Source organism: Streptomyces sp. NPDC046870, from assembly GCF_040704595.1.
Classification (GTDB): Bacteria; Actinomycetota; Actinomycetes; order Streptomycetales; family Streptomycetaceae; genus Streptomyces; species Streptomyces argyrophylli.
On sequence record NZ_JBEYXM010000015.1, the window covers coordinates 1 to 198,170 of the forward strand.

General features: G+C 70.3%; 166 protein-coding genes and 21 pseudogenes. 98 read left to right on the forward strand and 89 right to left on the reverse strand.

What is annotated here, in order from left to right; genetic code table 11:
• Nucleotides 1-65: 65 nt before the first annotated feature.
• A pseudogene (locus AB0946_RS27210) lies at nucleotides 66-602 on the reverse strand (phenolic acid decarboxylase); the annotation flags it as partial.
• A 207-nt stretch (nucleotides 603-809) separates the two neighbouring features.
• On the opposite strand from AB0946_RS27210, the gene AB0946_RS27215 reads away from it, so the two are divergent.
• Entirely contained in the window at nucleotides 810-1,271 is a 462-nt protein-coding gene (locus AB0946_RS27215; protein ID WP_366763279.1) for a MarR family winged helix-turn-helix transcriptional regulator, read from the forward strand.
• Nucleotides 1,272-2,729: 1,458 nt separating this feature from the next.
• Here AB0946_RS27215 and AB0946_RS27220 read toward each other — a convergent pair.
• The 3 genes from AB0946_RS27220 to AB0946_RS27230 all read right to left on the reverse strand — a co-directional run bounded on the left by AB0946_RS27220 (nucleotide 2,730) and on the right by AB0946_RS27230 (nucleotide 4,880).
• Nucleotides 2,730-3,047: an alcohol dehydrogenase catalytic domain-containing protein gene (locus tag AB0946_RS27220; RefSeq protein ID WP_366763280.1), complete on the reverse strand. Its 318-nt coding sequence runs from the start codon at nucleotides 3,045-3,047 to the stop codon at nucleotides 2,730-2,732.
• Nucleotides 3,048-3,112: 65 nt separating this feature from the next.
• Entirely contained in the window at nucleotides 3,113-4,198 is a 1,086-nt protein-coding gene (locus AB0946_RS27225) for a Gfo/Idh/MocA family oxidoreductase (protein WP_366763281.1), read from the reverse strand.
• Between the two features lie 100 nt (nucleotides 4,199-4,298).
• The gene (locus tag AB0946_RS27230; protein WP_366763282.1) at nucleotides 4,299-4,880 is read right to left on the reverse strand and encodes a helix-turn-helix domain-containing protein; all 582 of its coding nucleotides are present in this window, start codon (nucleotides 4,878-4,880) and stop codon (nucleotides 4,299-4,301) included.
• 55 nt (nucleotides 4,881-4,935) lie between these two features.
• On the opposite strand from AB0946_RS27230, the gene AB0946_RS27235 reads away from it, so the two are divergent.
• Nucleotides 4,936-5,115, forward strand: coding sequence for a hypothetical protein (locus AB0946_RS27235; RefSeq protein ID WP_366763283.1), 180 nt, complete (start codon nucleotides 4,936-4,938; stop codon nucleotides 5,113-5,115).
• Between the two features lie 703 nt (nucleotides 5,116-5,818).
• On the opposite strand, the gene AB0946_RS27240 is transcribed toward AB0946_RS27235, so the two are convergent.
• Nucleotides 5,819-6,250: a DUF5958 family protein gene (locus tag AB0946_RS27240; RefSeq protein WP_366763284.1), complete on the reverse strand. Its 432-nt coding sequence runs from the start codon at nucleotides 6,248-6,250 to the stop codon at nucleotides 5,819-5,821.
• Nucleotides 6,251-6,343: 93 nt separating this feature from the next.
• On the opposite strand from AB0946_RS27240, the gene AB0946_RS27245 reads away from it, so the two are divergent.
• Nucleotides 6,344-6,658 (forward strand): hypothetical protein, encoded by a 315-nt coding sequence (locus AB0946_RS27245; RefSeq protein WP_366763285.1) that lies wholly within the window; start codon nucleotides 6,344-6,346, stop codon nucleotides 6,656-6,658.
• A 196-nt stretch (nucleotides 6,659-6,854) separates the two neighbouring features.
• On the opposite strand, the gene AB0946_RS27250 is transcribed toward AB0946_RS27245, so the two are convergent.
• The 3 genes from AB0946_RS27250 to AB0946_RS27260 form a co-directional block, all read right to left on the reverse strand.
• Nucleotides 6,855-7,442 carry a hypothetical protein gene (locus AB0946_RS27250; RefSeq protein WP_366763286.1) on the reverse strand — a complete coding sequence of 196 codons (588 nt, stop codon included), beginning with the start codon at nucleotides 7,440-7,442 and terminating at the stop codon, nucleotides 6,855-6,857.
• A gap of 203 nt (nucleotides 7,443-7,645) precedes the next feature.
• The gene (locus tag AB0946_RS27255) at nucleotides 7,646-8,206 is read right to left on the reverse strand and encodes a hypothetical protein (protein ID WP_366763287.1); all 561 of its coding nucleotides are present in this window, start codon (nucleotides 8,204-8,206) and stop codon (nucleotides 7,646-7,648) included.
• 80 nt (nucleotides 8,207-8,286) lie between these two features.
• On the reverse strand, nucleotides 8,287-8,670 hold the full coding sequence (locus AB0946_RS27260; RefSeq protein ID WP_366763288.1) for a hypothetical protein: 384 nt from the start codon (nucleotides 8,668-8,670) through the stop codon (nucleotides 8,287-8,289).
• Between the two features lie 320 nt (nucleotides 8,671-8,990).
• Between AB0946_RS27260 and AB0946_RS27265 the strand changes: the two genes are divergently transcribed.
• Nucleotides 8,991-9,134, forward strand: a complete 144-nt coding sequence (locus AB0946_RS27265) for a hypothetical protein (protein WP_366763289.1) — start codon at nucleotides 8,991-8,993, stop codon at nucleotides 9,132-9,134.
• Nucleotides 9,131-9,550: a VOC family protein gene (locus AB0946_RS27270; RefSeq protein WP_366763290.1), complete on the forward strand. Its 420-nt coding sequence runs from the start codon at nucleotides 9,131-9,133 to the stop codon at nucleotides 9,548-9,550. Before AB0946_RS27265 ends, AB0946_RS27270 begins: the two co-directional genes overlap by 4 nt.
• A 34-nt stretch (nucleotides 9,551-9,584) precedes the next feature.
• Here the strand turns inward: AB0946_RS27270 and AB0946_RS27275 are convergent, their stop codons facing one another.
• Both AB0946_RS27275 and AB0946_RS27280 read right to left on the reverse strand, forming a co-directional pair.
• Nucleotides 9,585-9,986: a hypothetical protein gene (locus tag AB0946_RS27275; protein WP_366763292.1), complete on the reverse strand. Its 402-nt coding sequence runs from the start codon at nucleotides 9,984-9,986 to the stop codon at nucleotides 9,585-9,587.
• A 162-nt stretch (nucleotides 9,987-10,148) separates the two neighbouring features.
• Nucleotides 10,149-10,778 carry a hypothetical protein gene (locus AB0946_RS27280; RefSeq protein WP_366763293.1) on the reverse strand — a complete coding sequence of 210 codons (630 nt, stop codon included), beginning with the start codon at nucleotides 10,776-10,778 and terminating at the stop codon, nucleotides 10,149-10,151.
• A gap of 1,293 nt (nucleotides 10,779-12,071) precedes the next feature.
• Here AB0946_RS27280 and AB0946_RS27285 point away from each other — a divergent pair.
• Nucleotides 12,072-12,296, forward strand: a complete 225-nt coding sequence (locus AB0946_RS27285) for a hypothetical protein (RefSeq protein WP_366763294.1) — start codon at nucleotides 12,072-12,074, stop codon at nucleotides 12,294-12,296.
• Between the two features lie 101 nt (nucleotides 12,297-12,397).
• Here the strand turns inward: AB0946_RS27285 and AB0946_RS27290 are convergent, their stop codons facing one another.
• From AB0946_RS27290 to AB0946_RS27305, 4 genes are all read right to left on the reverse strand, one after another.
• Nucleotides 12,398-12,583 (reverse strand): hypothetical protein, encoded by a 186-nt coding sequence (locus AB0946_RS27290; RefSeq protein WP_366763295.1) that lies wholly within the window; start codon nucleotides 12,581-12,583, stop codon nucleotides 12,398-12,400.
• A gap of 82 nt (nucleotides 12,584-12,665) precedes the next feature.
• Nucleotides 12,666-13,601, reverse strand: coding sequence for a transposase family protein (locus tag AB0946_RS27295; RefSeq protein WP_366763296.1), 936 nt, complete (start codon nucleotides 13,599-13,601; stop codon nucleotides 12,666-12,668).
• A 317-nt stretch (nucleotides 13,602-13,918) separates the two neighbouring features.
• Nucleotides 13,919-14,356 carry an SMI1/KNR4 family protein gene (locus tag AB0946_RS27300; protein WP_366763297.1) on the reverse strand — a complete coding sequence of 146 codons (438 nt, stop codon included), beginning with the start codon at nucleotides 14,354-14,356 and terminating at the stop codon, nucleotides 13,919-13,921.
• 140 nt (nucleotides 14,357-14,496) lie between these two features.
• Nucleotides 14,497-15,918, reverse strand: coding sequence for a hypothetical protein (locus tag AB0946_RS27305; protein ID WP_366763298.1), 1,422 nt, complete (start codon nucleotides 15,916-15,918; stop codon nucleotides 14,497-14,499).
• Between the two features lie 230 nt (nucleotides 15,919-16,148).
• Here AB0946_RS27305 and AB0946_RS27310 point away from each other — a divergent pair, with 230 nt between their 5' ends.
• Nucleotides 16,149-16,634, forward strand: a complete 486-nt coding sequence (locus tag AB0946_RS27310; RefSeq protein ID WP_366763435.1) for an SUKH-4 family immunity protein — start codon at nucleotides 16,149-16,151, stop codon at nucleotides 16,632-16,634.
• A gap of 232 nt (nucleotides 16,635-16,866) precedes the next feature.
• Here AB0946_RS27310 and AB0946_RS27315 read toward each other — a convergent pair whose 3' ends face one another.
• Nucleotides 16,867-17,226, reverse strand: coding sequence for a hypothetical protein (locus AB0946_RS27315; protein ID WP_366763299.1), 360 nt, complete (start codon nucleotides 17,224-17,226; stop codon nucleotides 16,867-16,869).
• 1,443 nt (nucleotides 17,227-18,669) lie between these two features.
• Here AB0946_RS27315 and AB0946_RS27320 point away from each other — a divergent pair.
• A pseudogene (locus tag AB0946_RS27320) lies at nucleotides 18,670-19,142 on the forward strand (transposase).
• Nucleotides 19,143-19,168: 26 nt separating this feature from the next.
• Here AB0946_RS27320 and AB0946_RS27325 read toward each other — a convergent pair.
• The 3 genes from AB0946_RS27325 to AB0946_RS27335 all read right to left on the reverse strand — a co-directional run bounded on the left by AB0946_RS27325 (nucleotide 19,169) and on the right by AB0946_RS27335 (nucleotide 20,525).
• Nucleotides 19,169-19,645: a GNAT family N-acetyltransferase gene (locus tag AB0946_RS27325; RefSeq protein ID WP_366763300.1), complete on the reverse strand. Its 477-nt coding sequence runs from the start codon at nucleotides 19,643-19,645 to the stop codon at nucleotides 19,169-19,171.
• A 120-nt stretch (nucleotides 19,646-19,765) separates the two neighbouring features.
• Nucleotides 19,766-19,888, reverse strand: coding sequence for a hypothetical protein (locus AB0946_RS27330; protein ID WP_366763301.1), 123 nt, complete (start codon nucleotides 19,886-19,888; stop codon nucleotides 19,766-19,768).
• A 52-nt stretch (nucleotides 19,889-19,940) separates the two neighbouring features.
• A complete protein-coding gene (locus AB0946_RS27335) occupies nucleotides 19,941-20,525 on the reverse strand; it encodes a hypothetical protein (RefSeq protein WP_366763302.1) in 585 nt (194 codons plus the stop codon).
• Nucleotides 20,526-21,107: 582 nt separating this feature from the next.
• Here AB0946_RS27335 and AB0946_RS27340 point away from each other — a divergent pair.
• From AB0946_RS27340 to AB0946_RS27350, 3 genes are all read left to right on the forward strand, one after another.
• The gene (locus AB0946_RS27340; protein ID WP_366763303.1) at nucleotides 21,108-22,148 is read left to right on the forward strand and encodes a helix-turn-helix domain-containing protein; all 1,041 of its coding nucleotides are present in this window, start codon (nucleotides 21,108-21,110) and stop codon (nucleotides 22,146-22,148) included.
• A gap of 71 nt (nucleotides 22,149-22,219) precedes the next feature.
• Entirely contained in the window at nucleotides 22,220-22,633 is a 414-nt protein-coding gene (locus AB0946_RS27345) for a peptidase inhibitor family I36 protein (protein ID WP_366763304.1), read from the forward strand.
• A gap of 20 nt (nucleotides 22,634-22,653) precedes the next feature.
• Nucleotides 22,654-23,598, forward strand: coding sequence for a hypothetical protein (locus AB0946_RS27350; RefSeq protein WP_366763305.1), 945 nt, complete (start codon nucleotides 22,654-22,656; stop codon nucleotides 23,596-23,598).
• On the opposite strand, the gene AB0946_RS27355 is transcribed toward AB0946_RS27350, so the two are convergent.
• Nucleotides 23,595-24,125: a transposase gene (locus tag AB0946_RS27355; RefSeq protein ID WP_366763306.1), complete on the reverse strand. Its 531-nt coding sequence runs from the start codon at nucleotides 24,123-24,125 to the stop codon at nucleotides 23,595-23,597. The genes AB0946_RS27350 and AB0946_RS27355 overlap by 4 nt on opposite strands.
• Before the next feature lie 68 nt (nucleotides 24,126-24,193).
• Between AB0946_RS27355 and AB0946_RS27360 the strand changes: the two are divergent.
• Nucleotides 24,194-24,408 (forward strand): annotated as a pseudogene (locus AB0946_RS27360) (deoxyxylulose-5-phosphate synthase); the annotation flags it as partial.
• On the opposite strand, the gene AB0946_RS27365 reads toward AB0946_RS27360, so the two are convergent.
• Nucleotides 24,313-25,089, reverse strand: coding sequence for a hypothetical protein (locus AB0946_RS27365; RefSeq protein WP_366763444.1), 777 nt, complete (start codon nucleotides 25,087-25,089; stop codon nucleotides 24,313-24,315). The pseudogene AB0946_RS27360 and the gene AB0946_RS27365 overlap by 96 nt on opposite strands.
• A 237-nt stretch (nucleotides 25,090-25,326) precedes the next feature.
• Here AB0946_RS27365 and AB0946_RS27370 point away from each other — a divergent pair, with 237 nt between their 5' ends.
• Nucleotides 25,327-25,659: a hypothetical protein gene (locus AB0946_RS27370; RefSeq protein ID WP_366763307.1), complete on the forward strand. Its 333-nt coding sequence runs from the start codon at nucleotides 25,327-25,329 to the stop codon at nucleotides 25,657-25,659.
• 29 nt (nucleotides 25,660-25,688) lie between these two features.
• Complete coding sequence (locus AB0946_RS27375) at nucleotides 25,689-26,099, forward strand: hypothetical protein (RefSeq protein WP_366763308.1); 411 nt, start codon at nucleotides 25,689-25,691, stop codon at nucleotides 26,097-26,099.
• Between the two features lie 182 nt (nucleotides 26,100-26,281).
• Here the strand turns inward: AB0946_RS27375 and galE are convergent, their stop codons facing one another.
• Together galE and AB0946_RS27385 are read right to left on the reverse strand one after the other, a co-directional pair.
• Nucleotides 26,282-27,277, reverse strand: coding sequence for a UDP-glucose 4-epimerase GalE (gene galE, locus AB0946_RS27380; RefSeq protein ID WP_366763309.1), 996 nt, complete (start codon nucleotides 27,275-27,277; stop codon nucleotides 26,282-26,284).
• A 506-nt stretch (nucleotides 27,278-27,783) separates the two neighbouring features.
• Entirely contained in the window at nucleotides 27,784-28,215 is a 432-nt protein-coding gene (locus tag AB0946_RS27385; RefSeq protein WP_366763310.1) for a hypothetical protein, read from the reverse strand.
• A gap of 614 nt (nucleotides 28,216-28,829) precedes the next feature.
• On the opposite strand from AB0946_RS27385, the gene AB0946_RS27390 reads away from it, so the two are divergent.
• Complete coding sequence (locus tag AB0946_RS27390; RefSeq protein ID WP_366763311.1) at nucleotides 28,830-28,973, forward strand: hypothetical protein; 144 nt, start codon at nucleotides 28,830-28,832, stop codon at nucleotides 28,971-28,973.
• Between the two features lie 662 nt (nucleotides 28,974-29,635).
• On the opposite strand, the gene AB0946_RS27395 is transcribed toward AB0946_RS27390, so the two are convergent.
• The 3 genes from AB0946_RS27395 to AB0946_RS27405 form a co-directional block, all read right to left on the reverse strand.
• The gene (locus tag AB0946_RS27395; RefSeq protein ID WP_366763312.1) at nucleotides 29,636-30,229 is read right to left on the reverse strand and encodes a DUF6461 domain-containing protein; all 594 of its coding nucleotides are present in this window, start codon (nucleotides 30,227-30,229) and stop codon (nucleotides 29,636-29,638) included.
• Between the two features lie 878 nt (nucleotides 30,230-31,107).
• The gene (locus AB0946_RS27400) at nucleotides 31,108-31,737 is read right to left on the reverse strand and encodes a DUF6461 domain-containing protein (RefSeq protein WP_366763313.1); all 630 of its coding nucleotides are present in this window, start codon (nucleotides 31,735-31,737) and stop codon (nucleotides 31,108-31,110) included.
• 2,645 nt (nucleotides 31,738-34,382) lie between these two features.
• On the reverse strand, nucleotides 34,383-35,321 hold the full coding sequence (locus AB0946_RS27405; RefSeq protein WP_366763314.1) for a LysR family transcriptional regulator: 939 nt from the start codon (nucleotides 35,319-35,321) through the stop codon (nucleotides 34,383-34,385).
• Between the two features lie 71 nt (nucleotides 35,322-35,392).
• Here AB0946_RS27405 and AB0946_RS27410 point away from each other — a divergent pair, with 71 nt between their 5' ends.
• Together AB0946_RS27410 and AB0946_RS27415 are read left to right on the forward strand one after the other, a co-directional pair.
• Nucleotides 35,393-36,280 carry an SDR family NAD(P)-dependent oxidoreductase gene (locus tag AB0946_RS27410; RefSeq protein ID WP_366763315.1) on the forward strand — a complete coding sequence of 296 codons (888 nt, stop codon included), beginning with the start codon at nucleotides 35,393-35,395 and terminating at the stop codon, nucleotides 36,278-36,280.
• Nucleotides 36,281-36,316: 36 nt separating this feature from the next.
• Nucleotides 36,317-37,246, forward strand: coding sequence for an SDR family NAD(P)-dependent oxidoreductase (locus AB0946_RS27415; protein ID WP_366763316.1), 930 nt, complete (start codon nucleotides 36,317-36,319; stop codon nucleotides 37,244-37,246).
• A 21-nt stretch (nucleotides 37,247-37,267) separates the two neighbouring features.
• Here AB0946_RS27415 and AB0946_RS27420 read toward each other — a convergent pair.
• Together AB0946_RS27420 and AB0946_RS27425 are read right to left on the reverse strand one after the other, a co-directional pair.
• A pseudogene (locus tag AB0946_RS27420) lies at nucleotides 37,268-37,387 on the reverse strand (transposase); the annotation flags it as partial.
• A 75-nt stretch (nucleotides 37,388-37,462) separates the two neighbouring features.
• Nucleotides 37,463-37,966 carry a helix-turn-helix domain-containing protein gene (locus tag AB0946_RS27425; protein ID WP_366763317.1) on the reverse strand — a complete coding sequence of 168 codons (504 nt, stop codon included), beginning with the start codon at nucleotides 37,964-37,966 and terminating at the stop codon, nucleotides 37,463-37,465.
• 326 nt (nucleotides 37,967-38,292) lie between these two features.
• On the opposite strand from AB0946_RS27425, the gene AB0946_RS27430 reads away from it, so the two are divergent.
• The gene (locus AB0946_RS27430; RefSeq protein ID WP_366763318.1) at nucleotides 38,293-39,363 is read left to right on the forward strand and encodes a Gfo/Idh/MocA family oxidoreductase; all 1,071 of its coding nucleotides are present in this window, start codon (nucleotides 38,293-38,295) and stop codon (nucleotides 39,361-39,363) included.
• 38 nt (nucleotides 39,364-39,401) lie between these two features.
• On the opposite strand, the gene AB0946_RS27435 is transcribed toward AB0946_RS27430, so the two are convergent.
• Nucleotides 39,402-40,736, reverse strand: coding sequence for an amidohydrolase family protein (locus AB0946_RS27435; RefSeq protein ID WP_366763319.1), 1,335 nt, complete (start codon nucleotides 40,734-40,736; stop codon nucleotides 39,402-39,404).
• Nucleotides 40,737-40,915: 179 nt separating this feature from the next.
• Between AB0946_RS27435 and AB0946_RS27440 the strand changes: the two genes are divergently transcribed.
• Both AB0946_RS27440 and AB0946_RS27445 read left to right on the forward strand, forming a co-directional pair.
• Nucleotides 40,916-41,245 (forward strand): helix-turn-helix domain-containing protein, encoded by a 330-nt coding sequence (locus tag AB0946_RS27440; protein ID WP_366763320.1) that lies wholly within the window; start codon nucleotides 40,916-40,918, stop codon nucleotides 41,243-41,245.
• Between the two features lie 639 nt (nucleotides 41,246-41,884).
• Nucleotides 41,885-42,013 (forward strand): annotated as a pseudogene (locus tag AB0946_RS27445) (IS5/IS1182 family transposase); the annotation flags it as partial.
• Nucleotides 42,014-42,832: 819 nt separating this feature from the next.
• Here the strand turns inward: AB0946_RS27445 and AB0946_RS27450 are convergent.
• The 3 genes and pseudogenes from AB0946_RS27450 to AB0946_RS27460 all read right to left on the reverse strand — a co-directional run bounded on the left by AB0946_RS27450 (nucleotide 42,833) and on the right by AB0946_RS27460 (nucleotide 45,174).
• Complete coding sequence (locus tag AB0946_RS27450; RefSeq protein WP_366763321.1) at nucleotides 42,833-44,068, reverse strand: aldehyde dehydrogenase family protein; 1,236 nt, start codon at nucleotides 44,066-44,068, stop codon at nucleotides 42,833-42,835.
• A pseudogene (locus tag AB0946_RS27455) lies at nucleotides 43,977-44,210 on the reverse strand (aldehyde dehydrogenase family protein); the annotation flags it as partial. The pseudogene AB0946_RS27455 and the gene AB0946_RS27450, both read right to left, overlap by 92 nt.
• Before the next feature lie 202 nt (nucleotides 44,211-44,412).
• A complete protein-coding gene (locus tag AB0946_RS27460) occupies nucleotides 44,413-45,174 on the reverse strand; it encodes an SDR family NAD(P)-dependent oxidoreductase (RefSeq protein ID WP_366763322.1) in 762 nt (253 codons plus the stop codon).
• A 128-nt stretch (nucleotides 45,175-45,302) separates the two neighbouring features.
• Between AB0946_RS27460 and AB0946_RS27465 the strand changes: the two genes are divergently transcribed.
• A complete protein-coding gene (locus AB0946_RS27465) occupies nucleotides 45,303-45,914 on the forward strand; it encodes a CGNR zinc finger domain-containing protein (RefSeq protein ID WP_366763323.1) in 612 nt (203 codons plus the stop codon).
• Between the two features lie 1,013 nt (nucleotides 45,915-46,927).
• Here AB0946_RS27465 and AB0946_RS27470 read toward each other — a convergent pair.
• Nucleotides 46,928-47,758 carry a hypothetical protein gene (locus AB0946_RS27470; RefSeq protein WP_366763324.1) on the reverse strand — a complete coding sequence of 277 codons (831 nt, stop codon included), beginning with the start codon at nucleotides 47,756-47,758 and terminating at the stop codon, nucleotides 46,928-46,930.
• Nucleotides 47,759-48,066: 308 nt separating this feature from the next.
• Here AB0946_RS27470 and AB0946_RS27475 point away from each other — a divergent pair, with 308 nt between their 5' ends.
• Nucleotides 48,067-48,408 (forward strand): hypothetical protein, encoded by a 342-nt coding sequence (locus AB0946_RS27475; protein WP_366763325.1) that lies wholly within the window; start codon nucleotides 48,067-48,069, stop codon nucleotides 48,406-48,408.
• A gap of 360 nt (nucleotides 48,409-48,768) precedes the next feature.
• On the opposite strand, the gene AB0946_RS27480 is transcribed toward AB0946_RS27475, so the two are convergent.
• The gene (locus AB0946_RS27480) at nucleotides 48,769-49,476 is read right to left on the reverse strand and encodes an aminoglycoside phosphotransferase (RefSeq protein ID WP_366763326.1); all 708 of its coding nucleotides are present in this window, start codon (nucleotides 49,474-49,476) and stop codon (nucleotides 48,769-48,771) included.
• A 955-nt stretch (nucleotides 49,477-50,431) separates the two neighbouring features.
• On the opposite strand from AB0946_RS27480, the gene AB0946_RS27485 reads away from it, so the two are divergent.
• From AB0946_RS27485 to AB0946_RS27520, 8 genes and pseudogenes are all read left to right on the forward strand, one after another.
• Nucleotides 50,432-51,535 (forward strand): glycosyltransferase family 2 protein, encoded by a 1,104-nt coding sequence (locus tag AB0946_RS27485; RefSeq protein WP_366763327.1) that lies wholly within the window; start codon nucleotides 50,432-50,434, stop codon nucleotides 51,533-51,535.
• A 129-nt stretch (nucleotides 51,536-51,664) separates the two neighbouring features.
• Nucleotides 51,665-51,922: a hypothetical protein gene (locus AB0946_RS27490; RefSeq protein WP_366763328.1), complete on the forward strand. Its 258-nt coding sequence runs from the start codon at nucleotides 51,665-51,667 to the stop codon at nucleotides 51,920-51,922.
• A gap of 184 nt (nucleotides 51,923-52,106) precedes the next feature.
• Nucleotides 52,107-54,392, forward strand: coding sequence for an NHL repeat-containing protein (locus AB0946_RS27495; protein WP_366763329.1), 2,286 nt, complete (start codon nucleotides 52,107-52,109; stop codon nucleotides 54,390-54,392).
• A gap of 434 nt (nucleotides 54,393-54,826) precedes the next feature.
• Nucleotides 54,827-55,162 carry a hypothetical protein gene (locus AB0946_RS27500; protein WP_366763436.1) on the forward strand — a complete coding sequence of 112 codons (336 nt, stop codon included), beginning with the start codon at nucleotides 54,827-54,829 and terminating at the stop codon, nucleotides 55,160-55,162.
• Between the two features lie 309 nt (nucleotides 55,163-55,471).
• Complete coding sequence (locus AB0946_RS27505) at nucleotides 55,472-55,600, forward strand: hypothetical protein (RefSeq protein ID WP_366763330.1); 129 nt, start codon at nucleotides 55,472-55,474, stop codon at nucleotides 55,598-55,600.
• A gap of 574 nt (nucleotides 55,601-56,174) precedes the next feature.
• A pseudogene (locus AB0946_RS27510) lies at nucleotides 56,175-56,729 on the forward strand (ATP-dependent DNA ligase); the annotation flags it as partial.
• A gap of 190 nt (nucleotides 56,730-56,919) precedes the next feature.
• Complete coding sequence (locus AB0946_RS27515; RefSeq protein WP_366763445.1) at nucleotides 56,920-58,632, forward strand: XRE family transcriptional regulator; 1,713 nt, start codon at nucleotides 56,920-56,922, stop codon at nucleotides 58,630-58,632.
• Entirely contained in the window at nucleotides 58,629-58,772 is a 144-nt protein-coding gene (locus AB0946_RS27520) for a hypothetical protein (RefSeq protein ID WP_366763331.1), read from the forward strand. Before AB0946_RS27515 ends, AB0946_RS27520 begins: the two co-directional genes overlap by 4 nt.
• 132 nt (nucleotides 58,773-58,904) lie before the next feature.
• On the opposite strand, the gene AB0946_RS27525 is transcribed toward AB0946_RS27520, so the two are convergent.
• Together AB0946_RS27525 and AB0946_RS27530 are read right to left on the reverse strand one after the other, a co-directional pair.
• A complete protein-coding gene (locus AB0946_RS27525) occupies nucleotides 58,905-59,495 on the reverse strand; it encodes an SMI1/KNR4 family protein (protein ID WP_366763332.1) in 591 nt (196 codons plus the stop codon).
• A gap of 184 nt (nucleotides 59,496-59,679) precedes the next feature.
• Nucleotides 59,680-60,870 (reverse strand): barstar family protein, encoded by a 1,191-nt coding sequence (locus tag AB0946_RS27530; protein ID WP_366763333.1) that lies wholly within the window; start codon nucleotides 60,868-60,870, stop codon nucleotides 59,680-59,682.
• A gap of 224 nt (nucleotides 60,871-61,094) precedes the next feature.
• On the opposite strand from AB0946_RS27530, the gene AB0946_RS27535 reads away from it, so the two are divergent.
• Nucleotides 61,095-61,418 (forward strand): hypothetical protein, encoded by a 324-nt coding sequence (locus AB0946_RS27535; RefSeq protein ID WP_366763334.1) that lies wholly within the window; start codon nucleotides 61,095-61,097, stop codon nucleotides 61,416-61,418.
• A 205-nt stretch (nucleotides 61,419-61,623) separates the two neighbouring features.
• A pseudogene (locus tag AB0946_RS27540) lies at nucleotides 61,624-61,878 on the forward strand (DUF6233 domain-containing protein); the annotation flags it as partial.
• A 53-nt stretch (nucleotides 61,879-61,931) separates the two neighbouring features.
• Here AB0946_RS27540 and AB0946_RS27545 read toward each other — a convergent pair.
• Entirely contained in the window at nucleotides 61,932-62,090 is a 159-nt protein-coding gene (locus AB0946_RS27545) for a DUF6417 family protein (protein ID WP_366763437.1), read from the reverse strand.
• Between the two features lie 629 nt (nucleotides 62,091-62,719).
• Here AB0946_RS27545 and AB0946_RS27550 point away from each other — a divergent pair.
• Nucleotides 62,720-62,884 (forward strand): annotated as a pseudogene (locus AB0946_RS27550) (IS701 family transposase); the annotation flags it as partial.
• A gap of 316 nt (nucleotides 62,885-63,200) precedes the next feature.
• On the opposite strand, the gene AB0946_RS27555 reads toward AB0946_RS27550, so the two are convergent.
• Nucleotides 63,201-63,626, reverse strand: a complete 426-nt coding sequence (locus AB0946_RS27555) for a PaaI family thioesterase (protein WP_366763335.1) — start codon at nucleotides 63,624-63,626, stop codon at nucleotides 63,201-63,203.
• A 303-nt stretch (nucleotides 63,627-63,929) separates the two neighbouring features.
• Here AB0946_RS27555 and AB0946_RS27560 point away from each other — a divergent pair, with 303 nt between their 5' ends.
• The 4 genes from AB0946_RS27560 to AB0946_RS27575 all read left to right on the forward strand — a co-directional run bounded on the left by AB0946_RS27560 (nucleotide 63,930) and on the right by AB0946_RS27575 (nucleotide 68,684).
• Nucleotides 63,930-65,513: an FMN-binding glutamate synthase family protein gene (locus AB0946_RS27560; RefSeq protein ID WP_366763336.1), complete on the forward strand. Its 1,584-nt coding sequence runs from the start codon at nucleotides 63,930-63,932 to the stop codon at nucleotides 65,511-65,513.
• A 14-nt stretch (nucleotides 65,514-65,527) separates the two neighbouring features.
• Nucleotides 65,528-67,291, forward strand: a complete 1,764-nt coding sequence (locus tag AB0946_RS27565; protein ID WP_366763337.1) for a thiamine pyrophosphate-dependent enzyme — start codon at nucleotides 65,528-65,530, stop codon at nucleotides 67,289-67,291.
• An 81-nt stretch (nucleotides 67,292-67,372) separates the two neighbouring features.
• The gene (locus AB0946_RS27570) at nucleotides 67,373-67,534 is read left to right on the forward strand and encodes a hypothetical protein (RefSeq protein ID WP_366763446.1); all 162 of its coding nucleotides are present in this window, start codon (nucleotides 67,373-67,375) and stop codon (nucleotides 67,532-67,534) included.
• Between the two features lie 715 nt (nucleotides 67,535-68,249).
• Nucleotides 68,250-68,684, forward strand: a complete 435-nt coding sequence (locus AB0946_RS27575) for a DUF2399 domain-containing protein (protein WP_366763438.1) — start codon at nucleotides 68,250-68,252, stop codon at nucleotides 68,682-68,684.
• 10 nt (nucleotides 68,685-68,694) lie between these two features.
• Here AB0946_RS27575 and AB0946_RS27580 read toward each other — a convergent pair whose 3' ends face one another.
• A complete protein-coding gene (locus tag AB0946_RS27580; RefSeq protein ID WP_366763338.1) occupies nucleotides 68,695-68,832 on the reverse strand; it encodes a hypothetical protein in 138 nt (45 codons plus the stop codon).
• A gap of 209 nt (nucleotides 68,833-69,041) precedes the next feature.
• Between AB0946_RS27580 and AB0946_RS27585 the strand changes: the two genes are divergently transcribed.
• The 3 genes from AB0946_RS27585 (at nucleotide 69,042) to AB0946_RS27595 (ending at nucleotide 71,547) form a co-directional block, all read left to right on the forward strand.
• Entirely contained in the window at nucleotides 69,042-69,167 is a 126-nt protein-coding gene (locus tag AB0946_RS27585) for a hypothetical protein (protein WP_366763340.1), read from the forward strand.
• Nucleotides 69,168-69,434: 267 nt separating this feature from the next.
• On the forward strand, nucleotides 69,435-70,490 hold the full coding sequence (locus AB0946_RS27590) for an aldo/keto reductase (protein WP_366763342.1): 1,056 nt from the start codon (nucleotides 69,435-69,437) through the stop codon (nucleotides 70,488-70,490).
• A 157-nt stretch (nucleotides 70,491-70,647) separates the two neighbouring features.
• Nucleotides 70,648-71,547, forward strand: a complete 900-nt coding sequence (locus AB0946_RS27595; RefSeq protein WP_366763343.1) for a helix-turn-helix transcriptional regulator — start codon at nucleotides 70,648-70,650, stop codon at nucleotides 71,545-71,547.
• 310 nt (nucleotides 71,548-71,857) lie between these two features.
• On the opposite strand, the pseudogene AB0946_RS27600 reads toward AB0946_RS27595, so the two are convergent.
• Together AB0946_RS27600 and AB0946_RS27605 are read right to left on the reverse strand one after the other, a co-directional pair.
• Nucleotides 71,858-72,354, reverse strand: a pseudogene (locus AB0946_RS27600) (HNH endonuclease family protein); the annotation flags it as partial.
• Between the two features lie 355 nt (nucleotides 72,355-72,709).
• Complete coding sequence (locus AB0946_RS27605; protein ID WP_366763344.1) at nucleotides 72,710-73,279, reverse strand: helix-turn-helix domain-containing protein; 570 nt, start codon at nucleotides 73,277-73,279, stop codon at nucleotides 72,710-72,712.
• 278 nt (nucleotides 73,280-73,557) lie between these two features.
• Between AB0946_RS27605 and AB0946_RS27610 the strand changes: the two genes are divergently transcribed.
• The 3 genes and pseudogenes from AB0946_RS27610 to AB0946_RS27620 form a co-directional block, all read left to right on the forward strand.
• Entirely contained in the window at nucleotides 73,558-74,721 is a 1,164-nt protein-coding gene (locus AB0946_RS27610) for an MFS transporter (RefSeq protein WP_366763345.1), read from the forward strand.
• 165 nt (nucleotides 74,722-74,886) lie between these two features.
• Nucleotides 74,887-75,639: an SDR family oxidoreductase gene (locus AB0946_RS27615; protein WP_366763346.1), complete on the forward strand. Its 753-nt coding sequence runs from the start codon at nucleotides 74,887-74,889 to the stop codon at nucleotides 75,637-75,639.
• Between the two features lie 242 nt (nucleotides 75,640-75,881).
• Nucleotides 75,882-76,193, forward strand: a pseudogene (locus AB0946_RS27620) (transposase); the annotation flags it as partial.
• 26 nt (nucleotides 76,194-76,219) lie between these two features.
• On the opposite strand, the gene AB0946_RS27625 reads toward AB0946_RS27620, so the two are convergent.
• The 4 genes from AB0946_RS27625 to AB0946_RS27640 all read right to left on the reverse strand — a co-directional run bounded on the left by AB0946_RS27625 (nucleotide 76,220) and on the right by AB0946_RS27640 (nucleotide 78,402).
• Nucleotides 76,220-76,615 carry a hypothetical protein gene (locus AB0946_RS27625; protein ID WP_366763447.1) on the reverse strand — a complete coding sequence of 132 codons (396 nt, stop codon included), beginning with the start codon at nucleotides 76,613-76,615 and terminating at the stop codon, nucleotides 76,220-76,222.
• Nucleotides 76,616-76,700: 85 nt separating this feature from the next.
• Nucleotides 76,701-77,144 carry a hypothetical protein gene (locus tag AB0946_RS27630; RefSeq protein ID WP_366763347.1) on the reverse strand — a complete coding sequence of 148 codons (444 nt, stop codon included), beginning with the start codon at nucleotides 77,142-77,144 and terminating at the stop codon, nucleotides 76,701-76,703.
• 165 nt (nucleotides 77,145-77,309) lie between these two features.
• The gene (locus AB0946_RS27635) at nucleotides 77,310-77,594 is read right to left on the reverse strand and encodes a hypothetical protein (RefSeq protein WP_366763348.1); all 285 of its coding nucleotides are present in this window, start codon (nucleotides 77,592-77,594) and stop codon (nucleotides 77,310-77,312) included.
• Between the two features lie 331 nt (nucleotides 77,595-77,925).
• The gene (locus AB0946_RS27640; protein ID WP_366763349.1) at nucleotides 77,926-78,402 is read right to left on the reverse strand and encodes a MarR family transcriptional regulator; all 477 of its coding nucleotides are present in this window, start codon (nucleotides 78,400-78,402) and stop codon (nucleotides 77,926-77,928) included.
• A 73-nt stretch (nucleotides 78,403-78,475) separates the two neighbouring features.
• On the opposite strand from AB0946_RS27640, the gene AB0946_RS27645 reads away from it, so the two are divergent.
• Entirely contained in the window at nucleotides 78,476-79,399 is a 924-nt protein-coding gene (locus AB0946_RS27645; protein ID WP_366763350.1) for an alpha/beta hydrolase, read from the forward strand.
• Nucleotides 79,400-79,831: 432 nt separating this feature from the next.
• On the opposite strand, the gene AB0946_RS27650 is transcribed toward AB0946_RS27645, so the two are convergent.
• Nucleotides 79,832-80,266 carry an ATP-binding protein gene (locus tag AB0946_RS27650; RefSeq protein WP_366763351.1) on the reverse strand — a complete coding sequence of 145 codons (435 nt, stop codon included), beginning with the start codon at nucleotides 80,264-80,266 and terminating at the stop codon, nucleotides 79,832-79,834.
• Between the two features lie 259 nt (nucleotides 80,267-80,525).
• Entirely contained in the window at nucleotides 80,526-81,377 is an 852-nt protein-coding gene (locus AB0946_RS27655; RefSeq protein WP_366763352.1) for a MarR family transcriptional regulator, read from the reverse strand.
• A gap of 1,419 nt (nucleotides 81,378-82,796) precedes the next feature.
• Between AB0946_RS27655 and AB0946_RS27660 the strand changes: the two are divergent.
• A pseudogene (locus AB0946_RS27660) lies at nucleotides 82,797-83,992 on the forward strand (IS110 family transposase); the annotation flags it as partial.
• Nucleotides 83,993-84,013: 21 nt separating this feature from the next.
• Here the strand turns inward: AB0946_RS27660 and AB0946_RS27665 are convergent.
• Complete coding sequence (locus tag AB0946_RS27665) at nucleotides 84,014-84,433, reverse strand: ankyrin repeat domain-containing protein (protein ID WP_366763439.1); 420 nt, start codon at nucleotides 84,431-84,433, stop codon at nucleotides 84,014-84,016.
• A gap of 1,187 nt (nucleotides 84,434-85,620) precedes the next feature.
• On the opposite strand from AB0946_RS27665, the gene AB0946_RS27670 reads away from it, so the two are divergent.
• The 3 genes and pseudogenes from AB0946_RS27670 to AB0946_RS27680 all read left to right on the forward strand — a co-directional run bounded on the left by AB0946_RS27670 (nucleotide 85,621) and on the right by AB0946_RS27680 (nucleotide 87,140).
• Nucleotides 85,621-86,253, forward strand: coding sequence for an MBL fold metallo-hydrolase (locus AB0946_RS27670; RefSeq protein ID WP_366763353.1), 633 nt, complete (start codon nucleotides 85,621-85,623; stop codon nucleotides 86,251-86,253).
• 7 nt (nucleotides 86,254-86,260) lie between these two features.
• Nucleotides 86,261-86,685: pseudogene (locus AB0946_RS27675) on the forward strand (transposase); the annotation flags it as partial.
• A 62-nt stretch (nucleotides 86,686-86,747) separates the two neighbouring features.
• Nucleotides 86,748-87,140, forward strand: coding sequence for an ATP-binding protein (locus tag AB0946_RS27680; protein ID WP_366763354.1), 393 nt, complete (start codon nucleotides 86,748-86,750; stop codon nucleotides 87,138-87,140).
• A gap of 2,302 nt (nucleotides 87,141-89,442) precedes the next feature.
• On the opposite strand, the gene trxB is transcribed toward AB0946_RS27680, so the two are convergent.
• Together trxB and AB0946_RS27690 are read right to left on the reverse strand one after the other, a co-directional pair.
• Entirely contained in the window at nucleotides 89,443-90,435 is a 993-nt protein-coding gene (trxB, locus tag AB0946_RS27685) for a thioredoxin-disulfide reductase (protein WP_366763355.1), read from the reverse strand.
• A 599-nt stretch (nucleotides 90,436-91,034) separates the two neighbouring features.
• A pseudogene (locus AB0946_RS27690) lies at nucleotides 91,035-91,686 on the reverse strand (gfo/Idh/MocA family oxidoreductase); the annotation flags it as partial.
• 531 nt (nucleotides 91,687-92,217) lie between these two features.
• On the opposite strand from AB0946_RS27690, the gene AB0946_RS27695 reads away from it, so the two are divergent.
• Nucleotides 92,218-93,255: an MBL fold metallo-hydrolase gene (locus tag AB0946_RS27695; protein ID WP_366763356.1), complete on the forward strand. Its 1,038-nt coding sequence runs from the start codon at nucleotides 92,218-92,220 to the stop codon at nucleotides 93,253-93,255.
• A 103-nt stretch (nucleotides 93,256-93,358) separates the two neighbouring features.
• Here AB0946_RS27695 and AB0946_RS27700 read toward each other — a convergent pair whose 3' ends face one another.
• Complete coding sequence (locus tag AB0946_RS27700; RefSeq protein WP_366763448.1) at nucleotides 93,359-93,814, reverse strand: hypothetical protein; 456 nt, start codon at nucleotides 93,812-93,814, stop codon at nucleotides 93,359-93,361.
• A 3-nt stretch (nucleotides 93,815-93,817) separates the two neighbouring features.
• On the opposite strand from AB0946_RS27700, the gene AB0946_RS27705 reads away from it, so the two are divergent.
• Nucleotides 93,818-95,092, forward strand: a complete 1,275-nt coding sequence (locus AB0946_RS27705; protein ID WP_366763440.1) for an IS701 family transposase — start codon at nucleotides 93,818-93,820, stop codon at nucleotides 95,090-95,092.
• A gap of 352 nt (nucleotides 95,093-95,444) precedes the next feature.
• On the opposite strand, the pseudogene AB0946_RS27710 reads toward AB0946_RS27705, so the two are convergent.
• Nucleotides 95,445-95,552 (reverse strand): annotated as a pseudogene (locus AB0946_RS27710) (IS5/IS1182 family transposase); the annotation flags it as partial.
• Between AB0946_RS27710 and AB0946_RS27715 the strand changes: the two are divergent.
• The 3 genes and pseudogenes from AB0946_RS27715 to AB0946_RS27725 all read left to right on the forward strand — a co-directional run.
• A pseudogene (locus AB0946_RS27715) lies at nucleotides 95,545-95,693 on the forward strand (IS5/IS1182 family transposase); the annotation flags it as partial. The pseudogenes AB0946_RS27710 and AB0946_RS27715 sit on opposite strands and share 8 nt — an antisense overlap.
• A 213-nt stretch (nucleotides 95,694-95,906) precedes the next feature.
• The gene (locus AB0946_RS27720; protein ID WP_366763357.1) at nucleotides 95,907-97,352 is read left to right on the forward strand and encodes an aldehyde dehydrogenase family protein; all 1,446 of its coding nucleotides are present in this window, start codon (nucleotides 95,907-95,909) and stop codon (nucleotides 97,350-97,352) included.
• 235 nt (nucleotides 97,353-97,587) lie between these two features.
• Nucleotides 97,588-98,744: pseudogene (locus tag AB0946_RS27725) on the forward strand (IS3 family transposase).
• A 163-nt stretch (nucleotides 98,745-98,907) separates the two neighbouring features.
• On the opposite strand, the gene AB0946_RS27730 reads toward AB0946_RS27725, so the two are convergent.
• A complete protein-coding gene (locus tag AB0946_RS27730) occupies nucleotides 98,908-99,657 on the reverse strand; it encodes an SDR family oxidoreductase (RefSeq protein ID WP_366763358.1) in 750 nt (249 codons plus the stop codon).
• Nucleotides 99,658-100,051: 394 nt separating this feature from the next.
• Here AB0946_RS27730 and AB0946_RS27735 point away from each other — a divergent pair, with 394 nt between their 5' ends.
• On the forward strand, nucleotides 100,052-100,639 hold the full coding sequence (locus AB0946_RS27735; RefSeq protein WP_316768582.1) for a TetR/AcrR family transcriptional regulator: 588 nt from the start codon (nucleotides 100,052-100,054) through the stop codon (nucleotides 100,637-100,639).
• A 636-nt stretch (nucleotides 100,640-101,275) separates the two neighbouring features.
• On the forward strand, nucleotides 101,276-101,674 hold the full coding sequence (locus tag AB0946_RS27740; protein ID WP_366763359.1) for a VOC family protein: 399 nt from the start codon (nucleotides 101,276-101,278) through the stop codon (nucleotides 101,672-101,674).
• A gap of 262 nt (nucleotides 101,675-101,936) precedes the next feature.
• Here the strand turns inward: AB0946_RS27740 and AB0946_RS27745 are convergent, their stop codons facing one another.
• The gene (locus AB0946_RS27745) at nucleotides 101,937-102,764 is read right to left on the reverse strand and encodes an alpha/beta hydrolase (RefSeq protein WP_366763360.1); all 828 of its coding nucleotides are present in this window, start codon (nucleotides 102,762-102,764) and stop codon (nucleotides 101,937-101,939) included.
• Between the two features lie 342 nt (nucleotides 102,765-103,106).
• Between AB0946_RS27745 and AB0946_RS27750 the strand changes: the two genes are divergently transcribed.
• Nucleotides 103,107-104,594 carry an FAD-dependent monooxygenase gene (locus tag AB0946_RS27750; RefSeq protein WP_366763361.1) on the forward strand — a complete coding sequence of 496 codons (1,488 nt, stop codon included), beginning with the start codon at nucleotides 103,107-103,109 and terminating at the stop codon, nucleotides 104,592-104,594.
• A 9-nt stretch (nucleotides 104,595-104,603) separates the two neighbouring features.
• On the opposite strand, the gene AB0946_RS27755 is transcribed toward AB0946_RS27750, so the two are convergent.
• From AB0946_RS27755 to AB0946_RS27770, 4 genes and pseudogenes are all read right to left on the reverse strand, one after another.
• Nucleotides 104,604-105,176, reverse strand: coding sequence for a hypothetical protein (locus tag AB0946_RS27755; RefSeq protein ID WP_366763362.1), 573 nt, complete (start codon nucleotides 105,174-105,176; stop codon nucleotides 104,604-104,606).
• A gap of 1,192 nt (nucleotides 105,177-106,368) precedes the next feature.
• A pseudogene (locus AB0946_RS27760) lies at nucleotides 106,369-106,530 on the reverse strand (DUF952 domain-containing protein); the annotation flags it as partial.
• A gap of 10 nt (nucleotides 106,531-106,540) precedes the next feature.
• A complete protein-coding gene (locus AB0946_RS27765; RefSeq protein ID WP_366763363.1) occupies nucleotides 106,541-107,773 on the reverse strand; it encodes a sigma-70 family RNA polymerase sigma factor in 1,233 nt (410 codons plus the stop codon).
• A 13-nt stretch (nucleotides 107,774-107,786) separates the two neighbouring features.
• A complete protein-coding gene (locus tag AB0946_RS27770; protein ID WP_366763364.1) occupies nucleotides 107,787-108,188 on the reverse strand; it encodes a YciI family protein in 402 nt (133 codons plus the stop codon).
• 254 nt (nucleotides 108,189-108,442) lie between these two features.
• Here AB0946_RS27770 and AB0946_RS27775 point away from each other — a divergent pair, with 254 nt between their 5' ends.
• Nucleotides 108,443-108,667 (forward strand): hypothetical protein, encoded by a 225-nt coding sequence (locus AB0946_RS27775; RefSeq protein ID WP_366763365.1) that lies wholly within the window; start codon nucleotides 108,443-108,445, stop codon nucleotides 108,665-108,667.
• Nucleotides 108,668-109,951: 1,284 nt separating this feature from the next.
• The gene (locus AB0946_RS27780) at nucleotides 109,952-110,425 is read left to right on the forward strand and encodes a hypothetical protein (RefSeq protein WP_366763367.1); all 474 of its coding nucleotides are present in this window, start codon (nucleotides 109,952-109,954) and stop codon (nucleotides 110,423-110,425) included.
• A gap of 41 nt (nucleotides 110,426-110,466) precedes the next feature.
• Here AB0946_RS27780 and AB0946_RS27785 read toward each other — a convergent pair.
• Nucleotides 110,467-110,658 (reverse strand): annotated as a pseudogene (locus AB0946_RS27785) (IS30 family transposase); the annotation flags it as partial.
• 69 nt (nucleotides 110,659-110,727) lie between these two features.
• Here AB0946_RS27785 and AB0946_RS27790 point away from each other — a divergent pair.
• Nucleotides 110,728-111,042 carry a DUF6228 family protein gene (locus tag AB0946_RS27790; protein WP_366763368.1) on the forward strand — a complete coding sequence of 105 codons (315 nt, stop codon included), beginning with the start codon at nucleotides 110,728-110,730 and terminating at the stop codon, nucleotides 111,040-111,042.
• A 264-nt stretch (nucleotides 111,043-111,306) separates the two neighbouring features.
• Here the strand turns inward: AB0946_RS27790 and AB0946_RS27795 are convergent, their stop codons facing one another.
• On the reverse strand, nucleotides 111,307-112,587 hold the full coding sequence (locus tag AB0946_RS27795) for a beta-ketoacyl-[acyl-carrier-protein] synthase family protein (protein ID WP_366763370.1): 1,281 nt from the start codon (nucleotides 112,585-112,587) through the stop codon (nucleotides 111,307-111,309).
• A 164-nt stretch (nucleotides 112,588-112,751) separates the two neighbouring features.
• On the opposite strand from AB0946_RS27795, the gene AB0946_RS27800 reads away from it, so the two are divergent.
• Nucleotides 112,752-113,612 (forward strand): helix-turn-helix domain-containing protein, encoded by an 861-nt coding sequence (locus tag AB0946_RS27800; protein WP_366763371.1) that lies wholly within the window; start codon nucleotides 112,752-112,754, stop codon nucleotides 113,610-113,612.
• Nucleotides 113,613-113,856: 244 nt separating this feature from the next.
• A complete protein-coding gene (locus tag AB0946_RS27805; RefSeq protein ID WP_366763372.1) occupies nucleotides 113,857-114,522 on the forward strand; it encodes a LuxR C-terminal-related transcriptional regulator in 666 nt (221 codons plus the stop codon).
• 68 nt (nucleotides 114,523-114,590) lie between these two features.
• On the opposite strand, the gene AB0946_RS27810 is transcribed toward AB0946_RS27805, so the two are convergent.
• Nucleotides 114,591-115,568, reverse strand: coding sequence for an aldo/keto reductase (locus AB0946_RS27810; protein WP_366763373.1), 978 nt, complete (start codon nucleotides 115,566-115,568; stop codon nucleotides 114,591-114,593).
• Nucleotides 115,569-115,815: 247 nt separating this feature from the next.
• Between AB0946_RS27810 and AB0946_RS27815 the strand changes: the two genes are divergently transcribed.
• From AB0946_RS27815 to AB0946_RS27860, 10 genes are all read left to right on the forward strand, one after another.
• Nucleotides 115,816-116,277: a hotdog fold thioesterase gene (locus tag AB0946_RS27815; RefSeq protein WP_366763441.1), complete on the forward strand. Its 462-nt coding sequence runs from the start codon at nucleotides 115,816-115,818 to the stop codon at nucleotides 116,275-116,277.
• 11 nt (nucleotides 116,278-116,288) lie between these two features.
• On the forward strand, nucleotides 116,289-117,305 hold the full coding sequence (locus tag AB0946_RS27820; protein WP_366763374.1) for an AvrD family protein: 1,017 nt from the start codon (nucleotides 116,289-116,291) through the stop codon (nucleotides 117,303-117,305).
• Nucleotides 117,302-118,303 (forward strand): beta-ketoacyl-ACP synthase III, encoded by a 1,002-nt coding sequence (locus AB0946_RS27825; RefSeq protein WP_366763375.1) that lies wholly within the window; start codon nucleotides 117,302-117,304, stop codon nucleotides 118,301-118,303. The genes AB0946_RS27820 and AB0946_RS27825 overlap by 4 nt, the downstream gene beginning before the upstream one ends.
• A 73-nt stretch (nucleotides 118,304-118,376) precedes the next feature.
• Nucleotides 118,377-118,640 (forward strand): phosphopantetheine-binding protein, encoded by a 264-nt coding sequence (locus AB0946_RS27830; protein WP_366763376.1) that lies wholly within the window; start codon nucleotides 118,377-118,379, stop codon nucleotides 118,638-118,640.
• A 4-nt stretch (nucleotides 118,641-118,644) separates the two neighbouring features.
• Nucleotides 118,645-119,337, forward strand: a complete 693-nt coding sequence (locus AB0946_RS27835) for a histidine phosphatase family protein (protein ID WP_366763377.1) — start codon at nucleotides 118,645-118,647, stop codon at nucleotides 119,335-119,337.
• Complete coding sequence (locus AB0946_RS27840) at nucleotides 119,334-119,627, forward strand: putative quinol monooxygenase (RefSeq protein ID WP_366763378.1); 294 nt, start codon at nucleotides 119,334-119,336, stop codon at nucleotides 119,625-119,627. Before AB0946_RS27835 ends, AB0946_RS27840 begins: the two co-directional genes overlap by 4 nt.
• A gap of 15 nt (nucleotides 119,628-119,642) precedes the next feature.
• Nucleotides 119,643-121,196 (forward strand): FAD-dependent monooxygenase, encoded by a 1,554-nt coding sequence (locus AB0946_RS27845; RefSeq protein WP_366763379.1) that lies wholly within the window; start codon nucleotides 119,643-119,645, stop codon nucleotides 121,194-121,196.
• A gap of 34 nt (nucleotides 121,197-121,230) precedes the next feature.
• Nucleotides 121,231-121,785, forward strand: a complete 555-nt coding sequence (locus tag AB0946_RS27850) for a carboxymuconolactone decarboxylase family protein (protein ID WP_366763380.1) — start codon at nucleotides 121,231-121,233, stop codon at nucleotides 121,783-121,785.
• 10 nt (nucleotides 121,786-121,795) lie between these two features.
• Nucleotides 121,796-122,776 (forward strand): aldo/keto reductase, encoded by a 981-nt coding sequence (locus tag AB0946_RS27855; RefSeq protein WP_366763381.1) that lies wholly within the window; start codon nucleotides 121,796-121,798, stop codon nucleotides 122,774-122,776.
• A gap of 17 nt (nucleotides 122,777-122,793) precedes the next feature.
• Nucleotides 122,794-123,741 carry a ketoacyl-ACP synthase III family protein gene (locus AB0946_RS27860; protein WP_366763382.1) on the forward strand — a complete coding sequence of 316 codons (948 nt, stop codon included), beginning with the start codon at nucleotides 122,794-122,796 and terminating at the stop codon, nucleotides 123,739-123,741.
• Nucleotides 123,742-123,808: 67 nt separating this feature from the next.
• Here the strand turns inward: AB0946_RS27860 and AB0946_RS27865 are convergent, their stop codons facing one another.
• The 3 genes from AB0946_RS27865 to AB0946_RS27875 form a co-directional block, all read right to left on the reverse strand.
• Complete coding sequence (locus AB0946_RS27865) at nucleotides 123,809-124,678, reverse strand: helix-turn-helix transcriptional regulator (RefSeq protein ID WP_366763383.1); 870 nt, start codon at nucleotides 124,676-124,678, stop codon at nucleotides 123,809-123,811.
• A 162-nt stretch (nucleotides 124,679-124,840) separates the two neighbouring features.
• On the reverse strand, nucleotides 124,841-126,220 hold the full coding sequence (locus AB0946_RS27870) for an MFS transporter (protein ID WP_366763384.1): 1,380 nt from the start codon (nucleotides 126,218-126,220) through the stop codon (nucleotides 124,841-124,843).
• A 540-nt stretch (nucleotides 126,221-126,760) separates the two neighbouring features.
• On the reverse strand, nucleotides 126,761-127,615 hold the full coding sequence (locus AB0946_RS27875) for an NAD-dependent epimerase/dehydratase family protein (protein WP_366763385.1): 855 nt from the start codon (nucleotides 127,613-127,615) through the stop codon (nucleotides 126,761-126,763).
• A gap of 136 nt (nucleotides 127,616-127,751) precedes the next feature.
• Here AB0946_RS27875 and AB0946_RS27880 point away from each other — a divergent pair, with 136 nt between their 5' ends.
• The gene (locus tag AB0946_RS27880) at nucleotides 127,752-128,600 is read left to right on the forward strand and encodes a helix-turn-helix transcriptional regulator (protein ID WP_366763386.1); all 849 of its coding nucleotides are present in this window, start codon (nucleotides 127,752-127,754) and stop codon (nucleotides 128,598-128,600) included.
• A gap of 262 nt (nucleotides 128,601-128,862) precedes the next feature.
• A complete protein-coding gene (locus AB0946_RS27885; RefSeq protein ID WP_366763387.1) occupies nucleotides 128,863-129,387 on the forward strand; it encodes a hypothetical protein in 525 nt (174 codons plus the stop codon).
• A 3-nt stretch (nucleotides 129,388-129,390) separates the two neighbouring features.
• On the opposite strand, the pseudogene AB0946_RS27890 reads toward AB0946_RS27885, so the two are convergent.
• The 3 genes and pseudogenes from AB0946_RS27890 to AB0946_RS27900 form a co-directional block, all read right to left on the reverse strand.
• Nucleotides 129,391-130,109: pseudogene (locus AB0946_RS27890) on the reverse strand (transposase); the annotation flags it as partial.
• Nucleotides 130,110-130,196: 87 nt separating this feature from the next.
• A complete protein-coding gene (locus AB0946_RS27895; RefSeq protein ID WP_366763388.1) occupies nucleotides 130,197-131,477 on the reverse strand; it encodes an amidohydrolase in 1,281 nt (426 codons plus the stop codon).
• 43 nt (nucleotides 131,478-131,520) lie between these two features.
• Nucleotides 131,521-132,201 carry a TRIC cation channel family protein gene (locus tag AB0946_RS27900; protein ID WP_366763389.1) on the reverse strand — a complete coding sequence of 227 codons (681 nt, stop codon included), beginning with the start codon at nucleotides 132,199-132,201 and terminating at the stop codon, nucleotides 131,521-131,523.
• A 440-nt stretch (nucleotides 132,202-132,641) separates the two neighbouring features.
• Between AB0946_RS27900 and AB0946_RS27905 the strand changes: the two genes are divergently transcribed.
• The gene (locus tag AB0946_RS27905) at nucleotides 132,642-132,821 is read left to right on the forward strand and encodes a hypothetical protein (RefSeq protein WP_366763390.1); all 180 of its coding nucleotides are present in this window, start codon (nucleotides 132,642-132,644) and stop codon (nucleotides 132,819-132,821) included.
• A 69-nt stretch (nucleotides 132,822-132,890) separates the two neighbouring features.
• Here the strand turns inward: AB0946_RS27905 and AB0946_RS27910 are convergent, their stop codons facing one another.
• Nucleotides 132,891-133,733 carry a helix-turn-helix transcriptional regulator gene (locus tag AB0946_RS27910; RefSeq protein WP_366763391.1) on the reverse strand — a complete coding sequence of 281 codons (843 nt, stop codon included), beginning with the start codon at nucleotides 133,731-133,733 and terminating at the stop codon, nucleotides 132,891-132,893.
• 44 nt (nucleotides 133,734-133,777) lie between these two features.
• On the opposite strand from AB0946_RS27910, the gene AB0946_RS27915 reads away from it, so the two are divergent.
• Nucleotides 133,778-134,917, forward strand: coding sequence for an NAD(P)-dependent alcohol dehydrogenase (locus tag AB0946_RS27915; protein WP_366763392.1), 1,140 nt, complete (start codon nucleotides 133,778-133,780; stop codon nucleotides 134,915-134,917).
• 446 nt (nucleotides 134,918-135,363) lie between these two features.
• On the opposite strand, the gene AB0946_RS27920 is transcribed toward AB0946_RS27915, so the two are convergent.
• Both AB0946_RS27920 and AB0946_RS27925 read right to left on the reverse strand, forming a co-directional pair.
• The gene (locus tag AB0946_RS27920; RefSeq protein ID WP_366763393.1) at nucleotides 135,364-136,710 is read right to left on the reverse strand and encodes a hypothetical protein; all 1,347 of its coding nucleotides are present in this window, start codon (nucleotides 136,708-136,710) and stop codon (nucleotides 135,364-135,366) included.
• A 529-nt stretch (nucleotides 136,711-137,239) separates the two neighbouring features.
• Complete coding sequence (locus AB0946_RS27925; protein WP_366763394.1) at nucleotides 137,240-138,379, reverse strand: glycosyltransferase family 4 protein; 1,140 nt, start codon at nucleotides 138,377-138,379, stop codon at nucleotides 137,240-137,242.
• 620 nt (nucleotides 138,380-138,999) lie between these two features.
• On the opposite strand from AB0946_RS27925, the gene AB0946_RS27930 reads away from it, so the two are divergent.
• Both AB0946_RS27930 and AB0946_RS27935 read left to right on the forward strand, forming a co-directional pair.
• Nucleotides 139,000-139,680, forward strand: a complete 681-nt coding sequence (locus AB0946_RS27930) for a class I SAM-dependent methyltransferase (protein WP_366763395.1) — start codon at nucleotides 139,000-139,002, stop codon at nucleotides 139,678-139,680.
• 319 nt (nucleotides 139,681-139,999) lie between these two features.
• Nucleotides 140,000-140,089 (forward strand): annotated as a pseudogene (locus AB0946_RS27935) (IS5/IS1182 family transposase); the annotation flags it as partial.
• A 121-nt stretch (nucleotides 140,090-140,210) separates the two neighbouring features.
• Here AB0946_RS27935 and AB0946_RS27940 read toward each other — a convergent pair.
• Complete coding sequence (locus AB0946_RS27940) at nucleotides 140,211-140,783, reverse strand: TetR/AcrR family transcriptional regulator (RefSeq protein ID WP_366763396.1); 573 nt, start codon at nucleotides 140,781-140,783, stop codon at nucleotides 140,211-140,213.
• A gap of 145 nt (nucleotides 140,784-140,928) precedes the next feature.
• On the opposite strand from AB0946_RS27940, the gene AB0946_RS27945 reads away from it, so the two are divergent.
• Entirely contained in the window at nucleotides 140,929-141,666 is a 738-nt protein-coding gene (locus AB0946_RS27945) for an SDR family oxidoreductase (RefSeq protein WP_366763397.1), read from the forward strand.
• An 847-nt stretch (nucleotides 141,667-142,513) separates the two neighbouring features.
• On the opposite strand, the gene AB0946_RS27950 is transcribed toward AB0946_RS27945, so the two are convergent.
• Nucleotides 142,514-143,110 carry a dihydrofolate reductase family protein gene (locus AB0946_RS27950; protein ID WP_366763398.1) on the reverse strand — a complete coding sequence of 199 codons (597 nt, stop codon included), beginning with the start codon at nucleotides 143,108-143,110 and terminating at the stop codon, nucleotides 142,514-142,516.
• 385 nt (nucleotides 143,111-143,495) lie between these two features.
• Between AB0946_RS27950 and AB0946_RS27955 the strand changes: the two genes are divergently transcribed.
• Nucleotides 143,496-144,656, forward strand: a complete 1,161-nt coding sequence (locus AB0946_RS27955) for a S1 family peptidase (protein ID WP_366763399.1) — start codon at nucleotides 143,496-143,498, stop codon at nucleotides 144,654-144,656.
• Between the two features lie 306 nt (nucleotides 144,657-144,962).
• Here the strand turns inward: AB0946_RS27955 and AB0946_RS27960 are convergent, their stop codons facing one another.
• Nucleotides 144,963-149,120 (reverse strand): tetratricopeptide repeat protein, encoded by a 4,158-nt coding sequence (locus AB0946_RS27960; protein WP_366763400.1) that lies wholly within the window; start codon nucleotides 149,118-149,120, stop codon nucleotides 144,963-144,965.
• A gap of 90 nt (nucleotides 149,121-149,210) precedes the next feature.
• Here AB0946_RS27960 and AB0946_RS27965 point away from each other — a divergent pair, with 90 nt between their 5' ends.
• The 3 genes from AB0946_RS27965 (at nucleotide 149,211) to AB0946_RS27975 (ending at nucleotide 151,083) form a co-directional block, all read left to right on the forward strand.
• The gene (locus tag AB0946_RS27965) at nucleotides 149,211-149,372 is read left to right on the forward strand and encodes a hypothetical protein (RefSeq protein ID WP_366763401.1); all 162 of its coding nucleotides are present in this window, start codon (nucleotides 149,211-149,213) and stop codon (nucleotides 149,370-149,372) included.
• Nucleotides 149,369-150,016: a hypothetical protein gene (locus AB0946_RS27970; protein WP_366763402.1), complete on the forward strand. Its 648-nt coding sequence runs from the start codon at nucleotides 149,369-149,371 to the stop codon at nucleotides 150,014-150,016. Before AB0946_RS27965 ends, AB0946_RS27970 begins: the two co-directional genes overlap by 4 nt.
• Before the next feature lie 533 nt (nucleotides 150,017-150,549).
• On the forward strand, nucleotides 150,550-151,083 hold the full coding sequence (locus AB0946_RS27975; RefSeq protein ID WP_366763403.1) for an EF-hand domain-containing protein: 534 nt from the start codon (nucleotides 150,550-150,552) through the stop codon (nucleotides 151,081-151,083).
• 152 nt (nucleotides 151,084-151,235) lie between these two features.
• Here the strand turns inward: AB0946_RS27975 and AB0946_RS27980 are convergent, their stop codons facing one another.
• The 5 genes from AB0946_RS27980 to AB0946_RS28000 form a co-directional block, all read right to left on the reverse strand.
• A complete protein-coding gene (locus tag AB0946_RS27980; protein ID WP_366763404.1) occupies nucleotides 151,236-152,141 on the reverse strand; it encodes a class I SAM-dependent methyltransferase in 906 nt (301 codons plus the stop codon).
• 80 nt (nucleotides 152,142-152,221) lie between these two features.
• Nucleotides 152,222-153,328 (reverse strand): NAD(P)-dependent alcohol dehydrogenase, encoded by a 1,107-nt coding sequence (locus AB0946_RS27985; RefSeq protein WP_366763442.1) that lies wholly within the window; start codon nucleotides 153,326-153,328, stop codon nucleotides 152,222-152,224.
• Nucleotides 153,329-153,330: 2 nt separating this feature from the next.
• Nucleotides 153,331-154,734, reverse strand: coding sequence for an aldehyde dehydrogenase family protein (locus tag AB0946_RS27990; RefSeq protein ID WP_366763405.1), 1,404 nt, complete (start codon nucleotides 154,732-154,734; stop codon nucleotides 153,331-153,333).
• Nucleotides 154,735-154,742: 8 nt separating this feature from the next.
• Complete coding sequence (locus AB0946_RS27995) at nucleotides 154,743-155,498, reverse strand: (5-formylfuran-3-yl)methyl phosphate synthase (RefSeq protein WP_366763406.1); 756 nt, start codon at nucleotides 155,496-155,498, stop codon at nucleotides 154,743-154,745.
• A gap of 821 nt (nucleotides 155,499-156,319) precedes the next feature.
• Nucleotides 156,320-156,904 carry a hypothetical protein gene (locus tag AB0946_RS28000; protein WP_366763408.1) on the reverse strand — a complete coding sequence of 195 codons (585 nt, stop codon included), beginning with the start codon at nucleotides 156,902-156,904 and terminating at the stop codon, nucleotides 156,320-156,322.
• Nucleotides 156,905-157,060: 156 nt separating this feature from the next.
• On the opposite strand from AB0946_RS28000, the gene AB0946_RS28005 reads away from it, so the two are divergent.
• Both AB0946_RS28005 and AB0946_RS28010 read left to right on the forward strand, forming a co-directional pair.
• A complete protein-coding gene (locus AB0946_RS28005; RefSeq protein WP_366763409.1) occupies nucleotides 157,061-157,693 on the forward strand; it encodes a TetR/AcrR family transcriptional regulator in 633 nt (210 codons plus the stop codon).
• A gap of 256 nt (nucleotides 157,694-157,949) precedes the next feature.
• Nucleotides 157,950-160,403 (forward strand): NACHT domain-containing protein, encoded by a 2,454-nt coding sequence (locus tag AB0946_RS28010; protein ID WP_366763410.1) that lies wholly within the window; start codon nucleotides 157,950-157,952, stop codon nucleotides 160,401-160,403.
• Between the two features lie 24 nt (nucleotides 160,404-160,427).
• Here the strand turns inward: AB0946_RS28010 and AB0946_RS28015 are convergent, their stop codons facing one another.
• The gene (locus AB0946_RS28015; RefSeq protein ID WP_366763411.1) at nucleotides 160,428-160,862 is read right to left on the reverse strand and encodes a hypothetical protein; all 435 of its coding nucleotides are present in this window, start codon (nucleotides 160,860-160,862) and stop codon (nucleotides 160,428-160,430) included.
• Between the two features lie 283 nt (nucleotides 160,863-161,145).
• Nucleotides 161,146-162,501 (reverse strand): beta-1,3-glucanase family protein, encoded by a 1,356-nt coding sequence (locus tag AB0946_RS28020; protein ID WP_366763412.1) that lies wholly within the window; start codon nucleotides 162,499-162,501, stop codon nucleotides 161,146-161,148.
• Between the two features lie 351 nt (nucleotides 162,502-162,852).
• On the opposite strand from AB0946_RS28020, the gene AB0946_RS28025 reads away from it, so the two are divergent.
• A complete protein-coding gene (locus AB0946_RS28025; RefSeq protein WP_366763413.1) occupies nucleotides 162,853-163,926 on the forward strand; it encodes a nuclear transport factor 2 family protein in 1,074 nt (357 codons plus the stop codon).
• A gap of 140 nt (nucleotides 163,927-164,066) precedes the next feature.
• Here the strand turns inward: AB0946_RS28025 and AB0946_RS28030 are convergent, their stop codons facing one another.
• Nucleotides 164,067-165,356 (reverse strand): helix-turn-helix domain-containing protein, encoded by a 1,290-nt coding sequence (locus AB0946_RS28030; RefSeq protein ID WP_366763414.1) that lies wholly within the window; start codon nucleotides 165,354-165,356, stop codon nucleotides 164,067-164,069.
• Nucleotides 165,357-166,024: 668 nt separating this feature from the next.
• Between AB0946_RS28030 and AB0946_RS28035 the strand changes: the two genes are divergently transcribed.
• Nucleotides 166,025-166,762 carry a PAS domain-containing protein gene (locus tag AB0946_RS28035; protein ID WP_366763415.1) on the forward strand — a complete coding sequence of 246 codons (738 nt, stop codon included), beginning with the start codon at nucleotides 166,025-166,027 and terminating at the stop codon, nucleotides 166,760-166,762.
• A 157-nt stretch (nucleotides 166,763-166,919) separates the two neighbouring features.
• Here AB0946_RS28035 and AB0946_RS28040 read toward each other — a convergent pair whose 3' ends face one another.
• Complete coding sequence (locus AB0946_RS28040; protein WP_366763416.1) at nucleotides 166,920-167,438, reverse strand: RNA polymerase sigma factor; 519 nt, start codon at nucleotides 167,436-167,438, stop codon at nucleotides 166,920-166,922.
• 54 nt (nucleotides 167,439-167,492) lie between these two features.
• Complete coding sequence (locus AB0946_RS28045; RefSeq protein ID WP_366763417.1) at nucleotides 167,493-168,818, reverse strand: condensation domain-containing protein; 1,326 nt, start codon at nucleotides 168,816-168,818, stop codon at nucleotides 167,493-167,495.
• A 468-nt stretch (nucleotides 168,819-169,286) separates the two neighbouring features.
• Between AB0946_RS28045 and AB0946_RS28050 the strand changes: the two genes are divergently transcribed.
• Both AB0946_RS28050 and AB0946_RS28055 read left to right on the forward strand, forming a co-directional pair.
• The gene (locus AB0946_RS28050; protein WP_366763418.1) at nucleotides 169,287-178,013 is read left to right on the forward strand and encodes an amino acid adenylation domain-containing protein; all 8,727 of its coding nucleotides are present in this window, start codon (nucleotides 169,287-169,289) and stop codon (nucleotides 178,011-178,013) included.
• A complete protein-coding gene (locus AB0946_RS28055) occupies nucleotides 178,006-181,815 on the forward strand; it encodes an alpha/beta fold hydrolase (RefSeq protein ID WP_366763419.1) in 3,810 nt (1,269 codons plus the stop codon). Before AB0946_RS28050 ends, AB0946_RS28055 begins: the two co-directional genes overlap by 8 nt.
• Before the next feature lie 839 nt (nucleotides 181,816-182,654).
• Here the strand turns inward: AB0946_RS28055 and AB0946_RS28060 are convergent.
• The 3 genes from AB0946_RS28060 to AB0946_RS28070 are packed head-to-tail and all read right to left on the reverse strand — an operon-like array spanning nucleotide 182,655 to nucleotide 185,288.
• The gene (locus tag AB0946_RS28060) at nucleotides 182,655-183,524 is read right to left on the reverse strand and encodes an enterobactin synthetase (RefSeq protein WP_366763420.1); all 870 of its coding nucleotides are present in this window, start codon (nucleotides 183,522-183,524) and stop codon (nucleotides 182,655-182,657) included.
• Between the two features lie 31 nt (nucleotides 183,525-183,555).
• Nucleotides 183,556-185,040: an AMP-binding protein gene (locus tag AB0946_RS28065; RefSeq protein WP_366763421.1), complete on the reverse strand. Its 1,485-nt coding sequence runs from the start codon at nucleotides 185,038-185,040 to the stop codon at nucleotides 183,556-183,558.
• Nucleotides 185,040-185,288: an acyl carrier protein gene (locus AB0946_RS28070; RefSeq protein WP_014669884.1), complete on the reverse strand. Its 249-nt coding sequence runs from the start codon at nucleotides 185,286-185,288 to the stop codon at nucleotides 185,040-185,042. Before AB0946_RS28070 ends, AB0946_RS28065 begins: the two co-directional genes overlap by 1 nt.
• A 341-nt stretch (nucleotides 185,289-185,629) precedes the next feature.
• On the opposite strand from AB0946_RS28070, the gene paaA reads away from it, so the two are divergent.
• The 9 genes from paaA to kynU all read left to right on the forward strand — a co-directional run bounded on the left by paaA (nucleotide 185,630) and on the right by kynU (nucleotide 193,355).
• Entirely contained in the window at nucleotides 185,630-186,682 is a 1,053-nt protein-coding gene (gene paaA, locus AB0946_RS28075) for a 1,2-phenylacetyl-CoA epoxidase subunit PaaA (protein ID WP_366763422.1), read from the forward strand.
• Complete coding sequence (paaB, locus tag AB0946_RS28080) at nucleotides 186,679-186,990, forward strand: 1,2-phenylacetyl-CoA epoxidase subunit PaaB (protein WP_366763423.1); 312 nt, start codon at nucleotides 186,679-186,681, stop codon at nucleotides 186,988-186,990. Before paaA ends, paaB begins: the two co-directional genes overlap by 4 nt.
• Nucleotides 186,991-187,045: 55 nt before the next feature.
• Nucleotides 187,046-187,774: a 1,2-phenylacetyl-CoA epoxidase subunit PaaC gene (gene paaC / locus AB0946_RS28085; RefSeq protein WP_366763443.1), complete on the forward strand. Its 729-nt coding sequence runs from the start codon at nucleotides 187,046-187,048 to the stop codon at nucleotides 187,772-187,774.
• Complete coding sequence (gene paaD, locus AB0946_RS28090; protein WP_366763424.1) at nucleotides 187,771-188,283, forward strand: 1,2-phenylacetyl-CoA epoxidase subunit PaaD; 513 nt, start codon at nucleotides 187,771-187,773, stop codon at nucleotides 188,281-188,283. The genes paaC and paaD overlap by 4 nt, the downstream gene beginning before the upstream one ends.
• Before the next feature lie 8 nt (nucleotides 188,284-188,291).
• Nucleotides 188,292-189,461 carry a 2Fe-2S iron-sulfur cluster-binding protein gene (locus AB0946_RS28095; RefSeq protein WP_366763425.1) on the forward strand — a complete coding sequence of 390 codons (1,170 nt, stop codon included), beginning with the start codon at nucleotides 188,292-188,294 and terminating at the stop codon, nucleotides 189,459-189,461.
• Nucleotides 189,462-189,538: 77 nt separating this feature from the next.
• Nucleotides 189,539-190,315, forward strand: coding sequence for an SDR family oxidoreductase (locus AB0946_RS28100; protein ID WP_366763426.1), 777 nt, complete (start codon nucleotides 189,539-189,541; stop codon nucleotides 190,313-190,315).
• 103 nt (nucleotides 190,316-190,418) lie between these two features.
• Nucleotides 190,419-191,267 carry a tryptophan 2,3-dioxygenase family protein gene (locus AB0946_RS28105; RefSeq protein WP_366763427.1) on the forward strand — a complete coding sequence of 283 codons (849 nt, stop codon included), beginning with the start codon at nucleotides 190,419-190,421 and terminating at the stop codon, nucleotides 191,265-191,267.
• Nucleotides 191,257-192,105, forward strand: coding sequence for an alpha/beta fold hydrolase (locus AB0946_RS28110; RefSeq protein ID WP_366763428.1), 849 nt, complete (start codon nucleotides 191,257-191,259; stop codon nucleotides 192,103-192,105). The genes AB0946_RS28105 and AB0946_RS28110 overlap by 11 nt, the downstream gene beginning before the upstream one ends.
• Complete coding sequence (kynU, locus tag AB0946_RS28115; RefSeq protein WP_366763429.1) at nucleotides 192,102-193,355, forward strand: kynureninase; 1,254 nt, start codon at nucleotides 192,102-192,104, stop codon at nucleotides 193,353-193,355. Before AB0946_RS28110 ends, kynU begins: the two co-directional genes overlap by 4 nt.
• Before the next feature lie 269 nt (nucleotides 193,356-193,624).
• On the opposite strand, the gene AB0946_RS28120 is transcribed toward kynU, so the two are convergent.
• Entirely contained in the window at nucleotides 193,625-194,647 is a 1,023-nt protein-coding gene (locus AB0946_RS28120; RefSeq protein WP_366763430.1) for an aldehyde reductase, read from the reverse strand.
• Nucleotides 194,648-194,787: 140 nt separating this feature from the next.
• Nucleotides 194,788-195,837 (reverse strand): aldo/keto reductase, encoded by a 1,050-nt coding sequence (locus AB0946_RS28125; RefSeq protein ID WP_366763431.1) that lies wholly within the window; start codon nucleotides 195,835-195,837, stop codon nucleotides 194,788-194,790.
• A 76-nt stretch (nucleotides 195,838-195,913) separates the two neighbouring features.
• On the opposite strand from AB0946_RS28125, the gene AB0946_RS28130 reads away from it, so the two are divergent.
• Nucleotides 195,914-196,456 carry a TetR/AcrR family transcriptional regulator gene (locus tag AB0946_RS28130; RefSeq protein ID WP_366763432.1) on the forward strand — a complete coding sequence of 181 codons (543 nt, stop codon included), beginning with the start codon at nucleotides 195,914-195,916 and terminating at the stop codon, nucleotides 196,454-196,456.
• 362 nt (nucleotides 196,457-196,818) lie between these two features.
• Here AB0946_RS28130 and AB0946_RS28135 read toward each other — a convergent pair whose 3' ends face one another.
• A complete protein-coding gene (locus AB0946_RS28135; protein WP_366763433.1) occupies nucleotides 196,819-197,685 on the reverse strand; it encodes an SDR family oxidoreductase in 867 nt (288 codons plus the stop codon).
• A gap of 221 nt (nucleotides 197,686-197,906) precedes the next feature.
• Nucleotides 197,907-198,170: transposase (locus tag AB0946_RS28140; protein ID WP_366763434.1), on the reverse strand; the 264-nt coding region annotated here is incomplete at its 5' end.

The window sequence follows — 198,170 nt, forward strand, 5'->3', positions numbered from 1 at the left end:
CGGCCGCCTCGTTGCCGCCGCGGGCGGCCAGGACGTCGGCGAGCAGGCGGAGAACGCACCGCCGGGTGGGTCTTCAGCAGGCTGCCAGCGGGCAGGTCCTGCGGACCCACCGCGACGACATCCTCGTCGTCCTCGCCGACGTGCTCGAAGAGGGTGATGCGGGCGAATTCGGGGACGACGTAGATCGGGTAGGTGGGTCCGGCGTCCCGGTAGGCGCGCATCTCGTCCAGGTGCTCGTTCTGGAAGAGCACCGTCTTGCTGCCGTCCTGTTCGATCCACTGGGGGAAGAAGATGGTGCCGTGCAGGACCCGCCGACGTGGCAGCACATTGACGACGACCGAGGTGCCGGTCGGCTCGTTCCACGACACCTTGTACACGTCGTCGGCGAGCTGCACCAGATCGACCTCCTGGTCCTTCACCCAGCGGCCGCCGACCATGCCCGAGTGGATGCGGTAGTCGATAATCGTTGCGTTCTTCACGTACATCTCGTACTGCCAGCCGTTGGCGTACGTGTAGATGAACCGGTGTCCGACGATGCCGGACAGGTCCTGCGGCGGGACGGGGTTCTCCACGGTGGTCGGCGTGTCGTGCTCGGCAGTCATGGGTGGTGCTCCTTGCAGTGCTTTCGGGTGGGGGCGTTCGGCATGCGGTACCGGCCGATCTCACAAACCCAAAATTATTTTGCTACAAAAATGTGCAGTATGCAAAACAGTACGGTCACAGGTCACAATGACGGCATGCGAGACACAGACGGAGTAGTGGCCGGCAGGCACGGCGAAGGTGCGCCCGGGGTGCCGGGATCAGCCCGGGTGGCTGTCGCACTGGGCGGGCTGCTGGGTCCGCTGCGACGCGCCGTGCTGCGCGCCACCCGGAACGCCGAGGGGCTGCCCGACCTGCCGGAGGCACAGATCGAGCTGCTGCGGGCGCTGTCCTCGTCACCCGAAGGCCTCAGCCCCGGCGCGGTGGCAGAACGGCTGCGAGTGGCCCCCTCCACCGTGAGCAACCTCGTCCGGACGATGTCCGGCGCACGGCTGGTGGAACGAGTCCGCCCTGAACACGACCAGCGAACCGTGATACTCACCGCGTCGCAGGTGGCCCTGGACCTGCTGGAGCGCTACGACCGGGCCAGTACCGCAGCACTCACCCAGGTCGTCGAGGAACTGCCCGACTCCGACCGGGCGGCCCTGGACCAAGCGCTGCCCGCCCTCGGCCGGCTGGTCACCGCGTTGCAAGCCGTTCACGGCACCGGCAGCGGCACGCCGGCATCATGACCCAGTCGGCGGCGTACACGGCGCAGTTGCCGGACCTGGCCGGGCGGAGGACCCAGCGGCGGCGCCCGGCACGAATGATCGACACCCTCAGCAACGAGAAAGTGACCGGCCGACCCCGGCGGCGCCTACGCCGGCCACCGGCCGTCATCTCCCCGAGTCGAGACACCGCGCACCTGGGGAGGGCGGACAGGGTTCACCGCGGTCCATGCCGGCTGGGGCAGCCGGATGCATCTCTGGACGATTTCGGGTTCGCCTGGCCCACATGGCACGTGGCCGGGCGCGAGCTGCCCTACGCCTCAGACACCGAGCGGCAGCCAGCCTCGGTCACCAACCTCGCCGAACGGCGGCCCCAGTTGAGGCGCGGTCCGGCATTGTGCTGCTCATCGGATCGCAGTTCCGACACTGCGGGAGCCTGCGTGAGAGGACCAGGTCGGCGACCCTGAAGGCGTGGCCCGCATTCGGTTCTGTGCCTCCTGCGGGGCCCGGCTGCCGCGGAACGCGTCGGCCAGGCGGCGGTACTGCGACGACATGTGCCGGGCCCAGGCGTACCGGGCCCGGCGGGCCTCCGACCGGATCATGACCCCGGGAATGCTTCCCGCTGAAGCGGGGCGGGCCGGCGACAGGCGCATGATCAGACTGTTGACCTGCCCGGAGTGCGGCCGGATCACGTTCGCCGGTGGCGACCGCCGCCGCGACGCGGTGCACTGCTCCGGCCGCTGCCGCTCCCGAGCGTGGCGCCGCCGCGCAGCCCACCACGCCAGGGCGTCAGCGTGACGTACAGCCGTCACAAAACCGCGCCATACCAGCGAGTATGACGCCTCGACGTCACACACGTCCGTCCCCGCCGCGCGCGGCCACGCCGCTGCGCGCGAGCTGTAACGCGCGGGATCACCATCGGGGCGGAACCGGTCGGGGCCACCAAGAAGGTTCAGGCGGCTGCCGGCGGTCGCGGGCCTGCGTCAGCTGGCCGCCCCGCCCGAGCACCCCGGCACCAGGCCACGGGCAAGACCCAGCTTGGCGGAGACAGCCGGACGGCCCCGGCGGGCAGCCGGGCCGGGAGGTGCACGGGGCGCACGACGAGCAGCAACACGGGCGCGGGCGGCCGGACGCAAGGCCCAGCCCGGCGGGACGGGGCGCGCGGGGCCGGCATAGCGCGGCAGCGGCACTGCGGCCCGGGCGCGGCCGGGTGCCGGGCGCGGCCGGGTGCCGGGCGCGGCCGGGTGCGGGGCGCGGGCGGGCATGGCCCGTAGCGCGGCGTTGCCGGGGGGTGACGGGACGGCAGGCACGGGAAGTACGGCGGCGGGGCGGCGGGCGGGCGGGCCGGGCAACAGGCGGCCTTCGGACACCGCACCACCCGGCCGCCGGGCTGTCGACAGTCATGCAATTCCCCACGGACCGCGCCGTCGGCTTCACGTAATTCCCCACCCGCGAACTCGGTCCGATGACCGGCTCAGACGACTACACGAACGGGTAGCCGCCTCCAGCGGCTCGGGTCGGGTTGACCATGGCCATCACACGATCGCCGATGGACAGATCGGATGTGGTACCTGGGCCGATCTCGTCGACCTCGCCTGCGATGTCCAAGCCGGCGATAACCGGGGCGTCACCGTTGAGCCGCACCGACGACGCGCCAGTTCTTATCAGCGTGTCCACCGGGTTGACCGCTGCGGCACGAACGCGAAGCCGTGCCTCTCCGTGGCCCGCGTGCGGCGTCGGTCGCTCGATGACCTGCAGCACCTCGGGTCCGCCGTAGCGCAGGAGACCTACCGCTTTCATACGATCCTCCTCATGGTCTGTGCCAGAACGCCTGGCGCACGGAGGTCGCGCCGGGCGTCCGGTGATCAGTGCTGGATGGCCTGGCGAACGCCGGTGTCAGCCGCGCGTTCGATGGAATCGATGAGGCGGTGCCGCTTCAGAGCGTGCTCGAAATCGGGCACGGTGCGGGTGCCGTCGGCCAGATCGCGGGCGAGATGCGTGTACAGCCGGGCGACATTGGCACCGACCGTGCCCCTCAACTCGGCCGGTACGTCGTTGACATAGGACGCAGGCACCTCGATCCGCTGCACTGCGCCGTCCGCGCCGCGGCCGCCGGCGAGCGTGAGCTCGGCGACCTGCATGTTGCCCCAGGTCGAGGTCAGAACGAGGTCGCCTTCGGAGCCGTTGATCTCCCAACGGAAGTTGTCACCACGTGACGCTCCTCCGCGATAGAAGACCGATGCCGCGGCACCGCCGCGCAATGTGCCGATCACCGCGACCTGATCGGCCGCGCTGACCTCGATGGTGCTCCCGCTCTCGGCGATGATCGCGTGTTTACGCCCGATGGTGAGCTGTGCGGCGACGGCGTCGAACTCTCCCAGGACGAAGTGAAGCGGGTCGAGTGCGTGCATCGTGGGTGAGGTGAGCGGGGTCGCGCCGTTGGCTTTGTCGTACCAATAGGCCTGGCTTGCAGTGGCCTGCGGACCCCAGACCATGCCGGAGCCGACCATCGTGGTCCCCAGAACCTCGCCGATGTACCCGTCTCGTATCAGGTCCCTGGCATGGCGAACCTCAGGTGCGTAACGGCCCTGCAGGCCGGCCACGGTGCGCACCCCTGATGTCCGGGCCAGCTCGGTGAGCTTCTCCGCCTCGGCCAGCCCATTTGCGAGGGGCCACTCGCTGTACACCGCCTTTCCGGCCGTGACGGCGTCCGAAATGATCTCCAGGTGCTCGGTGACCTTCACCGAGACGACGACCAGATCGACGCCGGGATGAGCGATGAGGTCCCGGTGGTTGTCGTAAGCGGGCACGCCGAATTCGGCGGCCGCCGCTTGGGCCGAACTGCTCCGCGACGTGCTGACGGCGCGCAGCTCCACGTCGGGCAGCGCAGCAAGCACGGGTATGTGTCCGAGGGAGGCCCACCCTGTGGTGCTGCCACCGACGATGCCCACGCCTATTCGTTCCATCGTTGTCCCTCCGGACATTTATCTGTGTCGAACGTTCCATAATTTGCGCGCCGAAGGACCGACGCGTTCACGTGACCCCTCGCCCTCAGCCGAGACAGGTCAGCGCGACCTCCGCCGACCTCATCAGGGCGGCACGATCTGGATTGATGGCTCCCATCACCCGCAACCCCTGGAGGGCGGCGACCAGGAATCCGGCCAGATCAGCGGCGCTACGGTCTACCGGAATCTGACCGCGAACCTGCCCCTCGGCAAGCACGTCGAACAGAGCAGACTCCAGCGCCTGCGTCGTGGAACGCAGTCGCGCCGCTACTCGACCGTCCTCTCCGGCGCGTTCCATCGCGGCAGCCACGATCAGACAAGCCCGACGACTCCCGTCCTTGACAATCTCGTCGACGGAGCCCACAAACACCTCGCGGACGACCTGCCTGGCGTCATTGCCGGAGCGCAGCAAGTCGATCAACGGCACCGCGTAACGCTGCCGGTAGAGGTCGAGCGCAGCGAGATACAGCCCCTCCTTGCTGCCGAAAGCCGCATAGATCGAACCGCTGCCCAGCCCTGTGGCCTCGGCCAGGTCACGCATCGACGTGCCCTCGTAGCCGGTACGCCGGAAGGCTTCCATAGCGGCAAGGACTGCGGCGTCGATGTCGAACTCTCTCGTGCGTGCCATGCGCACACCCTACCCGATTACTGGAACGACCGACAAAGTATCAGGGGTGCCGAACATGGCCACCGTCTCCCCGGCCTGCACGGCGGTCGCATCACACATGTACGCGAGGCCCCTCACCACCGGAACATGCCTCGTCGACTGTCCGCGAGAGGGAGACCTGCTGTCCGAGCGGCTGACCAAGGTCGAGGCCCAGCACGACACCACCGGCCAGTCCGACCTCACCGAAGAGGGCTGAAGTGCCTCACGCACCCCCACTGCCCGCGGAGCCCCTGGGCAGGACGGGCAAAGCCGACCTCACCGCTCCCGGCCGGCCAGGGAGACGGCCAACGGACAGCCCGACGCGAAGGAGCGCTTTCGATCGGCGGGCGACCACAGCATCTGCCATCCGAGGATGTGCTGTCGTCACCGGTGAAGCCTCCGGCATCGGTCTGGCCACAGCTCATCAACTCGCCGACGCCGGATGCCCTGTCGCCGTCCTGGGCCGATCACAGGGTGCAAGGCATGGACACCAGGGGCCCGGGCGGGCGCTGGAGGGAGTCGCCACGGCTTGCTACGGCCGCGAGAACGCCCGCGCGGCGAGGTCCTCGCCCGGGCGGACGGTCGCCGGACGGAAGCCGGCCGGACGGAAGGTGCACGGACGGGACCTGAGCGGACGCAGGTTCATCGAAGGCTCCTCGAAGAAGACGGTGCAGCATCGTTCGCACAGGGGTGATTCCAGCAGGACCCTCCCACCACGACCAAAGACAAAAGCAGACGAGACCTACTAATTCCGGAGGCGGGGGGGCAGTTGGTGCAGCGGTCTGAGGCGCGGGAGAAATCCGGCCCCATGCCGCCGGCCCGGTCCGCCCGGCGGACTGACGCACCGAGTCGCGGCCAGGCGTTATGCGTGGGCGGGTCGTTGATTCTCAGCAGCCCGGGAAGAGCCGCGATGGCCGGCGCTACGGCTGCTCGGTAGCCGTCGGCAGGTTGTGCCATGCGTGTCCGCAGGCGCCTTGGCAGTACGTCTCGCGGCGGCGCGTGTCAGCGACGGCGAACACGCAGACGAGGACGCGGAACGCCGTGACGTATTCCGTGGCAGGCAGGCCCGCGAACCCGTAGCGGGGCGGGTCCATGCAGATCATCACCGAGCAGTTGGCCGTGGGCTTCACACCGGATTGCGCCACCCCGGCACGGCCGTCCGCCGCTGTGATGTGCGCCTGCATCGCGTAGCCGGCGACTTCCCGCAAAACCTCCTGCTGGCGTGTCGGGGCGAGGCCGGAGAACCAGCCCACCCCAGCGTCCAGCGTGCGCAGGCCCTGGGCGATCTCGTTGACCACCTGTTCGGTCTCACGCCGGAAAGTGCGGCCGTCGTCGCCGCTCGGTTCGGTCACCGCGTGATGATGTCACGACGCCGGTCGCGGGCGGGGAGTGCTGCGACAGGACCTGAAGGGGATGGGCTGATCCGGTCCTGGCAGGATGCGCGCGTGCAGATCGTGAAGATGGTGGGCTGCGTCGGCCTGCTGGCTGTGCTCGTGGGGTGTGGTGGCGCCGGTGATGGTCCCGCAGCCCCGGGTGAGTCGGAACATGTGAAGGCGACGGCTTCGATGGACCCGAGTTCGATCACTGTTCTGGTGACCTTCGTCGGTGGACCGGCCGACGGTCGCACTGAACACCTGCCGCTGCCCGAGGCGGCGGGCAAGGTCACGATCGATGGCGTGACCTACTGGTGCGACCCCGGCCCGCCACCGGAGGTGAAGGACACCCCGGAGGGCCTGGCCCAGGTGATGCGGCCCGTCTGAGGTCACCGGCCGGGGCCGCCCCGCCCGGTCATGATGAGAGCCGGACCGTCCCCTTAAGGGCGCCTCCGGCCTCGCGCCAGCCCGGATGCGCCCCGGGTCCGGCACGGCGATCACCAGACGGTTCCGGCCGGTGGGGACAGACCCGGTGCGCGCGCCCCTAGCGCGCACGCCGCTCGGCCGGCCGGCCGAGCGGTGGCTATACCGTCGGGGACGCGTCGAAGTAGGTGTTGCGGTAGCCCTTGCCGTCGTTGTTCCAGTCGAGCTGGATGAGGCCGTCGGCCAGGTACCTGCCCGAGCCGGCGCGGTAGGTGAGCGTGCTGGTCTTGTAGGAGCCGTTGCCCCAGGTGTTGCCATGCTCGAGCTTGTACTCCAGGCCGGGGTAGATCGCCGACTTCACGACGGGGTCGGGCCCGGCGACCGACTTCTCGATCTGGAGGTGGAAGCGGGCGGCGTCGAGCACGTCGCTCTGGTTGACGTACCAGACGGGGCCCTCGAACTTCACGTTGACGTAGGCGTAGATGTAACCGCCGGAGCGCTTGGCGCACAGCGAGACGTCGAAGTTGTAGTTGTCGGACAGCGGTCCGCTGTAGGCCGGGTTGTCGACGGAGGCGCTGCTGGTCGTGCAGCGGTACGTGGCGGCCGAGGCCGTGACGCGGCGGAGGCCGTGGTGGCGGTGGCGAGCGAGGCTGCGGTGACAGCGGCAGCGGCCAGCAGGGACAGGGCGGTGCGCTGGAACGCGGGCATCGGGTTGCTTCCTCCTTAGCGTCGGGCGGGATGCCAGCAAGCGTGGAGGCGGGCCGTGGGCCGTGGCCCGTGACCGGTGTGCCGCCGGTGCGTGCCAAGGCCTGGCACGGTGATCGCCTACGGCGCACCGGGAGACGGGAACGGATGCTGGTGGTGCCGGCGGCGGCTCGTCTCACACCGCGGTAGCTTTCGGCGCGGGTGCGCGGCGGGCGCAGAGCAGCAGTGCGCAGCCGGCGGCGGCCGTCAGCGGGACGGCGAAGTGGCCGCTGAGCGGGCCGGCCAGGGCGGTACCGGCGGCCAGGCCGAGACGCATGGTGCCGGAGATCCAGCCGACCGCCTCGGTGGACGTGCCCCGCGGGCGAGCGTGGTGACCCTCAGGCCGGCGACGGTGAGCAGAGGCACGAACAAGGCGCCCGGCAGCAGCGCCAGAAGGAGGACCGCGGGGGCAGGGAGCGGGGCGAGCAGGGGGAACCAGCAGACCGCGTATGCGGCGCCCAGCAGCAGAGGTTCGCGGGGGCTGGTGCCGTTCGCGGGCTGGAGGCGAGCGAACAGGGCGCCGCCGAGCAGCCCGGCGGCGGGAAACGCCGCGGACAGTGTGCCCGCCGGCCAGGATGCGTGCTGCCGGCCGGCCATGGCGATGGCGGCGACGTCGAGGGCCCTGGCCGTGGCGCCGAGGAAGACCAGGGCGAGCAGCAGGGGCCGCATGGCGGGTGGGCGCAGGACGCCGAGCCGTTCGCGGCGGCGTGGTGCGGCGTGCCAGGTGCGGGCCGGTGGGGTGGTGGCGAAGGCGAGGGAGCCGGCCACGGTGACGGCGGCGGCCAGGGCGAGGGTGGCCGTCGGGGAGAGCCAGGTGGCCGTCGCGATGGCCAGGGCGGGGCCGGTGACTAGACGATCTGCTGGGTGGCCGAATCCAGGGCGCAGGCGGTGCGGACGGGTGCCTCGTCGGGCAGCACCCCGTCCCACAGGGACCGCAGTCCGCCCTCCAGCGCCGGGCATCCGGCTCCCGCCAGAACGACGCACACGGCGGCTGGCGGTAGGTGGCCGGTGCCCGCCACCGCCAGCGCGCCGAGCGCGCAAGCGACCAGCAGCGCGCCGAGGCAGCAGGACAGGAGCAGGCCGCGCAGGTCGGCCAGCCGTCCCAGCAGCGGCAGACCGAGCGCCGGAGCGATGCCGTACAGCGCGGCCAGCAGTCCGGCGGTCGCTGGCTGTGCTGCGGCGCCCGGCATGACGGTGGTGAGGGGGACGTCGCGGACGTGCGCGTGGGCCAACCCCTGCCTGCCTCAGGGGGTGCGGGGAGTCTCGCGGCTGGCCGCCCGCACGGCCGGTTCGTCAGGGGACCGCGCGGGCGGCGGCGGCAGGGGGAGCCACTCACGGGACAGCCCAGCAGGGCACACAGCGCGGCCTCAACGCCGCTTCCCCGACAGCGGTCAGCACCAGGACGGAGGTTCCAGCAACTGATGCCGCGTTCGTCCACGCCGGTCCGTCTCGCGGAGTCCTGGGTAGGGCGGACCGGGGACGGCACGTAGAGCGGTGCTCAAGATCTGTGGATCGGCTCCGGGAGGGGACGCGGAGGCCGTACCTTTCCCGGATGATCCTGATGGTCACCGAGCAGGCCGGCGTTCGCAACGCCGGCCGGGACGGCACACCCATGCCCACCGCAGTGAATGACGTGCACCAAGCCCGCGCTGGACGCGGCCGGCTCGTCGAACGCCCCGAGGCGGTGGCCGCGTGACCCCGCCGACACACGGCGTGCTGCATCACGTCGAGATCTGGGTGCCCGACCTCCCCCGCGCCATCAACTCGCTCGGCTGGCTGCTGGAGACACTCGGCTACACCGTTTTCCAGAGCTGGGACAGCGGCCGCAGCTGGCAGCTCGGGCCGACCTACCTCGTCCTCGAACAGTCCCCCGCTCTCACCGACGACCGGCACGACCGCTGCCGACCCGGGCTGAACCACCTGGCATTCCACGTCGAGGACGCCGCCACCGTCGAGGCGCTGGCCGTCGAAGCCACACAGCACGGCTGGCGCCTGCTGTTCCCCGACCTGCATCCGCACGCCGGTGGCGAAGAGCACTACGCGGCCTACCTGGAGAACGAGGACGGCTTTGAGATCGAACTCGTCGCGATCAACCCAGCCAACCGCGGATGAGCACGGTGAGTTCCCCTGGCGTTGCATTCGGCGATCAGGCACGCAAGAGGCCAAGTGCTTCAGTCCGGAACACAGGTGCGGAATCGGCTGAGCAACTTAAGGGCGGGAGCGCTCTGCGCGTCGAAGGTCTGGCTTCGCTGCTCGGCGGAGAGGTCCGGCCCCAGATACGGGCACCGTGGCAGCGGAAGCAGAAGGCGATCTCGAAGAGCTGGTCAGTGCAGCTGTGGACTCGGATACCCCAACCGGGGAGGAAGCAGCGGTACCGCTCGCTGCCCGGCATGTCTTTGATCAGCTCCAGAACCTGCTGTGCCTGGCTGCCTGCCCAGAGGGCGACAGCATCACCTGTCAGGCTAGGAGAGGTCAGGTGACTGGCGGGGTCGGTGATTCGGACGGCTTCGATCAGTTCGGCCTTGAGATGGGTGGGGGGCAGCAGCATGCTCCCAGTGTCCTTGACCACGAGCCCGCATGACCCAGTCGCGCGACGTCCACGGGGCCGTGCGGCAGAGCCGCGCGCCCGCGTCACCGTGTCCGGCGCGGGCCGGAGGCAGAGAGGGCCGTCTACAGGGCGTAGACGCGATCTGAATCGGCTGGTCGCGCGTCACAGTGTTCCGGCTTCCGGCCAGGCTGACCAGTGAGTGTTCGGTGGGCGTTGAAGTCGGTAGCGAGAGGGGTCGCCGGTGGCGAGTACTTCGGCGATCCGCTGGAAGGTCTCGTGATCGCTCGGCATGGAATCACCGAGATCGTGTGGCTGCTGCCACTCATCGAGCCGGAGGACCAGGGGCACGTGTGCGGGCAGCCTGGTGCGCAGTTCATGATCATTTGCGAGGAACGAGCTTCGGTCCTTCGCTACGAGCGACCGCAGGATGTCGATGAGAGGTGCTCCCTGTTCGCCGGTGATGGGGAGTGCCCGACCTCGGACCCGAGCGAAGCGGCTGCCGCGGTAGCTCCTGCCGTCTTCGGTGAGCTCGTCGATGCGGTCGAACAGGTCGTCGTTGCAGAATCCCGGCTCGCCGCGAGTGAGGCAGTTACCGAAGACGTGCAGTACGTCTGTGAGGTTCCGTGTCCGGGGCGAGTAGCCCAGCAGTTCCACCACCATCCCCCACTCGCCAGGACGGTGGAACAGGGACATGCGAACGTCGACCGGGTAGTAGTAACCGTTGGCCAGATCGGGGAACGTGGCTTCGTCGGCGCAGTGGTCGAACTGACCGAGAATGGCAGCCGTTGTCATCACGGCCTCAGAGTAGGCGGGCGGGCAGTCACCTCTCCCGTTGATAGCGGTGGTCTGACTGGAGAGCCTGCGGTAGGAGACGAGGGCGCAGGAGATGCTGGTGAAGGCCAGGGCCTGTCGGCAGGGCGGCGGTCGGCGCGCCGTCAGCACCACCCGCGCGCGGTGCGCCCGTACGGCGTGGTCCGCGGCGGCGTCCTTGGCGGTGTGCCGGACGCAGGGCCCAGCGCGGGCGGAGCAGCGCGGAGTCACCGCCAGCAGGTGAGCCGCTGCGGCGGGCTGTCGCGCGAGGGGGGGGCCGTTCGGCGGTATGTCAAGCCGCAGCGGGTATTGGTCAAACGGGGTTACGCAGCTGGTTCAACGCTCACCGCGATGTCTCGTCGTCGAAGGTGAAGCGCCAGGACCTCCATCTCGACGAACGTGCCGATGAGTCCGGTTACGGCGAGTTCCGCGGCCTGGGCGCGTGCTTCACCCAGGGACAGATCTCGCGCACTGCGGAGGGCCTGCAGCACGGTAACGACGCTCGGCACGTCTCCAGACAGGCGAAGCCTCGCGGGTCCATGCGCTTCCAGCAGGGCTTGTCGAATGTTCTCGGGTGTGACGGGGCCGCTGTCTTGCTCGCACCACCCATTCGGGCAGTCAGCACACCGTCCTTCGGCGCCCCAGCGGAGCATGCCACGGTCAAAGAACTGACCGACATCGCAGGTAGTCGTGCCTCCGCAGGCGCTGCATCGGCCTGTGACCTGTACTCCTTGCGTGATCACAGAAGGCTCCTCAGCGTCATGGGTCAATACTGACGGGATCCTCCCTGAGAAGTCGGCTTCCGTCGACCAGGTCTGCAGACGACCTTGCCAGTGTTGTCCTACTCCCCGATCTACTCCCACCTCGCCATGAGCAACCCGGTCGTCGGTGGGATACCGGGTGACCACGTCTGTGCAGCCAGCAGCGGCGACACCTCAACAACCCCTCGCACAACCCGCAGGCGACAGGACCTTGCGAGGGGACCGCGCGGGCGGCGGCGGCAGGGGGAGCCGCTGGCCGTACAGCCCAGCAGGGCAGACAGTGCGGCCTCAACGCCGCTTCCGGGCAGCGGTCGGCTTCAGGACAGAAGTTCCAGCAGCTGATGCCGCGTTCGTTCACGCCGGTCCGTCTCGCGGAGTCCGAAGACGGCGTTTCCTTTGGCGTGCCGGTGTGACAGGTGGTGCTCCGTGCGCAGGATGAGAGCCGAGAGTGTCTTGACATGAAGGTGCAGCAGTCTCTCGACCGGGTGCCACGCCGTCGTTCTACCGTGTCGAGGTGATCCGACTAATCGCGCAGGACGACACCCTTGAGCTCAGTGAAGAACAGGTGTCAAAGATCAACAACTGGCTGCTGGAGTTCTTGCCTGCTCGCACTTGCGAGGTCACCGTGGGGCCTGGAGCCGCGATCGTGGTGCCGGACCAAGACCGCGGTCTGGACGATCTCACGCCAGGTCTCCTTTCGCAGTTGGAAGCCATCGTCGGCTGTGCGCTGCTCGCCTGACTTCCTCGCAGGGCTGCGGTAATGCCTACGAAGGCGAGAAAGTGTCCGACCTTGCGCTCGTAGCGGCAGTGGAGACGGCGGCAGCCGGCCAACCGCTGCCTTCATTGCCAGAGATCAGCTCCGTCGCGCCCGCTGGGGTCCAGCGTAAGGAGGTCTTCATGCAGGCGCGACAGAGCCCGCCCAGTGGAAGAGCCGTCTTCGCCCGACTCCATGACCAGCCAGCCGGCCTCGACACCCGACACGTTCACATCGCCGCCGCCGTCCAGTTCGTCGAGCGTCGCGAACACCGCCTCATAGGCGACGGCCCGGACTAACGAGCTCGTGCACGGTAGGCGGTGAGGCGTCGAGGGTGGTGGCGGGGCTCGGTGTTCACATCTGCCGTGCCGACGTCAGGTCCGCGGTCTGCTGAAGGGATAGCAGGCCGGCGACGGCTTGGACGATGTCACTCATGTGCTCGCGGCGGCCGAGATGGCGGGCCAGGGCCCGCCAGTTCTTCAGGTGCGCGATGCCGTGCTCGACCCGGATACGCCGTGAGGAGTGCGCTTTGCGCTGTCGCTCGTGCACTTCCTCGTACCAGTCCGGAGCGTTCTTATTGGACTTGCGGTGCGGAGGTGTGACCACCCGGCCGCCGGTCTGCGCACCCAGGCCCTGGTAGCCGGCATCGGCGAGGATCTCCATGGCGGGACCGTTGGCCAGGAGACTGGCCAGCCCTAACTGGCGGGCGTGGGTGATGTCCGCGCAGCTTCCGGGCCTGGCCGGGCTGCAGAACAGCATCCGGCCATCCGCGTCGGTGAGCACCATGGTCTTGACGGCGTTCTGCTTGCTCTTGCCGGAGATGAACTTATCCCGGTCCTGGCGTCCGGCGGCCGGCCGCCGGACCCGGATCTCGGTGCCGTCGATGATCCCGGTCTTCCCGCTGGCACCGAGATGGTCGACGACCTCGGTCAGAGTCCGTAGCCGCACGCCGGGGCTCACGGTGCATCCTCGCTCGGCGAGCAGCGGCCGTACCTCGCCGATGGCGCGGGTGATGGTGGAGCGGTCCACGTCGAACCAGCAGGCCAGCACGTCGTGCGTGGCCCCGTGCCGGAGGTGCACGAGGGTGGCCAGGAGCCGGTCGACGAACACGAGCCGGTGCTTCGCCCCGGCGCCCACCGCCCGCTTCCGCGGCCGGGACGCAACCTTGGCCTGATGCCGTTCATGCCACAACGGGCCCAACTCAGCCACCAGTTCAGCGATCACATCGGCCGAAAGACCCGTGATTCTCCGATTTCTGACGATCGCTGCACGAGACGCGTTCCCCACCACACGACCATGATCGACGATCAGGAAACCGACGCCTCACCGCCTACCGTGCACGAGCTCGTTAGTCAGCGACCCAGGAATTGGGGACGTGGACCATACGGTGGGGCGGTGGCCGGCCGGCGGCCAGTGCAGCTCATACTGAACAAGAAGTAGGAGATCTACCTGCGCGCCGCACAGCAAAGGACACCTTCTCCGCCTCAAGAGCCGACTCGGCAAGGGCGGCCGGGGCAGGCGCTGTGCGGCTTTAGCTGCTTCGCACGTTCTGCCGGCCGGTTCCGGCGCAGCCCTGTTCGCAGCCCCAAGATGCATCAGTATTTTGTTTATGATTCATACCAATCCTCTCCACCAGCCGCAAGGTATCGGTGAACATAATCTCGCAAGTCTCTGGCAACCCATCGACGACTATCTGTCTCATGCTGCCAGACAAAAATGTCGTGCCTTGGCGGCTCCACAATAAAAGCGAAAAGGTCACCACCGCCATTGTCTCCGAGGAACAACAAAGGATTGAACGGCATGTAGAGGTTGCCGAATCCTGCAGTATCTCTCATCTCGCGATTGCGCGACACGATACCTGCGGCGGGCCACACAAACTCGCATCCGAATTCATCAGAAACTCCGTTGGCCTCGCGCAGGAAGGACTTTAGCTCTGCGGGAAGCTCCAGCCCGAGGGCCAACTCAGCTGAGGCGAGTTCACTCTCATCAACTGGATCCGCGAGGTCAACTTCCCCAGACAGAGAAGAAATGAACTCAACCCACATCGACTGCCTCCTTGACTTGTGAAAGTAAGAGAACACGAAGGGCGGCAGTTCAGCAATAGTAACCGGACAGGGCGCAGCACCGTGTTCTCCGTCTTTGTACTGACGGTGTAGGGAGCGCAGTTCTGGACCGCGGTGCAGTCTCAGCTGTCGACCCCGGCTTCCCACTTGCGCCGGCGCAGCATGTGGTCGGTGAAGAGGTGTCGGCTCCGGTCGAGCAGTTCACCCACCTCCGCGTCGCCGCGCCGGCCGTCCGGTGCCGGATGCCAGCGCTGCACTGATTGCGCGGCCCAGGTGCGCAGCTTCACTTCGGGGTCCTCACACAGAGCGACTGCCGCCCGTAGCGCCACGATGCCGCCGCGCGCGTCGAGCAGCCGGAACGCGCCGACGCGGACGTGCCGCGGCCGCTCGGAGCTGGTGCGCTCCAGTAGCCAGTCGGCGGGCAGTTCCTGGACCGAGGGCAGCAGGGCGGTGACGGTCTCGCGGACGACTCCGGGGGCAGGGTCGTCGAGGAGCGGCCGCAACTGCTTCGCATCCGCGCAGTCCAGCGCCCGCAACCCTGCCACTGCCCGCGCCCGCACCCCGGCCGCCGGGTGCACCAGCAGCGGCCGCAGCAGTTCGGCGTCCTCGCGGTTCCCGCACTCGGCCAGCCCGATGACCGCACCGGGCGGCAACTCGGGGTCGTCTGGTGCCGTGCACCGCTCCCGGTACCAGGCCGCCGGGTCACAACCCTGCTGTCGTATGACATACCGGGCACAAGCACGCACGAGCGCGGAACGGTCGCTGAGAAACGGCTCCGCCTGCTCTGACCGCCCCGCCCGTCTCAGCGCGGTGACACCGGCCGAACGGATACGCGGGTTGCGTGCGGACAGCAGTAAAGGCAGCACACCCTCGTAGGCACCCTCATCCCCCAGAGCCGTAAGCGCCGCTGTGGCACACAGGTCCTGGACCACGGTGTCCTGGTCCCAGGCGGCCGCGCGGGCCAGCTCAGCGGGACGGAGCAGTCGGCCCTCGATGGCCAGCCGGTACGCGAACCGCCGGACGATGCGGTCGGGGTCAGCGAAGAGAACAGCGAGCTGCCCGCGCGAGGCCTGGCGCAGGATCTGCCCGAGCACATCGACACCGAAGGCACCTCTGTCACGGCGGCCGACGCGGAGGACGAGCGACGCGAGGCCGAGAGCCAAGTCCACGTTCAGGGCCTCGCGCAGCAACTGCCGGGCATGCTCGCGTACTGGGCCGACCCAATCGGCGCAGCGGATCACGACCAACGGCAGCAGACCGGGGTACCGGACCGACTGGCGCAGCGCCTCCTGACGGATCCGCCCGTCGCGGTGGCACAGGGCAAGTGCGAGCCAGCACTCGCCGAGCTGAGTCAGCTCGGCGGACAGTGGGGCGGAGTGCTCCCACCCCTGCAGGAACTGCGGGCGGTGCCAGGCCACCTCACGCACTCCTGCATCCAGCGCGAGCCAGTCAGCGGGGTCGGCGACATCAAGCGTGCTGCGAAGCGGCGCGCCTCCCGCGAGCCGCATCGCTGCCGCTGCCCCGCCCCCGATGTCCTCAAGCATTCCCGCCCCCCCCCAGCAGCCGTACCAGGTGATCGTAGAGGCGGGGCTCGCGCAAGGCGCGCGGAATATGGCCCGTGATCGCCCAGGGCCGCCGCCCGGCACCCAGCCCACCAGAAACCGAACGCGGTGACACCGCCCCTGCTTCGCTTGCCACTGGTTACAGGCAGCGCGCCGCATCGGTGACAACCACCATGCTCTGTCCCACTGAAGCCGCAAGTCAACGGATGCCCATGGTGACAACTACCGTGCTCTGCGTTCGCCTTGATCGTCATCGAGCTGCCACCCGAGGTGCCCACCGAGATCGCTGTCGACCTCAGGACAACCGGCATCGCAGGCGGGTTGATCGGATACGAGTACCGGCCGCTGAGCGAGTCGGCGTACTTCGGGGGATCGGTGAACGGGGGGTGGTCACTATCGCGACGAGTGGCCTGTTCGGACACATCGCCATCGATGCGGCCAGTGGCCACATAGTGCATATACCTCATATCGGGTCATCGAGCGTGAATCACGTCAACAGTGACCTCGACTCCTTCAACCGATGCGTTGCGGCTGTGATCACACGCTTCCCGTTCTACGCGGAGGGGTTCGAGGCAGTGGCGGAAGAGCTGCGCGAGCTCATCTCCGGCATCGACGCCACTGCCCTCGCGGGCGATGGGTTCTGGGAGACCTTCTGCTACGACGTGGCGATCGGAGACTATGCGGACTGGGAAGCGTGATCCCGGATCGGCCCCGGCGCCGATCAGCCGTCCAGGGCTCAGGCCCTGGTCAGTCGTGCAGCCGTCTGCGGGCCGCGTTGGCACTCGCGTCGCAGCACGGTCACCCGTCCAAAGACGCGCAGGCGGAACCTGGTGACGGGGCTGTCCAAGTCAGCCCCGACGCCGTGATCACACCAGCCAGGCCGAGGTCATCCCACCGGGCCAGCGTGCCCCGTCAGCGAGCCTCCGCGCCTCAGCGGAATTCGTGGATCACCTGGATCTCTCCGACGATGTGGGCGTTGAAGTCGTCCAACTCCTCGGCCGGAACCCACAGCTCGAGGATCGTCTGCCCGCCTGCCTGCTGGACGGGATACCGGCTCAAGAAGTCCGACTCGACCTCGAAACGAGTGACGAAGCCAGCGCCATCGTGCTTCACGTTCCAGTCCCGCGCGATCCTGACCGCGTAGTCCTCATTGAGCACCGGGTAGAAGATCGGCTGCTCGGGCAGCCGGGGCGGCCAGGCACGCCAGCTCAGCTCCCGCACCAGATCCAGCTCCTTGGGACCGGTGGGACGCCACAGGGTCGTCGTTGCTTGCCGGCTGGTCATCTGCATCGCTCTCTGAACGTAGGCCGCCGGTACGGCGGGGCGGAACACCGGACATTACCGGCGCCGCGAACTCAGCAGCCACGCACTTTTCCCACCAGCCAACTCCGTGACCGACAGCCGAAAGCCTCCTGTGCTCGCGATCGCTGCAATCCACAGGGAAAGCACCTGCCGCCGCGGCGGCCGCGCGACCGCAGGAACGCGTGACGCCATCGGACCGGCTGACCGAGAACGCCAGGGCGGCGGCGACAGGCGGCACGCGCGCGCGGCGGCAGGAAGCCGGCGGAGGATACGGGCGGACGGTAGCGACAGGAACCGGCTGGCGCCCGGACCAGTAGCCGATGGCCCGGCGGCTCACGGCCGACAGCCGACGGCGGCCGACGTGGCGGCCGGGCCGCGGCGGCCAGTAGCGGCCGGTGGCCGACAGGGCGGGCTAGACCCGGGGTGAGAGCGGCAGACCGCCACGGCCCGGCACGAGGCCGCCGACAGAGACGGGCCGACGGCCGGGCGCAGCCGCGCGGCCGAGGCAGCCGACGACCGGGACGGCCCGGCGACGGCCCAGGGCCGAGGAAAGGCAGAGGCGGCCGTGGCGGGCGCGGCAGGGGGACGGCCGGACATCAAGCCGGCGGCGGAGGCGACTGAGACAGGCCGCCGGGGCGGCGCTGCCGGGCGGAGACGGGCGGCGAGCGGCGGCGCGGGCAGCTGGGCAGTGGAGGCGGCAGAGCGGGCGCCCCGGACAGCACAGCGGTCCGCGGCACAGACGCATCGGAGCAACGTGGGCGGGCCGGACGGGCGGAGGCTCCGGGCACCAAGCGCAGGGGCGGTGCAGGACCACTTGAGACGGCCGACCGGTACAGGCGCGGCGCGGGGCCCAGGGGCGCGACACAGCCGCGCGGCGCGCGGCGGCCAGCCCGCGGGCGGAACGGGACCGAGGCAGGGACGACCGACCGGGCGGAGCGGCGGGGAGCGCGGGGCGTACGGCAACCCGCGGAGCCGGAACGCACGGTACGGACCGGCAGCCGGCAAACGCCCGGCACACCGGGCGAAGCATGGGCGCGGGCCAGGGCGAGACGGCACACGGCGCGGGATCCGCAGAGCGTGACAGCCAGTTGAGCGGACGGCGGGAGCGGGTCGGCAGCCGGGCCGGAGGGACAGCCGGGCCGCGCGGAGGGGAGCGAGCAACGACGCGGGGACGAGCGCAGGTGGTGAGCCGCAGGACGCACGAGCCGAGGCGGGACCGGGACGGCGGCGAGCCGGGAACGGGAGGAGACCGGCACTCCAGCCAGACCGTGGGACCGGCGCGCTGTAAGGAACGGCACAGCACCAGCACGGTCCGATACCGGAAGAGCACGGGCGGCCTGCGGAGGATGGATTTCCTTCGAGGACGAAGCAGGATTCACCCGCCGGCCTCCCCGAGGACGGACCTGGGGTCGGCGCGGCGTCACCCCGGTCGTGACGGTCAGCGGCCGCCGCTCCGGACGCCTGTCCGTCGCCGGACTCATCGCGGTACGGCCCGGCTCCAAGACCCGACTGTGCCACCGACTGCGGTGCACCGCGGCGGTAAGGACGAGCGCCGCAGCATGGGCGAACGCAACTGCATCCAGCTACTCGACGGCGTGCATCAGCTGGTCAAGGCACCGATCGTGCTGGTGTGGGACCGGTTGAACACCGATGTCTCCCGTGCGATGCGGCTGACCGTGTTCCTGCTGCCGGACTACTTGCCGGAGCTGAATCCGGCCGAAGGACTGTGGGCCCACGTCAAACGCAGCCTGGCCAACCTCGCCTCGGTAGCCCTCGACCGCCTCGACACCCTCGTCCGCAACCGGCTCAAACGCCTGCAGCCCGCCATCCTCGACGGCTTCCTCGCCGGAACCGGACTCGACCTTGACCTCGGCCTCGGCCTCGACCCACCACTGCCGCCCTGAAAGACTGCCCTAATCGTTCGTCCGAGTCAGAGCAGCTGATCTAGCCGCACATTCATACGTCGAAAACCAGCTGCGTCGTAGAACGCACGAGCGCCTTCATTGAAGTCCCAGACTTCTGTCACCAGGCGTCGACAACCTGCCTTGCGTCCCACTTCACGCACCGCTTCGAGTAGCGCCGAGCCGACGCCCATGCCGACGGCATCGGGGACTACTGCGATTTGATCAAGAGAAACGACCAGGTCCGACCGGAACAGTGCACTGGAATCCCATCTGACGACTCGAGCCTGGGCGTACCCAAGGGCTCTGCCGTCCGAGCTATCGGCGACGAAGGCGGTGACTGAGGGATCGGCCAGCCGGGCCAGAAAGAACGCTTCAACGACATCCTGCTCGGGCGAGTCCGTGAACAAGTCCGGACGATGTCCCACATGCAGCTCATGAACGATGCCGTTCAGGCTTGCAAGCAGGGAAGCATCGTCGGAGGAGGCAGTACGTATTTTGATCACAGCGACATCCTGGGCCGCCGCTCCAGTCGATGTCACGTGGTTTTGGCCTGGGCAAGCGCCGACCGCCGGGCTCTTCAACGAAGCGTCACCCCAAAAAGCCGACGTCAGTAAGCGGCGTTGTCAGCGGGCTCTGCCATGGCGTGCGCCGTGGATGAACTGGTGGAGCGTGTCGACGATCATGGCGAGGGCGTCCGTCTCGTTCCAGAAGACTTCGTCGATGACGTCAGGGTCCTCGAAGCACATGTGCAGCAGGGACCTGCTGACCGGTTCGAAGGCGCCGTTGGCGACGGCGGCCTTAATGAGCAGGTCCGCCTCGGGGGCTGCCGCCGAGACGGGTTGGGTCGCGGTCGAGTTCTTCGTTTCGGGCGTGCCCCCAGTCGCTGGCCATGCGTGCCAGGGTCTGAGCGTCGCAGTCGGCGAGGTGGCTGTCGCGTCGACTGAAGGCCCACGAGGTGGGCGAGTGCTGGCAGCCAGGTGTCCGGCACAGCTCGTCGGCCCGGTCTTGGGTGATGATGAGCCGGAAGCGGCGTTCGTTGCACACCACGAACGCCGTCTCCAGCGGGTTCATGGACTCCACCGTGATCCGTGCCTTGTGCCCTTCCCGGGCAAGGGAGCCTGCCAGTTCGAGCACGGTGCCGTAGGGGATGGCTACGCCGAGCACCTGGGACTGGAAAACGGCCGGCGCGTACTCGTCGTCATAGCCCCAGTCGACGTCCGCGGGCAGAAGGGTGGCGCACTCGTTCAGTAGCTCGGAGAGGAGAAAGGTTCGGGCGGTGCGGGCCGGTGCTGCAACCATTTCACGGGCGAGCTGGGTGTACCGGCGGCCGGTGCTTTGCTGGGCGGCGCGGATCTCAGCTTTCCGCTTCTTGTCCTTGGTCACGACGTTCCTTCCACGGCATGCCCACGCCCATGCCGTAGCCCGGCCATCATGATCAAGTCAGGTGATCGCGCGAATCCGTGACCCTTGTCCTCGTCCCGGGGCGCGTGGGTACTTCCGGCCGGGAGTCTGGCAGGCGCGTGCTGCCGCAGGCGGCAGAGGAGCGCACCCGATACAGGGTCTGACGGTCAATCGCCGTAATCGTGCCGGATCATGTCGCGGTCGCGGGATGCGGTGATTGCGGCGGCCTGCTCGAGGGCTGAGAGAAACGGGTCCTACGCCTGACAACCTCACAGCACCCCACGTCCATCAGGGAAAACAGGGGATGTGACTCACAGCGGAGCCGGGTGTCTGTGAGTGCGAAGTGCTGCTGGAGTACTAGACGGTGCGCTGGTATCCGTTCTGAGGAGCTTGCCGCATCCGTTCCGAGAAGCTGCGGCGCGCACCGTCGAGGGCGGTACGGCCCTGTGGCCACCGCCACGGCCGCACCTCAGATGTTCCTCAACCCCTTCCGGCCCGGCACTCAGGCGTGGCAGCTTCACTGAACACGACCCTGGCTCAACGGGGCGCCTTCAGGGAGGGTTCATGACGATGGTCACGGAGTTCCGCACGAGCGCCTTACCGGCCGCGGAACGGTTCGACTCCTGGCACGGCATGGTGAACGACACGATAGTCCCCAACCGGCTGCGCAGCGACCATACGCCGGACTTCCGGGCGCGGTTGCGGCTGATGGACCTGGGCGCGGTCCAGGTGTCCGCTCTGCGGTATCCGCCGCTGGAGACGTACCGCCCCGCGAAGCTGATCCGGCGGTCAGACCCCGAGAGCTACCAGCTGATGTTGAACCTGCGTGGTGGCCACAGGATCCGCCAGGGAGGTCACGACACCACGGGCTCGGCTGGCGAGATGCTGCTCTACGACACCTCGCGGCCCTGGCACGGCTGGGCGGGGGCGGACGCCGGCAACGCGGGTAGCGCCGTCAACGGCATCATGGTGCAGGTTCCCCGCGCACTCCTGCCGCTTCCGCAGGACGGTGTCCGCTCCCTCATCGCCACGCGGCTGCCCGCCGGCCAGGGCGTGGGCGGGCTGCTGGCCGGCTTCCTGAAGCAGCTGGTCGACCACGCCGGCTCGTACACCCCGGCGGATGCCGCGCGTCTGGCCACCGTCATGGTCGATCTTCTGGCAGCCGTGTGCGCCCACCATCTGGAAGCGGAACGGCTGCTGCCGCTGGAAACCCAGCACCACACGCTGTTCCTGCGTACCCGTGCCTTCATCGAGCACCATCTGGCCGACCCGGAACTGACGCCGGCCGCGGTGGCCGCCGCCCACAATGTCTCCACCCGCCAGTTGTACCGCCTCTTCCAGGCCAGGGGCCTGACGGTCGCCGGCTGGATACGTCGGCGCCGGCTGGAGAACTGTCACCGCGACCTGGCCGACCCCCGCCACCGCCACCGCCCCGTCCAGGCCGTCGCCTCCCGTTGGGGCCTGACCGACAAGGCCCACTTCAGTCGCCTGTTCCGCGCCGCCTACGGGATGCCGCCCGGTGACTACCGGCGCGTCGCACAGAACGCCGGGCGGGAAGGCACGGAACGGCAACCGGATGGCGCTCACGATCAACCACCGTGCTAGCCCGGCCGCCGACACTCGGGAGGTCATCACGTCGGCAGCAAGTTCATCTCCACAGAGAGGACCGAACTACGGTGCGTCGAATCGTCATGTCCGTGCTCGCGACCGGAGCGCTTGTCGTCTCCGGTCTGGCCCTCGCACCCTCGGCTCAGGCAGCCGTGACCGACTGTCCGAACGAGAGCGGATACCTCTGCTTCTGGGTCAACGCCAACTATGGCGGCGCCATGGGCAAGGTATCCGGCAACAACACCTACTGGGGCAACTTCACCGGCGGGTGCAACTCGACCCAGCGGTGGAACGACTGCGCCTCGGCCATCCGTAACGAGGGACTGAACTGTGAGGCGGTGGTGTACGAGGCCGCGAACTACGGCGGATCCTCGTGGGTGATCAACCGTGACACCCAGGCCGCGGATCTGACCCAGTGGGGCAAGCCGAGCGGGGGCAACTGGAACGACGTCATCAGCTCCAACAACTGGTGGTGTGGGTAAGGGCTGACGGCATGCGTCCGATGGCCACACCTGCCGTTGCCGCGGCAGTCGTCGCCGTGTTGGCCTTCGGTTCCGCCGGCTGCGTTCGCGCGCAGCCGGCGGAACGGCCGGACCGGGCCGCCGTGCCCGCGCTCAGCCAGGCCGCCGTGGACCTCGCTCTGAGGACCTCCCCCTACCGCGAGGACCAGCGCACCCTCCGTCGAGCGGAGGACGAGCTGACCCGCCGGTGCATGGCCGGACACGGCTTCGGCCACCCGGCCGCCTCCGGTACCACCGCCCGGGACGACGACCCGTGGCACCCCGATCCCGAGGTGCGGCGCACCCTCGGTTACGGCTTCTCCGACACCGGCCCGTCACCCGACGACCAGTACCCGCCCGGCCTGCCCGCGGCGAAGCGGGGCAGCTACGCCCGTGCGCTCACCGGCGACCCTGGGCAGCGCGCCACGCTGCGGCTGTCGAGCGGCCCGAAGTTCACCTTCGCCACCACGGGCTGTATCGCCCAAAGCCGCAGCCGACTCTTCGGTGATGTCATGGCGGCGGCCAGTGTCTCGTACGTGCCTCAGGAGGCCTACAACGCGGTCCACGGACGGATCGCCGACGACGCCACCATGCGGCGCGCCCTGGGAAACTGGGCGACCTGCATGAAGAAGCAGGGGTTGCCGTTCGCCTCCATGGAGGACGCACGGGCGGCCGCCGCCCGCCGGAGCCATGGCGTACCGTCGGCGCAAGGCGCCGCGCCACGGGAGGAGGTACGGATAGCCGAGGCCGACGCGGAGTGCGCCGTTGCCGTCGATCTGCCAGGGGTGGTCGACCGGGTGGGGCCCCGGTACCTGCGCGAACTGAGCGCGGAGCAGCGCCGGGACCTCAATGCCGCCGCACAGTTCCGGCTCGAAGCGCTGCAGCGCGCCCGCGGCCTCCAGGACGTGCAGCCGCACACCACGGCCACGCCCCCACCCTCTCCCTAGGTGGCGGCCAGGTCAGACCGTCTCGTCCGCCAACTGGCGCGCAGGCCATGCCCCGTCAGGACCGCGGCCCGGTAGGTGGCCGACATGTCGATGGCGACGTGCCGGATGCTGTTGCGCCAGGACAGAGGTGTGGTAGACAGCCAGGCCAGCACGTCGGCGGCGGTGCGGCCCTCGACCTGGCCGAGCAGGCCACCGACACCGAGCGCGTCGACGAACCCGGTGTGCCACCGGTCCCGTCCGTAACGAGCAGGCCGCCCTGGGGGTCGTCCTCGTGGTCGGGTGGCACCGGTGTGAAGCCGGCGCTCTCCAGGTCGAAGCGCGCCCGGGCCGCGAGGGCTTCCAGTTCTGTCAGAGCCATCCCAGTTCCTTCTCCGAGTCGAGGAAGTCGGTGCCTCCCTTCTCCTGGCGCTGGCAGTCGTCCGCGGCCTGACGGGTCGCCGCCCGTTCCGTGTCGTTTTTCGGGCCGGGTAACGGGTCATTTGAATAAGCACTTCAGTTGGCCAGTTGAGCGGGACGGGCTCATACATCCCAGCCGAGGTCTCCAGCGCACGAAATACTGCTGGCCAGCTCTCTGAGCGATCTTTAGGCTGAGCAGGTGGCCAATGGGAAAACCTCGTACGTCTGCCTCTCCTGCCGGGTCTCGTACAAGCAGCCCAACGACAGGGCGAGCAGCGGATTTGTCCGCGTTGTGCGGAGCCGATGGTCCACGCAGGATCAGCGTTCGCGGCGCCCCGGCGGCGAGACGTCGCGGCATGGCGGGCCCTCACCGTGTTGCTGAACGCAGGCGTGGGCTTCCACAAGAGCTGCTGCCAGGAGCTCAAAGCGGGCCTCGAGGACCTTAGCGAGGTCTTCCTCCCGCACCGCTCCCTGGGCGTGCTGGAGCACGCGCGAGAGGATGGTCTTCAGGGCATGGACTGTCTGCTTGGGTGTGGGGCCGGAATGGTTCCAGCGGGTGATACCGACACCGGTCACCCGTGCCGCGTATGCGATGAGATCGTCGAGATTTCCCTGCCACACAGCTCCTTCGGCATGGTCGGCCAGCGCCCAGCGCGGGGGTGAGCCCTTCCTCTTCCGATAGGCCGTGTCCTCGCTCATCAAGCGGGCGATGCGGCGCCGGAGCTTGCCCCGCGGCGTCTTCTTTGCCTCATCGATGAGGAAGTTCTTGATCGACGTGAGGAACAGTCGCTCTAATGAGGCCTCGTCGGCGGCCTGGGCGAAGCAGACGGTCACGAACCGTTGTCCCGCTCCTTCCTGGGACCACATCGCACTGATCACGTCGTAGGCCGCGTCATCACTCCAGACAGTGTGCCCTTCCGGGGGCGGAAAGCCGGATGCGCGGCGCACCTGGTGGACCAGCCGCCGCAACAGATCCAACGTGGCCGGCCCGAACCCGCCGGTCTGCAGCTCCTCGAATGCCCCGCTTGCCACGAGCCACCCCCGATCCCCTGATCCCCGCTCGGCGCCAGCAGCCGCGAGGCTTCGGGTCTGCATACACCCACTTCCACGCCCCAGGCACGCGACGCGCCCAGGGAATGAGGCGGGCACGGTAACCAGAGGGTCCGTAGTGTCGTCGAGAAGGCCGTGCTCGCCAGGTCGGTGTGGCCTCGCCGAACGCTCACGGGCGGAAACTCTCGGCCTCCGGGACTACCGAGCTTCCGCACTAGTAACGCCCTCGCCTCCGCCGTCCTCACAGCAGCCGCACCGTCCGCATGGCCATCCCGCAGCGGAGTGCGCACCGCGCATCACCCTCAGCCACGCAGCCGGACCAGTTCCCGACCGACGCCCCATCCGCAACTGGACCGCCGGCGGGAGGATCCCCCGCAGCCGGCGCGGCAGGAAGCCGGCCCTCAGATCACCGCCGGCTTCCGCTACATCGCACACACCCCCACCTTGCGTCAGTTCACCCTCGCCGCGGTGCTCGCCGTTGTGGCGTTCGGCTTCTCCGAATCAGTCCTGTTCGCTGTCGCCGACGCGGGGCTGCACCGTCCGCCGGCGTTCCTCGGCGTCCTCAGCTCACTGCAGGGCGCAGGTGCCATAGCAGCCGGACGGCCGCCGCAATGATCATGCGCCGTGCAGGGGAAGCCCGGACCGTGGTGCTCGGCCTGTCCTGTGCCGCCGCAGGCTTTCTCCTGAGTGCCGTTCCCTCTCTGCTCGCGGTCGCACCAGGCATCGCGCTCATCGGAGCGAGCCTGCCCTGGATTCTCGCGGGCCTCATGACCCTCTTTCAGCGACGCACCCCTGCCGCTGTGATGGGACGCACCGACGCCGCGTTGAACGTGCTGATAGGGGCTTCGCAGACCGCAGCCATCGCTGCCGGAGCCGGCTTGATCGCACTGGTGGACTACCGCTTCATGCTCGCCGTGATGGCGATCCTGATGGCCGCCTCGGCGCTCTACCTGACCACCCGCACCACCCGCCAGGCCAGGGCAGAAGACTTCGCGCTCATGGCGCACAAGCCCGGCGAAGAGCCAACGCAAGCGCCAGCACCGCGCCGCGGGTAAAAGCATCATCCGCGAACGGGCGCTGCAGAGCCTTATCTCGGCCCCCAGTGGCGGACCGCTACCGCCCGGCAGCGCCGCCGCAGGGAGCTCATCTGGAGCGACCGGTGTCCTAGCCCGTTGTGCGTGGGTGGGGCGTCGAGTTCTCAGCGGCCCGGGAAGAGCCGCGACGGCGGGCCCTTCTGTCAGTCCTTCAACAGTGCGTCGCGCACGGGCATCCAGTCCAGGGCGGAGCGGATGCCGTCTTCCAGGGTCAGCTTCGGGCTCCATCCAAGCAGCTCGGCAGCCCGGTCGCTCTTGGTGTAGGCGCCGGCGACGTCACCGGGCCGCCGATCGGTGTCGATGGTTGTCACGGGTGTGCTGACGACGTTGTTGAACGCGGCGCACAGCTCTCGGACTGTGGTGCCCGAGCCGGTGCCCAGGTTGATCGCGATGGAGCGCTGCTCGCCTTCGAGGATGGAGTCGAAACGCTTGATCGCGGCGATGTGAGCCGCAGCAAGGTCCCAGACGTGCACGTAGTCCCGGATGCCCGAGCCATCGCGTGTGGGGTAGTCCGTCCCCGTGACCGGGAACGGACGGCCTTCCTCGTGTGCCTGGATGAGCACGCCCAGGGCGTGGCTGGGCCTTTTGAGCTGGAGCCCGGTACGCAGTTGAGGGTCGGCGCCGACCGGGTTGAAATAGCGCAGAGACAGCACCCGCGGCCCCGCGACGGCGATGTCGGCGAACATCTCCTCGCATACGGCCTTGGTCCGTGCGTAGGGGCTCTGCGGCGCCAGCGGCGAGTCCTCGTCGACGGGCGAGCCGTCCATGGCCTGGTAGATGGAGGCTGAGCTGCTGAAGATGATGCGGTCCAAGCCGTTGCGGTGCAGGTGACTGACGAAGGCCAGGCTCTTGGCCACGTTCGCCTCGTAGTAACCGATCGGGTCCGCCACGGACTCCGGCACCACGATCAGCGCCGCGCAGTGCACCACCGCGGAAATCTCCGGGTGCTCCGCAAAGATGCGGTCGACCAGCGCCCCGTCCGCGATGTCACCCTCGTAGAAGGTACGGCCCTCGGTGAACTCACGGCGGCCTCGGACGAGGTTGTCGAGGATCACGGGAGTGACGCCGCTGTCCAGGCAGGCCGAGGCGACCGTGCTGCCGATGTAACCGGCTCCCCCAGCGATAAGGACCTTCACCACGATGTCTCTCCCTGGCTCGTTTCACGCCGGTTGGTGATCAACGCAAGGCTAACGGAAACAGCTGACCGGAAAGGCCGACAACCGGACCGTCCGGGGGCCGGCTGCCAGCGGGCAGGGCTCGGACCAAAGGTGTTGACCCGCGCGGCAGTACGCACCAGCTTGCCGCCGGAGTTGGTTGCGGCCTTGGTGCGGCTGCCGGGGTATCGGTGACGGGCTGCCGCAGGCCCACTGCAGGCAGGGCAGGCGGCAGGCTGGGCTGCGGATCCGGCGTGCGGTGGTGGAGACGAGTGTCACCAAATCCGATACGCGCCAGGGAGACGCCCTGCTCGACCTCGCCACCTTGACACTCGAACGCGAAGAGCACCAACGACGTCGTTGCCGACCACGATGCCAAGTCGCCCTTAACTGATGTGCGCGTGGTGGTCGTTGTCGAGCTGCCGGCGACTCCCGGGCTGACCGAGGTCATCTTCGACCCCACTGCGCCTGGCCTGAGACCTCTCAGGCATTCAACTAGGACAGCTCTGTGCACCCGCAGAGCCTTCGGTATCGAGCGCCTCCAACGTGTCTGCGATCTCGATGAGGTCTTCAGTGGAGAGTGTGGGTGGAGTCCAGTGGCGTGCGCGTGCGTGATCGATGAAGATTGCCTCCAGCTGGATGTGGTAGCGCTCGACATAGTGAGCGAGATCTGAGTACCAGAACCACTCGCCGTCGGTGTGCAGTTCCAACGCACCGATGAACTCGCCACTCAGTGCGTCGTGGATCGGTGATCCGGTTACGGCAAGGGCTGATCCTGCCCGCAGGTAACGCACCAGCTTCTCCTCGTCCGGGGCAGCGTGGTCGCGGACCGAGTCGCGCAGTGCAGGGCCGTCGGAGCGGCCGTGCGCCAGCTCCTGGAACTCACCAAGGAACCGGTCGTAGGGAAAAGATCGGCTGGCCATACGTGGAAGCCTATGTACGGAGGTCGACTGCGAGATGCTGTCACCGGGCAGCGCATCGGCGCGGGAAGAAGCCGATAGCGGAGGACCTGCGGATCAGGTGCGCACCTGCGTACGGGCCCAGCGGCGCGTCGTTGCTGGCGAGGCTGTTGACCGGGGCGGGTCCGGGCGGCTGCCGGTATGACGTGCTCACCGCGGGCCTGCTCGATCGTATGGAACAGCGGCAAGAGGTAGGCGCCCTGGGGGCCCGTGTGATCACGCCCGGGAACGGCAGAACGCAAAGGCCGCCCGGTGTAGCCCATTTGATGCCCTCGGTTCGGGCCGCGCCGGTGAGGGGTAAGTCTGGTCGGTGCCAGCCGCCCTCGCCCCGGTGGGAGAGGCATGCTTTCCGGCCAGTACTCGCAGGTAGCAGTATGGGAGGCCGGCTGGTGGGGGCATGATCGCTGTTGTGTTACGCGACGGCATGCCCGCTTACGTGCGGTGGGAGATCCTGATGCACGAGCGGTTCAGCGACGTGTGGATCTGCAAAGACCTCGGCCGAGCGACGACCGGCGCGGATCCCGCTGAGCTGGGGCAGGCCGTCCTGGCCGCCTACCTCGCCGGCCGGGACAGCCGGGGTGAAAACGTTCCTCGTTCTCGTCCGCACCGACCACGGCCACCACATCGTCATCACGGCCGACCACCTCACCGACCCCGGCTGGGAAGTGGACCCGGCCGTCTGCCAGCTGCTGCCCGCCTACCTCCGCAACGCCCACGCCTGAAGCCGAGGCCGTGAGGTGGCCGTGACACCGCCGGCGCAGGGGGGCTCCGTCCCCTCAGCCAGCCCGCCTTCGGCCAGCGTGACGCGTTCCCGGCAGCGCAGACCCGCCAGCAGGCCTCGGACAGCGCGCCCGGCCCGACCCACCCGCGGGGCCGGCAAGACGCCTGTTCAGTAGTGTCCGGCGCCGCCACGGCCCGTGTCCTGCAGCGGTCGGCGCCGAGCGGCGTGCGGCTGGGAGAGCTCCCAGCGGCCGAAGCATCTCAGCGGGAAGGAGCGCAGCAGACCGGCACAGCGCGGGGGACGGCGCGGAGGCACCGGCAGTACGGCGGCGGGCCCGGGCGCAGGACGGCCGGGCCCAGGGCGTGCCCGTCCGGCCGACGGCCCAGGGGGCCGGTGCGGCGGGTGGCCGGCCACGGGACGGCACACGGGCGCAGCGGCAGCGGGAAGACGCCAGGCACGGGCAGCGCGGGGCGCCGGTGCGCCAGCAAGGCGCGTGCGGGCCCGCGCAACGGGGCACGGCGCGGGCAGGCCACCAAACCGCCGGCGGCCCGGGGACCCGTCCGGCCGGGACCCGCGCAAGGCCCGCTCGCCGCGGTTAAGCCAGGGCACGGGACGAGGTCAGCCACCTGATCCCGTGCCTTCGGCTCTCATGCGGCCCCGTGGCTACACCTGCAACACAGCTGCGGTGAGTGCGTCCTCAAGCACGGCACGGCGGGGCAGGTCCAGACTGAACTCCGCCTCAACCACAGCCAGTACTCGCAGCATGGCGTCCGGAACGTCGTGCCCGTGCTCGAAGGGCGTCGACCCATCGGGCAGGACGAGCCCGGCGCGTCGCAGGGCGGGCAACAGCCGGTCCGGTTCGCTTCCCGCACGCTCGTACTCACGGCCTGGCTCGAAACGGCATACCGTCCGCCCGTTCTCGGCCAAGGCACAACCCATGTCGGCGTTGACCGTCCGCCACAGCTCCACAGCCGACGTACCAGCCGACAGCGCCTCCACAGCCTGGTTCGACGCTCGACCGACGGGACCACCCTCTACGATCCCGAACGCCCAGCCCGCGCTGACGCCCGCCCTCATCACCACACCGTCGTATTCATCCTCGACGGCATCCACGCCCCACCGCGTCACCGCCTCAGGCACAGGCGTGACGGGCTCCAGGCGCCGTATCAACTCGGCCGACTCCAGGCCCCGGGCGAACAGCACCCAATAGCCCAGCTCGAAATGGTCCCCTGCCGCGAGCCACCGAACACCGTCCACGCCCTCGACATCTCCTCGAAGTCAGCAAACGCAGTGATGGAGCAGGCTATCCGCCCGCATGGTGAACGGGGCTGGCCTTGTGCGCCCCGCGCAGCCAACAACCCGGACGGGGAAACGTGACCACCGCGCCATGGGTGGTGAGTCAGCGTCCGCGAGCAGGGCGGGTGACGACCCTGCGGCGGGCCCAGGCGGGCCGCCACAGGGACAGCCGGGCGGCAGGCGGGGACCGGCCCGGGAGGCGGCAAAGGCGGCGCAGGCTGCCGGACGGCCAGATGGAGGCGCTGGCGGCATCGGCGCGACCGGGCGACCCGGGCTGGCGCGCGGGCGACGGGGCCGGGCGGAGACGAGCAGCGGGCGGGCCGGACGCGCCGGGCGGGCGGAGCCTCCGGGTACCAAGCGCGGGGACGGGCGGCGATCGACCCGCGGGCGGTGCGGAACCGAGGCAGGGCCACCGGGCGGGGCGCCGGGGAACGCGGGGCTACGGCAACCGTGCGGAGTCAGAGCGCGCGGTACGAACGGGCAGACGACGGGCGCCCGGCACAGCGGGCGCAGCGCGGGCGCGGGCCGGGTGAGACGGCACACGGCGCGGGGGCCGCAGAGCGTGACGGCCAGTTGAGCGGACGGCGGTACGGCGGGGCCGGGCGCCGGCGCGGAGACGACTGCATGCGGTGTGGCCGGAGGACGGACGAGCCGGACGGCACAAGGCACGTGGCCTCTGTGATTCGCCGCAGGGCCGATGAGCTCACCCTCGAACGGTGGGCGGAGCGGGACCGGCTCTAGATGCTGGTGGCCAGGGCGCGAGCGGCAGTGGGTACAGGGGGGCGACCCAAAGCACAGCGCCGAACCTCACGCTGCTAGGTCCGCACCAGACCCTCGTATCAGGCGTCACTGCCCAGCGAGTCAAGAGCGAGGCTGCCGCTCACCACAGCGAGGGGGAGCCGGCCGTACTCGAGCAGATCGCGGGGCAAGGTAAGCCCGAAATGCCTCTCGATCACGCCCAGGGACATCGCGAGCCGGTGATGGTGCCGCTCGGCACTCACACGCAGGTAATCCCCGGTCGGCAGGATAATGCCCGCCGCCGTCAGGTCCTCCTGGAGCAGATCCGGCCGTATCCCCCACCGTCGCCGCTCCTCACCGAGACCGAACGAGCACAGCAGTTCACCGCCGGCGGCGTAGGAGAAGAGCGGAGGCGGGTGAAACGCCTGCGGGTCGAGATTCACGGCCTCCACGCCGGCGCGCGAGATACCCGTGAGGATGTCGTGCCGGGCGCCGCGGCTTTCCCCGTACTCGACGGCGAACGCCCATCCCCCCGCCTGCCCGATCCGGGCGACGCCGACGTCGGGATCATTGAGGAGAGCGACCGCTTCCTGCGCCGTGGCCGTCGCACGCGCGGCGCCAGGACTGGCCCCCAGGCGTACAGCCAACTCCTCCGGCGTGATGCCACGGGCGAAGGTGACGCTGTAATACCACTCAGACTCCGCCAGCCAGCGCACGCCTTCAATCGCCATGACCACATCCTGCCGTACGGTCACGAGCGGACCCCGTCCGCAGCGTCGTTCAGGCAGCGGACACCACACTGCGGCGCGCGGCCAGGAACCTCCGGCGCGAACCGGGACGGCGCACACACGGGGCGTACGACCAGCAGCAACTCAGATGGGCCGCCGGGCGCAGGCCCAACCCGGGGTGCAGCGGGCCGAGCCGCCAGGCACAGCGCCGGCCGGAACCCGCGCGAGCCCGGCTGGCGGCACGCAGCCCAGCGCGCGGTGATTCGGCCGCGACCCGGACCGGTTCGGCAGGTGGCTGTGCGACTTCGGTGACCAGGTCGCCCGCACCCAGCAGCACGCGCACCCGGCCGGCCCCACCGCGATCGAGATCCTGGCAGTCGTCGCCGACGACCTCACCCCCCACCCGGACGCCACCGCCGAACGGAACGGGAACGGCTCACCCGCCTCGCAGTGCCCTACCTGGGCTACCTCCGCCCCGGTCACGAGGTGGAAGACGCACGCGAGGTCGCCCTCACCTTCACCCTGTGGTCAGGCCCGCAGCTGGCCGCACTCCTCGGCCACGACCACCAGCGGATCAACGCCTACACGAACGCGTGGAACTGACCCGGCACGCCATGAGCAATCAGGCCCAGACAAGAGGGCGGTACCCCTGGGGTGTCGCCCTCTGTCATGTCTCCGGAGCTGGCAGGGTGCTCCGCCCTTCGACCACGGTACGGGAGGCTTGCGAGCGCCGGGGCGGAATCGGACGTTGACGAGTTCCGACAGCGCAGGGCCTGCGGGAGGGGGCCCGGCGAACGACGCTGAAGGCGTGGCCCGTATTCGGTTCTGCTTGTCCTGCGGGGCCCGGCTGCCGCGCAGCGCGTCGGCTAGGCGCCGGTACTGCGACGGCGTGTGCCGGGCCCAGGCGTACCGGGCCCGGCGGGTCTCCGACCGGATCATGGCCGTGGGGGATGATGCTGGCCGAAGCGGAGTGGACCGGCGACAGGCGCATGATCAGACTGTTGACCTGCCCGGAGTGCGGCCGGATCACGTTCGCCGGTGGCGACCGCCGCCGCGACGCGGTGCACTGCTCCGGCCGCTGCCGCTCCAGAGCGTGGCGCCGCCGCGCAGCCCACCACGCCAGGGCGTCAGCGTGACGTACAGCCTCACAAAACCGGGCCGTACCAGCGAGTATGACGGCTCGACGTCACACACATGCCTGTCCTGCCGCGCGCGGCCAGTCGATGCGCGCGAGCTGTAACGGGCCGGTCCCCAGCCCGGAGCACGCCCTGCGCGACGGCTCCGCGTACCGCCGGGTCGGGCCTGCGCGGTGGTCAGCCGCGGCGGGACCTCCAGTGCCGCCGCTCGCCCTGCTCCTGGCGGTGGCTATCGCCCCGTGTCGGGCGCGGCCGGGGTCATGCCGGGGGTCGGCATCGGGACTGCCGAGGGTGGCCGGGAGGAAGCGGGAGGCGGCGTGGCGCGGGCGGGAACGCACGAACACGGCGGGACCAGCGCGGGCCCGCCAGACCGCCGGGGAGCCGCGCGGAGGGCGGGGGCGCGGCAGCGGCGGGCACGGACGGCGGGGCGGCGCGGCACGGGCGCAACGGTGGGGCAGGCGCGGCGGCGGGCGCAGCATGCGGGCCGCGGCCACAGGACGGGGGACGGCCAGGGGCCGGCCTCCGCAACGGCGGCGGGCGCGGAGGCGCCGCGGCCGGGTCCGGCAGCGCACGGCCGCCGGGCGAAGCGGGGGCGGGGCCGGGACCCGCGCGAGCCCCGGCCGGCGGGAGGCGGTCCAGCGCGCGGCAGGCGGCCCGGCGCGCGGTCGGGAGGCCGGTGCGGGCACGACACGGCCCGACGGTCCGGTCCTATGCGGGGAGGGCCGGACGGCGGGCGGCGGTGGCCGCCGGATCTTCCAAGGGCGACCGGGAAGAAGCGGGACGGCGGCGCGGGCGCGGCAGCGGCTCGGGCGGCCGGACACGCGGCGGGCGGACACGCGGCGGGCGGGACGGCGCACGCAGGCCCAAGGGCGGCGGGACGAGGCGGCGCAGGCCGGCACAGCGCGGCGGCCCGTGCACGAGTGGACGGGGAACACGGCACACCGGCGCGGGCGGGAACGCACGAACACGGCGGGACGAGCGCGGGCCCGCCAGGCCGCCGGGGAACGGCGCGCAGGCGCGGAGGAAACAGCGGCGGGTGCGGACGGCGGGGCGGCGCGACACGGGTGGGTCGGGCGCAGCGGGCGGGGCAGGCGGCGCGCGGCCACGGGACAGGAGACGGCAGCAGGCGGCCGGAGGCCGGGCGCGCGCCAACAGCCCTTGCACTCGCCGGTCACGTCCGCACGTTCGGGACGGCAGACCACCGACGGGCGGCCGGAGGCCGGACGCAGACGGGGCCACGGCGGCAGGCCGCCTCCGAGCACGTCGCCGCGCGGCCGCAGAACGGCGGGGCGGCGGGCGAGCGGGGGCAGGCCTGGGAGGCGGCAGAGGCGGCACAGCTCCCCGCAGGGTGCCGGACGGCCTGCGGTCGCTGAGCAGTTCGGTAGCGGAGGCCAACCGATTCGCCCGGCAGTACGCCGTCGACTTGCGCACGGACATGATTCGGGCAACGGGGGTCCCGCTGAAGGAGCGAAAGGCGACTACCGCGTGACCGAGGACCGGCTTCCGGCGCCGTCACGGCGGCGAGTAGAGCGCAGTGGGCGTGTCTGCTTCGAGGGCTGCGGCGCGCAGGGCGGCTGCCACGCGGGTGACCGGCTCACTCGGCGGCTGAGGGAGACGGGCCAGGAGCAGCCGCCGTTGTTCCTGAGGGCCGCCTCGGACGGGGAGGATGCGTACGCCCGGAGGTGCGGCCGGGGCGAGGGTGGCAGGCACGGTCGTCAGTCCCAGGCCGGCCGCGACGAGGTGGAGCTTGGCGAGCCAGTCACGCGCGGTGTGCGCGATGTCGGGCCGCTCGTCCAGGCCCGGCCACACACCCATCAGTCGGTCTTCTCCCGAGGAGGAGCCTGCGATCCAGCGCTGCCCGCGCAGGTCGGCCACGTCGACGAAGTCGCCGTGGGCGAGCGGGTGAGTGGCGGGCACCGCCAGACGCAGGCCCCGTTCGGTGAGGGTCTGCAGAGCGAGCGGCGGCGTCTCTGTGTCCGGCGGTCTGAACGGCGGTGCGGAGCCGAGCAGGGCCAGATCGAGACTGCCGGCCCGCAGGGCGCGCACCAGCGCTGGCGTGCTTCCCTCCCGGCCGACGACGTGCAGGTCGGGGTCTGTCCGGCGGAGGGCGGCCAGGGCCCGCGGCACCAGCACCGCGCCCGCGCTGGGGAACCATCCCAGGCGGACGGTCCCGGCCTGACCGGGCAGGCCGGACAGTTCACGTGCCGTCGCTTCGATCTGGTCGAGCACGATCGTGGCGCGGTTCATGACGACGCGGCCGGCCGCGGTGAGCCGTACTCCCTGGCGCCGCCGCTCCAGCAATTCGGCACCCGCCGCCCGCTCGATCGCTGCGATCTGCCGGGACACCGCGGACTGCGTGTAGCCCAGCGAGGCGGCGGCCGCCGTGAAGGTTCCCTGCTCGGCGACGGCACGGAAGACGCGCAGGGCGGTCAACGACACATCGAAATCCATGATGCTTACGCATACCAGACGTGCGGAACTTTCGTTGGACTCATGGTTCGCGGGTTCCTAGCGTGGCGTGCATGAATGCTTCGCGTATAGCCCTGGTGACGGGCGCTAACCAGGGGCTCGGCCGCGCTCTCGTCGAAGGACTGGCGGCCCGCATGAACCCGAACGACCTCGTGCTGCTCACCGGCCGGAACCCTCAGCGGGTGGTGGACGCCGCGCGCGAGGTCACGGAACTGTTCGGCACGCGTGCCCGAGTCGAGGGCCGGGTCCTGGACGTCACCGACACCGATGCCATCGCCCGTCTCGCCGAAGAGGTCCGGGCCCGGTTCGGAGGGGCCGACGTCGTTGTCTCCAACGCGGTCGCCCGCCTGTTGCCCGATGAGCCGCAGGCGGAGCGGGCGGATGAGTTCATCGACGTCTCCAACGTCGCCACCCATGCGGTCCTGCGCTCTTTCGGCCCGGTCTTGCGGCCCGGCGGCCGGCTGCTCGTCGTGGCCAGCAGCCTGGGTACCCTCGGCCACCTCAGCCCGAGGCTGCACCACCTGTTCGACGGCGCGAGCCTTGATCAGGTCGAGTACGCCGTGGAGTCCTGGCGCAGCGCCCTCCACAGCGGCACCGCGCGGGAGGCCGGCTGGCCCGTCTGGCTGAACGTGCCCTCGAAGGTGGCCCAGGTCGCCGGCGTCCGCGCGGCCGCTGCCGAGCGCCGCGAGCACGACCTCGCCTCCGGCACCTTGGTCGCAGCCGTGTGCCCCGGCATGGTCGACACCGCCACCTCGCGCCCCTGGTTCAGCGACTACAGCAAGGCCCAGTCGCCGGCCCAGGCCGCCGAGGCCGTGCTCGACCTGATCTTCGCCGAGCGCGTCGACCCCACCCTATACGGCGAGCTGGTCCGTTTCGGCAAGGCCCTGCCCTGGCACGGCGGCACGCCCCCGGTCGGACAGGACCGGATGCTCACCCCCTGACCCTCGCTTCGCAGCACACCACCGGGAGTTCACTTCATGGGTTCCGTCACCACCCCCTTCGGTTTCTCCAGCACCGCAGCCGAAGTCTCGCAAGGCATCGACCTGACCGGCCGCCGCGCGGTGGTCACCGGTGCCTCCTCCGGCCTCGGAGCGGAGACGGCCCGGGCCCTGGCCGCCACGGGCGCGGCTGTCACCCTTGCCGTCCGGGATGTCACTGCGGGCAAGCGCGTCGCCGAGGACATCACCGAATCAACCGGCAACCAGGAGGTGCATGTCGCGCACCTGGACCTGGCCAGTCCCGCATCGGTCACCGCCTTCACCACCGCGTGGCGGGGCCCGCTGCACGTCCTGGTGAACAACGCGGGTGTCATGGCCTGCCCCGAGCAGTACACCGAGCAGGGCTGGGAATGGCAGTTCGCCACCAACCACCTCGGCCACTTCGCCCTCGCCACCGGCCTCCACGACGCTCTGGCCGCCGACGGCAACGCGCGCATCGTCGTGGTGAGTTCAACGGGCCATCAGCGGTCACCCATCGTGTGGGACGACGTCAACTTTGCTTTCCGCCCATACGACCCGTGGCTCGCCTACGGCCAGTCCAAGACCGCCAACGTCCTCTTCGCGGTCGAAGCCACCCGCCGCTGGGCCGATGACAACATCACCGCCAACGCCCTCATGCCCGGCGCGATCTACACGAACCTGCAGCGTCATACCGGGGGACGGGGCAGCGGCAGAGTCCCCGCTCACCTGATCAAGACCGTCGAGCAGGGCGCGGCCACCTCCGTCCTCCTCGCCACCTCACCTCTCCTCGAAGGCGTCGGCGGCCGCTACTTCGTCGACTGCAACGAGACCGAGGTCATCGACCGCCGCTCCGGCACCCTGGACGGCGTCGCCCGGTACGCCGTCGACCCGGACAACGCCCGACGCCTGTGGACCCTGTCACAGGAACTCCTCGCACGCACGTGCTGAGCAGCCGGCCAAACGAGCGGGCCACACGCCGGCCTCGGTCCACTCGGCCAGGCGTCTGCAGCAGGTCATGCCCGAACCGAAGCCGAGTTCCTGCGGCAGGTGTTCCCATGAGATTCCGGTGTGCAGGACGAACAGGATGCCCTGGAACACCAGCCGAAGGAGTTCTCAGCCCGCGCGCGGGTGCGGTCGTACCGGGAAGGCAAGGGGGCGTGGCGGTCAGCTGCCGCCGTCGGGGGTCTGGGCCTTCCAGGCGTAGTATCCGGGCCCGAGAACGCTGTCCACCTGCGCGACGTCGACCTCGCCGCCGTCCTCGTCTACGAAGGCCAGGCGCACGGGCCGGTTGGTCCTCGTGTCGACGAGCACTGAGGAGGGGCCGTAGTCATTGGGGCGATGCTTGTTGCCCCAATCGAGGAGGGCGCCGAGCACGGGACGCAACTGGCGGCCGTCCTCCGTCAGGTGGTAGGCGTGGCGTTCCCGGGAGCCGCGGCCGCCGGCCTCGGGGCGGTAGGGGCGGCGCTCCAGGATGCCCTCGTCGACGAGGGTTTTGAGCCTGGCGGTCAGGACGTCGGTGGAGATGCCGAGTGAGGCGCGGAACTCGTTGAAGGTGGTTCGGCCGTAGAAGGCGTCCCGGATGATCAGCAGGGACCAGCGCTCCCCGATGACGTCGAGGCTGCGGGCGATCGCGCAGATGGGGTCCGACACAGCTGCCTTCCGACTCATGCGGACAGTTTAGCCGAGCTGGCTCTGTTGTCCGAAGTGAGGTGTCGGTCGGCGCAAGGCTGGGTGCCGCCGGAGCGCCTGCTTCGCGCCCCCTTCGCGCCGTCCCCACGTCCTTTGAATCTGCTTTCCCAATCCAGCTCTGATACGGTGGCCCGTGGCTCCTGACTTCGTCGATCCAACTCAAATATGAGGGGTGTGCCATGTCGCGCGGTCCGGCTCACGCCCATCGACTCCTGCCACCACGGCGATCGGAGACCAGAGCAGAGGCGGCCAGGAGTCCCCGCCCCCGGCTCGGACACATCTCGTCGACTCCGGAGGTCTGAACCATGAGCAGCACAATCGGGGTCGGCATCGTCGGCCTCAGCGCGACGGGCAACTGGGGGGCCGTGGCCCACTGGCCGGCCATCGAGGCGGTTCCCGGGGTGCAGTTGCGGGGACTGGCGGCCAGTTCGCCGGAGTCGACCGCAGCAGCCGCGAAGCGCTACGTCGTGCCTGGATATGCGTCGGTGGCTGAGATGGCGAGCCGTGAGGAGATCGATCTGATCGCGATCACGGTGCGGGTGCCCGAGCACCGCAAGCTGCTTGAGCCTGTACTCGAGTCCGGCAAGGCCATCCTCTGCGAATGGCCGCTGGCGCGCGACCTTGCCGAGGCCGAGTTTCTGCGGGATGCGGGACGCCCCGGACCTCGGTTCACCGGACTGCAGGGACACGTGTCACCGACGACGAGGTGGGTCCGCGACCTGATCGCCGACGGCTATGTCGGCGAGGTCCTCTCCTCATCGATGATCTGCTCGTTCCCCGGCGGCGGAGCGACGTTCACGTCGGCGTCCGCCTATACCGCGGACGCCGCCAACGGAGCGACGATGATGACCATTCCCTTCGCCCACGCGCTCGACATGCAGGCGGTGGCACTGGGTGAACTGACCGGGATCACGGCGACGATCGCGACGCTGCGCACCCAGGCCGTCAACACCGATACAGGAGAGGCGATCGCGAAGACCGCACCCGACCAGATCGCCGTCACCGGCCGGCTGCCGGGCGGGGCCGTCGCCAGTATGCACTTCCGGGGCGGGGCGCCGCGGACGACGCCGTTCGCCTGGGAGATCGACGGGACGCGAGGATCTCTGCGGATCACCGGGGATGTCGGCCTGCCCATGAGTGCCGCTCTGGCCGTCGAAGGGGCACACGGCCGGGAGGCGTTGTCCCCGCTCGAACTGCCCGCCGGGTACGACCGGTTCCCGGGGCTGGCCGGAACGCCGGCCCACAACGTCGCCCACCTGTACGCGGAGGTGGCCGAGGCGCTGTCGGGCCGGGAATCCGAGGCTCCTGGGTTCGACCACGCGGTGGAACTTCACCGCTCGCTCGAGGCGATCGCGCACAGGGGAACCAGAGGGTAAGGGACAGAAGCCGCCTGCCCGCGGCACGCCGACTGCCGTCAGAGCGATCGCCCGCGGATGCGGGCCCGCGAACGGCGCACCTCCTGGCGTGCCTTCTGAAGGAGGCCGTCGGTGAGTGTGCCTCGCCGCTTGAGGATTCGTCCGCCGACGATCACGGTGTCGACGTCACGTGGCCCGGCGTTGAGGAACGCGGCGAGTACGGGGTTGTCGAAGCTGTCGAGGTGCGGGGCCGGCAGGTCGAGCGTGATGAGGTCGGCCTGCCGGCCGACGGTGATCTCTCCGATCTGGTCGGTGAAGCCGAGGACCCGGGCGCCCCCGCGCGTGGCCAGGTCCAGCATGTCCAGGTGGCTGTACCGCAGGGCGGCGGGCATCTCGCCCCGGCTGATGGGTTCCGCGTTGGTCCGGGACCGCTCGGCGGCCAGTGCCAGCCGCATATCTGTGAACAGGTCGCTGGGGCCATAGGCGACCGTGTCGGCGCCGAGGCCGACCGTCACGCCGTGGTCCAGTGCGGCGCCCACGGCGGGGTGGGTGCCCAGGCCCATGGTCATGTCGACGCTCGGGGTGGCCGATACGGTCCCGCCCGATTCCGCGACCTGCTTCCACTCCTGTTCGGTGAACTCGTTGGCGTGGACGTAGTTCACATCCGGTCCGAGGAGATCCTGCCTTCCGAGCTGGTCGACCGCGCCGGGCAGGCCCGCCATGCCGGCGTGCAGGGAGATGGGCAGCCCCAGGTCGCGGGCGAGAGCGAACTCGAAGTCGTTCTCCGCCGCTGTGGCCATGGACGGACCGCGTACGGCGAGCCCGAGCGCGATCCGGCCCTCCACCCGGTGCGGCGCATGTGTGGCGTGCAGGTGGCGGGCTTGTGCTTCGTAGCGGGAGTGATCGCCGCTGGAACTGGCCTTGCCGCCGAAGTACAGCCGGGCCCGGATGCCGCTGTCGTGCAGGGCACGCAGGTTGGCGTCGATGTCCGCCTCGGAACCCAGGTTGTGGGCCCAGTCGGCGACGGTGGTCACCCCTGCGTTGATCGCTTGGACCGCGCCCCACAGCACGCCCGCATACACGTCCTCGGAGGTGAATGCGTCGCCGTGTCCTTCGTTGATCTGCTGCGCGTAGGTATACAAGGTCACGTCGCTGGAGCTGGCCGACAGGCTTCCCAGCCACATGTGCCGGTGCGTATCCACGAGACCGGGCATGACGAGCTGGTCGCGGGCATCGATGATCTCTTCGTCGCCGATGACGGTGGCGTCTTCGCCGATGCCGGCGATGCGGCCGCCCCGGATCACGACATCAGCGATCCGGGTCGTCCCGTCGGGGAACAGCACGCGGCCGTTCCGGATGATGATCGGGGTGGATGTGGGAGGAGTGTCTGGCACGACGGCTTCCACTTCTTGGCGGTATACAACAGGTACCGGTATATGGTGGGAACCGCCTTGGGAGTGCCACAAGAGAGCACTTTGAACCGCCCAGGTATCACCGGAGGTACCACGTGGCCCCATCTGCGATGGTCGAGTCGGGCGCACATTCCGAGCGTGACCAGTTGTTGCGCGATGTGATGGACCGTATCGGTGACAAGTGGTCGGTGACCGTCATCTGCCGGCTCGACGACGGCCCGCTGCGCTTCAACGCCCTCCGACGGGCCGCGGGCGGCATCACACAGCGGATGCTGAGCACCACGGTCCGTCGCCTCGAGCGGGACGGCCTGATCAGCCGCACCGTCGAGCCCACCGTGCCGCCCCGGGTCGAGTACGCGCTCACCCCACGCGGTCGCAGTCTGCACGCCGTCCTGGCCGAACTGGTCGCCTGGACCGAAGCCAACCTCGACGCCATCCGCCGCGACCGCGAAAAGTACGACACCGCCGCCCGATCACACATCGAGCAGTGACAAGCCCCTTCAGCGGGTCAGCATCCGAACCGGCCTCAGTGGTTCCTCACGTCCGTGCTCCCAGACCAGCGGGCCGGGCCGGCCCACTCGATCAAAGATGGCCGCGATCTCCTCCTCGCCCAGGCCCAGGCCAGACCGCCGCAGGAAGACACGCTTCCCACGGAAAGAACCGGGCGGTCAGCCGGCCGCGGCGCGTTCGGCCTGGGCCTTGGTGTGAGCCAGCCGGTAGTTGCCATGGCGGCAGCCGGGGTCTCGCGGTGCACGTCGTTGACCAGCCGGTCCAACGAGTGATCGACGGCCCGCCGAAGAGCGCAGTCCGCTCTCCTCCCCCCGACCGGCCGTTACCGAGAGCCAATCCGATCCCAGCGCAATCCTCACGCTGACCTACGGCAACCTCGTACTCGCACAAGGCATCGGCGACTACAGCGATTCCCGGCGAAAGACGCTCGGCCTGGCCGTCGAATTGCTCACCACTCCCCGATAAACCGCCGGCGGCAGACACTCAGCCCGGGCCGGTCAGCGGCCCACTGCCAGGAGGAAACCGGCAAGGCGGTGCGGACTGCCTCCGAAGACGATGACGGACTCGATGACCTTGCTGCTCAAGCCGGCGAAGGCGCTGACGATGCCCACTGGACGACCGAGCGCACCACGTCCTGGCTGAGCAGCTGCCGCCGCCTGCATCGCCGCTACGAACGTAGGGCCGACCACTTCCCGGCCTTCACCGCTATCGCTTGCAGCCTCATCTGCTACCGCAGACTCACCAAATGAGACGACGTATTAGACCGTCCGGCACACCGAAACTCATCGGCGACCGAAGGGAAGCAGTGCAGATGGGTTGGCGTCTGCGTGGCTGTGTATGCGAGACCAGTCTGGTGACGCAAAGACTTCCGAATGAGCGCCTGTGCCAAGTCGGATGCCTCATGTGTGACAACTGGGTTGCCTCGCTCGTCCTCATTCACCAGCTCAACCGGTCCCACTGGTGACAACTCCTGAGCTTCGGCTCACTCGCGGCGTGATCCCGCCGGGCCCCCTTCGTTGAACCGGACGTCCACGCCGACGTTGACGCGGCGCCTGGGCTGTCATGGCGACGATCCGTGCCCGCAGCCGCGCCGGTCACGGGTCGCGCCCCGGGTCGCATCCTAGGTCCTCTCCTGGGTCGCGCCCCGGGTTACATCCTGGGTCACATCGCTCCTCCCCGGCGCGGGCCTTGAACACCTAGTCGTCGGCGGGGACCTTCACGCCGCGCTGGCGTAGTCCGACGACGGCGGCCGCCAGGTGGGTGGACGCCGAACTGGAGGCGTATCCGGTGCCGATCTGCTGGCTCTCGCCGAGCATTCACGTCACGAACGCCACCAGCGCGCCCCGTGAGCCCTCCAGCTTCGGCAGGCCGGTGACGGCGCTGAACCGTTCCCACACCCGCCAGCTTTTGGCGTAGGTGTCGATCTGAACCGATGGCGCGAGAGGTTCCCTTGGCTCACTGCGCCCCACCACCACACCTCGAGCGACGAGGGGCCGCCGTCGGCTCGCGGCCCGTCCGGACGACGGGCCGCGGACGGAGGAGGGCTGGGGGCGTAGGCGGCGATCCGGTCAGCTGGTGGGCTTCGGGTGGATCAGGACCGTCGTGCTGGTGTACTCCGCGAGGCCCTCCAGGGCGTTCTCGACGCCGATGCCGCTGTCCTTGTGACCGCTGAACGGAAGGTATGGGCGCAGACCGTGGGCGTGGGCGTGGGCGTTGACGGTGACCTGACCGGCGTCCAGCTGCGTCGCCACACGCGCGGCGGCGTCGAGATCGGTGGACCGCACGGACGCGGTGAGGCCGAACGGTGAGGTGTTCACGCGCTCGATCACGGCGTCGAGGTCGTCGTAAGCGACGACCGGCATGACCGGGCCGAACTGCTCCTCGTCGACAACGGCCATGCCGTCCTTGGCGTTCGCCAGAATCGTCGGGGGATAGAAGTACCCCTGACCGGGAAGCGCTTCACCTCCGGTGACCGCGACCGCTCCGTCGTCGATCGCCGCGCTCACCAGCTGGGCGACCTTGTCGCGCTGCATGGTGTTGGTCAGCGGGCCGAGGGTGCTGCGCGGGTCGAAACCGTCGCCGACGACCGCTGTTCGCGCCCGCTGTGCCAGTTCCTCGACCAGGCTGTCGTGGATGGTGCTGTGCACGTAAACGCGCTTCACGGCGAGGCAGATCTGGCCGCTGTTGACGAAGCCGCCCCAGAACAACTTGTCTGCGATGGCGACTGGGTCGGCGTCCGGCAGGACGATTGCCGGGTCGTTGCCGCCGAGTTCGAGCGTGACCCGCTTGAGGCTGTTCGCTGCCGAGGCGGCGACCTTCTTCCCCGTGGCCGTGGAGCCGGTGAAGCTCACCTTGCAGGGGACGGGGTGCTCCACCATGCGAGCGCCCAGCGGGTCGAGCCCGGAGACCACATTGAGCACACCGGCCGGGAACACGCTGCGAAGGAGTTCGCCCATGGCCAGCGTGGACAGCGGTGTGCAGGGCGAGGGCTTCAGGACCACGGTGTTGCCGGCGCGGAGAGCTGGAGCGATCTTCCACATGGCGAGCATCAGAGGCGCGTTCCACGGGGCAATCGCAGCGACGACGCCGAGCGGCTTGTGGACCTTCTCGATGAACTCCGTTGTCGACGAGCACCTCGCGCGGCACCTCAACGCTGCCGAAATAGCGAAGCCACGCGACGACCAGATCCATTTCGCCGGTGAAGGAGACGGGACGGCCCTGCTCGCGGATGAGGATGCGGGCCAGGTCGGCCGCGTGCGTCTCCAGCAGGTCGGCGGCGGTGAGAAGTGCTCTGCTGCGCGCATCCTCGTCCTGCGACCACGGCGGCTGTGCCAGCTGTGCCGCTCGCATCGCCGCGTCTAGCTGCTCGGGCGTGCAGTCCGGCGCCTGGGCGAAGACCTCACCGGTCGAGGGATTGACGACGTCGAACGTCGCAGTGCCCTCCACCGGTCACGAAGGCGTCGCGGTGCACGGGAACGGTGCGCCGCAGCGGCGTACCGGCAGGCACCGGTCACCTTCATTCGCCCGCCGACTGTGCCGCGAACGGGCTGGTCTTGGGAGCGCGCTGTGGGCTTCCTGCCTCAACCGGCCACTGGCACGCAGGCGCGGGCTCACTGCCGATCCGGCACCAACGGGCGTGGTGAGCCGGCTACCACTGGCTGGCGTCGGGTCGAACGAGCAGTTCGCTCATGACGACGCGTGCGGGGCGGGTGACCACATAGGTGATGGTGTCGGCAATGTCTTCGGCGTGCAGGAGGGTGGCGTTGGCGTAGGCGTCCTTGCTGGCTTCCAGGATTTCTGGACGGATGTTTGTGAACAGTTCGGTGGCGACCGGGCCGGGTTCGATCAGGGACACGCGGACGTGGCGGCCTGTGACCTCTTGGCGCAGCGCTTCGGTGAAGGCTCCGACGCCGTGCTTGGTCAGGCTGTAGACGGCGGAGCCGGCGATGGGGACGCGCCCGGCCAGGGAGCTGATGTTGACGATGTCGGCTGTTGCGCGGGGGCCCTCGGCCGCGGCGAGCAGGTGCGGCAGTGCAGCGTGGGTTGCATAGAGCAGGCCCTGCACGTTGAGGGCGATCATCCGGTCCCATTCCTCGATGGGGGCGCTTTCGGCGGGGCCGAGCAGCATGATTCCGGCGTTGTTGACGAGCGTGTCCAGGCCGCCGAAGGCTGCGACGGTCTGCTCGATCATGGCCGTGGCCTGCGTTCGGTCGGTTATGTCGGTTTCGATCGCGAGGGCGGTGCCGCCGTCGGCCTTGATGCGCTCGACGAGTTCGTCGAGGCGATCCTTGCGCCGGGCGGCCAGCGCGACGTTCGCGCCTTGGGCGGCCAGTGACAGGGCGGTGGCGGCGCCGATACCTCCGCTCGCTCCGGTCACGAGTGCGGTCGTGCCGGTCAAGGCAGTGCTCATGGGTGTCCCCTTGGTGATCGGTGCGCGGTGATCCGCCGAACGATGACACCACCGTAACCCTTATGACGGTGTCGTGCGACAGTACTCAAGGCGTGACGGTGACGTCGGAGTGGGCTAAGCTTGCGAGCGTGAACAGTGACGACACCGCCCACAGCACCCGGCGCCTCCGTTTGGCAGCAGCTCCCGGGGGGTTGTGCGTCGTACAGGACTTGCTGAACTCGGCGAGCATGCCAGCGGCCTCGATCCCTGACCTCCTGGTCGACGAGACCTCGGCACAGGCGTGGCTCGACGCAGCGTTGCGGACGTGGCAGGAGCAGACCGGCCGGACCGCACCCCGGATCACAATCGGCGTTGACGATGCGGCCGCGCTCCGTGATCTCCGCAGCCTTGTGCGCGGCTGGCTCACCGGCGATGCCGATGACGGCACGCCGCACCCGCTGGAAGCCGACATCACATTCCGCGACGGCCGCCTGACCTATGCACCCAGGGACGACGGTGCCGCCGCCGTCGCGTCACTGATTCACCTAGAGACGCTGCTTGCCTCCCATACCGGCACCCTGAGCCGACTGAAGACGTGCAAGAACCCGGCCTGCGGCGCGGCGTTCTACGACCAATCACGCAACGGCACCCGCGTCTGGCACGACATGAAGAGCTGCGGCAACGCCATGAATCTGCGAGCTTCCCGCGCCCGCCGGCGGCATTCCCCGCATCCCGGTGAAGCGGTAGAAGCCACTCCCTGACAGCGCCTCCCGTTATGGCTGTCCGGCCTAGTGCCGGTGCACAGCGGACAGCCCGATCCTGGATCCGACCGGGACCCAGCGATTGCGGTGGAGGAACGCGACGCAGAACGGCGCCGGGGCGAGGAGATGCGACCGCCCCGCCTCGGCTCCCACGTGAAGCGCCGCCTCTTGGTCCTCGTCGGGCTCGCCCCGGCTCCATCGCCCGCCCGGCCGACGGGCCCGAACACGCAGTTCGGCCACATGCGCCTCAATCCGGGTCCGCGCCAGCAGGCTGGCAGGCGCTCGTACCCGTAGAGGGACGTCATGCACTGTCGGGCGCCGGTATCTGCGGCGTCCTAGTCGTCGCAAACGCCGGAGCACCGTGGGGGGCCCGCATCGGATGCATGGTCCTGCTCTTGGCCGTGATCGCGCTGCAGACCGTCTTCCCCCAGGAGTCCGCCGACCGCCTCGCCTGGTGGAAGGACCGGCGCCGATACCGCAGGCACCGGCCGCGCCGGGACCGCCCGCCTCGCCGCCGCAGAACGCGGAGCCGGCCGCAGTCCTCGGGGAGGACGTCCCGCGAACGCGGCATCAGCGCGCCGGCATCGCCCCGGAAGGCCGTCAGGGCACAGGCGACACCGACCGTACCCAGGCGGCCTGATGGAGATCAGTTGGCCCCGTTGGGCCCACGGGGCCAACTGCATCGGTTTCAGAGTGGGGCGACGACGCGACGACCCCGCAGAAGGACGGCGAGGCCCCACCAGCGGCTTTCGTCGAGCCGAAGGCACCAGCCGAGGAGCTGCCCCCGCCCTCCGGAGGCGGACAGGACCTCGCGGCCCTGCTGCGGTCCCGTCACGCCCGCACAGACGACGGAGACTCCCCGGGCCCCGCAGACACTCGCCCGGGCCGCTCCTTGGCCCGTGCAGCGCCCCGCACGGGCCAAAGCCCCGGCCATGGACCGCCGCTCTTGGTACATATCGAAGGAGTCCACCGGCGCCCTGGCGGCCGGTCTGGAAGAACTGCACTGGCTCCTGTCAGTCTCGGTACTCTTCCGCGTTCATCGCACTAAGCACTCCCAACAAGCTGTCGATGGCCTGGAGAACCTGCCGACGCTCCGACGCGGACAACAGCGGTTCGGACAAGACGCCCACCTGACTCACCCTGTGCAGCAGCGGCGCGCACGCCTTCTCGACGGCCATCACGACCGCGTGACCGCTGTAGGCGTCGTAGTGAGCACTGCGGCGCCACATCGACTCACACAGCTTGTCCAGCTTCGCCAACAGCGCCGACATGCCGCCCCGGTCGAACTCCGCCCGGACCTCCGAGGCCACTTCCTCAAACGCCTCGCAGCAGCCAACCTCATCGGGCTCCGGCTCGGGCTCCTCGTACTCCTCGACCAGATACCGGTACTGCTGATCGTCCGTGAGATCCCGCGGTACGAAGTAGCAGCGGTCACAACAGGTCTTGACCCACGGCATGATCCAGCCGTACTCGACATCCCAGATCCACACCACCCGCTTACGCCCTGGCGATGGGCAGGTCTGGCACGTGGTCGCTGCCTCCGTGAGCGCCTTCCGCACAACCGCCGCCGCCTCGTCGGGAGCGTCCATCCACGGGAAGCTCACGCAGCGCAGCCCACCGAACTTCTCGTCCCAGTGCAGTGCGGGCGCGGCCGGCCAGATCCGCCGGAGCTGCTCGACAGCCCGCTGAGTGATCGGGTTCCAGCCCGCCCCGCGAGCGCTGAACATGACGAAGCGATCCGATCGGCCGGACCGCACGAACCTCAGCGCTTCCGTGTACCTCTCGCCCGTACCGGCCTGTCGGAGACGGGCCATCTGCGCATCGGTGCATTGCCTCTTGGGCATCTGCTGCTCGTTCCTAGCGGTCTCCCACGCTCCCGCCGGACGAAAGGACAGACCGAAGGAACGCGGGCCCCGGAGGACCTTGGCCGATGGATCACGGCGGCGTGGGCGCCAGTGAACGGCGAGGGGCGCGCGCGACTTGCCCGCCGCAGATGATACAGCCGCGAGCGGGCTAGTCATGATGATCCCTGTTTTCCCGGTAGGTCATGACGGTCCACGACCGGGGCCGAAATGGGGCCGCCTGTTACCTAGCTGAAGCAGAGCACCGGGGCGTCGGTCCAAAAGTCCAGCGCCCCACGCAGCACGCCGCCGTGCAGGATGCTCACCATGCGCTCCTCGGCGGTGCCGCGGGCGAAGTCGGGCGGTGCGTCGCGCGGCCCGCGAGGCTGGACGCCAGGGCCACCCTGGGCACGATGCTGGGCGAGATCAGTAACGCCCGGCACAAGTTCAGCGCCGCGATTCCCCGCCCGGCGGACGACCCGGTCGCCCCGGCCGAGGCGATGATGCGCGCCCTGTGGGAGGGGCAGACCTCCCGGCACGGCGCCCAGACCGCGACCGTGCCGGAGACCCTGGACGCCGCCCGGGCCGGCGTCCATCTCGCTGCCGCCTTGGTGCAGTGGTTCGTCTCCGGAGCCGTCGTCCGAAGACCCTGAGGGTGGACAGCCGCCACCTGCTGATCCTCATGGGCAGGGCGAGGTCTGGTCGCGCCGAGCCTCGCCCGTACGATGATCGCCGTGACCAGCCGCCGCGCCCTTGGCGCCGGCCCTGAGGCTCCTGCCCAGGGCATTCGTGCCGTACAGGCCGACCTTCTCGACGCACTGCCCGGCGTCCGTCTCCCCGACCTCGGGGATCTGCGGGCCCGCGGAGTGCTCGGAGCCAACCCCGCCGCGCCGCCGAGCCTGCGACGCGTCCTCGGAACGGGCAACGCAGACCCGGTGCCAGGGTCCTCCCGGCCGAACCCGGAGGGGAGCGACCAGGCGGACACCCCCTATACCTCCACTGCGCGGGATGCCTCAGCGGCTGCGGTGGGCGGCCCACAGCCGGGCGCCGCGGCATAATCCTTGCGCCCAGTCCTCGCGTGCGGCGATCTCGCCCCACTTCGCCGCATTGGCTGCGGCGAAAGCATCCAGAGAACGAGCGTGTGCCTGGTGCCAGGCTGGCATGCGCGCGGCCCACGCCTCTGCGCTGGCCGGGGTGTGCAGTTCACTGGCGAGGAGCCAGATGACGGCGAGTGCCGCGTCGAGCCAGACAGCACCACGGCCGGCCCAGACCCAGTCCACCAGATGCGACCGTTCAGGGGTGATCAGGACGTTCTCCGGATTAAGGTCCGTATGCACCAACGTGTCGCCAGCGAACCACTGAAGGTCCGCAGACTCCCCTACGTACTCGGCCCAGCGCCATTCCACAGGCTCTAGCGCGATCACCGGAAGTGGCCGGCCGGCGAGTTCGGTGAGGGTCTGCGCAAGCAGGAGCAGGTCGGGGGAGTCAGGGGCGTAACGGGCATGCCGCCCGGCGATGTACTCGAAACCGAGGAGGCTCCACCCGCCGGCTTCTACATGCCATAGCAGCCTGGGGCCGATCGGCGCCACGTGGACGCCCAGCTCCGCTTCCCACTGCGGCGCCCAGATCTGCGGGTGAGTACGAGGGAGCCCCTTGACGAAGACTTCACCCCGCGCAGTGCGCAGCCGAGTCGCTACCGCAGTGTTGTTCCCGCCCACCATGGTGCGAGCCTCCAAGACCGGGCCGGTCCGCTCCTGGACGGCCGTCCGGACATCTATCGGAAGCTCTTGCCAACAAAGGCGTCTGGTCTCCACGAACCACCAGTCCCTTCGGCATGGCTGGTGCGAGGCCTACGCCTGTCAAGGCGGGATTGAGCTTCAAGATACCCGCCGGGCGGCGTCCCGGCGGTCAGCCCAGCATGCCGCCTGGTGCCCGGAATGAGGCCCGGCAGCGGACCTCAGCAGCGGTGGCCGGGGAAGCGTTCCCCGCAAGCCCGGACCCGGGGACGCAGGCGGCTGACCGACCATGCTGATCACGCACCGCGTGCCACACCATGGCCGGATCCCCGGCCGAAGAGGCTGACGGGAGCTGCGTGGATCACTTTCAACAACTCGCCCACCCCGCCTTGACCACGCAACGCCGCTTCTGGGGCGGGGCATCGTCCGGAGCGGATCCGGTCCCGGCACTCCGAGAGAGGAAGGCTAGAAGCTGGCGAGCAAGGCGGTGACATGCGGGTCCTCGCCACGTGCATGCTCAGCCAGTGCAGGTCCCGATGGTCAAGGGCGTTTTTGGCTTCGGCCCGTGCGAAGGCCATGCACGGCCAGCGCGGCGCGCGGTGTTCGGGATTGACCGGGGTGGGGCGCGCGTGCAGGGGTGGTGCGCCGGAGCGTGAAACGCGCCGTGTTGTGCTTCGGCAGAGCCTGCTCTGTTCGAGTGAGGAGTCCCGCGAGTCGTGCCCCTTGGTGGAAGGGATGCATATGCCGGGCGGCAAGTCCGTCCGGCGGTTCGCTGAATGCCACCCCCGCGGAGCAGGCATGCACGGGCATGGCTGCGGCTCTGTGAGGCTTCCGCCTGGCAGCCGCATCCCCGCCAGCCGTGGGTGAAGCTGCGGCGCGATCCCCTTGGCACTCTCCCTCGTGCGCTCGGCGATGCGGGCGTGCGGTCAGGAGCACGGTTATGCGAAGACGCACGCCTCATGTCCGCGTGGGGCCCTCTCCCCGCAGCACGGCGGCGCCGCGGATCATCGCGCTGATCCCCGCGCACAACGAGGCCGACCGCATCGGCGCGGCCATCGCCGCTCTGCGGGCGCAAAGCCGGCAGCCCGACCGAATCGTCGTGATGGCCGACAACTGCACCGACGCCACCGCGGAGATCGGCCGACGGGCCGGGGCGAGCGTGGTGGAGTCCGCGAGCAACCGTCACAAGAAGGCCGGGGCGCTCAACCAGGCCCTGGAGGACGTCCTGCGGGGACTGGCCGGTGATGACCTGGTCCTCGTCCAGGATGCCGATACCACCCTCCTCCCCTCGTTCGTGGCCTGTGCCGTTGAGGCGATGGCCGCGGATGTGGGGGCGGTCGGCGGGATCTTCTATGGCGAGCCGGGCGGGGGACTGCTCGGAGTTCTGCAGCGGATCGAGTTCCAGCGCTACGCCAGAGAGATCGCTCGGCGCGGTTACCGGGCCGATGTGCTCACCGGGACCGCGACCGTCTTCCGCGTCTCCACCCTGCGGCAAATCCGCCAGGCGCGCCTGGACGGCCTCATCGGCGGCGGTGCCTCGTACTACTCGCTGGCCTCGCTCACCGAGGACGACGAGATCACCAAGGCGGTGCGCACCATCGGCTACCGCACCGTCTCACCCCCGGGCTGCCGGGTCGTCACCGAGGTGATGACATCGGTGCCGAAGCTGTGGCACCAGCGCATGCGCTGGCAGCGCGGGGCTCTGGAGAATTTGCGGGACTACGGCTGGACGAAGGTCACCGCTCCCTATTTCGTGCGTCAGATCCTCATGGGGCTGTCCGTAGTCGCCTTGGGCCTGTATCTCCTCTTCACCGGCTGGATGCTGGCCCGCGGCCGCCCCGAGTTCTCGCCGTTCTGGGCCGTCATCGGCCTGGTCTTCGTCGCGGAGAAGGTCGTCACCGCCCGTGGCGCGGGCCGCGGGCCCCAACTGCTCGCGGGCACCCTCGCCGTCGAGCTGGTCTACGACCTGTTCCAGCACGCGGTGTACGTCCGCTCCCTGTGGGACATGGTCCGGCGGCGCGAGGAGCGCTGGTGCGTGACCTGAATGGACCCGCCTGGCCGCAGACGTCCTCGCGTATATGCCCCGTCCCGGTACCGGGGCGGGGCGACAGACGGGAGAAGAGACGGGACAGACGGCAGAGACGGGAGAGACGGGAGATTGGTGTACACAGGCGTGCCACTGGCCAGTGCTCTGGGAGCGGGTGGGGCGTCCGCGCTGGCCTGCCGACGCCGCTCCGGCTTCGACACCCTGGCCGCCGTGGTGGCAGCCACCACCTTGGTCATGGCCGGGGTGTCTGTGTCCAAGCTGCTGCCGCGGCGCCGGTGCGATGCGGTCTTTGTCGACCCTCCGGTCCGCATCTCACCGGAGCGGCTGGCACTGAGGCTGCCCAGAGAGCGCATCGCGGCCGAGGCCCAGGTGGGGGTCCACTGAGCTGGTGGCCCTGGGCTGCCGTACCGGGCGCCACCGCGGTCGCCTGCCGTGCTCGTGCCGTCCCATTTTCCACGCCGCGCGTCGAGCCCGCACCCAGCGCGGCCGTAAAAGCCCCGGGACACGCCTGCCGTGCCGGAACACCCGGCCTGGGCGCTGCGCCCGGTACCACAACAGGAGGAAAGCTATGACACCCACATCCCTTGCCACGGCGACCTTCCCGGACGGCACGATCATCACAGCTGCAGGAAACGGCGAATCGGGGTTCGTCGTGGACGGCGGCCCGGCTGTCGGCACCAAGCTCTACTACCCCTACGGCACGGCGGTGGACGGGGAGGGCAACCTCTACATCGCCGACAGCCACAACCACCGGGTCCGCAAGGTGACACCCAACGGGAACATCACCACCGTCGCCGGCAACGGCCAGCCCGGATTCGTCTCCGACGGCGGCCCCGCCGTCGCCACTAAACTGCACCACCCCCACGGCGTGGCCGTGGACAGGCAGGGCAACCTCTACATCGCCGACAGCCACAACCACCGGGTCCGCAAGGTGACACCCAACGGGAACATCACCACCGTCGCCGGCAACGGCCAGCCCGGATTCGTCTCCGACGGCGGCCCCGCCGTCGCCACCAAACTCCACTACCCGCTCGGAGTGGCGGTGGACAGGGAGGGCAACCTCTACATCGGCGACGCCCACAACCACCGGGTCCGCAAGGTGACACCCAACGGGAACATCACCACCGTCGCCGGCAACGGCCAGCCCGGATTCGTCTCCGACGGCGGCCCCGCCGTCGCCACCAAACTCCACTACCCCTGGGGGCTGGCCGTGGACGAGGAGGGCAACCTCTACATCGCCGACCGCTACAACCACCGGGTCCGCAAGGTGACACCCCACAATGTCATCACCACCGTCGCCGGCAACGGGGTCGCCGGATACGTCGCCGACGGCGGCCCCGCCGTCGCCACGTCGTTGCACTACCCCGCGGGCGTAGCCGTGGACAGGGAGGGCAACCTCTACATCGGCGACGGCCACAACCACCGGGTCCGCAAGGTGACACCCCACAACATCATCACCACCGCCGCCGGCAACGGGGTCGCCGGATACCTCGCCGACGGAGGCCCGGCGGTGGGGGAAAAGCTCTACTACCCCTACTCGGTGGCCGTTGCCCCGTCCGGCGACCTCTACATCGGTGACTCGCACAACCACCGGGTGCGCAAGGTGTTCGGAGCGGCGGCCGTGAGTCCGCCGCCCCCGCCGGTCGCCGACCTGTACGGCGAGGTCGTGCTCCCGGTCGCCGTCACCCGTGGCCTGGACTTCGAAATCGGCGCCCGCATCCACAACCGCGGTCCGGCCATCGCCAGCGGCGAGCACATCACGGTGGTCCTCACCCTGGCCGACGGCCTGGAAAGCAGCCAGGAGAACAACGGGCGGCGCCTGACCCGTACCTTCCCCGGTACCGACCTGGCACCGCGCAGCGGCTCGCTGGACGGTGTGTTCCGCGTCCGCGCCTCGGATGGCACCCAGCCGGGCATGTACGAATCCACGCTGGAGATCCAGTACGGCGGCGACCTCAACCTCAAGGACAACAGCTTCACCCTCCCCGTCACCGTCGTCGTCCCTGAACCGACGGCTGACGAGCGGGCGCTGGTCATCTACCAGGAGACCGTGCCGCAGACCGCTCCCGGTCAGACCGCCCCCTTCCACCTGCGCTATGTCTCACCCGTCGGCCAGCCGGTCAACCCGGGCGTCATCACCCAGCGCTTCACCGCACCTACCGGCTTCGTCTTCCACGGCACGCCCACCTACACCTACCCCGACACCGTCCAAGGGGCGATCACCGGCAACCTCCAACACGAGATGTACGACGGCGGCCGCACCCTGGTCATCCGCGACAACCCGCACCTCAACACCACCGACACCGACACCGGCACCCTGGTCTACACCATCGGTCTGCGCGCCCGGTCCGACGCCGCAGCCGGCCTCGTAAGCGACGGCTCGGCCAGCATCGGCCGACGTCCCCCCGTGCAGATCATGGCCAAGGTCGCCGGCACAGCGGCCCAACCCACCCTGCGCATCACCCAGAGCCGACTGCAGCAGGCGCGAGTGCGGCCCGGCCAGCGCTGGGTGTACCCGGTCGTGCTCACCCTCACCAACACCGGGCAGACGCCCATCGGCGCGCAGGACATCGTCCTCACCGCCCCCGAGGGCCTGTGGTTCACCGAAAACCGGATGATGATGTCCAAGAAAGAACAGAGCGGCGAGATCGAGCTTGCTGCCGGGCGGTCCAACGGCAACCGGACACTGACCATCCGCGACGCCGCCCTCGACCTGGCACCCGGCAAGGGGGTCGTCGTCTACCCCGAGATGGAAGTCGAAACCGACGCCGCGACCGGCGCCGTACGCGTCGGCATCCAGGTAGGCAACCCTGCCATCGCCACCGGCCAGGCCACCGTCACCATCGAGGTCTAGCACCGCGAAGCACCCGCCCAACACCAGCACCCCACGGGCCGATCGTTCAAAGCCGGCCCGAGCCTCACTCCTGCCACGCGCATAAAGCCTCACGCGCTGCCGTCACCGGCAACGGCTGAAGTCACCTCATCACGGCGGGCTCACCACGACCGCCACGCGCCGCGGAGACGCCAGGTGTGTAACCGGGCGCCTCCGCGGTCTGCGGCCCGGGCCGCCCGGTCGGGCGGCCCGGCGGACCGGCCGAGGCCGGGGTGGACCGGGCCGGCCAGCAAGGTCGCCACGAGGTAGCGGTGAGCCGGCTGCCGGAAGGAGAACCGATCCGGCATTCCCGTTCGGGGGACAAAGCGCCTACCTCCTCCCCCGCAAGGGCATCACCGGCACTGATTTCAACCGCGACCCGACAGAGAGGAATCACTGTGTCCCTTCGCTCCGCCATGGCGGCCACCGGTGCCGCCTGCAGCGCTGTCGCCTTGCTTCTGGCTGCACCAGGCTCGGCATCTGCGGCAACCGGCCAGTTCCGCTACGCCTACACCACCGCGGAGGGATACGAAGCCGCCGGCTTCCTGAACAACCCCACCAGTGGCGAGTGCATCAACCTCCCGGCACCGGGCGCCGCCCCCGGGACGGCCTCACGAGCACCCCGCAATCGCACGGACGCCACCGCCACCGTCTTCCTCAACGCCGACTGCGAAGGCGACACCTTCTACACACTGCCCCCGGGCGCCAGCGCATCCGACCGTCTGCTCTTGCGTTCGGTCGTCTTCTCCTAACCCTCTGCCCCACGCACCTCTTCCTGCGCCACACCGGCAGAGCACCGACGACGTGCGCCGCGCGCCGCGCAGCCTGATGCCCGCCTGTCGTTGATACGACGGGCGCGGTGCACGCCTCGTGCGAGTCAGCGGGCCCGTGAGACGGTGACGGGCACGTCCGGACAGTCGGCGAGGACCTCGGTGAGCGCGGACTGTTCGCCGGCGTCGACGCTCAGCCCCCAACGGGTCTTGTCGGCCACCCAGCCGGTGACGTACTGACAGCGGTAGCCGACGGCCGGCGGAAGCCACGTAGACGGACCCTGATCGGCCTTGGACCGGTTCGAGGCCGCCGACACCGCGATCAGGGCCCGCGGTCGTCACCGAGACAGCCGGTACGAACTGGAGCAGGCCGTGAAGAAGGCCGTACGGCACGCCCAGGACGGGCCAGCCGCCGAATAGCCCACCCCTGGCCTACCGTAGCGGTCTCCTCGTCTCTGAGGATGAGGCTGGCGCCAGGCATACTCCCTGTACTTGCGGGGCCAGCGACGGAACTTGTCCCGCGCCACCTCCTCGCGGTGCCACCAATCGCGCTGCACCGGCCGACCGCCGGATTCGAGCAGCGAGGGGTAGCGGCCGGCGCCGGTCACGCGAGGCGGATCGCGACCCCTCCCTCACCAAGCCGCCCGACACCATGCGCCTGGAGCGGCCCGGCCACTCAGGGCCCGGGGTGGGAGGTGGCCGCCTTCAGCTTCCAGCCACTGCCGCTGCATGCCTCCTGCAGTGGCGGGAACCGGTGCCCCTTCACGTCAGTGCAGTACCCATGACCCCGGCCGCAGTCGCATTCGTAGATCCCTGACTGCGGAACGATCTCACCGGGGTGGTGAACCTTCTCGCTGCTCTCGCTCATGACGTCAGTGTCCGCAGCGGCTCGCTCGGCGAGTCCCTTCGCCCCTCGAACCCCGCCCGAAGGCACCCAAACGGCGGCCAGCCGCGGTGGAAGGCATCGACGGTGACCTGGAGCCTGCCCGAGCCCATGCTCACCGTTGCCGTGGACCAACCTGACGTGCCTGCCGGATGGGCCGCAGAGCCGAAGTGGGACGGATTCCGGGCGCTCGTCTCCGTCGAAGCGGGAGGCGTGGTGCTGCGCTCCAGGCGCGGCACCGAGATGGCGGCCTCGTTTCCGGAGATCGTAGCCGGGGCCGCGCAGCTGCCGGACGCGACCGCGCTGGACGGCGAACTCGTCGTCTGGGACGCCACGGGCCGGCTGGCCTTCGAGCAGCTGCAAAACCGGCTTGCCCGGCGCGGTGCCGGTGCGGCCCGGGCGGCCGGCGAGTGGCCGGCGCACTTCGTGGCATTCGATCTGCTCAGGTTGTCGGGGACGGACACGACCGGCTGGCCGTACCGGCGTCGCAGGCCCGCGCTGGAATCGTTGTTCACCACCCGCCGGCTCATCGCGCCGTGGACGCTGTGCCCGTCGACCAGCGACCCGCAGACCGTGGGCGAGTGGCTGACGTGGGCGTCGGTCGGGATGGAAGGCGTGGTCTTCAAGCGGCTGGACGACGTCTACCGGCCGTCGGTGCGGGGCTGGCGGAAGTACAAAAACGCGATGACTGGTGCCCTGCGCCGACTGCGGAAGGACGGACCCGTTGCCGATGTACGCCGGACCCGAAGGACGGCTGTGCCACGGCTGCTCCAGTCGGCGCCTGGCGGTCCCGTGCGCGCGGTGCGGCAAGCTTGCGAAGGCAGCCGCACGGCGTCCCGACGGACGGATCTGCCAAGTGTGCAAGGAGAAGGAACCGGGCTCGCGCAAGAAGTGCGGCAGCTGCCGCCGGATGATGATTCCCACCCGGCACCTGCCCGACGGCACCTACCTGTGCCAGACCTGCGCCCCCAGGAAGCTCCAGACGTGCTGCCGCTGTGGCCGCCGCCGGCGGGCGAACGCGCTGACCGCCGACGGGCCCGTCTGCGGGACCTGCTACGCGAGCCCTGCGCGCCGGTGCGGCATCTGCGAGCAGGTGGCGCCCATCAGGGTGCGGGCAAAAGGCGAGGCTCCCGACATCTGCTACCGCTGCTACGTGCGGCCGGAGAAGCTCTGCACCGTATGCGGGCGGATCCGTCGCGGCCACCACATCGACCACGGCAATGGACCGTTCCACTGCGATGGGTGCGTCCCACGCGAAGCCCGCAAGCGGCAGCTGCACATGTGCGCACTGTGCGGCCAGGAGCGGAAGGTGGGCATGTTCTGGCCGGTAGGGCCCGTCTGCCCCTTGTGCTACCGGACTGCTCTGACGCAGCCGGAATCGTGCACGATGTGCGGCCGGCAGCGCATTCTCGCGGGCCGCACCCCGGACGGCGGCCGGATCTGTAAGGCGTGCTCCTTCCCCGACGAGCGGCCCGATTACTGCTCGTCCTGCCAGCAACCGGCTGACCTCCTGCCGGGACGCCGCTGTCCCCGCTGCACCCTGCTCGCCAAGGTGACCAGCCTGCTCTCACGCGACGGAACCATCCTCGACGCCTCCCTGCGGCCGCTCGCCGATGTACTCAGCGACGCTCTCAACCCCTACCCCGTCCTGGCCTGGCTGCGCCGAAGCCCCGCCGCGCGCTTCCTGGGCCAGCTGGTAACCGCGCCCGACGAACTCGACCACGCGGCCCTGGACGCGCCGCCCCAAGGACACGCCACCACCTACGTCCGCAGCCTGCTCACCACCGCAGGACTACTTCCGCCACGCGATGAGAACCTCGCCCTGCTCATCAACTGGACGGCCCGCACGCTGGCCAAGCTGCCAGGACATCAGGCGACCCTGATCCGCCCGTTCGCCGAGTGGCACATCATCCGCGACGCCCGCCGGCGCTCGGCGCGCGGCCGCTACACCTACACCGCCCACAAGGGCGACTGCGCCAACATCCGCGCCGCCATCGACTTCCTCACCTGGCTGGACACCCAGCAACACACCCTCCAGAGCCTCACACAGGAAGACCTGGACATCTGGGCAATCTCCAGGCCCACCCTGCGAGCCCGCTCCATCCCTTTCATCCGCTGGGCCGGCGCCCGCCACCTCACCCGGGCCAGCCTGACCATCGAGCACCCGCCCTCCCAGCTCCCCGGCCAGTTCCAGATCGAAGAAGACCACTACGAGGAACTACGCCGGTGCCTGAACGACCCCGCGCTTCCGTCGGACGTTCGCATCGCCGCAGCCCTCCTCCGCCTCTACGCCCTCCCTCTGACCCGCATCGTCGAACTCACCACCGACCACCTCCACCACGACGCGGATCACACCTACCTGACGATCACCGCCACCCCGTCGTCCTGCCACCGAAGCTCGCCCGCCTCATCGACGACCACCTCGAAGACGGATCCCGGCACGGCAACGAAGCCACCAGGTACCTGCTGCCGGGCCGAGCCCCCGGGCGGCCCCGCAACCCTGCGGGACTGTCCGACAAACTCACGCGCTACGGCCTGCCCGCCCGCGCAGCCCGGAACACGGCCATGATGCAAGCGCTCGCCGACCTGCCACCCGTCGTGCTCTCCGACTTGATCGGCATCCAGCCGAGAACCGCGGAACGCTTCGCAGCCATGGCCGGCGAGAACTGGTCCGACTACCTGGCCGGTCGCCATCCTGCCCGCGCCTGAGGACCACAGAAGGGCGCAGGCATACACGGCGGGGGTGGCTTCACGCTGGCGTGTCGGACAGTTCCCGTCTCAGACGATCAAGTTCGAAGGGACCATTAGAGCGGTCGTGGCCCCGACCTGGGGGTGGTGACGCTACTCGGCCCGCCACCAGCCCTGTCCGACATGCCAGTCCCTCACCCAGTGCAGGAAATCGCCCCCCGGCAGAGCGGAGAGGGAGCCGGCATAGGGTGCGGCGCATCCGTCTCTGAGCCACCAGACCCGACCGCGTTGCGGCCCGGTCACCACCAGCGTCCAGTACTCACCGGACCTGTCGCTGCCCAGCAGCACCGAGCCGTGCTGGTAGGTCTGGTGCAACAGGAACGAGTGGCGGCTGTGGTCGTAGTAGTCGTACTCCCACTGCCATTCCTCCTCGAGTGAGAAAGGCTGACTGGGCACGCGTGCAGCGGTGCCATCGAACGGCTCCGGGCTCATCCAGCAGTCCGCTTCCCAGGCAGCCCAGCTGGCTGGCTTCTCTCCCACGGGCAGCAGACCCCCCTCGTCTGGCGGACCGTCGTCGGTGCCGTTCGCGATCTCGGCAACGAAGGTGCGGTACGGCTCAGGCAACACCACGCCGTGCCTGCGCTCCCACGCCCAAAGAGCCTCCCAGCCCAAAGGGCTGTGCCGGACCTCTGCCGGAAAGGCCTCACGCAGGAGGGCTACCGCACCCAAATTCGCATCTTCCACGCACTACAGGTATCACCGGTCACCGACACTCTGACCTCGGACCAGACACGCTGCGCACTCCATCGGCACGTGGCGGACGGTCTCGGCCAAGCGACCTCCTCACGCGATCGTCCTGCTTCGTGCGCGAATCAAGTAGCGCGGTCGGACTTCCGCCGACCTTCATCAGGGCCGCAGAGTGCCCCGGCTACTGAAGAACGACGGTTACACCGCAGCGTTTGAGCAGCCGAACGATGTCCTCGAAATAGGAGAGCCCTTCATCAGGGTCCGAGACGACGTCTGCCAGCGCTCGGCGCGCTACGTCCGCATCGTGCCAGATCAGGGTGAAGGGCAGGGCCACGCCGAAACCACCACCTAGGCAGTCCTTGAACGCGTTCCACTCCCGTCCGAAGTAGCCCCCGGGCCCCACGAGGGCCTCTGCCATCGCGCAGTGAAGGCCGGGCACGTCGGTGACGAACTTGCCGTCAAGATGATGGATGCAGCCAGAGCGGTCCGGGCGCTGGTCGCTCATGCGGGTGGCCGTCAAATCAAGCCACTCGGATCTACCCTGCGCGGAGTACGGGGCCCATTGGTTGCGGGTTGTCGGCGCTCCCCGATACCAGGTCTCCCAGATCGGCCGGGCCAACAGCGGAGGCCGATCGTCGCCGCCGTCGGCGAGTGTGATGTCGACGAGGGTGCCTCCGAGCACAGACGGCTGTGTCTTCTCCATTCGCAGGTACACGTTGTGGCGGTACATCACCTCGCCGTGGCGGTCCAGGGCCCACAATTGCACCCAGTCCCGGTCCCACTTGCGGGGCCGACGCAAGGCGGCGAGCAAGGGTTCAGCGGCTTCGCATCCGATGAGGTGCAGTGGAATCGATGGCGGGGCCCCGCGCGAGACAAACAGCCCATCCACTCCGACGCAGTGTCCAGCGGGACTGGCGACCATGGTGGTTCCCGCGAACAGTTTGAACTGCGGCGACACTGGCAGGGTGTGGTCCCAGGCGTGCTCCTCTTCGACCCCAGCCCCCACGACGATATCCACCAGGGCCGGGTCGCTTCGGTTCGGCTGGTTGGCGAGGACGACAGCGTCCACCAGGGTCCACCACTGCAGCGGCTGCTGGTCGTCCCATACCTCGACACACACATCACCCAGCAGCCCAGTCGACTCCGCGGCTGGCGACAGGGCATCGCGCAAAGAACCTGTGGGAGTGCATCCTCGCAGCGTCAATACCTCGCGCTTCGGCGGCACCTTGTCCACAAACATGCCCTCGACGCTCGCGCACCGTCCCCAGTACTTCTCCTCGCCCTCCTCGTCCTCACGGACCAGCAGGTACTTAACCGGGAAACCCCGATCCCAGGCAACGTGATCTGCGATCCGCACAAGTCCCCCGAACACTCAACCGATCTCCTGCCCAAGATACGGCGTCAGTCAGGAGACCACCGTCGCGGGCGACCGGGCGCACAGCAGCTTGGTTGCTGTCGTTCTTATCCGAGGGTGGTGCGGCGAGCACCGAGGAATTACGCAGCTTCGGAACACTGCCTCTTCACCAGTAGGTCCGCGAGACGAGCGAGGCGATCGTCGGCGCGGTCACCGGCCCCCTGACCGTTCCCCGGACGCTGTTGCTCGGCCGGTACGACGACGAAGGCCGCCTCCAGTACGTCGGCCGCACCACGACCCTCGCCCGCCAGGCAGGCGCGGCGGTCGCCGGCCTGCTCGCGGCCGGGCGGCGCGGGCATCCATGGACGGGCTGGTCGTTCTCCGCCGGGTGGGGCAGCCGGGAGCAGCTGGACGTCACGCTGGTGGAACCGCAGCTGGTGGTGGAGGTCGGCGTCGACGTCGCCCGTGACGCCTCCGGCCGGTGGCGCCACCCCGCGCGCTGGTATCGCGCCCGGCCCGACCTGTCCCGCGCCGGCGTCCCCCGCCTGACAGCGCCGCCGTACTGAGTGATTGGGTGATCACCCAGGCACCCTGGCCGCGGCGGCGTAGCCGGTGGCCGGGCCTGGATGACGGCGCCGACTCGCTCGTCTGAATGAACATCGACGCCAAGCGGAATGGCGAACCGTTCCGCCAGGACAGGCCGACGCCATGAAGTTCGATGACTTACCGCCTGACCTGGAGCGGCTGCGCACTTTGCGGGTGTGGCACGCGATGTGGCTGGCACGCATCGACCGCAAGCTCGCGCAGCTGGTGCAGCGGCAAGCCGAGCAGGAACGCGGCCGGCGGGCGAAGCCGGCACCGCCGGACTGGATCGTCGAACTCGGTATCGGAGTCGGCCGGCCGCCCGTGCAGGTCCACCGGGGCACCTGCTACATGGCGGGCAAACGGCACCGTCCCGTCGGCCCGGACGAGGCCCGCCGGCTGCTGGCCGACGGCACCAACGCGTGCAGCCACTGCCGCCCCGACACCGCCCTCGGCATCGCCGGCTTAGTCGGCCGCGGCCGGCGGGCGGCGGCGACTCACTCCTGTGACGGGACACGGGCAGCGATCTCCTTGGCCCAGCGCCCGGCCTCCGGCGCATGGCCCCTGCACTCGGCCGCGACACGATGCAGCCAGCTCAGCAGGTCGTGCGCCTCATGAAGCGTGAGCAGCGGCACCCGCTCGCCCGCGGTCTCCACCGGCGCGAGCCGTACCGCCGCTCGCCGCCCGTCTCCGCCCGCCCGCCGCCGCGCCGTCGCCCGCGCGCCAGCCCGGGCCCCGCCTCCCCCTCCTGCACCGGCTGCGCCGCCTCTGCCGCCTCCCGGCCGTCCCTCCGGCGGCCCGCCCGGGCCCGCCGTCCTCCGGCCCCCGCCCCCGCTGCGCCATGTGCCATCCCACCGGCCGTCCGCTCGCCGCGTCGCGTCCAGACCACATTCCTGCGGCAAGTGGGTCCCGGACCCGTCGTGGAGCGCGACCGGCAAGCAGATCCGCTTCGCGGGCGGCTCGGGCCAGCCGGACTCCGAGCGACTGACGGTCGGCGGCAACGGCCACGTCTACGTGACGTCCGAGCGTGACAACGCCAACAACACGGTTCCCAAGGACACGATCATGGAGTTCGACCCGTCCGCGACCGGATCGACCCTGACGCCGTTCGGCGCAGCGAGGCCAAAACTGCCCGGCGAAAACATCCGGCTCGGCTGGCCGTCACGCTCCGCGGGCCCGCGCCGTGTGCCGTCTCGCCTGGCCCGTGCCCGCGCTCCACCCGCTGTACCGGGTGCCCGCCGACTGCCTGACCGTACCGCGCGCTCCGCGCGGTTGCCGTACACCCGACTACCAGGTGCGCGGCTATCCCGGGTGGCACCAGCACATGACCCTGGCCATGGCCGCCCACGCTTGCCTGACCGTCCTGCGAGCTCGCGAGCTGGACACGGACGAAGCAGAAACGGATCCTCCCAGCTCATCCATTTCAGCCTCGCCGAGATACGACGGCTGATCACTCGCCTCACCAACGCCGGCCCACACCTGTCGCGCACATCCTGCACTGGTCGACCTGGCGCCGCCGACGACAAGACCAAGGCCCGCACCAGCCACTACAAACGCCACGGACACATCCCCCTGACCTGGCCACTAGTCACGGCAGACACCGTTGCAGTACGAAGCTCTGAAAGAAGTCCGGCAACACCGCGTTGGTCAAGAAGGACAGCAACCTGTGGGGCCTCCAGTACGCGTGACCTGACGGGCGGACCGGCCGGCGCACCGTCGGACCGGCGGAGGGTGCCGGTGCGCCGCTCGACGTACCCCTCTGTGGCTCAGCCCTCCTGGTTGGCCGCCTGCACGATGGTCCCCTGCGCCACAGCGACCAGGTGCTCCTCGCCCTGCTCCGAGACGACGTAGACCGAGCACTGGCACACGGCTTGCCGCCGGGTCGTGGCGATCGTCTCGGCGCGGGCGACGACGAGATCGCCCACGGCCGGCCGAATGTAGTTGATCTTGTACTCGGCGGTGAGCGCGTCGCCGCCGAGCGCGAGTCCTCCGGCGAAGGTGAGCGCGTTGTCGGCCAGGTAGCTGAGTACTCCGCCGTGCACGAAGCCGTGCTGCTGCTGGATCTCGGGCCGGTTGACGACGCGGATTTCGGCCGAGTCCCGTCCTACGGAGGTGAGTTCGGCGCCTAGGAACATGCTGAACGGCTGGGCCTGGAAAATGCTGTGCGCGAAACGGGTGAGGTCCGTGGTCAAGAGTGCCGTCCTGTCGTTCGGGGAGGGGCGGGGTGGCCGCGTACGGGTCGGTGAGCCGCTCGTCGAGGGTCTGCTGCGACCTGGCGACGGTTCGGGGCCGGTGGCTTCGGCCTACGGTAGCGGTGGTGATCTGCCGGCGGCCGAAGGCCCCGTGAGCGCACGGCACCGCCCGTAGGTCCTCGCGTTACCGCCGCTCCGTTCTGGTGACCGGGCGCCGGGCGGCCGTCGGCCGCGTGCGCCACCCTTACGGGTTTCTTGACGAACCACAGGACTGGAAGGCCGGCCGAGGGCAATGCGGCAAGGGTGACCCGCATTGCGATCGTCGTCCTGACCCTGACACTCGGCCTCCTCGCGGCCGTCGCCGCGGTGTTGGCATCGCCATGGTGGTGCTTCGGCGCCGTGCCCCTCCTCGCGCTGGGCCTGCTGGGCGCTTGGGACCTGCTCCAGCGCCGGCACTCCGTGCTGCGCAACTATCCCGTGCTGGGCCACGCCCGCTTCCTTCTGGAGCGGATCCGCCCCGAGCTCCAGCAGTACTTCATCGAGCGGAACTTCGACGGCCGCCCCTTCGACCGGGACGTCCGCACCATCGTCTACGAGCGGGCCAAGGGTACGGACGCCGAACAGCCGTACGGCACCGAACGCGATGTCTACCTGGCCGGATACGAGTACCTGGTGCCCTCCATGGCCCCGCGCCAGGCGCCGAGCACGCCGCCGCGGGTCCGGATCGGCGGCCCCGACTGCCGCCACCCCTACGACATGGCGCTGCTGAACGTGTCGGCGATGAGCTTCGGCTCGCTGTCGGCCAACGCGATCCTCGCCCTCAACGGCGGCGCAGCGGCCGGCGGCTTCGCCCACGACACCGGCGAAGGCGGTCTGTCGGAGTACCACCTGCGACCGGGCGGGGACCTGGTCTGGGAGATCGGCACCGGCTACTTCGGCTGCCGCACCCGGGACGGCGACTTCGATCCCGCCGAGTTCGCCGACAAGGCCGCGCACGACAACGTCAAGTGCGTTTCCCTGAAGCTGTCGCAGGGCGCCAAGCCCGGCATCGGCGGCGTTCTGCCCGGGAGCAAGGTCAACGCGGAGATAGCGAAGGTACGCGACGTGCCCCAGGGGCAGACGGTGATCTCACCGCCGTACCACAAGCTGTTCTCCACCCCGCGCGAACTCGTCCGCGCCATCGCCCGGCTCCGGGAGCTGTCCGGGGGCAAGCCGACCGGATTCAAGCTGTGTGTGGGCTCGCGGCAGCAGTTCCTCGCCGTGTGCAAGGCCATGCTGGAGGAGGGCGCTGCGCCTGACTTCATCATCGTGGACGGCGCAGAGGGCGGCACCGGGGCCGCGCCCATGGAGTTCGCCGACCACGTGGGCGCCCCGCTGACCGAGGGCCTGCTCACCGTGCACAACGCCCTGGTCGGCGCGGGACTGCGCGACCGCGTCCGGATCGGGGCGAGCGGCAAGATCGCCACCGGCACCGACCTGGTCAAACGCCTCGTCCAAGGTGCCGACTATGGCAACGCCGCGCGAGCAATGATGTTCGCCGTCGGCTGCATCCAGGCCCAGCGGTGCCACACCAACACCTGCCCGAGCGGCGTAGCCACCCAGGACCCCCGGCGCGCCCGCGCCCTCGACGTGCGGGACAAGGCCCCGCGCGTGCGGCGCTTCCAGGAGGCGACCGTGGCCAGCGCCCTGGAGATCATGGCGTCCATGGGCGTCACCGACCCCGCCGACCTGCGCCCGCACATGCTCCGCCGACGCGTCGACCCCTGCACCGAACGCTCCTACGAGGAGCTGTACGAGTGGCTGGAGCCCGGGCAGTTGCTCGCCGAGCCGCCGGAGGCATGGGCGGCCGACTGGAAGATCGCCGACCCCGACCGTTTCACCGTCTGACGTGGAGGACCGAAGTGGCCCGTACAGTCGCCCGTGTCATCGTGGACGCCCTGAGCGAACTCGGCGTGCGCCAGGTGTTCGGCGTCGTGGGAGACGCCCTGAACCCCTTGACGGACGCCTTGCGCACCACGGACGGCGTGGAGTGGGTGGGATGCCGGCACGAGGAGGCAGCGGCGTTCGCCGCGAGCGCCCAGTCGCAGCTCAGCGGCACCCTGGGCGTGTGCATGGGCACGGTCGGACCGGGCTCCGTGCACCTGCTCAACGGGCTGTACGACGCGGCCAAGAGCCACGCGCCGGTGCTGGCCATCGCCGGTCAGGTGCCGCTCGCTGAACTGGGCAGCGACTACTTCCAGGAGGTCGACAACGACGCCCTCTTCAGCGACGTGGCCGTTTTCCGCGCGACCGTCACCTCGCCCGACCAGCTGCCGCAGCTGCTGGAGCTGGCCGTGCGCAACGCGTTCGGCCGCAAGGGCGTGGCCGTCCTGACGGTGCCGGGCGACCTCGGCGAACGCGAGCTGAGCACGGACCGCCCGGCCCGCTTCTCGCTGAACTCGCCGGTGACCCGGCCGGAGAAGTCCGCCGTGCGCGAGGCGGCCGAGCTCCTCGACCGCGCCGAGCGGGTCACGCTGCTCGTCGGGTGGGGCGCCCGCCACGCCCGCGAGGACGTCCTCGCCCTGGCCGACCGGCTGGCCGCGCCGATGGTCCTCACTCTCAAGGCCAAGGAGTGCTTCGAGGGCGACGCCAACCCCTTCCAGGTCGGCCAGACCGGACTGATCGGCAATCCGGCCGCCGCCTCGGCCCTCGAGGAGGCGGACACCCTGCTGCTCCTGGGCACCGACTTCCCCTACCGGGACTGGTATCCCGAGGGGAAGACCGTCGTGCAGGTGGACACGGAGGCGACCCACATCGGGCGGCGGGTACCGGTCGAGGCCGGCCTCGTCGGCGACACGGGCGCGACCGTCCGCGATCTGCTCACCCACCTCGCCGCCCCCGTGGCCGGGACGGACGGCGCGCGGGACCGCTCGCACCTGGAGAAGGCGCGGAAGCGATTCCAGGAGTGGCGCACCGGTCAGGCGCGGCTCGCCGACCCGTCGCACGACAAGGGTCTGATCGGTCGGCTGCGGTCCACGTTCGACAACCGTTCTGATGACATCCGCCCCGAGGCGCTGGCGGCCGTGGTGGACCGGCTCGCCGCGGACGACGCTGTCTTCACATCCGACACCGGCATGGCGACGGTGTGGCTTTCGCGGTTCGTCGAGATGCGCGGCGAGCGGCGGCTGATCGGCTCCTACAACCTCGGTTCGATGGCCAACGCGATGCCGCAGGCGCTGGGCGCCCAGTGCCTGGACCGGGAGCGGCAGGTCGTGGCCTTCTGTGGGGATGGGGGGCTGAGCATGCTGCTGGGCGACCTGATGACGCTGAAGACGCACCGGCTCCCCGTCAAGCTCGTCGTCTTCGACAACCGCCGCCTGGGCATGGTCAAACTGGAGCAGGAGCAGGCCGGGCTGCCGGAGTTCGGCACGGTGCTGGACAACCCGGACTTCGCCGCCGTCGCCGAGGCCATGGGCATCCCCGGTATCCGCGTCACCGAACCGGCCGAACTGGAGAAGGCCGTGCGCCGCGCCTTCGGCACGCCGGGGCCGGTGCTGCTCGACGTGCTCACCAACCCGGACGAGGTCGCGGTCCCGGCCAAGCCGACCGTCGAGCAGGGCTGGGGGTTCGCGGTGGCCAAGGTCAAGGAGATCGTCCGCAGCCACGGGGACGACGGCACCGCCTGACCCGTGGGGCGGGTGCGTGAGGCGGCCCCGTCGGCCGGTTCGCTGGGCGGCGGGGCCGGATGTCCGCTCATAGTGGCCCGGTTGTACGAGTACATCAACCAGGGCCACGCGGACGCCGACCGCAGCCACAACTGCCCGCGTCGGCTCGCCCGGATGCTCCTCACCAGGCCCGACAACCTCAAGCTGCACATCACCATCTTCTACGGGCCAAGGTTCAGCGGCGCCGGACACGCGTGGCTGTAACGGGCCGGGACCCAAACCGAAGCACACCCTGCGCAACAGCTCCGTGTACCGCCGGGGCGGGCCTGCGTGGTGGTCAGCCGCGGCGGGACCACCAGCGCCGCCGCTCGCCTTGCTCCTGACGGTGGCTATCGCCCGGTCGGGCGCGGCCGGGGTCATGGCAGGGCTCGGCATCGGGACTGCCAAGGGTGGACGGGAGGAAGCGGGAGGCGGCGTGGTGCGGGCGCGGCGGCTCGGGCGGCCGGACGGACGGGAATGGGACAGCGGACGCGGGCCCAACTGAGTAACCGGCACAGTGCGGCGGCTCGTGCACGAGCGGGCGGGGAACACGGTGCCCCGGCGCGGGCGGGAACGCCCGAACACGGCGGGACGGGCGCGGGCTCGCCGGGCGACCGGACAACGGCGGGGCGCGGAGGATACGGCGGCGGGCGCGAAGGCGGCGCGGCCGGGCCGGGCAACGGGCAGTCTCCGGGTCCGGCGGCGCACGGCCGCCGGTGCAGCGGGGGCGGGGCGGGGCCTGCGCGGGTCCCGCCGGCGGCAGGCGGGCCGGCGCGCGGCCTGGGGGGCCGGCCGGGAGCGATCGCCCATAGTGGTCGGCGGCGAAGTCAGGGGCGCGGCGATGCACGCTCGGCAGGTGCACGCCGATCGCGGTAGCGACCGCTCCGTCGCCGGCGTGCGCTGCGCCGTCGACGGCGGCGGGTGCGCGCGGGGACCGCGGATGAGTCCGCCGCCCGGCAGGGCCTGTGGAGTTCGCGCGGCTGCGCGGCCGGCTGCGGGCGGCGACGGGGCGGCCCACCTTCCAGTTGCTCTAATCGCCGCACGCGCCGACTTCGACGCAGCCGGTCTCGCCCTCGTCCGGGCCGTCCTGAGTGCGGTGCCCGAAGCCGAGGCATGGCGCATGACAGCCGACGACTACACCGCCACCCTGCACCCAGACACTCTCGATTTCGACCGCCTCGGCACCACCCCCTGGGATCCCGCGCTCGCCGCCGCTATGCACGCCTGCGGCCGGCCCGCCTACGAAGAAGGTCTCCTCGACCAACTCCTCGCCGATCTCCGCCAGGGCTACCCGTCCGCCAGTACACCGGCCTGCAGCCACACGACAGCAGGGGCGCGCCGGTGTCGTCGCTGGTCTGATCGGTCGAGGACGTGATCGTCCGTGGTCAGGCTTGTTGATCCCCTTTCGGCCACTGGTGGGCGCGGACGATGGTGGAGTCGGTCTGTACAAGCCAGTCGATGTCGCCGGGCGCGTCGGCGGAGGTCTGGATCTGCTGCAAAGCTTTGATGGACACGTCGTCCACCGGCTTAGCGGCGGAAGCGGGTGACACCGTCTTCCATGGTCCATAGCGTTCCGGCAGATCACGTCAGGAGATCCCGGTCCGGATCTTATAAGCCATGCCGTTGGTGACCTGCCGGTCCGGCACACGCGGTCAGCCCGTCGCGGCCCTTGGTATCAGTGAGTAACTTTCACTGCAGAGCAGTGACTTCATGGCGGCGTATCACCCCGTTCATGGCCGTCGTCATCGGCGTCGGCGTGATCACCTTCGTTGTGAAGAAGTCATTTCGCGAGGCTGTTTTGGCCGGTCTGTTCGCTGCCGGTACGTGCGCGGTGGGCCTGCACAACTTGGTCGGCTGATGCGGGCAGCGGGTCGGTGAAGCAGCCTCTCACCGGCCCTGACCGTCGCGGTGGCCCCTGCCCGCCTCAGGGGTAGCCGTCGGGCGGACGGTGCAAAGGCTTGCTGAAGAAGTCTGTGGTCAGGCAGGGCTCGCCGTCTCCGGGGCACTGGCAGACCCGGGGACAAGCAGGGCCGTGGGCATCCGTGCTCCGGCGGTGAAAGGTCGGTTGGGTCCGGACCGGCCGCGATGTGCGGTACGGTCACCTGATCCACCTGGGGAATTGATCATGGAATACCGTCTACTGGGTCGTTCTGGCCTTTCCGTGTCGGCCCTCGCGCTGGGCACGATGACGTTCGGTGACAGCACCTCGCAGGAGGAGGCGTTCGCTCAGCTCGACGCGTTCGCCGAGGCCGGCGGCACGCTGATCGACACCGCCGACGTCTACATGAACGGCGTGGCGGAGACGATCGTGGGCCGCTGGCTGGCAGAACGCCCCGCCTCCCTGACCGAACCTATGCTCGTCGCCACCAAGGGCCGGTTCCCCACCAGCGGCGAGCCCAATGGGCAGGGGGCCTCCCGCCGCCACCTGCAGCGGGCCCTGGATGCCTCCCTCACCCGGCTCGGCATGGATGCCGTCGACCTCTACCAGATGCACGGCTGGGATCCGCTCACCCCGGTCGAGGAGACCCTCTCCTTCCTCGACGACGCGGTGCGGGCAGGGAAGATCCGCTACTCGGGCTTGTCCAACTTCACCGGCTGGCAATTGCAGAAAACCGCCGACCTCGCCGAAGCGCGGCGCCTGGATCGCCCGATCGCTTCCCAACTGCAGTACAACCTTCTGGTCCGCGAGGTCGAATGGGAACTGGCGCCCGCGGCGCACTCCGCAGGGCTCGGTCTGATCGCCTTCTCCCCCCTGGCCGGTGGCGTGCTGACGGGCAAGTACCGGCCCGACGCTCAGCCGGCGCCTGACACACGTCTGGCCCACCCCATGTTCGGTCCGCTGTTCGGCGCCAAGACCGCACAGCAGCGCACCTGGGACGTCATCGACACGCTCACCCGCATCGCCCAGGAGCGCGGTGTCACGCCTTCGCAGGCGGCCCTGGCCTGGGTAGCCGCCCGCGAGGGGGTGTCCTCGGTCCTCATCGGCGCCCGCACCCCGCAGCAGCTGCACGCCAACCTCGCTGCCGACGGCCTGCGGCTGACAGCCGAAGAGACCAGCCTGTTGGACGGGGCGAGCGAGCCGTATGCCGACTACCCCTACGGCCTACTGGCGGCCGGCCTGCGCAGCCGGGACGTGGCCGGTACCCCGCAGTTCATGGCCCCGCCCTCGAACGCCGGCTGAGCGGTCCGGCAACGGCCCCCGGCTCTTCGGCGCGTGTGCTGCCAGCTTGCAGCATGGCTTCCGGCGGCGGCCCGGGCGGACTGCGCCCGGACCGCCGCCGCAGCGGGGGGTCTGACAGGGCCAGGACAGCGAAAGGTGAACGGGAGATACTCAAACCATGAGCGAGGACGGCATCGGCGGCATCGGGGAGTTCCTGCAGTCCCGGCGGGCCCGGATCAAGCCCGCCGACGTGGGGCTGCCGGGTCTGGGGCGGCGGCGCGTGCCTGGTCTGCGCCGAGAGGAACTGGCTCAGCTCGCCGGGGTGAGCATCGACTACTACACACGCCTGGAACGCGGCCGGGCCCACAACGTCTCCGACGCCATCCTCACCGCAATCGCCGACGTCCTGCGCCTCGACGGCACCGAACGGCAGCATCTGCGCGACCTCGCCCGCCCCGGGGGCCCGGCCTCCGGCCCACGCAGCACCAGCCAGAGCCGCACCGCCAGCTCCCAGGTGCGGCCGGGACTCGCACGGCTGCTTGAGATGATGGACGCCGTTCCGGCCTGTGTGATGGGCCGCCGTACCGACATCCTCGCCTACAACGCGATGGCCGACGCCCTTTACGGGTTCAGCGCCATGCCGGCCCGCCACCGCAACGCCGCCCGGCACACCTTCCTCCACCCAGGCGTGCACACCTTCTACGCCGACTGGTCCGACGTCGCCGAGGAAGCCGTGGCCTTCCTCCACCTGGACGCCGGCCGTCATCCGCATGACACGCGACTGGCGGCCCTGATCGGTGAACTCTCCCTGGAGAGCACCACGTTCCGCACCCTGTGGGCCCGCCATCCCGTCCGGGACAAGACCTATGGCACCAAGAGGCTGCACCACCCCCTGGTGGGCGATCTCGAACTCGCCTACGAAACCCTGGTCCTGCCCGGCGACGCCGACCAATGCCTCGTCACGTACACACCCGCGGCCGGCTCCGCCTCCCAGGAACGCCTGCAACTCCTAGCATCCTGGCAGGCCTCCACCACACCGCCCCTCAACACCTACAACAACGCCGACCAGGCACGCTGAATTTAGGGGGGCCGACGCCGACTTCACCGTCACGCGGCGGTACGGAGTTATTGCGGATCGAACTGCCGCGGTCACGGATCGCGGACGGCAGGTCCTTGACACCACCGTCCACAGCCCGCCGCACCCACGGCTGCCCAAGTTGATCTCCGGATAGATACGCACGTAGTCGAGGCCCGCCCAGCGTCGCCCGACCACGGTCGTAACGCAGAGGCACCCCGCGGCGCACGGGTTGTGAACACACACGGCCCCCTATCCCGTACCGCCGGCAGCCCTCACACCCATTCAAGAGGGCTTCCGGCCATCGCGGACGCTAGCCGTCGGTCCCCTCCCGGGAGCTACTGGGCGCCTGGGCCGGGCGCGGGATCAGCGAGCCGGTGTGACGGTAACGGGGTACGTTCGGACAGTTGCCGAGCACCTCGGCGATCGCGGCCTTCTCGTCGGCGTCGACGCCCAGGCGCCAGCGGATCTTGTCGGCCACCCGGTCGGTGACGTACTGGCAGCGGTAGCCGGCGGCAGCCAGGTGGACGGGTCCTGGTCGGCCTTGGACCGGTTCGACGCAGCCGACACCGCGATCAGAGCACGGTCGTCACCGAGATCGTTGGCGTACGCCTCACGCTCCTTCGCGCTCCAGTCGGAGGCGCCGGAGTCCCAGGCCTCGGCGAGCGGGACCAGGTGGTCGATGTCCACACCGCCCGGCCCTTGGATGAAGCGGTCGTCATACGGCGAGAACCACGCTCCCCCGCTCAGCCGGCAGCTCGCCCCCTGCTCCGGGGCGACGACCGCCTCGGCCTTCAATACCTCGGAGCGGGCGGGAACCCACGAACACGGCGGAGTGAGCGCGGGCCCGCCAGGCCGCCGGACAGCGGCGCGGAGGATACGGCGGCGGGCGCGGAAGGCGGGGCGGCGCGGTACGGGCGCAGCGGGTGGGGCAGTCGCGGCGGCGGGCGCAGCATGCGGGGCGTGGCCGCAGGACGGGCGACGGCCGGCGGCCCGGCCTCCGCAACGTCGGACAGGCGGGGAGCAGCACGCGGGACGGACGGCGGTCAGGTGCCGCACGGCCGGAACGGCCGGGCACGGCCGAGCCGCCAGGACGCCGCACAGCTCGGCGGCCCGCTCGCAGGACCATCGCCCCAAAGGAGCAGAGGCTGCAGCTTCGAGACGACTATGGCGTGCGCGGCCGGAGGCCATCGAAAGCGATCTGGAGCATCTTGTCGCGCTGCTCAGCAGAAGCAAAATTCACGGTGGTATAAGCCATGGCGTACCGCATAACGTCGTCGATGTTCACATCGCTGCGCATCACGCCTGCCGATTGAGCACGAGCGAGCAGGGGCCCGCCTGCCTCGTTCAGTGCCTCGACGCACGCCTTATACACAGGCGCATCACGGTCGAAGCCGACGGCAACAGCGCGCTTCGTAGCGACATAGTCGACGAAACGTGACAGCCAGCTCGTGATGCCGACCCACGGGTCCTCGCCCTGTAGTCCGTTAGCCATGCGACAAACGGCTTCCACTTCCGTGAGGTAGACGTTCTCCAGCAAGGAGTCGCGGGTGGGGAAGTTGCGGTAGAGCGTGGCGATACCCACGCCCACCCGGCGGGCGACCTCATCGAGAGGGGCATCGGCCCCGTACTCGGTGAACACTTCGCGGGCCGCCTCGAGCAGCGCGTCGTAGTTGCGGGCTGCGTCGGCGCGGTTCGGTCGCGGCGCCCGGAGCAGGCTGAGATCGATGGGCATGCGAGACCCCCACTTGAATCGGAGTGCAGCTATCGGTAAGGTGATAGCGCGACTCCGGATAATCGGAGCGCGCCTCTCAGTATAGCCGTCTCACCATCGCCGCCGCTGCTACCGCCGCGAAGCTCAGGCCGAGCAAGGTCTCTCTGCAGGCCCGACTGGATTGAGACAAGGGAAGGTTCCCAGTGCAGTCAGAACGATCGACCGAAGCAAATAAACGTAGCATATCTGCTAGCGGCGCCCGCTCCGGAGAGAGCGCCCATGCGGAACCCGCTTCACTGATGACCCGGCCGTTGCTGCTCCTACTTGCGATCACGGCGGGCGCGGCCATTGGTGGCCTCTACTACGCGCAACCACTCCTCGATCAGATCGGCAGAGATCTTGGCGTGGGCGAGGGCGCGGTGGGGGCGCTGGTGACTTCCGCGCAGGTCGGCTACGCGCTTGGCATCATCTTGATCGTGCCGCTCGGCGACCTGCTGAGGCGACGTGTTCTTATCCCGGCGATGGTTTTGCTGTCCGCACTGGCGTTGGGCGCCTGCGCGGCCTCACCGAACATTTTGACGCTTGCGCTCTCGCTGATCGCGGTTGGCGTCACCACGGTCGCCGGGCAAATGATTACGCCACTTGCCGGCGACCTGGCTGACGACCACGCGCGGGGTAAGACCGTTGGCATCGTCGTCAGCGGCGTCATCACCGGAATTCTCGTATCCCGGATCTTCTCTGGGCTCGTCGCTTCGGCCACGAGTTGGCGGGTCGTGTTTCTCGTAGCCGCCGTCATCGTCATTGTGCTGGCGGGCCTGCTGTATCGAGCCATCCCGAATCTTCCGCCTAAGGTGACGACACTGTCCTACGGTGGCCTGCTGAAGTCGGTGTTCTCTCTGGTGGTGAAGGAGCCGGTTCTGCGGGTCGGCATGCTCTTCGGCTCGTTCGGCTTCGCCGTGTTCTCCATGCTGTGGACGCCACTTACGTTCCTGCTCAGCGGTGCGCCTTTCCACTACTCGACCGCCGTTATCGGGCTCTTCGGTGTGGCTGGCTTGATCGGCACATTCGCTGCGCAGAACGCGGGCCGCTGGCACGACCGGGGTAGGTCCGTCCTTGGCACCGGACTCTCTTGGGTACTCGTCCTGGTCTCCTGGGCGATTGTCTGGTTCGGTGGACACTTCCTTGTGGTCCTGGTGCTTGGCATCATCGTGATGGACGTTGGAATCCAGGCGCAGAACATCTTCGCTCAGTCAAGGATCTTCCAAATCTCTGGGGAAGCACGCAGCCGCCTCAACACTGCCTATATGGCTGCAAACTGGATTGGTGCCTCCCTCGGCTCTGTCGTCGCTACCTTCGCCTGGGAGGTAGGCGGCTGGACTGCTGTCAGCATTGTCGGTGCATGCTTCTCGGTGGTCCCACTATTGGTCTGGGCGGTGACGCGAAACGGCGTCCTTCGCACTTGATAAGCATTACGGCGCACGGCATCAACGCCCACGGCGACGCGCGGTCGACGTAGCGTGGCCAGCACCGCAAGCGCACACTGGAACGCACGATTTGGCCGTCAGCGCTGTAACACCTCACGCATTCAATACCATTTTTCATTAGCATCCACAGGAGAGGAGCGGGACATGAACATCAATCTCAATGGAAAGCGTGCACTCATCACCGGATCGAGCGCCGGGCTCGGAGAGGCGATCGCAAAGCTGCTGGCTGCGGAGGGCGCATCCGTCGTGGTTCACGGCCGAGACAGGACCCGTATGGAGAGGGTCTCTGAGGAGATTCGGGAAGCCGGAGGTGAGGCCATCACAGCGTTGGGTGACCTCGCCACCGACGAGGGGGCTGCGGAGGTGGCCCGCTCAGCCACAGCGGATGGCCCCATCGACATCCTCGTCAACAACGCTGGCTTCTACCGAGCGCTGTCGTGGACAGACGCGAGCCCTGAGGACTGGAGCGAGGCCTATAACGTCAACGTCATCTCGGGCGTGCGGATGATCCAACACCTGGTCCCGGCGATGCGCAAGCGTGGCTGGGGCCGGGTCATCACCATCGGTGGAGGTCTGGCCGTGCAGCCAATGAACACTTACCCCCAGTACAGCGCCACCCTGGCAGCCCGGCACAACCTCGCGGTATCACTGGCCCGTGAGCTAAAGGGCACTGGCGTGACCTCGAACGTCGTTGCGCCCGGGGTGATCGGCGTCAAGACGATGAAGGATTTCGGCATGGGGCCGAACGAGGCGGAGACCCTCCCGAACGACCAGAACCGTTACGGGAAGCCGGAGGAGATCGCAGGCGCAGTTGCATATCTCTGTAGCGGGTATGCCGAGTACATCTGTGGCGCGACGATCCGCGTCGACGGTGGCCTGATCCGTTCCGCCTTCTGACTCGGCCAGGGCGGACCCTGACTCGAGACCGAAACTCGATGCCGTCATGGAAAAGCAGGATGGGTGAGCTCTCACCCAAAGTCCTCTCCAGCTACCCTCGAAGTAGTCGACCAGCGGGAGGACAACGCCCTGCTCGACGCGCTGCAAGAGCTCGTCACACGATCTTGTGGATGTGTGCTGGTCGGCAGTGACCAGTCCTACGGTTTCGCCGTTCGTGACGTGTGGGGAACCGGCCGTGGGCTGTGGACGATGACTTGTGGGCGCTGATCGAGCCTCTGCTGCTGCCTTGGCCGGAGAAGGCGCCCGGCCCGAAGCCAGTGGACGACCGGCTATGTCTGCAGGGCATCCTGTACGTGCTCTACAACGACATCAGTTGGCAACTGCTGCGGTTGTAGCTGGGGTTCGGCTCCGGACAGACCTGCTGGCGTCGACTGCGCCGTTGGCACATGGCCGGTGTCTTCGACCAGTTGCACTGTCTCCCGCTCGCAGAGCTGCACGCGGCCGACGCCCTGGACTGGACGCGGGCCTGCGTGGATGCCTCCCACGTCCGCGCGAAAAGTGCCCCTATGGCCTTCGTCAATCAGTGGCCGAAACGGGTGACTGGTAGAAGGTGCCGTCTCGGAGCATGGCGAAGAGGACCGAGCGGCGCCCCCGCCCGCGTCGCACGGATCCTGCTGGACATCGTGGAGACCGAGGTGCAGCCGCTGCACCTACCCGTGAGGATGTCGTGCCGGGCGCCGCGGCTTTCCCCGTACTCGGCGGCGAACGCCCATCCCCCCGCCTGCCCCATCCGGGCGACGCCGACGTCGGGATCATTGAGGAGAGCGACTGCCTCCTGCGCCGTGGCCGTCGCACGCGCGGCGCCGGGACTGGCCCCCAGGCGGGCAGCCAACTCCTCCGGCGTGATGCCACGGGCGAAGGTGACGCTGTAATACCACTCAGACTCCGCCAGCCAGCGCACGCCTTCAATCGCCATGACCACATCCTGCCGTACGGTCGCGAGCGGACCCCGTCAGCAGCGCAGAACCCCCCGGCGGGTGCCCGCCGCGGCGCCGACAAACTCACCCCGAACGATAACTAGGACAGCCTTGTGCACCCTCCAAGTCTTCGGAATCGAGCGCCTCCAATGTGTCGGCGATCTCGATGAGGTCTTCAGTTGAGAGTGCGGGTGGCGTCCAGTGGCGCGCGCGTGCGTGATCGATGAAGATTGCCTCCAGCGGGATGTGGTAGCGCTCGACATAGTGAGCGAGGTCCGAGTGCCAGAACCACTCGCCGTCGGTGTGCAGCTCCAACGCACCGATGAACTCACCACTCAGTGCGTCGTGGACCGGTGATCCGGTCACGGCAAGAGCTGATCCTCCTCGCAGGTAACGCACCAGCTTCTCCTCATCCGGCACTGCGTGGTCGCGGACCGAGTCGCGCAGTGAAGGGCCGTCGGGGCGACCGTGCGCCAGCTCCTGGAACTCACCCAGGAACCGGTCGTAGGGAAAAGATCGGCTGGCCATACGTGGAAGCCTATGTACGGAGGTCGACTGCTCGATGCTGTCACCGGGCAGCGCAGCGGCGCGGGAAGAAGCCGATAACGGGGGACCTGCGGATCAGGTGCGCACCTGCGTACGGGCCCAGCGGCGCCTCGTCGGTAGCCAGGCCCCTGACCGCGGGAGGTGCGGTCAGCTGACGGTAGGCGTGCAGACGGGCGAGGACAGCCGGCAGGTCACCGGCGAGGCCGCCACCGGTGCGCCATACGAAGTGCAGCAGAGCGGACACGCCCGGCCGGCGAAATCCGCCGCGTCGAGCACATGGGGATTGGTGGGGGCAGGCAGGGCGCGGCTGAGAGTGAGCGCGGCGTGGACGGCCTCGGCCAGCCCGGTGGGGAAGACGCCCGGGTGGCGCGCGGCACTCGCCGCGATGGCGAGGTAGAACGCGGCGAGCTCCGGCCGATCCAGGACGTCCAAACGCGGGGCACGTCGGCGGTCCAGACGGCGGGGGCGGCCGCCACGAGCCGCTGCAGCACCAGGGCGTAGCCGGCGGCGCCCGCGTCCGGAGCGCCGGCCAGAGCGGCGGCGGCCGCGAGCGGACCGGCCGCGGCGGCCAGCTCCAGCAGGTCCTCCACTGCGACGGCGTCGTCATGGCGCGAGTGCGGGCGGGCGGCGGTCCGCGGGGCGGGTGAGGGGCGGCGACTCGGGCGGCCGGACAAGCGGGAACGGAACGGCGGACGCAGGCCATCGCTTGCAACAAAGGCTGATCACATGGCCAGCGGGCGATCGGACTGGATGCACATGCCGGTCAGCCTGTGGGTAGGCCGATCTGATGGCGTTCGAGCACGGAGCGGAGCTCCGAAAGGACCTGTACGGCGGCCAGCCCTGAGGGGCCGCGGAGGGCGCCTGCGGTCAGCTCGGCCAGCGTTTCAGTGAAGGTCGCCTCGGCCGCCTCGACGACTTGCAGGCCGTCATCGGTCAGGTCCAGCAGTGATGAGCGACGATCCGATGGATTGGTTCGCCGTGTGACCCATGCCTGTCTCTCCAGACGGTCGACGCCCTTGCTGGTTGCACCGATCCCGATGGCGAACTCGGCTGCAAGGTCCGCCACCCGGGACCCGGGGTAGTCGCGCAGGAAGCGCAGGAATTCGAACTGCGAGGTGACGATCCCGTGCCGCTCGCGAAGACGGTCGTTCAGCGCGTTGTAGAGGCGCGTCTCACAGCGAACGAGGTCGGCGAAGAAGCCCGGGAGGTCGACCCGGCCACCGCTTGACTTAGATGCCATGGCATATATCTTAGCACCCAACTATATGTCTGAGCATATAGTTCTTGGGCATGCACTTGTGATGGAGGCGACAATGAGCAGGCAGCAGCGCGCGGAGATCGACGCGATGGTTCGGCGGCCCCGGCCTGAGGGCCCTCGGTCGGTGGAGGAGCTCCGCGCCGGGTTCAGGGCAATGATGGCCGAAATGATCGTCCCGGCCGGGATCCGCACCCAGACTGCGACGCTCGGCGACCGGCCCGCGGTGCTCGTCGAGCCGGCCGGCAGTGCGAAGGCCGGGACAATCCTCTACTTCCACGGCGGCTCCTACGTGGTCGGTTCACCGGAGACGGCGATGTCGCTGACGGGGAACCTGGTGACCAAAACAGGATTCAGGGCGTTCTCGTTGGATTACCGGCTTGCCCCTGAGCACCCGTTCCCGGCCGCGATCGAGGACGGGCTGAGCGCCTACCGCGCACTTCTCGACAGCGGCGAAGACCCTTCGGCGATCGCGTTCGCCGGGGACTCCGCCGGTGGCGGCCTCACTGCCGCCACCTGCCTCGCCGCTCGCGGCTCGGGCCTGCCCATGCCCGCCGCGATCGTGGCGTTCTCCCCTGGACTCGACATGACCCGGACAGGCGGGAGCATGGACAGCAAGGCGGGCATCGACCCGTTCTTCACGCGCGAGGGCCTGGAACACACCGGGGCCATGTACCTTGCGGGACAGGACCCACACCAGCCCATGCTCAGTCCCGCCATCTGCGCCGACCTGACCGGTTTCCCTCCGATACTTCTGCAGGCGGGCGCCAACGAAATGCTCCTGGACGACTCCACACGCATGGCCACGCGCGCGAGGGAAGCCGGAGTGGACGTCATCCTGGACGTCACCGCTGACGTTCCACATGTCTTCCAGGCGTTCGCCGGCATCCTGGACGAAGCCGACGAGGCACTCGAGCGCGCCGCCCTCTTCCTCCGTCAGCACATCCGCACCAAGGGCACGGCACACACGTCGGCAAGCTGAAGGCGGCATACGCCCTCATGCACGCCCCGGGCCCTGGCTCGCCGTCCCTCCCTGGAGCCAGCGCCCCACCCCGCTCCGAGGGCCGCTCGGCTGGGACGTGGCCTGGCAGCGCTGCCTTACCCTCGCCCGCGTCCGGGCCGGGGGCGCGCTGCCGGAGCGAGCGGGTGAACTCGTCGTGCAGGGAAAGGATCTCGGGGCGTGGGCCGTCGCGCAGCAGCAGGGATGGGACAAGCTCTCCCCCGCGCAGCAGTGGCTCCCCGGGAGCACGCTCGGACTGGAACCCGCCGGCCCCGCAGCCCGGCCCGCGAAACTCACCGCCGACGACAAGTGGGCACTCAACCTCCGCGCAGCCCGGCAGTACCACGACCGCGAGGGACACCTACGACCCGCCAGGAAGCACACCGAGCGCCTGGACGTCGACGGCGGGAGGTCTCAACTCTTGACGGCCTCTGCGATCTGCTGGGCGGCCTGCACAGGGGTGAAGTACGTGGTATCGATGACCTCGGCCTCGGCGTGCAGCCACGCGCGGGCGGCCTCGGCGTAAGGCTCGAGGTACCGGAGCCGGAACGGGGAGTCGGGGCCGAGAACGGTGTCACCCGCGATGCGTGCACGGAGGGTGTCCTGGTCGGCGTGGAGGACGAAGTGCCGGTCCGGAATATCGTGCTGGGCAAGGCCCGAGCTGATCTGGCGCCAGTACTGCTCGACCAGGATGGTCATGGGCATCACCAGGGTGCCGCCGGTGTAGTCGAGGATGCGTCGGGCGGTCTCGACCACGAGCGGCCGCCACGGTGGCCAGTGCTGGAAGTTGTCCGTCGCGGGCAGCCCCGGCTTGCCCGCGCCGTGCGTGCCGTTGAGCCATACGATCATGGACCTGACGCTAGCGCTGTGCGGGCCCCAGGAACGCCTTCGGTGAGAGTAAGGCTGCTGAACGAGGTCACGCGACAAGTCAGATGCCTCACCTGTGACAACCACAATGCTTCAAACGACCCCCTCTCGCAGCTCACGCGACTCCGCTGGTGCGACTACCGTGCTTCGGCTCAGCGCTCTTGAGCCAAAGCAGGATAGTTGCCACGTAGGCAGGCTTTTGTCACCTGCGCCCCCCTTGGGCGCATGCCGTATCTGAGTGTCACTGCGATCCTGCGGCCACCAGGGTCGCGGTGATGGGTTCGAGGTTGGTGATCAGTTCGTCGAGTTCGGCGGGGGACAGGGCGTCGTAGGGCGGGGTGGCGAGTTCGTCAGTGAGGGTTTCGATGCGTTGCTTGGTCGCGCGGCCTGCGTCGGTGAAGTGGCCGTCGATGTCGATGAGTCCGCGTTCGCGCATGCCGCCCATGACCGCGGCCAGGCGCTCTTTCGGCAGGTGATGAATGCGTCCGAACGACTCCGGGGGGTGGATGCCCTGCTCCAGAGCGGAGAGCACGTGGGCCTCGGTGCCGCCGATGCGCGCGCCGACGAGAGCGGCGATGTGCCCGTCGCCGCGGTGCTCGCGCAGCATGGTCGCGGAATGCCACAGCTGGGCAACGGGGTCGCCCGGTACCTCAAGGGTGCGCATGCCGGCGTACATCACCCGGCCTTCGGTAGGGGCGCTCGTCGCGGCCTTGGTGGTCAGGTCGGCGGCGCGCGCCAGGCCCGGGGACTCTGCCAGCTCGTCGCCGAGGATGCGCCGTAGGGAGGCCGCGCTGCCCCGCTCCCGCGCGGCGACGGAGGCCTCGGGCGAGATCGTCTCCCAGGCGCTGGGGATGTGCCGTGCGGCCTCCCCGTCGGCGAAGTTGTAGAAGGCTGCGTGCACGACTTGGGCCGGCACCCGTCCCAGTGGTGCGGCGCGGCTGGCGAAGTAGCCGTCCCAGTAGGTGCGGTGGCCGAGTGCGGCCAGTTCCTCGTTGCACTCGTCCGCGAGGAACGTGACCAGGCAGATCGGCTCCAGAAGCTCGAACATGCGGCGGGCGATGTGAGTCATCGGATGCAAGCGCGTCTTGCCCATCAGGTTCTCCCTTTGCCGGTGTGCCGTCTTGGACCGTCCGGCACACCGAAACTCATCGGCGACCGAAGGGAAGCAGTGCAGATGGGTTGGCGTGTGCGTGGTTGTGTATGCGCGAGCGGGTCCAGATCCAATCTGGTGACAGAAAGACTGGTGAATCAGTGCCTATGACAAGTCGGATGCCTCGTTGGTGACAATCAGGCTGCTTCGACTGCCCTCATTCACCAGCTCAGCCGGTCCCGCTGGTGACAGCTCCTGAGCTTCGGCTCAGCTCGCTGCCCGCCACCCCTTCGTCCGCGCGAGGGGCCACATCCGCGCTCAAGGTGATTCAGCAAGGCCGCCCTCCGCGCCACCGTTCCTGCTCGTGTTCCTGGTCGACGCGATGCGGCAGGAGCTCCGGCCTGCTGTCAGGCCGGAGCCGGTGAAGCGCCGGGTCAGGTCGCGGTGGCGCCCTGGCCGCGGCGGATGCGCCCGAGGAGGTCACGGTGATAGGCCGCGAGGCCTCCGTCCGAACCCGACAGGGACAGGCATCTCGACCCAAGCCAGGGGGCGGGGCGCAGCGGCACGGTGGCGCGCGGCGACACGCCCTTCGGGCACGGCACCGCACGGCAGACGGAAGGGCGGGACGGCAGCGCGCGGGAGGACTCGGAGCGCGGGCGGCGGACGGCACGGCGGCGGCTCGGGCGACCGGACAGGCGACAGCGGGACGGCGGACGCAGGGCCAACTCAGCGGGACGGGGCGCAGCAGGCCGGCACCAGCACGGCGGCCCGGGCCCGCCGGGCAGCCGGGGAGCGGCGAGGAGGCGCGGAGGGCGGCGGCGGGCCGTCGGACCGGGCGGCGGCGGGCCGTCGGACCGGGCAACGGGCGGCCTCCGGCACCGATCGCACCGATCGCACCGACCGCACCGACCGCACCGACCGCACCGACCGCACCGACGAGGAGGTGAGCACACCATGACCGAGCAGCGTCGCCACGACATCGACTGGACCGACGCGATCAACCCGCAGATCGTGATCGCCCAGCCCGGCGACCAGCACGCCATGACCCCGGAGGAGGCCTAGCAGACCATCGACGAGGCGAGAAAGGAGGAGGGCCCATGAACACCCGGGCGAAACTGAAGGACCCCTCCCGCGGAGCCGGGAAACCACATACCGCCGACCAGCGCCGGGACGCAGCCAACGAGCAGCCCCTCCCCCCGTTACCTTCTTCGTGGCTCCGCAATGGGGCTTCCGGCCTTCGGGTCCGGCATGACTTCCCCGCCTTGTTGTTCATGATCCGGGGGGTGGTGTCACCGGGTCCGGAGGCATCGACGGACCGCTGATGAGGGGCTTGAGCACCGGCTTCACCCGGGCCGGAAGAGCTCTCCGTAACGTGAATGTGGCAGCTCGGTGCCCTGGCAAGGCCGGACGAGAGCGTGATGGATGAGCCTGCACGTGATCGACACCGGCGATATCGACGTCTTCCTGGGCCTGGACGTCGGCAAGGGCGAACACCACGCCACCGCCGTGACCCCGGCCGGGAAGAAAGCATTCGACAAACGCCTGCCCAACACCGAGCCCAAGCTCCGCGAGTTGTTCGCGAAGCTCCAGGCCAAGCACGGAACGGTGCTGGTCGTGGTCGACCAGCCGGCCTCGATCGGAGCCCTGCCACTGGCGGTGGCGAGGGACATGGGCTGCCCGGTCGCCTACCTGCCCGGACTGACGATGCGGCGGATCGCCGACCTCTACCCCGGCGAAGCCAAGACCGACGCGAGGGACGCGTTCATCATCGCCGACGCCGCCCGCGCGATGCCCCACACGCTGCAGGCGGTCGAGGGCGAGGACGAGACGATCGCCGAGCTGGAGATGACCGTAGGCTTCGACGACGACCTGGCCGGCGAGGCAACCAGGGTCGCCAACCGGCCGCACGGCCTGCTGACCCAGATCCACCCCTCGCTGGAACGAGTGCTGGGACCGCGGCTGCAGCACCCGGCCGCCCTCACCCTGCTGGAACGGTTCGGATCCCCGGCCCAAATCCGCAAGGCCGGCCGTCGGCGGCTGGTCACCCTGCTGCGGCCGAAGGCACCGCGGATGGCCGAGCGGCTGGTCGAGGACATCTCGCCGCGTTGGACGAGCAGACCGTGACCGTTCCGGGGACCGAGGCCGCCGCGCTGATCGTCCCGAGCCTGGCCGCCTCATTGACGGCCGTCCTCGACCAGCGCAAGCTGCTGGCCGGGCGGATCGAGGAACTGCTGGAGGCTCACCCTCTTTCGAAGGTCCTGACGTCAATGCCGGGAGTAGGCGTCAGGACCGGAGCCCGCATCCTGATCGAGGTCGGCGACGGCAGCACCTTCCCAACCGCCGGCCATCTCGCCGCCTACGCGGGTCTCGCCCCGGCGACCCGGAGCTCGGGCTCCTCGATCCGAGGCGAACAGCCCTCCAGACGAGGAAACAAGCAGCTCGAACGGGCCTTCTCCCCCTCCGTGTTCGCCGCTCTGGGCGACCCGGTCTCCCGGGCCTACTACGACAAGAAGATCGCCCAGGGCAAGCGCCACACCCAGGCCCTGCTCTGCCTCGCCCGACGCCGGGCAGACGTCCTGTTCGCGATGCTCCGCGACGGCACCTTCCACGAACCCCGGCCAGCCACGGCAGACGGGCGTCTAGGAGGACGCGTCGTCCCCAGCCGGAAGGTGAACAGCCACGTCATAATTGGCGATCCGCCCCGCCAGCGCCCTCGGGCTCACACCATGCACGTTGTCCCGGTCAGGGTCGGCACCGGCTTCGAGAAGGAGGCGAATCGTCCGGCCTTCGCCCCGCGAACAGAACACCGCCCTCGACAACGGCGTATCGCCATGACGGTCCACGGCATCGACCACCGCCCCCGCGGCCAGCAACACTTCGACGACCGCGGGGGCTTGCGCCTGAGCAGCAAAATGCAGCGGAGTCCAACCCTCTGCATCGGAAGCCCCCGGGTCAGCGCCCTCAGCCAGCAGCACCCTCAGGCCATCCGCGTCCCCGCCGACAGCGGCATAGTGCGCTGCGGTCCGACCCAATCGATCCCGATCCGTCATGCCGACCATCCTCACCCGGCTTGACCCAACAGATAGGGGCACCCCCCGGCGCCGATGTGACCGCCTCACCAGCACCGCTTACCACAACGCCCCCTTCCCGGCCGGCAGACGGGATACAAGTCAGGCAGCGGACACCACACCGCGGCGCGCAGCCAGGAACCTCCGGCACGAACCGGGACGGCGCACGCACAGGGCGTACGACAAGCAGCAACTCGGCGCGGGCGCCGGGAGCAGGCCCAACCCGCGGGGACGGGACACAGTGGGCCGAGTCGCCGGGCACAGCGCCGGCCGGGGCCCGCGCGGACCCGGCCGGGAGGCAGGCGGCAGGCGGCAGGCGGCAGGCGGCAGGCGGCCCAGCGCGCGGTGAGACGGCCCGGTGCGCGACAGAGACCGGTACGGTGCGGGCACGACGCGGCCCGGGGGTCCGGTCCCGCTTCCTGGTCCACCGGTGCGCACCCCCAGCGGACCGGGGACTGCTTCGCCATCGCCCACGAATGGGCCGACCACGAGGGCTGGACCTACTGCGAGGGCCACGCACTCGCCGACGAGCCGATCATCGGCGCCTTCGAGCACCCCTGGTGCCGCACAGCAGACGGCCGCGTGGCCGATCCGGCCGTCGCCGACGGCTGGATCGTGGCCTACCAAGGACTGCCGCTCACGGACCGCTTCGTCCGCGCCCAAGGCCGGGGCGCCGACGCATGTATCGGGGCTGCGCCCGTACGGCCGGCTCTCGGTATCCACCAGGCAGTGCAGCCCGGCCTGCACCCCGCGCGACCCGCGAACACCCAGACCGACGAGGGGACACCACGGTTGTGTGAGCAGCGCCCGCGTGTAGCAGGACCGTCGCGGGCCGCGGGCGCATGCAAGGCACCCACTCCCCTCGGTGACATGCCACCCGCAGGCGCCGCCACTTGGACGCTATCTCCCCAGGATGAAAGCGCCGGCTGGGTGGGAGCACCGCGGGCGTGGGTGCTCCGCACCAGGTGCTGGGCTCGAACATCGGGCCGTCGTCCTCCCCGCCAACGCGGGTGTGCTCCGGCCAGACCGCACCGGTCGCAGCGTGAACCGTGCGAGGCCACCTTCGCCCTGGACGCCCTCAGGCGCGGGGGAGCGTGCCACCTGAGCCACGCCACGACCAGCCAAGCGGCCCGAGCTGGGACCACGCAGATCAGGGCCGGGCGGCGCAGACTGGGAGTATGAGGCTCACCAAGAGGGGACATGCCTGCGTACGCCTGGAGAAGCATGGCGGCGTCCTCGTCATCGACCCGGGCCTGTGGAGTGAGGAGGACGCGGCGGCCGACGCGGACGTCATCCTCGTCACACACGAGCACTTCGACCACTTCGACGAGGAGCGGTTGCGGGTCGGACTGGAGGCGAACCCGGCGGCCGGGCTATGGGCGCCGGCGGCCGTCGCCGACCAGGTCGCCGCCGCTTTCCCCAATCGGGTGCACACTGTTGGTCACGGCGATGCCCTCACCCTCGCCGGCTTCGACGTCCAGGTGCACGGCGAGTGGCACGCGGTGATCCACCCGGACATCCCGCGGATCACCAACGTCGGCTATCTGGTGGACGGTTCGGTCTTCCATCCCGGCGACGCGCTGACCGTGCCGGACCGATCCGTGGACACGCTGCTACTGCCCGTACAGGCGCCCTGGAACAAGATCTCCGAGGTCATCGAGTACGTACGCGAGGTGGGGCCCCGGCGCTCCGTCGACGTGCACGACGGGCTGCTCACTGACCAGTCCCGGCCCGTCTACGACACATGGGTTGGCGATCTCGGCGGCGCGGAGCACCTGCGATTGGCGCGGGGGGAGAGCATCGACGCCTAGGTCGTGTCTGACGGAGCGGATCGCGCCGCTGCTGCCGGGTGCCGACGGGCGGGATCGTCCGTGACGTGATCACCGGCAGGTGGTCAACGGGGTGCTGTGGCGGTTGCGGACGGGGGCGCCGTGGCGTGACCTGCCCGAACACGTGCAGGTCTGCGACGACGCGTGGGCCGGGTGGAGTGGACGGTGTCGGTGGACTCTCCCCGTTACCGGGCCCACCAGCACGCCGCCGGCGCCCGCAAGAAAGGGGAACAGAGCGGGACGAACTGGAGGATCCGCACCGCTCGGCGGCGCGGCAGGCCTCGGCCGGTCCTGGCGCGGGCTGACCACGAAGGTCCACCTGACCGCGGCCTGCCGCTGTCGATCGTGCTCACGTACGGCCAGACGGCGGACGCCACCGCCTTTCTCGCGGTGCTGGAGGGCATCCGCGTCCCGAGCTCAGCTGTCCGGCGAGCCGGTGCTGCCGGAGGCGGTACTGAGCGAGGTCGACCGCCTCGATGTGGCGATCACGACGATTCTGCGCGCCGCGCGCACGGACGGACGAGGGGACCCAGTGCGATCTGCGCTCCTCCGCACGGCAGGCGATCGGCGGTCGCACGGTCGAGGTCGCCTTTCCCGCGAAGATTGAGGTGGCCGTGGCGCCCGACGTCGCCGTGTCACCGCTGTCACCCCTGGAGAGCGGCCCGCGGCACGCGCGGTCCCGTGTGTGGATCACCGCGCGCGACCAGGGCGACGTGATCGTGGTCGACGTTCTGGACGACGGCCCCGGGTTCGATTCCGCGGACGTCGACCGGGTCTTCGAAGCGGGTGTGACCGGTGGCGCCGGGTACGGGCTGGGGCGCGGTCCCGAGGGTTCGATGTCGTCGTGGCCGAGCTTCGCCCTGTGGTGAACGCGGCACGGACTCGCCGGGCGGCCGGAAAGCGGCGAGGAAGCGCGGAGGTGGAGCGCACGGGAGGCGACCGGCGCGGGCGCAGCGGGTGGGGCTGCGCGGCCCACCCGGGCGGGACGCGGGCGAAGGACAGGGGACGGCAGGCGGCCCGGCCTCCGCAACGGCGGGCGGCACCCCGGACGGGCGGCGGTCAGGCGCCGCACGGGCGGGACGACCGGGCACGGCCGGGCCGCCAGGACGCCACGCAGCTCGGTGCAAGCCTCCGGACGGCCAAGGGCTGGCGCGGCGCGGTGGGCGAGACGGCCGGGCCGCCGACGGGCGGCCGGAGGCCGGGCACGGGGGCCGACAGCCGGAAGCGGGGGCCCTTCCGGCCGCCGGTCCAGGGGGGGCCGGTGCGGCGGGTGGCCGGCCACGGGACGGCACACGGGCGCAGCGAGAGCGGGGACGGCAGGCACGGGCAGCGGGGCGGGGCGGGGCGCCGGTGGGACAGCCGGGCGCATGCGGGCCCGGGGGGCGGCAGGCGCAGCGGAACGCGGCGCGGGCAGACCACCAAACCGCCGGCGGCTCAGGGGCCTGCCCGGCCGGGGCCCGCACAGGCCCGGCCAGCGGCATACGGCCCAACACGGCACGGTGGACGCGGCCACCGCTGGGGCGGCCAGGTGGAGGCGGTGGCGGGATCGGTACAGCCGGCTCGGCCCACGCGGACGGGACGCGGGCAGGGACAGGAGGGACGGGCCAGTACAAAAGCACGGCACTGGCGCGGCCGGGCGGCGGCGACAGGCAGCATGCGCGCGGCGGCAGGAAGCCGGCGGCGGGTCCGGGCGGACGGTGACGACAGGAACCGGCAGGCGCCTGGATCAGTAGCCGATGGCCCGATGGCTCACGGCCGACAGTCGACGGCGGCCGACGTAGCGGCCGGGCCGCGGCGGCCAGTGATGGCCGGTGGCCGACAAGGCGGGCGGGGCCCGTGACAGTGGCAGGCCGCCGCCGTCCGGCACGAGGCCGCCGACAGAGGCGGCGACGGCCCACGGCCGAGGAATGAGGCAGAGGCGGCCGTGGCGGGCGCGGCAGGGGGGCGGCCGGACATCAGGCCGGCGGCGGAGGTGACTGAGGCAGGCCGCCCGGCGGCGCTGCCGGGCGGAGACGGGCGGCGAGCGGCAGCGCGGGAGTTGGGCAGTGAAGGCGGCAGGGCGGCGGCCCGGCAGTACAGCGGTCCGAGGTGAGGCCCAGGAGCACGGCACAACCTCGCCGCACGGACCCATCGGAGCAGCGCGGGCGCCCGGCACAGCGGGCGGAGCGCGGGCGGGCCGGGCGGAGGCTCCGGGCACCACAGGGGCAGTGCACGACCGCTTGAGGCAGCCGACCGGCACAGGTGCGGGCTCCAGAGGCACGATACAAGCGCGCGGCGGCCGGCCCGCGGGCGGTACGGGAGCGAGGCAGGGACGGCCGACCTGGCGGAGCGCCGGGGACCGCAGGGGCGTACGGCAACCGCGCGGAGCCGGAAGGCACCATACGGACCGGCAGCCGGCAAACGCCCGGAGCGCGGGCCGGGGCGAGACGGCACACAGCGCGGGATCCGCGGCGGGTGACTGCCAGTTGCGCGGACGGCGGGAGCGGGTCGGCAGCCGAGCCGGAGGGACAGCCGGGCGGCTCGGTGGGGACGACCGCGGACGGTGAGCCGCAGGACGGACAAGCCGGACGACGCGAGGCTCGGGGCCTCCAGGCACACGGAATTGAGACGGGGTCGGGACTGGCGGCGAGCCGGGGACGGGAGGAGACCGGCACTCCAGCGGGACCGCGGGACCGGCGCGCCGCAAGGGACGACCACGGCGCCAGGGGCGGACTGCGGGAACCGGCAGGCAGGACGATCCGGGCGCCCGGTTCCCCCGGCATCGCCCTCATCTCGACCAAGGCCGACGTCCTGGTCGAGGTCCTGCTCGGCACCCGCCCGCGCACGCCCCTCCTCCGCCGACCTCTGAACGCTACGGTGACCCGCGCTTCGGCCCCCAACCTCGCGGCGCACCAAGAGGCGTCAGGACGAGCCGAACCGGCCGGGTCCCGGCAGAACTGCCTCCGCCTACGGGACGGGCCATGCACAGGAACAGCCGCAGCTGCGCCGCGCCGCCTCCACCGCAGGCAAGCAGCTTCCCGCCGCGGCGGTACGAGCGGCAGTAGGGGTCGCCGGCCCCTTGCTGACGCCCACTCGTCCCGCCTGCGACGGCTGGCCTGCACGGCGTCACCGCCGTCCTCCGGGGACTCGGACCCAACCATTCTCACGAAAACGGACGGTACGTCGCTATCGCTAACGTACGAGTTCTGCGACGGCCATTGCCTCCACCCGAGCTTCCTCACAACTCTGGCAGTCTTTGAGAGCGTCCAGATAGCGTTCCGCATCCAATGCGGCGCTGCAGCCAGATCCTGCCGCGGTTATTGCCTGACGGTACTGGTGGTCAACAACGTCACCGCAGGCAAATACACCATCCACGTTCGTACGCGACGAGCGTCCGTCCACCGCTATGTAACCGGCACTCGTCAGCGCTATTTTCCCTCTTACGAGTTCGGTCCGCGGTTCATGTCCGATTGCCACGAATATGCCGCTGGTGGGCCATTCTTCCTCTTCTTGTCCGTCGGGGTCTCGCAACCTGACGGCGGTGACTTTATCCTCGCCCACGATGTCGACCACTTGCCGATTCCACAGCACCGTGATCTTTTCGTTGCGCTTTGCTCGATCTTGCATTATTTTGGATGCTCGAAAGGCGTCTCGCCGATGGATGACCGTGACAGAGTTGGCGAACCTCGTGAGGAAGGTCGCTTCTTCCAGGGCGGAGTCGCCACCGCCTACTACGACCACGTCTTTTCCCTTGAAGAAGAAGCCGTCGCAGGTAGCGCACCAGCTCACTCCTCTGCCGGAAAGGCGTTTTTCGCTCGGCAGCCCAAGCTCCCGGTATCGTGAGCCAGTAGCAAGGATGACCGTGCGGGTGGCGTACTGGGTGCGTGCCGTATCGAGCACAGTCTTCACATCGTCTTCAAGATGAACACTGGCGACATCGTCTGTGACGAATTGGGCCCCGAACCTTTCGGCCTGCTGCCGCATCTTGTCCATGAGGTCGGGGCCCATGACGCCTTCTGGGAAGCCCGGGTAATTCTCGACGTCCGTCGTGTTCATCAGCGACCCACCGGCGGAGATGGAACCCTCGAACACGAGGGGCGCCAGGCCCGCCCGAGCAGCGTAGATCGCCGCGGTGTATCCGGAAGGACCGGACCCGATGATTGCGACATCGCTGACTGCGACCATGTCAGAACCTTCTTCACCTGTCGGCCGTTGTATGTCACGCCGAGAAGGAGCTGGCGAAATTTGGACAGCCTGCTGTGCGAGATGCACGTTCCATAGGTGATGGTCAGACATATTCACGCCATTTTGCTCGCGTCGCCTGTCAGGCCGCTTGGGGGTCCTCGCAGTTTCGCGAGCCTCGGCAGCTCGGACGGCCCCTTCTTCCGACAGAGGCAGCCCCGCGTACCGAATCCGCTGCCTCCATGGTGCCTGTCCTCACGCTAAGCCCGCGACCAAACGGTCGCACCTCAAGTCATCAGCACCGAGGCGCAGCACATCTCGTGAGGCGCGACAACATCAGCTTGCGAGAGACGGTCCGAGAGGCGGGTACCCGGGCAGCGAGGTCCGGCGCGGTGGGGACGCGCGGCCCGTAGTGGGTAGGTCATCTGCCGGGGCTGGCCGGCGTTCCGTCCCGGCGACCAGCGTCGCGGACGGAACCGGCGGCACCCTGCCGATCGGCATGCCTCCGCCGGGACATACCCCTCCATCCAGGGTCGCCGGTTTCTCCGGCTGGAGTCGCTGGACGCGGCATGAGCGGCGCGGTCCGCGCGACTCTCGCTACGAACCGGTCGGCATACCTCGTGGTTCGATGCCCGCGGTCTCGTACGTCGACGAGTTGTCGGGGCCGAAGCGTTCGACATGGGTCAGAACTTCGGGCGCCTTCACGGCGCCGGACAGCGATGCCTGGGTGACGGTGCCGTTCTCGTGCTCGCGGGTCAGCTCGAGCCATCGGCGGGCGTCCCCGGTGCCGCGGACCGTGGTGAGCGGGCCGACGGCGGCGTCCAGCAGGTCGAGCAGCTGCGGACCGAGGTCCAGCAGCGCGCCGTGCCCCAGACGCCAGCCGGTGGCGAACTCACCGCTCAGGACAGCGCCGTGCAGGTAGTGGGGAGCGGGCGCCGGAGACGTCGAGACGGCGGGCAGCCGTGAGGAAGGCGCGGGTGGCGGGGTGGTAGCGCTTGGAGAACCAGTTGCGCGGTCGCAGCCGCCTCCGCGACTGCTGCCGCCACCCGCCGGGCCGCCGTCAGGTCCGAGCCGAGCGGCTTTTCCAGCAGGAGCGCCTTGCGTTTCTTCGTGGCGTAGGGAGGAGTTCGGCCGGCACCGAGGGCGGCACCGCGAACGCCACCGCCTCGCAACGATCGAGCAACTCTGCGCCTGCCTGGCGCCAGATGGCGCGGCGGTTCCCCGCGCCGCATCCTGCCGACGCGCCCCGACGGCGGCGACCAGCCGGGGCTTCGGCCTGGCCTGCCAACACGGGCACGCATGGCGCGCACCAGGATGGACCCGAACGGCTCGCTGAAGCATTTCGGGCACCGGCAGGTCCCGGTCACTCATCGTCGAGGCTCGCTGCTTCCGGAATGCGTGCCTGAGAGGTTGACGACGTCTGGGCATGCCGCGCAACCGACAGGCCGGGCCGGGTGATTGCCGTGCCCGGTTACGTGGGGATCGACATCTGCGACGCCGCCGACACCGGCTGACGATGGCAAGGCCAAGAACCACGGCAATCGGACGGCCCTCCCCAAGTGCACCGCTCCGGCTCCGTCCGCCGCCGGCCATGAGGCCGACGCTGTTCTCCCACCTGGGCTGGGTGAGTCCGCCGGTCCCGCTCTCGCCTGGTGTGGGCACCCTGTCGGCTGCAGCCCCGGCGTCAAGCCGCTAGCGTGATGGGTACGTTTTGGTCATATTTGCTCGAGTGTGCCCACGGCGCGCGGTGAGTGGGCAACCGGGTTCATGAGAGGAGCACTCCTCATGAAGCGGAAGACAAAAACGCCCGGGGTGGCAGTGACCGTCGCGGTCGTCTCGGCGTGCGCACTCAGTGCGTCGCCGGCGCTCGCTTCGGATGACGCCCACCCGCTCGGTGCTTACGACATCATTGCGCCGCCTACGCTCAAACCGGGAAACCTCGGCGTGCTCAGTGCGCAGAACGAGCAGAAAAATCCGTACGATGTGATCAATGCCGCCGCCGCTCGGGACCCCATCACCGTCACCCGACTGAGGGGAAATATCAACCTGCTTCAGGGGTCGGGCGGCAATATAGGCGTGCTGCCGACGGGTGATCATGGTGCCTTTATGGTGGACGCCGGCGTGGCCGTATCTCGCCAGAAAATGGAAAAGACCCTCAAGAACCTGGGGGTCTCCCATATCGGAGACCTGGTGAACACACACTGGCACTTCGACCACACGGGCGGAAACAGCTGGGCCCACGAGTACGGGGCAAGAATAATTGCCACGCCGAACACTCTGCGCGACCTGAGCAGCACCATCCGGGTCGAGGAGTGGTCGCACACCTTCACTCCGATCCCGCCCAGCGCTCGTCCGACTGTGACCGTCTCCTCGGAAAAGACGTTCAGCGCCGGTGACCAGCCGGTGCAGCTGCGCCCTTACAGCCCTCCCGGTCACACGAATGGTGACCTCTCCGCATACTTCACCAAGACGAACGTACTCTTCACCGGTGACACATACTGGAATGGTCTCTACCCGTTCATCGACTGGGAGACCGGAGGCAGCATTGACGGAATGATTCAGGATGCCAATCAGAACATCGCAATGGTGGATGCGAACACAATCGTCGTGCCCGGGCACGGTCCCATCGGCAAACGCGCCGATCTGGTGCAGTACCGCGACATGCTTGTCTCCATTCGCAACCGCGTCGCCGATCTCAAGCATCAGGGCCTCACAGTCGAACAGATCGTTGCGGCCAAGCCCACCCAGCCCTTCGACGCCAAGTGGGGGCAGGGCCTCATAGGTCCGGACCTCTTCACAAAGCTCGTCTACCGCGGCGTGTAAGCCTAATACTCCAGCTGTATACCGTGATCTTGCTGGTCGGCTATCAGGTCCCGGGCCGAACTGATCCCGGTCTCGATTGGTCCGGTCCGATGCCCTTGCTGTCTCAGCTGGACTGGTCAGAGGAGGGGCTGGTGCTGCTGTCCGTGCCGTAGAAGCGGCCTTGGTCGCACAACGCGTCGATCTCGGCGTTGTCTTCTTCGCTCAGTTGTGCATCCAGCGCGACGCTGATGACGCGTCGGGCACGGGCCAATCGCCGGGCGACATCCCAGTCGGCGATGAATGTGCCGACGGTGTACTCGTCGGCGGTTCCGGATGCCTGGCGGGATCCGAGCCGGTCGAGGGAAACGACGAACTCGTTCAGGTCCTGCAGTACTGCGACGACCTCGCTGACGGGCATGCGGATCTCAGGGGAGGACATGTCCATCAGCCGATTCAACTCCAGAGCTGGTTCTCGGGCCCAGATCCTGATCTTGCTGGTCGGGCCGGTCAGGGAACGGGTGCGGCCACCGGTGATCATCGGTGTGTGAAGACAGAAGATCAGGCGGTGGCCGCAGGTCACAGCATAGATCCTGCCCGCTGGCAGAGAGCGTTCGAGGCCCTGACGGGCAGTATCGCGGGACGGTTGGTCCGGGTGGAACCCCGGCGCCGGGCACGGGCGTTCGTGCTCGGACTGTTGTCGGACCTGCCGCGCAAGAACTGCTGGACACTCGCAGAGCAGGTCGGGGACGCGAACCCGTACGGTCTGCAACACCTGCTGTCGAGGGCCAAGTGGGATGCCGACGCGGTACGCGATGACATCCGCGGCTTCGTCGTCGAGTACCTGCACCACGAGGATGCAGTGCTGGTCGTGGACGAGACCGGCAACCTGAAGAAGGGCATGGGCACTGTGGGGGTACAGCGCCAGTACACCGGCACCGCCGGGCGCATCGAGAACTCCCAGGTCGCCGTCTCCCTTGCCTATTCGACTCCGCTCGGGCACGCGGCGATAGACCGGGAGCTATATGTCCCGCGTTCGTGGACCGAGGACACAGCCCGCTGCCGGGCCGCCGGAATACCCGACGACGTCAGCTTCGCCACGAAACCAGCCCTCGCAGTCCGTATGATCAACCGCGCGCTGGACGTCGGCATCCCCGCATCCTGGGTGGCCGGCGACGAGGTCTACGGAGCCAACCCGCATCTGCCCACCGCCCTGGAGAAACGGCAGGTCGGCTACGTACTCGCCGTCGCCCGTGACCACCAGATCACCACCCACGCGGGCACGTTCCGCGCCGACGCCCTGATCAAGAAGCTGCCGCGGAGAGCCTGGCAGAAACTCTCCGCCGGCGCCGGGGCCAAGGGGCACCGCTTCTACGATTGGGCCCTGGCCGACCTCGCCGACGACCGACCTGGCCACCACCAGTTGCTCGTCCGGCGCAACCGACGCACCGGCGAACTCGCCTTCTACCGCTGCTACTCAGCCGCCCCGGCACCGCTGTCCACCCTGGTGCACGTCGCCGGACGCAGATGGACCATCGAGGAGACCTTCCAGACCGGCAAGGGCCTAACTGGGCTGGACGAACACCAGGTCAGACGTTGGACGTCCTGGCACCGCTGGGTCACCCTCGCGATGCTCGCCCACGCCTTCCTCACCGTCGTCCGCGCTGACGAACACGCCCGCCACCCGAAGCCGGACGGACTGATACCGCTCACCTGCAACGAGATCCAGCGCCTGTTCACCGTGCTCGTCGTCCGGCCCATCCAGGGCACGGCCCACCGGCTCGACTGGTCCCACTGGCGACGCCGTCCCCAGGCTCGATCCCAGGCCAGCCACTATCAGCGACAAGCCGCCCAGACATGAAAATCGCGATCCACAGCTGGAGTACCAAGGACGGGCCGCGGGCCCCGTCGGCAGCGGCCCGTCCTTCGGTCGTCTCGGCCTGCCGGCACGACAACGGACGGGAGAGCCGTCAGGAGCGTTCGCGCTTGCGGCGCAGACCAACAAGAATCAAGAAGTCCTGTCCCGAGGGCCGTCATGGCAGCAGCCGCCCAGGCTGGTCGTGTACGACTCGCCCGTACTGGCCAGCTGAGCAGCCGCCTTGCCGGATACCTGCTCGGTCGCGGCCCCGTCGACGAGATCTGTCACCGCATCCGGGTGGGACACCGGAGCGACGTGGGAGGAGTTGACCTCAACCGCGGTGTCTTCGGCAGCCCTTGTCGCGCAGGACGTGTGAGGGCCGCACCCGGGGCCGTCCCGGACCCATCCTGGGCACCCGGATCGCCTCCATCACGGTGATGAACTGGGTGCGGTCGTCGGTGTTGCTCGACTCCGCGATCGTCCGCGCCCACCAGCATGCCGCCGGCGCCCGAAAAGGGGGCTCCGCAACCCGGAGCTCGGACGCTCCCGAGGCGGCCTGACCAGCAAGGCTCACCTGGCCTGCGACGGCGCCGGCCGCCCGCTCCCCTTCACCGTCACGGGCGGTCACCCGAACCTGCATCAGACCCGAGTTTCCGGCCGAGGGATGGGCGATCGGACTCAAGGCTACCTTCGGGCATGCGCGTGCATGCGATCACTACACCACGTACAAGTCGTCCGTCACCTCGGCGGTCCTACGGTGTAGCGGTTGGCGGACGAACGTCAGCGCACCTTCAGACGTAAAGGGCCATGACCGGACATGATTTCCACCCGCGCTTTCTGGCTCGCCGGCCGTCCGGCCAGCGGTGAGACGACCTTGGCTGTTACCTCCCCCTGGACCGGTCAGCTCATCGGAGAGGTCGGTGTGCCCACCGACGAGCAGGTGGAGGAGGCGGTGGCGGCGGCGTATGCCGTTCGCGATGATTTCGCGGCTACTCCCGCATATGTTCGTGCCGCCGCGCTCGACCACGTGAGCAAGCGCCTTATGGAGCGCAGCGAGGAGATCGCGCAGCTCATCTCCGCGGAGAACGGAAAGCCGATCAAGTGGGCTCGCGTAGAGGTCGGCCGTGCGGTGTCCGTGTTCCGCTTCGCCGCGGAGGAGGCCCGCCGCTTCAACAGCGGTGAGGCCCAGCGGCTCGACACCGACGCCGGCGGCCAGGGCCGACTGGCGCTCACCCGCCGCTTCCCGAAGGGCGTTGTGCTGGGGATCACGCCGTTCAACTTCCCGCTGAACCAGTGCGCCCACAAAGTCGCCCCGGCTATCGCGGCCGGCGCCCCGATCATCCTGAAGCCGGCGCCCGATACTCCGCTCTCGGGCCTGATCATCGGTGACCTCCTTGCCGAGACCGAACTGCCGGCCGGTTCATGGAGCATCCTGCCGGTCGCCAACGACCGGATGCCGGGGCTGGTGCAGGACGAGCGCCTGCCCGTCATCTCGTTCACCGGCTCCGAGAGGGTCGGGTACGCCATCATGGACTCCGTTCCCAGAAAGCACTGCACGTTGGAGCTCGGCGGGAACGGTGCTGCCGTGGTGTTGGCGGACTTCACGAGCGACGAGGATCTTGACCGGGCCGCCGCGCGCATCGCTACGTTCTCCAACTACCAGGGCGGACAGTCCTGTATCTCTGTGCAGCGTGTGATAGCTGACGCCGCGGTGTATGACCGGCTGTTGCCGCGTATCGTCGCAGCCGTCGAATCTCAGGTCACCGGGGACCCTTCGGATGACAGAACTGATGTGGGTCCGCTTGTCAGTGAGGACGCAGCGCGCCGCGTCGAGTCATGGGTCGACGAAGCCGTCGGTTCCGGGGCCTCGCTCTATACGGGCGGCAAGCGGGAGGGCGCCTCGTACACGCCTACGGTCCTCGCGGATGTTCCGGCAGACACGACCCTGGCCTGCGAGGAGATCTTCGGGCCAGTTCTGACGGTACTCAAGGTGTCCAGCGAGGAGGAGGCTTTCGCGGCCGTGAACGACTCCAAGTACGGGCTGCAGACAGGGGTGTTCACACGCAACCTGCAGGCTGCCTTCCGGGCACATCGGGCTCTGGAAGTCGGCGGCGTCGTGATCGGCGACGTGCCCTCCTATCGCGCCGACCAGATGCCCTACGGCGGGGTCAAGCAGTCTGGTGTCGGCCGCGAAGGAGTGAAGTTCGCCATGGCGGACTACACCTATGAGCGTGTGCTGGTCCTCACCGATCTTTCGTTGTAGTAGGGCGCCCACAGCCCTCCGGGAGCCGCGTCCTCGCCGCTCGTTCACGCCGGAGTTCAAGGTCGAGATCGTCGAGCTGTGCCAATGCGGTGACCGCGCGGCCGGCCAGGTCGCCAAGTCAGGCTGATCCTTTCGAGTGGACACCCCGACAATGGATCTTGATGGTTCAGGGAGGGATGTCCAGGGGGGACGCAGGTCTCCGTAGCCGGAGGCGTCCAGGCAGAACGCTGTCGCGCTGTACCGCGCCGCGGCCGGGAAGCGGACGTACGGGCGGTGGCCGCGGATCTCGGCATCGCCGCCGAGTCGCTTCGGACCAGGGCGCGCAAGGATGAGGCCCATGCCGCGCCGGAGGACCGCGATGGCGGAGGGAACGCGGCGGAGGAGCCGGCCCGGCCGCGGGCGGAGGACGCCCGGCTACTCAAGGCCGAGCAAGGGTGGCAGCTGGCAGGCGAGATTCTGCGCAGGGCAGCGGCCTATTTCGCCCGAGAGGTGAAGTGAGCCCCCACCGCCGGGACTTCATCTCCGAGAACCGCGCCGACTTCGGCGTGCAGCGGATCTGCCGGGTGCTCGGAGCGTCCCGTGCCGGCTACTACCGCCATCTGGCCACCGAGCAGGCCCACGCCGAGCGGCGGGCCGGGGAGAGGCGGGCCGTGAGCGAGATCCGCGCCATCCACGCCGACACCAGGGGGCGTACGGGGCTCCGTGCGTCCATGTTGAACTGCGTGCGAGGGGACGGAAGATCAGCCGCAAGCGCGCACCCTGCTGATGCGGATCAACCACGTCGTCGGCCGGCACCTGCGGAAGAAGGAGCCGACGGCGATCGCGGACAGGACCGCGCCGCCCGCGCCGGATTCGGTCATGCGCGACTTCACCGCGGACACGCTGAATAGAAGGTGGTGCGGCGACATCACTTACATAGCCGTCGGCTCGACGTGGCCCTATCCCGCCACAGTGATCGACAGCTGCTCCAGGAAGGTGGTGGGCTGGTCGACTGCCGATCACATGCGCACCTCGGTGGTCACCGACGCGATCGAGATGACCGTGGCCGCCCGCGGCGGCCGGGTTCGCGGCGTCGTTTTCCACACGGACAGAGGCGCCCGATACAGCGCGGGCGCCTTCGCCGATGTCTGCCGCCGACATGGCATCCGCTGCGGCATGGGCCGGGTCGGCTCAAGCTACGACAATGCCCTCGCCGAGGCGTTCTTCCAAGGCCTCAAGCGCGAGTTGCTCCACGGAAGGCACTGGACCTTGCAGGCACAGACTCGGCTGGAGCTGTTCCGCTGGCTGTCGTACTACAACCGGCGCTGTCGGCATTCCGCGCTCGGCTACCTCACACCAGCCGAGTGCGAACAGCAACTGACCACCTCACATACGCTGTCACTCGTCGCATGAAACCCGGTGTCCACTCCCAGGGATCAACCTCAGGTTCCGGAGGCCATCGTTTGCGTACACGCTGGCGTGGCTGCGCCCGCCCGTTACGTTCGGTGTGATCGCGACGCGGACAGGGTGACTGTCGTCTTCGCCGGGACAGGCACAGCGCATCCTCTTGCGACGATCAGATCTGGTTGAGTCCGCCATCCACGAACAGCTCGGATCCGGTGACGAAGCTGCTCTCATTGCCGGCCAGGAACAGTGCGGCAGCAGCGGCCTCGTCCGGGTGCCCCATGCGACCCAGCGGAATCTGACTGGCGAAGGCGTCCCTCATCTGTGCGGCCTGGTCGGCATCGGCAGCCAGGCCGTTGATGCCCGGGGTCACGATCGGGCCGGGGACCAGGGTGTTCACCCGGATCGCGCGGCCGCTTAGTTCGTTGGCCCAGGTGCGCGAGAAGGAACGGACCGCGGCCTTGGACGCGGCGTACACGCCAAAGGCGGCGCCGCCTGAGGTTGCGGCAGTCGATCCGGTCAGGATCACCGACGCGCCGTCGTTGAGCAGCGGAATGGCCTTCTGAACAGTGAAGAGCATTCCCCGTACGTTGATGTTGAAGGTGGCATCGAAGTGCTCCTCGGTGACCTGCTCAAGAGCAGCGAACTCACCGCCGCCCGCGTTGGCGAACAGCACGTCGATGGGCTGGCCTCGCTCGGCGACAGCCGCGTAGAGGCGGTCGATGTCCGCGAGATCCGCGACGTCGCCCCTGACGGCGGTGGCTTCGCCGCCGATCTCGGCCAGCGCGGCGTCGAGGGCCTCCTGCCGGCGGCCGGTGATGAACACGTGGGCGCCTTCACGTGCGAATCGCTTGGCGGTGGCCAGTCCGATTCCGCTGTTGCCTCCGGTGATGACTGCCGTCTTCCCGTCAAGCTGTCCCATGATCGTTTACCCCTGTCCGGTGCGAACGCCAGAAGTCGTGCACCAAGTGTCACTGCGGCTTTACAGTCCGGAGCGGATGACCCCGGGCCCGGTTATGGACTATACGGTAAAGAACCCCCTTGTGGACCGCACGGACAAAAACGTGACCACGGGCACGCTGTCGAGGCGCGACCGGGCGGCCGGCGCAGACCTGTCCGCGAGGACGCGGGGGCACCTCTGACGGAGAGCCATGCATTGCGCGCCCCCTGTCGCCCGGCCTCACCCTGCACGGCGGCCGCCCACGGCGGCGAGGCGGGGAACGCCCAGGTCCTCCCGCGTCACCGCGAGCGACCGGGGCCGTGCTGCGTGCCCGACGATATGGACCGATAGGTCAAGAAGAACGTATGCTGTGGCCATGGGACGACCGCGGAATTTCGATGACAACCAGGTACTGGAGTCTGCGCGCGAGCAGTTCTGGAATCAGGGGTACGCGGCTACATCGCTGCAGAACCTGACGGACGCCACCGGACTGGGCAAGGGAAGTCTGTACGGCGCCTTCGGTGACAAGCGGCAGCTGTTCTTGCACGTACTGGACGGCTACCGCGAGGAACAGCTGAACGGCGTCCGAGCGGTCCTCACCGGGCCCGGGACGCCCTTCGAGCGCCTGACCCTGCTCGTTGAGGGGGTGGCCAAGGGATTCACGGAGGACCCGCAGCGCCGCGGCTGTCTTCTGGTCAACAGCACGTCCGAGCTGCACAGCAACGATCCGGATGTAGTCTCCCGAGCCCGGACCACCTATCAAGCGGTCGAAGATCTTCTGATCGCCTGCGTGAAGGAAGCCCAGGACGACGGGACGGTCGAACCGAGCGCGGACGCCCAGGAGCTCGGGCGACTGCTCCTCGCCGTCATGCAGGGCATCGAGTTTCTCGCCAAGACCGACATGGACGGCTCAGCTCTGCTGCAAATAGGCCAGGCCGCCCTCAAGCAGCTGTCCCGGCACTGAACATCCTGCGGGTCGGCATCGTCCACAGGTGATACGCCGACAAGCAGCGACCAGGGTGGGCCCGCCTGGGATCGGCGCGCGAGCGTCCAGCACACCTGCCCTTCGCACGTTCCCACGAGTGGCCCGGCCGCCCGCCCCAGCACAGTTGCCGCCCCAGCGCTTTGGTCATGCCTTTGAGCGGGCCCTCTTCGGCCGTGCGGCTGCGCCATCGACTGCGCCTCACCATGGCCGGACGACGCTCTGGCAGCCGACGGCGCCGGACCGTTTCACACGAGCGCTGCGGGCGGGCTCTGCAGAGTTCCCCACAGGACCTTGTTCGCGGTTCTCTTTCGCATGCCGACGGCGCGGCGAGCGCTTGCATTGATCCACTGACTTCGCAACGCATTCGACATACGTTCTTGACTGTACGGTCCATATGACTTACGTTCGAACTGCGAGCCTTGGATTCGCTACTGCAACGGGCACCGGAGCGGCGGCTGGCAGGTACAGACTGTTCCGCTGCACGGCAGGGAAGCGCCGGGGCGGACTGCGCAAGGGTCTCGCGTGCCCCCTCCGCAAACGACTGCACACGCCCAACGAAAAGCGATCACCATGACCAGCCCTCCACAGCCGCTCTTCACCTACAGCCTTCACAATGTGACGATTTCCGTCAGTGACCTCGACGCGTCGATCCAGTGGTGGAATCGGGTGTTCGGCCTCACCCTGGTGGCGAAGTCCCGCTTCGACGCCATCGGAGCGGACGTCGCCTTCTTGGAGGGGCCCGGTTTTCGGCTGGAGCTCCTTCAGCCCGCAAACGGTGTGCGGATCCCTGAACTGACGGCAGAGCCCCCCGCCCACATCCGCCCGATCGGCAACAAGGCCCTGGTCTTCCGTGTCGAGGACCTCGACACGGTGACCCGCACCTTCCATGATCTGGGGGTGACGACCGTCTGGGAACAGATGGACCTCGGCGACGGCAGTATCTCGACCGCGATCCGTGACAACGACGGAAATCTCATCAACGTCTTCCAGCAGGGCGCAAGCCCGGTCGGCTGACACGGCGAACCGATCAACCCGGCCGCCGAGCCAGATTCAGCCGCTCCTGACGGAGTTGTCCGGGCCTGGTTCGGGGGCGCCGCCGATCGCCGCCGCTGCCTAACGCAGGTTTGGGGTGGCCGGCTGGCGAATGCCCTTTGCGCATGCGGCCAACGCGCGGCCTGTCGGGCGATGAGCCGGCCCTCCCGGGCGGCCAATTCACAGCGCCGATTCCCAGCAGCTCCAGCGGCAGTGCTGCCATTCAACGGGGTGCGAGCCGCCGCTAACTCCGCGCGAACTCAAGCAGGTCTTTGTTGAAGATCTCGGCGTACTTGGGCACCATCGCAAGGCCATGAGGTGCGCCCTCGTAGACCTTGTACTGCGCGCCCTTGACGATCTTGGATGATTTGGCGCCCGCGGAGACGATGGGCACGATCTGGTCGTCGTCGCCATGCACGATCAGTGTCGGCACATCGACCTTCTTCAGGTCCTCGGTCGTGTCCGTTTCGGAGAACGCCTTGATGCAGTCATAGGCGCCCTTGATGCCGACTGTCATGCTCCAGAGCCAGAACTCGTCGCGCGTTCCCTGGGAGACGGTCGAGCCCTCACGGTTGGCACCGTAGAACGGAGCACTGAGGTCCTTGTAGTACTGCGAGCGGTCCGTGAGCACACCCTGGCGGATCTCGTCGAACACCTCGATCGGCAGGCCCTCGGGGTTGGCTTCCGTCTTCAGCATCAGCGGCGGGATCGCGCCGAGCAGGACCAGCTTGGCGACCCGTGCCGTGCCGTGCCGGCCGATGTAACGGGTGACTTCGCCCCCGCCGGTCGAGTGCCCGACCAGAATGACGTCGTGCAGGTCTTCGGTTTCGATGACCGCGGCCAGGTCGTCGGCGTACGTGTCGAGGTCGTTGCCGTCCCAGGGCTGACCGGAGCGGCCGCCACCGCGCCGGTCGTGAGCGATGGCGCGGAATCCGTTGTCCACCATGAGCTTCATCTGGGGGTCCCAGGCGTCGGCGGTGAGCGGCCAGCCGTGGGAGAAGAGCACGGGCTGGCCCGAGCCCCAGTCCTTGTAGAAGATCTGCGTGCCGTCCTTGGCGGTGGCGAAGGGCATGGTTGCGCTCCTCTCGATGTCCGCTCGCGGGCCCCTACATCACGCCTCCGGGATGTGACGGGAAAGCGGCGCCGCATGAGGTCAACGTTAATTGCGGGGCGGCGATTCAGCGCGTGTGGAACCACCGTTTCGGTACGAGTGGAACGATCGTTGCCTGACAGGCGAGGCGGTGGTCTGTCTCGTACGGTGGTCCTTGCGGTCAGGAGAATTCACCGGTTACGCCACCCGAGCGAACTCCGGGCACAGTCACCCACCTGCCCTGAACCTCACCCCCGGTGGCGGGCGGAAGCCAGGTGATCACGGGTCGTTACTACTCGTTCTGTGACACGCGGAGGGCAGGACATGGGATCCGACGTTGAGGTGCTGGTCGTCGGTGCTGGTCCAGCGGGGTTGCTGCTCGCAGGTGACCTGGCCGAGGCCGGAGTGCGCTGCACCGTGGTGGAACGGCGAGAAGGGGAATCCCAGCTGACACGCGCATTCGCCGTTCACGCCCGAACGATGGAGCAACTGGACGCCCGCGGCCTGGCCGACGACCTGCTTCTGACCGGCCTCCGCAACCCGATCTTGCAATTTCTGCGGATCGATCTGTCGCACCTGCCGACCCGTTACCCTCACGTGCTCGTGACGCCCCAGTACAACACCGAGCGACTGCTCCTGTCCCGCGCCCTGACACACGGCGTGAACATCATGCGGGCTCACGAAGTGACTGGCGTCCAGCAAGACCCAAGCGGTGTCGACGTCACCGTGAAGACACCGGCCGGCACTGAACACAGCCTGCGCGCAGACTTCGTCGTCGGCGCAGACGGACGAAACAGCTGCGTGCGCCAGTCCCTCGGCCTCCCATTCCCCGGGCGCTCCGCCGTTCGCTCCATGATGCTCGCAGACGTCCGGATGGCTGATCCGCCGAAGAAGCCGCCCACCGTGGCAGCGACCGGAGACGCCTTCGCCATTGTCGTCCCGTTCGGCGACGGCTGGTTCAGGGTCATGGCCTGGAATCGCCACCACCCCATGCCCGACGACGCATCGGTCGATCTGGAAGAAATCAAAGACGTCGCCCGCCAGGCGCTCGGCAGCGACTTCGGCATGCACGACCCTCGCTGGCTCTCCCGATTCCACAGCGACGAACGCCAGTCACCCCGCTACCGAGTAGGCCGAGTATTCCTCGTCGGTGACGCCGCCCACGTCCATTCTCCGGCCGGTGGCATGGGCCTCAACACCAGCATCCAGGACTCCGCAAACCTGAGCTGGAAACTCGCAGCCGTTCAGCGCGGCCGCGCACCAGACACGCTGCTCGACAGCTATCAGAACGAACGGCACCCGGTGGGACGCCGGGTTCTGCGGATGAGCGGGGCACTGCTCCGCGGCGTCCTCACCACACCACGGGCATTGTGCGGCCTCCGTGACCTGTCAGCGCGTACGGTGCTGCAAACCCGACCAGTGGCCCGACGGCTGGCCATGGCAATCTCGGGAATCGACATTTCCTACGCCGCCGCGGCCGGCGCGCATCCCCTTGTCGGGAAGCGGGCACCTGACGTCCCCCTCAGCGACGGACGCAGACTCTACGAAGCCCTCCGTAAGCGACGGTTTGTCCTTGTCACACCGTCCGGCACGGAGCGCTTCCCCTCACTGATCACAGAGTGGGCCGACGAGGTGGAGATCGTATCCCCGAAGGGCGCTACCAAAAAGAGCGTTCTGGTCAGACCAGACGCCTATATCGCATGGGCCATCTCGGACGAGTCACCTGAACATCGCATCGACGCGGCCCGTAAGGCATTGACCGAATGGTGCGGCACACAGGGCTCCAGCTCTGAAGCCCCGTCACCCGACTAGGGTCTGTCGTCAAGTGATGCCGGCCGCGCCCCACACCGGGTCGAGCCAGTCCTCGGCGGTCGCCCGGTCGGTGGTGGCCGGGCACAGCACGAACGGCGCGACCAGCACCCCCTCGGCGAACAGCTCCTCCAGCAGCGCGCGCCGCGCCCGGTAGGGCTCCTCCATCAGCGGGCCGTCGGCCGTGTCGAGGACGTCGAACACGATCAGATACGCCGGCGCGGTCCGGGCGGCCTGCCGGGCACCGGCGCCGCGGCGGCGAACACGGGCCTGAAGCCGGCCGAAGTCGAGACGGCCCTCCTTGGCGACGACCAACTCGCCGTCCAGGACCACCGGTGCGTGCAGGGCCCGGCCGGCAGCCGTGATCTCAGGGAAAGCACTGCTGAGGTCGGCGCCGTACCTCGACTGCAGGTACGCGCGACCAGGGCCCGCGAAGAGCACCGCGCGGTAGCCGTCCGGTTTCTGCTCGAAGGCCAGTCCGCCCGGCAGCGCCCGCTCGGGCGGGGCCTCCAGCACGAGGATGGCCAGCCGGGCGCCTTCCGGTGTCGGGCGGCCGGGCGGCGGACGGCCAGCAGGCGGGGACAAGCCCCGGGGGGAGGCGGCGCAGGCCGCGGGGCAGCCAGGTGGAGGCGGTGGCGGGAGCGGCACAGCCAGCTCGGCCCACGCGGGCGGGATGCGCGGGAACAGGGGGCGGCCCAGGACGAAAGCATGGCACCGGCGGGGGCGACCGGGAGGCCGGCGCGCGGCCGCAGCGACGCGGCCGGCTTGCGGCAGCTCGCTGGCCCGGGGCGCACAGCCGGCAGCGGCTCGGCGCAGCCGAGAACCGAGATCGACGGGGCGGCAGCAACAGGCGCATGGACTCGGCGGCAGGAAGCCAGCCGCGGGTACGGGCGGATGGTAGTGACAGGAACCGGCGGGCGCCCGGACCGGTAGCCGATAACCCGACGGTGCTCACGGCCGACAGCCGAACGTGGTGGCCAGTGGCCGACGTGGCGCGGGCGCAGCGGCCGGCACCAGCACGGCGGGACGGGCGCGGGTTCGCCGGGCGGCCGGGGAGCGGCGCGGAGGGCGGCGGCGGGCACGGACAGGAGGCGGCGCGGCACGGGCGCATCGGGTGGGGGCGGCGCGACTGCAGGACAGGGGCCGGCAGGTACTGTCGGCCGGACGCGTCGAGGTCGTAGGCCAGGAGCCGGGCCACCGGCGACGTTGGGGCTTCCCTCACCGGACTGTTTCCTCACCATCGCCGACCCGGATCACGTGTCCTGCCGAGTGGCCCGTGGGTGGCGGGGCGCAGGTCCCGGAAGAACGCGGTGATGTCGGCGGCGAGCAGGGCGGGTGACTCGTGGGCGGCGAAGTGTCCGCCGCGGGGCATGTACGCGTAGCGCGTGCGGTGGTACGTCTACTCGGCCCAGCTCCGTGGCGGTTGGGCGAGGTCTGCAGGGAACAGGGCGCGGGGCGGTGGGTGCCTCGCCCCGTCGTACCCGCCGGGTCAGGTGGTGCGCGTACTCGTAATACCGGCGGAAGGACGTGGAGATGGTTGTGGTGAACCAGTAGAGGGACGCCTGGGTGACGAGGAAATCGTCGCTGGAGCATGTGGCCGGGTCGCCTGCGCAGTCGCTCCACGCGCGGTACTTCTCCAGTTTCCAGGAGAGCAGTCCGGTGGGTGAGTCGGTCAGGGCGGGGGCGAGGGTGAGGGTGCTCTGCTGGTGCATGTAGCCGCCCTCCTCCGTCTGCCATGCCGCGGCGAAGGAGAGGTACTTCTCCCCTCCGGGCGTCAGCCGTACAGGAAGGCCGCCACGCGCGGGAGCTGGGCGCGGGTGGAGCAGTGGACGAAGCCCTCCTCCTTGAGAGTGCGGCCACGCGTCGACATCTCGTACGTGCCGGTCAAGCGGGCCGCGTCTCAGAGGGGGCGTTCGGTGATGTGCGTCAGCTCGGGCATGAGCGACACGTTAAGTGATGTCGCCGAGGCGGGCCGCACGAGCCCGGAGGTAGCGCTGTTCGGGGAGGCTCAAGGTCTTGGCGGCGGCTGACTCGTAGGCGGCCCGGGCGGCCTCGGGGTCGCCGGCGCGTTCCAGGAGGTGGGCGCGGACCGAGTCCAGGCGGTGGCCTGTGGTCAACTCCGCTGCGAGCGGGTCCAGTTCGGCCAGACCAGCCTTCGGTCCGTGGACCATGGCGATGGCCACGGCACGGTTGAGGCGTTCGACAGGGCTGGGGACAAGGTGGACGAGGACGTCGTAGAGACCGAGAATCTCGGGCCAGTCGGTGCTGTCGGGCGAGTCCGCCTCGTCGTGGACGGCGGCGATCGCGGCCCTCAACTGGTAGGGGCCAGGGCGGCGTTGGGACAGAGCCCAGGTCACCAAGGCCACGCCCTCCTCAATCGCCGCCTTGTCCCACAGCCCGCGGTCCTGCTCGTCGAGGGGGATCAGTTCGCCCCCCGCCCCGGTCCGCGCGGCGCGGCGGGCGTCGGTGAGGAGCATCAGGGCGAGCAGGCCTGTGACCTCACAGTCGCCAGGCAGCAGGCGGTGCACCGTACGGGCCAGCCGGATAGCCTCGCCCGCGAGTTCGGCCCGCTGCAGGGAGGCTCCGGAGGTGGCCGTGTAGCCCTCGTTGAAGATCAGGTAAAGCGTGTGGAGGACGGTGGGCAGCCGCTCCTCCCAGTGATCGGGGCGGCCGAAACAGGTGCCCTTCACCCGCTGCTTGGCCCGGCTGATCCGCTGGGCCATCGTCGCCTCCGGCACCAGATGGGCGCGGGCGATCTCGGCCGTCGTCAGACCGCCGACGGCCCGCAGCGTCAGCGCGATCTGGGCGGGCGGGGGCAGATCCGGGTGGCAGCAGAGGAAGAGCAGGGTCAGCGTGTCGTCCTCGGAGGGCGCACGATCGGGCCCGGGCGGCGGCACGGTGAAGGCGTCGCGCGGTGTGAGCGCCGCCGCCTTCTCCTCACGCAGCCGCCTCGCCTGATCACTGCGCAGCGCGTCCGTGAGCCGCCGCGAGGCGACCCTGATCAGCCAGCCCCGCGGATTGTCCGGAACCCCCGACTCGGGCCACTGCCCGGCCGCTGCCAGCAGCGCCTCCTGCACGGCGTCCTCGGCGGCGTCGAAGTGCCCGTACCGGCGTACGAGCGCGCCGAGGGCCTGCGGCGCGTGCAGGCGCAGCAGATCCTCGACCTCGCCCGGACGTCTCAAACGTCTCCCCTGCTCACGCTTGGCCGAGCGGCCGGATGACGACGGGGTACGTGTTCGCGCCCTCGGGAACGGGGCACTGGGTGACCCGCGCGGCGATCTCCGTGACCCGCTCCAGGCTCTCGCACTCCAGGAGCCAGTAACCGGCGATCACTTCCTTGGTCTCGCCGTACGGCCCGTCGGTGATCACGGGCTTGCCGTCCGCGCCGGCGCTGACGAGGCGGGTCCTGGCAGGCTCGGCCAGCCCCTGGGCATCGATGAACTCACCCGTCTCGGCGAGGTCGTTGTTGATCGCCCCCATGTGCTGGAACATCGCCTGCATATCCTTGTCGCTCCAGGCGGGGAGACCGGCGTTGGGCTTGCCCGCCTGGGCCTCGTAGTCCGCCTGCGTGCCCTGCACCATCACCAGGTACTTCATGAGTCCGCTCCTTCGGCCCGGGCCGCCTCTGGTGGGCGACTCTCACAGGGGACGTCGGAGCCGGCCCGCGCTTCTCTACACGCTCGCGGAAGTTTTCTGTCTCCGCGAAGCCCTTCGTCACGATGCTCCCCTCGCGTGGACAACACGAGCCTGCCACGGGCGATCACCTGCTGACTAGCGCTTCGCCGCACAGCGGCCAGCTTGAACACCGCGCGGTATGGCCATCATCGAGGGTGATCGTCCAAGGCGGGTTGATGAGTGACAAGTACCCCTTCGAGATCACTGACGAGATGCGCCAGGCCGCGGACACGGCCCGGCGGCAGGGCCTACAGAAGGACCTGCGCACCCTAGCGGCCAACATCCGGGCCGACGCAGATGGCCACGACGACAGCTCGGAGCCCGGATGGCGGGCCGGAGTCGGGTGGACGCTGCTGTGGATCCAGAAGGCCGCCAGCCAGCTGACCGAGGGCCGGTCGTAGGAGGCAGGGCAGCGGCCGGTGGAAAGGATCCGATGTGACGTGGAGCTGCCGGGGCCGATGCTGAGCACTGCCGTACCCACGCCGGATCTGCAGCCGGGCTGGGCAGGCGAGCCGAAGTGGGACGGGTTCCGGGCGGCCGTCTTGGCCGACGCGGGCAGAGACGGGCAGCTCGCCGGCCTGGGACGCAGGGCGGGCAGCGGCTCGGCGCAGCCGAGGACCGAGAACGGCGGGACGGCGGCGACAGGCGGCACGCGCGGGCACGGCGGGCACGGGCGGACGGCGGCGACAGGAACCGGCGGGCGCCCGAGCCGGCAGCCCATGGCACGACGGCTCACGGCCGACAGCCGACGGCGGCCGACGTAGCGGCCGGGCCGCGGCGGCCAGTAGTGGCCGGCGGCCGACAGGGCGGGCGGGACCCGGGGTCACAGCGGCAGGCCGCCGCCGCCCGGCACGAGGCCGCCGACGGAGACGGGCCGGCGGCCGGGCGCAGCCCGCGGCCGGGACGGGCCCTGTGACGGCCTAGTAGGGCCGAGGAATGAGGCAGAGGCGGCCGTGGCGGGCGCGGCAGGGGGACGGCCGGACATCAGGCCGGCGGCGGAGGTGACTGAGGCAGGCCGCTCGGCGGCGCTGCCGGGCGGAGACGGGCGGCGAGCGGCGGCGCGGGAGTTGGGAAGTGGAGGCGGCAGCACGGCGGTCCGAGATGAGGCCCAGGAGCACCGCACAGCCCCGTACCGACGCGAACCACTCGCAGATCGTCATCGCCCAGCCGGGCGACCAGCACGCCGGCTCAGCAGGTCATCGACGAGGCGAGCAGGAAGCGGGAGGGCCATGAAGCACCCGGACGAACTGAAGGACTCCTCCCGCCGAGCCGGGAAGCCACATACCGCCGACCAGCGCCCGGGCCACGGCCGCCGAGCAGCCCTCGGCTCCGCTCCCCGGCGCCCGTGTGACCGCCTCACACCAGCACCGCTCACCACAACGCCTCCTCTGCCGGCCGGCAGACGGGATACAGGTCATGCAGCGCACACCGCACGATGGCGCGCGGCCAGGAACCTACGGCACGAACCGGGACGGCGCACGGGGCGCACGACAAGCAGCAACTCGGCGCGGGCGGCCGGTCGCAGGCCCACCCCGCGGGGACGGGACACAGCGGGCCGAGCCGCAGGACGACGGTGCAGCGTACGCCTGCCAACAACATGATCATGAGCTCCCCCGAAAGTTATAATCCGCTGCTGCCCTGCCGCCTCCCGTGAGTTCGGGCTGCCGGCCCTTCGAGAGGATGACGTGATCAAGCGAGTGCACAAGGTCGCCGGGATGATCGTGACGGCAGTCGTCGTCCTGTCCGGATGCGGTGGTACGAAGTCCGGTGAGGCGAAGCCCTCTTCGAAGCCTACGTCGACTGCGGCGGCAAACTCGGACAGCCTGTCCGACACGACCGGCACTCGTGGCACCAATGGCCGAGCCGAGCCGCCACTCGACGGCAATTGGGTCCATCTCGACCGCGGAAGCTTCGCGCGACTCCTCATCGATGACCGGAAAGTCGAACTGTTCAGCGGACACCACTGTCGAGGTAGAGCCTCCAAAGAGGACGGACTGTGGGTCCTCAGACTCAAATGCGATGACGGCGATACTGATCGGACCGTAGGGCGGGTCTACGCGCTGTCGTCGAAGACCATGACCGTCGGTTGGGACGGGTTCGGAGGAGACATCTTCCAGCAGACCGAACGCCCAACTGGCAAGGCCAGCACGGCCGAGTAGAGCCACCGGCCTGCGGTCCACGATATTGAGAGGTCGGCTTCCGACCCGCGCTGCCAGGAACTGGCCGAGTCGCAGAAGTAGCCCGGGATGTCCGTAGCGACGGCGGACTCGCGGTGGCGGCCCATCTCACTGCCCTGGTTCCAGGTCAGTGACCGCTTCGGGTGAGCAGGCAGGCTCTGGACGCTCTCGATCAGGGCGTCGCGCACCAGCTCGGTGCCGTACGTCCTGACTGGGGCGCGGCAGTTCCAGGTCCGGTTCGGGGCCGGCGGTGCGGGCCGGCGGTACGCTTCCCGACCCCCCGCGTGGTGGAGGCCGTTGCTGATGGTGTGCGTGCACGGCTGGAGAACGTGACCGTCACCGTCTGGGATGACATGAGCGAGTTCTTCGACGGCCTCGCGCGCGACTTCCGTGGCTGGGATGGAGAGCGGGTCTGGATCAACACCCACCTGGTGGTGACGGCGACCTTCGGCTCGGGAGGTCATGTGTATTTGGACTGGACGCTTCGGTCCGGCTTCTTTCCCGGCGACTGGAAGTGCACGGTGACGACCGTACTCGAAGCCGGTGAAGGGATGACGGCTGTAGCTGCGGACCTGCGGGAATTCCTGCGCCAAGGGTAGGTCACCAACGTCGCCCTGCAGGCCCTCCCGCGTCGTGAACTTCCCCTTCTCCATCAGGAAGCCGGGCGGCGCTGCGTTGGCGTAGTCGCCGAGGATCTGCATCAGCGCCTCGAGCAGCACGGACTTGCCGTTGGCTTACCACCCCCACTGGACCGCCTCATGTGGACACGTTGGAGTACCTTTGCAGGAAGAGATCGACCGGTGTAAGGGGGACAGTGATCGCCTCATGGTCACGTCCCCCATACACCGGTGTGCGCCGCCGGGTTAGCGGCGGCGCAGGGCCAGGACCGCGTTGTGGCCGCCGAAGCCGAACGAGTTGGACAGAGCCAGGTCACCGTGGGATGGCAGGGGTCGGGCGACGATCCTGACTGGGTCCAGCGGCATCGCGTCGTCGAGGTCGTCACAACCGATGGTGGGCGGGATGATCCCGTGGTGCAGGGTCAGGGCCGTCGCCACGGCCTCCACCCCGCCGGCCGCCCCCTGGAGGTGCCCGAGGTGTCCCTTGAGTGCGGTGACCGGTACGGCGACGGTGCCGTCCGGGCCGCCGAAGACGGTCCGCAGTGCGGTCGCCTCCGCGCGGTCGCCCTCGATGGTCGCGGTGGCGTGTGCGTTGATGTGCATCACGTCCCCGGTGTCCGCGCCGGCGTCCGCCACAGCACGCCGCAGCGCGGTGGCAACCCCGCGGCCGGCCGGGTCGGGCGCGGCGATGTGGTGTGCGTCGGCCGACAGGCCCCAGCCGGCGGCCTCGCAGTATATTCGGGCGCCGCGGGCCAGCGCGTGTTCCTCCGACTCCAGGACCAGCAGGCCTGCCCCCTCGCTGTTCACGAAGCCGTCTCGGTCCTTGGCGAACGGGCGAGATGCGTTTTCGGGTTCGTCGTTACGGCCTGACAGCGCGCGCATCGCTGTGAAGGCGGCCATGACCTCGGGCGTCACGGCGGCCTCCGCTCCGCCGGCGAGCACGATGTCGAGCCGTCCGTACCGTATTCGGTCGATGGCTTGGCCGATGGCCTCGGTTCCGGAGGCGCAGGCACTGACGACGGTGCGTGCCTCCCCGGTGATGTGCAGGTCGAGTGAGATCTGCGAGGCCGCCTGGGACGGCACCGTCATGGGCGCGGTCAGCGGGGGAACGGCCCGTACGCCGCGCTCCCGCAGTTTTCTGTCGCCGTCGAGGAGGACGTGCGCGCCACCGATGATGGTGCCGACGCTCACGCCGACGCGCTGTGGATCGACCCCGCTGTCGCGGGTTCCGCCTTCGGCTAAGCCCGCGTCCCGCCATGCCTCGCGGGCCGCGATGAGCGCGAACCGGGCGGCCCGGTTCATTCGCCGTGCCTGCGGCCCGGGCAGCAGGTCAGCCGGGTCGACGGGCACCGTGCCCGCGATGCGGACGGGGAGGCCGGCGAACTCCGGTGCGGACAGTGGGCGGATGCCCGAACGGCCAGCTAGGAGTCCTTCCCACAGTGTCCCGGCGCCCACGCCGAGCGGGGTGACCGCACCTACTCCGGTCACTACCACGCGGCGGCTTCCGGGTTCCGCTTTGCATGCCATGGCAATCGATTTCCCTTCGGTTGTGTTTCTCTCTCGTGTTGTTTTCTCGCCGCTGGTCGAACGCTGTTCGCCCGACAGCATTCGGGCCGGCTGCGGCTGGGAGAGCGGTGACGGATCCGGTTAGAGTTAGTTCTTGCGGTCACGCAGCACGAACGGGGGAAAGCATGACTGAACTGAATAAATCAGGCATACCCGAGACGCATGACACCGGACTGGGGGAAGCAAGAACCGGGCGATGCGAGCCGGAGGAACCCGAACCGGTCGAATACCAACTGGAATTCGCCGATCTCCCGGGACTGCTGCGCGCTTGGCGGTTCGAAGCGGGTAAGAAACTCGGCCGCAGCAAGGCGCTTCCCCAGAAAGAGGTCGCTCACCGGATGGGCGTGAGCGAGCGCTGGTATCGCTCGTTAGAGAGTGGGGCGAATGTCCCGCTGACCCTGGACACGCTGACCCGTCTCGCGGACGCACTGCTGCTCGGACCGGACGAGCGTACGGCGCTGTACTGGTACCGGTTGAGCGAGGTCTCGGACGAACAGCCGGCGAAGAACAGTGACAGCAGGTTCGACCGGCTCACGGAGTTCGTCCACGCGCAGACAACGTTTCCGACCTATCTCATCGACCACGCGTGGAACCTCATCGCCTACAACGACCTTATGGCCCGGTGGTTTCCTTGGGTCCGTGCACCGCAGGCCAATCTCATGCGGTGGGTCCTGGACAGCGCTGAGGCCCGGGACCGGATAGTGGACTGGGAGCGGCAGGCGTCCTTGTACCTCGCCCAGTTGAGGTTCGCTCTCATCCGGACGCCGGACGACCCGACGCTCACGGGGCTGCTGACAACGGCGCTGCGCGACCCAGTATGCCGGGAGCTGTGGGATGCCGGACCACGCATCATTGCGTTTCGGCAGGGCGGACGTTTCCGCCTGTCACTCCCCCATGTTTCGCAGGCCGAGTTCACTGTCACTGCTCAGGTCCTCCTCCCTGCTTACCGCCCGGGTGTCCGTCTCGTCACACTGCTGCCGGCGTGACGGCACCCGTCGCGGAGTCACTTTACACAAAGAGGAGGATCCGCAAAGCGGCAAAAATTTGCCGCTTGACAGGCTCTGGAGCTCCCTGCAATCTCAGTCAGGCCGGCCCTGGCGGCCGAGCGGTTCCGTCCGGCCATTGGACGCAACGAGGTCGAGTGCTTGCCGAGTTGGTCCATGGCAGACGGTGTTTACGCTGAATTCGCGTTAATCCTTTTCGCTGCAGAATGGTGACATGGAAAGCGCATTGATCATCGAGTCCGACCCGGCTCGGACAGCATTACGGCCCTTGACCGGCTCCGATGCCATCGCGGGTCTGCTGGACGCGCTGCGCCGGCGCGCGGTGCGCGAGCTGCGCCTCGCGCTGCCCCGCCGTCCCTACGACCGCCGGGTGAGGGAGCAAGCCGCCCTGCTGAGCGCCGAACTCGTGGACCGGGGGGCGCGGGTGCGCGTCCTGCATCTGGCGGACTTCGCGCGCGACCCTGGGTATGCCCTCAGCACTCGGCGGATTGCCGCCTCGGGGGCCTGGATGAGGGCCCTGCCCGACCTGCCGGTGTGGATGGCTGTTGTCGACCGTGACCTGGCGATCGTCCCGTCGGACCCGGACCTGAAAGACGCCCCAGCCGTCCTGTTGCGGGGGCGTGCCCTGGTGGGCGCCTATCAGACGCTGTTCGACCAGGTGTGGATGCACGCCTCCGCCTCCGCCTGCGCCGGGGAGCGGCAGGCGCTGAACGAACGGGAGCGGGAAACTCTGCAACTGCTCGCCGAGGGGCTGACCGATGAGGGCATCGCCCGCCGGACCGGACTGTCCGTTCGAACCGTCCGGCGGATCATCGCGAGCGTGATGTCCAGGCTGGGAGCCAGCAGCCGCTTCCAGGCGGGGATGGAAGCGGCCCGTCGTCAGTGGATCTGACCGGCGTCGCCGGTCCCTGCGGTGAGGTGGCCGACCCCAGAGGCAAGGCGACCAGCCCCGGGGCGGCGCTACAGTCCAGTGCGGGCCAGGTCGTGCTCGGAGTAGCGCTCACCGGCCGGTGGTGTGAGGGCGCCGAGGCGGACGAGCTGTTCCGGGGTGAGGACAACGGCGTCGGCGGCGGTGTTCTCCTCGACGCGGGCCACGCGCCGGGTGCCGGGGATCGGGACGATGTCGTCGCCCTGGGCAAGCAGCCAGGCCAGGGCGACCTGGGCAGGCGTGGCGCCGGCGTCCGCAGCCACGGCCTCCACCTCGTCCACGATCCGCAGATTCCGCTCGAAGTTGCCGTCGGCGAACCGGGGCGTTGTCAGCCGGAAGTCGTCCGGGTCGAACTCACCCTTGGAACGGATCGCACCGGTCAGGAACCCGCGGCCCAGTGGTGAGTAGGCGACGAGACCGATGCCCAGCTCGCGCAGGAGCGGCAGCAGCGGCTCGGCGGGCTGCCGGGACCATAGCGAGTACTCGGTCTGCACCGCGGTCACCGGGTGTACCGCGTGCGCGCGGCGGATGGTGTCCGCGCCGGCCTCTGACAGCCCGACGTACCGGACCTTTCCCTCCTGCACCAGCTCGGCCAGAACGGTCATCGTCTCCTCGATGGGCGTGGCCGGGTCGACGCGATGTTGGTAGTAGAGATCGATGCGGTCCGTGCCCAGCCTCCTGAGCGAGCCCTCGACTGCGGTGCGCACGTTGGCCGGTGAGCTGTCGAGCACGTTCGGGCCCGCGCCGGCGTGAGAGACCAGACCGAACTTGGTGGCGATCACGACGTCGTCGCGCCGGCCGGCCACTGCCTTGCCGACCAGCTCCTCGTTGGTGAACGGGCCGTAGATCTCTGCGGTGTCGATCAGGTCGACGCCGAGGTCCAGCGCCCGCCGGATGGTGCGGACGGCCTCCTCCTCGTCGCTGCCCGCCCCCGTGTAGTAGTCGGACATCGACATGGCGCCCAGACCGATGCGTGCGACATCGAGTCCACCCAGCGATACACGCTGCATGGCGACCGTGCTCCCTTCCTGTTGGTCAACTCGCCTGTGCTCAAGGATAGTCCGGCTCACGTACCGAAACGTTCCCAGGTTTCGGGCAGGTTACCGCCCGTGAACAAGTCTCCCGGGATTCGAGGTAATCCGTCATCGCGATGGCAGCAACATGACAGCCCTTTGGTCGCGATTCGATGTCGTGTTTGACTCGCAATTGCCCGCCGAGGCGGGCCGCCAAAAAGGGACAGGGAGTGTTATGCCGAACATGATGCTGGGGCCCGTAAGGGTGGACGGCGCATACGAAGGCGAACAACTTACCCGGCGCATGGGAATTGAGATAGTCACATGTGAACCGGGACTTGTCGTGGGCACCATGCCCGTCTCGGGCAATCGGCAGCCCCTGGGAATTCTGCACGGCGGCGCCAACGCCGTGCTCGCTGAAACTCTTGGTTCCGTTGCCGCTTTCCTGTACGCGGGTCCCGGCGGCAACGCCGTGGGGGTCGACCTGTCCTGCACGCACCACCGCTGGGTGTCCTCCGGCACCCTCACCGGCACGTGCCGGCCCCTGGATGAGCGGCAGGCCATGGCCTCATACGAGATCGCCATCACCGACGCCCGCGGCAACCGGACCTGCACCGCGCGGCTCACCTGCGTCATCCGGCGCGGCCGCAGGTCGGCCCCGTGCCCGGTGGCCGCCGGGCACCCATCACGCGACCTTCCCCGATGAACGGAGCACTGATGACCCTCACCTCAGCGCAGGCCGTATCGGCTTCCGTTGACGACCACCTCGGCCCGGCCGAGCAGCGCTTCTTCGGCCGCGGCTTCCGCCGGGTCACCTACGACATCGGCGAGGTTCGCCTCGCCCGTACCTCGGACGGCTCGCCACAGGCGCTCTCCTCGGTGGGCGTGCGCTACCCCTCCGACTGGTCCAAGAAGACCGTGGGCACCGATCTGCGCCCGCACTTCAGCACCGTCGACGGGATCGTCGTCACCACTCAGCTGGCCGAGGCGTGCCTGCGCTCACTCGGAATCGAACCTCGCGACGCCTGGCTGCGCTCGGTGCGGATGGCGGCCGGCAGCAACCCCCAGGAGGAGCTCGACGCGCTGCCGGCCGAAGCGACGCTGCGCCGTACCGACCCCGTCGCGGGCAACCCGGCGCGCGCGTTGTCCCGGGTGGACTGCGCGGTGGGCACCATGCGGGTGAGGTGCGAGATCGAGCATGGGCCGGCCGCGGGCCCGGTCGGCGAGAAGCCCGTCATACAGACCTCTCCCGACGCGCTCCTGGGCCCGGCAAAGGATCGATACTTCGGCACCGGGTTCACCACCCGGCGGCAGCTCATCCGCGATGTGCGAGTGGACCGGCGGACGCTGCGGGCTGACGCCGTGCTCTCCGTCGTACAGGAGGACGACACGCCTGTGCCTGCGGCGGGTGTCGAAGGGGCCCACCAGCCGTCGGTGTCGGTGATCGACGCGTTTGTGACGGCCCTTCAGCTCGCCCAGATCATGCTCTACGACCTCGACGGAATGCGCCGTGAGGACAGCGACACCCTGTGGATGCGGCAGACCACACTGACCGCTTCCCGCCCGGACCGTCCCGCGAAGGCAGTACCGGTGACGACACAACTGGACGACCCCGGCTTGCTGCACAGGGCGGACGGCACCTGGCGCACGCTGACCGTGCTGGGCGAGATGGCCGGCATCCACGTGCGCTCCGCGGTGACCCACCGGCTTCCGGAAGGGGGTGTGACGGCATGACCCGAGCGGCGGTGATCGCCGGCGTAGGCGGCCATGTGCCCCAGCGCGTGGTGACCAACGACGAACTTGCCCAGCGCCTGGACACCTCCGACGCGTGGATTCGCACCCGCACCGGCATCTCTCGGCGCCACGTCGTCGATGCAGGCACGACCACCAGCGACCTCGCTGTCGGGGCCGGCCTGCGCGCGCTGAAGAGCGCCGGTACCGACGGCGCCGACCTGGTGATCGTCGCCACGACGACACCCGACCGCCCCTGCCCGGCCACGGCCCCCGCCGTCGCCACCCGCCTGGGCCTGACCGACGTACCTGCGTATGACGTGGCGGCCGTGTGCTCCGGCTTCCTCTACGCCCTCCAGGCCGGCGCGGCCTCCGTGACCTCCGGGGTCGCCGAGCGGGTACTGGTCGTCGGGGCGGAGGCCTTCAGCACCATCCTGAATCCCGAGGACCGCACCACCTCTGTCATCTTCGGCGACGGGGCCGGCGCCATCCTGCTGCGGGCGGGCACGCGCGAGGAGCCGGGCGCCGTCCTGGACATGCATCTCGGCAGCGACGGCTCGATGGCCGACCTGATCACGGTCCGGGGCGGAGGCGCCGAGGAGCGCTCCCGAGGCGGCGAACCGCGCCCGGAGGACCGGTACTTCCGCATGGACGGCAGGGCCGTTTTCTTCACCGCGGTGCGCCGCATGGCCCAGTCCTCGCGCACCGTGCTGGCCCGCACTGGCTGGGAGGTCACCGACGTCGACCGGCTCGTGGCACACCAGGCCAACACTCGGATCATCCACGCCGTCGCCGAGCAGCTCGGGCTGCCGCCGGAGCGTGCCGTGCTCAACATCGACCGAGTCGGCAACACCTCGGCCGCCTCGATACCGCTCGCCCTCGCGGACGCCACAGCCGACGGCACGCTGGCCGCGGGACACCGGGTGCTGCTGACGGCCTTTGGCGGCGGTGCAACTTGGGGCTCGGCCACCCTGACCTGGCCCACCCTGCAAGCCGGCTGAGACGAGCGTGCATCGCCGACTCCCACCGACTTGCCCTGACTTCCTCGTCAACAACGACCAGTTGAGGTGACTCATGACCGGTTCCGTTTCCACGATGATCATCGAAATTCTCACCGGCAAGTTCGACATACCGGCCGAGGACGTTTCCCGGACCACCGTCTTCGACGACCTCGCAGTGGACTCCCTGACCCTGCTGGAGATGTCACTGCTGCTGGAGAAGCGGCTCGGCGTGTCCATCGCGGAGGGCGTACTGACCGCGGAGCAGACGATAGAGGAAGCCGCGCAGGCGATCGAGGCACTCGGCGCACCGGCGGCCGCCGGTCCGGCCGCAGCCTGAGCCCGTGCGCGTCGTCCTGCTCCGCCACGGACAGACCGACCGCAACGCCCAGGACCGCTTCCAGGCCCAGAGCGATATCCCTCTCAACGACGAGGGAACCCGGCAGGCTCAGCGGGCCGCGCGCTCGCTGCCGCCGACCGGCTGGGCCGCGGTGTACTCCTCGCCGCTGTCCCGGGCCACCCAGACCGCCGCCTACGCCGCCGGCCGACTAGACGTGCCCCACCACCGCGTCGAAGGCCTGCGCGAGCGTCATCTCGGCACGCTCGACGGTCTGCACCGCGCGGAGTTCGCGCGGCGCCACCCGGACACCATGCGGCGGCTGCTGACCGACCCCGGCTACGCCCCGCCGGGCGGCGAGAGCGGCCACACCGCCCTCGCCCGATTCCGCACCGCGCTGCACGAGGTGGTCACCGCCGAATACACGGCCGCGCTCGTCCTGGTCGTGGCCCACGGCGGTGTGCTCAACCTGCTGACCCGGGCACTGACCGTCGGCCGCGACGACCTGCCCGACGCCCTGGTCGGCACCTGCCGCGCGGTCTGCCTGGACACCGACTGGAGCACCGAAGGCCGCCTCCGCGTCGCCCTGCGCCGCTGGAACGCCGCCCCCGAGGAATGCGCCGAGCCGATGGCTGTCCCCGACCCCCTGCCCTTCGTCGACCTCTACGACCTCACCCTGAAGGAAGTGAGCCGTACATGAGTATCCAGATCACCGTCCGCTTTGACATCGAGCCCGACCGGATGGAGCGGGTCGTGGCCTCCTTCCAGAAACTCTGCGCCGCCACGCGACAGGAGGAGGGGGCGCTGCGGTTCGACGCGTTCCGGTCCGAGGAGCACCCGCACGTTGTCGTGCTGATCGAGGAGTGGGCCGACCAGGACGCCATCGACCTGCACATGAAGGAGGACTACGTCGCCGGCTTCCTCACCGAAGTGGACGGCGCCTTCGTCCGTCCGCCCCAGGTCGATCGCCTGCAGCCGCTCGGCGTCTGACCGGCGGTGGACGACATGCAGCGACCTCGCGTCCTGATCGTGGGTGCCGGTCCCGTCGGGATGGTGCTCGCCTGCGAGCTGCTCGCGCACGGGATACCGGCCGACGTCATCTCGAAGCAGCGCAGGCAGAGCCCCCACTCCCGGGCCACCATCCTGTGGCCTCGCGTCCTGGAGCTGCTGGACCGGGTGGGTGTAGGCCGGAAGCTGGTTGAAAGCGGTCACTACTTCGACCAGATGAACTACTACTCCAATAAGAAAATGATCGGCCTGATCCGGTTCGACCGTCTGCGGGGCGTCGGCTATCCGTTCGCCATCACCATTCCGCAGTGGCGCACCGAGGCGATCCTCGAGGACCACCTGACCGAGTTCGGCGGCACCATCGACTACGACACCACGTTCATCGACGGCGCCCAGGACAACGACGGCGTGACCTGCCGGCTCCGCCTACCTGACGGGCGGATTCAGCCGCGGCAGTATGACTACGTCGTCGGCGTCGACGGATACAGCAGCACCGTCCGCGAGGTCTTCGGCTTCCGTTTCGCGGGCCGTACCCTGCGTACCCGCCTGGCCATCACCGACGCCGAGATTCTGGGTGAGACCACCAGCAGCGAGGCTGCGTACTACCTGACCCGGACCGGCAACATGGTGCTGGCACCGCTGGGCGACGGGATCTTCCGGGTCGGTGCCAGCGTGCCCGACGACTACCCGGGAGACACCCCCGACCGCGCCTTCTTCGAGAAGCTGCTGGCCGAACGCGTCCCAGGCACGCGCCGGCTCGGCGAGATGAAGTTCAGCGGCATCTTCACCGCGCACGTTCGCTCCGCCAGCACCTACAGCCGTGGCCGGGTCTTCCTCGCCGGGGACGCGGCGCACGCGATGAGCCCCTCCGGGGCACAGGGCCTGAACACCGGTATCCAGGACGCGGTCAACCTCGGCTGGAAGCTCGCCGGGGTGGTCCGCGGCGACTACCGGCCGGAGCTGCTGGACAGCTACGACGCCGAACGCCGGCCCGCGGTCGACGAGGTGGCGGGCCTGTCCACCCGGCTGGCCCGGATAGGTCTGTACAGCACCCGGCACCAGACCCTCGCCCGCGATGCCGTGTACCGGCTCGGCACGGCGACCGGGGCGCTGGAGAAGGTCCTGGCGCCCAAGCTCGCTCAGATCGATACCCACTACGGGCCCCGCCCCCGCCGCCACACCCTGGTACCGGGAGAGCGGCTGCCGCTGGGCTGGCGGGCGACGAGCACGGAGCCGGTCCTCGCCGTCGACCGCTACACGGTGCTGCTCTGGCCGGGCCTGGAATACCGCCACGAGCACTGGACGAGGACCGTCGACGCCCTGCGCGCCAAGGTGAGTGGTGTCCGCCTCACCGACCTGGGCGGCCGCCCGCCCGGCCTGCTCCTCGCCAAGCTCGGCCGGCCGGCCCAGGCACTGGTGATCCGCCCGGACGGTCACCTCGACGCCCTCGTGCCCCTGGACGGCGATCCCGAGTCGGCCGTGCACACGGTGACCCGGGCGCTGGCCCGCCATATGCACGACGCGGCACCCCTCACCGCCGTAGCCGCATGACCTGATGAACCCCGCACAGAACAAGGAGACGCCCATGGCCCCCCGTGTCACCCTCCCCGCCGTCGCCGACATGACGCCCGAACAGCGCGCGGTGTACGACAAGTTCCAGTCCAATCTGACCCGTGCGCTGCTGCTGACCAAGAACTCGGCCGCCGCCCACCTCGCACTCGGCGCCACCTTCACCGTCGGGCTGCTGACCCTGCGGGACCGCGAGGTGATCGTGCTGCGCGTGGCCAAGCTGCGCGACAGCGAGTTCGAGCGCATGCTGCACTACCCGCTTGCCAAGCAGGCCGGCCTGACCGACGTGGAGATCAAGGCGATCGAGGAAGGCCACTACGACGAGATGCCCGCCGACCGCGCCGCGCTGGTCCGCTACGTCACTGAGTGCATGGTCGACCACCGGGCGAGCGAAGAGGCGTTCCACGCCCTGCGTGCCTTCTACTCGCAGAACGAGATCGCCGAGATCACGCACCTCGCCGGGCACAGCGCCATGACCGCCATGTACCTGGCGAGCCTCGACATCCCGCTCGATGAGGGCGTCACCTCCTGGGGCCGTCTGACCGAGGTCCAGGACGAGGTCGAGGGCTGAGGTAACCGACGTGCAATACGTGCGGCTGGGCTCGTCCGGTTTGAAGGTGTCCCGTCTCGCGTTGGGCTGCATGAGCTACGGCGAGTCCCATCTCGGCACCCACCCGTGGTCGCTGCCCGAGGAGGAGAGCCTGCCGTTCTTCGCGCAGGCTCTCGAGCTGGGTATCAACTTCTTCGACACCGCGAACATCTACTCCCTCGGCACCAGCGAGGAGTACCTCGGACGTGCGATCAGAAAGCTGACCCGGCGTGAGGACGTGGTCATCGCCACGAAGGTGTACGAGAAGCTCACCGACAACCCCCTGTCCGGTGGCCTGTCCCGGTCGGCGATCATGCGTGAGCTCGACGCGAGCCTGCGCCGGCTGGACACCGACTACATCGATCTCTACATCGTCCACCGCTGGGACTACGACACCCCGATCGAGGAGACGATGGAGGCGCTGCACGACGTAGTCCGCGCCGGCAAGGTGCGCTACATCGGTGCCTCCTCGATGCACACCTGGCAGTTCGTCAAGGCGCAGTACACCGCCGATCTGCACGGGTGGACCCGGTTCGTGAGCATGCAGAACCACTACAACCTCATCAACCGCGAAGAGGAGCGGGAGATGCTGCCGTACTGCCTTGCGGAAGGCGTCGGCGTCACGCCATGGAGCCCGTTGGCCCGCGGTCGGCTGGCCCGCCCCTGGGACACGGAGTCGGCGCGCACCGCCCGCGACCCGGTGCAGGAGCGCTTCTACGGGCCGACCGAGCAGGCCGACCGGGCGGTCACGCGTGTGGTCGCGGATATCGCGGCCGAACGCGGCATCCCCATGGCCCAGGTGGCCCTCGCCTGGTTACTGCGGAAGCCGGCGGTCACGGCCCCTGTCGTCGGCGCGACCCGCCCGCACCACCTGAGGGACGCGGTGGCGGCCCTGGACGTGGTGCTCGACGACACCGAGCTGGCCCGGCTCGAGGCGCCCTACGTGCCGCACACCGTCGTGGAATACGTCTGATCGGTAGGTGGAGGAACATGGGAATAACCGACTACGCACTGGCGACGGCAAGCGGGAAGCGAAGCGTCGACGAGGTCGGCCGGGAGTCCGGGTACGGCCTCGACAAGCTGGGCAAGGTCCTGCCGTCGGGAAAGTTTTCGGTGCTGGCCGAGGGCGAGACCGTCTGGGGCCTGGGCCGGGACGCTGCCGCCCGGGTGCTGCAGCGCAACGCGGTGCCGCTCGACGAGATCGGTCTCGTTCTCTACGCGGGCTCCAGTGAGTGGGGCACCCCCTTCTGGTCGCCCGCGGCCAAGATCGCCCAAGAACTGGGCATCACTCAGGCGCACTGCTACGAGGTGTCCAACTTCTGCAACGCGGGCATGGTGGCCGTCAAGCTGGCGGACGACCAGGTGCGGGCGGGCACACACAAGTACGCGCTGGTCATCATCGCGGACCGGCTCAGCGAGCTCGTCGAGTACGGCACCGGCTACATCGAGCTGTTCAACTTCGCGGACGGCGCCGCCGCCGTGCTGATCTCCGCGAACACCAAGTACGAGGTCCTCGGTGCGGCGCACCACACGGACCCACGATGGGTGGACTCGTACTACGGGAAGATCAAGAACGGTGAGGTCAAGGTCGAGCGGGGCGAGAAGCTCGACGGGCTCAGCGATGCGTTCATAGACAACTTCACCACGCTGACGCACAAGGTCCTCGCCGGCATCGGACGGGAGGTGGCCGACGTGGCGTACTTCCTGGTCACGCACGGCAATCAGGACACGCATCGCGCGTATCTGGAGGCGCTCGGCGTGGATGCCTCCCGAAGCGTGTTCCAGTACCAGCTGGACGGACATCTCGGAGGGTGCGACCCGCTGCTGGCTCTGGAAGAGCTAGAGCGTGAAGACCGGATCGCTTCAGGCGATCTGGTGATCGCGGCCACGGCCGGCTCAGGCTTCACCTGGGGCGTGACGGCAATCCAGAGGGTGTAAGGAGCCGACGGGTGCGGGGTGGTGTCCCCGGGGGAGGTGACCCCGGGGACACCACCCTTCGTCGTCCTCAGCGGCGGTGCACCGAGTGGAGGTCCACGGTGAGGAGCTGCAGGGCCGCCTCGTGGGGGGAGTCCGGCTCTGCGTGGTAGAACTTCAGGATGTTGCCGTCCTGCAGATCCGCGGACTGGTACATCAGCTCCAGTTCGCCGACGACCGGATGGTCGAACAGCTTCGTCCCCTCGATACAGTTCGCCACCCGCTGCCGGCACCAGAGCTCAGCGAACTCCTCGCTTTGGATGGTCAGTTCACCGATCAGCTCGGCCAGCTGCGGATCGTGCCGGTGGTTGCCCGCGATGAACCTCAGATACGTCACGTTCGATTCCGACTCGGTGGCCCAGTCGGCGTACAGCGAACGGACGTTGTCGTCGAGGAAGTTCATCTTGATGATGTTCGGGCGGTGTTCGGCGTGCTCGGGCGCGTCGAAGTCCAGGTGCGCCGCGAAAAGCTGGTGGTAGAGCGGGTTCCAGGCCAGGATGTCGCAGCGGTAATTGAGGACAGCCGCCGCCACGTTGCCGAGGGACCCCACCAGCATCCTGGTGAAGGGGCTGAGCTGGTCGGCGCGGGGCGACGACTGCTGCGGATTCTGTACCGGCGTGCCGATCTTCAGCAGGTAGTCCCGCTCGTCCGGGCTCAGATCCAGGGCGCGGGCGATGGAGAGCAGGACCTGCGGTGAGGCGTGCGCAGTCTGCGACTGTTCCAGCCGGGTGTAATACGTCTGGCTGACACCCGCCAGCGCGGCCACTTCCTCACGGCGCAGTCCTGGCACCCGGCGCGAGCCGCGGGCTTGCAAGCCCATCTGTTCGGGACGGACGCGTTCACGCATCTGCCGCAGATAGCTGCCGAGGTCCGTGTTCACAATCTCTTCCACCCTTCTCATTATGAAGTCCCCCTGCGCGAACGCGAGATGGCTTCGGGCCGATGGCCCATGCGGCACGGGTGCCATGACAGCAGTCACGGCCGGGAGAGCGTTGACGGGGGATGGACCGCTCTCCCGGCCGTGAGTCTCAGGGAGTTTTCCTGGTACGGCGTGGGTACCGGGTCACTGCTGGACGGTCTTGCGGCGCAGGACCAGCCACAGGAGCAGACCGACGGCGATCTGGCAGCAGGCGTCGACGCCGATCGCCACGTGGATGCCGGTGAGCTCCGCGGCGGTGGTCACCGTGCCACGGCCGATGGTGGCCGCGAACACCGCGCTGACCAGCGGGATGCCGATCGCGATGCCGACCTGCTGGCTCTGGGTGGCCATGCCGGTGGCCATGCCCTGCATATCGGAGTCGACGGAGGAAGTAGCGATGACCATGAAGGACAGCGCCGCCGTCATGGAGAAGAAGGCGTTCAGGAACTGCGTGGCGATCAGCGGGATCAGCCACTGCCTGTCCGACGTGGCCCACAGCGCCGGGAGCATGAACGCGCCCTGCAGCGCAAGAGAGACACCGAGCATGATGCGTGGCGAGACCCGCTGCAGGATGCGCGGACCGACCATGCCGGCGATGATCTGACCGACGCCGATGCCGAGCAGCACCAGACCGGCGACCATGGACGACAGACCGAGGACGTTCTGCACGTACAGGCCGGTGAAGAAGATCAGTGCGGTCTCACCGCCGAAAATGAACAGGGCGGCCAGGTTACCCAGGGCGATGTCGGGCTTCTTCAGGATCCGCACCGGGACCAGAGCGTCATCCGTCCGGCTTTCCACGGCCCAGAAGGCGCCCAACAGGACGGCGGCGGCGATCAGCGCAGTGCCGGCCGGAAGGTCGAGTCCGCCCTCCCCGACCCGGGTGACACCGTAGATCGCCGCGAACAGGCCGAGGGTGATCAGCACAGCACCGGGCAGATCGATACGGCTGCGCTGCTCGGCCTTGGTCTCGTCAACGACGAGCGGGACGACCAGGATCGCGGCGACGGCCACGGGGACGTTGATGAAGAACGCCCAGCGCCAGGAGAACACGTCCGTGAGAACACCACCGAGGATCGCGCCGACGCTGAACCCGGAGCTCATCATCACGCTGTTCAGACCGAGCGCCCGCGTCCGCAGCGAGGGCTCGGTGAAAGCGGTGGTCAGAAGCGCGAGGGCGGCCGGGGTGACGGCGGCGGTGGACAGGCCCTGAAGCGTGCGCGCGACCAGCAGCATGGTGGGTGAGTCAGCGAGTCCGCCCACGAGAGAGGAGACGGCCAGGACGACCATTCCGGCGGTGAAGATGCGCCGCCGGCCCACGTAGTCGCCCACCCTGCCGAAGACCAAGGTGCACCCGGCTGCGCACAGGGCGAACATCGTGCTGATCCACTGCAGGTTTCCGGTGGAGAACCCGAGGGCCGTACCGACCTCGGGCAGCGCGACGTTCAGGACGGAGAAGTCGGCGGCCATCATGAACTGCGAAGCCAGGAGCACCACCAAGGCGGCGACCTGACGTCCGGTCATCCGGGTCGGCGACGACTGCGCGACTGCAGCGGTGGTAGCGGTATCAGCGGTTGACATGCACCCAGCTTCCGGGACTCGCCCTGGACCAGCCAGATCCCACTTGACGGCACTCCCGCGGAGACTGTCACTGCCAGTGCCACCCTCACCGGGCCCCGCTGCTGCCCGTGCGTTGCGACGGCTATGTGCACGGTGACGTACAAGTCGCCGGGCGCCCGGCCGCGGCGGAGTCGCAGGGAGCCAGGGCGATGGAGGGTCGCAGGAGGTCCTCACCAGCAACGTCGCTGCGAGGCGAGCTGGGCCTCGCGCAGCTCCTCCCACGGCGAAGCGCAGTCGTCGTCACCGATACGGCGCGCTACGTGTCACCAGCGAACCTCGGCCTGATCAACGTGGCGAACGCTCTGCCGCGGGTCGCGGGCGCCCGCCCTTGCCCCGCCGATCGTGACGCACCTGGTGCTGTACCTGGTGGTGGTCGTGCTCGCTGTGGCGGGGCCGGTGCTGGTGGGGCGGATCAGAGGGGTGGACTGGCCGGGCGCGGTGACGTCACAGGGCTCCGGCGTCCCGGGCCGTCCAGACGCTCGGGTAGATCGGCCGGAAGCCGAGTTCCCGACGGATCCGCTGGTTGGACGTGATCCCGAACCACGGGTCGGGGTCCGTGAGCTCGTAAAGCCCTGCGGGCACCTCGACGCCGTTGAGCTGATAGAGCTCGACCGTCGTGACGGGGGCGTCATCGGCGATGTTGTAGATCCGGCCGGCGATGCCCGGAGCGTACAGCAGACGCATCAGGCCCTGGGCGACGTCCGCGTGGTGAGCCATCTGGAGGCGCTTGTGCGGCGCCCAACGGGATGCCCAGCGCAAGGAGTCGGCGAGGTGCGGGTCGCCCTCGCCGTAGACGAAGGGGAGCCGTCCGATGCGTACGTCCAGACCCTTGAGCGCGAGCAGTTCGCGCTCGGCCTCGGCCTTGGACTCGGGGTAGGCGCCCCACATCGCGCCGCCCGGCCGGCTCTCGTCTTCCTCGGTCAGCGGGCGGCCACGTCCGACGCCGTACACGTTGTTGGTGCTGACCTGCACGAACCGCTCCACACCCAAGGCCTGCGCGGCGCGGCCCAGGGCCACTGCGGCGTCCCGATTGACGGCCCATGCCTCCTCGTCCGGCACCCCGCGGAAGGAGGCGGCGACGTTCACGACGGCGTCCACGCCGGCGAGCGCCTTGCCGAGTGTCTCCTCCTCGCGCATGTCTCCTACGGCGACCTGGGCGCCCAGCTCCGCGAAGCGCTCGCCGCGGGCAGCGTCCCGTACAAGGACGCGCACCTGCTCGCCCGGCTGCTGCTCGGCCAGCAGCCTCGGCACGAAGCGGCGTCCGACCTGTCCCGTCGTACCGGTCACCAAAGTCAGCATGATGTGCTCCTCACGCACTGTGTCGCCTGTCGTTGATGACCAGCCTCGGCGGATGCGGGAACGAGGGGGAGAGACCTCTTCATCAGGGGACCGGGAGTCCCTGGATAAGCCGGCCGGCCTCGCGCACCCTGGAGAGGTGAACCGAGCCGAACTCGCCGACTTCCTGCGCCGCGCTCGCGCCCGCCTGGCCCCCTCCGACGTGGGCCTCGCAGCCAGCGCCCGCCGCCGTACGCCGGGGCTGCGCCGCGAGGAGGTGGCCCAGCTGGCCGGCATGTCCGTGGACTACTACACGCGGCTGGAACAGTCCCGGGGCCCGCGCCCGTCCCGCCAGATGCTCACCGCACTGGCCCGCGCCCTGCGCCTGACAGAGGACGAACGCAACCATCTCTTCCACCTCACCGGTGAACAGCCGCCGCGTCGGGAGGAGACCAGCACGCACGTGCGCCCGGGCCTGCTCCTGGTGCTGGACCGGCTGCACGACACCCCGGCGATCGTGGCGACCGACTGCGGCGAGGTCCTGGCCCAGAACGCGCTGTCGCGGGCGCTGAGCGGGGACGTCCTGGCCCGCCCGCCCCGAGGACGCAACATGATCCGCCGCTTCTTCCTGGACCGGGGGGCCCAGGAGCTGTTCCCGCCCGAGGACCGCCCGGAGCGCGCCCGCGAACAGGTGGCCGGCCTGCGAGCGGTGGCCTCGGCCCGCCCCACGGACCCCGAACCCGCCGCCCTCATCGCCGAACTACGCGCCACGAGCGAGGAGTTCGCCCGCCTGTGGGAGGAACACGAGGTCGCCGTACGCCGCGCCTCCACGAAACGCTTCCGGCACCCTGCGATCGGCATCCTCGAACTCGACTGCGAGATCCTCGTCAACTCCGACCACAACCAGCAGCTCGTCATCCACACGGCCCGCCCGGGCACGGAGTCCTACGAGCGCTTGCAGTTGCTGCGGGTGGTGGGCTTGCAGGACCTGACGCCGACGGTCTCCTGACCACCAGCGTGCCTTCGAGTGCGCTCCCCGCCCGCCGCACATCGCCCACGATCTCGAACTCACACCCCATCGGGGCCGACACGCGCTCAAGCCCCTGCCCGACGCCCACGCCGAGGAACTGGCCGGGGCGATCGACAGCAGACCGCGGCCCCGCCAGTGACAACAAGCCTGCCTATGTGACAACCATCGTGCTTCGGCTCATCCGGTCCTGTGACTGATTCCCAATGATGGTTGTCAAGCAGCGGGCCGTAGGCTGCGGCCCATGGAATCGTTGATCGCTGCCGTCCGTGAGCAGGAAGAAGCTGCCCGGTTTCTCGCTTGGCCGGGGGACTTCGACCTTGACCGAGGCGATCATGTCGAGGAAGTGCACCTCGCCTCGGGCGCCGCACTTGAGGGGTTCGCCGGCGACGGTGCCGGCGGCACGTTCTTCTTCTGCGGTAAAGGCGGCGAGGAACGTCCGATCCTCTATGCCGACTCCGAAGGAGGTGCGGCTCTGGTTGCCATCGGCCTGGCCGAGCTGGTGCGGCTTCTGCTGGTCGTCCCGTGGTGGCGAGACTGCCAGGTGTTCACGGACGAGGAGAGTCGCGAGCTTGAGGCTGAGTATCTGGAGGACATGCCGGACCTCGCGGCCAGGAGGGACCGTGCTGCCGCAGCCCTTGGCCTCGATCTTCCGAGTCAGGCCGAGGTCCTGGCTCGCTCGAGAGAGGTGGCCACTCGACTGGGGGAAGACTTCGTTTTGATCTTCACGCCGGAGGGACACCCCTACGATCCGCTCTTCACCGTCTGAGGCTCAGGCCGTGGCGAGCCGCTGGGGAGGCTGGGCCTCGAAGGTTCGCTGATCGCGTATGAGGGCCCATAGGACGTCGAGGCGTCGCCGAGCGAGGGCGAGGATCGCCTGCTTGTGGCTCTTGCCCTCGGCCCGTTTGCGGTCGTACAAGGTCTTCGAGGTCAGGCAGAAGCGGGCTGCGGTCTGGGCGGATAGGTAGAAGACGCGCAGGAGTCGGCGGTGGTAGCGGTGCGGCCGACGCATGTTGCCGCTGATCCGGCCTGAGTCCCGTGGGACAGGCGCCAAACCAGCGACTCCGGCGAGTCGGCCCGCGGTCCCGAAGGCGTCCATGTCTCCGCCGGTGCAAGCGATGAACTCCGCCCCCAGCAACGGGCCCATGCCAGGCATGCTGAGGATCACCTCAGCATCCCGGTGCTCTCGGAAGCGGGCCGCGATCCTTGCATCCACGGCGGCGATCTCTTCGTCAAAAGCCAGGACGGACCGGGCCAGGGTGTTCACCACGGAGGCGGCCGTGCTCTCCCCGGCCACGGCGGTGTGCTGGGCCTGCGCCGCGGCGACGGCCGCATCAGCCATGGCCTGGGCGCCTCGGACTTTGCGGTTCTTCAGCCACATCGCGCGCCGACTCGGGCCGACCCGGCGCAGGCCGGCCGGTGTTGGTAGCCGGTCAGCAGCATAAGTGCGGCCTTGGAGGCGGCGTAGTCGAAGGCCCGTTCCAGGGCCGTGAAGTACTACAGCAGCTGGGCCCGCATCCGATTGATGACGCATGTTCGGCCGGCTGCGAGGTCGTAGCGGCGGGCGGGCCGGAAGGCTCATCGGCTCGTACGGCCCGGTTTCCCGAGATGGATGAGTGCGGCTGTGACCAGCGCCTGGACGCCGGTGTCCAGGGTGGGCTGCAGGACCGGTGCGAAGCGGGGGCTGTGGTTGACCGCAATCTCCTGAGCCACGGTGCCGCGTTGCCGGGCTGCCTGGTAGGCGTCCGGATCGGCGCAGCCCAGGGCCCAGTAGGTGTACGGGGTGCCGAAGGCGTCCGGGATCCGGCTGAAGTCCTCGCTGGCGCTCTGCATCTCGATGGTGACCGCGCGCTCCCCGAACATCGCGGCGAAAGCGTCGGAGACCTCGCGGGTCGCCACGTCGTCGTTGACGGTCGGCGGAAAGCGGGTGCCCTCCTCGATCTGCGGCGCGCGAGTCGCCCCGGATGCGTGGCACTCGGCATCGACGATGCGCCGCAGGGCGGCCAGGACCGTCTGCCGGGTCTCGTCGTCGTACGTGCGCACGTTCACCAGCAGTTCCGCCGACTCCGGGATCACGTTGCCGCTCGTGCCCGCCTGAACGGAGCCCACCGTGACCACGGCCGGCTGGGTGGCGGCCAGCTCGCGCGAGACGATCGTCTGGAGCCGGACGACGATCATCGCGGCGATCACCACGGGGTCGATCGCGGCCTGCGGTGCCGAGCCGTGAGCACCCCGGCCGTGGACAGTGATCTTCACATTGTCCGCCGCGGAGAGAAAGGATCCGGGGCGGGTGCCGAGCTGCCCGGCCGGATAGGGAAGCACATGCTGGGCGAACACGACGTCCGGGCGGGGAACACGGTCGGTCAGCCCGTCGGTGAGCATCCGGTCAGCACCGTCCCCCGGCTCCTCGGCAGGCTGGAACAAGGCCACCAGGGTGCCCTGCCACGCCTCCGGGGCGGCGGCCATGAGCTGTGCCGCTCCCAGCAGACAGGTGACGTGCATGTCGTGACCGCAGGCATGCGCCACGGGTACCCGCCGGCCGGAGGCGTCCGCGGCTTCGGCCGTGCTGGCGTAGTGCAGACCGGTCTCCTCAAGGACCGGTAGCGCGTCCATGTCGGCCCGCAACAATACGGTCGCCCCCTCGCCGTTGGCCAGCACACCGATCACACCGGTGCCGCCGATCCCCTCGTACACCCGGTAGCCGCGGTTTCTCAGGCGTTCCGCCACACCGGCCGCGGTGCGGTGCTCCTGGTGTCCCAACTCGGGGTGGGCGTGCAAGTCCTTGTAGACCTCTTCGAGTTCAGACCGGACAGCACCGAGCCCGGCCAGCACAGCATCCGCGGAGTCCTTGAGCGTCATGGATGTGCACTCCTCCCTCTCGGCTGGTGGTCCCAGCGCCGGTTCATGTCAGGGCCCCCCGGCCCTTGACCGGCCCCGGCCGCCAGTCTCGGCTGACCGGCAACCTCCAGCCCCAGTGGAACGCGGCCGGCCGCAACGCGATGCCGACCGCGATTCCGGCCAGGACACCTACGGTGGGTGCGCCGAGCCGGCTGCAGACAACCATCACCACACTCACCAGCACCGCGACGGTCGCATACAACGGGGTGCCACCGACGATGGAAGGCGTGCGAGCCAGAAGCAGGTCCCGGATGGCCCCGCCGCCGACCGCTGTGATGGTGCCCGGCAGCACGGCCGGCAGCGAGCCCAGGCCGACAGCGAATGTCTTCTGCGCGCCGGCGACCGCCCATACGCTGAGTGCCGAGGCATCCAGGAGGGTGAAGGCCCAACAGGAGGTGTGGCGGCTCAGGTCGGCCAGGAAGGCCAGCAGGGTGCCGGCGATGGCGACCGTGAGATACGTGTAGTCGGTCAGGGCCACGGGTGTGCCGTGCTGCAACAGGGTGTCGCGGAGGATTCCGCCGCCCAGGCCCGAGACGATGCCGATGACCAGGAAGCCGAACAGGTCCAGACGTCGGGCCCGGGCCAGCACCCCACCGAGCGTGCCGTTGGCGAACACTCCGCTCAGGTCCAGCGCCCTGGTCAGCTCGGTCAGACTCTCTGGCGACAACGCCCGGGCCACGGACACCGGCGTCTCCCTCCCTTCGCCCTTCCACCATCGAAGCAGCCAAAGACGCCGCGTGCCCGCCGGGCATGGCGTGCGAGGCGGACACCAGCGGCCGGGCCGGCGTGGGTGGTCGTAGGCGAGGAGGAGGGCGAGTCCGGCGGCCGCAACGGTGATGCGGGCGAAGCGCACGAGCGGGGTCCCCTCGAAAGATCACGGAACAGTTCGTGATCTTCGCAGCGGCTCCCGCGGGCGACCCGCCCGGCAGCCGGCAGCGGCTCTACCCGATGGGGCGCTGAGTCCGATCATCGGCGCGCGCAGCGGGCTGGTGAGAATCCGTGCCATTGAGACGTGGCTCGGAGACCGCCAGCCGGTACGTGGTCATGCACTGCCCCACTGCCGACGCGGAGGGGCGGTGGTGGAGCATGCCGACGACGGTGCCGGCGAGGCAGGGAACGTCACCTATGCGCACCAGGCAGGGCGCCGAGCGCGGCGTCGGCCGCGCTCACTCCACTGCGGACCACCGCACTGCGGCCGTCAGCTTGTTGCAGGTGACGGTGGGCTCCGCTGGACGCCTGCTCGGCGTCCGCCTTACAGCACTCGTCGACAACGGCCCGGATGAGGAGACCGAGGGTTGCCTGTGACGACCCACGCGCAGCGGGACGGGGAGACGCTGGTCCACCATTTGCGGCGGTGGTAGGTGGCCGGGCCGGTCAGTGACGGGACACGGCGTTCCAGCCGGCCAGGATCGGCAGGACTCGGGAGGTGGGGGAGTCGGGCTCGGTGGTGTAGACGACGAGGCGTTGGTCCGGTTCGTGAGGCGCGCAGACGATCTCGATGTCGAAGGACATCGGACCGGCGGTGGGGTGCTCAATACGTTTGTTCACTGACGCGTAGTCGCGGACGGTGTGATCGTCCCACCATCGGGCGACGTCACGGTCGGTGGTGCGCAGCTCGTCCACGAGCGCGGTGAGGCGGTGGTCGTGCGGGCGGCGGGCGGTTTCGCGGCGCATGGTGGCGACGGTGGCTGAGGCGAAGTCGCACCAGTTGACGATCCGCTCGCGGGCAGTGGGGTCCTGGAACATGTAACGGACGAAGGATGTGCCCGGCTCCAGTGGGCTGCCCAGGACCTCCGTCAGCAGGGCGTTGCGGGCCAGAACCTCGCCGCGATGGCCGAGCAGCAACACCGGGACGTGGTGGAGGGTGTCCATCAGGCGCAGCAGCCCCGGATCGGGGCGCTGGACCGTGCGCGGGGTCGCCGGCCGGTGCGGGGTGGTGGGCGCGGCCAGGTCGTGGAGGTGAGTGCGTTCGACCTCGTCCAGACGCAGGGCCCGGGCCAGCGCGTCGAGTACGGCGGCAGAGATGTTGGCCTGGCGTCCCTGTTCGAGCCGACTGTAGTAGTCCGGGCTCACGCCCGCCGCTACGGCCAGCTCGTCCCGGCGCAGTCCGGGCACCCGCCGGGCTCCGGGGAAGGGCTCGATGCCGGCCTGGGACGGGGTGAGGCGGTCGCGGCGGGAACGCAGAAACGCTCCGAGCGCGGCGCGGTCGCGTGGCATTTCTCCAGCGTAGGCGGTCCCCGGCACCCCTGACTGGTCCTGCCATGACCAGGTTCATCCTGACCTGGCCCGCTGACTGCGGCCCTCATAGAAAGGGACGCATGACTTCCCTTCACACCAACGACAGCACAGCTTCACTTCACACCAACGACAGCACAGTGCGCACGCAGCTGATGAAGCGCTGGATACTGCCCGCAGACGCGACCGACGCCGCCGGCCTCGTCCTGGACGAGACCCCTGTGCCCGTACCGGGCCCCGGCGAGGTCCGCATTCGCGTCCGGGCCATCTCGATGAACTACCGCGACCAACTGATCCTCAAAGGCCCCTTCGGCCGGCTGCCGGCACGGGACCTCGTCCCGCTGTCGGATGTCGCAGGGGAGATTGATGCCGTCGGTCCGCAGGTCAGGGGCTGGAGCGTGGGCGACCGCGTGACCAATCTGCACGTGCTCGACTGGAGCGACGGCCGCCCGCCGGCCGCCATGGGGCTGGGACTGGGCGCCCTGCACGAGGACGGAGTGCTCGCCGAGTACGTCGTCCTTCCGGCCCGGCGCATCATGCGCGCCCCCGCCAATCTCGACCATTCCGAGGCAGCCACCCTGCCCGTGGCAGCCCTGACCGCTTGGAACGCCCTGTACGGGGACCATCCGATCACCGCTGACAGCACCGTTCTGATCATCGGCAGCGGCGGCGTCGCGCTCTCCGCCCTGCAGCTCGCCCGGGCCGCCGGCGCCCGGGTCTACGCGGCCGTGCGCAACGACGCGGCGGGTGAGGCCCTGGTCCGCCTCGGCGCTGCGGGCTACGTCAACAGCACGACCGAACATGACTGGGGCGATGCGATCTTCGCGCTGTCCGGAGGCGTGGACAAGGTGGTCGACAGCGTCGGCGTGTCCATCCTGGCCCAGGCCCTGGCCGCCCTCGCACCGGGCGGTGAGGTCGCCACCCTCGGCCTGTTCGATGCGACCGGGGGGCCGCTGGACGGGTACGCCCTGCTCGGCAAGCAGGCTCGCATCCGCGGCGTCGCGGTCGGCAGCGAGGCCATGCACCGCGATCTTGTGCGTCACGTCGAGACCCATGACATCCACCCGGTGATCGACCGCCGGATCGGCTTCCTCGAAGCACCGGCCGCGTACGCGGCTCAGACCGCCGGCGGATTGTTCGGCAAGGTCGTCATCGAACTCGGCTGACCCTGTCGACACCGACACGGCAGGACAGAGCCGAGCACCCGAGGATGGTGCTTGCTCCCCACCAAAGCGAGTCGCACCGACCGGGCAGCCGGATCCGCCCCGCATCGCGCGCGGCCTCACCATCCCGCGAGCCTCGCGGCGCCCAATCCCCCGCACGCCCTGCGGCCAACCCCCCTGCTTCTTCCCAGCTGGGGGCACATCAAGGACCACCCAGCGGGCCCTGGCCGCCACCGTGCCCCGGACGCACCCACAGGACGCGGCAGCCACATACGACAACTCCCCCGCACTGCCGGCGGCCCTCGCCCACCCCAGGGAAGGGGCTGCCGGCCACCGGCCGCTAGCCGCCGACCCCCTCCCGTCAACGACCGGGTGCCTGGGCCGGGCGCGGGACCGGCACCGCCGGGGGGGACCGGCCTCCCGGGCGGTGCGGGTAGGGGACTTGTCCGTCAGCGGGTGCCGACCTCGATGGGGGTGCTCTGGCTTGTCTGGCTTCCCACCTGGAACGTGAGCGACGTGCGGCCCGTGGTGTTCGGGTCGACGGCCTTGACCGCCACCCAGGCGGTGGACGTGGAGGTCTTGCCCGGGAGCGCCAGGTTGACCTTGGAGAAGGTGAGGGTCTGGCCGTCCGGGGACAGCTGGCCGAGGAAGTTCTTCAGTGCTCCGTCGGAGTCCAGGACGGTCAGCTGGTAGCCGGGGTTGCCTTCTTCCACGAACTTGAGCCCCAGCCCTGGGGGCAGGGTGACGCGGACGGTCTGCTCGGGAACCGGTCCTTGGCTGGTTTCGAGATGTACCCCGGGGTAGCCGGTGGGGCCGCCGGGGGTCAGCCTGACGTCCGGCGGTCCGCCGGGGGCGACGGAGAAGCTGGCGCTGCGGGTGGCCGTGTAGCGGAAGTAGACGCTGCCGATCTGGAAGGCGTCTTCCGGCTTGTCCGGGTCCCAGCTCAGGGCACTGGTCTTGCCGTCGGCGGTGTTCGTGGACTGCGGCCAGACGAGGAACCGGTAGTAGCCCCACTTGTCGCCCTCATCCAGCAGGTTGACCGCGTCGAGGATGCGCTTGTTGCCGGTCCCGGCGTCTGCGTGGCCCTTGACGTTGAACCTGACCGGGGCGGGAGTGAGGCGGGACGGCGTGCCGTCCTCGTGCACCAGCTGGTAGTACACGTGGTCGCTGGTGTTGCCTGGCACGTTGTCCCGGCCCTGGCGGGGGTTGACCAGGTCGACGATGAACTTGTCGGCGATGTAGCCGTTGTCGGCTACATAGCCGAAGCCGGCCTGGCTGTTGGGACTCCCGCCCCAGCCCGTGTCGTAGGGGAGGCGGACGAAGGGGCGCCCGATCCTGCCGCTGTCCGGGTCGTAGCCGGGCCACAGGACCTCGATCCCCACGTGCGTGGTGCGGGTGGTGCCGTCGCTGAGGCTGACCTTCACGCCGAGCTGGTATGTGCGGCTGTACTGGCCCCGCTCCGGGCCGGAGTCGACGTTGAGGTCACCGCGCAGCGTGAAGGTGATGACGTCGGAGTCCGCGAGGAACGTCAGGTCGATGACCTCGTACTCCTGGTCGATGCCCATCCGCCCGCGCGGCACCTGGACCGCGGTGATGTAGGACTGGTCGTCCCGGCCGTAGTAGGCGTACTCGACCTTGGTGATCTTGACGCCCATCGCGACCCGGATACGGCCGTCGTAGCGGAACTCGGAGTCCCACACCGAGAACCGGTTCGCGTACCCGAGGGTTTTGATGCCCGTCTGCTCGGGGTCCGGCGTCTGATCCTCGACAGGCGACGCCACTACTGATGTGCTCATGCCACTCTCCTGAGTTGGGAGATCCGGTTCACTTCCGAATCGGGTCAAAAGGGAACGACGAAAGACCGATGTCCGCCCGTGGCCGCGGGGCGCTCCGCTGTGTGCAGTCGCCCTGTGTCGCCCTGTCCCTGGGCGCTGTCCCCACGGCTTCCGCCCTTGCTCCATCCCTTGCGGGCGCGGTGTGCGCGGTACGGGGAAGCCACTGGGCAACGCCCCGCCTGAGGTGTACGGGGGCAGCGGGGTGTTACCGCTGGGCGGCTGGATGACGTGGATGGTCCTGGACGGCGAGGTCTGGGTGCCGACGGAGAATGCCACGTGCGCCTCGCCCCAGGGATGCGTTGCCGCCGGCGCTCACGCACACGTACAGCCTCCCCTCGGCCGCCCCAGCAGCGGGCGTTGATCGTGGCGCGGTGAGACCGCGGCCGGCGCGATGGCCGTACGGCGCTCTGCTGCGACGACCGCTTCCGGGGCGGCGGTGAGGGTGGGCTGGGTCATGGCCTGATCTCCTGTCGTTGCCGTGCGATACACGTCAGTCGTGGTTTGCCTGTGAGCCGCAGCACCGGGACGGATACAGGCCCGGGCGGGGTGCGTCCGCGGTGTCGCCCGCTGTGCTGTGGCCGGTCTCGCTCCCGTCGACGAGCGCGCCGATCGGGCGCTTGCGCACGCCGCACGCCGGGCGCGAAGAGGTGTGCAGGGATTCGATGGCGTCGCACCACCGGTCGAGGTCGGGTGCGGCGCTCAGTTCGATGGAGCGGGTTGCGGCCCGCCGGGAGGCCCGCGTCCAGGTGTCCGGATCCTGCAGGGAGGTCAGGGCGTCGATCCAGGCGTTGAGGTCGTCGCGGTAGGCGAAGATCCCGGCCTCTCCCAGGGCTTCGACCAGTCCGGGGGTGGGGTGGGCGATGACCGGGATGCCCGAGGCGAACGCCTCGATGGCAACCCGCCCCCACGACTCGTACAGGCTCGGCATCAGCATCACGCGGGAGCGGCTGTAGACGTGTTCACGCATCTGCTGTCCCGGAACACTGTCGAGCACTTCGCAGTTGGGCAGCCTTGGTGGGGGCATGATCTGCTGCCCGTAGGCGCCCTGCACGCCGAGGAACTTCCACTGGGGTGTCCAGGCGGCGACCTGCCAGAACAGCTCGCCACCCTTGTCGGCGTTCAGGTTGACCAGCGTCGCGCAGTCACCGGGCTGCGTACGGTACTCCTCGGCGATCACCGGCGGGCGCACCACGATGCTGTGCCGCGGCAGGAACTCGCGCGGGTAGGTGGCGTAGAAGATCTCGCCGTCGCGGCGGATCCACTCGCTGTTGTAGACGACGAGGTCGGCGCCGGCGGCGTTGTGGAAGGTGGTGGCGAAGTTGTCGTGGCAGATCACGGCCAGCGGGATCCGGCGGTCGCGGGCCAGGCCCGCCACCAGGGGCACGTTCTCGTAGTGGGAGACCAGCACGTTCGCCGTGCGCGCCTGGGCGGCGAAGTCCAGGCCGTCCTGGAAGGGGACGACCCGCACCCCGTCGATCTCGTAGGTCTTCTCACTCTTGCCGGGGTGTGAGAGCCACACCGAGACCTGGTGGCCGCGTTCGGCCAGGGGCCGCAGCATCGAGTGCAGCATCCACTCCGAGCCGGCGTTGTGGTCCGGTGGATACCCGTACACCCGGGCCACGACAGACATGCGCCGCACGGTCGGTGCCACGGCCAGCCGGTACGCACGCAAGGCCATCTGATCCACCAAGAAGTCCCTCCCTGTAGATGGGGTGTGACGGGGTGCGCGACATCAGGCCGAACAGGGTGCGTTGGCTGGCCGCGCGTCCATTCAGCCCTGCCGCACCCATGCGGAACCAGTGCCTCCAGGCGAAACCACCACTCCGTGCCCTGTTGAAGTGCGGCATGGAACGCCCAGCTCACAAGGGGTGCGGCGTGCGCTGGTCGCAAACCGGCCAACAGCCGCCCCCTCATCAGCCACACGGCGCACGCAGCGGACAACAGGCTCTGCCCACTCTCGGCCCGGGGCGTGTCGGCGCCGGTAGTGCCCCGGCTGGACCTGGGTACGGGAAGTCCTGCCGGTGCCCGGGCGCGGCCGACTCCTTGCGGGCCTCATGTGGTACGGGTCCCTCCGTCGGGACCGCCGAGCCGAAACGGTGCCCAGTGGCGCCGCCGGCGCGAAACACCCGAGAAGGTGCAGGCCGCCGTCATCTCGCACGCCGACACAGTCGGGTCACGACGCCTCGATGCGTTTTGCCGGAGCGGCAACAGGAGTGGCGTGACCGGGCCACGATGGGTGAGGTTGGGCCCGTGACCGACGACATCTCAGCGGGATCGCCCGCATCTGAAACTTTCTTGTCCGGCGACGGATACGTCGGAGACCCGGCGGTGCGGGCGGAGTGGGACACCCGATACGCGGACCGGCAACAGCTGTGGAGCGGCCGGCCCAACGGTGCGCTCGTGGCCGAGGTCGCCGGGCTCAGGCCCGGGCGGGTGCTCGACGTCGGCTGCGGCGAGGGCGCGGACGCCGTCTGGCTCGCGCGCGGTGGCTGGGACGTGACCGCGCTCGAGGTCTCGGGCGTGGCGCTGGAGCGGGCGGCCGGGCACGCGCGGGACGCAGGCGTCGCCGTTCGCTGGGTGCACGCCGCGCTGACGGAAGCGGCGCTGCCGCCGGCCTCCTTCGACCTGGTCTCCGCGCAGTATCCAGCCCTGCTGCGCACCCCCGACGCCGCAGCCGAGCGAGCGCTGCTCGGGGCCGTGGCGCCCGGCGGCGTGCTGCTGGTCGTACACCACGCGGGGATGGACACCCAGCAGGCGCACGACAGCGGCTTCGACCCGGCTGACTACGTCTGGCCCTCGATGATCGCCGCCCTGCTCACCGACGACTGGAAGGTGGAGGTGAACGAGCAGCGACCACGCGTGGCACCCGACGGCGGCGCCGGCGCGCACCATACCGACGACCTCGTGCTGCGTGCGCGACGGCTGCGCTGAGCCTTTCCGCTCCCAGCGGGCCCGGCATCTGGGCAGACTGGATGACCGAGTTGACCGGTACCCGGCGTCGGGAAAGCCCGGCCCGTTCCGCCGGCTGGCAGGCATCGCGCGCACACTCAACCGGTCAGAGGGCGAAGTGCCCGCTCATCGCGGCGGCGCAGAAGGCCGGAAGACGTCTTCGACCGGCCCAGCTGTCTGCTGCGGCACCTGGTCCGTCCGTCAGGCCGAGGGCCGGGGAGCCGAATTGAGCGCCTGCGTGCTTAACGCGCGGGGGATCAAGACCTCCGCCAACGCGCCGACAGCCGGCCGGGGCCTAGCCGGCGCCAAAGGCCTCACGGTGATCCCACGGCGCTGGGTCGTCGAGCGGACCGTCGGATGGCTCGTGCACCACCGCCGCCTGCCCCGCGACGACTCGCCGGCGAGTCCACCCCGGACTGGCGCGACACCTCAACCCCGAAGCGAAGGACCCTGCCGGGACGAAACGCTCTTCGAGCCGGTGATCGTGGTGGAGCGGACCGACGCACGAGTCCTCACGGGCGGACCGTGAGGCCGTCCAGGGTGAGGTCGAGCAGGCGCTCAGCTTGCTGTCGGTGTTCAGCGCCCGCCGAGGTGAGGGCGATGCCTTCCAGGGCGGCACCGATGTCGGTGGGCTGGATGTCGGTGCGGATCACCCCGGCGGCCGCGCATGCGTCCATGAGTGAGGTGATGGCGGCCTGGATCATTTCCCGGCTGTGACCATAAGGATTGCCTCCCGTCGCGGCGATGGCGCGCAAGGCGTCGATCATGCCGTACTTGGCGGTGACGTAGTCCAGGAACAGGCGTGTCCACGCGCGCAGGGCCTCTGCCGGCGGCTTCTGCGTGAGGAGGGTGTGGGCGGCATCGCACAGCTGGGCCACCTCGTTGCGGTAGACCGCCTCGATCAGGGCGTCCCGCGTGGGGAAGTTGCGGTACAGGGTCGCGCTGCCCACGCCTGCCTCCTTAGCGATGCGTTCCATGTGCGCATCCAGCCCCTCGGTCGTGAAGACGCGTACGGCGGCCGTAAGGATCTTCTCCCTGTTCCGCCGTGCGTCAGCCCGCAGCGGCCGCAGCGTGCCGTCGGTCATCAGTGCTCGCCATCCTCTCGTCGAAGCCTTCCCGAACTTGCTATCCGGAGGCGCCCCCACTTACCGTGGACTAACTGGGGACACCTCCGGTTTCACTGTAGGTCACCGCATCGACCTGCGCGCACCCCGAGGAAGGAAGCCGATCATGTCGGGTATCCAGGGCAAAGTCGTCGCGATCACAGGTGCCAGCAGTGGCATCGGGGAGGCAACCGCGGTCTACCTCGCCGAAAGGGGCGCCCGCCTCGTGCTCGGAGCACGGCGCGAGGACCGGCTGAACGCCGTCGTGGACGGCATCACGGCGAAGGGCGGCACCGCCACTGGCGTCATCGTCGACGTCACGCGCCGCGAAGACCTCCAGCGCCTGACGGACACGGCCCTCCACCAGTACGGTCGGCTCGACGTCCTCGTCTCCAACGCAGGCACGATGGCCGTCTCGCCGTTCGACGACCTGCGCCAGGACGACTGGGACGCCATGGTCTCCACCCACATCACCGGCCTGCTCAACGGCATCGGGGCGGCTCTGCCCCTCTTCCGCCGACAGCGTTCCGGCCACTTCGTCAACGTCGGCTCCACCGCGGCCTACGTGGTCAAATCCCCCCAGGGGGTCTACGCGGCCACCAAGACGGCGGTGAAGGTGCTCACCGAGGGGCTACGCCAGGAGTCGGGACCCGACCTGCGCGTCACCCTCGTCTCACCCGGATTCACCCATACCGAAGGCATCGGCAAGGGAGCCAGTCCTGAAGTCGCGGCCGCGATGACCCGGCAGCGGGACGAGATCGCCATGCCACCCTCGGCGATTGCCTCCGCCATCGGCTACGCCATCGAACAACCTGACGGCGTCGATGTCAGCGAGATCGTCGTCCGCCCCACCGTGCAAGCCTGACGACAGCGAGCCGGGTTACCCGAAACCGCCCCCCCCCTGGCGGCAAACGATCGTTTGGCGACAGCTCGCCCACGTGTCCCAATGGACCCGTGCGATCCGGGAGTTCACGGCGGCGCGAGTTCCATCAGGTCCGATGGTGCGTGCCGGCAAGGTTCGGTGACGGGCGAGGTCCGGTCCTCCGTACGGAAGGGACCCTCGGTGGCGAACCCGAGCTGCAGCGGGTCTCGACCGGCCAGCGGTTACCGCCCCGTCAGAACCTCGTCCTGGACCAGGCCGGGATAGAGGGACCCGGTCGCCTTCGAGGAGGACCCGGGCACCTCCAGCCGCCTCTCCCCCGGCGCCGCCCGAAGTTCCGCGAACCGCTCACCTACGCGGCCGGGCGGCACGGCCCCGCGCCGCCCGCATTCCGCCGGACTCAAGACACGGGCCCACGCCACTGCCGAACAGTACGAGCGCTGCGTGCTGCTGCTGCGGCCAGCCGCAGGCACAAGGCCGGCGGCGGGCCGGACGGATCCGTCTGCCGGACCTGCTCGGGCCGCGCCGTCGGCACGGGGGACGTGCCCGGGATGCGGCCAGGCGCGAGTCGTTGTCGTGCGTCGCGAAGCCGGCGGGTGGCGCGGGCCGCGTGAGCTGCCTGGCCGGTGCCGGGTTCGTGCCGGCCGTGACGCTGTCGCTCCGTGCACCCAGCGGGACTGATGCGAGGTCAGGCCGGGGGCGGGCGCGGGTGCTCGCCGGCGCCCCGGCTCCGGCGCTTACCGCTCCGGGTGCGCGTTGGCACGGCGGCGCTTGCGTGGCCCGCTGAGCGCGGTCGCGCCCGGCCTGTGCAGGCGCCGCCCGTCCGGTGCGTTCAGCTGTCGGCGCGTGTGTAGGTGAGGAACATCGCGCCGCTCTTGAGGACGGTGTGGTCTGCGAGTGTCCAGGTGCGCGGGTCGAAGGCGGCCTTGCGGGAGAACAGCGGGATTCCGTCGCCGATGGTCAGCGGGCCGACTTTGAGGATGAGCGTGTCGATCTCGGCGTACAGGGAGCCTGCGAGCTCGGCGCCGCCCAGTAGCCAGATGCCCTTGCCGTCCTGCTGCTTCAGCTCGCGCACGGTCGCCACCGGGTCGTCGGCGACTAATTCGACGGCCGGGGCCGGGCTCTCCGTCAGGGTCCGGGAGAACACGAGGTGCCGCAGGTGGGGGTAGGCGTCGGTGATGCCGGCAGCAAGACCGATCTCGTAACTGCGCCGTCCCTCCAGCACGGTGTCGAAGTGCGTGCCCTGCGCCGTGACGGACAGGGCCTGGCGGGCCTGGACGGGCAGCGTCTCCGGGTACTCGGCCACGAGGTGCTGTATGTAGTCCCCCGGTATGGGCCAGAACCCGTCGGGACCGGTGGGATCCCCGCCGTCGGGGCCCGCGATGAAGCCGTCGAGAGTGGTCGCGATGTAGTGGACGAGTCTGCGCATGCCGGGTTCCCTCCGTTGGTCACGCTGTCGCGCTACGGCCCGGCACCGACAGATGGCATCCCGGGGTGCGAGGCCGCCGAGCGATCATGGCACCCGTCCAACCGGCGTGTGCACCGTACCGTCGAATCTCGTGGCCCTTCGCCCGCGCGCCATGGTCGGCCGGCCGTTTGGCCGGCACGGGACACATGCCCGCTCTTGCCCGCGGGCGAGGGCCCAGCTGCACAAGGGTCATCAACTCCCCGCCGGCGTCCGTGCGTCGTGAATCCGTCCGCGCATTGGCATGGACCTGACGGAAGGTCCGTACTAGGCTCTGCGGCGCACGTATGAGAGCGCTCTCACCATCGGCTGTTCCACCCCCACTACTGGAACGACGAAGGGCAACCCCATGAGACGCACCAGGCTCGCTCGCGCGGTCTCAGCCGCACTCCTCGTCCTCGGCGGACTGGCCTCCGCCGGCGCGTTTCCCGCCTCGGCTGCCGGGTCCGGGACAGCGACCGCATCCACCGCACCCGCCGCCGACGGCATCGTGAACGCCATGCAACGCGACCTCGGCCTGACCCGCACCCAGGCGGTGGCCCGGCTCGCGGCCGAGAAGGCCGCCACCGACCTCGCCCCCAAGGCACGCCGCACGGCCGGCGCCGCCTACGCGGGCTCCTGGTTCGACGCCCCGAGCGGACGCCTGACCGTCGCCCTCACCCCGGACGCCCCGCCCGCCACCCGCCGGACGATCGAGCGCTCCGGGGCCGTCGTCCGCACCGCCGAGCACAGCGCTCGGCAACTGGACGCCGCCAAAGCACGGATCGACCGGTTGACCGCGCCCTCGGGAGTCACCGGCTGGTACGTCGATCCCAAGGCCGGCACGGTCGTCATCGAGGTCGTGCGCGGCAGGCAGGCTGACAACGATGTCCGGCGCTTCCTGTCCCAGGCGCGCCGGACCGGGCCCGTCACCATCGAGGCGACCGCGGCCCCGAGAACCCTCGCAGCGGGCACCGTCGGCGGCGACCCGTACTACACCGGCAACGTCCGCTGCTCCATCGGCTTCTCGGTGTACGGCGGCTTCGTCACCGCCGGGCACTGCGCACAGCCCGGCGCCGGAGTCAGCGGCTGGGACGGCTCCTACATCGGCAGCTTCCAGGGCTCCTCGTTCCCGGACAACGACTACGCCTGGGTCAGCGTGGGCAGCGGCTGGTGGACGGTACCGGTGGTGCTTGGCTGGGGCACGGTGCCGGACCAGCTCGTACGCGGCTCGGCCGTCGCGCCCGTCGGCTCCTCGGTCTGCCGTTCCGGCTCCACCTCGCACTGGCACTGCGGCACGGTGCTGGCACTGAACGAGACCGTCAACTACAGCCAGGGCGCGGTGCACCAGCTGACCAAGACCAGCGCCTGCGCCGAACCCGGGGACTCAGGCGGCTCCTTCATCACCGGAGACCAGGCACAGGGCGTCACCTCCGGCGGCTGGGGCAACTGCTCCAGCGGCGGCGAAACCTGGTTCCAGCCGGTCAACGAGATCCTCAACCGGTACGGTCTGACCCTCCACACCTACTGACCGCACACAGCGGCCCGGGGGCTTCGCGCATCCGGCGCGGGGCCCCCTTCCGCGGGTCCGAGCCCGGGGCCCAACGCCGTCGAGTGCCGGCTCCTGCGCGGAGCAGACCCGCACGGGGCGGGCGCCTGTTGTCCTGGCGGCACCAGTGACACATCCCGGCCACCGCTGCGACTTCGGCATCCGCCGGCGCCCGGCTCCACATGGACCTTCCGCGACGCCGCGCTCAGCCGGCTGTTCCCGCCCTCGGCCGATGTGCGCGGAGAAGCCGGAGGCATACAGGTCGCTGCGGTACCGGCGGGCGAGGCCTCATCGGCTGGAGGCGTCGGGTTCCGGTGTCCCCTTTCCGGTACGGCCCGCTGTGCTCGGCAGCATGGCGGTGGTGGCGAGGACTGCGGCGACAGACTCTTCGTTCATGCCACGGCGCAGAATGCGGGCGAACCCCTCCTCGCCGAGCTTGGCCCGTTGCTTGCGCAGCGCGTTGATGTTGAGGACCGCGTTGTCCGAGCCGATCTGTTGGTTGATGGACAACGCCTGGACCATCAGAGGCACCGCCTCCTCGAAGCGTCCCTGCTCGGCGCGGAGGTTGCCGAGTTCGCCGTAGTCGAGCGCCAGCTCCGGCCATGCGCGCAGTTCCTCGTCGATGGCCAGGCATTCGCGGTAACACTGCTCGGCCAGCGCCGGATCACCGCGGAGCTGGGCCACTCGGCCCAGGTGGAACGTGCTGTTGGAGACACCCGCCCGGTTACCCCGCCGTTTCTTCAGCACCACCGATGCACGCAGGTGCTCCTCGGCCTCTTCGTAGGCGCCCTGATCCTGGCAGACCCGTCCCAGCTGATGGTGGATGATGGCCGCGTTGGTGTCGTTGCGCAGCCGTTCGTAGAGGGCGAGCGCGGACAGGTAGCGTCGCCTCGCCTCCTCCAACTGGCGCACTTCCAGGCCGACATGCCCGAGATCCTCGTGGCACTTGGCGATGCCCTCGGCGTAGTCGGCTGCTTCGCAGAGCGGCAACGCGCGCTCCAGGAACATCCGGGCGGTTCCCAAAGCACCGCGATCAAGCGCGGCGTCGCCGAGATGCACGTAGGCGCTGCCCAACGGTGTGGGACTGGGGTGGGAGTGGCGGAACCGGTGGAACGCCGCCGTTTGTTCGATCGCGTATGCCGCCGTCGACTCCTCCGTGCACAGTCGTACGACCCGGGCAAAGGCCTGGGCACCCAGTTCCATGCGCTGCACGGCGAGCAACTCGAGGTCCTGAAGGCCGCGCCGCTCGTCCTGGAGCCATGCCTGCAGGGTGCAGGGCACCGCGGCGGCCACGTGTCCCAGAACCGTTCGCACGGCTCCGAGCTGCCGATTGCACGATGTCAGGTATGCCATCTCACCCAGGTGGGCGAACTCGTCCCCCGCCCGGGAGAAGCACCTCTCCGCCCAGACCAGGTCCCCGGATTCCCGCGCGATCTCGCCGAGCAGATCGCAGGCTTCGGCGATGTTCCGGCTGCTTCCGATGTCCTCGAAGATCTCCAGCGCGGCTCGTCCGCCCGCCAGCGCCGCTGCGTGGTCGAAGCGGGCGAGGGCGATCTTCGCCAGGGCCATCCTGCCGTTGCCCTCGTTGACCCGGTCGCCCAACCTGACGAAGTGGGACAGGGCGCTTTCGGCGCACCGGGCCGCCTTGTCGAAGTCCTTGGCGCGGAAGGCCAGGATGCCGATCTGGTGTTGGGCGGCCGCGACCCCCAAGAGGTCGTTCAGATCCTCGCACAGCGCCAGTACGTCGAGGTACTGCTGTTCCGCGAGCCGGTCGTCGCCCCTGTTCGAGGCCAGGCCGGCGAGGTGGTGCATGGTGAATGCCATTCCTCGGCGGTCGCCGATGCGTTCCTTGACCGTCATCGACTGGCGGTACAGCCGCTCGGCCTCGGGCTGGTCCCCTCGGTGCTCGGCGATCAGCCCCAGTTGGTGCAGTGCGGCCCCCACCCGGTCGTCCGCCCCCAGCTCGACGAACGCTTCCAGAGCCTTCAGGTACCGCGCCTCGGCCTGGTCATAGCGCCCCCTGCGGGCATCCAGACCGCCGAGGTCCGCGAGGCACTCGGCAGCCCTGAGCGACCCTGGTGCCGCCATGGACAGCGCCTCGTTGCGCAAGCGCTCTTCCCGTGACCACTGGCCGGCCTTGTTCAGCTCGGTGCAGGCCCGCTCCGCGTAGTCGAGGGCCTCCATCACTCGGCCGCCGGCGAGCTCGTGGTACCTGGCCTCGAGTACAAAACGGATGTAGTCGGCCTGTTCCAACGGCGTCCCGCACCGCCAACCCCAGTAGGCGCCCGCCCTGCGGTGTGCCTCCGTCAGCCGGTCCGGGCCGGCCAGACGCGCCAAGGCCCCGGCTGTCCAGCGATGCACCAGGTAGCCGGAGCCGACGGGTGCCAGCAGCCCGAGGTGCAGGAGCCGGGCGAGGGCGTCGTCCAGGCCGTCGGGCGCAGCGGGTGGCTCCGCCTGCGCGGACGGGACGGTCGGCGCAGTCGCCACCTGCCAGGCGAGACCGACCCGGTCCACCGGCAACCGGTACACCGCCGCGCCCAGCAGCAGCGGCTTGGCCAAAGGAACGGTTTCGAGGCCGGCCAACAGTTCCGGCAGCAGCACGTCCTGGGCGATCAGGGCGCCGGTGTCCTCCACCATCTGCCCCAGCCCGCCAGGAGTGGTGGTCCGGTCGGCCAGTGCCACGCGCAGCCGCGTGCTCAGTTCGTCGAAGCGGCCGGCGCCCTCGCGCAGCAGGGCGTCCAGATATTCGAGGGAACGCGGATGACCGCCGAGCCTCGTCCACACCTGCCACTGCTCGGCCGGCGACAACGCGTCCAGGCCGGGCAGCCGCCACATGAGCTTCCGGGTCTCCTGCCAGGTCAGCGGGCCGAGGTGACGGGGCTCTAGGCCTGGTGCCGGGAAAGGGAACCTGCTGGTGACGATGATGCGATGGTGCTCCGCCCAGACACGGACGAACTCCGAGAGATCCGGGTCCACCAGGTGATGTCCGGCGTCGAGGTTGTCCTCGGCGTTGTCGAGAACGAGCAGGAGCGGCACGCTGCTCCGGGTGGTCGCCGCGAGCCGGTCGCGCCAGTCGCGTCCGGGTTCGCTCAGGGCCGTGACCAGCCGGTGCAGCGGGTGGGTCCGCCCAAGCCCCTTCCGTGCACAGTGAGCACGCAGTTCGCGACGTACCTGTTCCAGGATCGCGTCGGCGGCCGTGTCACCGCTGACCGCCACCACCACCCCGTCCGGGACCGCGGCAAGGAAGCGCTGGACCAGTTCGGCGGCCAGCGTGGTCTTGCCGACACCACCGATGCCGTGCAGAAGGATCCGCCATTCGGTGCCGGTCAGTTCCCGCAGGGTGCTTCTGCGGCCGACGAAGTCATGCCGTGCGCGCACGATGCCGTCGAGGACGACGGGCTGCGGTCCCCGTTCCTCGGCGGGTTCGGCGGGGGAAGGGCCGCCGCCGGACACACACAACTCGGGGTCGGCGAGGAACAGTGCCGGTGTCGCCCACTCCGGAAGGGGGCTCGGCTCCTGTGCCAGTTGCCGACGAACCTCGCAGAACACGGCGAGCAGGTCCTTGTCCGGGTGCGCCGCAAGCCCTCGGTACAGGCGCGCGCCAAGCTCGGTGGCGTAGTCGTCGCTGACGGCGTTGGTCATCGCAAGGACGGCGGGGACACCGTTGTCCAACAGGCTTCTGGCCAGCCCCGGCAACCGCGAGTGCCCCTCCACGGCGGTGGAACAGCCAGCCAGCACGATCAAGCGCACGTTGCCGTGGGAGGGCAGGACTTCCTGCACGAAGCGTGCGGCGTCCACCACGTCCTCCTGGCCGGAGCGCGTCTCCAGCAGCAGTGCACCGGGGCGGGCATGGCAGGAGATGTGCAGCACCTGACAGGCTTCCTCGGCGAGCGCGGACCGGATGGCCGCCGCGCTGCCCCACTCGAGGACGCGCACCCGAAGGCCGGTGCGGTGACCGGGCTCCACGGCGTCCAGGATTCTTCCCAGTTCCCGCTCGTAGTCGAGCAGTTCGGCCGCGCTGTTGTCGGGGGCGGCCACGGCGGCGAGAATCCGCAGGGGCCCGCCGGTGGCGCCGGCCGGACCGGCTGTGTGCGTGGTCGTCCGGTACAGGTCGACTTCGGGGTCCAGAGCCAGCGGGAGGGTGCGGCCGGGCGGTATGAGGGTCTCCCACGGAAGGTCCGCCACCGCCGGGTCTCTCGCCTCGATGCCGATCCGATGGCGCCCGGGCTGGCGCAACTCCTCGCTCAGCATCCGGCCGACGGGCCCGTGCAGGAAGCGGTCCGCGAGCGCCGCCCCCACCTCCCGTAACATCGTGTGCGAGGGCTGCCTGCGCAGCCGCCACAGCAGGTCACCCGTGTACTGGTCCAGCCCCCTCGGTGTGTGGGTGACTGTCTCGCGCCTCACCCGGCAGGTCACCTGCGCGGTGTCGATCGTCAGCCTGATCATGCGTGCCCCCGTTGTCCTTGCGGCCAGGATGTCGGGGCAGCCTGCCGAAAGACAATGACGCCCCATCGCACCTGCCTTCATACTGAGTTCATGGCAGACGCTCCGGAAGAGCATCCGAAGACAAACGCGGTACGGATCAACGACTCCGGCATGCTCGAGTTCTTCGACGGCGAGGTGTGGGTGCCGTACGTGGATCTCCCCGACGACGACCCCGGGCCGCTCGGCGTCGTCTTCCGCCGAGACACCCGGTGAGCGCCACCCCGACGGCCTCTTCACCCGGCACCGCGGTGCTGGACGCGCTGCCCTCACCGCTGGACTCCGTCGCCGACAGCCGGGAGGCGGCGCGCTGGACGCTGGTGTCCTGCGGCGCGGTGGGTGCTCTGCTGTTCGGTGGCGGCCCGCTGCTCGCCGTGGGGAAGATCAGCGACTGGGTGCATGCGGCCTGGGCCGGTGGCGGCCTGCTCGTGGCACTGCTGGGGATCGCCTGGGCGATGTGGCAGACCAGTGAGGTCCTCGTCCCGCCGCTCACCACACCCGATGACCTGACCGCACCCGCCCTCCGTGGGCTGCGAGAACAGTTCGATGCCGCACCGGACCACTACTTCGGCTGGCTCGCCACCGACGTCGAAGACCTCCTGCGGCACCGCCACCTCGCTCTGGAGATCAGCCGACGGCTGGCGCACGCCGAAGGCGCCGAACGGGCGGCGCTGGAAGGCGGCTTGGCCACGGCCCGGCGCAACATCGCACGAACCGATCCCTATCTGCGCTGGCTGCTGGCGACCGCACACGCCTGGCTGGTGCGGGAGAAGTTGCGCAGGGCGCGACGGCACACCTTCGCGTCCGCCGTACTGGTGATCATGGGCGCGGTGGTGTTCTTGGGCGCAACGGGCCGGTGACGGCCGAGCCGAACGCCAAGAGCACTGGACGACCGGCGGACGGAGTTGAACAGCGCCGAACCGGTCGCCGCACCTCGGCGACCGATGGGGAACACACTCCGCGCGAGCCGGTCAGCCGTGACGGAGGCGCCGAAGGACCGCGAGACGGGGCGCACCAAGAGTCCCGAGCCGCTCGGAGACGGTGGTGATCCGCTTCTCGATCAGCGGGGTCGGATGAGCTGAGGAATGGGACAGGTCCAAGCAGTCTGGTTGTCACAGGCGGGGCATCCGACTTGTCACATGTGCTCATTCAGCAGTCCTTCTGCCACCAGAAGCGAAGATCGAGCGCCTGCCGCTCGCCATGACGGTTCCATGGGTCATGGCCGCTACGCGCGCTGAGTTTGGGAGGGACAGTCGAGGTCGCCGACATCAGGGGCTGGTTGGTTGCATCAGTGCCGCCGGCAGGAGATTTCGTGTGTCCCAGCGCGGTCGAGTAGAGGCCCTCATTGGCCCAGGCCCGGAATCGTCGGGTCGCAGAAGACAGGTGATGGAAAATGCGAGATGAGGCCGCCAAGCGGGTCGAGCTGGTCTTCTCCCTCTTCGACGCCAACGGCAACGGAGTCCTCGACTCCGGCGACTTCGATCTGATGACGGGCCGTGTTCTGGAGGCGGCGGCCGCCTCGGACGACGGCGCCAAGGACGCCATCCGGGCCGCGTTCCGCCGCTACTGGACGACGCTGGCCACGGAGCTGGACGCCAACGGCGACGGGGTGATCACCCTGGACGAGTTCCGTCCGTTCGTGCTCGACCCAGAGCGTTTCGGCCCCACGATCGCCGAGTTCGCCGAGGCCCTCTCCGCGCTCGGCGACCCCGACGGGGACGGCCTGATCGAGCGCCCCCTCTTCGTATCGCTGATGACGGCGATCGGCTTCGAGGAAGCGAACATCCACGCCCTCTTCGACGCCTTCGGTCCGGACTCCGAGGACCGCATCACCGTGGCTGTGTGGAACGCCGGCATCAAGGACTACTACGCACCGGACCTGGCCGGGATCCCAGGCGACCAGCTGGTGGCCGACCGGGCCGCCTGACACGGTCCGTCAGCGGCCCTCCCGGCCGTGGACGGCGCCGCTGGACGTGACCGAACTGCCGCTTCCGTCAGGACGCGTCCCACCGAGCGGGGCCTGCGGCCCGGGCCCCGCCCCCGTCCTCCGGTCGGACGTCGTCGTGAGCGGTGCGCGTGTCAGGGCGAGGGTTTGTGCGCGAACACCCACCGGTTTCCCTCCAGCGCGTCGTTGGGCTCGGGCAGGGGGCCGCGTCGGTGCCTGCGGCTGAAATCGAAGGGTGTGTGCATTGAGGTGGACCAGCCCTTGGCCGTCAGGTCGCCCGCGGAGTCGGGCCGGGGGCCCTTGTCGAAGAGGCGGAGCAGGTCGATGCCGATCTGTTCTCGCGTCGCCGTGTAGATCGGGCTGTCGCGGTACGCCTGTAGGTCCTTTTCCAGCTTGGCCTCGAAGGCCAGGGCGCTGCCTTCGGTGGTCAGCCGGTCCACCGTGTCGATGAGGTACGTCTCGGCGGCGCTCGGCAGGTAGAAGAGGAGCCCCTCGGCCAGCCAGACGCTCGGTGCGGCCGGGTCGAAGCCTTCGGTGGTCAGCGCGGTGACCCAGTCGGCGCGCAGGTCGACCGGTACGGGGACGCGCTTCACCTTCGGGCTGGCTGTCAGGTCCGTGAGCACCTGCTGTTTGAACGCCAGCACGCCCGCCCGGTCGATCTCGAAGACGACGCAGTCGCAGGGCCAGTCGAGTCGAAAGGCGCGGGTGTCCAGCCCGGCTCCCAGCAGGACGACTTGGCGGGCGCTCGTACGGACCGACCGGAGGAGGAAGTCGTCGAGCACCCGGGTCCTCAGGCCGAAGTAGCGGGCGAACCGCCCCCATAGGGGGTTGCCGTCCCCGTCCGGGACCTGCTCGATGCGCACCGGCCAGTCCGCGCACGCCGGGGCGGCCCGCACGAAGTGTTCCGCGTAGGCGTCCTGGGCCAGGCTGTCGTGGCGGTGGGTCTCGATCGCCCGGGCCGCGGCGACCAGGAGGGCGGTCAGACCCACCCCTGCGTCCACGCCTTCCACGTCCGTGTCCTGCGGCGCCGTGCCGGCCATGTCTCCTCCGTTGGCGGGAGTGGGGACTGCGGGGTGTCCGCTTGGCGTTTGCGGTGAGTCTGCGGTGCCGTATGCCTCGCTCATCGGCTTCCTCGCTCCGGGAGCAGGACGGGTTTGACCACGCGGCCCGCCTCGCAGTCGCGTTCGGCCTCGTTGATGTCGGCCAGCGGGTAGGTGCGGATCAGCTGGTCGAAGGGGAAGCGTCCGGCCTGCCACAGCCCGGTCAGGCGGGGTATCAGCAGTCCGGGTAGGGCGTCCCCTTCGCAGATGTGGCGGATGCCGCGGCCTCGGTCCACGGTGCCCGGTTCGAGCGGCAGCGCGGTGTGGAGCCGTGCCACCAGGCCGAGGCTGCCGGTGGGGCGCAGTGCCCGGAGCGCGTCGTTGATGAGCGGCGGCGAGGCCGTGGTGTCCAGCGCGTACTGCACGCCGCCCTCGGTCAGGTGCCGGATCCGCTCGGGCAGTGCGGCCGTTGCCGCGGGCAGCGGGATCGCACCGAACCGTTCGGCCAGGGTCAGCCGTCGGGGGTGCCGGTCGACGGCCACGGTCAGCGCGCCGGCGGCGGTGGCCGCCATCACGGCGGCCAGCCCCACCGCTCCCGCGCCGAAGACCGCGAGGGTGTCGCCGGGGCCGATGCCGAAGGTGTTCAGCACGGCTCCGGCGCCGGTGAGGAAGCCGCAGCCGAGCGGCCCGAGCAGTTCGATGGGCAGTGCGGGGTCGACCCGGACGGCGTTGCGGGCCGGGACGAGCGCGTACTCGGCGAACGAGGACTGGCCGAACCAGCGGGGGGCCAGCGCTTCCCCGGTCGCGTCGGTGAGCCGCGGCGCGTCCTCCTTGCGTCCTCCGAAGAGGTTGAGGGAGGCGAAGGAGTCGCAGTAGGCGGGGGCCGCGGCACGACAGGCCCGGCAGTGCCCGCAGGAGTCGAAGCTCAGCACAACGTGGTCACCGACGCCGATCGCGCCGTCCGCGCCGTCGCCGGACGCCACCACGACCCCGGCCCCCTCGTGGCCGAGCACCGCCGGCAGCGGGCTGCGGCCGGCCGAGCGCCGGACCGCGAGATCGGTCCGGCACATTCCGCAGCCCGCGATCTCGACCAGGATCTCACCGGCGGCGGGTTCTGTGCGCAGGTTCACCTCCTCGACCGTGAACGGGTCCTCGTACGAGCGCAGTACAGCCGCCTGCAACCTCATCGTCATGCCTCCTGCGGACGGTGGACCACGAACGGCCGGAGGTTGCCGTAGAGCCCCCACGGTCCGCCTGCGACGCCGACACCGCTGTTCCCGACGCCTGCGAAGGGCTGGGCGAGGGACAGTTCGGCATGGTGATTGATCCAGGCCGTGCCGCATTCGAGCCGGTCGGCCACGGCCGCGGCCCGGTCGAGATCGGTGCCCCACACGGAGCCGCCCAGCCCGAAGCCGGTGCCGTTGGCCGCCTCGACGGCTTCGTCGAGGTCCCGGTACGGCAGCACCGGCAGGACTGGTCCGAACTGTTCCCCGGTCACCACCGGGTCGTCAGGAGGGACGTCGGTGAGGATCGTGGGGGCGAAGAAGTGGCCCGGTCCGTCGAGCCGGTGGCCGCCGGCCGCCGCCCGGGCGCCGGCCGCCAGGGCCTGCCGGGTGACCCGCTCGACCCGGGCCAGCTGAGGGGCGTTGTTGACCGGCCCGAGCCGGGTGTCCGGGTCAAGTCCGGGTCCGACGACGACGGTCTTCGCCCGGTGGGCGAGGGCCTCGACGACCTCGCCGTGGAGCCGGGCCGGCGCGTAGACGCGTTTGACGGCCATGCAGACCTGCCCGCAGTTGCGGAAGGCGGCCCAGAACAGCCGGTCCGCGATCCGGTCCACGTCGACGTCGTCCAGGAGGACGGCCGCGTCGTTGCCGCCCAGTTCCAGGGTGACCCGGGCGAGCGAGGACGCCGCCGCTCCGGCGACGGCCTGCCCGGTCGGCACCGAGCCGGTGAAGGTGACGTGGCGGATTCCCGGATGGGAGGCGAGGCGGGCGCCGAGGGGTTCACGGCCGGTGACGACGGTCAGGACGTCCGCGGGCAGGGCGGTGGTGAGGACGGAACCGAGCAGCCGGGTGGCGAGCGGGGTGTACGGGGAGGGTTTGAGGACCACGGTGTTGCCCGCCGCGAGCGCGGGCGCGAACTTCGCCGCCGCGAGTTGGAGGGGAAAGTTCCACGGCACGATCGCGCCGACGGGTCCGAGGGGACGCCAGCGGATCTCGCTGCGCACGGGCCGGCCGTCGTCGATCCGGCGGGTGCGGGGGGCCAGGCCGGCGAAGTAGCGCAGCCGGGCCGCCGTGCGGGCGACCTCGGCGTACGACTCGGCCAGAGGCTTGCCCTGTTCCCGGGTGAGCAACGGAGCGAGGTCGTCCCCGGCCGCTTCCACGGCGTCGGCGGCGGCGAGCAGCCCGGTGGCACGGGCGGCCGGATCGGCGCGCCATCCGGTCCAGGCACGCCGGGCCCGGTCGACCACGGCGTCCAGCTCGTCAGGCTGCTGGTCGGGGGCCTCGTCGAATGCCTCCCCGGTGGCCGGGTCGACGACGGCGAGGCGCGCGGCCCGGTGTCCGGGCGTGCGGCCGGCTTCCGGTGTCGGCATCCCGATGGTCAGTTCACGGCCGGGACGCCGGCGGCGTGCTGCTGGGCCTGCCGGTCCATCTCCGCTCGGAAGGCGGCGACCAGGTGCGGCTGGATCCTGCCGGCGTTGCGGTCACCGCCCTCACAGACCGCTCCCCGTACGCCCACGATGTCCGTACCGATGTGGGTCAGCGGGCCGAGGTCGGCCTGGGTGACACTGCCCGCGAGGGCCGCGAGCCGACCGGATGCGTGGGTCAGCCGGACGAACTCGGCGCAGACGTCCGGCGGAACGTGGTCGAACAACCGGGTCCCGTCTTTGACGGCGGTGTCGAGCATGGCCGCGTCGGCGCCGGAGCGGGCGGCGATGTCGGGCACGGCGAGCGGATTGACGCAGCCGATCCGGTGGGCGTCGGCATAGCCCGAGGCGACGACGAGCGCGTCCGGGCGGTGATCCTTCACCGCCCGGACGACCGCGCGCATGACCTCGATGCCCTGGTCGGGCGTCGTGCATCCATAGAGGCCGACCTTGATGTACGTGGCCCCCGAGACGACCGCGCCGAGCGCGGCCTGAGCCACCGTGCCGGGCTTGTACGGGACATCCCCCACGGTCGCGGACACCGGCTTGTTCGCCGGGACCGCGTCGCGGATCTCCCTGATGACCCAGGGGAAGTTCGCGCCGAGAGAGCCCTCGTCAGGCTTCTTGACGTCGACGATGTCGAGATGCTCCGCCGCCTTCACGCAATCGAGAGCCTCCTCGACACCGTCCGGGGAGATGAGAAGCAACACCCTGACCTCCTTCACCGCCACTCCGCCCGGCCGAGGCACAGGGGACCGCGGATCACCTGGCTCATGTGCGGTGCGCTCATCATTTCCGTTACGGAGGGGAACCGGGAGGGCGCACAGAGTACCCATTCGGTGCGCAGTCCACGTGCAGTGCGCCGTACATAGCGGATGAAATTGCCCGGGAGCTGCGCTCGCTGCCGGCTGCGCACGTAGGCGTCGGGGCGCTGTTGGGGCTGTTGGCGGGTGGTGGGACCTGGTGTCGCCGGTGAGCGCCTGTGCGCTGGGCATGCCCTCTCCACGGCCACCGCCCGGGCGGCGCACGGTCGACGCATGGGGGTTACCAGGGAAACGTGCCCAGGGCGCGGGGATGGCACGGACTGCCCGAACGGGGAGGACGAGGTTCTGCTCGACGGGGTCCGGTGCGAGGAGTGCTTGTACTACTGGGAGCTGGATGCGACGGCGCCGGAGCGCCGGCTGGTGACGGATGACGGGCTGACCCGGCCGGCCGGGGACCCGCGGGAAGCCGGGCCGGGAACAGCCGCGTAGTCCTCAGGCCGTCCCGGCCCTGCTGGTCCTCGTCCAGACTGTGCGGCCACGGGCTGCGTCTTCCGGTGGCGAGGAAGGAGACGGCCTGGTCCAGGACGCCTGTCCGACGTCTGTGCGGCGGGAGCGAAGACGTCGCGGCGGCGAAGCGCCGCGGTCGAGTCCGGGGCGCCGGTCACCGCTTGACCCGCCGGGCAGCCGGCGCGCCGTCGTGGGGCCGCCGTGCTGCGCAGCTGGTGGGAATGCGGGCTCAACGGGAGCATTCACCTTGGGTGCTCATGTCAGTTGCTCCCACCGGTGTTCCGGTCGGCGTTGTGTCCGAGGCGCAGGGCGGAGACGAGGAAGAAGATGCCGCCGAGCAGGGCGTAGCCGGCCAGATTGCTCAGCGAGGAGTGAGGGGCAGCGGCCTGGCGGATGAACGAGATCCCGGCGAGCGTGGAGATGCCGCCGCTGGCGATCATCGCCCACTGGCCTCCGAGGTCGCGTCGCCGCAGAGCAACGACGAGCTGGACGAGGCCCGCTGTGACGGCCCAGGCCCCCCATACGCGCAGGACCCCCGGAATGCCGGAGGCGACCGCGAAGACCAGTCCGACGGCGGCAATCACACTGATCGCGATGTTGACGTAGAGGCCGAGAGCGGACCGGCTCGCCCGAGAGGAGCGGGCATCGACGACGGCGGCGCCCACGTCGAACAGCGGGTAGATCACCAGAAGGGTCGCGCTCACCGGCCCGATACTCGACGCGGTCAAGAAGAGCACGACAGCCCAGAGGAGAGCGAACCCGAACCGGACAAGGTAGAGCCGACGAAGCGCTGACGCGACGGTGGCAGGGGCAGTAGCGGTCATGGTCATGACTGTTCCTTCCATGGAAAGCCGTTGGATGTGGCATCCGCCGACGCGGAGCCGGCAACGGCATGGCCGTCGGGCTCCAGGTAGAAAGACTGTTCTCTCTTGCTGTGCGGAGCTTGGCACGACTCCTCGGAGAACCGCAAGACCGATCGTTCTTTCTGCTACGGTGGGGTCATGGCCACACGGACACGCCCCGCGCACGACAGCCCGAACGGAAGCTCCTCGGGAGAGCCGGTTCGGTCCGAGGCGCGAGAGCGGCTGCTCTCCACGGCCAGCGGGCTGTTCTACCGCGAAGGCATCCGGGCGGTCGGGGTCGAGCGGATCCTCGCCGAGGCCCCGGCCACGCGGGCGACGTTCTACCGGCACTTCCCCTCGAAAGAGGACCTCGTGATCGCCTACCTGCGGGGCGTCGACACCGGCGTACGGGCCGGCGTGCAGGCCACCATCGAGGCCGCACCGTCCCCGGCCGACGCCCTGCGCGCGATCGGGACCGCCGTCGCCGACAGCCTCGCCTCGCCGGAGTTCCGCGGCTGCGCGTTCCTCAAGGCCGCCGCCGAGTATCCCGACCCCGAAGACCGGGTACGCCAGGTGATCCTCGATCACCGAGCCTGGTACACGGCCACGCTCACCGAACTCTTCGCGCAGGTCTTCGGGAACTCACCGCGTCGCGGCAAACCGGAACACGCCGCCCGGCACTTCGTCATGATGCGCGACGGCGCCATGAGCGGCGCCCACCTCGACGGCGTCGACAGCGTCGGCGCCGCGTTCCGCCGCGGCGTCGAGGGCCTGCTCACCGTCCTTCACTGAGCACCCACCCCTGCGCATCGGGCCACGAAGCCGCACAGCGACTTCCCTGCCGGGGTTGGCTGACGTGGTCTCGTGGCCGTTCCCGTTGCGGTTACCGGCTGGACGAGGTGCGAGAGCGTGTACGGGGGCTGACTTCAGGGGCCCGGGCGGTCGCCAAGTGTGCGTTGGCCTCACGGAGTTGGCGATGGCTGGGTAACCTGATCCACCCGTCAGCCGCGTGCGCGGTGGTCGGCGGGCAGCGGGAAGGGGGACGTTCGTGGAGCGGGATGTGCAAGGGGAGGGGAACACGGGGGACGGAGACACCCGCAATGAGTTCTCGGGGGCGGGCGGGCCCGTGATCCGGGGGCGGGACTTTCTCGGTGACGTCACGATCAACGGATACGTCAATCCTCCGGCCAAGGTGACTGAGGACCCGGCCCTAATCCAGGCCGCGGACGACCTCGCGTTCGCCGTCAAACGCCAGTGGAGGGAGGAGGCGGCGTTGCGGCGACTGAACGATCCGTATCCGCTTCCGGTCCGGTGGCGGCCCGCTCCTCCTCAGCTCATGGAGCCCTGGCATTCGCTGGTCCGGCTGGCCACCACCGGAGTCGGCCGGGCGTCGTCGGCCTCGCCGTCCGACTGGGCGTCTGGACCGGAGGCGCTGTCCGGAGGCGGCGGCGATCTGGTGAAGGTGCTGACCAGGGTGCCCACGGGTCGCCTGGTCGTGCTCGGGGAACCTGGTTCCGGCAAGAGCATGCTGCTGGTGCGGCTCGTGCTGGACCTGCTCGCGCACCGCCGCCACGGGGACCCGGTGCCCGTGCTCGTGTCACTCGCCTCGTGGGACCCGGTCCGGGAAGACCTTGATCTGTGGCTGGAACAGCGGCTGGGCATCGACTACCCGTGGCTCGGTGAACCCGGCCGGACGGGAACCAACAGGGCGCGCGAACTGCTGGATGCCGGTGCGATCATGTTGGTGCTGGACGGCTTGGACGAGATTCCCGATCGCGTGCGCGGCCGCGCGATCGCCCGGATCAACGACGCCCTTGGCCTGCGCCCGGACCTCGGAATGGTCCTGAGCTCGCGTAGCGCCCCCTTCGCCGCCACCGTCCGGCCCCGCAAAGGGCCCGAGGTACGCGTGACCGGTGCGGCGGGCGTCGAGATCGAGCCGCTGGCCCTGGACATCATCGCGTCGTACCTGCTGGACTCCGCCGGCGGACCCACCAACGAAGCCCGCTGGCGGAGGGTGTTCGCGGCGCTGGCCGCCGAACACGACCTTCATCCCTTCAGCCAGTTGTTCACCACGCCGCTGATGGCATACCTCGCGCGCGTCGTCTACAACCCCTCGCCGGACGCAGCGGAGGACATTGCGTACGACTCCGGGCCGGACGACCATCCGCTGGATCCAGCGCTGGACTCCGCACACCTCCCTGTACAGGACTCCGAACGAGGCCCCGCACCGGACGAGCACCACACCCCCGACGGCCAACCGTTCGAACTCCTGAACCGCTCGAAGTTCCCCACGCCCACGGCGATCCGGGCGCATCTGCTGGATGCCTTCATCCCCGCCTCCTACGCGCGGCACCGGACCTCGGCCCCGGCACCGGCCAGGCCTTCAGGATCACGGCACGGATGGACACGAGAGGAGGCGGCCCGTTTCCTGACGTTTCTCGCCCGGGACCTGGAACATCGCCAACAGGGCACCACCGATCTCAGGTGGTGGGACCTCGCCGATGCGGCGCCAAGGGTCCTTGTGGGAGCGACCGTTGGACTCGTGGCGGTGCCGGCCGGTGTGCTGATGCCGTTCGGCGCCTGGCTCGGGGTCGGCATGCTCGTCGGCGTCACCGTGGCAATGATCGGCCGGCGGTGGAGTCCGCCTGCCCGGAGTTTCAACCGTGGGCTGGCGGGAGGTTTGATTGGCAGCGTCCTCGGGTCCGCGATCGGACTCGGCATGCGCTTCGTGCTCGGCATCCACAGCCCGGCGGGGTATCTCGTCAGCGGGCTCGCGCTGGGCCTGGTGCCGGGGTTCCTGGGCGGTTTCCGGGCCGGGCTGGCAGGCGGTGTCGCAGCGTCCTTCGTCGGGGCGTTCGTCGGCGAACCCGAGATGGGGGATTCGGCGTCCCTGGTCAACAGCGTCGGTTTCGGTGTCGCCGCCGCCTGCGTGGTCACCCTGGGCCACAGCCGCCTTCCGGCGCGAGGACTCCGCTGGTCACCGCTCGGCATTCTCACCGGCTTGGGGGGCGGTCTCGCCATCGGGGTCGCGGTCACCTTGCAGGCAGGTCTGCTCAGCGGGCTGGTGTCGGGGGTGGTCGCTGCCGCCGGCGGTTCCTTCGGCGCAGGGCTGGAGGCCAAGCCGGCCGAGGCGACGGTCGCGGCGGATCCGCAGACCGTGCTGGACCAGGACCGCGTCACGTTCTGGACCACCGCTATGGCGGGTGGCCTCGCCATCGGCCTCGCCGCCTCTGTCGTCATCGCATCGGTCCTGGGGCCGTGGCGGGGGACCCTGACCGGGGTGGCCGACGGGCTGGCTACCGGTCTGGCCTGGGGCTTCCTCCAGGCCAGGTACGGATCGTTCACGCTCGCCCGATGCTGGCTCGCCCTGCGTGGCCATGTGCCATGGCGGTTGATGTCATTTCTTGCGGATGCGCATCGGCGGGGGGTGCTGCGGCAGGTCGGAGCCACTTACCAGCTCCGCCACGCCGAACTGCAGCGTCGCCTCGCCGGAAGGACCTGAGTCGAATACCGTCGGCGCGCCGGTTCAATCCCCTTGCGGGTCACCCGTGGTGGAAGGCGTGGCGTGCGCGGTGACGGTGAGACCGGAGAAGTCCCTGCCCTGGACGACAGGGCCGTACTGCGTGCCCCCGCTGATCTGGTTCGTCACCGCACCTTCACCCGTGCACACTGACTCCGCCTGCCGCCACCAGCTTTCCAGGGCGAGGCGGAACTCCGCGTCGAGCGCAGCGCGCACAGCAAGGGCCGTACTCAACCGCTGAGCTCGCTCCAACTCGCCGGGTTCCTGCGTCAGCGCCGTGAGTTCGGCCTCACCGGAACTCATGACGGGCGCACCGTCGGCCTCGCCCTGCCGGAACGGGCGGCGGATCAGCGCGCTCAACGCCTGCCACGCATGCCGGCCGGCCTCGCCGCCGACGCCCCCGGCCAGAGCAGCCAGCGCAGCTGCTGAGATCGGATCCATCACCGCTCCTCTCACCTGTCGGGCAACCGCGCCCGCTCACTCACGCACGGGGCAACACGCCCCCAGAGCATGCCCGGTCCAACGGCAACGTGCCCCCAGTTCACGACTTCTCCTGAAGCGGAGAGTCGACGGAGGAACGGCGTACGGGAGGTGACCTGTCCCGAGCCGGAGCGCTACCTGTTCAAGCTGCTGCGGCATCGACCAGCTCAAGCAGTGGCGCGGCCTGGCCACACGAACCGACGAACCCGCCCTCGCCTGCCAGGCCGCACCAGAGAGACAGACCCTAGTAGCCGACGGCTACTTCCATCCACTGTGGCTTGTCCATGCTGGCGTACGCGGCCTGCCCGGCGACGTCGTCGTACGGGAAGCCGTAGGCCAGGTGGTTGATGCCGTGGTCGTGCCAGTACTTGGCGTACCAGTTGGCCGGGTCACCGGAGTAGAACTTGGACGGGTCCTGCTGCTGGCTTGCGGGCAGGTTCGCCGTGTGCCGGTTCAGCGCCGCGCACAGGCTCGCGTTCGCGGCGAGGGAACCGGCGCACCCGAAGATGTTCGACGTCGACTCGTTCACGCCGACCGAGTTCGCGTACGAGGTGAAGTAGTTGGCGTTCGCGCCGCCCGCGCGGAAGCTCGGGTCGCTGCCCGGAGCGATGATCCGGTAGGGGGCCTGCGTCTGGGCCAGCACCTTGAACGGCTGCGGTACGGAGTCCCGGAAGTTCTGGAACACCTGGTCGCGGCTCATGGTGAACAGGTCCTGGGTGTCGCCGAGCTGGATCTCCTGGCCGCTGTGCGAGTGCAGCCGAACGGCCAGCGGCAGACCCCAGGCGTCCACGCGGGTGGTGTTCCCGTTGAAGCTGGACGTTCCGGTGGTGAACTCGATGAAGTCGTAGTACTGGCCCTTGGGGGCGCCCACGTAGAAGTACATGCGCTGGGCGGGGCCGGCGACGATGTCGACGTAGGGCCGCTCGGCGATGGAGTGCACCTCGCCGTTGTAGTCCCAGTACACCTGGCTGTCGGGATAGGCGCCGTTGGTCCGGTTGAGCACCTTCACCTTCATGACGGCCGACGACGCCGGGATATCGTCGGTCGTCCCCCAGAAGTCGCCCGAGGGGTCGGATCCGCCGCCCCCGCTGCCGTAGACCTGGAACTCGTAGAGCGAGTAGCCGTACTGAGTGGCGCGCTGGGTGCCGTAGATCCGGACGTAACGGCCCGTGGCGTTGACGTTCAGGTTCTGTACGCCGCCTGCGCCCGTGGTGGTCGAATAGACGGTCGTCCAGGGATCGTTCTCACTCGTGGCGGTCTGCACGTCGAAGGCCTTGGCGTAGGCGGCCTCCCAGTGCAGGGTCAGCTGGGTGATGGTGCTCTGCGCCCCGAGGTCCACCTGTATCCACTGCGGATCGGTGAACGCGCTGGACCAGCGGGTCTGTTCGTTCCCGTCCACGGCTTGCGAGGCGCTGAAGGCGGCGTTCTCGGTGGAGGAGGCGGTCGCGGGCCTGCCCTGGGAGAGAAGGGTGCCGGCCGCGTGGGCGGGCGGCTGCGCCATGACGGTGAGGCCGAGGGCGGCGACCAGGGCCATCAGGAGCGCGAGGGTGAGGGAGGGCCGGCGCCGAAGACGGCTGTACGAGCGATGAGTCGATTCCATGACTGACACAGATGAACTCCTCGTCCGGGTGGGGATCGTGGCGGAGCCACGCGCGGATGGTCCGGGAGCTTCGGTAGCTAGGTGATGCTCGCAAGCAGCCATTCGACAGTCAATAGGTTGTTCAACAACCAATTCATCGAGCGACTTGGCGTTCGGAGGTTGAACGCATGGCGACGGGACGGTGGCCGTGGGCCGGGCGCCTTCCGTAGTGGCGGGCCTGCACGGATGCCGGTCTGCCGGGGGCGGGGCGCAGGGTTCTTCCCGTGGTGGCGGCACCGGTCCGTGCCCGGCCGAGGGTTCCAGCACCATCCTGCCGAACACCTCCCGCGTCCATCGCGGGACCGCTTCGCCGTGCACGTCTGCATTTCCTACCTCGGCCCGGCAGCCGAGGCCACCGGGCTGGTCGCGCCGCTGCGGGCGGCCGCACCCGTCCTCGCGGACACGCTGGGTCCCATGCCGTACGCGTCCTTCGCCCAGATCCACAACGATCCGGCGGATCCGGCACCGTTCATGGAACGTACCGCGATGCTGCGCTCACTGACCGCCGAGGCCGTCGAGGAGATCCTGGCCGCCGCGGGTCCGACGGCCGACTGCCCGGTGCACTTCGTCGAGTTGCGTCACCTCGGCGGCGCCCTGGCCCGGACCGCGGACAACGCCGTCGGACACCGGGACGCCCAGTTCGCACTCTGGATCGTGGGGGTCGGGGCACCCGATGCCTTCACCACGATGAACGCCTACGCCGATGAGCTCCTGCAGCGGATGCGCCCCTGGTCCACCGGCGGACGCTACCTGAACTTCATGGCCGCCCAGGACACCGGTGTCTCCGACGTGAGCGCGGCCTACGACGAAGCCGACTACCACCGGCTCCGCAGCATCAAAAGGCGCTTCGACCCGGACAACCTCTTCCGTCTGAACCACAACATTCCCCCCGAGGAGCGCCCGATGTCCGACGACAAGCTGCAGCTCTTGACCGACCACGCCGCGATCGCCGATGCACTGCACCGCTACACGGCAGGACTCGACCACGGGGACGCCGATCTGCTCGCCTCGTCACTGACCGAGGACGCCATGGTCGACCTGACACCGGCCACGGGCAAGATCGGTCTCGACTTCCCCCCGCTCAAGCCGCGCGACACAGTCGTGGGAGCGCTCATCCCGGCGGTCGGCCCGCTCGACACCAGCTACGTGATCAGCAACGTCCGCGCGACCGTGCACGGCGACACCGCCCACGTGAGCTGCTACGCGATGGCCCAGCACTACCTGCCACAGGAAGGCCCCAAGCCGGACCGGACCCGGCACGCGCTGATGATGAACCGCTACGACGCGGACCTGACGCGCGACGGAAGCACCTGGCGCATCAGCCGGCTGACGATCGACAACGCCTGGTTCGAGGGCGACGCAACCGTCCTGCTTCCCGGCGACTGATCTCGGGGCGAGACCGTCCGCACGGGGTGGCGCGCTCCCACTGCAGGGCGCCACCCCGGTGCTGCGGGGCCCCACCAGCGCTGCCCGCCCTGCCCTCGGCCCGGCGTCGTCGGCCTCGTGGGAGCCGGCGGTGGACCGCATCACGGGCTCGCGCGGCCGCCTTGATCGGATGGCTGCGGCGTGGTGCCAGCGCTGTCCGCCGTGTGCGGGAGGCGTAGGTCCGCCAGGGTCTGGGCCAAGGACTGCCAGACATGCGCGGCCAGGTCCAGGTTCTGGGACTCCGCTGCCTGGCGGCCGAGCCGCTGGAGGAGGTCGATGCCGTCGTCGACACGCCCGGACAGGATCATCAGCCGGCCGTCCAGGACCGACAGCCGTACCCGGTCGCGGTAGGGCAGACGCAGGTCCTCCTCGGCCAGCAGTGTGCCGCTGATCGCGCGGGCCTCGTTCGTCCGGCCCCGGTGGAAAGCCAGATGGGCCTGCAGCGCGCGCAGCTCCTGCACCTGCACCGGCGTGCCGATCAGGTCCACGACGGACGCGGCCTCGGTCAGCCAGCGCTCTGCCGCGGCCAGTCGGGGCGGAGACATCTCCAGCGCGTCGGCGGCGGCCGCGGCCCGGAGCCGGATCCAGAGGGTCAGGTCGTCCCTGCCCTCGAGGAGTCGCAGGGCCGTTTCCAGTCCGGTCCGGGCGGAGGCGTGGTCGCCCTGGCGGTTGCGGACCATGGCGACGGTCCACCACCCCTCGGCCGCCTGTGCCGGTACGGCCACGGGCAGCCAGTCCCGCTCGAGTTCGTCGACGTGCCGCGCGGCCGCGTCCAGCCTGCCCAGCTCGACCTCGATGCCGATCAGCGCCATGAGGGCCGACGTGGTGTCGGACACGGACAGTTCCTCGGCGCGCGCGAGGGAGAACGCCTGGGCGGCGGCCGGCTCTGCCGTGCGCATGTCACCCAGGGCGCGCATGCAACGGGCGTACTGCACGTATGACCGCACGCGCAGTTCGGGCACCTCCAACAGCTCGCTCAGCTCCAGGAGTTGCCGCAGGTGTCCACGCTCCTGCGGGTAGTCGCCGAGCCGGCCGGCCGCGCGGCTCAGCAACCACAGGGCCTGCCAGCGGGCGGCGGGATCGTCGCCGGCGTCCTCGTCGACCGCGCGGCCGAGGGCCGCGATGTCGTAGGTGCCGGACGGCGCCGACAACACGGCCGCCAGTTCACAGGTGAGGGACCGCTGGTGTGCAGGTCCGATCAGGGCGGACGCGTCGACGCCCAGCCGCTGGGCGAGATACGCCGTGGCGCGTTCGGTGGGCCGGCGTTCACCCGACTCCAGGCGCGACAGGTACCCCGTCGACATGCCGTCGCCGACGAGCCCTGCCTGGCTCAGGCCTCGCTCCAGCCGGAGCCTCTTGAGCCGACGGCCGAAGTGCGGCTGCTCAAGCATCTCCCACCTCTGCTCCCGTGACGCACGCCAGACCTCCGCCCCTCGGCCCGTTCGATCGGAGACCTGGAGTTGTCAACACTTTACGAAGCCCACTGAGGGGCGGCAAGGCGTTAACCCGGCAGCAACGCACCTGGTCAGTGGGCGTGTTGCTGTGTGGCGACCGGCCGAGGGCGGTCGCCGGAATGACAACAAATCGCCTGGACAAGGGAGTTGGCACAGCACTCGGGTCATCTGGCAAACCCTTGCCAAGGGGGTTGCCGCCCCTTAGCCTCGAAGATGCCGTCCTGACGCGATTCCCCCAACTCGTTCCATGGAGGTCTCCGTGCCGCGCCACGCCCGACCGGGCTCAACGCGAAGATCCGTCCTACGGCTCGCCGCACTCGGTCCACGGTCGGTCCCCATGCCACCCGGCGAGATCGAGTGGCCGTGACAACGTTATCCAGCCGCAGGCCGATCCTCGTCGGGCGCATCCGCCCCCCGTGACCTGTCGTCCAGGACCATCCGCACACGCCCACCGGCCCACCCTCACGCGGAACAGCAGACCGCGACCGCCGTCGCGGTGGCTCGCCTGTGCACCGGACGCGCGCCGACACCCTGGCACCTACGCGCCGGTCCGTCCCGCACCACACCCCCACCCCCACTACGCGCAGCAAAAGGACGGTACGTCCGTGGCGACCACGAGTTTCCCAGACGCCTCGCCCCGCAAGCACCACTCCACCGCACACCCGGCTCCTCCCCTCCGCCGCGCCCCGCTCACGAACAGCTCACGCCCCGCTCCCGCGTCGCGGGCCGTCTGCACGGCCCGCACCCTGTCCGACGACCTTGTCATCACGGCCGCGGAGCCGGAATTCGCCCGGCACTTCGGCCTCAGCGCCGAAGAGATACGCGGGTACCGCCTCCTCGACCTTCTGCACTCACCGACGCCCGCCCGACTGCGGGAACGGTTCGCCGCTCTCACCTCGGGCCGCCGGCCCCGGTTCACCGAGAAGGTCATGGGCACGGATGGTGCCGGCGGACTCTTCCGGGCCGACCTCACCGGCATCGCCGTGTACGGCCTGTCCGGTGAGACGTCCGACGTCGTCGTTCTTCTCCGCAGCCTCGCCGCCGCCCCCACACCCGCATCACCCACACCACGGCAGGACAACCCACCGGCGGCCGGCGACACACCTGTGCTCAGCGCTCTCGACGCGCAGGTGCTGGAAGGTGTGGCGCGCGGCGAATCGACGGTGCAGCTGGCCTCCCGCCTCTACTTGAGCCGCCAGGGCATCGAGTACCGCATCGGTCAGATGCTGCGCAGGTTCGACACCCCCAACCGGCCCGCGCTGGTCTCTCGTGCGCATGCGCTGGGGATGTTCGCCGCCGGTCAGTGGCCGCCGCGCGTACGGCCGGACCGCGTCAAGTCCTAGACACGGAAGTCGCCCTCGCCGAGGGCCGTGGCGTCAGGAACGCCACGGCCCTCGTGGTACGGCCGCCCTCGGGAGGTCGCCGTGGGATCAGGGGGCGGCGGCCTCCGGGAGGAGCGGTGCGGCCATCCGCTGTTCCCGGAGGTCGTCCCCTCTCGGCTCACGCCGCCGAGGGCTGCCACGCCTCCTGAAAGCGGCGGCGGGCGCGGAAGAGGCGGGACCGTACCGTGCCCACGGGCAGCGCGAGCACCTCCGCGATCTCCTCCTCGTTCAGACCGTAGGCGCGCAGGGTCAGGACCTGCCGGTGTGCCCGCGACAGACGGTCGAGCACATCGCTGATGTGCACCGCGTCCAGCGGGTTCGCCTGCTGCTGCGACTCGACCTGCCCGCAGGTCTGTTCCTCGCCGAAGCGTTTGGCGGTGCGCACGGCCTCGCGGACCGTCACCGCGCGCACCCACCCGTAGAAGGCCACCGGTTCGCGCAGCTGGCCCAGCCCGCGGTAGATGGCCAGCAGCGCCTCCTGGGTGGCGTCGGCCGCGTCGTCGCGGGTGATGGAACGGCAGATCCGGGTGACGTAGGGCGTGATGTGGTTCAGCAGGTGGTTCATGGCGTGCTCGTCGCCCGACTGGGCGCGCGGCAGCAGCATCAGGGGGGAGGCGAGTTCGCTGACGGTGGACATGTCGCAGGAGGACTCCTTAGGGCGACCCGCGTGATGCGGGAGTGCGGGTGGCGTTCAGCCCGCGTCGGCGGTGGCGGGCTCGCGCCGGGCCGCGGTCGTGAAGGCGAGGAGGCCGTCGAGCACCTCGTCGCGGAAGGCACGCATGAAGGACGGGCTGAAACAGGCGGTGTAGTGCGGGAACTCGATGGCCAGGCGGCCTTCGAAGGAGACCACGCACGCCATGACGGGGCTGCGGCCGGCCTGCGGGAAGTAGTGCTCGCGGGCGGGCACCAGGCGGACGTCGACCACCCGCAGGCCGTCGGGCAGGCGGGGTCCCGGGACGACGCCCATGTTGGTGACGATCACCGTGGCCAGCTGGAGCGCGGGGTTGCCCGGGATCTCGGGGGTGATGCGCATCTCGTGGAAGTGACCGCCGCCGGCGATGAAGTCGTTCACCCGGGCGTGGACGGTACGCGCCAGGTCCAGCGGGTCGGAGGTCGCGGCCACCTCCAGGGTCTGCAGGTGCGTGGTGACCGCCGGCACCATGACGGACGCCGGCAGCGGTGGCGTCAGCCGGGAGCGCAGGTCGACGGGGGACAGACAGCCGAGGGTGCGGGAGTCCTCACCCTCCAGGCGCCGTCGGGCCGTGCTCAGCAGGGCCGCGGCGATGAGCGCGTGCACGGACACGCCGGCCTGCCGGGCCCTCTCACGCAGGCGTGTGGTGTGTTCGGTGTCCAGGGTGAGCCGGCACACCTCGATGTGCCCCTCCCCTGCCCCGGCGTCCGGCGCCTGGTCCGGGGTGTGTGCCACGTCGTAGGGCACCAGCTCGACCGGGTGCCGCTTCGTCCGCGTGACGCGGGCGTCGAGGTAGGCGGCGGTGTCCGCCGCGTCGGCCGGGGGGAGCAGTGTGCTGACGGGCTCGGGCCAGTCCGGGGCGTCGGGCACGGGCTGGACGGACGGTGCTTGCCCGTCGGTGACGAGCGACCGGTAGTGGTCCCACAGGGTGTTGTGCAGCGTGATGCTGCTGTGACCGTCGGTCACCGTGTGGTCCACCACCAGGACGAACAGGTGGTGTATGCCGTCCGGTGCGCTGACGAGGACCGCGCGCGACAGCGGGCCGCCCACCGGGAGGGGCCTGTTCAGCTCTGTCGCGTAGGCCTCGGCCAACTCTCCGGCTCGGGTCTCCAGGCGAGGCCGCTCGGCCTCGTCGAGCAGAGCCAGCGCATGGCCGGTGCCGTCCGCCACGATGCGGGAGCGCAGGGTCGGGTTGGCCTGCGTCACGGCGTGGAACGCGGCGGTCAGCGCCTCGATGTCGACGCGTCCGCGCAGGGTGCAGGACAGCACGGCCCTGCTTCGCTGGCCCACGTAGAGCGTCTCGACCGGACACAGCGCACGGTGCATGAGGGCAGCCCTCTTCTCGATCGTCCAACGGGTGGCCCGTGGGCGGCACCGGCCTGTCACCGGTAGGTGGCCTCGGGCGTCGGGAGTCGCGTTCGAGAGTGCACCGCGCGTCGTCCACGAATCCACCCGGGAGGCCTTCGAAAGGTGAAGTTGCGTGAATTCCCTAGAAGTTGGAGTCGGGTGAGCACTCCCTGGCGCGACGTTCTCTGGGGAATTCCCTGGAATGCCGCGCGTGGACCGGTGCCGCCTTGACCGGGCCGAGTGCGGTGGCGCACCGTGATGTGCCGAAGAACCGGGGCCAGGGTGCGTGTTCGCCAGGTCCTGGCGTGCGACCTCCCTTTTCCGCTCGTGGACCGGCCCGGCGCGTACCTGCACGCGAGGGCGGCGCGAAGCGGTGGCCGCACCGCTCCGATCCGGTCGTGCCGTCGCCGGCCGGGACATTACGGCTAGCCACGTGAGGGTTGTGCTATGTCACTCCAGCAGGACGAGCGACGTCCGCTGTCCGGGGCCCAGGAGGGTCTCTGGTACGCCGGGCGGCTCGCGTCGGACAGCGCCGCGTACAACACCGGTGAGGCGGTGGAGATCCACGGGCCGCTCGACACGGGATTGTTCGAGACCGCGCTGCGCCGCACGGTCGCCGAGGCGGACACCTTCGCCCTGCGTTTCGTCGACACCGAGGACGGTCCCCGCTGCCATCGCGCCGCGGACCCGGACGACTGGCCCCTGCACCACGTCGATGTCCGTGACGCCGAGGATCCCACGACGGCCGCCTGGAACTGGATCAGGGCGGACCTGGCGACCCCGGTCGACCTGGAGAAGGGCCCGCTGTTCTCCCACGCCCTGCTGACGCTGGCGCCCGACCGGTTCATCTGGCTGCTGAGGGCCCACCACATCCTGCTCGACGGCTACAGCTACAAGCTGCTGGGACGGCGCCTGGCCGAGACCTACAACGCGCTCGCCGCGGGCCGCGAGCCGGATGCCGCCACCTTCGCTCCGGTGCACCGGCTCCAGGAGGAGGAGGCCGCCTACCGCGCCGGCGAACGTCACACCCGTGACCGCGCCCACTGGGCCGACCGCCTGGCCGGGCTGCCCGAGCCCGCGCGGCTCACCTCGCGCACGGCGGCCCCCACCGCTCCGTTCCTGCGCCGCACCGCCGAGCTGACGCCGTCCGAGGTGGAAGCCCTGGACCGGGCGGCCTCCCGGCTCGGCGTCGCCCGCACGGACCTGCTGGCCGCCGTCACCGCCGTGTACCTGCACCGCATGACCGGCAGCCAGGACCTGGTGCTGGGTCTGGCCACGATGAGCCGGCTGGGCAGCGCCGCGCTGCGCACCCCGGGCACCGCCTCCGACATCCTGCCGCTGCGGGTGGCCACCGCCCCGGGGACGCCGCTCGCCCGGTTCGCCCGGCACGTCGCCGAGGAGCTGCGCGCCCTGCGCCGCCACCAGGCCTACCGGGGTGAGTACCTGCGCCGTGACCTGGGGCTGCTGGGCACCGGCCGCCGGCTGTACGGACCGGTGCTGAACATCGTCCCGTTCGACGAGTCGCCCGTCTTCGACGGCCACCCCACCACCTGGCACCACCTCTCCGGCGGAGCCGTGGAGGACCTTCAGATATCGGTGCGGCCCGGCGCCGAGGCGGGCGGCCTGTGGCTGGCCTTCGACGCCAACCCCGCACTGTACGAGGACGACGAACTCGCCCTGCACCGCGAGCGGTTCCTCACCGTCCTGCGCCGGCTGACCGAGGCGGCGCCGACGACCGCGTTGGGGGAGCTGGACGTCCTGCTGCCGGGCGAGCACCCGCGCGACACCCCCGTCCGCACGTATCCGGTCGAGCGCACCCTCACGCAGCTGTTCGAGGAACAGGCGGCCGCCGTCCCCGGGCGGACCGCCGTCACCTGCGGTGACCTGCACCTCACCTACGCCGAGCTCAACGCCGAGGCCAACCGGCTGGCCCGGCTGCTGACCGAGCGCGGCGCGGGTCCGGGCCGGGTGGTGGCCCTGGCGCTGGAGCGCGGGGTACGGCTGCTGCCCGCCCTGCTCGCCGTCCTCAAGACCGGTGCCGCCTACCTTCCCCTGGACCCGGGGCACCCGGCCGAGCGGCTGCGGCTGGTCGTCGAGGACGCGGCCCCGGTCGCCCTGGTCACCGAGCGCACCCACGCGCACCTCGCCGGCGCGTCGGTCCCCGCGGTGCTCCTGGACGACCCGCGGGTGACGGCGGACCTCGCAGACCGCCCCGCCGGGAACCTGACCGACGCCGACCGGCTCGCGCCGACGAGCCCCGCCGACACCGCGTACATCATCCACACCTCCGGCTCCACCGGCCGCCCCAAGGGGGTGCCGGTGCCGCACGCCAACGTCGTGCGCCTGTTCGCCGCCGCCGCGGAGCACTTCGCCTTTGGTCCCGACGACGTCTGGACGCTGTTCCACTCCTACGCCTTCGACTTCTCCGTCTGGGAGATGTGGGGCGCCCTGCTGCACGGTGGCCGGGTCGTCGTCGTTCCTTACGCCGTCAGCCGCTCCCCCCGCGACTTCCTGGAGCTGCTGCACCGCGAGGGCGTGACCGTCCTCAGCCAGACGCCGTCCGCGTTCGAGCAGCTGATCGACGCCGACCTCGAACGCGGTGGTGACAGCGGGGCGCTGCGCCACGTCGTCTTCGGCGGTGAGGCTCTGCGCCCGGCGCGGCTGCGGCCCTGGGCCGACCGGCACGGCCTGGACCGTCCGGCGCTGGTGAACATGTACGGCATCACCGAGACCACCGTGCACGTCACCCACCACCGCCTCACCAGGGCGGACCTGGACGACCCACGCCGTGGCAGCGTCATCGGCCGGCCCCTGTCCGACCTGCGCGTCCACCTCCTGGACGCCGAGGGGCGCCCGGTGCCGCCCGGCGCGAGCGGCGAGATGTACGTCTCCGGTGCCGGTGTGGCCGCCGGCTACCTGCACCGGCCCGAGCTGACCGCCGAGCGCTTCCTCGACGACCCGTTCGGCCCGCCCGGCACCCGCATGTACCGCTCCGGCGACCTGGCACGGCGCCGCCCGGACGGCACCCTGGACTACCTCGGACGCGCCGACGCCCAGGTGCAGATCCGCGGCTTCCGCGTCGAGCCGGGCGAGATCGAGACCGTCCTCGCCGCCCATCCCCGCGTGGCCCGGGCCGCCGTCGTGGTCCGCCGGGCCGACAACGGCGCCCAGCAGCTCGTCGCCTACACGGTCGCCGCCGGCGGCGCCCCCGCCGACCCCGCCGAGCTGCGCGCCCACGCCGCCGCCCGCCTGCCCGAGCACATGGTCCCGGCCGCCTGCGTCGACGTCGACGCCCTGCCGCTGACCGCCAACGGCAAGCTCGACGTGCGGGCCCTGCCCGCACCGGACTTCACCGCCGTGGCATCCGGCACCCGCCCCGCGAACCCGCACCAGGCCCTGGTGTGCGCCCTGTTCGAGGACGTGCTGAAGCTGCCCCGCGACACCGTGGGCACCGACGTGAACTTCTTCGACCTCGGCGGCGACTCGCTGCTCGCCACCCGCCTGCTGGCCCGTCTGCGGCACGACACCGGCGCGGAGATCCCCATCACCGCCCTGTTCGAGACACCGACCCCGGCTGCCCTCGCCGCCCGGCTGGCCGCCCACTCCGTCGACGCCCTGCCGCGTCCCGCCCTGGGCGCCGCCGTCCGTCCCGACCGTGTGCCGCTGTCCTTCGCGCAGGAGCGCATGTGGTTCCTCGACCGCCTCGACGAGCAGGCCGCCACGTACAACATCCCGCTCGTGGTGAGGGCGCCCGCCGATCTCGACGCCGACGCCCTGGAGGCCGCCCTCGGCGACCTGGCCGACCGTCACGAGAGCCTGCGGACGGTGTTCGCCGTGCACGACGGGGTACCGCACCAGCGCGTCCTGGCGCCCGGCGCGCTGCGGCCGGCTCTGCGCCGTGTCGACTGTCCCGCCGCGGAGAGCGCCGCCCACGTCCGCGCGGCCATGCGCCACCGCTTCGACCTGAGCGCGGAAGGCCCGCTGGCCGCCTGGCTGCTGGGCCCGGCCGCCGACCGTACGCTGCTGCTCCTGCTGCACCACAGCGCGGCCGACGGCTGGTCCCTGCGGCCCTTCGCCGAGGACCTGAGCGCCGCCTACGCGGCCCGCCGCGCCGGCCACGCACCCCACTGGGATCCGCTGCCGGTGCAGTACGCCGACTACGCCCTGTGGCAACGCGCCCTGCTGGCGCCCGCCCCGGACGGCACGGGCCGCCTGGAGCGGCTGACCGCCCACTGGCGCGCGGCCCTGGCCGGCCTGCCCGAAGAGTGCGGCCTGCCCGGCGACCGGCCGCGCCCCGAGGTGCCGCGCGGGACCGGCGCGCACGTGGAGGCGGTCGTGGACGCCGATCTCCACCGTGACCTGCTCGCCTTGGCCGACCGCGAGGGCGCCAGCCTGTTCATGGTGCTGCACGCCGCCGTCAGCTCCCTGCTCACCCGCTGCGGCGCGGGTGAGGACATCGTCCTGGGCACCCCGGTCGCGGGCCGCACCGAGCCCGCTCTGGACCACCTGATCGGGCTGATCAGCAACACCGTGGTCCTGCGCGCCGACACCTCCGGCGACCCCGCCTTCCGCGACCTGCTCGCCCGGCTGCGCACGGCCGACCTGGCCGCCCTGGACCACCAGGACCTGCCCTTCGACCGGCTGGTGGACGAGCTCAACCCGCCCCGCCGCGCCGGCCGGCACCCGCTGTTCCAGGTGATGCTGGCCCTGCAGAACAACGAACCGGCCGTCCTCGAACTGGACGGGCGACGGACCCGGCTGCGGCCGACCGCCAACGGCACCGCCAAGTTCGACCTCTTCGTGGACGTCCTGGAACGGCACACCGGCGAAGGTGCCCCCGACGGTCTCGCCCTGCACGTCGAGTACGCCACCGACCTGTACGACGCGTCCACCGCCAAGGCGTTCGCCCGCGCCCTGCACGACGTCCTGCGGGCGGTGAGCGCCGATCCCGGCGTCCGCGTGGGGCAGTTGCCCGCGATCCCCGAGCGCGCCCCCGCCCCGCCGGCGATCGCGGTGACGGAGGTGGAGGCGGCGGCGCTGTCCGTGCCCGGGATCCGCGACGCCCGCGCCCTGCCGGCCCCTGACGCCCGGGCGCCGCGCCTGTACGTGGTACCGGGACGCGCGGACGCGGTGGATCGCGTCGAGGAGGTCCTGCGGCGCGCGGGCCACGACGGTGTCCGCGTCACGGCCGTCAACGCCCTGCCCTTCAGCGAGGACGGCACGCTGGACACCGACGCGCTCCGGGCCCTGCCCGCCGTCGACCGCGCCTCGGCCGCCGCCTGGCAGCACAGCCTGATCCGCCTGCCCGGGGTGACCGCCGCCGAGGTGACGACGGAGGACATCCCCGAGGAACTGGGCCGACGCCACGCCGGCCTGCCCGAGCGCACCGCGACCGCGGCCTCCGCGGACGGCACCGCCGGCACGGCGGCGTCGTCCGCCGCACCGGCACTCAGCGAGGGCCCCGCACTCGCCGAGCCGTCCGTGGCCGACTGGGCGCAGGCCCTGCGCCGCGCCGCCGAGCGGGCACAGGGCGACATCGTCCACGTCCACGCCGACGGCAGCGAGCACCGGCGCAGTTACGCCTCCCTCATCCCCGAGGCCTCCCGGGTCCTCGCCGGACTGCGCGAGGCCGGACTGCGCCCCGGCGACCAGGTCATCCTCCAGTGCGACGCCACCGAGGACTTCCTGGCCGTGCTGTGGGGCTGCATCCTGGGCGGCTTCGTCGCCGTCCCGCTGACCGTGCCCGCTTCCTACGGCACGCCCTCGGCGGCGCTGACCAAGCTGGAGGGCATCTGGCGGATGCTCGGCCGGCCCTGGATCGTGTGCTCCGCCGACCGTGAGGCGGGCCTGCGCGAACTGGCCGCCCGTCAGAACTGGCCGGGGCTGCGGCTGACCACGGCCGAGAAGCTGCGCGAGGCGGCCGAGGACCGCGACTGGTACCCGGCCCGGCCCGACGACCTCATCCTGATGCTGATGACGTCCGGCAGCACCGGCCTGCCCAAGGCGGTGCGGCTCACCCACCGCAACGTACTGACCCGCTCGGCCGCCACCGAGCAGATGAACGGGCTCGGCGCCGCGGACGTCTCCCTGAACTGGATCCCGCTCGACCACGTCACCGGCGTGGTGATGTTCCACCTGCGGGACGTGTACCTGGGCTGCCGCCAGATCCACGCACCCACCTCCTGGATCCTTCAGGACCCGCTGCGCTGGATGGACCTCGCCGACCGCCACCGCGTCACCGTCACCTGGGCGCCCAACTTCGCCTTCGGCCTGCTCGCCGAGCAGGCCGACCGCTTCGCCGGCCGCACCTGGGACCTGTCGCCGATGCGTCTGGTGATGAACGCCGGCGAGGTCGTCGTGGCCGGCGCGGCCCGCCGCTTCCTGCACACTCTCAAGCCCTTCGGCCTGCCACAGGACGTGATGCACCCCGGCTGGGGCATGTCCGAGACCTGCTCGGTGGTCACCGACGCGGTGCTGCCCGGCGAACCCCGCCCCGGCGAGGGCACGTTCGTCAGCTGCGGCCGCCCCTATCCCGGCTTCGCCATGCGCGTCGTCGACGAGGCCGGTACGGTGCTCGCCGAGGGCGACGCCGGCCGCCTCCAGGTCCGCGGCACCTCCGTGACCGGCGGCTACCACGACAACCCGGGCGCCAACGCCGAGGCGTTCACCGAGGACGGCTGGTTCGACACCGGCGACCTGGCGTTCCTGCGCGAGGGCGAGCTGTACATCACCGGCCGCGCCAAGGACGTCATCATCGTCAACGGCGTCAACCACTACAGCCACGAGATCGAGGCCTGCGTCGAGGAACTGCCGCATGTGGTGCGCAGTTTCACCGCCGCGGTCGCGGTGCGCTCCGACCCCTCGGCGACCACCGACGAACTGGCCCTGTTCCTCCACCTCTCCCCCGAGGCCGCGGCGGGCGACACGGCCGCCGTCCTGCGGGAGATCGCGGGCAAGGTGACGCGGGAGATCGGCGTCAGCCCCGCCTTCCTCGTTCCCGTCCCCCAGGACGCGATCCCCAAGACGGAGATCGGCAAGATCCAGCGCACCAAGCTGCGCAAGAGCTTCGAGGCCGGCGCCTTCGACGAGGAGGTGCGCGCCGCCCAGTTGTTGTTGGGCACCGCCGCCACCGTGCCCGACTGGTTCCTGCGCCCGGTGTGGCAGCGCGCGCGGCCCGGCGCACTCCGCGAGGCGGCACCCGGCCGGCACACCCTCGTCCTGACGGGCGGCGACCCGGACGCGCAGCGACTCGCCGGGCGGGTCGCCGACGCGCTGCGCTCCACCGGCGGGCGGTGCACCCTGGCCACCGACGCGGCCTCGTACGCCCGGCTCGACGCCGCACGCTACCGGCTGCGGACCGGTGAGGAGAGCGACATCGCCACCCTGCTGGAGCAGTTGGAGCGCGACCAGCGGCCGGTCGACGCCGTCCTGCACCTCGGCGGCCTGGCCCCCGGGGACGACACGGGCACGACCCCGCAGGAGGGGACCGGCGCCCTGTCCCTGCTCGCCCTCGCGCGTGCCCTCGCCGCCCGGCCCGAGCGGCGGCGGCCCGTCGACCTGGTGTATGTGACGGCGGGCGCCCAGGGCGTGCGCGCCGAGGACCGGCCCCGCCCGGAACAGGCCATGGCGGGCGCCCTGCTCAAGTCCCTCGGCGAGGAGCTGGGCCGGCTGCGCGGCACCCACCTCGACCTCCCGGCGGACGACGGCGAGGACCGGCTGCCGCTGCTGCTGGCCGAGGCGGGAGCGGCCGCCGAGGGAGCGGAGGTGGCCTACCGCGGCGGGCACCGCTACGTACGCCGGCTCGTCCCGTTGCCCGACACGCCGGCACCCGTCCAGCAGCGGGCCGGCGACGGCTTCACGCTCCTCACCGGCGGACTGGGCGGTGTCGGCGGCGAGGTCGCGGCCCACCTGCTGCGCGCGCCCGGCACCCGCCTGCTGATCCTGGGCCGCACCCCCGAGGACGAACTGGGCACCGGGGCAGGCGCACCGGACCGCGGGGAACTGCTGCGGCGGCTGGGTGAGCTGGGCGAGGTCCGCTACGCGTGCGCCGACGTCACCGACGAGCAGCAGGTGCGCGCCGCGGTGGACGCGGCCGGCCAGGCGTGGGGCGTTCCGCTGACCTCGGTGCTGCATCTGGCCGGAGCGCTCGTCGAACGCCCTGTCGGCGAGCTGGACGGCGACACCTGGCGACGGGCGCTGGCGGCGAAGGCGCACGGCGCGTGGACGCTGCACAGGCTGACCGCCGACCACCCGGTCGCCTCCTTCGTCACCTTCTCCTCGGTGAACGGCTACTTCGGCGGTGCCATGAACGCCGCCTACGCCGCCGCCAACGCCTACCTCGACGCCCTCGCCCTGTACCGTCGCCGCCTCGGCCTGCCCGCGCAGTCCCTGGCCTGGAGCATGTGGCGGGAGCGGGGTGTGAGCCGCGGCTACCGGCTCGCCGCGCTCACCGAGGCCCGCGGCTACCGGCTGCTGGACGTGCCCACGGCGCTGCGCTCCTTCGATCTCGCCCGCACGCTGGACGAGCCGCACCTGCTCATCGGTGCCGACCGCACCGCCCCGTGGGTGCGCAGTCATGTGGCGGCACCCGCCCGCCAGGTACGCCGCCCGGTCGCGCGGGTGGGCCTGTCGGACGGCACCGACCTCGGCGCCCTGTACCGCGCGGCCGCCGACGCCGCCCGGGCAGCGGGCCTGGGTGACGACTGGGTGCTGCGCTCGGCCGGTGCCACCGGGCACCGGGAGGCGAGCGGGCCGGGCGCGGACGTGCGGCAGCTGGAGAGCAGGCTCGCCGAGGTGTGGTGCGGCGTGCTGGGCCGCGACCGGGTGGGACGGGACGAGAACTTCTTCGACCTGGGCGGCAACTCGCTGCTGCTGGTCACCGCCCAGAGCGCGGTCAACAGCGCCTTCGACACCGATCTGTCGGTCGTGGACCTGTTCGCCCACCCCACCGTGCGCGACCTGGCCCGCCACCTGGCGGCCCGCACCGGCCCCGCCGTCGCCGAGCCGTCACCGGAGCCGGGAACCGACGCCGGCCGGGCAGGCGGCCCCGGCGCAGGACGGCCCGCCGAGCCGGCGTCCAGCGGCCTGGACCGCGCCAAGGAACAAGCACAACGGCAGCGTGCGGCACGTGCCCGCCGCACCGCACGGCACGGAAAGGACCGCGGCCATGCATGACACCCCCGCAGCGCACGACGAGGAGGTCCCCGCCGTCGCCGTGATCGGTATGGCGGGCCGCTTCCCCGGTGCCGACGACCTGGACGCCTTCTGGGAGAACCTGACGGCCGGCCGGGAGTCGGTGCGCCCCGTCAGCGACGAGGAGTTCCTCGCCGCGGGCGGCGACCCGCGCGACCTCGACGACCCCTCGCTGGTGCGCATGGCGTCCGTCGTGGAGGGCATGGACCGCTTCGACTCCGGCTTCTTCGGCTACAGCCCCGCCGAGGCGGCCGTCGTCGACCCGCAGCAGCGGTTGCTGCTGGAGACGGCCTACCACGCCCTGGAGGACGCCGGCTGCCTGGGCGAGGGCCGTACGACCGGGGCGTTCGGCGTGTACGCCGGCAGCGGCGACAGCCGCTACTACCCCGCCCACGTCCATCCCCGCTTCGCCGGTCAGCCCGGATCGGTCGCCCTGGTGCACGCGGCCACCGCCAACTCCCTGGGCACGCTCGCCACCCGCGTCTCCTACGAACTGGGGCTGACCGGCCCGAGCGTGTCGCTGCAGACGGCCTGCTCGACCGCGCTGGTCGCCGTGCACACCGCGTGCCAGGACCTGCTGGACCACCGCTGCGACACCGCGCTGGCGGCCGCGGTCTCCCTCAACCCCTCCGCCGCCCTGGGCTACCGGCACGTGCCCGACGGGCCCTTCTCCCCCGACGGCCACTGCCGCGCGTTCGCCGCCGACGCCGCCGGCACCTCCTCCGGCGACGGCGTGGGTGCCGTCGTCCTCAAGCGCCTGGAGGACGCCCTGGCCGACGGCGACCGCATCCGCGCCGTCATCCGCGGCAGTGCCGTCAACAACGACGGGCGCCGCAAGGTCGGCTTCAGCGCGCCCAGCGCCGCCGGACAGACCGAGGTCATCCTCGCGGCCCAGGCCGAGGCGATGGTCGACGCGGACACCATCGGCCTGGTCGAGGCGCACGGCACCGCCACCAAGCTCGGCGATCCGATCGAGGTCGCGGCGCTCACCGAAGCCTTCCGGCACAGCACCGACCAGCGGGGCTTCTGCGCCCTGGGGTCGGTGAAGACCAACATCGGCCACCTGGGAGCGGCGGCCGGCATCGCCGGGCTCATCAAGGCCGTGCTGGCCCTGGAGCACCGGCAGATCCCGCCGAGCCTGCACTTCGACCGGCCCAACCCGCTCATCGACTTCGACTCCAGCCCCTTCCGGGTGCCCACGTCCCTGGAGGACTGGCCCGAGCGCGACCATCCGCGCCGCGCCGCCGTCTCCGCCTTCGGCATCGGCGGCACCAACGCCCACGTCATCCTGGAGGAGGCCCCGCCCGTCACCGCCGCCGCGTCCCGCCCGGCCGAGGACGGCCGCCGCCTGGTGCTGCCGGTCTCCGCACGCACCGCCGGCGCGCTGCGCGGCCAGGCCGACGCCCTCGCCCGGCACCTGGAGCGCCGTCCCGGCCTGCGCCTGGACGACATCGCGTACTCGCTGCGCGCCGAGCGGCCCGCGCTGCGCCACCGCCTCACCGTCACGGCGGCCTCCCGCGAGGAGGCCGTGGCGGCCCTGCGCACCGCCGCGCCCGGCACCCCGCCGGTGGGCGACGACCCGGCCCGGGTGGCGTTCCTGCTGCCGGGCGGCGGCACCCAGTACGCCGGCATGGGGGCGGAGCTCTACCGCGAGCACGCCGTCTACCGCGACACCGTCGACGAGTGCGCGCGCATCCTGCGGCCCGTCCTCGGCGGCGATCTGCGCGGCACGCTGGTCGAACGCCGGCCGGCCGACGACACCGACGCCCTCCTGGGCCTGGTGGTGACCGAGTACGCGCTGGCCCGCACGCTGATGGAGGCGGGCGTTCGCCCGGACGCCCTCATCGGCCACTCCCTGGGCGAGTACACGGCGGCCTGCCTGGCCGGGGTGATCGACCTGGAGGAGATGCTGCCGCTGGTCGCCGAACGGATCCGGCTGATCAGCTCCGCGGGCGGCGCCACGACCGGCGTCGCCGCGCCGGCGGAGGAGGTCCTGCCGCTGCTCGACGAGCAGTTGTCCCTGACCGCGGTCAACGGCCCCACCGCGTGCACCGTCGCCGGGCACCTCGACGCCGTCGAACGCTTCGAGGCCGGCCTCGCCCGCCGGGGGACGCCGTTCCGCCGCCTGCGCATTCCCGTCGCGGCCCACTCCCACGTCCTGGATCCCGTGCTGCCGGCCTTCGAGAGCCACCTGCGGCAGGTCACGCTGCGCCCGCCGCGCATCCCCTACGTCACCAACGTCACCGGCGCCTGGATCACCGACGCCCAGGCCACCTCCGTACAGCACTGGCTCGACCACACCCGGCACACCGTGCGCTTCGCCGACGGCATCGCCGCCCTGTGGGAGCGCCTGCACCCCGTCCTGGTGGAGATCGGCCCCGGGGACACGCTGACCAAGCTGGCCGTCAGCCGGCTCGCCGACGAGGCACCGGTGACGGTGACCACCATGCCGCACGCCAAGGCAGAGGCGGCCGACTCCTTCGTCCTGGCCGAGGCTCTGGGCCGGCTGTGGTGCGCGGGCGTGGACGCCGCCCTTCCACCGGTGCCGGGCAGCGCCCGCGGGGTGCCGCTGCCGCCGTACGCCTTCGAACGCCACCGCCACTGGATCGACGCCCCCGGCGTCCGCACGGACGCCCCGGCGCCCGACGCCCCGGCCGCGGCACCGGCCGGCAGTGCCCTCGCCCCGCGCCCCCGGCTGACGACGGAGCACGTGCCGCCGCGCTCCGAACGCGAGGAGGCGGTCACCCGGGTGTGGGAGGAGACACTCGGCATCGGCGGCATCGGCGTGCACGACAACTTCTTCGACCTGGGCGGCGACTCGATGCGCGCCGTGCTGCTGGCCGGCCGCTTGCGGCAGACGGGCGTCCTCGACGTCCCTGCGGCGAAGCTGCTGGCCGCTCCCACGGTCGCCGGCCTGCTCGCCGAGGAACCGGCAGGCGCGGCGCCGGACGCCGGCCCCGTCACCGCGCTGGGCCCGCTGCTGCCCCTGCGCACGGAGGGCACCGCCACTCCGCTGTTCTGCCTCCACCCCGGGGCGGGCGTGTCCTGGCGCTACACGGGCCTGCTGCCCCACCTGGGCGGCGACCAGCCCGTCTACGGCGTCCAGGCCCTGGGTCTTGACGGCACCCGGCCGCCCGCGGACGACGCCGCCGCCATGGTCGGCGCCTACCTCGACCTGGTGCGCGAGGTACAGCCGCACGGTCCCTACCGGCTGCTGGGCTGGTCCTACGGGGGTTTTGTCGCACACGCCATGGCCTGCGCCCTCCAGGAGGCCGGTGAACGGGTCGAACTCCTCGCCATGCTCGACGCGCCCCAGCCCCACGGCACCAGCTACGACCCCGAGACGGCCGAGCGACAGGTCGCCGCCCTGTTGGCGCGGGTCGCCGGCCTGCCCCTGACACCCGGGGCCGCGCCGGAGGTGGAGTCGGTCCTGGACCGCATCGACGCCGCCCTGGCCGCCGATCCGGCCAGTTCCCCCGTCACCCGCGCGCAGGCCGCCGCCATCGCCGCCGTCATGCGCAACAACCTGCGCATCGCACCGCAGTTCGCCCCTGGTCGCTTCCGCGGTGACGTCCTGTTCTTCAGCGCGGCCCAGGAGCCGGCCACGGAGTTCTCCGGCGACCTCGCGGTGCAGCCCGGCAAGGCCGACGGCTGGCGCCCGTACGTCGACGGCACCCTTCACGACCACCAGGTTCCGTGCGGTCATTACGAGATGACCGAGCCGGAGCCGATCGCCCGCATCGGCGAGACGGTCGCCAAGGCCCTGCGCGCCCTGAGGTACTGAGTCCGAGGCCGCCCGCGCCCCCCTCCGCCCGCCCGGGTCCGCCGACGCCTCCCGCACCGACGGGGTGGACGTCCCACCCCGTCGCCCGCGGGCAGGTCGCGGTGGAGGGGTGGCGACGCGCGTCGACCGCCACCCGTCCGGGTGGCGCCGGGTGGCCGGCGCCGGCACGGGGTCGGACACCGGGACCGGCTGCCGGACCCCTCGGACGAGGGGCCATGAGTCGGTGGGTGAGCGGCGCCCGCGCCTTCGCCGGCGCTTCCGGGCCGTACTCGGCGAGCGCCGCGACCCGCACGTCGTGCCGGGGCGCCCGGGCCGCGACACCGTGCCCACGTCCACGTCCCTGTACCTGTTCGACAGCGACGGCATGGTCGTCGGCTGCGGCGGGACCGCGGGCTACGACGGCGACGTGGGCCCGCGCTCTGTGTGGATGCGGCGGAGGGGGCTGCCTTCGCGCCCTCGCCCTCGCCTTCCACCGGCCCCGCCCGCCGGCTGGGCGGAGGCGAGCGCCCACGACTCCGGGCGTGCGTCGACGAGGCTGCCGCAAGGCGGTCGTCGGTCGGACGGTCGGCGAGCCAGGCCGGCAGGGGACACGCGTGCGCGGGTGATCCCGCTCCGGCGGGCGGCGGGTGGTGTCCCCATGGCAGACGGCTTCCTGGGCGCGAGCGGTCCCTGCGCGCCCTAGGGTCTTTCGTCTGGATCAGGCCGGATCAGGGAGCGGGTCTGGTGCCGTGCGTCGCAAGGCGCAGGAGGGCGCCATGGCGGAGCCATGGCAACCGACGACAACGCGACGAGGCGCGGCATCAGGGACCGCGAGCCCGGCATGATCCGAACGAGAGGCCCTACTCATCCGCGTCGCACAGGCCGTCGGCCGACGCGGGCGCGGCGTCGGCCCAGCCCACCACGTAACTGAACACGCCCGCGCCGACGGGCAGCGCGCGCACCCGCACCGCGTACGCGGGATCCGCGCGCAGAGCGATCCGCAACTCCTCGCCGCTCGGCCTGGCCCACAGGTCCCGCAGCGTCCTCATCGACGTGGCCGTGGCCTGCCCCACCGCGAGGTTCAGCGCCTTCCACGCCGCCTCCTTGGCCGAGAACAGGGCCGTCAACGGCCAGGGCGCGTCCTGCGGACCGGCGGCGGTGTCCACCAGCAGCCCTTCCTCGTCCTCGCGCAGCACCAGCCGTGCCGCGCCGGCCGGCAGCGGCTGCAGCTCCAGGTCGCAGCCGAGCGGAGCGTTCTGTCCCGGCCGACGGGCCACGGCGACGGCGATCCCGGCACTGTGCGAGATCGACGCCGCCCGTCCGGGCGCGAACACCGGCAGGCGACCCGCGCGGGGGATCTCGCCGCAGTCCGTGCCCACCGCGCGCAGAGCGCGGCGGGCGGCCTGCCGCCCGGCCAGGAACTCCCGGCGGCGGTGTGGCGCCATCGACGCCGCCGCGGACGCCTCCGCCGGCCCTCCCGGCCCCAACCGCGGCTCACCGACATGGGCGAGCCCCAGGCCCAGCCCGGCGGCGGCCGGCAGGGGGCGCAGCCGGGCCAAGGCGGCGACGGCCGCGGGCAGGTGCTCGGCGCCGGCGGCGGAGACCCCGTCCCGCTCACGGCGAAGAGAGCCGGGTGCCGCGGCGAGAACGCCGGGGGCCGTACGGCCGTACGCCCCCTGTCCGCCCGGATCCGCGCCCCAGCGGCGGGCGGACCCGCCGGGGCCGGTCATGAGGCCGCGCTCCGCGCACCGCCGCCCACCGTCAGCTCCGCAGCAGCTTCTTGATGATCTTCCCGGCGGGGTTGCGCGGCACCTGCTCGATGAACTCCACGCGCCGCGGGCGCTTGTAGGGCGCGAGCAGCCGGGCGACGTGGCCCAGCAGCTCCGCCGGGCTCACCTCCGCGCCCGGCTCCGGGACGACGTAGGCCAGCGGCACCTCGCCGTAGTCCTCGTCGGGCATGCCGACGACCGCCGCGTCGTGGACCGCCGGGTGGGTCATCAGGGCGCGTTCGATCTCCGACGGATAGACGTTCTGGCCCGCGCGGATGATGACGTCCTTGGTCCGGTCCACCAGGCTGATGCGGCCCTCGTCGTCGACGAATCCGAGGTCGCCCGTCCTGATCCAGCCGTCGAGGGTGATCTCGCGGGTGGCCCGCGGGTCGTTCCAGTAGCCCTGCATGACGCCGGGCCCGCGCACCACGATCTCGCCGATCTCGCCGCGCGGCACCTCCCGTCCGTCCCGGTCGACAGCGCGGGCCGACATGCCCGGCACGACCCGTCCGCACGGGATGCGGGCGGTGACGTCCCCGGGAGCGGGGTGCTCGTCGGGGCCGAGGGTGACGAAGGGGCCGCCGACCTCGGTCATGCCGTACACCTGCCGGAAGCCGCAGCCGAGCCGCTCCACCGCCTCGGCGTACACGTCCAGCGGCATGGGCGCGGCGCCGTAGAGGATCTCCCGCAGCGAGGAGAAGTCGGTGCGCTGCGCGGCCTTGGCCTGGAGCATGAACCGCAGCATCTGCGGGACCATCCACATGTGGGTGGCGCGGTGGCGTTCCACCGCGGTCAGCGCCCGCTGCGGGGTGAAGCCGGGCATCAGCACGACGGTGGCGCCGGCCGCCATGTACGTGAGCGAGACGACCATGCTGCCGTGGTACAGCGGGCAGCAGTTGACCATGACGATGTCGTCGGTGGGCCGGGCCATGACCAGCCAGCCCAGGGCGATCGCCCGGAACGAGCCGCTGTCGACGGTGACGCCCTTGGCCTGTCCGGTGGTCGCCGAGGTGTGCAGTACGGCGATCGGGTCGGTGTCGGCGACCCGGGGCAGCTCCCGCTCGGGCGCCAGGGTGCCCAGCGCCGCGAAGGCGGGTTTGTCCAGCGCCATCCGGACGCGCACCGACTCCGGCAGCCGGGGGTGGCGGTCCAGCAGGTCCGACTCGCCGAGCACCGCCACCGCGCCGACGCGCTCGATGACGCCGGCGACCTCGGGCTCGGCCAGGCTGTGGTTGAGCGGCACGAACAGCGCACCCAGGCGGGCGAGCGCGAAGTAGCTCTCCAGGACCTCGACGCGGTCCTTGGACAGGACGGCGACCCGGTCACCGCGCTCGATGCCCAGCTCCGCGAAGCCGTGGGCGAGTTCGACCGTGCGGTCGTGGAACTCCGCCCAGGTGACGCTGCGTTGCTCGTCCACGAGTGCGGTCCGGTCGGGGAAGCACTGCCGGTTGCGCTCCAGCAGCTGCGTCAGCCACATCACGCACCGCCGGCGGCGCCGGCGGCGGAGCGCTCGGCCACGAACCGCTCGTAGTCGGCGATCGTGTGCAGCTTCTCCATGTCCTCGGCCGTGATCTCGACGCCGAGGCGCTGCTCGACGAGCAGCACCAGACGCACCAGGTCACCGGAGTCGATGCCGCTGGCGGCGAGGTCGACGTCGTCGCCGACCGCGTCCGCGTACTCGGCGGTGCCGGTGAGTTCGACCAGCAACTCCCTGATGGTGCTCATGGGTTCCCCTTTCGGCGCGGCATGCCGGCCGCCGTCGTGCGGGCTGGACTGTCACCCCCTCAAGAGGCGGTCGCGGCCGCCCGCACTCCCCGGGCCGCCCGTGAGCTTTGTCACGCGGTGAGCCGCGGGCGGCAGGGATAGCCGGGCCGCCCGCCCGGCCTCCTTACCGGGACGAAGACACCTGCTCCGCCCGGTGCGTCCCGTGCTGCTGCGGGACGCGGGCGGGCCCCGAACCAAGGAGTGATGCGCGTGCCCAGGCAGCCGGTACGGGTCCGGTCCGCGGCAGGACACCCCGTGCGCCCCGCCGTCGCGGCGGACCTCGCTCGCACGGGCGGTGCGGGGTGAGCGCGCGGACGGCCGTCACCGAGGACGCCGGGCAGGAGGAGCCGCTCACGCGCTTCGAGGCGCTGATCGCCCGGGGCGGGACGATCGAGCCGCGCGACTGGATGCCCGACGGCTACCGCCGCATGCTGATCCGTCAGATCGCCCAGCACGCCCACTCCGAGATCATCGGCATGCAGCCCGAGGGGGCCTGGCTGACCCGGGCGCCGTCGCTGCACCGCAAGTCGGTGCTCATCGCCAAGGTCCAGGACGAGGCCGGCCACGGCCTGTACCTGTACTCCGCCGCCGAGACCCTGGGCGTGGACCGCGCCGACCTGCTCGACGCCCTGCACCTGGGCCGCCAGCGCGCCTCGGCCACTTTCAACCACCCGGCGCTGACCTGGGCGGACACCGGCGCCATCGCCTGGCTGACCGACGGCGCCGCCGTCATCAACCAGGCTCCCCTGTGCCGCACCTCCTACGGGCCGTACGCGCGGGCGATGCGCCGCGTCTGCCAGGAGGAGGCCTTCCACGTGCGCCAGGGGTACGACCTGATGCGCGCGCTGTGCGAGGGCACGCCCGAGCAGAAGGCGATGGCGCAGGACGCGGTGGACCGCTGGTGGCTGCCGGCCGTGGCGCTGATGTTCGGCCCGCCCGACACGGAGGCGGGCGGGGCGGACGCCCGGACCGCCGCGCTCGGGGCCGCCGTCTCACGACGCGCGATGGCCTGGGGCATCAAGCGCCACACCAACGACGAACTGCGCCAGCGCTTCGTCGACCAGTGCGTCCCGCAGGCCGAGCGGCTGGGCCTGACGCTGCCCGATCCGGCCATCCGCTGGAACGAGGAACGCGGTCACTACGACTTCACCCCGATCGACTGGGACACCTACCGCACGGCCCTGGGTGACGACACCCACTGGGCGCGCCGGCGCGTCGACCACCGCAGGGCCGCGCACGAGGACGGCGCCTGGGTACGGGAGGCCGCCGCCGCGTACGCCGCCCGGGAGGAGACCGGTGGATCCGTCGGCTCCGGCCCGGTCGTCCGCCGACAGACGCAGGAGGAACGCGTATGAACCGCAACGACGAGGGCGCGCCCGCGTCCTGGGAGGTCTTCCTGCGGGCCCGGCGGGGCCTGGCCCACCAGCACGTGGGTTCGGTTCGCGCCGCCGGTCCGGACGCGGCGCTGGCGGTCGCCCGCGATGTGTACACGCGCCGCGGCGACCCGCTGTCGCTGTGGGTGGTGCGTTCGGACGCCGTGCACGCGGTGTCCCCTGAGGAACGCGACCCGTACTTCGCGGGCGCCCACGGCAAGCCGTACCGGTATCCCGAGCACTTCCCGCCGCTGACCGAGAAGGGGTCGGAAGGTGACCACGACCAGTGACGAACGGGCGGACCGCGCAGCGCACGCCCCCGCCGGCGCCGGCCTCGCCACCTACCTGCTGCGCCTGGGTGACGACGCCCTCGTGCTCGGGCAGCGGCTGTGCCAGTGGATCACGCGCGCGCCCATGATCGAGGAAGACCTGGCCCTGTCCAACATCGCCCTGGACCTGATCGGCCACGCCCGCACCCTCCTGACTCTCGCCGGACGGCTCGACGGAACCGGCCGCACCGAGGACGACCTCGCCTTCACCCGCCACGAGCGCGACTTCACCAACACCCTGCTGACGGAGCTGCCCAACGGCGACTTCGCGGTGACCGTCGCCCGCCAGCTCGCGTACACCCACTACGCGTCCCTGCACTACGAGGCTCTCGCCGGCTGCCCGGACCGCGAACTCGCCGCCTTCGGCGCGCGGGCGGTCAAGGAGGTCGCCTTCCACCGGCTGCACGCCGACCGCTGGGTCCGCCAACTCGGCGGCGGCACGGCCGAGAGCGCGCGCCGGATGCAGCAGGGGCTGGAGCGGGTGTGGCCCTACACCGCCGAACTCTTCGACGAGGACGACCTCGTGCGGCGCCTGGCCGCCGCCGGCACGGTGCCCTCGCCTGCGCCACTGCGCCCGGTGTGGGAGCGGCGGGTCACCGAGGTCGTCACCGGGGCGGGACTCACCGTGCCCGTCCCCTCCTGGCAGGCCCGGGGCGGCCGTTCGGGCCTGCACACCGAGGAGTTCACCGATCTGATCGGGGAACTGCAGTCGGTGCGCCGGCAGTTCCCCGGGGGCACCTGGTGAGCGACACCGTGCGGACCGTGGCGCCCCTCGCCGCGGAGGAGGTACGCAGGCGGGTGGAGGCGCTGCCCGACCCCGAACTGCCCGTGATCGGCCTCGGCGATCTGGGGGTGGTGGGCTCCGTCGGTCCGGGGCCCGACGGGACCCTGGAGGTGGAGATCACCCCCACCTACCTGGGCTGCCCCGCACTGCCCGCGATCACCGCCGCCGTCCGCGAGGTCCTGGCCGACTGCGGCCACCCGGACGGCCGGGTGCGGCAGGTGCTGTCCCCGCCCTGGACGACCGACCGCATCACCCCTCGCGGACTGCGCACCCTCGCCGCCCACGGCATCGCCCCGCCGGTGTCCGCGGCGGGCGACGGCCCGGTCGCCGTGGAGCTGGGCGCCGTCGCCTGCCCGCACTGCGGCTCGCGCGCCACCCGGCCGCACAGCCCCTTCGGCCCGTCCCGCTGCCAGTCGGTGCTGTGGTGCACGGTGTGCCGCGAACCCTTCCCCCACCTGACCGCGCTGTGAGGCACACCGTGAACACCGCCGCCACCCCACCGCCCGCCCGGCAGGAGACGTCCGCCGAACGGCGCGTGCGCCGGGGCACGCGTGCCCGCTGGCACACCGCCACGGTCAGCGAGGTGTGCCGTCTGACCGCGGACGCCGTGGCCGTCACCCTGGAGGTGCCCGACGGCCTGCGCGAGGTCTTCGCCCACCAGCCCGGCCGGCACGTCGTCGTACGCCACCGCCGCGCCGACGGCGAACTGCGCCGCGCCTACTCGCTGTGCCCGCCCCCGCACGACACCTCGGCCCTCCGCCTGGTGATCAAACGTGGTGCCCCGGACGGTTTCGGGGCCCACGCAGTCCGCCGCCTCGCACCCGGCGACCGACTCGAACTGTCCGCCCCGGCGGGCGACTTCGCCCTGCCGGAGCTGCCCGGCGCCCACCACGTCCTGATCGCCGGCGGCTCCGGCATCACCCCGCTGGCCGCGCTGGCCGCCGACGCCCTGCGCCGGGACGCCACCTGCCGGGTGTCCCTCGTCCACTCCGTCCCGACCGCCGCGCAGGCCCTGCTCGCCGACGAACTGGCCTTCCTCAAGGACATGTTCCTCGACCGCTTCACCGTCCTGTACGTCCTCACCCGCGACGAGCAGGACACCGGGGGGCCGTTCCGCGGACGGATGGACGCCGGCAAGCTGTCCCGCCTGCTCACCGTCCTCGGGGCCCGGCCCGCCGAGGAAACCACGTTCGCCCTGTGCGGGCCACCGGGGATGATCTCCACCGTACGGCGGTTCCTGGACGACCGAGGCGCCGATCCGGCCCTCGTACGCTGGGAGTCGTTCGCCTCCGGATCCACTCCCCCCTCCGCCGGCCCCCTGCCGGGCCGCCCGGCCGACGCCGTCGTGGAACGGGCCCCGGCCACCGGAACGAGCCGCGTCACCGCCCTGCTCGACGGGCACCGCCGGCGGACCACCGTCGGACCGCAGGACACGGTGATCCTGGACGCCCTGCTGCGCGCGCACCCGGACGTGCCGTACGCCTGCCGCGAAGGTGTGTGCGGCAGCTGCCGCGCCAAGGTCCTGTCCGGACGGGTACGAGCCGACCGCCAGCACGCTCTGGACGACCGCGACCGCGCCGAGGGCTACACGCTCGTGTGCCGGGCACGACCGGACTCCGCCGAGGTGGTCATCGACTTCGACGCATGACGCCCGCCCGGCGTCCGACTGAGGGCACCCGCCCACGACCACCACACCCCGTCAGCACGCACCGAAGGAGACGCACGTTGAGCACCACCGCCCGCCTCGCGGGAAAGACCGCCCTGGTCACCGGAGGCAGCAGGGGAATCGGCCGGGCCATCAGCCGTCGCCTCGCCCAGGACGGCGCACTGGTGGCCGTGCACTACGGCCACGACGTGAGCGCCGCCGAGCGGACCGTCAAGGAGATCGAGGCCGACGGAGGCCGCGCCGTCGCCGTGCACGCCGAACTCGGAGTGCCCGGCGACGCCGACACCCTCTGGTCCGCCTTCGACCGGGCCCTTGCCGACCTGGGCGCGGACCGCGGCCTCGACATCCTCGTCAACAACGCGGGCATCACCGTCCCGCGCCGCATCGCCGACGTGACCGAGGCCGACTACGACCGGGTATTCGCGATCAACACCAAGGCGCCGTTCTTCATCGTCCAGCGCGGCCTCGACCGGCTGCGGGACGGCGGGCGGATCGTCAACATCTCCTCCGTGGCCACCCGGGTCGCATTCCCCGCCATCGTCTCGTACACCATGACCAAGGCCGCCCTGGACTACCTCACCCTCGCCCTGGCCCAGGAGCTGGGGCCCCGGGGCATCACCGTCAACGCCGTCGCCCCCGGCTACACCGAGACGGAGATCAACCCCACGCTCGCCGTCCCGGAGATCCGCCGCAGGTACTCCGAGGCATCCGTCTTCAGCCGGCTCGGCCAGCCGGCGGACATCGCCGACGTGGTCTCCTTCATCGCGAGCGACGACGCCCGCTGGGTGACCGGTCAGTGGATCGACGCCTCCGGCGGAGCCCACCTCGGCGTGTGACCCCGGCTCTCCGGCCGGCCGGCCGGTGCCTGAACCCCTCCCCCACCATCCGCGGCACCCTCACGCGGCCGTCCCACCTCACGGCCGCAGCACAGGAGATGCGATGAACGACCGCACGACCGCTCTCGCCGAGCCGGTCACGGACGAGGTCCTGACCCAGCCCTTCACCGGCGCGAGCCCCTACGACAGCTATGTGCACGCCTCCGTCCTCAACTCCATGCAGCACCCGCTCACGGACGCGCCGGACGAGATGGGTTTCCTCGTCACCACCCAGGTGATGGAGCTGTGGTTCACCCTGATCGTGCACGAGTGGCGCACCGCGCGGGTGGCCTTCGCGAAGGACGATCTGCGCGCGGCCATGGACGCCCTCGTCCGCAGCCGCCGGGCCCTGACGGCACTCAACGGCGCGTGGGCGCCCATCGCCGCGCTGACGCCGGCTCAGTTCAACGGCTTCCGGGCGGCCTTCGGCAAGGCGTCGGGATTCCAGTCGGCGATGTACCGGCACATGGAGTTCCTCCTCGGCGACAAGTCCGCCGGGCTGCTGCGCGCGCACCGGGGCGACCCGGCCGTCCACGAGGCGCTCGGCGAGACCTACCGCGAACCGACCCTGTACGACGAGGTGCTGGCCTTCCTGCACCGCCAGGGCCTGCACGTACCGCTGCACGTCCGCGAGCGGGACGTGACCGGCCCCTACACCTCCGACGCCGGGGTGGTGGAGATGTGGCGGGAGATCTACGCCGGGCCACAGCACCACCCGCACCTGGCACTGGGCGAGCTGCTCACCGACATCGCCGAGCTCGTCACCCGCTGGCGTTTCGAACACGTCCTGGTGGTGCGCCGCGCGATGGGCGCGAAGCCGGGCAGCGCCGGCTCCGCGGGCCTGGCCTGGCTGGAGCAGCGCGCCGCCCGCCCGGTCTTCCCCGAGCTGTGGGAGGTGCGCGGTGACCTCTAGGGTCATCTCCGCCTTCGCGGCCGAGGAGGAGCAGCGGGTACTGAGCCTGAAGCCGGTCCTGGCACCGGTGCACGGCCGCTACGGCGACCACCCCCACCAGGTCTACGACGCCTGGCCCTCGGACACCCCCGACGCCCCGCTGGTGATCCTGCTGCACGGCGGCTACTGGCGTTACGACCGCATGCACCTGACCCCCTTCGCCGCCTACCTCGCCGAGCAGGGCTTCGACGTCCTGCTGCCCGGCTTCCGTCGCTCCGGAGGCGCGGGCGGCTACCCGGAGACCTTCGACGACGTCGCCCGGATCGTCGACACCCTTCCGCAGGGGCGGCCGTACGTCCTGGCCGGCCACTGCTCGGGCGGACACCTGGCCCTGTGGTGCGCGGCCCGCGGCCTGCTGCCGGCCGGCTCCCGCTGGCACACGCGCACCCTGCCGACCGGCGTGCTCGCCCTGGCCCCGCTCACCGACCTGGCCGCCACCCGCCGGGACGACCTGAGCAACGGCGCCGCCCTGCAGCTTCTCGGCGGGGAGGAGCACTTCGAGGAGCGCATGGCCGAGGTGGACCCCCTGACCCTGCTGCGCGACGCCGGCACGACCGGGGTGCCCACCGTGCTGCTGCACGGCGCCGTCGACGAGGAGGTGCCCCTCACCCAGTTCGCCGACTACGCGGCCGTCCACCGCGACCTCACCACGGTCGTCCTGCCCGGGACCGGCCACTACACCCTCATCGAACCGGGCGCGCCCGGCGCCCGTGCCGTCGCCGACACCCTCCGGGAGATGGCGGCGTCCTTCCCCGCCCGGCGCCCCGGGCCGGCGCACGAGGAGCCCGCGCACCGATGACGACCATGCCGACGACCGACCTGACCGAGGTCGCCGCCCGCCTCGACGCCGAGGACCCGCTGGCAGACCTGCGCGACCGTTTCCTGCTCCCCCCGGACGTCATCTACCTCGACGGCAACTCCCTGGGCCCGCTGCCCGCCGCCGTCCCGCCGGTCCTCACCGACGTCGTGGCCCGGCAGTGGGGTACCGACCTGATCGGCTCCTGGAACGGCAACGGCTGGTGGGAGGCGCCGTTGCGGGTGGGCGACGCCATCGGCGCGCTCATCGGGGCCGCGCCGGGCCAGACAGTGGCGGGCGACTCCACCAGCGTGCAGCTGTACACCGCCCTGGACGCTGCCGCCTCGCTCCGACCGGACCGCCCCCTGTTGGTCACCGACCCCGACCACTTCCCCACGGACCGCTATGTGGCCGCCGCCGTCGCCGAACGTCGCGGCCTGGAGGTCCGGCGGGTTCCGCCGGCCGACCTGCCGCGCTTCCTCACGACGGAGGGGGACCGGGTGGCCGTCGTCAGCTACTCGCCCGTCGACTTCCGCACCGGGGAGCTGTACGACATGCGGGAGGTGACGCGGGACGCGCACCGCGCCGGCGCGCTGGTCCTGTGGGACCTGTGCCACGCGGCCGGGGCCCTGCCGGTCCGGCTCGACGCCCTCGGTGTCGATCTCGCCGTCGGATGCGGCTACAAGTTCCTCTCCGGAGGCCCCGGCGCCCCGGCCTACCTGTATGTGGCACACCGTCACCACCGGGACCTGCGCACCCCGGTGCCGGGCTGGACCGGGCACGCCGACCCCTTCGGGCTGGGCCGGGACTACGCACCCGCCCCCGGCATCGCCCGGGCCCGTATCGGCACTCCCCCGATCCTGTCCCTGCTCGCGCTCGAGGCGGCCCTGACCGTTTACGACGGCGTGGACCTCGCCGAGGTCCGCGCCAAGAGCCTGTCCCTGACCGGGTTCCTCCTGCGCTGCGCCGACGAACTCCTCACCCCCTTGGGTTTCACCTCCGTCACCCCCTCCGACCCCGGCCGCCGCGGCAGTCAGGTCTCCCTGCGCCACCCCCACGCCCACGCACTGACCCGAGCGCTCGCCGACCGCGGCGTGATCGCGGACATGCGGGCCCCCGATCTCCTGCGCTTCGGTGTCAACGCGCTCTACACCACCCACCGGGAACTGCTCACCGCGGCGTGGTGCCTCCGGGACATAGCCGCCGAGGCCGCGTACGACCCGGCACCGCGGAGGTCGGGCCCCGTGACGTGAAGTCCCCAGTGACCACTGATGCGATGCGGACCGGATGGCGCCGCGGACACCGGCGGATGCGGTCCGCGGACGACGGTGGGCCGATCACCGCCGCGCGCCCGGCGGCCATCGCGCGGGAGCACGGCACCAACTCACCCTGGCGGACCAGCCCGACGAGCGGGCGCGTTGCGGACCGCTCGTCGGACGGATCGCCGCCGGTGCACCGCTCCTGACCTTCCTGCTCACGCCGAACCAGTGAGACGCCGGTGACTGCTTCGACGCACGGCCGGTCATGTTCCAAGGCCGTGGGTGAGGAGGCTTTCGGCTGTGTCCGCGATCGTGTCCTCGATGGGGCGTGCTGTCCAGCCGAGGAGCTTCTCCGCCTTGGCGGCGGTGGCGGCGAGGTCACGGCCGAGCTGGTGCTTGAGCAGGCGCAGTTCCGGGTTCACCGTGGCCAGGGCGCGGGTGAGCCAGACGGGCAGCTCGCGGGTCGGGGCCTTCTCGGCGCGTTCGCCCAGGCGGTCACGCAGTATGCGGGCGATGTCGACGACGCGCAGGCTTCGCCCCGCCACGGCGAGGAAGCGTTCGCCGGAGGCTGCCGGATGGGTCATCGCGCGCAGGTGCAGGTCGGCGACATCGCGAACGTCGACGTAGCCCATGGCGAAGGGCGGACAGGCGGGCATCCTTCCTTCGAGCATCCTGCGCAGCAGGCGCAGGGAAGGCGGGTCGTCGGGACCGAGGAGGGGACCGAGGACGCCCACGGGGTGTACGGCGGCCAGTTCCATTTCTCCACCTTCTTCCTTGACGAACTGCCAGGCAGCGCGCTCGGCGACGGTTTTCGAGCGCTGGTAGGGCGGGATGTCTGCATCGACGTCGGTCCAGTCCTCCTCGGTGAACGGGGTCGGGCGTGGAGGGTGTCCGATACCGACGGCGCCGAACGCGCTGGTGAGGACGGTGCGGCGGACGCCTGCATCACGGGCGGCGCGCAGAACCCGCAGGACGCCTTCCCGGGCGGGGACGATGAGTTCCTCGCCGGTCGCCGGGGTGCGGCGCAAGGTGGGTGAGGCGACGTGGAGGACGAAGTCGCAGTCGTCGACGGCGGCCTCCCAGCCGTGGGGGTGTTCGAGGTCGGCGCGTACGACGGTGAGACGGTCGTCGTCGAAGGTCACGGCGGCGTGCAGCCAGGAGCGCACCATCGGTTCGCGCCGTAGGTCGCGGACGGTGGTGCGAACAGTGTGGCCGGCGTCGAGCAGGGCGAGGACGCACCAACTGCCGATGAACCCGGTTCCTCCGGTGACCAGTACGCGTGTCATGTATGTCTCCTCAGCTGGTGGCTCGTGGGTCGAGGACATGCTTCTGATCGACCGGCGCGTGCTGAGGCCGATGCGGGCTCCGCCGGCTCCGACGATGATCGCCATGACGTTGCCGGCGCGCCTGAGTCGCACGAGGGGCTTCATGAGAGGGCCATGCCGGGGACGCGCCTGCGGATGGCCTCCAGTTCGGCCTCGTCCGAGACGCCCTGCCAGTCGTACCGCGGCGTGTACGGGGCTTCCAGGGCGCGCACCTCGTCGTCGGTGAGCTCGATGTCGAGGGAGGCCACGGCCTCGTCGATCTGCCGGATCGAGCCGGCGCCGACCAGCGGCGCGGTGACGACCGGCTGGCGTCGCAGCCAGGCGAGCGCGACCTGCGCGCGGCTGACGCCGTGGGCGTCCGCCACCTGCCCGACCGCGTCGATGATCGTACGGTTGGATGCCTCCTGCTCGGGCGAGTAGAGCAGGTCCGCGTACGCGCCGTCCGTCTCGGAGCGCACCGTCGAGCGGGCGTCGTCCCACGCGCGGGCGAGGCGGCCGCGGGCCAGCGGAGACCAGACGAGGGTGCCGACGCCCTCGTCCAGGCACAACGGGATCATCTCCCGCTCCTCCTCCCGCGCGAGGAGGTTGTAGTGGTTCTGCATCGACACGAACCGGGCCCAGCCGTGCTGCTTCTGCAGGTGCAGTGCCTTCGCGAACTCCCAGGCGTGCATGGACGAGGCACCGAGGTAGCGGACCTTGCCGGCCTTCACGAGGTCGCTGAGTGCCTCCAGCGTCTCCTCCCACGGGGTGGAGCGGTCGTTGCGGTGGATCTGGTACAGGTCGATGTAGTCGGTGCCGAGGCGGCGCAGCGAATGGTCGACCTCGGTCATGACCGCCTTGCGCGACAGTCCCCGTCCGTTCGGTCCCAGGCGCATCGGATGACGCAGCTTCGTGGCGATCACCACTTCGTCGCGGTCGGCGAAGTCCTTGAGCGCGCGGCCGAGGATCTCCTCGCTGGACCCGTACGAGTACAGGTTCGCGGTGTCGAAGAAGTTGATCCCCGCCTCCAGCGCGTGCTTGATGAGCGGGCGCGCCTCCTCCTCGCCCTTCGACCAGACGGGGTGGCCCCGGTCGGGTTCGCCGTAGGTCATCGCGCCGATCGCGATCGGTGACACGTCCAGGCCGGTCGTGCCGAGCTTGATGTACCGCATGATGCTCCTCTAAAGTAAGCGGAGAGGTCTCCGCATAACGTAGTGGAGAACTCTCCGCTTAGCAAGGTGAGGTCCCGTGGTCCGTTCAGACGCTCGCGAGAACAGGGCGCGCATCCTCCGGGCCGCCCGCGAGGCGCTCGCGGAGGACGGCAGCGCGTCGATGAACCAGATCGCCCAGCGCGCCGGGGTCGGCCCGGGCACCCTGTACCGCAACTTCGCCACCCGCGAGGCACTCGCCCTCGCCGTCTACCAGGACGAGGTCGAGCGCATCACCGGCAGCGTGCCGGAGCTGCTCGCCGAGATGCCGCCCCTCGAAGCGCTCCGCCACTGGACGACCGACCTGGTCGAAGCGATGCGCAGGAAGCACGGCCTCGGCGACGCGCTCAGCCCCGGCGCCCACCAGGCGATCAGCGAGCAGAGCTACGGGCCGGTCATCGCCGCGATCACCAAGCTGCTCGACGCCGGCAAAAAGGACGGAAGCATCCGCACGGACGCCGACCCCGGCGACTTCCTCCAGCTCACCGGGGCACTGTGGCGTGCCGCGTCCGGCCCCGAGGACCGGTCGCCCCGCATGCTCGCGCTCATTCTCGACGGGCTCCGGGCACAGCCGCAGCGGTAGCGGCCGCTGACGGTTTCCGGCCGGGATGGTGCCCGCTCGGCCGGGACGCGGCAGGGCAGCGCTGCTTCACCCTCGCCGGCGCCCGCACCCGGGCCGGGGGCGCGCACCCCGAGGTGGCCGGTGAACTCGTCGGGGCGTGGGTGGCCGCGCAACGGCCGGGGTGGGTCAGGCTGTCCCCGGCGCAGCGGTGGCTCCTCCTGGACGGCACCCACCACCGCGCCGAGAATCTCACCCCCGAACGACGCGCCCAGATGGACCAATTCGGCATCCGCCGTGCGCTCGCGGCGCAGGCGCCGGGTGAGGGACGGACACTCTCGTCCGGCGGGCAGGACAGCGGGCGCGGTTCACCACGGGCACCGTTGTCACACGGTGGGCGTCACGGGTGCCGCGTCTTCCCCCGGGCGCTCGGCGGGGTCGTGGACAAAGGCGTGCGCGGCCGCCAACTCGGCGCGGCCCGCTGCCTCGGCCGCCTCCAGGAAGTCGTAGGCGTCCGCGCCGATGGGTACGCGCAGCGGTGCCGTGGGCGACGCCACCAGGCGCAGGACGTGGTGGGCGAAAACTTCGGGCCGGCTCAGCCCGGGGTTGCCGGCCATGCCTCGCAGGCCTGCCTCGACGTCTCCCGTGCTCTGCGCGTACGCCTGGATGCGGCCGGCGGCCTCGGCCAGCGAGGTGCCGTAGCGGGTGGCGAAGCCGCCGGGCTCGACGGCGTGCACCCGGATGCCGAAGGGCGCGACTTCCGCCGCCAGAGCCTGACTCATCCCTTCCAGTGCGTACTTGCCCGTCACATAGGCGGACAGGCCCGGCAGCCCCATCCGTCCGGCGATCGAGGAGACGTTGACGACGTGTCCGAAGCCCTGACGGCGCATCAGGGGAAGCACCAGGCGGGTGAGCCGCCACGGCGCGACAGTCAACACCTCCAGTTGCGCGCGCAGTTCGTCGTCGGACACCTCTTCGACCGCGCCGAACAGCCCTGCCCCGGCGTTGTTCACCAGCACGTCGACGCCGCCGAAGCGATCGACCGCATGGGCGACCACCGCTTCGCACTGCTCGGCGTCGCACACGTCCAAAGCCACCGCCGACACCCGGTCCGGGTACCGGTCAGCCAGGTCGTTCATGGTGGCGGGCCTGCGGGCGGTGGCGATCACCAGGTCGCCGGCCTGGGCGGCGGCGCCTGCCAGCGCCAGCCCGAGCCCTGAAGAGCACCCCGTCACCAGCCATCGCCGCGTCATGCGTCCCCCGTCGCCGTGTCCGTGGCCGCGGCCGTGAGCCGCGCAGGGCGATGGTCGCAGCTTCGTGCTCGGGCCAGTAGGGGCGCGCGGAAGCACGAGCGGCGCGCATCCGGCCTCATCGGAGAGTCCCGCGTGCCGTGACGTGCGCGCCGCGCGGGCGGTGCCAGACCCCGCGAGCCCGGCGTGATCCGAACGAGAGGCCCTAGGTCGTGTCCGCAATGTCAGGGCAGCCAGAGTTGTAGGCAGGCGAGGGTGACCAGGGCTTGGTAATGGCGGGCGCGTTTGTCGTAGCGGGTGGCCAGGGCCTTGTGATGCTTGAGCCGGTTGAAGCAACGCTCGACGACGTTGCGGCGCCGGTAGGCGGCCCGGTCCAGCCGGCACAGGCTTTCTCCGCGGCGGAGGCGGCCGTTGATCTGGTCGATCCGCTCCGGGATCACCGCCTTGATCCCGCGTCGGCGCAGGTAGGAGCGGATCTTCACGGATGA

Excerpts from the sequence above, each read along its gene's own strand:
- AB0946_RS27460 (WP_366763322.1), bottom strand. The coding sequence starts at position 45,174 with ATGAGCACTGCCTTGACCGGCACGACCGCACTCGTGACCGGAGCGAGC.
- AB0946_RS27315 (WP_366763299.1), bottom strand. The coding sequence starts at position 17,226 with ATGCAGATGACCAGCCGGCAAGCAACGACGACCCTGTGGCGTCCCACC.
- AB0946_RS27280 (WP_366763293.1), bottom strand. The coding sequence starts at position 10,778 with ATGACAACGGCTGCCATTCTCGGTCAGTTCGACCACTGCGCCGACGAA.
- AB0946_RS27945 (WP_366763397.1), top strand. The coding sequence starts at position 140,929 with ATGTCGGGTATCCAGGGCAAAGTCGTCGCGATCACAGGTGCCAGCAGT.
- AB0946_RS28120 (WP_366763430.1), bottom strand. The coding sequence starts at position 194,647 with ATGACACGCGTACTGGTCACCGGAGGAACCGGGTTCATCGGCAGTTGG.
- AB0946_RS27735 (WP_316768582.1), top strand. The coding sequence starts at position 100,052 with ATGGGACGACCGCGGAATTTCGATGACAACCAGGTACTGGAGTCTGCG.
- AB0946_RS27910 (WP_366763391.1), bottom strand. The coding sequence starts at position 133,733 with ATGCCACGCGACCGCGCCGCGCTCGGAGCGTTTCTGCGTTCCCGCCGC.
- AB0946_RS27815 (WP_366763441.1), top strand. The coding sequence starts at position 115,816 with ATGATGCTGGGGCCCGTAAGGGTGGACGGCGCATACGAAGGCGAACAA.
- AB0946_RS27615 (WP_366763346.1), top strand. The coding sequence starts at position 74,887 with ATGAACATCAATCTCAATGGAAAGCGTGCACTCATCACCGGATCGAGC.
- AB0946_RS27410 (WP_366763315.1), top strand. The coding sequence starts at position 35,393 with ATGAATGCTTCGCGTATAGCCCTGGTGACGGGCGCTAACCAGGGGCTC.
- AB0946_RS27950 (WP_366763398.1), bottom strand. The coding sequence starts at position 143,110 with ATGCGCAGACTCGTCCACTACATCGCGACCACTCTCGACGGCTTCATC.
- AB0946_RS27980 (WP_366763404.1), bottom strand. The coding sequence starts at position 152,141 with ATGGCCGGCACGGCGCCGCAGGACACGGACGTGGAAGGCGTGGACGCA.
- AB0946_RS27575 (WP_366763438.1), top strand. The coding sequence starts at position 68,250 with ATGAGTCCGCCGCCCGGCAGGGCCTGTGGAGTTCGCGCGGCTGCGCGG.
- AB0946_RS27610 (WP_366763345.1), top strand. The coding sequence starts at position 73,558 with ATGACCCGGCCGTTGCTGCTCCTACTTGCGATCACGGCGGGCGCGGCC.
- paaB (WP_366763423.1), top strand. The coding sequence starts at position 186,679 with ATGAACCGCAACGACGAGGGCGCGCCCGCGTCCTGGGAGGTCTTCCTG.
- AB0946_RS27860 (WP_366763382.1), top strand. The coding sequence starts at position 122,794 with ATGGGAATAACCGACTACGCACTGGCGACGGCAAGCGGGAAGCGAAGC.
- AB0946_RS27495 (WP_366763329.1), top strand. The coding sequence starts at position 52,107 with ATGACACCCACATCCCTTGCCACGGCGACCTTCCCGGACGGCACGATC.
- AB0946_RS27585 (WP_366763340.1), top strand. The coding sequence starts at position 69,042 with ATGGCCGTCGTCATCGGCGTCGGCGTGATCACCTTCGTTGTGAAGAAG.
- AB0946_RS27825 (WP_366763375.1), top strand. The coding sequence starts at position 117,302 with ATGACCCGAGCGGCGGTGATCGCCGGCGTAGGCGGCCATGTGCCCCAG.
- AB0946_RS27915 (WP_366763392.1), top strand. The coding sequence starts at position 133,778 with ATGACCAGGTTCATCCTGACCTGGCCCGCTGACTGCGGCCCTCATAGA.
- AB0946_RS27680 (WP_366763354.1), top strand. The coding sequence starts at position 86,748 with ATGTGGCGATCACGACGATTCTGCGCGCCGCGCGCACGGACGGACGAG.
- AB0946_RS27775 (WP_366763365.1), top strand. The coding sequence starts at position 108,443 with ATGAGTGACAAGTACCCCTTCGAGATCACTGACGAGATGCGCCAGGCC.
- AB0946_RS27645 (WP_366763350.1), top strand. The coding sequence starts at position 78,476 with ATGAGCAGGCAGCAGCGCGCGGAGATCGACGCGATGGTTCGGCGGCCC.
- AB0946_RS27625 (WP_366763447.1), bottom strand. The coding sequence starts at position 76,615 with ATGGCGATTGAAGGCGTGCGCTGGCTGGCGGAGTCTGAGTGGTATTAC.
- AB0946_RS28040 (WP_366763416.1), bottom strand. The coding sequence starts at position 167,438 with ATGTCCACCGTCAGCGAACTCGCCTCCCCCCTGATGCTGCTGCCGCGC.
- AB0946_RS27840 (WP_366763378.1), top strand. The coding sequence starts at position 119,334 with ATGAGTATCCAGATCACCGTCCGCTTTGACATCGAGCCCGACCGGATG.
- AB0946_RS27810 (WP_366763373.1), bottom strand. The coding sequence starts at position 115,568 with ATGCAGCGTGTATCGCTGGGTGGACTCGATGTCGCACGCATCGGTCTG.
- AB0946_RS27595 (WP_366763343.1), top strand. The coding sequence starts at position 70,648 with ATGAGCGAGGACGGCATCGGCGGCATCGGGGAGTTCCTGCAGTCCCGG.
- AB0946_RS27955 (WP_366763399.1), top strand. The coding sequence starts at position 143,496 with ATGAGACGCACCAGGCTCGCTCGCGCGGTCTCAGCCGCACTCCTCGTC.
- AB0946_RS27405 (WP_366763314.1), bottom strand. The coding sequence starts at position 35,321 with ATGGATTTCGATGTGTCGTTGACCGCCCTGCGCGTCTTCCGTGCCGTC.
- AB0946_RS27820 (WP_366763374.1), top strand. The coding sequence starts at position 116,289 with ATGACCCTCACCTCAGCGCAGGCCGTATCGGCTTCCGTTGACGACCAC.
- AB0946_RS27830 (WP_366763376.1), top strand. The coding sequence starts at position 118,377 with ATGACCGGTTCCGTTTCCACGATGATCATCGAAATTCTCACCGGCAAG.
- AB0946_RS27975 (WP_366763403.1), top strand. The coding sequence starts at position 150,550 with ATGCGAGATGAGGCCGCCAAGCGGGTCGAGCTGGTCTTCTCCCTCTTC.
- AB0946_RS27925 (WP_366763394.1), bottom strand. The coding sequence starts at position 138,379 with ATGTCTGTCGTGGCCCGGGTGTACGGGTATCCACCGGACCACAACGCC.
- AB0946_RS27385 (WP_366763310.1), bottom strand. The coding sequence starts at position 28,215 with ATGGCCAGCCGATCTTTTCCCTACGACCGGTTCCTTGGTGAGTTCCAG.
- AB0946_RS27450 (WP_366763321.1), bottom strand. The coding sequence starts at position 44,068 with ATGCGCGCAGCAGAGCACTTCTCACCGCCGCCGACCTGCTGGAGACGC.
- AB0946_RS27265 (WP_366763289.1), top strand. The coding sequence starts at position 8,991 with ATGATCCTGATGGTCACCGAGCAGGCCGGCGTTCGCAACGCCGGCCGG.
- AB0946_RS27800 (WP_366763371.1), top strand. The coding sequence starts at position 112,752 with ATGACTGAACTGAATAAATCAGGCATACCCGAGACGCATGACACCGGA.
- AB0946_RS27300 (WP_366763297.1), bottom strand. The coding sequence starts at position 14,356 with ATGTGGGTTGAGTTCATTTCTTCTCTGTCTGGGGAAGTTGACCTCGCG.
- AB0946_RS27650 (WP_366763351.1), bottom strand. The coding sequence starts at position 80,266 with ATGATCGTATGGCTCAACGGCACGCACGGCGCGGGCAAGCCGGGGCTG.
- AB0946_RS27415 (WP_366763316.1), top strand. The coding sequence starts at position 36,317 with ATGGGTTCCGTCACCACCCCCTTCGGTTTCTCCAGCACCGCAGCCGAA.
- AB0946_RS27350 (WP_366763305.1), top strand. The coding sequence starts at position 22,654 with ATGGCCACACCTGCCGTTGCCGCGGCAGTCGTCGCCGTGTTGGCCTTC.
- AB0946_RS27590 (WP_366763342.1), top strand. The coding sequence starts at position 69,435 with ATGGAATACCGTCTACTGGGTCGTTCTGGCCTTTCCGTGTCGGCCCTC.
- AB0946_RS27310 (WP_366763435.1), top strand. The coding sequence starts at position 16,149 with ATGGTGACAACTACCGTGCTCTGCGTTCGCCTTGATCGTCATCGAGCT.
- AB0946_RS27275 (WP_366763292.1), bottom strand. The coding sequence starts at position 9,986 with ATGCTGCTGCCCCCCACCCATCTCAAGGCCGAACTGATCGAAGCCGTC.
- AB0946_RS27870 (WP_366763384.1), bottom strand. The coding sequence starts at position 126,220 with ATGACCGGACGTCAGGTCGCCGCCTTGGTGGTGCTCCTGGCTTCGCAG.
- AB0946_RS27630 (WP_366763347.1), bottom strand. The coding sequence starts at position 77,144 with ATGGCCAGCCGATCTTTTCCCTACGACCGGTTCCTGGGTGAGTTCCAG.
- AB0946_RS28105 (WP_366763427.1), top strand. The coding sequence starts at position 190,419 with ATGAACGACCGCACGACCGCTCTCGCCGAGCCGGTCACGGACGAGGTC.
- AB0946_RS27485 (WP_366763327.1), top strand. The coding sequence starts at position 50,432 with ATGCGAAGACGCACGCCTCATGTCCGCGTGGGGCCCTCTCCCCGCAGC.
- AB0946_RS27430 (WP_366763318.1), top strand. The coding sequence starts at position 38,293 with ATGAGCAGCACAATCGGGGTCGGCATCGTCGGCCTCAGCGCGACGGGC.
- AB0946_RS27355 (WP_366763306.1), bottom strand. The coding sequence starts at position 24,125 with ATGTATGAGCCCGTCCCGCTCAACTGGCCAACTGAAGTGCTTATTCAA.
- AB0946_RS27750 (WP_366763361.1), top strand. The coding sequence starts at position 103,107 with ATGGGATCCGACGTTGAGGTGCTGGTCGTCGGTGCTGGTCCAGCGGGG.
- AB0946_RS28065 (WP_366763421.1), bottom strand. The coding sequence starts at position 185,040 with ATGTGGCTGACGCAGCTGCTGGAGCGCAACCGGCAGTGCTTCCCCGAC.
- kynU (WP_366763429.1), top strand. The coding sequence starts at position 192,102 with ATGACGACCATGCCGACGACCGACCTGACCGAGGTCGCCGCCCGCCTC.
- AB0946_RS27640 (WP_366763349.1), bottom strand. The coding sequence starts at position 78,402 with ATGGCATCTAAGTCAAGCGGTGGCCGGGTCGACCTCCCGGGCTTCTTC.
- AB0946_RS27795 (WP_366763370.1), bottom strand. The coding sequence starts at position 112,587 with ATGGCATGCAAAGCGGAACCCGGAAGCCGCCGCGTGGTAGTGACCGGA.
- AB0946_RS28020 (WP_366763412.1), bottom strand. The coding sequence starts at position 162,501 with ATGGAATCGACTCATCGCTCGTACAGCCGTCTTCGGCGCCGGCCCTCC.
- AB0946_RS27850 (WP_366763380.1), top strand. The coding sequence starts at position 121,231 with ATGGCCCCCCGTGTCACCCTCCCCGCCGTCGCCGACATGACGCCCGAA.
- AB0946_RS28125 (WP_366763431.1), bottom strand. The coding sequence starts at position 195,837 with ATGCGGTACATCAAGCTCGGCACGACCGGCCTGGACGTGTCACCGATC.
- AB0946_RS27365 (WP_366763444.1), bottom strand. The coding sequence starts at position 25,089 with ATGCAGACCCGAAGCCTCGCGGCTGCTGGCGCCGAGCGGGGATCAGGG.
- AB0946_RS28055 (WP_366763419.1), top strand. The coding sequence starts at position 178,006 with ATGCATGACACCCCCGCAGCGCACGACGAGGAGGTCCCCGCCGTCGCC.
- AB0946_RS27865 (WP_366763383.1), bottom strand. The coding sequence starts at position 124,678 with ATGAGAAGGGTGGAAGAGATTGTGAACACGGACCTCGGCAGCTATCTG.
- AB0946_RS27905 (WP_366763390.1), top strand. The coding sequence starts at position 132,642 with ATGCGCACCAGGCAGGGCGCCGAGCGCGGCGTCGGCCGCGCTCACTCC.
- AB0946_RS28050 (WP_366763418.1), top strand. The coding sequence starts at position 169,287 with ATGTCACTCCAGCAGGACGAGCGACGTCCGCTGTCCGGGGCCCAGGAG.
- AB0946_RS28005 (WP_366763409.1), top strand. The coding sequence starts at position 157,061 with ATGGCCACACGGACACGCCCCGCGCACGACAGCCCGAACGGAAGCTCC.
- AB0946_RS27605 (WP_366763344.1), bottom strand. The coding sequence starts at position 73,279 with ATGCCCATCGATCTCAGCCTGCTCCGGGCGCCGCGACCGAACCGCGCC.
- AB0946_RS28060 (WP_366763420.1), bottom strand. The coding sequence starts at position 183,524 with ATGACCGGCCCCGGCGGGTCCGCCCGCCGCTGGGGCGCGGATCCGGGC.
- AB0946_RS27920 (WP_366763393.1), bottom strand. The coding sequence starts at position 136,710 with ATGAGCACATCAGTAGTGGCGTCGCCTGTCGAGGATCAGACGCCGGAC.
- AB0946_RS27440 (WP_366763320.1), top strand. The coding sequence starts at position 40,916 with ATGGACCGTATCGGTGACAAGTGGTCGGTGACCGTCATCTGCCGGCTC.
- AB0946_RS27940 (WP_366763396.1), bottom strand. The coding sequence starts at position 140,783 with ATGACCGACGGCACGCTGCGGCCGCTGCGGGCTGACGCACGGCGGAAC.
- AB0946_RS27895 (WP_366763388.1), bottom strand. The coding sequence starts at position 131,477 with ATGACGCTCAAGGACTCCGCGGATGCTGTGCTGGCCGGGCTCGGTGCT.
- AB0946_RS27960 (WP_366763400.1), bottom strand. The coding sequence starts at position 149,120 with ATGATCAGGCTGACGATCGACACCGCGCAGGTGACCTGCCGGGTGAGG.
- AB0946_RS27885 (WP_366763387.1), top strand. The coding sequence starts at position 128,863 with ATGGAATCGTTGATCGCTGCCGTCCGTGAGCAGGAAGAAGCTGCCCGG.
- AB0946_RS27745 (WP_366763360.1), bottom strand. The coding sequence starts at position 102,764 with ATGCCCTTCGCCACCGCCAAGGACGGCACGCAGATCTTCTACAAGGAC.
- AB0946_RS27720 (WP_366763357.1), top strand. The coding sequence starts at position 95,907 with ATGATTTCCACCCGCGCTTTCTGGCTCGCCGGCCGTCCGGCCAGCGGT.
- AB0946_RS27400 (WP_366763313.1), bottom strand. The coding sequence starts at position 31,737 with ATGGCGATTGAAGGCGTGCGCTGGCTGGCGGAGTCTGAGTGGTATTAC.
- AB0946_RS28070 (WP_014669884.1), bottom strand. The coding sequence starts at position 185,288 with ATGAGCACCATCAGGGAGTTGCTGGTCGAACTCACCGGCACCGCCGAG.
- AB0946_RS27480 (WP_366763326.1), bottom strand. The coding sequence starts at position 49,476 with ATGGTGGGCGGGAACAACACTGCGGTAGCGACTCGGCTGCGCACTGCG.
- AB0946_RS28015 (WP_366763411.1), bottom strand. The coding sequence starts at position 160,862 with ATGGATCCGATCTCAGCAGCTGCGCTGGCTGCTCTGGCCGGGGGCGTC.
- AB0946_RS27730 (WP_366763358.1), bottom strand. The coding sequence starts at position 99,657 with ATGGGACAGCTTGACGGGAAGACGGCAGTCATCACCGGAGGCAACAGC.
- AB0946_RS27425 (WP_366763317.1), bottom strand. The coding sequence starts at position 37,966 with ATGAGTCGGAAGGCAGCTGTGTCGGACCCCATCTGCGCGATCGCCCGC.
- AB0946_RS27500 (WP_366763436.1), top strand. The coding sequence starts at position 54,827 with ATGGCGGCCACCGGTGCCGCCTGCAGCGCTGTCGCCTTGCTTCTGGCT.
- AB0946_RS27670 (WP_366763353.1), top strand. The coding sequence starts at position 85,621 with ATGAGGCTCACCAAGAGGGGACATGCCTGCGTACGCCTGGAGAAGCAT.
- AB0946_RS27520 (WP_366763331.1), top strand. The coding sequence starts at position 58,629 with ATGATGCAAGCGCTCGCCGACCTGCCACCCGTCGTGCTCTCCGACTTG.
- AB0946_RS27220 (WP_366763280.1), bottom strand. The coding sequence starts at position 3,047 with ATGAAAGCGGTAGGTCTCCTGCGCTACGGCGGACCCGAGGTGCTGCAG.
- AB0946_RS27655 (WP_366763352.1), bottom strand. The coding sequence starts at position 81,377 with ATGGGCAAGACGCGCTTGCATCCGATGACTCACATCGCCCGCCGCATG.
- AB0946_RS27330 (WP_366763301.1), bottom strand. The coding sequence starts at position 19,888 with ATGTGCTTCGAGGACCCTGACGTCATCGACGAAGTCTTCTGGAACGAG.
- AB0946_RS27665 (WP_366763439.1), bottom strand. The coding sequence starts at position 84,433 with ATGGTCGGCATGACGGATCGGGATCGATTGGGTCGGACCGCAGCGCAC.
- AB0946_RS27305 (WP_366763298.1), bottom strand. The coding sequence starts at position 15,918 with ATGCTTGAGGACATCGGGGGCGGGGCAGCGGCAGCGATGCGGCTCGCG.
- AB0946_RS28030 (WP_366763414.1), bottom strand. The coding sequence starts at position 165,356 with ATGCTTGAGCAGCCGCACTTCGGCCGTCGGCTCAAGAGGCTCCGGCTG.
- AB0946_RS27340 (WP_366763303.1), top strand. The coding sequence starts at position 21,108 with ATGACGATGGTCACGGAGTTCCGCACGAGCGCCTTACCGGCCGCGGAA.
- AB0946_RS27770 (WP_366763364.1), bottom strand. The coding sequence starts at position 108,188 with ATGAAGTACCTGGTGATGGTGCAGGGCACGCAGGCGGACTACGAGGCC.
- AB0946_RS27470 (WP_366763324.1), bottom strand. The coding sequence starts at position 47,758 with ATGCCCAAGAGGCAATGCACCGATGCGCAGATGGCCCGTCTCCGACAG.
- AB0946_RS27875 (WP_366763385.1), bottom strand. The coding sequence starts at position 127,615 with ATGCTGACTTTGGTGACCGGTACGACGGGACAGGTCGGACGCCGCTTC.
- AB0946_RS27230 (WP_366763282.1), bottom strand. The coding sequence starts at position 4,880 with ATGGCACGCACGAGAGAGTTCGACATCGACGCCGCAGTCCTTGCCGCT.
- AB0946_RS28000 (WP_366763408.1), bottom strand. The coding sequence starts at position 156,904 with ATGGAAGGAACAGTCATGACCATGACCGCTACTGCCCCTGCCACCGTC.
- AB0946_RS27965 (WP_366763401.1), top strand. The coding sequence starts at position 149,211 with ATGGCAGACGCTCCGGAAGAGCATCCGAAGACAAACGCGGTACGGATC.
- trxB (WP_366763355.1), bottom strand. The coding sequence starts at position 90,435 with ATGGTCGCAGTCAGCGATGTCGCAATCATCGGGTCCGGTCCTTCCGGA.
- AB0946_RS27985 (WP_366763442.1), bottom strand. The coding sequence starts at position 153,328 with ATGAGGTTGCAGGCGGCTGTACTGCGCTCGTACGAGGACCCGTTCACG.
- AB0946_RS27235 (WP_366763283.1), top strand. The coding sequence starts at position 4,936 with ATGGCCACCGTCTCCCCGGCCTGCACGGCGGTCGCATCACACATGTAC.
- AB0946_RS28045 (WP_366763417.1), bottom strand. The coding sequence starts at position 168,818 with ATGCACCGTGCGCTGTGTCCGGTCGAGACGCTCTACGTGGGCCAGCGA.
- AB0946_RS27990 (WP_366763405.1), bottom strand. The coding sequence starts at position 154,734 with ATGCCGACACCGGAAGCCGGCCGCACGCCCGGACACCGGGCCGCGCGC.
- AB0946_RS28135 (WP_366763433.1), bottom strand. The coding sequence starts at position 197,685 with ATGACGCGGCGATGGCTGGTGACGGGGTGCTCTTCAGGGCTCGGGCTG.
- AB0946_RS27845 (WP_366763379.1), top strand. The coding sequence starts at position 119,643 with ATGCAGCGACCTCGCGTCCTGATCGTGGGTGCCGGTCCCGTCGGGATG.
- AB0946_RS27695 (WP_366763356.1), top strand. The coding sequence starts at position 92,218 with ATGAAGCGGAAGACAAAAACGCCCGGGGTGGCAGTGACCGTCGCGGTC.